At 50.3% G+C, this 230,686-nt stretch carries 208 protein-coding genes, 11 tRNA genes, 1 pseudogene and 1 riboswitch (2 of these 221 only partly in view); of the genes and pseudogenes, 87 read left to right on the top strand and 133 right to left on the bottom strand.

Annotated features, from left to right (window positions below; translation table 11 throughout):
* Positions 1–363, top strand: partial view of an alkyl/aryl-sulfatase gene (locus HER31_RS01350; protein ID WP_168658926.1) — the final stretch only. Its footprint begins 1,002 nt before the window's first position; only the last 363 of its 1,365 coding nucleotides appear in the window; its start codon lies beyond the left edge, outside the window; its stop codon occupies positions 361–363.
* A 358-nt stretch (positions 364–721) separates the two neighbouring features.
* Here the strand turns inward: HER31_RS01350 and HER31_RS01345 are convergent, their stop codons facing one another.
* Positions 722–1,366, bottom strand: coding sequence for a thiol:disulfide interchange protein DsbA/DsbL (locus HER31_RS01345; protein WP_168658925.1), 645 nt, complete (start codon positions 1,364–1,366; stop codon positions 722–724).
* Between the two features lie 176 nt (positions 1,367–1,542).
* On the opposite strand from HER31_RS01345, the gene HER31_RS01340 reads away from it, so the two are divergent.
* Complete coding sequence (locus HER31_RS01340; RefSeq protein WP_168658924.1) at positions 1,543–1,887, top strand: hypothetical protein; 345 nt, start codon at positions 1,543–1,545, stop codon at positions 1,885–1,887.
* On the opposite strand, the gene HER31_RS01335 is transcribed toward HER31_RS01340, so the two are convergent.
* Entirely contained in the window at positions 1,884–3,068 is a 1,185-nt protein-coding gene (locus HER31_RS01335; protein ID WP_168658923.1) for a multidrug effflux MFS transporter, read from the bottom strand. The genes HER31_RS01340 and HER31_RS01335 overlap by 4 nt on opposite strands.
* Before the next feature lie 105 nt (positions 3,069–3,173).
* Between HER31_RS01335 and HER31_RS01330 the strand changes: the two genes are divergently transcribed.
* Positions 3,174–4,139 (top strand): LysR family transcriptional regulator, encoded by a 966-nt coding sequence (locus HER31_RS01330; RefSeq protein WP_238786874.1) that lies wholly within the window; start codon positions 3,174–3,176, stop codon positions 4,137–4,139.
* Positions 4,140–4,147: 8 nt separating this feature from the next.
* On the opposite strand, the gene HER31_RS01325 is transcribed toward HER31_RS01330, so the two are convergent.
* The 3 genes from HER31_RS01325 to HER31_RS01315 all read right to left on the bottom strand — a co-directional run bounded on the left by HER31_RS01325 (position 4,148) and on the right by HER31_RS01315 (position 7,657).
* Entirely contained in the window at positions 4,148–5,659 is a 1,512-nt protein-coding gene (locus HER31_RS01325; RefSeq protein ID WP_168658922.1) for a diguanylate cyclase domain-containing protein, read from the bottom strand.
* 118 nt (positions 5,660–5,777) lie between these two features.
* Positions 5,778–6,908 (bottom strand): response regulator, encoded by a 1,131-nt coding sequence (locus HER31_RS01320; RefSeq protein ID WP_168658921.1) that lies wholly within the window; start codon positions 6,906–6,908, stop codon positions 5,778–5,780.
* Positions 6,908–7,657: an MlaA family lipoprotein gene (locus tag HER31_RS01315; protein ID WP_168658920.1), complete on the bottom strand. Its 750-nt coding sequence runs from the start codon at positions 7,655–7,657 to the stop codon at positions 6,908–6,910. Before HER31_RS01315 ends, HER31_RS01320 begins: the two co-directional genes overlap by 1 nt.
* Positions 7,658–7,820: 163 nt before the next feature.
* Here HER31_RS01315 and HER31_RS01310 point away from each other — a divergent pair, with 163 nt between their 5' ends.
* From HER31_RS01310 to HER31_RS01300, 3 genes are all read left to right on the top strand, one after another.
* On the top strand, positions 7,821–8,864 hold the full coding sequence (locus HER31_RS01310) for a hypothetical protein (RefSeq protein WP_168658919.1): 1,044 nt from the start codon (positions 7,821–7,823) through the stop codon (positions 8,862–8,864).
* Positions 8,854–9,165: an EscU/YscU/HrcU family type III secretion system export apparatus switch protein gene (locus tag HER31_RS01305; RefSeq protein ID WP_168658918.1), complete on the top strand. Its 312-nt coding sequence runs from the start codon at positions 8,854–8,856 to the stop codon at positions 9,163–9,165. The genes HER31_RS01310 and HER31_RS01305 overlap by 11 nt, the downstream gene beginning before the upstream one ends.
* A gap of 523 nt (positions 9,166–9,688) precedes the next feature.
* A complete protein-coding gene (locus HER31_RS01300; RefSeq protein WP_202983582.1) occupies positions 9,689–10,963 on the top strand; it encodes a response regulator in 1,275 nt (424 codons plus the stop codon).
* A gap of 142 nt (positions 10,964–11,105) precedes the next feature.
* Here HER31_RS01300 and HER31_RS01295 read toward each other — a convergent pair whose 3' ends face one another.
* Entirely contained in the window at positions 11,106–12,434 is a 1,329-nt protein-coding gene (locus tag HER31_RS01295) for an ammonia-forming cytochrome c nitrite reductase subunit c552 (protein WP_168658916.1), read from the bottom strand.
* A 248-nt stretch (positions 12,435–12,682) separates the two neighbouring features.
* On the opposite strand from HER31_RS01295, the gene HER31_RS01290 reads away from it, so the two are divergent.
* The 10 genes from HER31_RS01290 (at position 12,683) to serA (ending at position 22,921) form a co-directional block, all read left to right on the top strand.
* On the top strand, positions 12,683–13,957 hold the full coding sequence (locus HER31_RS01290; protein ID WP_168658915.1) for a DEAD/DEAH box helicase: 1,275 nt from the start codon (positions 12,683–12,685) through the stop codon (positions 13,955–13,957).
* Between the two features lie 426 nt (positions 13,958–14,383).
* Positions 14,384–14,596 carry a hypothetical protein gene (locus tag HER31_RS01285; RefSeq protein WP_168658914.1) on the top strand — a complete coding sequence of 71 codons (213 nt, stop codon included), beginning with the start codon at positions 14,384–14,386 and terminating at the stop codon, positions 14,594–14,596.
* Between the two features lie 187 nt (positions 14,597–14,783).
* Positions 14,784–14,996 carry a hypothetical protein gene (locus HER31_RS01280; RefSeq protein ID WP_168658913.1) on the top strand — a complete coding sequence of 71 codons (213 nt, stop codon included), beginning with the start codon at positions 14,784–14,786 and terminating at the stop codon, positions 14,994–14,996.
* Between the two features lie 277 nt (positions 14,997–15,273).
* Entirely contained in the window at positions 15,274–15,705 is a 432-nt protein-coding gene (locus HER31_RS01275) for an Hsp20 family protein (protein WP_168658912.1), read from the top strand.
* 150 nt (positions 15,706–15,855) lie between these two features.
* On the top strand, positions 15,856–17,967 hold the full coding sequence (locus HER31_RS01270) for a molybdopterin-dependent oxidoreductase (RefSeq protein ID WP_168658911.1): 2,112 nt from the start codon (positions 15,856–15,858) through the stop codon (positions 17,965–17,967).
* A 97-nt stretch (positions 17,968–18,064) separates the two neighbouring features.
* Positions 18,065–18,724, top strand: coding sequence for a ribose-5-phosphate isomerase RpiA (gene rpiA / locus HER31_RS01265; protein WP_168658910.1), 660 nt, complete (start codon positions 18,065–18,067; stop codon positions 18,722–18,724).
* A gap of 85 nt (positions 18,725–18,809) precedes the next feature.
* Positions 18,810–19,337: a glutathione peroxidase gene (locus HER31_RS01260; RefSeq protein WP_168658909.1), complete on the top strand. Its 528-nt coding sequence runs from the start codon at positions 18,810–18,812 to the stop codon at positions 19,335–19,337.
* Between the two features lie 177 nt (positions 19,338–19,514).
* Positions 19,515–20,948, top strand: coding sequence for a coniferyl aldehyde dehydrogenase (locus HER31_RS01255; protein WP_168658908.1), 1,434 nt, complete (start codon positions 19,515–19,517; stop codon positions 20,946–20,948).
* Positions 20,948–21,574: a TetR/AcrR family transcriptional regulator gene (locus HER31_RS01250; protein ID WP_168658907.1), complete on the top strand. Its 627-nt coding sequence runs from the start codon at positions 20,948–20,950 to the stop codon at positions 21,572–21,574. The genes HER31_RS01255 and HER31_RS01250 overlap by 1 nt, the downstream gene beginning before the upstream one ends.
* A 117-nt stretch (positions 21,575–21,691) precedes the next feature.
* A complete protein-coding gene (gene serA / locus HER31_RS01245) occupies positions 21,692–22,921 on the top strand; it encodes a phosphoglycerate dehydrogenase (protein WP_168658906.1) in 1,230 nt (409 codons plus the stop codon).
* A gap of 73 nt (positions 22,922–22,994) precedes the next feature.
* Here the strand turns inward: serA and ompW are convergent, their stop codons facing one another.
* The gene (gene ompW / locus HER31_RS01240) at positions 22,995–23,627 is read right to left on the bottom strand and encodes an outer membrane protein OmpW (protein ID WP_168658905.1); all 633 of its coding nucleotides are present in this window, start codon (positions 23,625–23,627) and stop codon (positions 22,995–22,997) included.
* Positions 23,628–23,860: 233 nt separating this feature from the next.
* On the opposite strand from ompW, the gene HER31_RS01235 reads away from it, so the two are divergent.
* Positions 23,861–24,754, top strand: a complete 894-nt coding sequence (locus HER31_RS01235) for an aldo/keto reductase (RefSeq protein ID WP_168658904.1) — start codon at positions 23,861–23,863, stop codon at positions 24,752–24,754.
* 71 nt (positions 24,755–24,825) lie between these two features.
* On the opposite strand, the gene HER31_RS01230 is transcribed toward HER31_RS01235, so the two are convergent.
* The 4 genes from HER31_RS01230 to HER31_RS01215 form a co-directional block, all read right to left on the bottom strand.
* A complete protein-coding gene (locus HER31_RS01230; RefSeq protein ID WP_168658903.1) occupies positions 24,826–25,224 on the bottom strand; it encodes a YbaY family lipoprotein in 399 nt (132 codons plus the stop codon).
* Positions 25,225–25,288: 64 nt separating this feature from the next.
* Positions 25,289–26,656: an alanine/glycine:cation symporter family protein gene (locus tag HER31_RS01225; protein WP_168658902.1), complete on the bottom strand. Its 1,368-nt coding sequence runs from the start codon at positions 26,654–26,656 to the stop codon at positions 25,289–25,291.
* A 142-nt stretch (positions 26,657–26,798) separates the two neighbouring features.
* Positions 26,799–26,902: riboswitch (glycine riboswitch) on the bottom strand.
* Positions 26,903–27,125: 223 nt separating this feature from the next.
* Positions 27,126–27,986 carry an acyl-CoA thioesterase II gene (gene tesB / locus HER31_RS01220; protein WP_168658901.1) on the bottom strand — a complete coding sequence of 287 codons (861 nt, stop codon included), beginning with the start codon at positions 27,984–27,986 and terminating at the stop codon, positions 27,126–27,128.
* 71 nt (positions 27,987–28,057) lie between these two features.
* Positions 28,058–28,963: an SDR family NAD(P)-dependent oxidoreductase gene (locus tag HER31_RS01215; RefSeq protein ID WP_168658900.1), complete on the bottom strand. Its 906-nt coding sequence runs from the start codon at positions 28,961–28,963 to the stop codon at positions 28,058–28,060.
* Between the two features lie 264 nt (positions 28,964–29,227).
* Here HER31_RS01215 and HER31_RS01210 point away from each other — a divergent pair, with 264 nt between their 5' ends.
* Positions 29,228–30,115, top strand: coding sequence for a 1,4-dihydroxy-2-naphthoate polyprenyltransferase (locus HER31_RS01210; protein ID WP_168658899.1), 888 nt, complete (start codon positions 29,228–29,230; stop codon positions 30,113–30,115).
* Positions 30,116–30,192: 77 nt separating this feature from the next.
* Here HER31_RS01210 and HER31_RS01205 read toward each other — a convergent pair whose 3' ends face one another.
* Positions 30,193–32,109 (bottom strand): propionyl-CoA synthetase, encoded by a 1,917-nt coding sequence (locus tag HER31_RS01205; RefSeq protein WP_168658898.1) that lies wholly within the window; start codon positions 32,107–32,109, stop codon positions 30,193–30,195.
* Between the two features lie 473 nt (positions 32,110–32,582).
* On the opposite strand from HER31_RS01205, the gene HER31_RS01200 reads away from it, so the two are divergent.
* The 7 genes from HER31_RS01200 (at position 32,583) to HER31_RS01170 (ending at position 40,280) form a co-directional block, all read left to right on the top strand.
* The gene (locus HER31_RS01200) at positions 32,583–33,071 is read left to right on the top strand and encodes a GrpB family protein (protein ID WP_168658897.1); all 489 of its coding nucleotides are present in this window, start codon (positions 32,583–32,585) and stop codon (positions 33,069–33,071) included.
* A gap of 229 nt (positions 33,072–33,300) precedes the next feature.
* The gene (locus tag HER31_RS01195) at positions 33,301–33,717 is read left to right on the top strand and encodes a MerR family transcriptional regulator (RefSeq protein ID WP_168658896.1); all 417 of its coding nucleotides are present in this window, start codon (positions 33,301–33,303) and stop codon (positions 33,715–33,717) included.
* Between the two features lie 120 nt (positions 33,718–33,837).
* Positions 33,838–35,007, top strand: coding sequence for an isovaleryl-CoA dehydrogenase (locus HER31_RS01190; protein ID WP_168658895.1), 1,170 nt, complete (start codon positions 33,838–33,840; stop codon positions 35,005–35,007).
* Between the two features lie 2 nt (positions 35,008–35,009).
* On the top strand, positions 35,010–36,617 hold the full coding sequence (locus tag HER31_RS01185; RefSeq protein ID WP_168658894.1) for a carboxyl transferase domain-containing protein: 1,608 nt from the start codon (positions 35,010–35,012) through the stop codon (positions 36,615–36,617).
* A gap of 17 nt (positions 36,618–36,634) precedes the next feature.
* A complete protein-coding gene (locus tag HER31_RS01180) occupies positions 36,635–37,423 on the top strand; it encodes an enoyl-CoA hydratase-related protein (protein ID WP_168658893.1) in 789 nt (262 codons plus the stop codon).
* Positions 37,420–39,384, top strand: coding sequence for an acetyl/propionyl/methylcrotonyl-CoA carboxylase subunit alpha (locus HER31_RS01175; protein WP_168658892.1), 1,965 nt, complete (start codon positions 37,420–37,422; stop codon positions 39,382–39,384). The genes HER31_RS01180 and HER31_RS01175 overlap by 4 nt, the downstream gene beginning before the upstream one ends.
* Positions 39,381–40,280 (top strand): hydroxymethylglutaryl-CoA lyase, encoded by a 900-nt coding sequence (locus HER31_RS01170; protein WP_168658891.1) that lies wholly within the window; start codon positions 39,381–39,383, stop codon positions 40,278–40,280. The genes HER31_RS01175 and HER31_RS01170 overlap by 4 nt, the downstream gene beginning before the upstream one ends.
* Positions 40,281–40,348: 68 nt before the next feature.
* On the opposite strand, the gene HER31_RS01165 is transcribed toward HER31_RS01170, so the two are convergent.
* Positions 40,349–40,600, bottom strand: coding sequence for a hypothetical protein (locus tag HER31_RS01165; protein WP_168658890.1), 252 nt, complete (start codon positions 40,598–40,600; stop codon positions 40,349–40,351).
* Positions 40,601–40,636: 36 nt separating this feature from the next.
* Positions 40,637–40,984, bottom strand: a complete 348-nt coding sequence (locus HER31_RS01160; protein ID WP_168658889.1) for a hypothetical protein — start codon at positions 40,982–40,984, stop codon at positions 40,637–40,639.
* A 212-nt stretch (positions 40,985–41,196) separates the two neighbouring features.
* Here HER31_RS01160 and HER31_RS01155 point away from each other — a divergent pair, with 212 nt between their 5' ends.
* A complete protein-coding gene (locus HER31_RS01155) occupies positions 41,197–41,898 on the top strand; it encodes a CoA transferase subunit A (RefSeq protein ID WP_168658888.1) in 702 nt (233 codons plus the stop codon).
* Positions 41,899–41,922: 24 nt separating this feature from the next.
* Positions 41,923–42,579: a CoA transferase subunit B gene (locus HER31_RS01150; protein ID WP_168658887.1), complete on the top strand. Its 657-nt coding sequence runs from the start codon at positions 41,923–41,925 to the stop codon at positions 42,577–42,579.
* Positions 42,580–42,962: 383 nt separating this feature from the next.
* Here HER31_RS01150 and HER31_RS01145 read toward each other — a convergent pair whose 3' ends face one another.
* Positions 42,963–43,178 (bottom strand): hypothetical protein, encoded by a 216-nt coding sequence (locus HER31_RS01145; protein ID WP_168658886.1) that lies wholly within the window; start codon positions 43,176–43,178, stop codon positions 42,963–42,965.
* Positions 43,179–43,421: 243 nt separating this feature from the next.
* On the opposite strand from HER31_RS01145, the gene HER31_RS01140 reads away from it, so the two are divergent.
* Positions 43,422–43,907 carry a VOC family protein gene (locus HER31_RS01140; RefSeq protein WP_168658885.1) on the top strand — a complete coding sequence of 162 codons (486 nt, stop codon included), beginning with the start codon at positions 43,422–43,424 and terminating at the stop codon, positions 43,905–43,907.
* 84 nt (positions 43,908–43,991) lie between these two features.
* Here the strand turns inward: HER31_RS01140 and HER31_RS01135 are convergent, their stop codons facing one another.
* Positions 43,992–44,813, bottom strand: coding sequence for an arylamine N-acetyltransferase family protein (locus tag HER31_RS01135; protein WP_202983580.1), 822 nt, complete (start codon positions 44,811–44,813; stop codon positions 43,992–43,994).
* A 247-nt stretch (positions 44,814–45,060) separates the two neighbouring features.
* Here HER31_RS01135 and HER31_RS01130 point away from each other — a divergent pair, with 247 nt between their 5' ends.
* From HER31_RS01130 to add, 3 genes are all read left to right on the top strand, one after another.
* Positions 45,061–46,227, top strand: a complete 1,167-nt coding sequence (locus HER31_RS01130; protein ID WP_168658884.1) for a MerR family transcriptional regulator — start codon at positions 45,061–45,063, stop codon at positions 46,225–46,227.
* A gap of 205 nt (positions 46,228–46,432) precedes the next feature.
* A complete protein-coding gene (locus HER31_RS01125; RefSeq protein ID WP_168658883.1) occupies positions 46,433–47,326 on the top strand; it encodes an alpha/beta hydrolase family protein in 894 nt (297 codons plus the stop codon).
* Positions 47,327–47,529: 203 nt separating this feature from the next.
* Positions 47,530–48,525, top strand: a complete 996-nt coding sequence (add, locus tag HER31_RS01120) for an adenosine deaminase (RefSeq protein ID WP_168658882.1) — start codon at positions 47,530–47,532, stop codon at positions 48,523–48,525.
* 71 nt (positions 48,526–48,596) lie between these two features.
* Here add and HER31_RS01115 read toward each other — a convergent pair whose 3' ends face one another.
* From HER31_RS01115 to HER31_RS01070, 10 genes are all read right to left on the bottom strand, one after another.
* The gene (locus tag HER31_RS01115; RefSeq protein WP_168658881.1) at positions 48,597–48,914 is read right to left on the bottom strand and encodes a hypothetical protein; all 318 of its coding nucleotides are present in this window, start codon (positions 48,912–48,914) and stop codon (positions 48,597–48,599) included.
* Positions 48,884–50,134, bottom strand: coding sequence for a sensor histidine kinase (locus HER31_RS01110; protein WP_168658880.1), 1,251 nt, complete (start codon positions 50,132–50,134; stop codon positions 48,884–48,886). Before HER31_RS01110 ends, HER31_RS01115 begins: the two co-directional genes overlap by 31 nt.
* Positions 50,124–50,801 (bottom strand): response regulator transcription factor, encoded by a 678-nt coding sequence (locus tag HER31_RS01105; RefSeq protein WP_168658879.1) that lies wholly within the window; start codon positions 50,799–50,801, stop codon positions 50,124–50,126. The genes HER31_RS01110 and HER31_RS01105 overlap by 11 nt, the downstream gene beginning before the upstream one ends.
* Complete coding sequence (locus HER31_RS01100) at positions 50,801–53,974, bottom strand: efflux RND transporter permease subunit (RefSeq protein WP_168658878.1); 3,174 nt, start codon at positions 53,972–53,974, stop codon at positions 50,801–50,803. The genes HER31_RS01105 and HER31_RS01100 overlap by 1 nt, the downstream gene beginning before the upstream one ends.
* Positions 53,974–55,134 carry an efflux RND transporter periplasmic adaptor subunit gene (locus HER31_RS01095; RefSeq protein ID WP_168658877.1) on the bottom strand — a complete coding sequence of 387 codons (1,161 nt, stop codon included), beginning with the start codon at positions 55,132–55,134 and terminating at the stop codon, positions 53,974–53,976. The genes HER31_RS01100 and HER31_RS01095 overlap by 1 nt, the downstream gene beginning before the upstream one ends.
* The gene (locus HER31_RS01090; protein ID WP_168658876.1) at positions 55,131–56,477 is read right to left on the bottom strand and encodes a TolC family protein; all 1,347 of its coding nucleotides are present in this window, start codon (positions 56,475–56,477) and stop codon (positions 55,131–55,133) included. Before HER31_RS01090 ends, HER31_RS01095 begins: the two co-directional genes overlap by 4 nt.
* A gap of 223 nt (positions 56,478–56,700) precedes the next feature.
* Positions 56,701–58,293 (bottom strand): alkyl hydroperoxide reductase subunit F, encoded by a 1,593-nt coding sequence (ahpF, locus tag HER31_RS01085; protein ID WP_168658875.1) that lies wholly within the window; start codon positions 58,291–58,293, stop codon positions 56,701–56,703.
* Between the two features lie 178 nt (positions 58,294–58,471).
* On the bottom strand, positions 58,472–59,029 hold the full coding sequence (gene ahpC / locus HER31_RS01080; RefSeq protein WP_168658874.1) for an alkyl hydroperoxide reductase subunit C: 558 nt from the start codon (positions 59,027–59,029) through the stop codon (positions 58,472–58,474).
* Positions 59,030–59,788: 759 nt separating this feature from the next.
* A complete protein-coding gene (locus HER31_RS01075) occupies positions 59,789–64,522 on the bottom strand; it encodes a DUF4011 domain-containing protein (protein ID WP_168658873.1) in 4,734 nt (1,577 codons plus the stop codon).
* 547 nt (positions 64,523–65,069) lie between these two features.
* Positions 65,070–65,546, bottom strand: a complete 477-nt coding sequence (locus tag HER31_RS01070) for a phosphatase domain-containing putative toxin (protein WP_168658872.1) — start codon at positions 65,544–65,546, stop codon at positions 65,070–65,072.
* A gap of 283 nt (positions 65,547–65,829) precedes the next feature.
* Between HER31_RS01070 and HER31_RS01065 the strand changes: the two genes are divergently transcribed.
* Positions 65,830–66,363: a DUF4136 domain-containing protein gene (locus tag HER31_RS01065; protein ID WP_168658871.1), complete on the top strand. Its 534-nt coding sequence runs from the start codon at positions 65,830–65,832 to the stop codon at positions 66,361–66,363.
* A gap of 103 nt (positions 66,364–66,466) precedes the next feature.
* Here the strand turns inward: HER31_RS01065 and dinB are convergent, their stop codons facing one another.
* The 15 genes from dinB to HER31_RS00990 form a co-directional block, all read right to left on the bottom strand.
* Complete coding sequence (gene dinB / locus HER31_RS01060; protein ID WP_420811012.1) at positions 66,467–67,480, bottom strand: DNA polymerase IV; 1,014 nt, start codon at positions 67,478–67,480, stop codon at positions 66,467–66,469.
* A gap of 105 nt (positions 67,481–67,585) precedes the next feature.
* Entirely contained in the window at positions 67,586–68,710 is a 1,125-nt protein-coding gene (locus tag HER31_RS01055; protein WP_168658869.1) for an HD-GYP domain-containing protein, read from the bottom strand.
* 168 nt (positions 68,711–68,878) lie between these two features.
* Complete coding sequence (locus HER31_RS01050; protein WP_168658868.1) at positions 68,879–69,910, bottom strand: FAD:protein FMN transferase; 1,032 nt, start codon at positions 69,908–69,910, stop codon at positions 68,879–68,881.
* Positions 69,911–69,932: 22 nt separating this feature from the next.
* A complete protein-coding gene (gene nqrF, locus HER31_RS01045) occupies positions 69,933–71,156 on the bottom strand; it encodes an NADH:ubiquinone reductase (Na(+)-transporting) subunit F (protein WP_168658867.1) in 1,224 nt (407 codons plus the stop codon).
* 35 nt (positions 71,157–71,191) lie between these two features.
* Positions 71,192–71,800 carry an NADH:ubiquinone reductase (Na(+)-transporting) subunit E gene (gene nqrE, locus HER31_RS01040; protein WP_168658866.1) on the bottom strand — a complete coding sequence of 203 codons (609 nt, stop codon included), beginning with the start codon at positions 71,798–71,800 and terminating at the stop codon, positions 71,192–71,194.
* Positions 71,801–71,809: 9 nt separating this feature from the next.
* Positions 71,810–72,445 (bottom strand): NADH:ubiquinone reductase (Na(+)-transporting) subunit D, encoded by a 636-nt coding sequence (locus HER31_RS01035; RefSeq protein WP_168658865.1) that lies wholly within the window; start codon positions 72,443–72,445, stop codon positions 71,810–71,812.
* Entirely contained in the window at positions 72,438–73,214 is a 777-nt protein-coding gene (locus tag HER31_RS01030; RefSeq protein ID WP_168658864.1) for a Na(+)-translocating NADH-quinone reductase subunit C, read from the bottom strand. Before HER31_RS01030 ends, HER31_RS01035 begins: the two co-directional genes overlap by 8 nt.
* A complete protein-coding gene (locus HER31_RS01025) occupies positions 73,207–74,433 on the bottom strand; it encodes an NADH:ubiquinone reductase (Na(+)-transporting) subunit B (RefSeq protein WP_168658863.1) in 1,227 nt (408 codons plus the stop codon). Before HER31_RS01025 ends, HER31_RS01030 begins: the two co-directional genes overlap by 8 nt.
* Positions 74,433–75,773: a Na(+)-translocating NADH-quinone reductase subunit A gene (locus tag HER31_RS01020; RefSeq protein ID WP_168658862.1), complete on the bottom strand. Its 1,341-nt coding sequence runs from the start codon at positions 75,771–75,773 to the stop codon at positions 74,433–74,435. The genes HER31_RS01025 and HER31_RS01020 overlap by 1 nt, the downstream gene beginning before the upstream one ends.
* Before the next feature lie 1,342 nt (positions 75,774–77,115).
* Positions 77,116–77,625: an S-ribosylhomocysteine lyase gene (gene luxS / locus HER31_RS01015; protein ID WP_168658861.1), complete on the bottom strand. Its 510-nt coding sequence runs from the start codon at positions 77,623–77,625 to the stop codon at positions 77,116–77,118.
* Positions 77,626–77,705: 80 nt separating this feature from the next.
* Positions 77,706–78,806, bottom strand: a complete 1,101-nt coding sequence (locus HER31_RS01010; protein WP_168658860.1) for a TRAP transporter substrate-binding protein — start codon at positions 78,804–78,806, stop codon at positions 77,706–77,708.
* A 21-nt stretch (positions 78,807–78,827) separates the two neighbouring features.
* Positions 78,828–80,192 carry a TRAP transporter large permease gene (locus HER31_RS01005; protein WP_202983579.1) on the bottom strand — a complete coding sequence of 455 codons (1,365 nt, stop codon included), beginning with the start codon at positions 80,190–80,192 and terminating at the stop codon, positions 78,828–78,830.
* Positions 80,189–80,701 (bottom strand): TRAP transporter small permease subunit, encoded by a 513-nt coding sequence (locus HER31_RS01000; RefSeq protein WP_168658859.1) that lies wholly within the window; start codon positions 80,699–80,701, stop codon positions 80,189–80,191. The genes HER31_RS01005 and HER31_RS01000 overlap by 4 nt, the downstream gene beginning before the upstream one ends.
* 168 nt (positions 80,702–80,869) lie before the next feature.
* On the bottom strand, positions 80,870–81,166 hold the full coding sequence (locus HER31_RS00995) for a BolA family protein (RefSeq protein ID WP_168658858.1): 297 nt from the start codon (positions 81,164–81,166) through the stop codon (positions 80,870–80,872).
* 66 nt (positions 81,167–81,232) lie between these two features.
* Complete coding sequence (locus tag HER31_RS00990; RefSeq protein WP_168663055.1) at positions 81,233–81,823, bottom strand: alpha-ketoglutarate-dependent dioxygenase AlkB; 591 nt, start codon at positions 81,821–81,823, stop codon at positions 81,233–81,235.
* 37 nt (positions 81,824–81,860) lie between these two features.
* Here HER31_RS00990 and HER31_RS00985 point away from each other — a divergent pair, with 37 nt between their 5' ends.
* From HER31_RS00985 to HER31_RS00960, 6 genes are all read left to right on the top strand, one after another.
* A complete protein-coding gene (locus HER31_RS00985; protein ID WP_168658857.1) occupies positions 81,861–82,991 on the top strand; it encodes a methyltransferase in 1,131 nt (376 codons plus the stop codon).
* Positions 82,992–83,053: 62 nt separating this feature from the next.
* On the top strand, positions 83,054–83,626 hold the full coding sequence (locus HER31_RS00980) for a YajG family lipoprotein (RefSeq protein ID WP_168658856.1): 573 nt from the start codon (positions 83,054–83,056) through the stop codon (positions 83,624–83,626).
* Positions 83,623–84,204, top strand: a complete 582-nt coding sequence (locus HER31_RS00975) for a peptidylprolyl isomerase (protein ID WP_168658855.1) — start codon at positions 83,623–83,625, stop codon at positions 84,202–84,204. Before HER31_RS00980 ends, HER31_RS00975 begins: the two co-directional genes overlap by 4 nt.
* A gap of 80 nt (positions 84,205–84,284) precedes the next feature.
* Positions 84,285–85,646 carry an AmpG family muropeptide MFS transporter gene (locus tag HER31_RS00970; RefSeq protein WP_168658854.1) on the top strand — a complete coding sequence of 454 codons (1,362 nt, stop codon included), beginning with the start codon at positions 84,285–84,287 and terminating at the stop codon, positions 85,644–85,646.
* Positions 85,647–85,883: 237 nt separating this feature from the next.
* Positions 85,884–87,674: an aryl-sulfate sulfotransferase gene (locus tag HER31_RS00965; RefSeq protein ID WP_238786872.1), complete on the top strand. Its 1,791-nt coding sequence runs from the start codon at positions 85,884–85,886 to the stop codon at positions 87,672–87,674.
* An 83-nt stretch (positions 87,675–87,757) separates the two neighbouring features.
* Positions 87,758–88,507: a TetR/AcrR family transcriptional regulator gene (locus HER31_RS00960; RefSeq protein ID WP_168658853.1), complete on the top strand. Its 750-nt coding sequence runs from the start codon at positions 87,758–87,760 to the stop codon at positions 88,505–88,507.
* Between the two features lie 117 nt (positions 88,508–88,624).
* Here HER31_RS00960 and HER31_RS00955 read toward each other — a convergent pair whose 3' ends face one another.
* Complete coding sequence (locus tag HER31_RS00955; protein WP_168658852.1) at positions 88,625–89,110, bottom strand: YajQ family cyclic di-GMP-binding protein; 486 nt, start codon at positions 89,108–89,110, stop codon at positions 88,625–88,627.
* Between the two features lie 138 nt (positions 89,111–89,248).
* Between HER31_RS00955 and HER31_RS00950 the strand changes: the two genes are divergently transcribed.
* A complete protein-coding gene (locus HER31_RS00950; protein ID WP_168658851.1) occupies positions 89,249–89,629 on the top strand; it encodes a VanZ family protein in 381 nt (126 codons plus the stop codon).
* A complete protein-coding gene (locus HER31_RS00945) occupies positions 89,605–90,495 on the top strand; it encodes a ketopantoate reductase family protein (RefSeq protein WP_168658850.1) in 891 nt (296 codons plus the stop codon). Before HER31_RS00950 ends, HER31_RS00945 begins: the two co-directional genes overlap by 25 nt.
* Before the next feature lie 9 nt (positions 90,496–90,504).
* Here HER31_RS00945 and aroG read toward each other — a convergent pair whose 3' ends face one another.
* On the bottom strand, positions 90,505–91,557 hold the full coding sequence (gene aroG / locus HER31_RS00940) for a 3-deoxy-7-phosphoheptulonate synthase AroG (protein WP_168658849.1): 1,053 nt from the start codon (positions 91,555–91,557) through the stop codon (positions 90,505–90,507).
* Between the two features lie 167 nt (positions 91,558–91,724).
* Here aroG and HER31_RS00935 point away from each other — a divergent pair, with 167 nt between their 5' ends.
* Positions 91,725–92,267 carry a GNAT family N-acetyltransferase gene (locus HER31_RS00935; protein ID WP_238786871.1) on the top strand — a complete coding sequence of 181 codons (543 nt, stop codon included), beginning with the start codon at positions 91,725–91,727 and terminating at the stop codon, positions 92,265–92,267.
* 62 nt (positions 92,268–92,329) lie between these two features.
* On the opposite strand, the gene thiI is transcribed toward HER31_RS00935, so the two are convergent.
* From thiI to pomA, 3 genes are all read right to left on the bottom strand, one after another.
* Entirely contained in the window at positions 92,330–93,784 is a 1,455-nt protein-coding gene (gene thiI, locus HER31_RS00930; protein ID WP_168658847.1) for a tRNA uracil 4-sulfurtransferase ThiI, read from the bottom strand.
* 563 nt (positions 93,785–94,347) lie between these two features.
* Positions 94,348–95,280 (bottom strand): flagellar motor protein MotB, encoded by a 933-nt coding sequence (locus HER31_RS00925; RefSeq protein ID WP_168658846.1) that lies wholly within the window; start codon positions 95,278–95,280, stop codon positions 94,348–94,350.
* 2 nt (positions 95,281–95,282) lie between these two features.
* Positions 95,283–96,050, bottom strand: a complete 768-nt coding sequence (gene pomA / locus HER31_RS00920; protein WP_168658845.1) for a flagellar motor protein PomA — start codon at positions 96,048–96,050, stop codon at positions 95,283–95,285.
* 202 nt (positions 96,051–96,252) lie between these two features.
* On the opposite strand from pomA, the gene xseB reads away from it, so the two are divergent.
* From xseB to dxs, 3 genes are read left to right on the top strand one after another with little or no spacing between them, the layout of a single operon-like run.
* Complete coding sequence (gene xseB / locus HER31_RS00915) at positions 96,253–96,489, top strand: exodeoxyribonuclease VII small subunit (RefSeq protein WP_168658844.1); 237 nt, start codon at positions 96,253–96,255, stop codon at positions 96,487–96,489.
* 2 nt (positions 96,490–96,491) lie between these two features.
* Entirely contained in the window at positions 96,492–97,379 is an 888-nt protein-coding gene (gene ispA, locus HER31_RS00910; protein ID WP_168658843.1) for a (2E,6E)-farnesyl diphosphate synthase, read from the top strand.
* A 27-nt stretch (positions 97,380–97,406) separates the two neighbouring features.
* A complete protein-coding gene (dxs, locus tag HER31_RS00905; RefSeq protein WP_168658842.1) occupies positions 97,407–99,278 on the top strand; it encodes a 1-deoxy-D-xylulose-5-phosphate synthase in 1,872 nt (623 codons plus the stop codon).
* 309 nt (positions 99,279–99,587) lie between these two features.
* Here the strand turns inward: dxs and HER31_RS00900 are convergent, their stop codons facing one another.
* Entirely contained in the window at positions 99,588–100,217 is a 630-nt protein-coding gene (locus HER31_RS00900) for a transglycosylase SLT domain-containing protein (RefSeq protein ID WP_238786870.1), read from the bottom strand.
* Positions 100,218–100,583: 366 nt separating this feature from the next.
* On the opposite strand from HER31_RS00900, the gene HER31_RS00895 reads away from it, so the two are divergent.
* A complete protein-coding gene (locus HER31_RS00895) occupies positions 100,584–101,201 on the top strand; it encodes a LysE family translocator (RefSeq protein WP_168658841.1) in 618 nt (205 codons plus the stop codon).
* A 389-nt stretch (positions 101,202–101,590) separates the two neighbouring features.
* Here the strand turns inward: HER31_RS00895 and gshA are convergent, their stop codons facing one another.
* The 14 genes from gshA to alaS all read right to left on the bottom strand — a co-directional run bounded on the left by gshA (position 101,591) and on the right by alaS (position 113,288).
* Positions 101,591–103,141 carry a glutamate--cysteine ligase gene (gene gshA / locus HER31_RS00890; protein WP_168658840.1) on the bottom strand — a complete coding sequence of 517 codons (1,551 nt, stop codon included), beginning with the start codon at positions 103,139–103,141 and terminating at the stop codon, positions 101,591–101,593.
* Positions 103,142–103,218: 77 nt separating this feature from the next.
* On the bottom strand, positions 103,219–106,059 hold the full coding sequence (locus HER31_RS00885) for a M16 family metallopeptidase (RefSeq protein ID WP_168658839.1): 2,841 nt from the start codon (positions 106,057–106,059) through the stop codon (positions 103,219–103,221).
* A gap of 21 nt (positions 106,060–106,080) precedes the next feature.
* On the bottom strand, positions 106,081–106,515 hold the full coding sequence (locus HER31_RS00880) for a YqaA family protein (protein ID WP_168658838.1): 435 nt from the start codon (positions 106,513–106,515) through the stop codon (positions 106,081–106,083).
* A 6-nt stretch (positions 106,516–106,521) separates the two neighbouring features.
* A complete protein-coding gene (nsrR, locus tag HER31_RS00875) occupies positions 106,522–106,950 on the bottom strand; it encodes a nitric oxide-sensing transcriptional repressor NsrR (RefSeq protein WP_168658837.1) in 429 nt (142 codons plus the stop codon).
* 620 nt (positions 106,951–107,570) lie between these two features.
* Positions 107,571–107,647: transfer RNA gene (locus HER31_RS00870), tRNA-Arg, on the bottom strand.
* A gap of 49 nt (positions 107,648–107,696) precedes the next feature.
* Positions 107,697–107,773, bottom strand: a tRNA-Arg gene (locus HER31_RS00865).
* 49 nt (positions 107,774–107,822) lie between these two features.
* Positions 107,823–107,899, bottom strand: a tRNA-Arg gene (locus HER31_RS00860).
* Positions 107,900–107,949: 50 nt separating this feature from the next.
* Positions 107,950–108,026 (bottom strand) — tRNA-Arg (locus HER31_RS00855).
* 50 nt (positions 108,027–108,076) lie between these two features.
* A tRNA-Arg gene (locus tag HER31_RS00850) sits at positions 108,077–108,153 on the bottom strand.
* Positions 108,154–108,202: 49 nt separating this feature from the next.
* Positions 108,203–108,279, bottom strand: a tRNA-Arg gene (locus HER31_RS00845).
* 152 nt (positions 108,280–108,431) lie between these two features.
* Positions 108,432–108,519: transfer RNA gene (locus HER31_RS00840), tRNA-Ser, on the bottom strand.
* Positions 108,520–109,142: 623 nt separating this feature from the next.
* Positions 109,143–109,340, bottom strand: a complete 198-nt coding sequence (csrA, locus tag HER31_RS00835; protein WP_168658836.1) for a carbon storage regulator CsrA — start codon at positions 109,338–109,340, stop codon at positions 109,143–109,145.
* Between the two features lie 102 nt (positions 109,341–109,442).
* Complete coding sequence (locus HER31_RS00830; RefSeq protein ID WP_168658835.1) at positions 109,443–110,663, bottom strand: aspartate kinase; 1,221 nt, start codon at positions 110,661–110,663, stop codon at positions 109,443–109,445.
* Between the two features lie 3 nt (positions 110,664–110,666).
* On the bottom strand, positions 110,667–113,288 hold the full coding sequence (gene alaS / locus HER31_RS00825) for an alanine--tRNA ligase (protein WP_168658834.1): 2,622 nt from the start codon (positions 113,286–113,288) through the stop codon (positions 110,667–110,669).
* Positions 113,289–113,900: 612 nt separating this feature from the next.
* On the opposite strand from alaS, the gene HER31_RS00820 reads away from it, so the two are divergent.
* From HER31_RS00820 to yedF, 5 genes are read left to right on the top strand one after another with little or no spacing between them, the layout of a single operon-like run.
* Positions 113,901–115,052, top strand: coding sequence for an aminotransferase class V-fold PLP-dependent enzyme (locus tag HER31_RS00820; protein ID WP_168658833.1), 1,152 nt, complete (start codon positions 113,901–113,903; stop codon positions 115,050–115,052).
* A 50-nt stretch (positions 115,053–115,102) separates the two neighbouring features.
* Positions 115,103–116,269, top strand: a complete 1,167-nt coding sequence (locus HER31_RS00815; RefSeq protein WP_168658832.1) for a double-cubane-cluster-containing anaerobic reductase — start codon at positions 115,103–115,105, stop codon at positions 116,267–116,269.
* Complete coding sequence (locus tag HER31_RS00810; protein ID WP_168658831.1) at positions 116,266–117,081, top strand: acyl-CoA dehydratase activase; 816 nt, start codon at positions 116,266–116,268, stop codon at positions 117,079–117,081. Before HER31_RS00815 ends, HER31_RS00810 begins: the two co-directional genes overlap by 4 nt.
* Entirely contained in the window at positions 117,078–117,359 is a 282-nt protein-coding gene (locus HER31_RS00805; RefSeq protein WP_168658830.1) for a putative Se/S carrier protein, read from the top strand. Before HER31_RS00810 ends, HER31_RS00805 begins: the two co-directional genes overlap by 4 nt.
* Positions 117,343–117,906 carry a sulfurtransferase-like selenium metabolism protein YedF gene (gene yedF / locus HER31_RS00800; RefSeq protein WP_168658829.1) on the top strand — a complete coding sequence of 188 codons (564 nt, stop codon included), beginning with the start codon at positions 117,343–117,345 and terminating at the stop codon, positions 117,904–117,906. Before HER31_RS00805 ends, yedF begins: the two co-directional genes overlap by 17 nt.
* A gap of 210 nt (positions 117,907–118,116) precedes the next feature.
* Here the strand turns inward: yedF and HER31_RS00795 are convergent, their stop codons facing one another.
* Positions 118,117–118,530 (bottom strand): regulatory protein RecX, encoded by a 414-nt coding sequence (locus HER31_RS00795; protein WP_168658828.1) that lies wholly within the window; start codon positions 118,528–118,530, stop codon positions 118,117–118,119.
* Positions 118,531–118,595: 65 nt separating this feature from the next.
* Positions 118,596–119,630, bottom strand: coding sequence for a recombinase RecA (recA, locus tag HER31_RS00790; protein WP_168658827.1), 1,035 nt, complete (start codon positions 119,628–119,630; stop codon positions 118,596–118,598).
* A 413-nt stretch (positions 119,631–120,043) separates the two neighbouring features.
* Between recA and mutS the strand changes: the two genes are divergently transcribed.
* On the top strand, positions 120,044–122,569 hold the full coding sequence (gene mutS / locus HER31_RS00785; protein ID WP_168663049.1) for a DNA mismatch repair protein MutS: 2,526 nt from the start codon (positions 120,044–120,046) through the stop codon (positions 122,567–122,569).
* Between the two features lie 103 nt (positions 122,570–122,672).
* Here mutS and rpoS read toward each other — a convergent pair whose 3' ends face one another.
* The 13 genes and pseudogenes from rpoS to rlmD form a co-directional block, all read right to left on the bottom strand.
* Complete coding sequence (gene rpoS, locus HER31_RS00780) at positions 122,673–123,638, bottom strand: RNA polymerase sigma factor RpoS (protein ID WP_168658826.1); 966 nt, start codon at positions 123,636–123,638, stop codon at positions 122,673–122,675.
* Positions 123,639–123,793: 155 nt separating this feature from the next.
* Positions 123,794–124,642 carry a peptidoglycan DD-metalloendopeptidase family protein gene (locus HER31_RS00775; protein ID WP_238786868.1) on the bottom strand — a complete coding sequence of 283 codons (849 nt, stop codon included), beginning with the start codon at positions 124,640–124,642 and terminating at the stop codon, positions 123,794–123,796.
* Between the two features lie 33 nt (positions 124,643–124,675).
* Complete coding sequence (locus HER31_RS00770) at positions 124,676–125,314, bottom strand: protein-L-isoaspartate(D-aspartate) O-methyltransferase (RefSeq protein ID WP_168658824.1); 639 nt, start codon at positions 125,312–125,314, stop codon at positions 124,676–124,678.
* Positions 125,311–126,057, bottom strand: coding sequence for a 5'/3'-nucleotidase SurE (surE, locus tag HER31_RS00765; protein WP_168663047.1), 747 nt, complete (start codon positions 126,055–126,057; stop codon positions 125,311–125,313). The genes HER31_RS00770 and surE overlap by 4 nt, the downstream gene beginning before the upstream one ends.
* Before the next feature lie 291 nt (positions 126,058–126,348).
* A pseudogene (truD, locus tag HER31_RS00760) lies at positions 126,349–127,338 on the bottom strand (tRNA pseudouridine(13) synthase TruD); the annotation flags it as partial.
* The gene (gene ispF / locus HER31_RS00755; protein ID WP_168658823.1) at positions 127,331–127,807 is read right to left on the bottom strand and encodes a 2-C-methyl-D-erythritol 2,4-cyclodiphosphate synthase; all 477 of its coding nucleotides are present in this window, start codon (positions 127,805–127,807) and stop codon (positions 127,331–127,333) included. The pseudogene truD and the gene ispF, both read right to left, overlap by 8 nt.
* Positions 127,804–128,496 (bottom strand): 2-C-methyl-D-erythritol 4-phosphate cytidylyltransferase, encoded by a 693-nt coding sequence (gene ispD, locus HER31_RS00750; RefSeq protein WP_168658822.1) that lies wholly within the window; start codon positions 128,494–128,496, stop codon positions 127,804–127,806. Before ispD ends, ispF begins: the two co-directional genes overlap by 4 nt.
* Before the next feature lie 17 nt (positions 128,497–128,513).
* Complete coding sequence (gene ftsB, locus HER31_RS00745) at positions 128,514–128,798, bottom strand: cell division protein FtsB (RefSeq protein ID WP_168658821.1); 285 nt, start codon at positions 128,796–128,798, stop codon at positions 128,514–128,516.
* A 159-nt stretch (positions 128,799–128,957) separates the two neighbouring features.
* Positions 128,958–130,253 (bottom strand): phosphopyruvate hydratase, encoded by a 1,296-nt coding sequence (gene eno, locus HER31_RS00740; RefSeq protein ID WP_168658820.1) that lies wholly within the window; start codon positions 130,251–130,253, stop codon positions 128,958–128,960.
* A 73-nt stretch (positions 130,254–130,326) separates the two neighbouring features.
* Positions 130,327–131,964 (bottom strand): CTP synthase, encoded by a 1,638-nt coding sequence (locus HER31_RS00735; RefSeq protein WP_168658819.1) that lies wholly within the window; start codon positions 131,962–131,964, stop codon positions 130,327–130,329.
* Between the two features lie 132 nt (positions 131,965–132,096).
* Complete coding sequence (gene mazG / locus HER31_RS00730; RefSeq protein ID WP_168663045.1) at positions 132,097–132,852, bottom strand: nucleoside triphosphate pyrophosphohydrolase; 756 nt, start codon at positions 132,850–132,852, stop codon at positions 132,097–132,099.
* Positions 132,853–132,878: 26 nt separating this feature from the next.
* Positions 132,879–135,074 carry a GTP diphosphokinase gene (gene relA, locus HER31_RS00725; RefSeq protein WP_168658818.1) on the bottom strand — a complete coding sequence of 732 codons (2,196 nt, stop codon included), beginning with the start codon at positions 135,072–135,074 and terminating at the stop codon, positions 132,879–132,881.
* Positions 135,075–135,108: 34 nt separating this feature from the next.
* A complete protein-coding gene (gene rlmD, locus HER31_RS00720) occupies positions 135,109–136,449 on the bottom strand; it encodes a 23S rRNA (uracil(1939)-C(5))-methyltransferase RlmD (protein ID WP_168658817.1) in 1,341 nt (446 codons plus the stop codon).
* A 77-nt stretch (positions 136,450–136,526) separates the two neighbouring features.
* Between rlmD and barA the strand changes: the two genes are divergently transcribed.
* Together barA and HER31_RS00710 are read left to right on the top strand one after the other, a co-directional pair.
* Entirely contained in the window at positions 136,527–139,259 is a 2,733-nt protein-coding gene (gene barA / locus HER31_RS00715) for a two-component sensor histidine kinase BarA (RefSeq protein ID WP_168658816.1), read from the top strand.
* Between the two features lie 11 nt (positions 139,260–139,270).
* Positions 139,271–139,876 (top strand): YjaG family protein, encoded by a 606-nt coding sequence (locus HER31_RS00710; RefSeq protein ID WP_168658815.1) that lies wholly within the window; start codon positions 139,271–139,273, stop codon positions 139,874–139,876.
* A 421-nt stretch (positions 139,877–140,297) separates the two neighbouring features.
* On the opposite strand, the gene HER31_RS00705 is transcribed toward HER31_RS00710, so the two are convergent.
* Positions 140,298–141,557, bottom strand: coding sequence for an amino acid permease (locus tag HER31_RS00705; RefSeq protein ID WP_168658814.1), 1,260 nt, complete (start codon positions 141,555–141,557; stop codon positions 140,298–140,300).
* A gap of 27 nt (positions 141,558–141,584) precedes the next feature.
* Positions 141,585–141,866: a trp operon repressor gene (trpR, locus tag HER31_RS00700; protein WP_168658813.1), complete on the bottom strand. Its 282-nt coding sequence runs from the start codon at positions 141,864–141,866 to the stop codon at positions 141,585–141,587.
* Between the two features lie 167 nt (positions 141,867–142,033).
* On the opposite strand from trpR, the gene HER31_RS00695 reads away from it, so the two are divergent.
* Entirely contained in the window at positions 142,034–142,486 is a 453-nt protein-coding gene (locus tag HER31_RS00695) for a c-type cytochrome (RefSeq protein ID WP_168658812.1), read from the top strand.
* A 101-nt stretch (positions 142,487–142,587) separates the two neighbouring features.
* Here the strand turns inward: HER31_RS00695 and HER31_RS00690 are convergent, their stop codons facing one another.
* Positions 142,588–143,229, bottom strand: a complete 642-nt coding sequence (locus tag HER31_RS00690; protein WP_168658811.1) for a cytochrome b/b6 domain-containing protein — start codon at positions 143,227–143,229, stop codon at positions 142,588–142,590.
* A gap of 226 nt (positions 143,230–143,455) precedes the next feature.
* Between HER31_RS00690 and hpf the strand changes: the two genes are divergently transcribed.
* The 5 genes from hpf to HER31_RS00665 all read left to right on the top strand — a co-directional run bounded on the left by hpf (position 143,456) and on the right by HER31_RS00665 (position 149,307).
* Complete coding sequence (gene hpf / locus HER31_RS00685; protein ID WP_168658810.1) at positions 143,456–143,785, top strand: ribosome hibernation-promoting factor, HPF/YfiA family; 330 nt, start codon at positions 143,456–143,458, stop codon at positions 143,783–143,785.
* A 231-nt stretch (positions 143,786–144,016) separates the two neighbouring features.
* Entirely contained in the window at positions 144,017–145,867 is a 1,851-nt protein-coding gene (locus tag HER31_RS00680; RefSeq protein WP_168658809.1) for a chorismate mutase, read from the top strand.
* A gap of 357 nt (positions 145,868–146,224) precedes the next feature.
* Positions 146,225–148,210 (top strand): SDR family oxidoreductase, encoded by a 1,986-nt coding sequence (locus HER31_RS00675; RefSeq protein ID WP_168658808.1) that lies wholly within the window; start codon positions 146,225–146,227, stop codon positions 148,208–148,210.
* Positions 148,211–148,222: 12 nt separating this feature from the next.
* Complete coding sequence (locus HER31_RS00670; RefSeq protein ID WP_168658807.1) at positions 148,223–148,714, top strand: DUF2505 domain-containing protein; 492 nt, start codon at positions 148,223–148,225, stop codon at positions 148,712–148,714.
* A 2-nt stretch (positions 148,715–148,716) separates the two neighbouring features.
* Positions 148,717–149,307 (top strand): TetR/AcrR family transcriptional regulator, encoded by a 591-nt coding sequence (locus tag HER31_RS00665; RefSeq protein WP_168658806.1) that lies wholly within the window; start codon positions 148,717–148,719, stop codon positions 149,305–149,307.
* A gap of 7 nt (positions 149,308–149,314) precedes the next feature.
* On the opposite strand, the gene HER31_RS00660 is transcribed toward HER31_RS00665, so the two are convergent.
* The 12 genes from HER31_RS00660 to ffh form a co-directional block, all read right to left on the bottom strand.
* Positions 149,315–150,232, bottom strand: coding sequence for an alpha/beta hydrolase (locus HER31_RS00660; RefSeq protein WP_168658805.1), 918 nt, complete (start codon positions 150,230–150,232; stop codon positions 149,315–149,317).
* Positions 150,233–150,260: 28 nt separating this feature from the next.
* Entirely contained in the window at positions 150,261–151,658 is a 1,398-nt protein-coding gene (locus HER31_RS00655; RefSeq protein ID WP_168658804.1) for a wax ester/triacylglycerol synthase family O-acyltransferase, read from the bottom strand.
* A 29-nt stretch (positions 151,659–151,687) separates the two neighbouring features.
* A complete protein-coding gene (locus HER31_RS00650) occupies positions 151,688–152,035 on the bottom strand; it encodes a phasin family protein (RefSeq protein WP_168658803.1) in 348 nt (115 codons plus the stop codon).
* Between the two features lie 12 nt (positions 152,036–152,047).
* On the bottom strand, positions 152,048–152,521 hold the full coding sequence (locus HER31_RS00645) for a phasin family protein (RefSeq protein WP_168658802.1): 474 nt from the start codon (positions 152,519–152,521) through the stop codon (positions 152,048–152,050).
* Between the two features lie 129 nt (positions 152,522–152,650).
* Positions 152,651–152,926, bottom strand: a complete 276-nt coding sequence (locus HER31_RS00640) for a polyhydroxyalkanoic acid system family protein (RefSeq protein WP_168658801.1) — start codon at positions 152,924–152,926, stop codon at positions 152,651–152,653.
* A gap of 102 nt (positions 152,927–153,028) precedes the next feature.
* On the bottom strand, positions 153,029–154,165 hold the full coding sequence (gene tyrA, locus HER31_RS00635) for a bifunctional chorismate mutase/prephenate dehydrogenase (protein ID WP_168658800.1): 1,137 nt from the start codon (positions 154,163–154,165) through the stop codon (positions 153,029–153,031).
* A complete protein-coding gene (locus HER31_RS00630; RefSeq protein WP_168658799.1) occupies positions 154,165–155,235 on the bottom strand; it encodes a 3-deoxy-7-phosphoheptulonate synthase in 1,071 nt (356 codons plus the stop codon). The genes tyrA and HER31_RS00630 overlap by 1 nt, the downstream gene beginning before the upstream one ends.
* 237 nt (positions 155,236–155,472) lie before the next feature.
* The gene (gene rplS, locus HER31_RS00625; RefSeq protein ID WP_168658798.1) at positions 155,473–155,820 is read right to left on the bottom strand and encodes a 50S ribosomal protein L19; all 348 of its coding nucleotides are present in this window, start codon (positions 155,818–155,820) and stop codon (positions 155,473–155,475) included.
* 37 nt (positions 155,821–155,857) lie between these two features.
* Positions 155,858–156,598 (bottom strand): tRNA (guanosine(37)-N1)-methyltransferase TrmD, encoded by a 741-nt coding sequence (gene trmD / locus HER31_RS00620; protein ID WP_168658797.1) that lies wholly within the window; start codon positions 156,596–156,598, stop codon positions 155,858–155,860.
* A gap of 13 nt (positions 156,599–156,611) precedes the next feature.
* Entirely contained in the window at positions 156,612–157,142 is a 531-nt protein-coding gene (rimM, locus tag HER31_RS00615; RefSeq protein ID WP_168658796.1) for a ribosome maturation factor RimM, read from the bottom strand.
* Between the two features lie 21 nt (positions 157,143–157,163).
* The gene (gene rpsP, locus HER31_RS00610) at positions 157,164–157,415 is read right to left on the bottom strand and encodes a 30S ribosomal protein S16 (RefSeq protein WP_168658795.1); all 252 of its coding nucleotides are present in this window, start codon (positions 157,413–157,415) and stop codon (positions 157,164–157,166) included.
* Between the two features lie 164 nt (positions 157,416–157,579).
* On the bottom strand, positions 157,580–158,947 hold the full coding sequence (gene ffh / locus HER31_RS00605) for a signal recognition particle protein (protein WP_168658794.1): 1,368 nt from the start codon (positions 158,945–158,947) through the stop codon (positions 157,580–157,582).
* 256 nt (positions 158,948–159,203) lie between these two features.
* Between ffh and HER31_RS00600 the strand changes: the two genes are divergently transcribed.
* On the top strand, positions 159,204–159,992 hold the full coding sequence (locus tag HER31_RS00600) for a cytochrome C assembly family protein (protein WP_168658793.1): 789 nt from the start codon (positions 159,204–159,206) through the stop codon (positions 159,990–159,992).
* Between the two features lie 83 nt (positions 159,993–160,075).
* Positions 160,076–161,341 carry an HlyC/CorC family transporter gene (locus tag HER31_RS00595; protein ID WP_168658792.1) on the top strand — a complete coding sequence of 422 codons (1,266 nt, stop codon included), beginning with the start codon at positions 160,076–160,078 and terminating at the stop codon, positions 161,339–161,341.
* Positions 161,342–161,410: 69 nt separating this feature from the next.
* Here the strand turns inward: HER31_RS00595 and HER31_RS00590 are convergent, their stop codons facing one another.
* Complete coding sequence (locus HER31_RS00590) at positions 161,411–161,650, bottom strand: DUF3389 domain-containing protein (protein ID WP_168658791.1); 240 nt, start codon at positions 161,648–161,650, stop codon at positions 161,411–161,413.
* Complete coding sequence (locus HER31_RS00585; RefSeq protein WP_168658790.1) at positions 161,647–162,078, bottom strand: hotdog fold thioesterase; 432 nt, start codon at positions 162,076–162,078, stop codon at positions 161,647–161,649. The genes HER31_RS00590 and HER31_RS00585 overlap by 4 nt, the downstream gene beginning before the upstream one ends.
* A gap of 107 nt (positions 162,079–162,185) precedes the next feature.
* On the opposite strand from HER31_RS00585, the gene HER31_RS00580 reads away from it, so the two are divergent.
* Complete coding sequence (locus HER31_RS00580; protein WP_168658789.1) at positions 162,186–162,659, top strand: DUF2947 family protein; 474 nt, start codon at positions 162,186–162,188, stop codon at positions 162,657–162,659.
* 6 nt (positions 162,660–162,665) lie between these two features.
* On the opposite strand, the gene HER31_RS00575 is transcribed toward HER31_RS00580, so the two are convergent.
* The 3 genes from HER31_RS00575 to HER31_RS00565 form a co-directional block, all read right to left on the bottom strand.
* Positions 162,666–163,895: a GGDEF domain-containing protein gene (locus HER31_RS00575; RefSeq protein WP_168658788.1), complete on the bottom strand. Its 1,230-nt coding sequence runs from the start codon at positions 163,893–163,895 to the stop codon at positions 162,666–162,668.
* 117 nt (positions 163,896–164,012) lie between these two features.
* Positions 164,013–166,010 (bottom strand): transketolase, encoded by a 1,998-nt coding sequence (gene tkt, locus HER31_RS00570; protein WP_168658787.1) that lies wholly within the window; start codon positions 166,008–166,010, stop codon positions 164,013–164,015.
* Between the two features lie 186 nt (positions 166,011–166,196).
* Entirely contained in the window at positions 166,197–167,039 is an 843-nt protein-coding gene (locus HER31_RS00565) for a DNA ligase (protein ID WP_168658786.1), read from the bottom strand.
* A 310-nt stretch (positions 167,040–167,349) separates the two neighbouring features.
* On the opposite strand from HER31_RS00565, the gene metK reads away from it, so the two are divergent.
* The 7 genes from metK to HER31_RS00530 all read left to right on the top strand — a co-directional run bounded on the left by metK (position 167,350) and on the right by HER31_RS00530 (position 173,116).
* Positions 167,350–168,504 (top strand): methionine adenosyltransferase, encoded by a 1,155-nt coding sequence (gene metK / locus HER31_RS00560; RefSeq protein ID WP_168658785.1) that lies wholly within the window; start codon positions 167,350–167,352, stop codon positions 168,502–168,504.
* Positions 168,505–168,639: 135 nt separating this feature from the next.
* Positions 168,640–169,782: a C15 family peptidase gene (locus tag HER31_RS00555; protein ID WP_168658784.1), complete on the top strand. Its 1,143-nt coding sequence runs from the start codon at positions 168,640–168,642 to the stop codon at positions 169,780–169,782.
* A gap of 125 nt (positions 169,783–169,907) precedes the next feature.
* Positions 169,908–170,390 carry a SprT family zinc-dependent metalloprotease gene (locus tag HER31_RS00550; RefSeq protein ID WP_168658783.1) on the top strand — a complete coding sequence of 161 codons (483 nt, stop codon included), beginning with the start codon at positions 169,908–169,910 and terminating at the stop codon, positions 170,388–170,390.
* 24 nt (positions 170,391–170,414) lie between these two features.
* Positions 170,415–171,101 (top strand): endonuclease, encoded by a 687-nt coding sequence (locus HER31_RS00545; RefSeq protein ID WP_168658782.1) that lies wholly within the window; start codon positions 170,415–170,417, stop codon positions 171,099–171,101.
* 25 nt (positions 171,102–171,126) lie between these two features.
* Positions 171,127–171,858: a 16S rRNA (uracil(1498)-N(3))-methyltransferase gene (rsmE, locus tag HER31_RS00540; RefSeq protein ID WP_168658781.1), complete on the top strand. Its 732-nt coding sequence runs from the start codon at positions 171,127–171,129 to the stop codon at positions 171,856–171,858.
* An 8-nt stretch (positions 171,859–171,866) separates the two neighbouring features.
* The gene (gshB, locus tag HER31_RS00535) at positions 171,867–172,811 is read left to right on the top strand and encodes a glutathione synthase (RefSeq protein ID WP_168658780.1); all 945 of its coding nucleotides are present in this window, start codon (positions 171,867–171,869) and stop codon (positions 172,809–172,811) included.
* Positions 172,808–173,116, top strand: coding sequence for a hypothetical protein (locus tag HER31_RS00530; RefSeq protein ID WP_168658779.1), 309 nt, complete (start codon positions 172,808–172,810; stop codon positions 173,114–173,116). The genes gshB and HER31_RS00530 overlap by 4 nt, the downstream gene beginning before the upstream one ends.
* Here the strand turns inward: HER31_RS00530 and HER31_RS00525 are convergent.
* A complete protein-coding gene (locus HER31_RS00525) occupies positions 173,103–175,571 on the bottom strand; it encodes a putative bifunctional diguanylate cyclase/phosphodiesterase (protein WP_168658778.1) in 2,469 nt (822 codons plus the stop codon). The two genes, HER31_RS00530 and HER31_RS00525, sit on opposite strands and share 14 nt — an antisense overlap.
* Before the next feature lie 256 nt (positions 175,572–175,827).
* Between HER31_RS00525 and HER31_RS00520 the strand changes: the two genes are divergently transcribed.
* The 7 genes from HER31_RS00520 (at position 175,828) to HER31_RS00490 (ending at position 179,828) form a co-directional block, all read left to right on the top strand.
* Entirely contained in the window at positions 175,828–176,859 is a 1,032-nt protein-coding gene (locus tag HER31_RS00520) for a methyltransferase (RefSeq protein ID WP_168658777.1), read from the top strand.
* A 66-nt stretch (positions 176,860–176,925) separates the two neighbouring features.
* Positions 176,926–177,012: transfer RNA gene (locus HER31_RS00515), tRNA-Leu, on the top strand.
* A gap of 32 nt (positions 177,013–177,044) precedes the next feature.
* A tRNA-Leu gene (locus tag HER31_RS00510) sits at positions 177,045–177,131 on the top strand.
* A gap of 23 nt (positions 177,132–177,154) precedes the next feature.
* Positions 177,155–177,241, top strand: a tRNA-Leu gene (locus HER31_RS00505).
* Positions 177,242–177,246: 5 nt separating this feature from the next.
* Positions 177,247–177,333: transfer RNA gene (locus HER31_RS00500), tRNA-Leu, on the top strand.
* A 120-nt stretch (positions 177,334–177,453) separates the two neighbouring features.
* The gene (locus HER31_RS00495) at positions 177,454–179,103 is read left to right on the top strand and encodes a DUF342 domain-containing protein (RefSeq protein WP_168658776.1); all 1,650 of its coding nucleotides are present in this window, start codon (positions 177,454–177,456) and stop codon (positions 179,101–179,103) included.
* Positions 179,104–179,216: 113 nt separating this feature from the next.
* Complete coding sequence (locus tag HER31_RS00490; RefSeq protein WP_168658775.1) at positions 179,217–179,828, top strand: superinfection exclusion B family protein; 612 nt, start codon at positions 179,217–179,219, stop codon at positions 179,826–179,828.
* Between the two features lie 383 nt (positions 179,829–180,211).
* Here the strand turns inward: HER31_RS00490 and HER31_RS00485 are convergent, their stop codons facing one another.
* Positions 180,212–180,970: a TetR/AcrR family transcriptional regulator gene (locus tag HER31_RS00485; protein WP_168658774.1), complete on the bottom strand. Its 759-nt coding sequence runs from the start codon at positions 180,968–180,970 to the stop codon at positions 180,212–180,214.
* Between the two features lie 474 nt (positions 180,971–181,444).
* Here HER31_RS00485 and HER31_RS00480 point away from each other — a divergent pair, with 474 nt between their 5' ends.
* A complete protein-coding gene (locus HER31_RS00480) occupies positions 181,445–181,582 on the top strand; it encodes a hypothetical protein (RefSeq protein WP_168658773.1) in 138 nt (45 codons plus the stop codon).
* Between the two features lie 262 nt (positions 181,583–181,844).
* Here HER31_RS00480 and trmB read toward each other — a convergent pair whose 3' ends face one another.
* The 10 genes from trmB to pilV form a co-directional block, all read right to left on the bottom strand.
* The gene (gene trmB, locus HER31_RS00475; protein WP_168658772.1) at positions 181,845–182,516 is read right to left on the bottom strand and encodes a tRNA (guanine(46)-N(7))-methyltransferase TrmB; all 672 of its coding nucleotides are present in this window, start codon (positions 182,514–182,516) and stop codon (positions 181,845–181,847) included.
* Positions 182,516–183,286, bottom strand: a complete 771-nt coding sequence (locus HER31_RS00470; RefSeq protein WP_168658771.1) for an ABC transporter permease — start codon at positions 183,284–183,286, stop codon at positions 182,516–182,518. Before HER31_RS00470 ends, trmB begins: the two co-directional genes overlap by 1 nt.
* Positions 183,283–184,218 (bottom strand): ABC transporter ATP-binding protein, encoded by a 936-nt coding sequence (locus tag HER31_RS00465; protein WP_168658770.1) that lies wholly within the window; start codon positions 184,216–184,218, stop codon positions 183,283–183,285. The genes HER31_RS00470 and HER31_RS00465 overlap by 4 nt, the downstream gene beginning before the upstream one ends.
* Before the next feature lie 114 nt (positions 184,219–184,332).
* On the bottom strand, positions 184,333–184,671 hold the full coding sequence (locus HER31_RS00460) for a P-II family nitrogen regulator (RefSeq protein WP_168658769.1): 339 nt from the start codon (positions 184,669–184,671) through the stop codon (positions 184,333–184,335).
* 9 nt (positions 184,672–184,680) lie between these two features.
* On the bottom strand, positions 184,681–186,300 hold the full coding sequence (locus HER31_RS00455) for an NAD+ synthase (protein WP_168658768.1): 1,620 nt from the start codon (positions 186,298–186,300) through the stop codon (positions 184,681–184,683).
* Positions 186,301–186,407: 107 nt separating this feature from the next.
* A complete protein-coding gene (locus HER31_RS00450; RefSeq protein ID WP_168658767.1) occupies positions 186,408–186,809 on the bottom strand; it encodes a type IV pilin protein in 402 nt (133 codons plus the stop codon).
* A 2-nt stretch (positions 186,810–186,811) separates the two neighbouring features.
* Positions 186,812–190,396, bottom strand: a complete 3,585-nt coding sequence (locus tag HER31_RS00445) for a pilus assembly protein (protein ID WP_168658766.1) — start codon at positions 190,394–190,396, stop codon at positions 186,812–186,814.
* A gap of 1 nt (position 190,397) precedes the next feature.
* Complete coding sequence (locus tag HER31_RS00440) at positions 190,398–190,820, bottom strand: pilus assembly protein PilX (protein WP_168658765.1); 423 nt, start codon at positions 190,818–190,820, stop codon at positions 190,398–190,400.
* A complete protein-coding gene (locus HER31_RS00435) occupies positions 190,817–191,824 on the bottom strand; it encodes a PilW family protein (RefSeq protein ID WP_168663043.1) in 1,008 nt (335 codons plus the stop codon). The genes HER31_RS00440 and HER31_RS00435 overlap by 4 nt, the downstream gene beginning before the upstream one ends.
* Positions 191,821–192,435: a type IV pilus modification protein PilV gene (pilV, locus tag HER31_RS00430; RefSeq protein ID WP_168658764.1), complete on the bottom strand. Its 615-nt coding sequence runs from the start codon at positions 192,433–192,435 to the stop codon at positions 191,821–191,823. The genes HER31_RS00435 and pilV overlap by 4 nt, the downstream gene beginning before the upstream one ends.
* 349 nt (positions 192,436–192,784) lie before the next feature.
* Here pilV and HER31_RS00425 point away from each other — a divergent pair, with 349 nt between their 5' ends.
* Complete coding sequence (locus HER31_RS00425; protein ID WP_168663041.1) at positions 192,785–193,291, top strand: GspH/FimT family pseudopilin; 507 nt, start codon at positions 192,785–192,787, stop codon at positions 193,289–193,291.
* Between the two features lie 66 nt (positions 193,292–193,357).
* On the top strand, positions 193,358–193,918 hold the full coding sequence (locus HER31_RS00420) for a GspH/FimT family pseudopilin (RefSeq protein WP_168658763.1): 561 nt from the start codon (positions 193,358–193,360) through the stop codon (positions 193,916–193,918).
* A 62-nt stretch (positions 193,919–193,980) separates the two neighbouring features.
* On the opposite strand, the gene ispH is transcribed toward HER31_RS00420, so the two are convergent.
* The 6 genes from ispH to murJ form a co-directional block, all read right to left on the bottom strand.
* The gene (gene ispH / locus HER31_RS00415) at positions 193,981–194,910 is read right to left on the bottom strand and encodes a 4-hydroxy-3-methylbut-2-enyl diphosphate reductase (RefSeq protein ID WP_168658762.1); all 930 of its coding nucleotides are present in this window, start codon (positions 194,908–194,910) and stop codon (positions 193,981–193,983) included.
* Positions 194,910–195,359, bottom strand: coding sequence for an FKBP-type peptidyl-prolyl cis-trans isomerase (fkpB, locus tag HER31_RS00410; RefSeq protein WP_168658761.1), 450 nt, complete (start codon positions 195,357–195,359; stop codon positions 194,910–194,912). Before fkpB ends, ispH begins: the two co-directional genes overlap by 1 nt.
* Positions 195,356–195,880, bottom strand: a complete 525-nt coding sequence (gene lspA, locus HER31_RS00405) for a signal peptidase II (RefSeq protein ID WP_168658760.1) — start codon at positions 195,878–195,880, stop codon at positions 195,356–195,358. Before lspA ends, fkpB begins: the two co-directional genes overlap by 4 nt.
* Positions 195,873–198,677 (bottom strand): isoleucine--tRNA ligase, encoded by a 2,805-nt coding sequence (gene ileS, locus HER31_RS00400; RefSeq protein WP_168658759.1) that lies wholly within the window; start codon positions 198,675–198,677, stop codon positions 195,873–195,875. The genes lspA and ileS overlap by 8 nt, the downstream gene beginning before the upstream one ends.
* Before the next feature lie 23 nt (positions 198,678–198,700).
* Positions 198,701–199,642: a bifunctional riboflavin kinase/FAD synthetase gene (ribF, locus tag HER31_RS00395; protein ID WP_168658758.1), complete on the bottom strand. Its 942-nt coding sequence runs from the start codon at positions 199,640–199,642 to the stop codon at positions 198,701–198,703.
* 137 nt (positions 199,643–199,779) lie between these two features.
* Positions 199,780–201,333, bottom strand: a complete 1,554-nt coding sequence (murJ, locus tag HER31_RS00390; protein WP_168658757.1) for a murein biosynthesis integral membrane protein MurJ — start codon at positions 201,331–201,333, stop codon at positions 199,780–199,782.
* Between the two features lie 270 nt (positions 201,334–201,603).
* Between murJ and rpsT the strand changes: the two genes are divergently transcribed.
* On the top strand, positions 201,604–201,864 hold the full coding sequence (gene rpsT / locus HER31_RS00385; protein ID WP_168658756.1) for a 30S ribosomal protein S20: 261 nt from the start codon (positions 201,604–201,606) through the stop codon (positions 201,862–201,864).
* Between the two features lie 160 nt (positions 201,865–202,024).
* Positions 202,025–203,416 (top strand): M20/M25/M40 family metallo-hydrolase, encoded by a 1,392-nt coding sequence (locus HER31_RS00380; protein WP_168658755.1) that lies wholly within the window; start codon positions 202,025–202,027, stop codon positions 203,414–203,416.
* Between the two features lie 72 nt (positions 203,417–203,488).
* On the opposite strand, the gene yaaA is transcribed toward HER31_RS00380, so the two are convergent.
* A complete protein-coding gene (yaaA, locus tag HER31_RS00375; RefSeq protein ID WP_168658754.1) occupies positions 203,489–204,265 on the bottom strand; it encodes a peroxide stress protein YaaA in 777 nt (258 codons plus the stop codon).
* 109 nt (positions 204,266–204,374) lie between these two features.
* Positions 204,375–205,808, bottom strand: a complete 1,434-nt coding sequence (locus tag HER31_RS00370) for an alanine/glycine:cation symporter family protein (protein WP_168658753.1) — start codon at positions 205,806–205,808, stop codon at positions 204,375–204,377.
* A gap of 596 nt (positions 205,809–206,404) precedes the next feature.
* On the opposite strand from HER31_RS00370, the gene tal reads away from it, so the two are divergent.
* From tal to HER31_RS00345, 5 genes are all read left to right on the top strand, one after another.
* The gene (tal, locus tag HER31_RS00365; protein ID WP_168658752.1) at positions 206,405–207,361 is read left to right on the top strand and encodes a transaldolase; all 957 of its coding nucleotides are present in this window, start codon (positions 206,405–206,407) and stop codon (positions 207,359–207,361) included.
* Positions 207,362–207,424: 63 nt separating this feature from the next.
* Complete coding sequence (gene pgi / locus HER31_RS00360) at positions 207,425–209,071, top strand: glucose-6-phosphate isomerase (RefSeq protein WP_168658751.1); 1,647 nt, start codon at positions 207,425–207,427, stop codon at positions 209,069–209,071.
* A gap of 103 nt (positions 209,072–209,174) precedes the next feature.
* Positions 209,175–209,357 carry a DUF3545 family protein gene (locus HER31_RS00355; RefSeq protein WP_168658750.1) on the top strand — a complete coding sequence of 61 codons (183 nt, stop codon included), beginning with the start codon at positions 209,175–209,177 and terminating at the stop codon, positions 209,355–209,357.
* A gap of 355 nt (positions 209,358–209,712) precedes the next feature.
* Positions 209,713–210,108 (top strand): (deoxy)nucleoside triphosphate pyrophosphohydrolase, encoded by a 396-nt coding sequence (locus tag HER31_RS00350; RefSeq protein WP_168658749.1) that lies wholly within the window; start codon positions 209,713–209,715, stop codon positions 210,106–210,108.
* Positions 210,109–210,196: 88 nt separating this feature from the next.
* A complete protein-coding gene (locus HER31_RS00345) occupies positions 210,197–211,096 on the top strand; it encodes a 1,4-dihydroxy-2-naphthoyl-CoA synthase (RefSeq protein ID WP_168658748.1) in 900 nt (299 codons plus the stop codon).
* Between the two features lie 76 nt (positions 211,097–211,172).
* On the opposite strand, the gene HER31_RS00340 is transcribed toward HER31_RS00345, so the two are convergent.
* The 17 genes from HER31_RS00340 to HER31_RS00260 all read right to left on the bottom strand — a co-directional run bounded on the left by HER31_RS00340 (position 211,173) and on the right by HER31_RS00260 (position 228,340).
* Positions 211,173–212,444 (bottom strand): winged helix-turn-helix domain-containing protein, encoded by a 1,272-nt coding sequence (locus HER31_RS00340; RefSeq protein WP_168658747.1) that lies wholly within the window; start codon positions 212,442–212,444, stop codon positions 211,173–211,175.
* Positions 212,445–212,630: 186 nt separating this feature from the next.
* Positions 212,631–213,440 (bottom strand): ABC transporter permease, encoded by an 810-nt coding sequence (locus HER31_RS00335; protein ID WP_168658746.1) that lies wholly within the window; start codon positions 213,438–213,440, stop codon positions 212,631–212,633.
* A complete protein-coding gene (locus HER31_RS00330; RefSeq protein ID WP_168658745.1) occupies positions 213,437–214,333 on the bottom strand; it encodes an ABC transporter ATP-binding protein in 897 nt (298 codons plus the stop codon). The genes HER31_RS00335 and HER31_RS00330 overlap by 4 nt, the downstream gene beginning before the upstream one ends.
* A 64-nt stretch (positions 214,334–214,397) precedes the next feature.
* On the bottom strand, positions 214,398–215,738 hold the full coding sequence (gene nosD, locus HER31_RS00325) for a nitrous oxide reductase family maturation protein NosD (protein ID WP_168658744.1): 1,341 nt from the start codon (positions 215,736–215,738) through the stop codon (positions 214,398–214,400).
* Positions 215,716–216,249 (bottom strand): nitrous oxide reductase accessory protein NosL, encoded by a 534-nt coding sequence (locus HER31_RS00320; RefSeq protein ID WP_238786919.1) that lies wholly within the window; start codon positions 216,247–216,249, stop codon positions 215,716–215,718. Before HER31_RS00320 ends, nosD begins: the two co-directional genes overlap by 23 nt.
* Before the next feature lie 97 nt (positions 216,250–216,346).
* Positions 216,347–217,294 (bottom strand): NrfD/PsrC family molybdoenzyme membrane anchor subunit, encoded by a 948-nt coding sequence (gene nrfD, locus HER31_RS00315; protein ID WP_168658738.1) that lies wholly within the window; start codon positions 217,292–217,294, stop codon positions 216,347–216,349.
* Positions 217,295–217,296: 2 nt separating this feature from the next.
* On the bottom strand, positions 217,297–218,004 hold the full coding sequence (locus HER31_RS00310) for a 4Fe-4S dicluster domain-containing protein (protein WP_168658742.1): 708 nt from the start codon (positions 218,002–218,004) through the stop codon (positions 217,297–217,299).
* A 55-nt stretch (positions 218,005–218,059) separates the two neighbouring features.
* On the bottom strand, positions 218,060–218,752 hold the full coding sequence (locus HER31_RS00305; protein WP_168658741.1) for a tetratricopeptide repeat protein: 693 nt from the start codon (positions 218,750–218,752) through the stop codon (positions 218,060–218,062).
* 10 nt (positions 218,753–218,762) lie between these two features.
* The gene (locus tag HER31_RS00300) at positions 218,763–219,557 is read right to left on the bottom strand and encodes an FKBP-type peptidyl-prolyl cis-trans isomerase (RefSeq protein ID WP_168658740.1); all 795 of its coding nucleotides are present in this window, start codon (positions 219,555–219,557) and stop codon (positions 218,763–218,765) included.
* A gap of 41 nt (positions 219,558–219,598) precedes the next feature.
* Positions 219,599–220,021, bottom strand: a complete 423-nt coding sequence (locus HER31_RS00295) for a rhodanese-like domain-containing protein (RefSeq protein ID WP_168658739.1) — start codon at positions 220,019–220,021, stop codon at positions 219,599–219,601.
* A 56-nt stretch (positions 220,022–220,077) separates the two neighbouring features.
* Complete coding sequence (locus HER31_RS00290) at positions 220,078–222,132, bottom strand: cytochrome c3 family protein (protein ID WP_168663039.1); 2,055 nt, start codon at positions 222,130–222,132, stop codon at positions 220,078–220,080.
* A 422-nt stretch (positions 222,133–222,554) separates the two neighbouring features.
* Positions 222,555–223,502, bottom strand: a complete 948-nt coding sequence (gene nrfD / locus HER31_RS00285; RefSeq protein ID WP_168658738.1) for an NrfD/PsrC family molybdoenzyme membrane anchor subunit — start codon at positions 223,500–223,502, stop codon at positions 222,555–222,557.
* 2 nt (positions 223,503–223,504) lie between these two features.
* Positions 223,505–224,212: a 4Fe-4S dicluster domain-containing protein gene (locus HER31_RS00280; protein ID WP_168658737.1), complete on the bottom strand. Its 708-nt coding sequence runs from the start codon at positions 224,210–224,212 to the stop codon at positions 223,505–223,507.
* Positions 224,213–224,267: 55 nt separating this feature from the next.
* Positions 224,268–224,960 (bottom strand): tetratricopeptide repeat protein, encoded by a 693-nt coding sequence (locus HER31_RS00275; protein WP_168658736.1) that lies wholly within the window; start codon positions 224,958–224,960, stop codon positions 224,268–224,270.
* A 10-nt stretch (positions 224,961–224,970) separates the two neighbouring features.
* Complete coding sequence (locus tag HER31_RS00270; protein WP_168658735.1) at positions 224,971–225,765, bottom strand: FKBP-type peptidyl-prolyl cis-trans isomerase; 795 nt, start codon at positions 225,763–225,765, stop codon at positions 224,971–224,973.
* A 41-nt stretch (positions 225,766–225,806) separates the two neighbouring features.
* Positions 225,807–226,229: a rhodanese-like domain-containing protein gene (locus tag HER31_RS00265; protein ID WP_168658734.1), complete on the bottom strand. Its 423-nt coding sequence runs from the start codon at positions 226,227–226,229 to the stop codon at positions 225,807–225,809.
* Between the two features lie 56 nt (positions 226,230–226,285).
* Entirely contained in the window at positions 226,286–228,340 is a 2,055-nt protein-coding gene (locus tag HER31_RS00260; RefSeq protein ID WP_168663037.1) for a cytochrome c3 family protein, read from the bottom strand.
* Positions 228,341–229,405: 1,065 nt separating this feature from the next.
* On the opposite strand from HER31_RS00260, the gene HER31_RS00255 reads away from it, so the two are divergent.
* Positions 229,406–230,686, top strand: the 5' portion of a protein-coding gene (locus tag HER31_RS00255) for a heme lyase CcmF/NrfE family subunit (protein WP_168658733.1). The gene runs 564 nt beyond the window's last position; 1,281 of the gene's 1,845 nt are visible here — the first part of the coding sequence; it begins with the start codon at positions 229,406–229,408; its stop codon lies beyond the right edge, outside the window.

Genomic DNA, 230,686 nt, shown 5'->3' with positions numbered 1-230,686 from the left:
ATCGCCCACGCAACCCGTGCGATTTACGCCGGTTTACTGGGGTGGTTCGATGGCAATCCCACTAATCTAAGTCCGTTAGCACCAAAACAAAAAGCAATGAAGATGGCGCAGTTAGCTGGTGGCGTAGAAGCCCTAACCATTAAAATGAATACTGCGTTACAAGCGGAGGATTTCCAGTGGGCGTTAGAGCTGGCTGACCACCTAAAGTGGCTCGACAATGGCGACAAGGTACTGGCTAAAAAGGTGAAAATTGCCGCTCTACGTGGCTTAGGTGCGCGAGAATACAACGCCCCTAATCGCAATTACTACCTCAGCTACGCCAACGAACTTGAGTCAGGCCAGTTGAGTAAAATCTGGTTCTAACCAAGCAGATTAGCAACAAAAAAGCCTCGCGATTGCGAGGCCTTTTTTAGGCTGTGTACCAACTAAGTGTTGCTCTTTCCAATGCTATTAAAGCACCGGCGAGCCGAACTCCGATACAAAGGTTAAGCACTGCAGTCGTTGATCTTCTGCCGCATTGGAGCAGTCCAGCGAAGCGTTTTAGACTGCGACCTAAGGCAAGGGGGATTCCAAAGGGGGAGAAGCCCCCCCTTAATGCATACAAGAATGTACCGTCGCCACCGCGACATCTCCCCCTAAAAGCACCGAAATCGGTGAAACCGAAGGCTTGATATAAACCTCAAGACCTAAATGTCACGCCGCCTTTCTTAATGGAGTTGAGTTACTTTTTGCTCAAGTAATCCATCAGTTCAACTAACTGAGATACAGTTTCAAGCTTGTTCATCTCAATCAGATAGCGGTTGTTCACAACAAAAGCTGGAATGCTGTAGATTTCAAACAGGCGCTGCTGTTGCTGCCACTGCTTCACTGCAAAGTTAACCTCTTTGCTTGCTGCAGCTTTATCAAACTCAGCGGCATCGTAGCCAAAGGCAACAAACTGGTCGCGGATGTCCGCAAGATTTTTCAGCTTTTTGTGAGTGTCAGCGGACTCCTCATCACTGTGGTTGTGATCTTTGGCGCCGTTTAAGTTGAACAGGTGCTCTTTCAGCTCCTTGTTCATACCTAGCTGCGTCATCACCGCAAAGCCACGAACCATATCTTCACCAATCTGATCGCCGGAGAAGTTAACGTGCTTTTGCTCGAACGTGATGCCCTTTTCTTTCAGCTTAGGGGTAATCATCGGCAAAAAGCGACTCTCCATGTTGTAGCAGTTGCCACAATAGAGCGAGAAGAATTCGGTAACTGTTGGCTCAGCGGCAGCGCCGACAGGGTTTACAGTGCGGTAATGTACACCTTCTTGAAAATTAGCAGCCCACGCAGTGCTACCAAACAACGCTACACACAAAACAACAATCAGTTTTTTCACGAGATATCCTGTAAAACACGTTAAGATTCAGTCCTAAGACACAGAGTAAAGGTTTGAGTTGCTCCAAGGTCAAAAATTAATAGAAGCCGTAACTATTTTTGAGATCTAGCCCTAGCTTTACCTTTTTTTATCGTATCAGTAACGATAGAACTAAACCGCCTAAATGGAATTTACCGATGCGATTGAAGTCATTCTCTGCCGTGATAATCGCTGCACTTAGCAGCGTACTGAGTGGGTGCAGCTCTCTGCCAACTGCAGTACCAGAGCTCGACTATACCTTTTGGGCCAACACCCAAAAAAGTGAGCAAGCGGAGTTTAGAATCACCTTCTTTACCCCTAGCGAAACCTGGTTTAAACAAGCGCGAACCGAAGACGACCCGCTGCTTAATGATCACTTTCTGTTTGTCCACCTAGAAAAAGAGCTGGACCAACGCCAGCTCTGTTTACAGGGATATGAGATAACGGAACGTCGCCGTTTAACTAAAGGTATAACCCTTTCCGGCGAATGCCATCACAATTAACCGTGCTGAAAGGTCGTCTGAACCTGGCCATAATCACTTCTGTTGCGGAACATTAACCACCATATCGCTGGCAGCACCATGCTCACCGCTAAGCACGCCATCGGGCTAACTGGCAACAAGCTGATTAACCCGAGCAACAGCGCCGAGCCGCTCATTTGCAGTACCCCCAGCAATGCCGATGCTGTTCCGGCACGTTCGCCAAATGGGGTCATGGCTGCGCCAGTACCGACGGCAAGTAACAAGCAGAAACCAAGGCTCGAGACGTAGACCGGGAGCATAAATGACATCGGGTTAGTTGAATCAACCACCAGCACCAGCGCTAGGCCCGCCACCACCGACATAACGGTACCAACCATTAGGCTCTTATGACGACCAAGGCGTTTAATCGCTGTTGGGGCAATAAAAGCGCCAGCAATATTGATGGCCGCGTTACTACCGAACCACAACGAAAAAGCCATTGGCGTTTGTTCCATCTGTACCATCAACACTTCCGTCGAATAACTTACGTAAGCCAAGATAATTGTGAATGACAGAGCGACTAAACCGGCGTAGAACTGAAATACTGAATTGGTGAGCACCGGTTGGTATTGAGCCCAACTGATAAGCTTACCGGCACTTTGGGTACCATTAGGGCGAGTTTCTGGCAGCAGTCGCCAAATCAGCAAGCCAGCAACAATGGCATAGCCAAACATAAACCAGAAGTTAGCCCTCCAACCGATGGTTTCAGTTAACACTCCACCTAACATCGGCGCTAATGCCGGGATCACGCAGATAACACCGTTAAGATAGCTATAAATAGCGGCAAGCTTGGTACCAGTGTACCGATCACGCACACCAGAGTATGCGGCAACGACAATGGCACAAGTGCCTAAGCCCTGGATCGCACGCATAAGCCACAACAGCTCAACAGTGGTTGCTAATGCACTACCAACGGCAGCCACTAAATAGATGACAATCCCCGCTAAGGCGATCGGGCGGCGGCCATAACGGTCTGACAGGGGGCCAGCAATCAGTTGACCAAAGCCCATACACAAAACAAATATCGCCACAATCGCCTGAACCGAGCCAATTGGCGCGTCCAAGCTTTGGGCCATTTGTGGTACTGCCGGTAAGAAAATATCAATCGCTAATGGGCTAAACACCACCATCAGCATAAACAGGCAAAACGTCGGGATCCGCATCGAGAGCTCCAATGCCACTAGAAAAAAGTAGCGCCATTGTAGATAAATCAAGTTATGATAAAAAATGATTTATTCGAATAAAAGATATTCCAAAAAGGAAAGAGTTTGGACCGTATCGATCTCAACCTATTGCAACTAATGCTCGTGCTTTTAGAGGAACGCAGTGTTAGCGCCGCAGCGGCTCGGCTTCATCTAAGTCAATCAGCGGTAAGCAAACAGCTGAGCAAACTACGGCAACAGCTGGCACCTCGATTGGATGATCCTTTATTCGTCCGTGCAGGTCAGGGGCTAGCTCCAACCGCTAAGGCACTGTCGCTTGAAGAACCACTTCGACAGTGGCTGCAGCTTTCCAACAGCATGCTGCAACCGCAACAGTTTGATCCCAAAACCGATGAACGCAGCTTTACCCTGACAATGGCGGAAACCGCGTTCCACACTTTGCTACCGCTAATGCCAAAGCTCAACCAGCTTGCCCCAAACATGAAGTTGCGAATTGCGCCACAAACCCTCGCACAGTTTGAGTTACTTCAGCAGGGCAAAGCCGATCTGCTTATCGTGCCGCGGGACACCGATCCACGAGCGCCCTACCCTTGGCAGGTAAAGCACTTGCCTAGCTACCTATCGAGCCAGCAGCTCTATCGTGATAACCATGTGGTATTAATGCGACAACAACATCCATTGCGCCACTGTTGGGATATGGACGCCTTCTTGCAGACCAGCCATATCACTATTTCGGTGGAAGGGAATGAACGTTGGTTTATGGACGACGTACTAAGTGCTATTGATACCGAACGCCATGTCGGTGCTCGGGTACCTGATTTTCACAGCGCCGCCTTAATGGCTCAGCACTCCGATATGATTTTCGTTTGTGCCTCGCAGTTTGCCCATAATTTAGCGCCCCGATTCAACTTAACCACCCTGCCGGTACCTCTGCATCTTGGCGAAATAAGCTTCAACATGCTGTGGGCACCGATGCTGGATAACGACCCAGCCCACTCTTGGTTACGCCAGTTCTTTATTGACGAAACCAAATCGCTGTTTCCTCCTAACGCCTATTGTCCAATCCCGTAGGTTTTCACTTATGGGGTACGACATTGACACCCAGGCCGCGAGATACACCAGACCCGCCACCCCCCAACGCCGGTTTGCTTACATTGGTATAGGGCATTGTTGGCGTTTTCGGCCCAATCAGACTGGGTTAGACCACTGGCCTTAACATCGTACCCCGCCGGGATCAGCGAGGCGCCAATGGCTATCTGCAATCTTGCTGGTTCACGGTCAAACGGGCTCAACTCCGCTGAACGTTCCCATACACGCTGCAACAGCAGCTTGAGCTGATGCTCATCAACCTCCGCCAGCACTAAGCTAAAGATGCCATTGCTGTCGCGGCCACCAAGTTCACCACCACGTCGACAAAACGAACGCAGCACACGGGAGAACACCACCGCTGCCTCCTCCGAGCTAGTGGCTTCAGTCGCCGACGCTAGTGGTTTAATTTCGATCAAAATTAGTGCCAGTCCCCGTCGATAGCGGAGACAACGGCGCCACTCTTGCGCCACAAACACCTGCAGCGCTTGAGCATTGGCCAGTCCTGTGAGTTGATCCCGCCGCGATAGGCTAGCTAGCTCCTCTTGCTGCTGCGATAGGCGCCGGAGTAGGCCATTAAAGATCTGCGCCAGTTGCCGGAACTCTTTCAGTATGCTTGGGCTCATAATGGCACGGTGTTGCTGTTGCCGCTCCATCGCCCGCAGTGCCTTTACCCCTCGTTCCATTGGTTTGGCAATCATGTGCATCAATAGCCAATAGATCAGTGCTGCCGGAACCAACGACACCAGTAACACCAACCACTCGATTCGACTATATCGATTCGGAGGGCTGGATTGGTGCTGTACCTGCAACACCCGCAGCGGCTTGTCGGAGTCATCGACCAACACCAATCGGCGCTGCTTCATCAGTGTGTCACTTTGGTGTGGGAAGCGCGGCAGGCCGTTATCACTTGCGGTAGCCACCGTAGTGCTCAGTACCAAGCCACTGCCGGCGCTGATGGTACGGAGGCTTTGTGCGGTGAATTTACGTAACAGCACCAAATATCCTAAATCGCACCGTTGCAGCTGGGGTTTGCACAGTGTGCCACTGCTATAGCCGTACAATACGCCGTCAATATCAACTAAGCCCCGTTTCCACTGCGGCTGATGGCTTGCTCCCCAAGGCATAAGTCGCGCCCGTGGCGCACCTTCATCTTGGCTAAACAAGCTATCGTCCAGATCTGCCGAGCTACGCTGATAACGCACCACCAAGCTGTTGTCGTAGATAAAGATGCTATCGACTACCGATGAGGTAAGTAACCGTTGCCGGCCCCCCCCATCCGGCAAGGCCGCGCCACTGATTATCCAGTCGTGATTTTGGTTTTCAAGTTCATCCATCCACGATCTCAGGTTGGTATGTAGGCGCTGCAACTCTTGATTTTGATTATGCAAAACCTGCCGCTCTGCGTAGGGTAAAAACACCCCAAAACGCAATAACAGGTAGGCCACAATAAGGGCCAAAGCGGTGCCGATGGCAGCAGCGAGCGAGAGCGAGCGCAGGGTCAAGGCGATACTCCATGTCGTTGTTAACGAAATAACGCCGATAAGCTATCCACTCACCGACGTTAAAAGCATGGCACCAAACCCATAAGGTGGGAGATATTTGGCAAAAATTAGTTGGAAATCAGACCCGCAGCTGCAGCCCAGAACCACCATCAAGTGCCTGGTTTACGCCAGAAAAATCGCCGTTGAGCAGATCTTGTCGAGCTTGATTACTGCCTTCCAACAACGCTAACGCCTGATCCTGCTCTAAGCTACGAAAATGGCTGCTCGGCTCAATATCCGAGCCTACGCCAAGCGCAGTGGTGTCGGCCATCAATAATGGCGACAAGGTATCGTCGGTGCGTAAGTACGCCTTGATGTTGCTGCCACAACGTGCCATTGAGATCCGTTTACTACGCTGATCAAGCACCACGTAGACAATCTCGATTGAACAATTTAAGCCAGACTTAACCAACTGCTCATTGAGATAACAAAGCATGCTATACGGTTCAAGAATCGCGGTACTGCCACCTTGACGATAGCGCTTCAATTTCTGGTTGAAGAAGCTGCGGATCAACACGCTCACAAAGGCATTAGCAGTGCTTTCTGGGCTAATATGAGCCAAGTAAGTACAGAAATGGTCGTTATCCGCTTCAAAGCCGTCACATAGACGATCACTGACCGGCTCACACTTATAGAGGCTATAACCGAAATGACAACGCATCCCATGCAGCTCTGGTGCTGGAAACAGCTGTGCCTGCACCAACTGAGCGGTATGAGGATCGTTTCGCAATGCGTCGTAATTGTCGTTTAAGGTAAAGGATTCAGTTGGTTTGAGGGTTGGTTCTGGCAAGCTGGTATTGGCTTCAATACCACCAGACTCCCGCAAACAGTCGGTCATCGCATTATGCAGAATGTGTAGATCCGTCAGCGGTTTCATTAGGTAATCCCAAGCGCCGTGCCGCAAAGCGTCAACCACATCAGACATCGCTTTATTACCGGTGATAACAATCGATGGTACTTCCGGCGCTAAACTTGCGAGCTCAGCAAGAAACTCTTGTCCGCCCATGCGCGGCATCGACAGATCCACCAGCATCAAGTCAGGACGGTTAGCGGCAAAGCGTTCTAAGCCAACTTGGCCATCTTCCGCTTCATCGATATTCATCCCTTGTTTGCGACAATAATCGCCAATCAATTGGCGAAATACCGGATCGTCTTCGACGATCAGCACATTAATTCCATCTAACCCCATAGCCACTCCGAACGAGTTCATTATTGGTCTATCTCGTCTAAATAGTCGTCAAGCCACTCATCAGATTCTTCGTCTTGTTGTGGTAGCTCTCCGTCGAGAACATCGTACTCCAATAATTGAAAATATGCCTCACGAGCAAAGGCATAAGGGTCAAGTGACTCGTCAATTAATGCTTCCTGTTCACGCAGCGCGGCGCGAGTATTTACACCATCTAAGGCCCAGCGACCCACGTCTTGCCATATGGATAGCGTCGACAGGGGCGGATACATACGATCTACATAGTCGCCAACCTCATCGCGGACGGTCGTCGGGCCGAAGAACGGCAGCATCAAATAGGGGCCATTACCAAGATTGGCTTGCTCCATCACCTCACCAAACTCTTCGCGTTGGTGAGCGGGTAACCCCATATCGCTGGCAACATCAAATAGGCCCAAAATACCAACCGTAGTGTTGATGGTGAAGCGCAGCGTTTCGATGCCCGCCTGCTTAGGTTTCCACTGCAACAGATTATTCACTGCGGTAAACGGCGTATCGAGGTTATCAAGGAAGCTACCGATAGAGTCTTTAACTAACTCTGGTACGTAATCGTCGTAGGCGTGTACGGTTGGACGAACTAAGACAGGATCTAAAAACTCATAGTTGAATGCCCACATGGCACGGTTAAATGACTCGTACGGATCGCGCGGATCCCCATCTACGATAGTCTCTTCTTCCGCGTACAGCGAGTTACTGGCGAGTAGTAACAGCAGACACCCTAATGCTCTTAGCATCTATGTTCCTCCTAAACTCTTTGCATCATTGTGCCGATACAAAGTCAACGTCTTTGTTGTAGAACTGAATTTGATTGCGATTTAACTACAACAAACATTGGTCATAGCGTAGTCATTAACCAGAACCTACTGCATAGGTTCTACTGGATAAGTATAGAATTCTATGGAAATCAAAGCAGTGGTATCTGCACCTAATTTTGCTAGCAATAGCGCAAAGGTGACACTAGCCGCGACCAACATTCACCACGGCCAACTGCAGCTTGGTACCAACAAGCAGCTATTTCAGGTACCAGCAACCGCCGGTCCCTACCTTGCTAACGGCGAACAGTCGTTACGGCCGTTAAAGCTCAAAACAACTTTTTCAATACCGCAATTGGCACCGCAACAACAGCAGTTGCTCACGCAACAATTGCCCAATCCTCAAACACTTATTCCAGTGCAAATAACCAGCGCAAGCACTGCCCAACTGGTATTAGCGGGCAGCACCATATCATTAGCAGTAGCGTTACCGCTAGGGCAATGGTTGGTACAACGGCATCAACAGCAATTACGGTTGTTTCAGGTTGGGCAACCAATCCAGTTAATACCAATTGCCGCCAGCAACCCTAACTTAACTCACACCCAACCGACGCTAAGCAGTCTATCGCTGCCGAGCTTGGCGCAATTGGCACAGCCATCGGCCTTGGCCGCGGCGATAGCACAGATTGGACGATTCCCATTCGACAGCAAGCTGGAGGGACCTTTGGGTAATTTGGCGCGACAATGGCTGAGCCAATTTGAGCCCCACAGCAGCTTATCTGAGCTAGTAAAAGCGCTACATCAATACCAGCAGCAGAGCCAAGCAGACCCAGAACAGGCCCAACTTTACCTTGCCTTGCCCTATCAACAGCAGCAGCAACAGAGGCAGCTGCAACTTAGTTTGAAACAATATCGCAGTCACAATGACGCCAAACAACCAAGCTGGTTATTGGCACTGCAATTTGAGTTAGAGCTGGGCGTATTACGCGGTAACGTCCGCTGGCAAGATGGCGAGTTCACATTGGAGCTGCTGTGCTCAAGCCATAGCTTAACCGAAGCGGCACAGCAGCACTTAGCGGCCCTGCAACAACGCTTAACCGTCAGCGGGTTACCCTTGGCACAGCTGCACTGCCGTCAAGCCAAAATAACCACCAATCTAAGCCAACCGGAACAGCATTATGGACGATAACAAAGCTGCTCCGACCAAGGCAGTAGCGCTCAAATATAACCAACCCAACGCCCCTACCGTTACCGCCAGCGGCGTCAACGAGATGGCGCAACAAATAAAGCATCTGGCCCAAGCGAGTGGCGTGTTAGTGCACCACAATCCCCAACTGGCAGAGATGTTGGCCAAGCTCGAATTAGGCCAACAGATCCCACCAGAGCTTTATCGCATCATCGCCGAGTTAATTGCCTATGCCTATTTGATAGATGGCCGCTTTCCTGAGCAGTGGCAGCAGCTGCACGACAGCATCGATACTGAAGTTTAGTCCCAATGTTGGCTAATGCCTTCAAGTGTTAACCAAGGCTGCCGCCGCGCTTCATATACCGACAATGTTGGCGCCACAGTGAGGTTATTAATAATCCCAGTCGGCATCATTAACGCCTCAATTAAGGGCTGTGTCGTAGTTAGCTGTTGAAGTTTATCTTAAGCTTTCGGCTTCACCGATTTCAGTGCTTTTAGGGGACTATGTCGTGGTGGCGACGGCACATTCTGGTATGCATTAGGGAGGAGCTTCGCCCCCTTTGGAGTCCCCCTTTGCCTTAGGCCGCCGTCCACAACGCTTCGCTGAACTGCTCCAATGTGGCAGAAGAGCAACTGCGGTAGTGCTTTGCCCTTGTATCAACACTCGCCAACTCGGTGCTTTATCAGTATTAAAAAGAACATTACTTAGTTGGTACACAGCCAATAGTTGCCCATCAGGCAGCCGCCAAGGTGAAACACCAACTTAACCAAGTGATTGAAATCTGTTAACCTAGTTAACGATTTGTTCCACCAGAATGGAGTCATCGGTGCGTAAAAAAATACTGATTGTCGAAGACAGCAAAACTGTTACTAAGGTGCTTCAACACCTGATAAAAAATCAGCCTCGTATTGAAGCCATTTTCTGTACTAACATGGCCGAAGCTGTCGTGGTGCTAGACCAATTTGACCACCAGCTGTTTGCCGCCATCGTCGATCTAAACTTACCGGATGCTGCGGACGGCGAGGTGGTTGATCTCACCTTAAGCCACAACCTCCCAACCATTGTGCTCACCGGCAGCTACGACAATGAACGGCGAGAAGCATTGCAGAGCAAGGGGGTAGTCGACTTCATCACTAAAGAGGGTCGACACTCCTATCAACTGGCGCTGTCACTGGTCCTAAGGATCGATAACAACACCCAACAAACGGTATTAGTGGTTGATGACTCAGCTACTATTCGTAGCATGATCTCATCGTTACTGCGGCGTCACCTCTTCAACGTAGAACAGGCAGAACATGGCAAACAGGCGCTTGCACTCATAGCCAATAACCCCAATATTCGTTTAGTGATCACCGGCTATCAGATGCCCGAGTTAGATGGCTTGACGCTGGTGCAACACCTTCGCCGCAAGTACGACTATGATGATCTGTGCATCATTGGCCTATCCAGCGCAGGAGAGACCAGTTTATCAGCCAAATTTATCAAGTTTGGTGCCAATGATTTTCTGCATAAACCGTTCTGCCATGAAGAGTTCTATTGCCGCGTTAACCACAATATGGAATCGATAGAGCGGATCCAATTGATGCGCGATAACGCCAATATCGATGCCATGACTGGGCTATTTAATCGACGCTACTTCTTCGATAAAGGCCGGCAACTGCTGGAGCAAAGCCACAAGCAACAGTTACCTGTATCAGTTGCTGTCATCGACGTTGATCATTTTAAGCAGGTTAACGACAACTACGGTCACCAAGCCGGTGACATGGTGTTGCAGGGGCTAGCTCGAGTCCTAAAGAAGGGCCTAAGCCGTTTTTTGTTAGCCAGAGCTGGAGGAGAAGAGTTCTTCGTACTAATGCCGGGGATCGACTCTGAGCGAGCTCATATCTTGCTGGATACACTACGTCAAGTATTGGCCGATAAACCGGTCAAAACCACCGACAACGACATTACCGTCCACTTTAGTGCTGGCGTTACCGATGAGTGGGACATCAGCCTTGAGCAACAGCTTAACCGCGCCGATCAGTTCCTTTATCAAGCCAAGCATCGTGGTCGTAACCAGATTGTTAGCGATCGCTGTGCTGCTGGGAGCACAATGGTATAACTTAGTTGTTCACAAACTCACACTGTGTGAGTTTGTTTTCACGACTAGGGCGATAACTACGACACTGCCAAAAAAAACGCCAACGGCAATTCCATTGGCGGTTTTCGTTGTCGCATCAACTGATGACATTAACTGCTTTAGCTTACTCAGCCTTTACCTGCTTCCAGCCCGGCCACTTGCCGCGCACTTGTTCATTCAAAAACTGTTGCTTCTGCTTTTCGAGCGCTTCGATATCCATACCTGTAGCTGCATGAGCTGCCGCTTTGGAAGAGATATCAGGGTATTCCACGTTGACCTCAGGATTCTGAGACAACATTACCTGCAGCTTGGCACGGGCTTCCTGCGCTTGGCGTTTGGCAACTCGCAACAGCTCCAATCCCTCTTTCGGGTTGTGCGCATGTACACCATGAGACGAAACCGCAAAGTCCCAACGCCACTGAGAGTGACGGATATCCATCAGCACTGGGCTTAACTGGGTTTGGCTTAAGCCAGAACGCCATAGGGCACCGGCTTCCGCATGAGCTTTTACCAGTAGTTTTTCAACTTCGCTACGGGCATCGTCGATCTGCTGCTTACGCTTAGCTAAGGTACCAACCAACTCATCTTTGCTAACGTGGCAGCTGGCACAAACGCTATCGAAATTATCCATCACGTTACCGGTGTTGTGGCTGTGGAATTCACGACCATTCTCATCAACTTTCTTTGGCATATGACAAGAGACACAGGTTACGTCCTGCTTGGCATGAATACTGCGGCTCCAGTGTTCGTACTCAGGGTGGCGAGCTTTCACCATTGGCGCACCAGAGAGCGGATGGATCCAATCGTAAAAACGACGGGTATCGTAGTACTTCTCGATGGCATCGGCGTCGCTGCCGAAGATCCACGGAATGTTAACGCGATTCTCTTGCTCCGGCTGGAAGTAGTAAGTGACGTGACACTGACCACAGGTCTGTGCGCCCTGCCAGGCCGGATTTTGCTTATCGAAATCCTGTTGTATCTTAGCCATCGCCTTTTGTGCGAAAGGGCGAGCAATCTGCAACCCTTGCTGATCTTCGGTGTGGCAATCATCACAACCAACCGACACATCCATGTTGTGACCAACCTCAGCAAAGGTCTTAGCACCGAAACCGTTTTCGCCAAACTGTTCCATCATCGCAGGTGCAGCCGGCCCTTTACAGCTCCAACAACTAGCGGAGTACTCACCGTCACCGGTGCGCAGCACGTTGGTCACGTCTTTCATTGCAAACTGGTGACCACGAGGAGTGTTAAACTGTTTGTCATAGCCAGAACCAGACCAAAGCACGATAAGCTGCGGACGTAGCGCCAACATATCTTGGCGTTCATCGTTGCCACTGGTTGACTCCCAGCTCGCTAAAGGTTCCAAAGTGGCGGGTTGGTCAACTTTTTGTGCTTCACTTTGATTGCAGCCGAGCAGCAAAAAACTCAACGCCAACGAAAATAGATATTTCATAACTACCGTAAGATTCATTTTATATGTCAGTTATGATCGCACGAACGCCTTAACCCCAGCGACACCTCAACGACCACAGTGTGAAGTAAGTATAAGTTTAATATCACAAAACTTCCTTGTTACCCCTTAAGTAATAACCGCGAACGCTGCTCATTTAACCGACAAAAATGAAATAACCACCAGTCTTATCAAGGCAAGGTTTATCCTGTATGATATGCAACCCCGTTTTTTAGGCTATCTGTCTGCTTATGAGTTTTGCATCACAAGGTTTTTGCCCCGAGATTGTCCGCGCCGTTGCTGAATGTGGCTACGAAAAAATGACCCCGGTTCAGCGTCGTGCGATCCCAGCAGCGCGCAAAGGCCGTGACATTCTGGCCAACGCCCAGACTGGTACAGGTAAAACCGCCGCCTTCGCTCTGCCGATCCTGCAGCAATTAGCGGACAGCCCGAAGACCACGCGCAAGTTTAACTGTCGTGCCTTAGTACTGGCGCCAACCCGCGAATTGGCCGCCCAAATTGGTGCCAACGCGGCGGCGTACGCCAAGTACCTAGACCTGTCCATCGCTACAATCTATGGCGGCGTCAAGATGGCGAGTCAAACTAAGGCATTGCAACAAGGTGTTGATCTGTTGATCGCGACCCCTGGTCGCCTGCTTGAGCACATCGCCGAAGGCAACATCGCCATGGGCAGTGTCGAACACGTGGTTTTAGATGAAGCCGACCGCATGCTCGATATGGGCTTTGCCGGTGAACTAAAGCGTTTATTCAGCTTAGTACCCGCTCAGCGTCAAACCATGTTGTTTTCCGCGACCTACCCACCAGCAATGAAGCAGCTGTGTAAACAAAGCCTGTCTAACCCTGTTGAAGTAGCCGTTGCCGAGCAAAATTCCACTGCCGATACGGTATCTCACGTGCTCTATCCCGCCGACGACGAGCGCAAACTGGAGCTGTTATCCGAGCTTATCGGTCGCAAGAACTGGCGTCAGGTAATGGTATTCTGTAACTACAAAGAGACCGCAGACAACGTTGTTAAGGAGCTAAACCTTAACGGCCTGCCTACCGTGGTTTGTCATGGTGACAAAAACCAAAGCAGCCGTCGCCGCGCCTTAGCTGAGTTCAAAGAGGGCAAAGCCCGTATTCTGGTGGCAACCGATGTTGCTGCCCGTGGCCTCGACATCATTGGTTTACCCTATGTAGTTAACTTCGACGTACCATTCTTAGCGGAAGATTACGTTCACCGCATCGGCCGTACCGGTCGTGCTGGTCAACGTGGTCATGCGGTCTCCTTGGTGGGTCGTGACGAGGAGCTTTCGATCGCTCAGATTGAACAATTGATTGGCCAGCACATTCATCGCATCACCCAAGCGGGTTACGAAGTAGCGGATCGCAACAACCTGTTGCACGACGTACGTAATAAAAAGCGCTACGTTAACAAGCAAGGGCGTCGCAACAACGCCAGCGAAGATCGCAGCAACTCTCAGTCTGCTGCAGAGAAAAGCTTGCGCGCACGCAAAAAGCGCTAAACCCAACCGCTTAAATTGGCTTCAATAAACCGACCTACATGGTCGGTTTTTTTATGGCTGTGTACCAATTAAGTGTTGTTCTTTCCAAGGCTGTTAAAGCACTGGCTAGGCGAGTCGCGATACAAGGGTAATGCACTACCGTTATTGATCTTCTGCCGCATTGGAGCCGTCCAGCGAAGCGTTGTGGACTGCGACCTAAGGCAAGGGGGATTCCAAAGGGGGCGAAGCTCCCCCTAATGCATACAAGAATGTGCCGTCGCCACCGCGACATAGTCCCCTAAATGCACCGAAATCGGTGAAGCCGAAGACTTAAGATAAGCTTCAACAGCTAACTACGACACAGCCTTTTTATTGCCCATTTCACTGGCAAATTATGAGCCGATGAACTAGATCCAAAGAGTCATCTAACGGAACTGGAATCTCATCATGTCTGATCAACCTCTGTGCCAACAATGTCAAAATCAGCTCAGCGAACAGCCCAGCAACCCCCACCTAAACCTGCGTGAATTTGCCAATCATGAAGCCAGTACCGTCGACGGTGGCTTCTCAGAACACGAGTATCACTGCAATACCTGTGGCAACGATCTACGCCATATCAGTGGCATTATTATGGATGGTGGCTGGAGTCAATTAAGCTAATTCCCCCTCGGCCTAAGCGACAATAATTGACCCTCCGACACCTCCGCATCGGCCTAAGTTTAGACGCGCTGTTCGGCGCGTTGTAGTCGACGGTTAATTTTTAAAATTCATTTATTTACTCCTATACTTTAGGTGACCGAAGCCGAGCTAATTTACATGTTCCGACTCGGTGGTTAGGGAGTACTTTATGACCAACAAACCTCTATGCTCTCGTTGTCAGCAACAGCTGCACAATCAGCCGCACCAACCTCATATTGACCTCGTTGAATTTGCCAATCATGAAGCCAGCACCGTCGACGGTGGTTTCTCTGAACATGAATACCATTGCAACAGCTGCGGTAATGACTTGCGCTACATCAGCGGCATTATCATGGAAGGCGGTTGGAGCGAGATGCGTTAATCTGCGCCTTATTGCGGCATGATTATCCCCAACAACAACCGCGCCTATGGGCGCGTTTGTTATGAGTTATTTTTTTAGCTAGCGAGTTACCACACAGTCAGTGTAATTGCCCCGATTCGCTGTGGCTTAGCCATTGATTTTTATTAATTAGAAAAAATAATCCAAAAATATTTGGTTCTGCTCTTTAAATCTTCTGCCGCTATCCTCATATCCTGTTTGTAGGCGCTCGATGGAGGCCTACATTTTTACTTTCTGTTGCTCAATTGAGGACTAAATAATGCGTACATTTGATCTAACCCCACTCTACAAATCCGCCATTGGCTTCGATCGTTTCGCCCAAGTTATGGATGAAGCAATGCGCACTGAACAAAGTGGTTTTCCACCATATAACATTGAGTTAGTGAAGGATGACCACTACCGCATCACCATGGCCGTGGCCGGTTTTTCCGAAGCAGATTTGGATATTGAGGTAGAGGGTGAAACCCTGCGAGTGGAAGGTCGTCGTGATAAAGGTGAAGTCGAGCGTAAGTTCCTCCACCAAGGTATTGCTGAGCGAAACTTCAAGCGCCGTTTTCGTTTGGCAGACCATGTAAAAGTAATGGATGCTCAACTAGAAAATGGTCTACTCAACATCGATTTAGTCCGAGAAGTGCCGGAAGCGATGAAACCTCGTAAAATCAATATCGGTGGCCGGGTACTGCAAGGCTAACCCAATCACCCTATTGACCAAACGCGCCTACGGGCGCGTTTTTTGTGTTACCACGCCCAGATTCACAGCCCTCGTACAATACAATTCAATTGCTGCAACCCGGCATCGCAGGCAGGTTAGGCTAATCTGCGACATGCAAAGGACAGCCACATGCCAACCACTCACTACCGCGCTTGCCACCTCTGTGAAGCAATTTGCGGACTTAAGATCGTTACCGAAAACGAACAGATAATCTCGATTACCGGAGATATGGACGATCCCCTTTCCAAGGGCCACATCTGCCCTAAGGGCGTAGCACTAAAAGATCTACACAATGATCCGGATCGACTTAAGCAACCACTGCATAAAGTGAATGGTCAATGGCACAGCATTGAATGGGATGAGGCTTACCAACTGGTCGCTGACAAGTTGCATGGAATAGCTAGCCAATACGGTAACGATGCGGTTTCGTTTTACGCTGGAAACCCCAACGTTCACAACTATGGCCACATGACCCACGGGGCTCATTTCAGCCGCTTACTCCGAACCAAAAACCGTTTTTCCGCCACTTCGGTAGATCAATTACCCCACCACGTTGTATCCCTATGGATGTACGGCCATCAGTCATTGTTACCCATTGCTGATATAGACCACACCGACTTCCTATTGGTACTCGGTGCAAACCCAATGGCATCCAATGGCAGCTTGCTGACCGCACCTGACATTCGCAATCGCCTCAAAGCGATCCGCAAACGTGGCGGTCAGTTAGTGGTCATCGATCCCCGTCGAACGGAAACCGCCAAACTGGCTGACACTCATCACTTTATCCGCCCCGGTACCGACGCCGCACTATTACTGGCATTGATTAATCTACTATTTGCCAATCAGCAGATAACCCTGAATCACCTCGGCGCGATCAGCGATGGTTTAGCTGATGTGGAGCAAGCGGTACAACCGTTCACTGCCCAGTGGGCCGCCCACTATTGCGGTATTGCTGCCACGGAGATTGAAGCCTTAGCGCTACAGTTAGCCAGCGCTCCAAGCGCGGCGGTGTATGGTCGCATGGGCGTATCGACCCAAGGTTTCGGCACCCTGTGCCAATGGGCGATCCAGGTGCTCAATCTCATCACCGGCAACCTCGATAGCGTTGGCGGAACCTTAGTGACCAGCCCAGCAGTCAACCCCGCAGGGCCGACTGATCGCGCCAAAGGTCAGTTTGGGCAGTGGCACAGCCGCGTTCGTGGTCTGCCGGAGTTTGCCAAGGAACTGCCTTGTTCAGCGATGATTGAAGAGATTGAAACCGCAGGCGAAGGACAGATCAAAGCGATGGTAACCATTGCCGGAAATCCCGTTTTATCTACCCCAACGGGACAGCGGCTGGACAAGGCTTTAGCTGGTTTAGAGTTTATGGTAAGCATTGATCCCTACCTCAACGAAACCACCCGTCACGCCGATATTATCTTGCCACCAGCAAGCCCGTTAGCGCATAGCCATTACGATATTGTATTTGCTCGCTTTGCGGTACATAACACCGCCAAGTTCAGCCCGGAGGTATTCGCTAAAGCCGGCGACGAACGCTATGACTACCAGATCCTCAACGGCTTGGCGCTGGCATTATCAACCAAACAAGGTAAGCCAGTAGCGCCGTTACCGAAACCGGAACTATTGTTGGCTCACATGCTCAGCGTCGGCCCATATAGCCAAGGCCGCGGCGACGTTCCTGCGATCAGTTTGGAGCTACTCAAGGCCAACCCAAGTGGCATCGATTTAGGCCCGCTACGGCCCTCCTTAAGTAAGCGTCTTTGTACTGACGATCAACGTATCCACACCTTTAACGATATTATTGCCGCCGACATTAATCGCCTAGCGCAAGCGATGGATAAACCGATCGATGGGCAGCTCAGCCTTATCGGCAAGCGCGACCTGCGCAGCAATAATTCTTGGATGCACAACCTTCCCTACTTAATTAAAGGTAAACCACGCTGTGTACTGTTGATGCATCCAGACGATATGGCCGCGAAGCAGTTGCAAGATGGACAAGCCGTTACCGTAAGTAATGCCATTGGCAGCATCACCCTGACCGTGAGTGAAAGTCACGAGATGATGCCATCGGTAGTGTGCATGCCTCATGGTTGGGGCCATACCTTCGCGGATACCCAACAGCAGGTCGCTAACGACAACCCAGGGGTCAATATGAATCAGCTCACCGATGTGAATGGCTTAGATCCGGTCTGTGGCAATGCTATTCTCAGCGGCATTTCGGTAACGGTTTCGGCCGCTTAAGCAACAATGATTGCGGCCAGAAATGACCGCAATCACTGCGCGACATAACGGCGTCTGCTCTTTATAATCGTGCCATCTATCTATGGAGAAGTTACTCATGTCGCAAGATGCACAGAAGAAGGCCGCTGGCTGGGAAGCACTGAAATACGTTGAGAAGGACACCATTGTCGGTGTTGGTACTGGCAGTACGGTAAACCACTTTATCGACGCCCTAGGCACCATGGCTGATCAGATAAAAGGCGCAGTATCCAGTTCAGAAGCGTCAACCGAACGCCTCAAGGCACTGGGCATCGAAGTGTTCGATATGAACAGTGTGAGCGAATTGAGCGTCTACGTTGATGGCGCCGATGAAGTGAACCATCAGATGGATATGATCAAAGGGGGCGGTGCAGCGCTAACCCGAGAAAAGATCGTTGCCTCCATCGCCAAACAATTTGTTTGCATTGCCGATGAAAGCAAACTAGTTAAAACCATGGGTACCTTCCCACTGCCGATTGAAGTGATCCCAATGTCTCGCGCAGCGGTTGCCCGTGAAATCGTTAAGATGGGCGGCGACCCAATTTACCGCGAAGGCTGCATTACCGACAACGGCTGTCACATTTTAGATGTGCATAGCTGGAAGATCGACGACGCCAAAGCGCTCGAACAGCAACTCAATAACCTAGTTGGTGTAGTAACTAACGGCCTATTCGCTCGCCGCGGTGCAGATGTGCTGTTACTGGGCAGCCCAGAAGGCGTTAAAACCATCACTAAGTAATCGGCCGAGGCACAAAGCGTTGATCTCGGTTAGCGCTTTAGCCGTAACAGCAAGATTACTGATTCAGATAGCAAAGGAATCGCTTATGAAACGCCTACTACCCCTAGTCGCCTTAGCAACCTCTGCCGTTAGTGCTCAATGCCCTGACTGGCTTGATGTTGATAAGCGCCTATTGCACAGCAAAGACACCGTTAACCTGTGCCAACTAACCGAAGATAAGCCAGTGCTGATCGTTAACACTGCCAGTCACTGTGGCTTTACCCCACAGTTTGAACAGCTGGAAGCGTTACACAAACAATACGCCCCAGAAGGATTGGTAATCATCGGCGTTCCATCGAACAACTTCTTCCAAGCCGCTGATGACGAAGAGGAAGCCGCTGAAGTCTGTTACAAAAACTATGGCGTTTCGTTCACCATGCTGACCGAAACCGAAGTCCGTGGTGGCGATGCCGATCCAATCTTTGTTGAACTGGCCGAGCAAGGTGCCTCACCAAAGTGGAACTTCTACAAATATTTAGTGGGTAAAGACGGTAATCTCGTCGACTACTGGGGGTCTAAAACCAAACCCGATGACGCCAAGATAACCGGTGCCATCGAGGCGGCGTTGCGTTAACAACCAAACCCAACCGACTTCACAAAAAATCGATCCTTGCGGGGTCGATTTTTTTTGGTTAAGTTTAGACCGACTAATCAGTCGGATTATTTTTAAACAACCTCAATGGTATGCTTAAGCTATCCGGCAGAGCACCTAACATTAAGCAACCGCCAACGGATCGTTGAGGAGCCAGTAATGAATCTTGCCCACGCTAATGCCCAACCCCAAGACGCCATCGAGTCGATGCAGCAACTATTGGAAAAACAGCGGGCTTACTATCGCGCCAACCCGGCTCCTACCGCAGCCAAGCGCAGCGAAGATCTGGCGACCCTGGCTGAATTAATCAAGACGTGGCAAGACCGAATCGTCAATGCCATCAACACCGACTTCGGCCAACGTGCTAAATACGACACTCTGTTTACCGACATCGTACCTAGCCTCAACCTTATTCACTACAGCCGTAAGAATCTCAAAAAGTGGATGAAGCCATCACGTCGAAGCCCGGGGTTAATGCTAGCCCCATCCAAGGTTGAGGTACGTTACCAACCGCTGGGTGTTATCGGCATCATGGTGCCGTGGAACTTCCCAATCTATCTAGCGATGGGGCCACTGATCACCGCGATTGCCGCCGGTAACTGTGCAATGATCAAGATGTCGGAATTCACCCCTGCCACCAATGCTGTACTACGACAGATGCTAGCGGAGAAGTTCACCGAGGAGCAGATTGCGGTTGTTGAAGGGGAAGCAGAAGCATCTGCAGCCTTCAGCTCATTGCCGTTTGACCATATCCTATTTACCGGTTCCACCGCGGTCGGCAAACACGTTATGCGTGCAGCAGCAGCTAACCTTACCCCAGTTACCCTAGAGCTTGGCGGCAAATCGCCAACCATTATTGCGCCAGATTTTGATATTAAAGAGGCAGTGGCACGACTCATTTACGGCAAGTGTCTTAACGCCGGTCAGATCTGTACTGCGCCAGATTATGTATTGCTTCCGCGGGATAAACTAAACGAGTTTATTGACGCTTATCGCGCCCATTTCAACAAGTGTTTTCCCGCTGGCCTAGCCAGTAAGGACTTCACCTCGGTGATTAATGCTCGCCAGTATCAGCGCCTCAGCGACACCCTGCAGGACGCGGTGGATCGCGGCGCAAAAGTACATGCTGTGGTCGAGCACCCTCGTGACGACGCTAACCACCGTATGGCCACTCATCTGCTTACCGATGTCGATGATCAAATGACGGTAATGCAGCAGGAGATCTTTGGTCCACTATTGCCACTGGTACCGTACGATAGCATCGACGACGCCATCAACTACGTAAACGACCGGCCACGACCTTTGGCACTTTACCTAATGAGCTTTAATGATGATCTGCAGCAGCGGATCCTCAATGAAACTCACGCCGGTGGGGTCAGCCTTAATGATTCGGTCGTCCACGTTGCCGCTGATGATGCGCCCTTTGGCGGGGTTGGACCATCCGGTATGGGGCATTACCATGGTCACGAAGGCTTTAAGACCTTTAGCCATGCTAAAACCGTACTGCACCGCGGCAAGATCAACTATACCAAGCTAATGCAGCCGCCTTATGGCAACGTGATTCAGCGCTTAATGGTGAAGATGTTCACCTAATGACCCCTAAAAAGAAGCTCATTCTCGATACCGCTCTGGCCTTGTTCGTCGAACAGGGCATTGAGGCAACCGCTACGGCACAGATAGCCAAACAGGCTGGCGTAGCCAATGGCACTCTGTTCCATCACTTCAGCAGTAAGTCGGTGTTGGTGAATGAGCTATTTAACTCAACCAAACGTGAGTTGGCGGCGGCGATGCAGCTGCAACCCGCATTCGACACCAACACCGATCTACGCCAACAGGCGTGGCAGCTATGGCACAACGGGATCTGTTGGGCGGTTGCACACCCTTTACAACTGCGTTTTCTGCAGCAGATCCACTATCACCCGAGCGAACCGGTGCGACAACAGATGGTAGAGCAGCTGTTTCATTTTGTTGAGCATCTGCTATTGCAGGGGCAGCAACAAGGGCTATTACTGCAGACGCCACTGCCACTGGCGACAGAACTGAGCCACTCACTGTTTATCTCCTCCGCCGCTTGGTTGTGCGAGCAGCATGAACAACACCAGCTGGAACAGCACATCAGCGCCAGTTTCGAAATGTTCTGGCGCTGCATGGGTGGCAAAGGGGCGGATCTGACACCGGTCAACCTCTCTGAGCACATTCCAGCAAGTGCAACGATGTAGATAAGTAATGGTTTGATTTGAATTCGCTATCAATAGCCAGAAATTGCGAGCTGCGCTACTTACATAGCGCCGCTTTTGGTTATGCTAGAGCGCTACGTTATCAGGGAATAGAAGTCGATGAACCAGTACTCGCTCGATAAAAATAAGATCAAAGTTCTTTTACTTGAAGGGGTTCACCCTCGCGCCTTATCGGTATTTAACGACGCGGGTTACCACAACGTCGAGCAGTTAAAAGGGTCGATGTCGCAGCAAGAGCTGCAAGAAAAAGTAAAGGATGTTCACTTTATTGGCATTCGTTCACGCACCCAGCTTACCGACGAAATTATTGGTGCAGCGAACAAGCTGGCTGCCATTGGCTGCTTCTGTATTGGTACCAACCAAGTTAACCTCAGCAGCGCTGAAATCGCCGGTGTGCCGGTATTCAACGCCCCATTCTCTAACACCCGCTCGGTAGCTGAATTAGTGTTAGGTCAGATCTTGCTGCTGTTACGCGGTATTCCAGAAAAGAACGCCCTTGCCCACCGAGGCATTTGGCAAAAAACCGCCACCGCCAGCTATGAAGCTCGCGGTAAGATCCTTGGTATCGTTGGCTATGGCCACATTGGTACTCAACTGGGTGTACTGGCTGAAGGGCTTGGCATGCAGGTGCGTTTCTACGACATCGAGAATAAGCTGCCGTTGGGTAACGCTCAACAGGTACCAACACTGCCGGCACTGTTGCAACAGGCGGACGTTGTTAGCCTGCACGTACCCGAAACCCCATCAACCCAAAACATGATAGGCGCGACCGAGCTCGAGCAGATGCGCCAAGGCAGCATTCTAATCAACGCCTCTCGCGGTACCGTGGTTGATATCGATGCCCTATGTGATGAGCTCAAACAGAAGAAGATCGCTGGTGCCGCCGTGGATGTCTTCCCCACCGAGCCAAAGTCTAACGACGACCCATTCACCAGCCCACTGTGTGAATTCGACAACGTTATCTTGACCCCACACGTTGGTGGATCGACTCAAGAAGCGCAGGAAAACATCGGTATGGAAGTGGCTGCGAAGCTGGTGAAATACTCTGATAACGGCTCAACCCTATCGGCAGTAAACTTTCCACAGGTATCTCTGCCTGGTCACGTTGGCAGCTCGCGCTTATTGCACGTTCACCATAACCGACCTGGTGTCATGAACCAGATTAACCAAGCGTTTGCTGCGAAAGGAATTAACATCTCCGGTCAGTACCTGCAAACCACCGCCAACATTGGTTACGTAGTGATGGATGTCGATACCGAGCACGCCTATGAAGCGTTAGAGGAGCTAAAGCAGATCGACGGCACCATCCGAGCCCGCGCACTGCACTAAGCTCGATTGAGTTATCATTTATAAAAACGGGGGGCTCAATTGAGCCCCCCGTTTTTATATCGATTAAATGCCTTTAGAAGCTATAACCTACCGAGACCATGTATACCCATGGGTCGATGTCTAAACTGATGCTATCGACGGATTCGCCGCCAGCTTTAAAATCAACATCGGTGCCGATATCGATATACCAAATAGAAGCGTTCACCAACCAATCGTTGTTGATCTCATAATCGATACCAATCTGCGCTGCCAAACCAACGCTGTTATCAAGCTCTAGATCACTCAGTTCTAAGCTTTTACCAGTCCCATTAAACTCTTCATCCCAGAATAGGGTGTAGTTCACGCCAGCACCTACATAAGGACGGAATTTACCTTGCCCAAAGTAGTACTGCGCCATCACGGTTGGCGGCAGATGAGTCACCTCAGCAACATCCATCCCGGCAACCGACACATCATGGCTGAAAGGCGTCGCAGCCAATACTTCAACAGCCCAGTTACTGGTCAGCATGTAGGTAAAATTCAAGCCAACTTGAGTATCTTCATCTACTGACAACTCTCCCAAGCCAAGCACATCTCCAGAACTTTCATCCGGCGCAACCTGGATGACGCCGGTACGAACAATGAAATCTCCCGCTTCGTGGCCTGCCAATGCTGGGGCTGCTAGCAAGGTGACAATAGCGGCTGAAAGAATAGTCTTTTTCATCATCAAAACTCCGTTTTATTTTGTTACGCCGAAAATTCTTACTGGCAGGCTACGCCCTACGTGACGGAATATTGTTGATCTGAAACAACTTGATCTGTCGTCACACTTTAAGAGTGCTAAAGTGGGATGCGTATCACACTTTGGTTGCGATCGGCCATCAACATAAGCCAGTTTCGGTGGCGCCGCATAAACTGACATATTTTTTTATAACAACGAGTTAAAGCTTAGAGGTGGACATGGAAAGGGTTCAGTTGCCGGGGCTAGAGCTGTCACGCTACATCGCCGGCTATTGGCGCACATTGGATTGGGGTAAGTCGCCTCAACAGCTGCTGGGTTATCTGGAAGCACACCTAGAGATGGGGATCAGCAGCTGTGATCACGCCGATGTCTACGGTGATTACCAGTGCGAGCGAGTCTTTGGCGAAGCGCTACAACTTAAACCGGAGCTGCGAAACCAAATAGAGCTGATCAGTAAGATAGGGATCTGTTTGCCCGGCTGTAAAGGCTATGATTTAGCCCACTACAACACTAGTGCTGGCCACATCGCTCGGCAGGTAGAGCGTTCGCTTGCCAATCTCCAGACCGACCGACTCGATCTGCTGTTGATCCATCGACCAGATCCGTTAATGAATGCTGATGAGGTTGCTGAAGCGTTCGAAAAACTGCATCAAGCAGGTAAGGTTTTGAATTTTGGCGTATCCAACTTTAGCCAAAGCCAATTCGAACTGCTGCAGTCAAGGTTGTCGATGCCGCTGGTAACCAATCAGATCCAGATTTCGCCACTGCAGATGGCACCATTGCACGATGGCACCTTAGATTTTATGCAGCAGCAACGAATCTCGCCGATGGCGTGGTCTTGCTTGGGAGGCGGCCGCCTATTTAGTCCACAGGATCCACAAGCTCGACGGATCCGTGCCGAGTTGCAAGCAATTGCCGCCGAAGTAAATGCACAGAGTATCGATCAGGTATTATATGCGTGGGTATTAGCATTACCGAGTACACCATTACCTATCCTTGGAACCGGTAAGATTGAACGAATAGAGAGTGCCTTAGCGGCATTTCAGATCGAGTTAACCCGCGAACAATGGTTTCGAATATGGGTGTCGGCCAGTGGCCATAACGTGCCCTAGTCAGATGCAACAAACACCAGTTACCAAAATGCCGAGCAAACGCTCGGCATTTCGGGTTAGCAACAACCTAACTATTTTAGCGGTTTAACCTCAATGATAGCGTTGAATACGTCATTATTGATAACCCGAGTAAACGGAGCCTGGGTTTGCAGTAGGGTTTTGCCATTAACCTCGATCGCCGCCCAAATGGCATAGTCGCCATCCTCATTAACGATTTCTGTCGGTGCCGACAGGAAAAACGGCACCGGCAACTTACCAACATTAAACTCGTTACGCATCAAAATAGCGCCACGCTCTTTGGCGTCCAATACCGCAATCTTTAAGCGACTGTTCGGCGGCAACAAGGTTGCTTCTTTGAAGGTAACTGCGCCGGTTACCTGAGTGTATTCCACCTCTTCAATATCAGGAGCATCGGAGATACAGCCAGACAGTAGCAACAATGAAAGCGCAACAACGAGCGGACGGAGCATAGTCATTCCTTTGGAAAACGTTAATTGCGCTTATAGTAACACCGGCGTTGGCAAAAACTTGCTTTTAGCTAGCCTGAGCTGGCTCAGTCATCACTTGTTGTTGCTTTGCAGCAAAATAAGCACGGGTATCGCCGATGATCTCTTTGCGCAGCAGCAACAGCGCAATCAGGTTTGGAACCGCCATCAAACCATTAACCACATCCGCTAGCAGCCAGATCATATTCAGCTGCAGTAAACCACCCACCGCGACAAGCCCAACAAAGACGATACGGTATGGCAAACGCCCCTTCTCTCCGGCAAGGAATAACACCGCACGCTCGCCGTAGTAGCACCAACCTAAGATGGTGGTGAAGGCAAAGAACAGCAATGCAATGGTGATGATTTTGCTGCCAACCAACTTTGATAGGCCGTCGCTCATCGCCTGAGAAGTCATCGCAGCCCCAGCAGCATCACCCTGCCACGCCCCGGTGATCACCAATGCCAATCCCGTTAATGTACAAATAATGAGGGTATCGAGTAGTGGTCCAGTCATAGAAACTAGACCCTGCTCTACCGGCGATTTGGTTTTCGCTGCAGCGGCGGCCATTGGCGCACTCCCCAAACCGGCTTCGTTAGAGAATACCCCGCGGGCAATACCGAATTGAATCGCCATCATTACCGTCGCACCAGCAAAACCGCCACCAGCAGCCACTGGGTTAAAGGCACTATCGATAACCAGTTTAATCGCCGCTGGGATAGCGTCAGCATTGGCGGCCAATAAAGCCACACAAGCGACGGTGTAACCAATAGCCATGGTTGGCACCAAAGCCGTTGCAACTTTAGCAATACGTTTGATACCACCAAGCACCACAGCTGCAACCAGTAGGGTCAGCACGACCATGGTGATGTTACGCGGTACGCTTAAGGCAATCTCAGCACCATCAACAATCGCGTTAACCTGCGGAAAGGTACCAATGCCGAAGAAGGCTACCAACAACGTGAATACCGCAAATATCTTCGCTAACCACATTTTGCCAATACCATCGGCAATGTAATACATCGGCCCACCGACTTGTTCGCCACGGCTATCGGTACGGCGGTACTTTACTGCCAGCATGCATTCGGCGTATTTGGTCGCCATACCAAACAGGCCCGCCATCCACATCCAAAATAGCGCACCGGGGCCGCCCAGTTTGACTGCAGTAGCCACACCAACGATGTTGCCGGTTCCGATGGTAGCCGCTAGAGCAGTGCATAACGCGCTAAAACGAGAAACGTCACCAGCGCTGTCATCACGGCGGAACAGCAGTTTGAATGCGAGGGGGAGCTTTAGTAGCTGCATACCACCGAGTTGAACGGTGAAATAGATACCGGTTCCCACCAGCAGCACAAGCAGTGGTGGACCCCATACCCAGCTAGCAAGGGTAGATAAAACAGATTCGATCGAAGACATAATGTGGTTTCCTCAAGTACAACGTAAACATGAGGAGAAACCATGACTAACCAGCGGGATCGTCGTAATGACGGATCTCACCGCAGATGCAAAGAAGGTGCGGATAAAACCTAATGCAACAATATTTATTGTACTAGGTATGAATCTACTCTCTGTCCTTTGTGCCTGAGCGTTTCACTACATACACAGGGTATGCAGCTTGCGCCTTCGGCGTCCAAGTCAATGGAACTCTCCAGAGGCTCGTCCAGTATCAGTCCTCATCGGCATTGTGCCGACACCTGAAAGATTTACTTCTTCGGTGGGTCCTAAAGCGGACCACTCTCCTGATACCTTCATCCGAGATGTCCCGCCGCTAAACGGGACTAAATACCAATTGCAGTAAACATTTGGTATCCAAACCTTAACAAAGCAAAAAAGCAGCTAAAACAGCTGCTTTTCGATCAAGTTCACAAATTTAATGTCGTTGCTGCTATTTTGTACGTGGCCGCATCAGCCCCTCTTGCACCGCACTCGCTACTAAATTGCCATCAGTATCAAATATTTGACCACGAACTAAGCCTCGAGCATTACCGGTACTTGGACAATCGATGCTAAACAGCAGCCAGTTATCAAATTTCACCGGCCGGTGGAACCACATTGAATGATCGATGGTAGCCAACTTCACTTGGCCAGATAGCATGCTTACGCCGTGAGGCTTAAGTGCGGTACTGAGGAAGTTAAAGTCAGACGCGTATGACAGCAAAAACTGATGCAATGCACTATCAGCGGCGAGAGTACCATTGGCGCGCATCCAAACGTTGCGAATCGGGTTGCGGTCATTAGCACGTTGGTCCGCATCCTCGGCCACACGCATCTCGATGGCATCATTTTCTAAAAACAGTTTACGCAGCATCGGCGGGAGTTGATCGCCGAGCTCGGTTGCTAGCTGGTGCTCGCTCTTAAACTGTTCCGGCGGTGCAACCTCGGGCATCACCACCTGATGATCCATCCCCGCTTCCTCGCCTTGGAACGACGCGGTCATAAAGAAGATCGGTCGCCCATGCTGAATCGCGCTAACACGGCGCGCACTAAAGCTACCGCCGTCGCGAAGGTTTTCAACGTCGTAGATCACCGGCAGACTAAGATCACCGGCGCGCAAAAAGTAGGAGTGGTAGGAATGGACCATACGTCCTTCTGGGACGGTAGCTTGAGCTGCAGCTAAGGCTTGGCCCAATACTTGACCGCCAAAAAGGTGGCCAAAACCCAGATCTTGGCTTTCACCACGATATAAGCCGTCGTCTAACTGCTCTAGGGTTAACAGATTAACCAGTTTATCTAGTACTGCAGGCATGGGGAGCTACTCTCACAATGACTTAAATTAGTAGCGATTACGCTACTGTGCCATTAATGAAAAATCCAGCCCTATGAACGTTTTAACATCAACTGTTTAAGGACAAATTGCATCCGTACTTTAAAACTAACAAAGGTCTTGTTGTTGGCACCGCTATTCACTTTAGTGAGCACTCTAGCCACCTCTTGTGGCCGTTGGTTACCCATATCTAAGGTCTCGCCATTTTTCTCGATCGATTCTGCAATGGAGTAGTAGCCACCGCCGGCGGTCGCCATCATGCCGTTCGGTGCATTGGTCGACATCAACCACAGAGCCGCTGGAGCCACCAGATCTGGGGTCATAATCTCGTAGTCGTAATCAAGGCTCAGCAACGAGCTAATGCGAGAGAAATTAGCAGGAATAATAACGTTCGCCTGGATATTGCTGCTTTCCAATTCACGCGCCATGCACTTAACAAAGCCCATATTGGCACTGCACGATGCTGCAAATGCAGTTAAGCGCTCATCGCCGTATAACGAACTTAGGCCACCGGTAAAGAGGATCCGTCCTTGTCCCGCATCTTGCATCTTCGGCAGCACAATCTGTGCCAATGCAACCGAGGCGAAATGATTCACCTCCATATGAAGTCGATAGAGGTCAAGGGAGTCGAGGCTTTTCTCTTGCGGGATCATTAAACCAGCATTGCAAATCAAGCCATCAATGCGCCCATATTTATCATAGGTTTCATCAATGATTTGTTGCATCGCCTGCCGATCGGTTACATCTGCACAGTAACCATCAGGAGTCACACCAATGTCTTCAATTAGATCGATTAAATCATCAATAAAACTTGGGTCTGTGCCAGAGCCATCCAGCTCACAACCATTATCAATCGCCACAACGTTAGCGCCGCGGGATGCAAAAGCTAACGCATAGGTTCGACCAAGACCGCGTCCTGCTCCTGTGATAACGATTACCTGCCCATCAAAGTTATACATGCTGTCCAAACGACTAAAATCCACTGGTTACCAATTGTTACACCACCGTTCACCTATTTTCTGTGACCCAGTTGTAATAAACAGGTAATCGGGTAGATAGAGAAAGAATATTACCGTTAACAAGGTGCTGCACCATCAATCATCTGCTCATTTAAACAGCAGTAGTGGTTAATTTTTAATCTTGCATTCGTGACTACGATCCGCGCTATCTAGTTCAAACTTGAGTAAAATGGAAAATGAGACAATTTTTATGAGCGGTTTGATATGACCTTACATTCTTGGCTGCTGGCGATCCGCCCCCGCACCTTACCTGCAGCTATAGGACCATTACTTTTAGGTAACATGCTTGCCTTCGTTGATGGTCAATTTTCTATTCTAGTCGCCGTTAGCTCAATGCTTTGCGGCATTTTGTTGCAGATCGGCGTCAACCTTGCGAATGACTACTTCGACTTTAAAAGTGGCGTTGATACCGAAGAGCGACTCGGACCTGTACGGGTAACTCAGTCTGGCCTCATCAGCCCAAACGCTGTCCGCAACGGAATGATACTGTCATTAGTAATGGCCGTTCTGGTTGGGCTATACCTCATCTACGTTGGTGGCCCAATTGTAGCTGGTTTAGCGGTTTTCGCTGTGCTCGGTGCACTGTGTTACTCCGGTGGCCCTTACCCACTGGCTTCTCATGGCTTGGGTGAAGTGGCTGCCTTTGTTTTCTTTGGTTTGGTCGCGGTCGTGGGCAGTTACTTTACCCAGACCCACACCAGCACCTTAGATGTGTGGTTATTAGCCAGCACCATGGGACTATTCAACGCCGCCATCATGTTGGTTAACAACACTCGCGATATCCAAACCGATCGCAAAGCCGGTAAACGTACTCTCGCGGTTCGTATTGGTCAGCAGCAATCACGCATACTGTACTGTACCCTGCTGGCGCTGCCGTACTTGGTACTTAGCTTGATGTTCCTATTAGGGCACCTACCTGGATTGGTGGTACTGCTTGGCTTTATCTCAGTACCGATGGCGAAGATGCTGGCTGGTGAATTCCGTAAAAGCGAAGGCGCTGCGCTGAACCCTCTGCTGGGGCGCACCGCTAAACTCACGATGGTGTATAGCGTATTATTGTCGCTGGGTTTGCCGCTGTCGCAGCTGACGTAGCCTAGCGCTAACCACTGCGACTAACTACTGCAACAGCCCGCTAATTAGCGGGCTGTTTGGTTTCCTAGCGAGAGATACTATGGTGCTGCCTGCACCGACTCGCTGCCATAACCCATCCGCACTAACGCTTGCTCAATAAGGTTAAGTGCAGAGGGGTCTTCGATTGTAGCGGGTACCTTATACGGCTGACTATCTGCCATTTTGCGCATGGTGGCACGGAGAATTTTTCCAGAGCGGGTTTTCGGCAGTTTTTCTACCACGGTAACCAGTTTAAAGGCAGCAACTGGCCCCACTTGTTCTCGTACCAGTCGCACCAATTCCGTTTCCAGATTAACCGCGCCCAGATGCCCAGCTTTCAACACCACTAGCCCTAACGGTAACTGTCCCTTGAGCTTGTCCGCCACCCCAATCACAGCAACCTCAGCCACCGCCGGATGTTGTGCTAGCACCTCTTCAAAGCGCCCGGTGGAGAGGCGATGCCCAGCCACGTTAATGATGTCGTCGATACGGCTCATCACATACAGATAGCCATCTTCATCGACATATCCAGCATCACCGCTGAGGTAATAGCCGGGATATTGGCTTAGGTAGCTATCAAGGTAGCGCTGTTCGTTGTCCCATAAGGTGGTCAATGTGCCCGGTGGCAGAGGCAACTTTATTGAGATAGCACCACTTTGGCCAACAGCAACAGCATTACCCATCTCATCCAGCACCTCAACCTGATAGCCCGGCACTGCCAAGGCCGGTGAGCCCACTTTGATCGGCAGTGGATCGATCCCCATCAGATTGGCACAAATAGCCCAGCCCGTTTCCGTTTGCCACCAATGATCAACCACCGGCACCTGCAACGCGTTTTGCGCCCACTCCAAGGTCGCAGGATCACATCGCTCCCCAGCTAAGTACAACGCGGTTAAGCTGCTAAGGTCATACTGTTGCAGCTGCGAAGCTTGGGGATCATCCCGTTTAATTGCCCGCATTGCCGTGGGAGCGGTAAAGAAGCTCTTCACTTGGTATTGGCTGATGACTCGACCAAAGGCCCCAGCATCCGGCGTACCTACCGGTTTACCTTCGTACAACACAGATGTCGCGCCGATCAGCAATGGTCCGTAAACGATATAGGAGTGACCGACAACCCAACCAACATCAGAGGCAGCCCAGAACACGTCACCGGGATCGATGTTGTAGATCGCCTTCATCGACCACGCTAGTGCAACCGCATGGCCAGCGTTATCGCGCACCACCCCTTTAGGCGTACCGGTGGTGCCGGAGGTATAGAGAATATAAAGCGGATCCGTTGCGGCAACGTTAACGCATTCCGCTGGATCTACCCCCTGTTGCGCTTCATCCCAATCAAGATCCCGCTGAGTTTGAAGCGTCGCTAACAGCTGCGGTCGTTGCAGAATAATACAACACTCAACCTGATGCTGAGCTTGCTCCAATGCCGCATCCAGCAGAGGTTTATAGGCTACCGGCCCTGATGGTTCAATGCCGCAAGAGGCGCTCAGCACGATTTTCGGTTTGGCGTCATCAATCCGGCTGGCTAACTCCGCCGCAGCAAAGCCACCAAAAACCACGGAATGGATGGCGCCAATCCGAGCGCAGGCCAGCATTGCTACCGCGGTTTGCGGCACCATCGGCATATAAATTACTACCCTGTCGCCCTTCATCACCCCTTGAGCCACTAGCGCACCAGCCAGCAGTGCCACCTGCTGCTGTAGCTCGGCATAGCTGATGCCATAGGCTTGGCCGGTAACAGGGCTATCATACTGAATGGCGATCTGATCGCCGCGACCGGCCTCCACATGACGATCACAAGCGTTGTAACAGGTGTTCATCTGGCCATCGACAAACCAACGATAAAGCGGGGCATTACTGTCATCAAGGATCTGCTCTGGGGGGCGATGCCAATCAAGTAACTGCAGATGTTGCTGCCAAAATGCTTGGGGGTTTTGTTGCGCCTGCTGCTGCAGCGCCTTGGTTAGTTCAGCCACCATCACACTCCTTCAATATTTAAGCTGACATTACTAACATCGACGCTATAGGCTGCCCATTAGACCATCGGCTAGCTAAAGCAAAGGCTGTGTACCAACTAAGTGTTATTCTTTCCAATGTAGTTAAAGCAGCGGCTAGGCGAGTGTTGATACAAGCGATAAAGCACTCGCGGTATTGAACTTCTGCCGCATCGGAGCAGTCCAGCGAAGCGTTTTGGACTGCGACCTAGTGCATAGAAGGTGCTGTCGCCACCGCGACATAACTCCTTAAGAGTGCTGCAACCGGCAGAGCCGAAGGCTTGAGATAAACTTCAACAGCTAACTACGACACAGCCAAGCAAAGCCCTAATAGATCAGTAATGGCAATAACAATGAAGGCCGTTGATGCCTCATCAGCACTATTGCTGTTAAGGAAGCAAAGCAGCTGGCACTGAGTTAAAGCGAAATATTCTGCGAATAACAGGAAGCCCTAGATCATGGACGTCATTACACTTTACGAGTGTCACCAATACCAACCTGAAGCTCAGCGCCTTTTCAACGCTTACCAAGCTAAGTTACGGCCACTATTCCCCAGCGCCACAATCGAACATGTCGGTTCATCAGCCATCGACGGAGCGATCTCTAAAGGTAACGTCGATATCTTCCTTGGTGTGCCTAAGCATCAACTTGAAACGGCAATTGAGTTGGTGGCAGCGAATGATTTCACCATCAAAACAGATACATTACGCAGTGACGAGTTATGTATGTTGCAATCAAATCAGGACCAACAAGTAGCGGTATTACTTGTTGCCAACGACTCGAAGTTTGAGTTCTTCCTGCATTTTCGCGACCAGCTAAATCGGTCGCCAGATTTAGTTGCTCAATATAATCAAGTAAAACGCAACAGCACCAGCCCTTCCGAGCGCTACTACTACACCCAAAAGTCGCTGTTTATCGTCAACGTTCTCGACTCCGAACCAAGCTAACCCTGCTCAGATTTAATTAACTGCGAGGCAAATTCGACAACATCGAATCCCTTTTCTGTTTGTAGTGGTCAGCTTGCGCATAACAACCGCTAAGCCCAGTTTGTGTTGTCTCTGGGAAGCCGTTTATACCTGCCCACAGAGCTTTACAGCATCCGAGTTACACCCACCAACGTCTAGTTTACCTTTACGTAAACTTACGCTAGGTTAACGTTTATGTAACAACACAAGGATGCGGCCGATGCAAACTACCGAAACAACTTATTCGATCAGTGATCTCGCTAAAGAGTTCGATATCACCACCCGCAGCATCCGCTTCTACGAAGACCAAGGGTTACTCAAACCCAAACGTCGCGGCCAAACCCGAATCTACAACCTACAAGAACGAGTGCGACTCAAGTTAATCCTGCGGGGCAAGCGCTTGGGTTTTTCACTGGCAGAAACCGGCCGTCTATTCGATCTGTACGATGCCGATCGCAGCAGCCGAACTCAGCTCCATACCATGCTGGAATTGGTTGAAGAGAAGAAAGCCGACTTGCAGCAACAGATGGATGATATTCGCATCATCATGATGGAGCTCAACTCCGCCGAAACCCAATGCCTCGATGCTCTTAATGAGTTAGCTAAGTCCGATCCACAGGACGACTAATTAACAGCTATCGTGCAGGTCTAGCTACCGTCAGAGTCGGCCTTCTTGCATCAACACCGCGGTGAGAACGATAACCTCACCAGCAAACTAAATAGGGCTCGGCCCTGGGGAGAAGCAACAATGGAACTGTATCTCAACACATTTAATTTTGGTCTCGACGACACCACCCAGATGCTGCGTGATGCCGTCCGTGATTTTGCCCAGGCCGAGATTGCGCCATTGGCTGCTAGCCTCGACCGGGACAACGCCTTTCCCAACGAATTGTGGCCGAAGATGGGCGCTATGGGTCTACTTGGAATTACCGTTGATGAGCAATACGGCGGCTCGGGTATGGGTTACATTGCCCACGTTATCGCCATGGAAGAGATCTCCCGCGCCAGCGCTTCGGTGGGGTTATCCTACGGTGCTCACTCCAACCTGTGCGTTAACCAGATCCACCGCAACGGTAGCCACGAACAGAAACTCAAATACCTGCCAAAGCTCCTCAGTGGTGAACACATCGGTGCCCTCGCGATGAGCGAACCCAACGCTGGCTCAGATGTGATGTCAATGAAGCTGACCGCCCGCCAAGATGGTGACGACTACGTTCTTAACGGCAACAAGATGTGGATCACCAATGGTCCCGATGCCAACGTCTATGTTATTTACGCCAAAACCGATCTCAATGGCGGTAGCCGGGGTGTTAGTGCCTTTATCGTCGAGCGTGGCACACCGGGTTTCAGCCAAGCACAGAAGCTCGACAAGCTCGGCATGCGCGGCTCTAACACCTGCGAATTGGTATTTGAAGAGGTTCGTGTGCCGGCAGCAAACCTGCTTGCCAACGAAGGCGACGGCGCTAAAGTGCTCATGAGCGGCCTTGATTACGAACGGGTTGTGTTGTCTGGCGGGCCGCTGGGGATCATGTCCGCCTGCGTCGACAACGTGATGCCCTACATCGCCCAACGGCAGCAGTTTGGTAAGGCCATTGGAGAGTTCCAACTGGTGCAAGGCAAGATGGCCGATATGTATACCCGTGCCAATGCTGCCCGCGCCTACGTATACGCCGTTGCTGCTGCCTGTGACCGTGGTGAAACCACCCGTAAAGAAGCGGCAGGCGCCATCCTCTACAGCGCCGAATTAGCCACCCAACTCGCCTTGGATGCTATCCAACTACTCGGTGGTAATGGCTACATCAACGAATACGATACCGGCCGCCTACTCCGCGACGCCAAACTGTACGAAATCGGTGCTGGCACCAGTGAAATCCGCCGCTGGCTGATCGGCCGCGAACTACTGGCAGAGATGAACTAACCATGACCCTATTACACTCCACCATCAACCCCAGCGACGCCGATTTTAATCAGCGCCAGCAGGGTATGTCCGAGCTGGTTACCGATCTCCACAATAAGTTGGCGAACATCCTCCCCGGCGGCAACCAACAATCAAGAGAGCGCCATACGGGCCGCGGTAAACTGCTACCACGGCAGCGAGTTGAACAGCTACTTGATCCCGCTACCCCCTTCTTAGAGATAGGCCAATTCGCGGCTTATGAGTGCTACCCCGATGCCGTGCCAGCCGCCGGTGTTATTGCTGGAATAGGCAAGGTTAACGGCATCGATTGTATGGTGATCGCCAACGACGCCACCGTAAAGGGGGGCACCTACTACCCACTCACCGTTAAGAAGCATTTGCGGGCTCAGGAGATCGCTCAGCGATGCCATCTACCCTGCATCTATTTGGTCGACTCCGGCGGTGCCTTTCTTCCTAAGCAGGATGAGGTGTTCCCCGACCGCGACCATTTTGGCCGCATCTTCTTTAACCAAGCGCAAATGTCATCCCTTGGAATTCCTCAAATAGCGGTGGTGATGGGCTTATGTACCGCTGGTGGTGCCTATGTTCCAGCGATGGCGGATGAATCGATCATCGTCAAAAGCCAAGCCACTATCTTCTTGGCTGGGCCACCGCTAGTGAAGGCCGCAACCGGCGAAGAGATCAGCGCCGAGGAGCTTGGTGGTGGCAACGTTCACACCGAGATCTCTGGGGTAGCCGATCACCTCGCCGACAACGACAGCCATGCGCTGCAACTGGCACGTAATGCCGTCAGTCGCTTGAATCATCACAGCGCAGCGGCGCTGCAGCGTATTGAGGTAAAACCGCCGAAATACAGCGCCGATGAGCTTTACGGCATCGTCGGTACCAATCTCAAACAGCCGTTTGAGGTACGCGAAGTCATAGCCCGTTTGGTCGACAATTCTGATTTTGACGAATTCAAAGCTCGCTTTGGTGCCACCTTGGTATGTGGTTTCGCCCACCTGCACGGCTACCCCGTCGGCATCATTGCCAACAACGGCATCCTCTTTAGCGAGTCAGCCCAAAAAGGAGCTCACTTTATCGAGCTGTGTTGCCAACGAGGCATTCCGCTGCTGTTTCTACAAAACATTACCGGCTTTATGGTTGGTCAGAAATATGAGCACGAAGGCATCGCTAAACACGGTGCCAAGCTGGTTACTGCGGTGTCCTGCGCCAAGGTTCCCAAGTTTACTGTGGTGATTGGCGGCAGCTACGGCGCCGGTAACTACGGCATGTGTGGTCGCGCCTTCGATCCAACCATGATGTGGAGCTGGCCTAATGCTCGAATCTCAGTAATGGGAGGAGAACAAGCGGCAGCGGTGTTGGCGCAAGTCAAAACCGATCAGCTGGCGAAAAAGGGCCAAAGCTGGAGCGACGATGAGCAAGCGCAATTCAAGGCCCCCATCGTCGAACAGTATGAAAGCCAAGGCAACCCCTACTACGCCTCCGCTCGGTTGTGGGACGACGGCATTATCGATCCGGCGCAAACCCGCGATGTACTTGGCGTCGCATTAGCAGCGTCAGTCAATGCCCCTATCGAACCAACCCGCTTCGGCGTTTTTCGCATGTAGCCTTGGGGAATAAGCAAATGGAATTCAACACAATCAAGGTAGCGAACGACGCGGGCATTGGCCGTATCACCCTCGCTCGTGCTGACAAACACAACGCCTTTAACGCTGAGATGATAGCTGAACTTATCGATGCGTTAACCACCTTAAATCAAGACACGGCGCTGCGCCTGTTGCTGCTCGATGCCGAAGGAAAAAACTTCTGTGCCGGCGCGGATCTCAACTGGATGAAGCAGCAGGCCCAAATGGATGCCGCCGCCAATGTCGCTGACGCCAACCAGTTAGCGCTGCTGTTCCATCATCTCGATAACCTGCCAGTACCGGTGGTAATGCTGGTGCAAGGAGCAGCTTTCGGTGGTGCCCTAGGTTTGGTGGCCTGTGCCGATATTGTTATTGCCAACCATCGGGCCAAGTTCTGTCTGTCAGAGGTAAAGCTGGGGCTGATCCCAGCCACCATCAGCCCTTATGTTGGTCGTGCTATTGGCCAACGGCAGCTGCGACGATATGCCCTGAGCGCCGAGCTCATCAACGCCGAACAAGCGCTGACTCTCGGCTTGGTACATCAGCTAGAAGACGACCTCCACCGTGCCGGCAACAGCATCTGTGCTCAGCTACTGGATAACAGCCCACAAGCTCTGCGGGCCTGTAAATCGCTGCTTAGCCTGATTGAAGCATCACCAATTGATGCGCAGCTGCGCGCCGATACCGCCGAACGGATCGCCGCCATTCGCGTCAGTGACGAGGGACAGCATGGCCTCAACGCCTTCTTTAGCAAACAACCGCCACGCTGGCAGGGAGCGAAGCGATGAGCCATAGCCTCACCAAAGTATTGATTGCCAATCGCGGCGAGATCGCCTGTCGCGTAATGACAACCTGTCGCCAACTTGGGATCGCCACCGTGGCAGTCTATTCCGATGTCGACCGCCACGCTCAGCACGTACTGCAAGCGGATCAAGCGTTTCATATTGGCGCCGCTGAAGCTAAGCACTCCTATCTCGATTACCACAAAATCTTAGCAGTGGCTAAACAAGCTGGCTGCGATGGCATTCATCCTGGTTATGGCTTCTTATCGGAGAACCCCGACTTTGCCCGCGCCTGTGCCGCCAGCGGGATCGCCTTTATCGGCCCCAGCGCCACTGCGATTGAGCAGATGGGCAGCAAGAGTGCCGCCAAGATTATTATGGCCGAAGCCGCGGTGCCGATGCTGCCTGGTTATCACGGTGACGACCAATCCGATGCCTGTCTTATTAGTGAGGCGCGGCTGATTGGCTACCCGCTGCTGGTCAAAGCCGCTTTTGGTGGCGGTGGCAAAGGCATGCGCATTGTTGAGCAGGACGAGGAGCTGCAAGGAGCGCTCGATAGCGCCCGGCGCGAAGCCCAATCTGCCTTTGGTAATCCGCAACTGCTGCTCGAACGCTATCTGACCAGTGCTCGCCACGTCGAGGTGCAGGTGTTCGCCGACAACCACGGCAATGCCGTCTACCTATCTGATCGCGACTGTTCGCTGCAGCGCCGTCACCAAAAAGTCGTGGAGGAAGCACCGGCGCCAGGGCTATCCGATGAACTGCGGCAACAGATGGGCGAAGCCTCAGTACGGGCCGCTCAAGCGATTAATTACAGTGGTGCGGGTACGGTTGAATATCTGCTGGATGAACAAGGTCGTTTCTACTTTATGGAGATGAATACCCGGCTGCAGGTAGAGCACCCAGTAACAGAGCTAGTGACTAATCAAGATCTCGTGCAGTGGCAACTGATGGTGGCGGCCAACAACCCGCTGCCTCTGCAACAAGCAGAGATAACAGTGCAAGGCCATGCCTTTGAGGTGCGCCTCTACGCCGAAGATCCTCAGCGTGACTTTATGCCCGCTACCGGCACCATCAAGAAACTCAGTTGGCCGGTGGGCGATGGCATGCGCATCGACAGCGGCATTGCCGCAGGGGACCACATCACCGCCTACTACGATCCAATGTTGGCTAAATTGATCAGCTGTGGCGATAACCGTAACCAGGCGTTAGCACGAATGGGGCAGATGCTCGACAACTGCCAGCTGCTGGGGTTAAGCCATAACCTACCGTATTTGGCCAAGGTGATTCGTCATCCACAGTTTGCCGCCGCCGACCTAGACACCGCCTTTTTAGCTCGCCATCAGCAGCAGTTGCTAAGCCGCAGCGATCATAGCTTGGCCGCCAGCATCGCCGCCTTAATTCAGCTGCAGCAACAAGGTGGTAATAGCAGCATCAATGCCGGTTGGCGTCTCAATGCCGCTGCAACGGTTCGGCTGCAGTTCAGTGACAATCACGACGTTCATCATCTGGTAGAGCTAACTCATCTTAGCGGCCAGTATTGGCGTGACAGCCACGACCGTAAACTGCAGCTGATGGTCGATGTCGACCAAGTAGAGCTAGAGCACAACGGTGAGATCTCGCGCTTTGGTTATCATCAAGACAACGATGGTATCAGTCTGCAGTTGAGTGATGGCGCCATTGTATTTCGCCCATATCAACATCAAGCTGAGGCCGCAGGCAACGGCGGTGAAAAGTCACTGCAAGCACCGATGAATGGCACCTTTATCGCAAACCTTGTGGCGTTAGGTCAGCAGGTTCACGCCGGTCAAGCCTTGGTAGTAATGGAGGCGATGAAGATGGAGTACACCATCAAAGCCCCAAGCGACTCGGTGGTTAGCAAGCTGCCCTTTGACAGCGGCGACTTGGTTAACGACGGCGTAGCCCTGATTGAATTAACTGCCACCGAGCAGGAGGCCAGCGCATGAGACCACAACGAATCCAAATTGTGGAGGTGGGGCCGCGCGACGGCTTGCAGAATGAACCCCTATCGACCCTAAGCGATCGCATTACCTTGGTGAACGCGCTCGCTGGCACTGGTTTGTCTCATATCGAAGCGGCTAGCTTTGTTTCACCCAAATGGGTACCGAAGATGGCCGATGCCGATAAACTTTTTGCCAGCATCGATCGCCAGGCTGGGGTTATCTATTCGGCGCTGACGCCGAACATCAAAGGGTTTGAAGCAGCGCTGGCTGCTGGGGTTGACCAAGTAGCGGTGTTTGCGTCCGCCTCAGAAAGCTTCAGCCAGAAGAACATCAACTGCTCCATCATTGAATCAATTGAACGTTTCGAACCAGTACTCGCTGCCGCACGGCAACATAACATCAGGGTACGCGGCTATGTCTCCTGCACTTTAGGTTGCCCATATGAAGGTGCCATCGCCCCTGCCCGTGTTGCAGAAGTGGCACAGGTGCTGTTTGAAGCTGGCTGCTATGAAGTATCTCTTGGCGACACTATTGGCACTGGCACGCCAGACCAAGCTGCCGCGATGGTGGAAGCAGTAGCAGCACAGGTGCCAATCAGCGCCTTGGCGCTGCATTTTCACGACACCTACGGCCAAGCATTAGCCAATGTAGCCGCTTGCTTAGAACTTGGAGTAAGCACCATCGACAGTTCTGTCGCTGGCCTTGGTGGCTGCCCTTACGCCACCGGTGCCAGCGGTAATCTCGCCACTGAAGATCTGGTTTATATGCTCAATGGACTCGGCTTAAGCCACGGTGTTGACCTCACCAAATTGGTCGCCGTCGGCAATGACATCAGCCAACGATTAGGTCGAAAGAATGGCTCCAAGGTTGGTCAAGCGTTGCGCAAAAAAACATCGTAGGGGCGATCACGAGCGACCAAACTGACTGACATATAACAAACTTTGGTAACGGTAAGACGCATCTTCCCCTACCAACAACATGCAGCACCATCGTAGGGGCGCTCACGAGCGACCAAACTGGCTGACATATAACAAACTTTGGTAACGGTAAGACGCATCGTCCCCTGCCAACAACATGCAGCATCATCGTAGGGGCGCTCACGAGCGACCAAACTGGCTGACATATAACAAACGTTGGTAACGGTAAGACGCATCGTCCCCTGCCAACAACATGCAGCATCATCGTAGGGGCGCTCACGAGCGACCAAACTGGCTGACATATAAAAAACTTTGGTAACGGTAAGAAGCATCTTCCCCTACCAACAACATGCAGCACCATCGTAGGGGCGCTCACGAGCGACCAAACTGGCTGACATATAACAAACGTTGGTAACGATAAGACGCATCTTCCCCTGCCAACAACATGCAGCATCATCGTAGGGGCGCTCACGAGCGACCAAACTGGCTGACATATAAAAAACTTTGGTAACGGTAAGACGCATCGTCCCCTGCCAACAACATGCAGCATCATCGTAGGGGCGCTCACGAGTGACCAAACTGGCTGACATATAACAAACTTTGGTAACGGTAAGACGCGTCGGCCCCTGCCAACAACATGCAGGATCATCGTAGGGGCTCTCACGAGCGACCAAATTGGCTGACATATAACAAACTTTGGTAACGGTAAGACGCATCTTCCCCTACCAACAACATGCAGCACCATCGTAGGGGCGCTCACGAGCGACCAAACTGGCTGACATATAAAAAACTTTGGTAACGGTAAGACGCATCGTCCCCTGCCAACAACATGCAGCATCATCGTAGGGGCGCTCACGAGCGACCGAACATACAAGTAACACTCGAAGGAAACCAACCAATGGCAGGATTCGACAAGGTAGTAACCAGCTACGCCGAGGCGTTAGCAGGGTTGCAAAATAACATGACGGTTATCGCCGGAGGCTTTGGCCTGTGCGGCATCCCTGAAGGGTTGATCGGGCATATTAAACAGCTGGGCACCACTGGCCTAACGGTAGTATCCAACAACGCTGGGGTTGATGGCTTTGGCCTTGGGCTACTGCTGGAAGACCGTCAGATCAGAAAGATGATCGCCTCTTACGTGGGTGAAAACGCCCTATTTGAACAGCAGTTGTTATCCGGTGAGCTTGAAGTTGAGCTAACCCCGCAGGGAACACTAGCAGAGAAGATGCGCGCCGGCGGAGCTGGTATTCCCGCCTTCTTCACCGCTACCGGCTATGGTACGCCAGTAGGTGAAGGCAAGGAGGTACGTCAGTTCCATGGCCGTAACTACATTTTGGAAGAATCGATTACCGGTGACTTTGCCATAGTGAAGGGCTGGAAAGCGGATCGTTTTGGCAATGTGGTTTACCGCCACACCGCCCAAAACTTCAATCCACTGGCCGCAACCGCAGGCAAAATCACCGTGGTTGAGGTGGAACAGATCGTCGAACCGGGCGAACTCAACCCAACTGAGATCCACACTCCGGGAATTTACGTCGACCGTCTGATTCAAGGTAGTTTCGAAAAACGGATCGAACAACGTACCGTTCGCGCCCAATAACCCCGCGCATAAGGAGCAAGACTGATGGCATTAACTCGTGAACAACTGGCTAAACGCGTGGCACAAGAGTTACAAGACGGCTATTACGTTAACCTTGGCATTGGCATTCCCACCTTGGTAGCTAACTATGTTCCAGCCGGCATGGAAGTGATGCTGCAATCGGAAAATGGCTTGTTGGGGATGGGGCCATTCCCAACCGATGCTGAAGTGGATGCGGATATGATCAACGCAGGTAAACAAACGGTTACTGCGATTACCGGCGCATCAATCTTCGACTCAGCTGAGTCTTTTGCGATGATCCGTGGTGGCCATGTTGATCTTACCGTGCTGGGGGCCTTTGAGGTTGATGTGCATGGCAATATCGCCTCGTGGATGATCCCCGGCAAGCTGATCAAAGGCATGGGTGGTGCCATGGATTTGGTTGCCGGTGCCGACAACATCATCGTTACCATGACTCACGCCGACAAACACGGTAACTCCAAATTATTGTCTGATTGTACTCTGCCCCTCACTGGCGCAGCTTGCATCAATAAGGTTGTCACCGACTTGGCTTATATCGAGATCAGAGATGGTAAATTCCACCTTATCGAGCGCGCTCCTGGGGTGTCAGTGGATGAGATCGTGAGCAAAACTGGTGGTCCATTAGTGGTGCCAGAATTGGTACCGGAGATGGACGTCTAATATTTACTCCACTAGATACTACAACGGCGCCGGCAGGTTAATTTAAGGCTGTGTACCAATTAAGTGTTGTTGTTTCTAATACAGTTAAAGCACCGGCTAGACGAGCGCCGATACAAGGGGTTAAGCACTACCGCCGTTGATCTGCTGCCGCATTGGAGCAGTCCAGCGAAGCGCTTTGGACTGCGACCTAAGGCAAGGGGGGATTCCAAAGGGGGCGAAGCTCCCCGCTAATGCATACAAGAATGTGCCGTTGCCATCGCGACATCCTCCCCCAAAGCACCGAAATCGGTGAAGCCGAAGGCTTAAGATAAACTTCAACAGCTAACTACGACACAGCCTAATTTAACTAACTTGCCGGCGCCGTTTTTATTACCAAGCAGAACTCACACCTCTAGGTGCAGTAATAGCTCCGGTATCAGTTTTTGTAAGCGCGCCAAGCCCCCCTTGGATTTGACGTTGAGCTCCTCCCAACCGTCAGTCGCCATAACTGCCGCAGCAGTAAAATCAAACTGCAGTGCCCGCCCAGAAAGATCGTAGCTACCGCTGATCCGATACACCCCAGAGGCGGTTTCAATTCTTGATATTTCAAACGGGGTCATGATTCACCTTAGAGCCTTGTTTAATTGGTCGCTACCATAAGGCAACTCAATCGCAATGCCAACTGCAATAACACCAACAGACTAACCACGATGCTAACGTTGGATTCATCACCCTCAAATCATCACTACACATTATTAAACTAATAATATTTGATAATTTCAGATTATTCCCCATTGCTCCCATAATGACCTCATCGAAACAAACAACACCGCAGTGAAGCACTCGGTTATGAGGAATCAATTATGAAAATGAGTCACGTAGGCATTATGGTTGGCGACATGGACCAAGCCGTTGAATTTTACACTAACGCACTAGGCTTAAAGGTGGTAATGGGTAAAAGCCGCGTACAAGAGGAGCAGGAAACCGCCATCGGTAGAATGTGTGTAGCGGTTTTTGGTGAAGGTTTTGAAGGCTTTAATATTGCCCATCTACTGACCACTGATGGTATTGGGGTTGAACTGTTTGAGATGAAGAATCGCGAACAGCGCCACATCGTCGATTTCAACAAGATTGGTATTTTCCACTTCTCTCTTGAAACCGATGACTTCGAAGGTGTGATTGAACGCACCACCAAGTTTGGCGGCAAGGTACGGATGGATATCATGCGCTACCACCCGGAAGATGACAGCAAACAAGCTAAGATGGTTTATCTAGAAGACCCGTTTGGTAACCTGTTTGAGCTGTACTCTCACTCTTACGCAGAAACCTACTCTTCTGAGTATGAGTAAACCACACTGATTCAGTCAGTGCTGACAGCAATACTTGGCTAGCGGATACGTTCCGCTAGCTAAAGCCTTAGCTAAATCGCGTTGTTATCGATTCAAGTATGGCTCAATGCTGCTGTAGCTTACGTTGGTAGACAACCCGAAGTAGTCGGCTAATGCCTGCAGATAGGCGTCTTCATCCGCCAGAATTATTACCGTAGTGTGGCCCTTTTCAGTAACCCTTAAGGTTCGATTAAATAGCGTAACGGTACCATTCTCAATGGGCAGTACCGCCATGCTATTGCGGGTGAACAGTGAGTATGGCGAGGTCGAGGTGTAATGATTGCCGTACTCAAGATCGCTTTGGCATACGTGGCTCATATCAAGGCTGTAGATGCTGCTCCAGTTGCCCGAGCTTTTAAGCTGTAGTAGATAGCCAAAGTGCTCATCTGCAACAAAGCGAAAGGTTTGTATGTCTGTTTTTAGCTCTTGCCCCATCACAATCGGTAATGGTGCGCGGGGGGTAAACGCACCATTGCCACAATCAACCAACCACTGCTGCTTATCGATGGTCACCATTGTAACGCGATGACCTCGGCCGGAAGGCTCCTTGCCTAAATGCACCCGTCCCAACAACACCCGTGCCTCAAACCCGAGTGCACTGGCGACGTTATACAGCAACCCGTTCAACTCTTGGCAATAACCACCACGCTTATCCTGAACCAACTTTTTATGTATTGCGCCTGCTTCTATCTTAATGGGCAACCCAGCAATCACATCCAAATTTTCAAATGGAATCGACCTATGTTGATAGCGGTGCAAACGGGTTAAGCCTGCAAGTGTTAGATCCACTTTGTTATCTAAACCGATGCGACTGAAGTACTCAGCCAACATAATTGAGTCGATATGCTGCTCTGGTTCGCTATTCATTTGAGAGATCTCTACAGCAAGCGTTAACGATAGCTTTCTGGCGTTACAGTTATGCTTTTACTGTAACTGAAGTTGCCGCAGCGCAGTTATTTATCATCAGTGGCCGTTACTGCCCTAATGCCATGATCTCTCCCTCAACAACGGTGAACACCATAGATAATCACTCCTTTTATCTGAAAATGGCATTGACCTGTCTATAGCTCTACGGTTTACAGTGGTCGTATCAATTCATCAGTCAACGTTGGCAATGTACCGAATAACAGAACTGGCAAACGCCGTTGGTTTAACCCGTACTACTTTGCTTTATTACGAGAAACAACAGTTGCTGCAAGGACGGCGCCTCGACAACGGCTATCGGGTTTACAGCGACCAAGATCTACAACGATTGAAGTTACTGCAACGCTTACAAGCGGCCGGGTTGACCCTAAAAGAGTGCAAAGCCTGCCTCGACGCCAAGATAGATCGGCAGTTACTGCGACAACGATTGGCACAGTTAGATGAAGAGATCGCCGCTAAACAGCAGTCACGAACACTGCTGGCAGCATTACTGGGGGAAGGCGAGCAAAGCAGTTGGCACCAACAGGTTAGCCAACAAGCGCCAGATGCCCACCTCAATTGGTTAATGCAGCAGGGTTTCGACGAAAAAGAAGCACTGCGGCTCAAATGGTTATCAAAAGATATGAACGATCACGAACGCTACATGGCTGATTTTATGGAAATTTTCGAAACTCTGACTCGCTGGGGGCCAGGTGATAGCAACGACACCCTCACCGCATTACAACTGCTACCACAGCCGCCAAAGCATATCCTCGAGATAGGTTGCGGTAACGGCTTAGCCACCGCTGTACTGGCGAAACACAGTGAGGCGACAATCACCGCAGTAGATAACGAAGAGCCGGCGCTTGAACGGCTTAAGCAAAGTCTGGCCGCACAACAGATCATTGGGCGTGTCCAAACTCAGTGTGCCAGCATGACCGAGCTGCCATTTGCCGCCTCTAGCTTCGATCTAATTTGGTCCGAAGGCAGTGCCTACATCATGGGATTCATCAAGGCGTTGCAACAGTGGCGGTCATTACTGAAAGATGATGGCATCATGGTTGTCAGTGACATGGTGTGGCTGACAGATAAGCCAAGCCCAGCAGCCAAACAACACCTAGGCAGCGATTACCCTGATATGTGCAATCTGCAACAACGGTTACAGCAGATAAACGCTGCAGGCTACCAACTTTTGGCGCATTTCAGCCTAAGTGAGCAAGCGTGGCGCAACTACTACCAGCCGTTAGAGCAGCGCCTTAACGAGGTGCCGGAGCCATTGGCGAACTCAAAGGCGGCAGCGGATATAAGAAAAGAGCTCGCGGTATACCACCAGTTCATCGGAGAGTACGGCTATCAGATGTTTATCTTAAAACGTTAACTTCGCCTATTACTCCGGTCAGTGTCGGCTTAGCGCCAAATAGCAGCCTCGGCCGACCATCCGCCCCATATCGATTGTGACCCTTAAGCTCATGCAGACTAGCAGTCGATAAAAGTAACCGGATTGCCAGTCGCGGGTTTGAACAATTGAGCTGAAACTGCGATGTTGTGATGCAGGTGACTTAATTGAAACGGAACAATTCGCTGTGCAGGAACCAAAATCTATCACTCTCACATGCGCTGATGGCGTTACTTTAGCCGCCAGCTACTTTGCTCCACAACAACCCACAATCGCCGGGGTCATCTTGGCACCAGCCACTGGAATAAAGCGCCAGTTCTACTTCCACTTTTGCTGCTATTTGGCCAGCAAAGGGATCGGCGTATTGAGCTTCGATAACCGTGGCATTGGTGAGTCACTCGTAGGGGATGTAAGCAAGAGCAGAGCAACCATTGTGCAGTGGGGGCAACTGGATATGACTGCCGCCCTGAAGGAACTGCAACGCCTATTACCTGAGGCGCCACATCACTTAATTGGCCACAGTGCTGGCGGCCAACTGGTTGGTTTAATGGACAATTGTCACCAACTAAAGTCGGTGTTTGCCTTTGCCAGTTCATCCGGCAGTCTGCGCAATATGCAGCTGCCATTCATTGTCACCGCCCACTACTTTATGAACCTGTTTATCCCGCTAAATAACCTATTGTTTGGCCATACTAAGTCGCAATGGGTTGGCATGGGCGAGCCTCTCCCTAAAGGTGTTGCCCAACAGTGGCGTAGATTCTGTAACGGCCGCGGCTATATCAAGATGGCCTTTGGTAATGAGGTCAAGCACCACCATTTTGATAGCCTCAAGTTACCAATACAGTATGTTCACGCCAGCGACGACGATATCGCCAACAGCGCCAATGTGGCCGAGATGCTTAGGGTCTTTCCCTTAAGCAACGCGTCTACCGTGACCCTAGTTCCCGCTGAGCACGGTCTAAAAACCATCGGTCATATGCAGTTCTTTAGTCGCCAAGCAGCAGCATTGTGGCCACTGGCAAGTGACTGGATAACCAAACACAGTAACGACGCCAGCAACCACCAAACCAGCGCGGCATAACCACTGCCAACCGCCAGCGTGCCCATTGGGTTGGGCACCGCCTTCATTATTATTAACTATACCACTGTTATCGTTACTCTTTTTTATTTACCCTAAGCGGCTCCAAGGATGGCTAATCGTTGCGCCTAGTCGCTCGGCGTACTACCTACAACAGGGGGTATCGCTAGTGGTAGCCCCCCTATCTAAAAATAAAAAGCCAACTAATGACTAATAACTCGTTAATCTTAACCGATCTTCACCGCCACCTTGATGGCTCCGTTCGCCCGCAAACCGTACTCGAGCTGGCCCAACAGTTTAATGTCGCCCTGCCCGCCTACGACATGCCGACTCTACGGCCCTACCTTCAGGTGATCGATCGCTGCCCTTCAGTGGAAGCGCTGCTGGCGAAACTGGATTACCAAGTGGCCGTATTGGGCGATTTGGATGCCGTTCGCCGAGTTGCCTACGAAAATGCCGTCGATGTTGCTGCCAATGGGGTTGATTATGGTGAGCTGCGTTTCTCGCCAGCCTATATGGCTGGGCCGCACAAACTGCCAATGCAGGGGGTTGTGGAAGCAGTAATTGATGGGGTACAAGCTGGTGCCCGCGATAACGATATTATGATCAATCTTATCGGGATTTTGTGCCGTGGCGATGGCCAGCAGGCCTGTCATAGTGAGCTCGACGCTATCCTTTCCCAGCGCGATCACTTTGTCGCCTGCGATCTAGCCGGTGACGAAGAGGGCTTCCCTGGAGATCTGTTTGTCGAACACTTCAAACGCGTTCGTAATGCCGATCTTGGCGTTACCATCCACGCCGGTGAACCGGGCCCAACCAGTTCCATTTGGCAGGCGCTTAATGAGCTTGGCGCAACTCGCCTTGGCCACGCTACCCGTGCACCTGAGGATCCAAAACTGCTCGATTTCATCCGCGACAACAACATCGGCATTGAATCTTGTCCTACCTCAAATGTGCACGCCAATACCGTTGCCGATTATAATGTCCACCCATTAAAGCAGTTCTTAGGGCACGGAATCATCGCTAGCCTTAACACCGACGATCCTGGTGTCTCAGCTAACTCAATCCCATTTGAATACCAGATGGCCAAAGAGGGTATCGGCTTGAGTGACGCCCAGCTAATCCAAGTCCAGAAAAATGGATTGCAGATGGCCTTTATCTCCAACTGCGATCGTAAGGCGCTACAAGCGAAAAAGCAGTAAAACCGATTGGGTTGTATGCTCAAGCGACAGCGCAACCAATGGCTGTCGCTTTGGCCGCTATCCTGAGCTCATCAATTATCGGTGACAAAACGCAGCACGGCTAAACTGCCATTGTCGGCAGTTCGATTATCGAGTTGCCACTGCCAGCAGCCTATGCGGTTACAAACTTGATTCACGGTCTTAAGGGCAAGGCCAAACCCTTTAATGTTCTGCCCCGCCTCGGTCAATGAACTGGAGTCACTGTCTTCAACGACTAATTGCTGCTGGAATAAATGGATGCAGTTGGTGCCGACTTCAGGGGATGAGAAGGCATGACCAAGAGCAGGATAAACAGACGCAGAACCAACAAACGTTGCCGTTAAGCGAAGGTTAGTTCGACTGTATGCCACTGGTCATCGACGAGCTCAGATAACTGCCATTGGTATTGCTCAACTAGTTTACGGCTTAGTTTCAACCCCAAACCAAAGCCAACGTCATTGGTTTCACCGACGCCAATCGGGTTGCTAATCGACAATTCATTGCCCCTTTGCGTCACCGTTACCGTGCCTTCCGCAGTGTGTTGAAAGGCGTTGCGGATCAGGTTGGAGATAACGATTCGGCATGGGGTTTGAGCAAGCAGGAGCTGGCTGTCATCAATATCGATCTGCAGTTCAACCTTTTGTTTCTGGCGTAGATAATCCAGCTCATCGATGAGCTCTTGGATAAGTAGACCAATGGCTACCGGCTGCGGTGCTTGCAGCTGCTGCTCCCGACTCATCCACAACAGCGTTTCCACCAGATCGCTCATGGTTTTACCGGCACGTTCTATCCGCTGTTGGGCCCGCCCCTGTTTGCTATTAGCATCGCTGGTAAGCTTACCAAGCATGGCACTATTAGCCCTCACTACGGTAATCGGAGTACGTAGTTCGTGGCTGGCGTGACGCAAAAACTCCCGCTCACGCTCGGTGCTATCTTGCACCGCAATCACCCCTGTTTTGATGATACTCGCCAGCCCATTGAGCTCACGATATTGAAAATCTGGAGTGATTTGATTACGTTCGTCTGTACCAAGGGATTTAGCCCAATTACCCAACCTTTGAACCGGCTGAGTGATCTGCCGCATCAGCCCCCACAGCACCAAACCAAACAACACTACTCCAGCTACACCAAAGCCAACAATCACCAAAAGCGGGTTGGTGCCAAAAGCAAACAGACTATTTTTGGTTAACGGCTCAAGCCGTTCAGGTTTGAGCAGCATGGAGACATAACGGCGCACGCCATCGTTGCCGTCCACCATCAATACGAAGGCACCACGACTCGGTGCGAGTGCCCAAGGACCATCAACAAACTTCTTAGTTAACAGAAAGGGTTCGCTAGGTATTGCCGGGATAAGTTGCTTTACCTCCGCCGGCACTTTGGCCCAGTCGCGGGTTACATGGTACTGCAAGAAATAGCGGTCATCGACACCACGGCGCTCCGCCTCACGAGCGCTGGTAAGCATGTTATGGCTTTGCAGTGAATCCATACCACCGGTAAAGTATTTCAGTGCCACCACCGACAAGGTGACCGACACCAAGGTTCCAAGTAGTAAAAGTACCCCAATCAGATAGATCTTCAAGCTACGGCGCATCAGTTACCTCTTGGCGCAGCGCAAAGCCAACGTTGGGAATGGTCAGCAATAGTTCACCCTCTAGGTCTACCTGCTTGCGCAGTTTATGTAGATGCACTTTTAAGCTGTTACTGTCCGGTTGATCGTCGCCCCACACTGCTTTCATCAACGCTTCACGGCTAAGGGGCTCTGGGGCAACCCGCATCAGGGCTTGCAGCAATTTATAACCGGTGGGAGTCAACTTCAGTGCTCGTTGTCCTCGGTGCACTTGCTTAAGGCTCAAATCCATCTGCAGATCGGCAATAATAAGCTTGGTCGTTTGACCGCTGCGACGCTTCGATAGCGCCAGCACCCGCACCACTAACTCCTCCATTGCGAAAGGCTTCACCAAGTAATCGTCAGTGCCAGATTGAAAGCCGTTAACCTTGTCGTCCAAACTGTCGCGAGCAGTGAGCATCAATACTGGGGAATCGTTACCCGCAGCTCGCATCTGTTGGCAGACCTGTAAACCATCCAGTTTGGGTAGATTGAGATCGAGCACAATCACATCGTAATTGTTGCTATTGATAAGCTCCAGGGCAGCCAAACCATTGGCTGCATGGTCACACTGCATCTCCTCGAGCTCGAGATAATCGATTAGCGATGCCGCCAAATCGAGGTCATCCTCAACCACCAACAGGTTCAACACTAAGCGTACTCCTCGGTATGTGCCGGCTTGTTCAGAAAACGCTTAGGCAGAGCCTTAATCTCTTCTTGAATCAATAATAAAGAAGGAATAAGCACCAGCGTAATGACCGTTGCAAACAGAATACCATAACCCAAAGACGCAGCCGCTGGGATAAGAAACTGAGCCTGCATTGAGGTTTCGCTCAGCAGTGGCGCCAAGCCTGCAAAGGTGGTTACCGAAGTCAATAGTACCGCTCGTAAGCGGCCTGTACAGGCCTCGGTTATCGCTTCCTTAATGTGCAAGTCTTTGCGCAATTCGTTGTAACGAGACACCAACAACAAACTGTCGTTTACCACCACGCCACTGAGCGCCAAGATCCCATTCAAAGAGAGCAAGCTGATGGTTAGATCATTAAACCAATGGCCCAAAATCGCACCAACGATACCAAACGGGATTGCGGTCATGATCAACATGGGTTGCACGTAAGAACGCAACGGAATAGCCAACAACGCGTAGATTCCCAGCAACGCCATTAAGAACATCTTTGCCATTGACTCACTGGACTCTTGTTGCGCTTCCGCCTCACCGGCAAAATGGATGCTCAGGCTTGGGTAGTTGGCTTGCAGCTGTGGCACCAGATCCCGCTGCAATTGCGCCACCAACGCGTTCGAGGCAAGCTGCTCCTTATCTAACGATGCTGTTAGATATACCGCACTTTGCGAGTCGATACGGGTACGCTCCGATAACTCCATCTCTTGGCGAATCACCACCACATCGGTCAATGCCACGATGGTGCCATCCGGTGCACGCAATTTAGCGGCGTTAACGTCGGCCAAGGTTTGTCGCTGTTGCTCTGGGTATCGAATACGCACCTTTACCTCATCGCGATCGAGCTGGTAACGCTGCACAATCTCACCACCGAAGGTTTGTAAGATCTGACGGGATAGATCCGAGGTGGTAAAGCCTAAAGCACGTCCTTGTTGGGTTAACTCAAAGCGGAACTGCGGCTCCTTAGAGCTGAGGTTATCATCAATGCCGCTAACGCCTTGGATCTCACCCAATGCTTGACGGAACTCCCCCCCTGCCGCGGTCAAGATGTCAAAATCACTCGCCTTCAGCTCAACTTTAAAGTTATCCAAGCCCTCAAACGCGGTAACAAATTTTAGTTTCTTAACCCCTTCTGGGTTACCCGCCAATTGCTGCCATTGTTTTACAAATTCACGGGAACTGTAGTTGGCGTCGTCGCTCAGTTCGATGGTGACCTGACCACTACTGTCGCTTTCCGCCAATAGCTGCAGCGCATCAATGCCGCTACTGTTGGCATCGCTCATCTCATTATCAACAATCAGTGCCTGCTGTTGCAGAGTCAACAGGTGATCCTCTAATAGGCCATAACCGGCATCGGTTTGCATGCTAACGCTGGCGACAATGGTGTCTCCGGGAATATCAGGGAAGAATCCCACCTTAACCTTACCGGTTAACGGCAAGCCAACCACCAGCACAAATAGGGTGATAAAGCCCAAGATAACTGCGTAGCGCAACTGCAGTACCCAGCTTATAACGCGACGATAGATGTTATCCGAGAACCATTGTAAGCCCATATCACAGCCATGTTGGATACGGTTCCACAACCCTAAGATTCCAGGGTTTACCTTTTTGTGGGTATCCAAGTGAGCCAAGTGGCTTGGCAAAATCAACTTCGACTCCACCACCGACAGCAACAAGCAGATGGTTACCACAGTAGCAAACTGGGCGTACAATTTGCCCATTTGACCTTCAACGTTACTGAGCGCGTAAAACGCCGCTACAGTGGTAAGTACGCCAAACAGGGTTGGTACGGCTACCCGCATGGTGCCGCCAATAGTGTTATGTAAGCTATCGCCATAACGACGCCGCTCACTATAGATACTCTCGCCGACAACCACCGCATCGTCGACCACGATTCCCAAGGCCATGATAAAGCCGAAGGTAGTCATTTCGTTGAGGCTCATGCCGGCGTAGTTATCGCCGAGGAAAAACAGGGTGCCGCAGAATACAAATGGCAGGCCCATCGCTACCCAAAACGCCACTCGCAGGTTCAAAAACAGCGCCAATACGATAAACACCATCGCAATACCGGTTATGGCATTTTGCGTTAGCAACGACAGACGATCGGTGATCAAATCACTTTTGTCGTACCAAGTAACCAACTCAACGCCGGCGGGTAACAAACCTCGATCGTGCCAATCGGTCACCACCTCGTTTGCTTGAGCGACGATGTCAGTAACGTCGCCAAGTTCATCCATTACAATCTCAATCGCGATCGCCGCTTGCCCAGCAAAGCGCGACATCACATAGGGTTCGTCTTCGAACTGCTGACTGATATCAGCGATATCGCCAAGGAAGATCACCCCACCCTCAGCGCTGCTGTGCACAACAATATTGGCAAAGTCAGTGACCCGATAGCTTTGTTCTGCGGCCTTCAAACGCACCACTTTGTCGCCATTACGCAAGCTGGTGCCGATAGCCGTACCCGACTCGGCATTCACTGCGGTGGCGATATCAGTCAAGGTTAGGTTGTAGGATTGCAGCCTGTTTTCATCGACTTCAATGGAGATCATCGGCTCAGCTTTGCCCTGAAACTCCACTTCACTGATGCCGTTTTTAGCTAACAGATCGATCTTTAACTCTTCCGCCAACGCCTGCAGAGTACGACGATCAGAGTCGCCATACAGTTGCACCGTAATCGCGTGGTCCTGACGGGTCGCTTTCTCGATTACCGCATTCTCGGCATCCGCAGGGAAGTTGTAGATGGCATCGACCTTGGTCTTGACGTCATCCATCAACAGATCAAGGTCGTAGCTCGAGGTTTTCTCAATCACGACCGTACTACCACTGGCATTAGAGGTTGAGGTGATCCGCTTGATCCCCGCAACCGATTCGATAGCATCCTCAATCTTGATGGCAATGCCTTCTTCTGCTTGCTGAGCGTCACCGCTGTCGTAAGTAACCGATACCGTTACCCGGCTTGGTTCAAGCGACGGAAACGCCTCTTTACGGATATCACCGACAGTCAACAGTCCAAGTACCAGCACACCGACCAACAATAGGTTGGCCGCGACGGAGTTAGCGGCAAACCAAGAGATCAAACCGTTTGGCTTCGGGCCCACCGGAGCTGGCCTACTTGGGGTTGAATCGTTATGGCCTTCAGTCATTACTGCTGCTCCTGTTCCGAGTCGCTGACGGCATTAATCCGCATGCCGCTGAGGTAATTATTCAGCGGACGCTGTACGATCTGCGCAGTGCCGTCCACGGTAGATGGTGTCAAATACACCCAGCTTTGATCAGCAAACACCACCTCGGCCGCTTGCGGCACAATGGTTTGCGCGTCAGTCACCATCCAAATGGCGTCATCTTGGGAGATTGCGGTTGTAGGCAGCTGCCACAGGTTGCTGCGCTCTTGCCCAGTAATAGTGGCGGTAACGAAGGTACCAGCGTGTAATGGCGATGCCAGTGCTAATGGCTCATCGACAGCAACCACTAAAGAGCGCTGACGATCACTGCTATTAAGATGTTGTTCAATCCGGGCGGCATAACCCTGCCACTGCTCATGACCATCGCTACTACTAAGCGCCACCTTATGCTCCGGCCCTAATTGCAACTGCCCTAATGCCTGCCACTGTACCTGTGACAACGGGACGCGGATTTCGGCAACGTCGGTGCTGTATAGCATCGCCACGCTGTTGCCTTGTTGCAGGTAGCTACCAAGTTGTATATCGCGGCTAACGATAACCGCATCGAATGGAGCGCGGATCTCGGTATTAGCCAGATCCACCTTAGCGCTAGCCAGCTGTCGTAGCGCTTGTTCTAGGGTTGCTTCCGCCGCGGCTAACTGTGGCTGACGCAACACCAATGGGGAGTCAGGTTCGCCCTCAAGCCCAGAGTGTTGCCAATCTTTTCTTGCTTGATCGCCTTGGCGCTGCTCCTCTAACAGTGCCAACTTGGCATCCGCTACCGCCTTGTTGGCATCGCTCACCGCTTGCTGGTAATTGCTGTCTTCCACCTTAGCCAGCAACTGCCCCGCTTTAACCTGATTACCGCTGGCAAAGGCATCCGCCAAGGTCAAAACTTGCCCGCTACTTTGGGCAGTTAGAGTTAATTGATATTGCGGCAGCGCTTCGCCGTAGCCTTGTACGACGGAGGTATAGCTGTCGGCGCTAACTACTGATACTGCAACACTGGGCGCAACCACTACTGGCTTAGGGGCTCGTTGCTGTTGATGATTTTCCATCTGAAAACCGTTGTATGCCACCGCACTAAACAGTGCTACACCACAGGCTATAGTAACGGCGATAGGCAAAAGTTTCAGTTTCATTGGTTTACTCCTAGACCTAGCGCGAGGCCCAGATCGATGCGGTTAACGAGGTGATTATAAGTGGCTTGGATCTGCTGACTTTCAACATCAAACTGCTGTTGTTGCACGCTCAATAAATCAACGATATCAACCAGACCCTGACGGTATTTTTTGAGATAACTATCGCTGCTGCGAGTCGCGCTTCGCACGGCAGTATCGAGATGAGCGATCTGCGCACTAAGGTTACGTTCGTTGTCGATGGCTTCATCAACTTCCAACACCGCTGCCAGCAATATTTCACGGTAGGCCCAGTAACTTTGGGCGGATTCCAATTCAGCGATTTCAGCCTGTGCTTTAAGTTGCCCCCCTTGATACAAGGGAGCCGTAAGCTGACCTAATAGGCTCCACGCTGGGCTGGTAAACAGTGCATCCTGCATGGAATTGGCGCTGTCGGTCAGTGCCGCTTGTAGGCTAATGCTTGGCAGCATCGATTTATATGCCACCTTGCTGCTGTAGTAGGCCGATTGAGTATTGAAGTACGCCGCTTGCAAGTCGGGACGACGGCTTAGATCCTGAATTGGTAAGGTGGCTAATGGTTGGCTCACGTGCGGGTAAGTGCTGGTACCTGCCACGCTCAGCTCGCTATCGCCGGTGAGCTGTTGCAAGGTGCGGATGCTGTTGGCCAACTGTTGTTGATACAGCGCAATAGTGGCTTGGGTGGTGGCGGTGCTGGTTTTAGCGTTATCTAACGCTTCCAAGTCACCTAAACCAACGCGGTAGCGCTCTAGGATAACCGCCTCATTGCTTTGTAACAGCTGCAACCGCTGCTGCTCCAGCACGACCAATTGCTGCTGCTGAGCGTAATTGAGATAACCGCGCATCACATTGGCTACCAACAGGTCTTGCGCTTGCTGCCAGCTCGCTTCGTTGCTTGCAAGATCCATCTTGGCAGCACTGTCCGCGTCCGCCAGCTTGCGCCACAGATCCAGTTCCCAACTGACACTTAGCTCAGCGCTGTTGCTGCTGCCATCTTCGCCGTCACTGGTAGCTAAGCCCAAATCGACGCTGGGCAACCTATCGCCGCGCGTAAGCTGCTGTTGCGCATAGGCTATCTGCAGTGACAACAGGGTTTGCTGCAAACTCGGGTTGGCAGCTTGGGACGCCGCAATCAGCTGATCTAATTGAGGATCGCTTAATAGCTGCGATAACTCGGTAGCCGTTTGCGCCGAGTCATTCTGGCTTTGCCACGCTGGCAATTGGGCTTGCGCTTGTTCGATCGCCTCGCGGTGATCATCGGCGCTGAAGCTTTGACAACCGCTAAGTAACAACAGGATTAGTGCCACAGCGGTGAGTTGGTAGGTCATGATGGACGACTCACTATCATTTCAAGTGCTGCCATCATAATTAGCGAGGGGGTTAACACTGGGTTAACGCGACCTCAATTCGAGCTCTGATTTACATGATTTTACATTTAGCTACGGCCGTTAGCCCGCTAACCAAGCCACGCTAAATCCAACCGATTATCAAAACCAGTAGACACAAAAACGCCGCCCTGTTGGGCGGCGACAAGTCGAATCGGTATAGTAGCTACGCTGCTGCAGATTGCTCTGTTGGCGCCGGAGTACGGATTAGGTAATCAAAGGCTCCTAAGCTGGCTTTGGCGCCTTCACCCATAGCGATAATAATCTGCTTGTACGGCACTGTGGTAACGTCCCCGGCGGCAAAAACTCCGCTTAAACTTGTAGCACCGTGGCCATCAATCTCAATCTCACCACGGCCAGACAGGGCGACCTTTGACTCCTTCAACCACTCACTGTTTGGCACCAAGCCAATTTGCACAAAAATCCCTGCCAACTCAATCTGCTTAACCTCGCCGCTGTTGCGATCCTTATACTCAAGAGCGGTAACGCGGTTGCCATCGCCCAGCACTTCTGTGGTTTGAGCCATGGTGATAATGTCGATGTTGGCTGTAGCCTGCGCTTTGTCGATAAGTACTTTGTCGGCACGCAAGGTATCTGCAAACTCCAAGACGGTGACGTGCTCAACGATACCAGCTAAGTCGAGAGCCGCTTCAATGCCAGAGTTACCGCCACCAATTACGGCAGTTCGCTTGCCTTTAAATAGTGGACCATCGCAGTGCGGGCAGTAAGCCACCCCCTTGTTACGATACTCCTGTTCACCCAGTACATTCATCTCGCGCCAGCGTGCCCCAGTACTGGTGATCACACTGCGGGATTTTAGGACTGCACCGCTTTCTAACTCGACGTGAATGTAACCATCGGCAGTCTCTTCTGCGCCGATAATGTTAGCGGCGCGTTGTTCGGTAATCACTTCAACACCGTACTCTTTAACGTGCTCTTCTAGGCTTGCCACCAGCTTCGGTCCGGTAGTGGCTTTTATTGAGATAAAGTTCTCAATGGCCATGGTATCTTGCACCTGACCACCAAAGCGCTCGGCCACCACCCCGGTACGAATGCCTTTACGCGCGGCGTAGATAGCAGCAGAAGAACCAGCAGGACCACCACCAACCACTAACACGTCAAATGGCGCTTGTTGATTCAACTGAGCGGCTTTCCTCTTAGCGGCGCCGGTGTCGACTTTATTGAGGATCTCCGCTAATGACATCCGTCCTTGGCCGAACAACTCCCCGTTAATGAATACGCTTGGTACTGCCATGATATCGCGCGCTTTGACTTCACCTTGGAAAGCGGCACCGTCAATCATAGTGGTTTTCACCAATGGATTAATTGCCGCCATCATATTGAATGCCTGTACGACCTCTGGACAGTTCTGACAGGAGAGTGAGATAAAGATCTCCACCTCTAATGGCACATTAAGCTCAGCAATCTGGGCAATAGTGTCCTCATCCAACTTAATGGGATGACCGCCACTGTGGAGCAGTGCCAGCACCAGCGAGGTAAATTCGTGTCCCATCGGCAGCCCAGCAAAGCCAATTGAGGTGCCCTTATCTGGGTTCTCAACCAACATCATCGGTTGGCGCTGACTGGCATCATTGTCGCGCACAACCTCAATATGGCTGCTCAACGAAGCGATATCGCTAGCTAACGACTCCAGCTTAGTTGCAGTGTCGCTGTCATCAAGACACAAACGCAAAACTACACTGTTTTTTACGTTGCCGAGGTAGGTTTTAAGTTGCTGCTTCATGGCTTGATCTAACATTGGAGCACCTATTGCAAATTGAGATACGGATTGCGGCAATGCGCAAAGCAAATAAGAAAAAAGAGTAAATTGGTCGATATAAAAAGGGGCGCATACCCCAGCCACATGAGCGTTAGGGCTAGAGTATGCTTACGGAATCGTTACGGTTCCTTGTGCGCTTTCAAGCGCGTTGGCTTAATTAGATTTTGCCAACTAGATCCAGTGATGGCGCCAGAGTTTCTTCACCCTCTTTCCATGCTGCTGGGCATACTTCACCTGGGTTATTAGCAACGTACTGGGCTGCTTTCACCTTGCGCATCAGATCTTCAGCGTTTCGGCCAATGCCTTCAGCGGTGATCTCCATCGCTTGGATAACGCCTTCTGGGTCTACGAGGAAGGTCGCGCGGTCTGCTAGACCTTGGCCTTCACGCATCACGTTAAAGTTGTTAGTGATGGTGCCAGTCTGATCGCCAACCATGAAGTAGTTGATCTTACCGATGGTGTCAGACGAATCGTGCCACGCTTTATGAGTGAAATGAGTATCAGTGGATACTGAGTAAACCTCTACGCCGCGGCTCTGCAGCTCTTGATAGTGGTCGGCCAAGTCGCCAAGCTCAGTAGGACATACAAAGGTGAAATCCGCAGGGTAGAAAAAGAACACTGACCACTTGCCTTTAACGTCTTGCTCAGTGATATCGACAAATTCGCCCTGCTTGAAAGCGGTAGCGGAGAATGGCTTAATTTGAGTGTTGATCATCGGTTTGTCCCTTCTAAAGTTTTGTTTTCGTTGCACACTATGTCGTGTTGATGGAGCTATAATGCCCCGCCGAAACAAAACAACAAAACGATTATGATCTATAGCAACAATAGGTAAATTCGATTACGATCTATTTGTTCGATTAATAGCCTTATTTTAAAACGCTATTTCGAATAGCCACGCTGCAGCACTAGGCACAACAATAGGCTGTGTACCAACTAAGTGTTGTTCATTCCAATGCTGTTAAAGCACTGGCTAGGCGAGTCGCGATACAAGGGTAAACACTACCGCCGTTGATTTTCTGCCGCATCGGAGCAGTTCAGCGAAGCGTTTTGGAGTGCGACCTAAGGCAAAGGGGGATTCCAAAGGGGGCAAAGCTCCCTCCTAATGCATACAAGAATGTGCTGTCGCCACCGCGACATCCTCCCCTAAAGCATCGAAATCGGGCCGAAGGCTTGATATAAACCTCAACACTTAACTATGACACAGCCCAACAATAGCTTCTGTTGCGAATAACTATTGGGATTAGCTGTTGAGGCTACGGCGATAGCAACCATATTGCTTTAACTGGGTTATGCCTTGGTGGTTACCGTACCTAAAGCACTGGGACTACCAAGGCAATGGTGCGCTATTGTTTTTGTCTGGCCTCCACCTAGCCGCTGTTTTAACCGAATTGAAAACAACAATTACCTGCTACATAGCGTCAAAATGCCAAGGATAACCTTGGCATTTTGACTAGGTAATGCTGGTAAAGCAGAATCAACCAATCAGCAAATCCATGCCATCACGTTTCAGTTGGTGTGACTGAAGCAGTGCATCGAGTTCAATCTGCACCTGTGCTTTCACCTTAGCGGTAGCACGGCCAAAGCCAAGCAGTTCAACCACGGTGGCTATGGCATCTTCATCATTAAGGCTATGGCTACTCTCAACTGCCATCAGTAGCGCTTGCTGAATCTCCGCTGGAGCTACCCATTCAAACTTGCGTTCATTGCTTTCAAGTTTGGCGCGATTGCGCACTGCAATCGGTTGTTCTGGCAGCTGTAAGAAGTGCCCTTCACAACGAATCTGATTGCCGACGGTCCGCAGTGCCGCTTCCACCGTGCGCTGGATCTTAGCGCCAGCACGCCCAAGACCGTAAGCATCACAGGTTACCTGCAGCAGACGTTTGATGTGCAACGGCCCTTCAGTTTGCACCACCGTTAGGAGCGCTTGCCCGAGCTGTTCGCTATCCGCGTCGTACAAGTCCGGCTGAGGGAAACGCGCTAAGTCATCGCCACCAACCGATTTATAATGAATGCTGCTATCGCTGTTTGGATCAACCGCTACCCGAGTCACGTCCGCTTTGATTGGCTCGGGCTGTTGCGGTTTGACCGTCGCCAATATTGGTTCTATCGCCGCGGCCTGAGTTTGGTCGTTATCAAGGGCGCCATAATAAGCAACAGCTTGCTCAATTGACTGCTGCAGTTTGACGGTTTGCTTATGGGCATTGCGGAACCAATCGGTACTCCAGATCCGGTGGAAGCGCCAGCCGAGCCCTGCCAGTACCGCTTGCCGGATCCGATCTCGATCTCGCGCTTCACGGGAGCCGTGATAGGTCGCACCATCACACTCTACCGCTAAGATATAACGGCCGGGTTTAGCTGGGTCGCGCACAGCAATATCGATATAGAAACCAGAGCATCCAACCTGAGGTTCAATCTCATAGCCTAAGCCACGGATAGCGCTGATAACTTGTTCTTCAAAGGGTGAGTCCGGTGCTTTGCCAGTCTCTTCCCGCTCAACTAACACCCCTGTATTGGCGTAATGCAGGAAATTTTTGAGCGCGCGGATACCAAAAGGGCTGCTGCTGTCGGTTTTAAGATCGTCGGCGGTAAAGTTAGAGAATACATTCATCGCTTGCCGTGCCCGCGAGATCAATACGTTTAAACGTCGCTCGCCACCATCACGGTTAAGTGGGCCAAAGTTCATACTCATATTACCGGCATTAGTGCGGCCGTAACCAAGGCTAATAAAGATCACGTCCCGTTCATCCCCCTGCACATTCTCGAGGTTTTTAACAAAGAACAGCTCATTTTCTGGATTGTCAGCAAAGAAGGTTTCGCACTCTGGGGCACTGCGCCGAGCTTGGTCGAGAAGGTTCAAAATGGCATCACGTTGAGCCACGCTAAACGCCACCACACCAAGGGTGAGCTGCGGCTTGGTGCGGGCATGGTGCAAGACCGCCTCAACCACCGCCTGTGCTTCCTGCGGGTTGGTACGTGAACCGCCGCGATCGTAGGGGCAATCAGGCAGATGGTTATGGCTTAAGCCAGAGGCGTTGGGGTTGACGCCGGGGCTTGGGAATACCATCAGTTTGTTGTCATAGAACTCTTGGTTCGACACCGCAATCAGTGACTCGTGACGGGAGCGATAGTGCCAACGCAGCATCGACTCTGGCGCTCCTTGAGCCAAAAATAGGCCAAGAATCGATTCGATATCGGCAGTAAGGTTATCGCCCTCGTCCTCGTCACCGCTATCAAATCCTTGACCAAAGAAGTCGGTAGGTGGCATCTGTTTAGTGTCCCCCACCACCACGACCTGTTTGCCACGACGAATGGCACCAAGGGCATCAGCAACCTTCACCTGTGAGGCTTCATCGAACACCACCAGATCAAACTCAACCGCACCGGGCTTGAGGTAGGTTGCTATCGACATTGGGCTCATCATAAACACCGGCTTAATCTGCTGAACTGCTCGCCCCGCCCTATCCAACAAACGGCGGATCGGCATCTGCCGCCGCTTTTTATTCATCTCACGTCGAATAGTTTCGACCTCTCCTTTGGCGTGTGACGCTGGCAGGCGCTGATAGAGCTCGTTGACTAGGTGTTCTTGGGCAAAGCTAAATAATGCGGAGTCCAATCGACGGAATTCAGCCAGTACTTGCTCATGGGCGTTGCGATCGAAGTGATTGATCGCTTGTCGCTGCTCATAAGCGGTGTTTACCAAGCCTGAGAAATAGCTTTTCTGCAACCCTAGAGCAATGGTCTCGGGCTCACCTTGCCAGCTAAAGGCTACGTCGGTGACGACCGCCAGCTCTGCCGCCGCGAACTCATCGCGCATACGGTTGAAGGTGGTCATCTGATAGAGGCTGTCGCTGTGATCACCGAACTGGTTGATGCGATCGGCGAGTTCACCAAAAGTAGCATCAAAATCCAACGCCTCAGCCGACAGTTGCAGCCGTTGCAGCAGTTGCTGAAATGGTGCAGCAAATTGCTGGCATTGCTGCTCCATGCTATCGAGCAACGGTTGATAGGCACTGAGATCATTACCGCCAGTAAGAAACGGCATCAACCCTGCGGGAATAGCTCCGGCGCCTATCTGCCGGAAGGTTTCAACAATCCACTCGCTCAGTTTCGTTAGCGTGCTCCAATCGCTTTGCTGCCCTTGCCATTGACTGCCAAACAAACGCTGCGCCAACGCTTGTAGTTGCTCAAATTGTTGCTGTGCTTGTTGGTAGGCCATTAGGTCATCAATCCAACCCAACCACTGACTGGGTTTCCCACTAAGCGGGCCGGTTAACATTCCCGCTAGCTGATTTTTGGCGGCGCGGTAATCACCAGAGAACCAACGAAACCAGCTGCTGCCTTTAGCAGCAAGGACAGTACGTAATGGCAGTAACTGTTGTTGCCAAGCGGCATCGATAAAACGTTGTTGATGTTTGACCCTAAGCTCAGCTAATTGTTTACCAGCACCAATGAGTTGCTCAATCTCTTCACGATGTAGCTGCCATTGCTCGGTGCTGAGATTAATGCCATCGAGATCCGGAGCCTTCAGTGCACGTTTGGCAGCAGCCATCAATGCATGACAATCAGACAGTTGGTGCGGTACCGGCAAACTCATGCCATTAGCTAACTGCTCGGCAACTGCCATGGTAGCATTGAGATTGCCCTGTGCGTGGCTAAGCAGCGCGGTAACTTTCTCCTGCTCTACTGGTGAGTAGTTCCGCAATTGCGTTGCGGCAAAGGGCCCGTCGGCTGGTACACCCAGTTGGGTGAGTAGCGTAACCAGCCGCTTTACCGCCGCCAGTTGCTCAAGGTATTGGCTTTTACTCCACCGCTTCATTAACCCAAAGTCGAACTCGGGCAGCACTCGACCGGAAGCCAACTCGCTAACCTTTAACGAACGTCCCAAAGCTTCGATATAGCTCACACCGCTATCGAGTACGGGCAGGTTCACCTGCTGACAGTACTCATCTAACTGGCTACGTACCTGCTGTAATCGTTTCAACTCATTGTGACGTTCTGGGATCTGTGGCTGACCTTGGGTTAAGGTTTGCGCCAACGAGCCAAGTACACTTTTCTTATTGCTTTTATGGGAATGCAACTCAAGCACCGCATCTCCTAAATGGGTGTCATCTAGGCGACGCTTTACCACCTCAAGTGCGGCCATCTTCTCCGAGACAAACAACACGGTTTTGTTGTCCGAAATCGCCTGAGCAATGATATTAGTAATGGTTTGCGACTTACCAGTACCGGGGGGGCCTTGGATCACCATGCTGCTGCCAGAGCGCACCATTTCCACCGCCGCGGTTTGGCTTGAGTCGGAGTCTTTCACCAAATGAAGTTGTTCGTGCCGTGCTAGAGGCAGGGGTTGCTCATTGTCCTGATGATCCGCTTGATACTGCTCTGCATGGGGGAAGCCTTCGCCAAACAGTTGCTGTAGTACCGTTGATTGCGCCGCCTGTTTTCCTTCGGGCCAATTGCTGTCGTCCAGATCTTGATACATCTGGAACTTACCAAACGAAAAGAAACCCAGCGCTACTTCATCTTGCACCAGTTGCCATCGTGGTTGGATGGCAATAGCTTGCGACACCTCAACAAAGTAATGAAACAGCTCAGTAGCTTCTTCCAGGCTATCGAAGCTTGGTAACTCTATCCCAAAATCCTGCCGCAGCTTGGCCCCAAGGGTTAGATTGGGTCCCAGTTCAGCGCCGGTATAGGTCAACTTAAATCGTTCAGCGGCACTGCCTCGACTGAGCTCAACCGGCACCAACAACAGCGGTGCTCGGCGGACTTTATCGCTGTTATCGTCTTCATACCAATGGACAAAACCCAAGCCAATGTAGAGGATATCGATGCCCTGCTCCTCAATAAAGGTCTTGGCTTCGGTTTCGATTTTGAGCAGCTTGCGATCGAGGATATCCGGTTGGAATCTGGTCTGCATTAAGCTGTCTTGATGACGTTGCTCGCCCTTCTGTTGCTGCAGATAGTCAGCCACCGCCGCCGCTGTTGGAGTAGGTTTATCCTCCTCTGGTGTCAGTGCGCTCGGCAGCGGTGCAAACCCCATGTTTTTCCCCTGCGTCACCAAGGTGTGGAACAGCTCTAACGACTTTTCATCGATAACCTCAAGCGTACGCGCCGAGCTATGGCGAAAGCTCAGCAGCGGGTTGCCGCGCAGCCCCATATCCAGCAGTTCTTTACGGGTTAGCTCGAGTTGGTTGGCAATTGGGCTCATGGGCAGCCTTTTGGCAGGAAAGAGATAAAAGTATGACAGTCACAGTAAACGTTTTAAGTATGAGCAAACAATTGAATTTGGCCAAAGTTTAGACGAATCACCACCTTTGGTAATAAAGTTACCATTTACTAATTAATGCGTCATCAGTAGAGCCAGTGAAGCGATGAGAGGGCTCCAGTCGGGTAAGACTAAACGACAGTGCCAAACAAAAGGGCTGTGTCGTAGTTAGCTGTTGAAGTTTATCTTAAGCCTTCGGCTTCACCGATTGCGCTGCTTTTAGGGGACGATGTCGCTGCGGCGACAGCACATTCTTGTATACATTAGGGGAAACTTCGCCCCCTTTGCTATCCCCCTTGCCTTAGGTCGTAGTCCAAAACGCTTCGCTGGACTGCTCCAATGTGGCAAAAGATCAACGGCGGTAGTGCTTTCCCCTTGTATCAAAACTCGCCTAGCCGGTACTTTAACTGCATTGGCAACAACAATAGTTAATTGGTACACAGCCGACAAAAGGGGCCATAGCCCCTTATTAACTGCTCTATAGTCAGCCTTAACCTTTAAGGTAAGTCAACTGAGCCTCAGCGCTTAATGCCCCCGGACGAGCCGCACGAATGGCGGCAACGGTGGCATCAAACTCAGCATCCAATGCTAACGCGATCTTGGCAGCTACGAGCCCCGTGCGGCCAGTACCACCACGACAATGTACCGAGATCCGTTCGCCCGCGGCAGCGCTTTGTTGCAACTGCTCTAATGCATCAGCCCAACCCGCTGCAAACCTTTCCGCCGGCAGAGACTTATCAACTACGGGTAAGTGCAGCCATACCATATCTGCATTTTGGACGGTGCTGCCTAAGGCGGTCAGTTGAAACCGATGCAGTTCTTCGCTGGTCAAGGTAGTTACCACCACACCGACACCAGCTTGCTTTAGCAGCGCTATATCAGCGGCGATAGCGCCATCGAGGCCTGGAGCTGAATGCAGTGCAAACGCCAATTCACCAATCTCGGTAAGAGCCAGTTGAAAAGCCATCGTTATATTCCTAAGTAATCAAACAGTGCAATGTATCGATATCCTATTACAAATCAGGACAGCAACAACATAAGTTGCCTATGTAATAGCGCCTTTTCACCTTAAATTGAACAAGAACAAACTCGTCGAATTAATAAGATTCGTGCGTTATCACCGAGGCATTGCTGTTGCCAAGCTGAACAAAACTTCGAAGTTTACAAAACAGTTAAATAATTGTTGCATAGCAACCTCCATATACCCTTAAATAAGCATGAAGTTAACAAGCACTTATATTGAGGAATGTATGAAAAATCTAATAAAAGCGGTATTACTCATCGGTGCAGTTGCATTGTCAGGTTGTGCTTCAACCAGCTTACATCAAGATATCAAAACCAAGTCTGCCACGGCGCAGGATGCGAACTTGGCATCCTACTCAAGCTATAAGTGGGTACTGGGTAAAACGGCTTTGCACGACTACAACAAACAATGGAAAAAACGTAACTATGATTTAGATTCCGAACTGCGTTTTCTGATCAACAAAGAGTTACGTGAACGTGGTTTGAAAGAGAATAAATTCGCAGCTGAGCTGGGTGTTGTATACAGCATCGGTGTCGACATGCTGCACACCGAAACCGTCCACGACGATACCAAAAATATTGATGAGCTAAAAAATGTACCTAAAGGCGGACTAGTTATCGCCCTTATCGATATGAAAACTCGCAAGGCTGTCTGGGTAGGAACCGCATCCGCTGCGATTCAAGAAGGCAATAACGCCGCTCAGGAAGATGAGCGCATCAGCTACGTCGTCGAAAAGATGTTCGAAAACTACGGTGAATAATAGCTAGCCGCATTACTTCGAACAGCAAAAATAACACCGCATTACTCGCTGAGATGATTGATGCGGTGTTGTTGTTTCAGCAATAGAGCTGTGCACGATCAAGCTACATCAATAAACTTAATTGCTGCGTCTTGGCATCGTCCAGTGTCACACTGATCCCCACCAACCGGACTCCTCTCCCCTCACCGCGCTGATAACCAGTATGCAATAAGGCACGTAAGGTGTTCTCTTCTAATTGGTGTGCTTGGCAAGAAACAGTGGTTTGTTGAAAATCACTGAATTTAAGCTTCAAATTAAGCCCCTTAAAGCGCTTGGTGCCTAACCGCTGACTGAGCTTTGGTAACAACTTGTGCAGCTCATGCAGGCACTCGGTTTCACTGCCAAGATCTTCAAACAGGGTAGTTTCTACTCCGACCGATTTACGCTCGCGATGACTGACTACTGCGCGGTTATCGATGCCTTGGGCTCGTTGGTGCAGTACCGGACCAAACTTACCAAGCCATTGCGCTAGTTGCTCCGGTTGGTGCTTAAGTACATCAGCACCGACATTAAGCCCTCGAGCGGTTAATCTTTCTGCCGTTTTAGGGCCAACGCCAGGGATCTTTCGAAGTGGCAATTGCGCTGCGAAGGCCTCCGTTTCGCTGGGCAGCACAACAAACTGGCCATTGGGTTTGTTTTCATCGGAGGCGATCTTGGCGATAAACTTACAGTTGGCTATGCCTGCCGAGGCGGTTAGCCCTGTAGCGGCAAGAATCTCGGCGCGGATCTGCTTGGCAATGAGGGTCGCGCTGCCACGGTGTAAAGTGCAGTCCGATACATCTAAAAATGCCTCATCAAGGGAAAGAGGTTCAATCAGATCAGTGTATTTGGCAAAAATAGCGCGGATCTGCTGCGAGATTTGTTGATAGACCTGCATTCGGCCGGGAACAATAATTAAGTTAGGGCAACGGCGGAGCGCTTCACCACTGGGCATAGCACTGCGCACCCCGAATTCACGAGCTTGATAATTACAGGTTGAGAGCACCCCTCGGCCACCAGCAGGGCCGCCGACGGCTACTGGTTTACCTGCCAATTCTGGATGGTCTCTTACCTCTACCGCAGCGTAGAAGCAGTCCATGTCTACATGAATTATCTTTCGAGCCACGTCACCATACCTGTATAAAAACACAGTTACTATAACAGTGGCTGCCAAAGCTGTCATCAATCAAAGTGGCTAACGCTGTTACTCCAGCTCATCGACATAACGTTCACGGATGGCATCAACCTCATCCAATTGCGCAAGCAAAGCGTCAACGCAATCCGGGTCAAACATGGTACCGCTGTTGTCTTTAAGGAACTGACAAGCACTATTAAAGGGCCATGCACCTTTGTATTTGCGATCACTCAATAGCGCGTCGAATACATCGGCAACGGTAACGATTCGGGCTTCAATCGGGATCTCTTTGCCCTTGAGACCATGGGGGTAACCTTTGCCGTCAAATCGTTCGTGGTGGTGCAGAATGATGTTCTTAAGTCGGCGCAGCATATTGAGATCATCGACCCCCATGCCCAGTTCGACATGATTAATAATATCCACGCCATACTGACAGTGTTGATTCATAATCGCCCGTTGCTCTGGAGTAAAGCGTTCGGTGCTAAATAAGATATCGTCTTGAATCTGATACTTGCCAATATCGTGGTAACGAGCATAACGGCGCACTGTAACCACATCGGTATTATTGAGCAACTGTTGCTGGGCCATGTGGCTGGCAATAAGTACGCTATAGGCGCTCATGCGCTCGAGGTGCGCTTCGGTTTCAGGGTCGCGAGCATGGCCCATCTTGAGGGTTAACCCCAAGCCGGAACGGAGCATGGTAATTCGGCGGTAAAGATAGATCTTTACCTGAGTCAGCAGCTGCGCGATCTGCAAATACTCATCAAGGTGATGGCTTTGCTCAAACGCAGCGAGCTGATCACTGTTCAGAAACAGATAGCCAATCAACTGTTGGTTGGCCTTAATCGCAAAGGTAAAGCTGCTGCGGTGGCCACGCTGATACAGCTTGTTCAGTTGACTATGATGTTGCGCTAACGGCTGGAGATCGTTAATGCACTCGAAGCCATCTCCTTGCGCAATTTCCGCCAATGCTCGCGACACCGATAAACGGCTCTGATAAAAGATATCGTCATCAGAGCCGGCAAGCCGGTCATGCACAAAGAAACTGTAAACCTCGTCCCCTTCGACCGAGGCCACGCATAGACGTGACAGTTTCGGGTATTGCGCAAACAACCAGCTGGTGGCCGCTCTAAAGGTATCTTCCGCTGACGACTCAGTCGCAATCAAATGGTACAGCGGCATTAGTTTCTTCATTCACACGTTCTCACTGCGTAGGATCGAGGCAATGATACGCTGTCGCTAACCTTAACAAGTACCGCTTAGAATAACATTCATTAGCGATCTGTGAAGCGAGTCACCTATCCTGACAACCACAACCGCTAACACCAATTAAAACGGTCAATTCATCAGCAGCAAATCGTTTTATTGAGCGGTTTCACTGTCATTAACATAGGTTTTAAAAGCGTCTGAATAAAAGGTATTGAATTGCCCACTAATGCTCTTTTCAATCAGCATTACTGGCATCTTATGCTCATTGGCGTAAGCCAAACTGGCTTCAGTACCCATAATGCTAAATGCAGTAGCAAAGCCATCAGCTCGCATGCAAGAGGGGCTAAGGACGGTAACCGAAGCCAAACGATTGGTGATCGGTGCACCGCTGCGTGGATCAATTAGGTGAGAAAAACGGGTCCCATTTTCTTCAAAAAAGTTGCGATAGTCACCCGATGTCGCCACTGCCATGTTACCCGGTTCAATCACTTGAAATAGCTCTCGACCAGCGGGATCTGGTCGTTCAATCGCAATCCGCCACGGCTTGCCTGCCGGCTTCGTACCGCGCAGACGTAACTCACCGCCAATCTCCACCATATAACTGCCGATCTGATGTTGCTCGAGCAGATCGGCCACAACATCAACCCCAAAACCTTTAGCGATAGCTGATAGATTAAGAGTTAATAACGGCTCACTCTTGCTCAAGGCGAGATCATTAAGGCTAACTTTATTGATGCCAGAGAGCGCCTGCGCCATGGCAATCTCGCGAGGACTTGGAGCTTGCTCTACCTGCCCTTGAGGGCCAAACCCCCACAAATCGATAATTGGTGCGATGGTGACATCCAGTGCTCGCTCGGTTTGCTCCGCTAACCAGATCGACTCAGCCATCACCGTCGCAAAGTCATGATCGATGGTCATCGGCTCGGTACTGTCGTAATGATTAAATCGGCTAATCAACGAATCCGGCTGCCAATGTGACATCGACTGATTCACCGCTACTAAACGGTCATCGATCTTTGTTTGCAGTTGCTGTGCCTGTGCCGCATCGCCAACCCAGCTAATGTGATAGCTGGTGCCCATGGTACTTCCTTCAATCTTCACCACTTGTGCTGATGGGGTGCAGCCTGAAACAAAAATGGCCAGCCCGATTAAGGCCAGCCATTTGGTAACGTTTTGATATGTCATCAATATCCGTATGAGTTAGGTCTTATCCACCGAAATCATCTAACATAATGTTTTCGTCTTCAACACCTAATTCTTTCAGCATGTTAATCACAGCCGCGTTCATCATCGGTGGACCACACATGTAGAATTCACAATCCTCTGGGGCTTCGTGATTCTTCAGATACTCTTCAAACAAGACGTTATGAATAAAGCCGGTGTAACCTTCCCAGTTATCCTCTGGCTGAGGGTCGGAAAGCGCCACGTGCCATTCAAAGTTGTCATTTCCAGCCGCAAGGCCATCAAAATCTTCAACATAGAACATCTCACGTTCAGAACGTGCACCGTACCAAAATGAGATCTTACGCTTAGAGTTAAGACGCTTAAGCTGGTCAAATATATGTGAACGCATTGGAGCCATACCAGCACCACCACCGACAAACACCATCTCCGCTTCAGTGTCTTTGGCAAAGAACTCACCGTATGGACCGGAGATCATCACCTTATCACCCGCTTTTAGGCTCCAGATGTACGACGACATCTTACCCGGTGGCAGCTCAAGGTTGCGCGGCGGCGGCGAGGCGATCCGCACGTTCAACATGATGATTCCTTCCTCTTCTGGGTAGTTTGCCATTGAGTAAGCACGCAAGGTTGGCTCATCAACTTTAGACTCCAGCTTGAAGAAGCCGAAATGTTCCCAATCGCCACGATACTCTTTCGGTACGTCAAAATCGGCGTACTTAACATGGTGTGCAGGGGCTTCGATTTGGATGTAACCACCAGCACGGAAAGGCACTGATTCGCCATCTGGGATGCCAAGCTTAAGCTCTTTAATAAAGGTGGCTTTGTTATCGTTAGAGATAACCTCGCACTCCCACTGCTTAACGCCGAACACCTCTTCTGGCAGTTCGATATCCATGTCTTGCTTAACCGCTACCTGACAGGCCAAACGACAGCCTTCACGGGCTTCACGCTTGTTCACGTGGCTGGTTTCTGTTGGCAAAATATCGCCACCACCTGAGTGCACTTTAACGCGACACTGACCACATGAACCACCACCACCACAGGCAGATGAGATGAAGATGCCATTGCCCGCCAGTGCGCCCAACAGCTTATCGCCAGGCGAAGTGGTAATCGCTTTGTCGCCATCACCATTGATACTGATGGTTACGTCGCCGTCTGGTACTAATTTGGATTTCGCAAATAAAATAACGAAAACCAGCGCGATCACAATCGCGGTAAACATGGCAACGCCGAGTATAATTTCCATCGACTATTCCTTTAACTTCTCTACGTTAGCGTCGCTTACAGCGACACCCCGGAAAAGGACATAAAGCCCAACGCCATCAGGCCGGCGGTAACAAAGGTAATACCTAAGCCACGTAACCCATCTGGCACATCGGAGTACTTCATCTTTTCACGGATCGAGGCGAGCAACACCAGTGCTAGTGCCCAACCAACACCTGCACCTAAACCAAACACTACCGACTCACCAAAGTTGTAATCTTTGTTGGCCATAAAGGATACGGCACCAAAGATTGCACAGTTAACGGTTATCAACGGCAGGAAGATCCCCAATGCGTTGTATAGCGGTGGGAAGTACTTATCGAGGGTCATTTCCAAAATCTGTACCAATGCCGCAATCACACCGATAAAGGTAATAAAGTTAAGGAAACTTAAATCCGCTTCTGGCATGCCTGCCCAAGCTAATGCGCCCGGAGCAAGAATGTTGGAATAGATAAGCTGGTTTACCGGTACTGCTAATGTCAGCACCACAATCACGGCGATGCCAAGGCCAATGGCGGTGGACACTTTCTTAGACACCGCCAAGAATGTACACATCCCCAAGAAGAAGCTCAGCGCCATGTTTTCGATGAATATCGCCCGTACGAATAGGCTAATGTAATGTTCCATAGCGCCTCCTTACTCCTTTGGCTCAACTTGATCTGGCTTCCAGGTGCGAATCGCCCAGATGATGAAGCCAATCAAGAAGAATGCGCTTGGTGGGAATGACATCAAACCGTTCGGGTAATACCAACCCCCTTCAGAGACCTTGGTGAAGATCTCGATACCAAACAGGGTTCCGTTACCTAACAGTTCACGGAAAAAGCCAACGGTAAGCAAAATTACCGAGTAGCCTAAACCGTTGCCAATACCATCAACGAAGGCTGGCAGTGGTGGCGACTTCATCGCGTACGCTTCCGCTCGTCCCATCACAATACAGTTGGTGATGATCAAGCCAACAAACACCGAGAGCTGCTTCGAAATCTCAAAGGCATAAGCCTTCAATACTTGGTCAACTACGATTACCAACGAGGCGATAATGGTCATCTGCACGATGATCCGTACGCTCGATGGAATGTGGTTACGCATCATCGAGATAAACAGGTTAGAGAAAGCGGTTACCACGGTTAATGCCAACGACATTACCAAAGCGGTTTCCATCCGTGTGGTTACTGCCAAGGCAGAACACACTCCCAACACCTGCAGTGCAATTGGGTTATTGGACCAAATAGGACCAACCAGAACCTCTTTTAATGACTGCTGCTGACTAGCCATTGTTCAGACCTCCATTGCGAGCCTTAGCAATAAAGTTGCCATACCCTTCAGCACCCAACCAGAATACGAGACTGTTGGTCACGCCGTTACTGGTTAGTGTTGCGCCTGCGAGACCATCCACACCGTGGATGTCACCCACTTTAGCGCCGCCTTTAACTACCTTGATGGCAACATTGCCAGCCTTATCGAAGGCTACCTTTTCAGGCCACTTAGCTTTCCACTTCGGATTCTCAACCTCGGCACCCAGACCAGGTGTTTCACCCTGTTCGTAGTACACCAACGCTTGGATGGTATTGAGATCGCTTTCTAATGCTAAGAAGCCGTACATGGTTGACCACAGACCATAACCGTGGATTGGCAAGATAACGGTTTCAACATCACCGTTTTCTCCTTTGACCAAATACAACACACCATCATTAGCACGGCGGCTAATCGAGGCGATGTCATTGGCTGGTTTAGTCGAAGTTTCTGGGGCACGGGCAGCTTTACGTTGGTCATACAACACCGGGTCAACGCCATCGACGTAATCCCCGCTGCCGAAATTAACCAAACGAGGTTCAATGTACTTGTTGTAGGTAGTCGCGATATCGCCACCCTCTACTTCAATACCAGCCGCTTCCAGAATGTACTTTTGCTTATCTTGCAGCTTGTTTTGCAGCTGCTGTGGCTTTAACGCTACTGCGGTACCGGATACCACCAGTGAACACACCAGACACAGTCCTAAAACTACGCCTACGGTTTTGCCAAAAGAGTCATTGGATTTAGACATTACGTGCCTCTCTCCGCTTGATGTTGGCCTGTGCCACAAAGTAATCGAACAGTGGCGCCCACAGGTTGGCGAACAGGATTGCGAGCATCATCCCTTCAGGATACGCCGGGTTAACCACACGGATTAACACCACCATGACGCCAATCAAGATGCCGTATGCCCATTTACCTTGGTTGGTAAATGACGCCGATACTGGGTCGGTCGCCATAAAGAACATACCGAAGGCGAAACCACCCATAACCATGTGCCACGTCCACGGCACATTGAACATGTAGTTGCTATCAGAGCCGATGGCATTAAACAAACTGGTAAGGGCAATCATGCCGACCATCACACCACCGACGATGCGCCATGAGGCGATGCGGGTGTACATAATAACCAAACCACCAATAGCCAGAGCTAAGGTGCTGGTTTCACCAACACTGCCACCGATGAAGCCGTAAAAGCTGTTCCACCATTGCGGATCGGAGAACGCTTGCATCCAACCGTAGTTAGCGAAATCAACCGCACCAGAAGCCGCTTGACTCAACATGGTAGCGCCGGAAAAGCCATCTGCAGCGACCCAAACTTCATCACCGGAGATCTGCGCTGGGTAGGCGAAGAACAGGAAGGCGCGACCCGCCAACGCTGGGTTTAGGAAGTTACGACCGGTGCCGCCGAACAGCTCTTTGGCAACCACAACACCAAAGGTGATACCAAGGGCAACCTGCCACAGTGGAATGGTTGCTGGCAGCGTTAGCGCAAACAGCACCGAGGTTACGAAGAAGCCTTCGTTAATCTCGTGTTTACGAACTGAGGCAAAAACCACTTCCCAGAAACCACCAACGGCGAAGGTCACCGCATAGATTGGCAGGAAGAAGCAGGCGCCATAGAACATCAAGCCACCGATGCCAAGACCTGCCCCCATCTGCCCACCTAAGGCTTCAAACAGGGACACCTGCCATACATTCGGGCTTGCAAAGCCGGCTGCCAAGGCTTCTTGCGCCTGCAGACCGACGTTGTACATACCGAAAAACATGGCAGGGAAGGTACACAACCACACGGTGATCATCATTCGCTTCAAATCGATGTTATCGCGAACGTGAGTACCACCACGGGTAGTACTACCTGGGGTGTACAAGATGGTTGCCGCCGCTTCATATAGGGCATACCACTTTTCGTATTTACCGCCCTTCTCGAAGTCCGGCTCAATACGCTCAATGAAGTTTTTTAAACCCATTAGCCTTCCCTCTCGATAATATCTAGGCACGCACGTAGCTGTACCCCGTAATCGTATTTGCCAGGGCAAACATAGGTACACAGAGCCAGATCTTCCTCAGCCAACTCGAGACAACCAAGCTTCTGAGCGCCGTCGGTATCACGGGCAATGAGGTCTCGTAATAACAAGGTTGGCAACATGTCTAACGGAATAACCCGCTCATAGTTACCGATTGGCACCATGGCACGCTTCGAACCACCGGTACTGGTAGTCATGTTAAACAGCTTGCTTGGGCTTAAATGAGACAGGAATGTACGGGTAAATGAGTGTTTATTTGAGCCTGGCATAACCCAACCAAACAGCTCTTTCTCATCGCCCTGCTCTAGTACCGTCAACTGTTGGTGATAGCGGCCCAAAAAGCACACTTTACCTTCGGCGGTACGGCCGTGCAGTGCAGAACCAGATACCAATCGAACGTGTGACTGGGTTAATTGGCCTTTGGCGATCTGACTCAGATCGGCACCAACATGAGAGCGAACCAAACATGGTTGTTTAACGACAGGTCCAGCAAACGAGATAACCCGTTGGCTATGCAGCTGACCGGTAGTGAACAGCTGACCAATGGCAATAACGTCTTGGTAGTTGATATGCCACACCATGCGAGTTGCACTTACTGGCAACACATGATGGATATGGGTGCCCACCAAACCGGCTGGGTGTTTACCACCGAACGAATGAGACTCAACTCCAGCAATCGCATTTGGCAACGGTGACGTCGCACCATGGCACAGATGCACTTTACCGTCGGTTAAACGTGTCAATACCTGCAAACCCTGAGTAAACGCTTCGGTTTTCTCAGCGAGAATAACATTGGGATCAGCGGCTAACGGGCTCGTATCGATTGCGGTAACAAAGATTCCGGCAGGAACGGAACCTACGGCAGGAATTTTATCAAATGGGCGGGTTCGCAGGGCGGTCCATAAACCACTATTAACTAAATTGTCCTGCACGACTTGGCGACCAAGTTGACCTAACTGGTTTGCATCAAAGGATTCAAATGCAACTGCATCGTCCCCTTGAATGTCGATAACTACCGACTGCAATACTCGTTGAGCACCACGGTTGACTTCGGAGACTGTGCCACTGGCTGGGGCGGTAAATAACACCCCTGGGTTTTTCTTGTCTTCAAAGATCGTCTGACCTTTTTTGACGGTATCGCCCACTTTCACCTTCATGGTGGGGCGCATGCCAATGTACTCTTCACCTAAAATCGCAACCCGAGTGACTGTTGGGCCATCCTGAATTACTTGTTCTGGTTTGCCGGCGAGGGGCAAATCCAATCCTTTATTTATTGTAATCATACTCACTTGCACTGCTTTGCTGTGAAGTCCATGTGCCGGTACGCTGAGGAGATTAAGGAAGGAAAGTGTTAAGGGAGAACGAGGTTCAAGCCCTTGATGACACCTGCACACCTCAAGCGCAAACTTTTTATCTTTTTGCGACCCGCGTCACGGCGACTCGGGCGCATCATAACCCAAGCCAGCAATCTGAGCCACGAAAAATACAAGGTTCACCTACAGAAATGCACATTTCAATTAACAAAAGTTTCAAGATGGTTCTTTTTTCATCGTTTGTGAGACTTTATCCCTTTAAAAGCAATCACTAGGGAATGAGTACAATTAAAGAAAACAGTGCTGGGAAAAGCTGCATTAACGAGAAATTTGTACTGTTCACTATCCCAGCTGGAGTTGTACAAACGTCAGCCAAGTAGGTTAATTGACTGAGCTTAGTCGCATTGCCACAAGCGACATCACAGCCTCAAGTTGTCGTACTATAAAATGGCTGTGTACCAACTAAGTGTTGTTCTTTCCAAGGCTGTTAAAGCACCGGCTAGACGAGCGCCGATACAAGGGGTTAAGCACTGCCGCCGTTGACCTTCTGCCGTATTGGAGCAGCCCAGCGAAGCGTTTGGGGACTGTGACCTAAAGCAAGGGGGATTAAAAAGGCTGTGTACCAATTAACTGTTGTTGTTTCTAATACAGTTAAAGCACCGGCTAGGCGAGCGCCGATATAAGGGGTTAAGCACTACCGCCGTTGACCTTCTGCCGCATTGGAGCAGCCCAGCGAAGCGCTTTGGAGTGCGACCTAAGGCAAGGGGGCATTCCAAAGGGGGCGAAGCTCCCCGCTAATGCATACAGGAATGTGCCGTTGCCACCGCGACATAACCCCTTAAGAGTACTGCAACCGCTAGAGCCGAAGGCTTGATATAAACCTCAACACTTAACTGTGACACCGCCATAGAAATGGACAATTACCGACGTTATGAATGATGAAAACGGGATCGCCGATAACCTTAACTCAGTTTAACACCGTTAGAACGCATGCTAGCCCACACAGAAAAAATGAAATACTAGCGCTGCTGTGTTTTCGTTGGATACGACCATTAAGTGAACTCGTTTGGACTGCAAGCCAGAGCATAGATGGGCACATGTATCGAATAGATACAACACTTGCTGGTGCTGGTGCTGGTGCTGGTGCTGGTGCTGGTGCTGGTGCTAGCATCATCGCAATATCGTCACGTTAAACCACATTAGTCGTTATCGTCGTAGACTTGAGGCAAGCCTTAACAGTCAGCTTCGACACAACCTAAAAAGGCCCGCGACATCATCGATATCACAGGCCTTAGAACAAGCGATTAACTGATTACAACTGTTGCAGTTGTTCCGCCGATAACGCTAACGCATCGTTACGATTGACGCCGATGCCACGAGCGAGGATGTCGGTCGCAATGGCTTTAGCTTCATCGAGGGAATGCATCTCGTAGGTGCCACACTGGTATTCATTCAGCTCAGGGATCTGCTCTTGTCGCTCCACCGCCAGTACATCCTTCATGCTCGCTTGCCACGCGGCGGCTACTTCGGCTTCGGTTGGAGTGCCAATCAAGCTCATATAAAAACCGGTGCGACAACCCATTGGCGATAGATCGATGATCTCCTGCTCACCCTGATTGAGGTGCACACGCATAAAACCAGCAAAGAGGTGCTCAAGGGTATGAATACCACGCTCCGTTAAGATCTCCGCGTTGGGCAAACAAAAGCGCAGATCGAACACGGTAATCACATCCCCTTTGGGGGTTTGCATCGATTTGGCAACACGAACCGCCGGTGCCTCCATCTTTGTGTGATCCACGGTAAAACTGTCTAACAGTGGCATTGGGTTCTCTCCATAATTCCGTATGCCCATAAAAACTAACCCCGCTGAGAGGCGGGGTCAATTTGCAGCGAACACTTTTGCTACTGATTAATCATTTGGTCGTAGGCATTTTCTGAGATTCGGTGATAATTGCGCACCCCATTGGCGTAGGTTTGATAGGCCTCCAGCACCTTCTTCATCGCCGGATCCTTCGCCGCTTGCTCCGCCATCACTTCAGTCGAAGCAGCGCGCAGCGCCGCCAGCACTTCCGGTGGCCACGGCTTTAATTCGATGCCGTGATCTTCAGTTAGGCTGCGCAGTGCTTCGATATTGCGGGTGGTGTACTCATCCAACATAGCTTGGTTCACCGCTTGCGCAGCGGTAACTACAATCTCTTGTAGATCGGCAGGTAGCGATTTGAAAGCCTGTTCGTTGATCATAAACTCCAGCGCCGTGCCAGGCTCATGCCAACCAGGGTAGTAATAAAACTTTGCCGCTTTGTGCAGCCCAAACGCGAGATCATTGTATGGACCAACCCATTCAGTGGCATCAATGGCACCGGTTTGCAGGGCGGTGAATAACTCGCCTCCAGGCAGGGTAACCGGTACTCCCCCAAGACGGGACAACACTTCGCCGCCTAAACCAGGCAAGCGCATCTTAAGTCCCTCCAGATCCGCCAGCGAATTGATCTCTTTATTAAACCAACCGCCCATCTGCACGCCGCTGTTGCCGCCAGGCATTGGGATCAACCCAAATGGTTGATAGAGCTCTTGCCACAGCTCTAAACCGCCACCTTGATTCAACCAGCCGTTCATCTGTTGCGCATTCATGCCAAATGGGATGGTGGTAAAGACCTGCGCCGCTGGCACCTTACCTTTCCAGTAGTACGCGGCACTGTGGCCCATCTCGGCGGTACCTTGACTCACTGTATCGAACACCTCAAACGCCGGTACTAAATCACCGGCACCGTAGACCTTTACCTTCAAACGCCCAGCAGACATCGCTTCCACTTTTTTCGCGAAGTTTTCTGGCGCGACCCCAAGCCCAGGGAAGTTCTTTGGCCAGGTCGTAACCAACTTCCACTCATAGGTTTTTACCTCAGCGGCTGGGGCCGCCGAGTTAGGTTGTGATTGCTGTTCCGGGGCACAGCCGAGCAAGCTCATTAACGCCAAGCCGAGACTCAATCGTTTCCATGTACGCATTAGTTAGTTCTCCTTAATAAATTAACCGTAGATTTGCTGTGGCAACCAGGTGGCCAATCCTGGCCAGAATGCGAGCAACAGCATCATTAACAGCTGAATGGCGATAAACGGGGCAACGCCTCGGTACAACATGCCGCTAGTAAGTTCTGGTGGAGCAACTCCGCGCAAATAAAACAACGCAAAGCCAAAGGGGGGGGTTAAAAACGAGGTCTGCAGATTTAGACCAATCATGATCCCTAGCCAGACGGGATCAAGCCCGAGCATCAACAGGGTTGGCGCCACCATCGGCACCACCACAAAGGTGATTTCAATAAAATCGAGAATAAAGCCAAGTAGGAAGATAACCAGCATGACAATAACGGTTGCGCCAATCACTCCACCAGGCAGGTCGGACAGCGCCTGATGGATAAGGTCTTCACCGCCAAGGCCGCGAAAAACTAACGAGAACAGTGCTGCACCGATAAGGATCATAAACACCATGCAGGTCACCTTCACCGTCTCCTGCAGCACATCTTTCATCCGTACCCAGCTCAGTTGGCGCCGTAACAACGCCAAGATGATCGCCCCTAAGGCCCCTACAGCAGCGGCTTCGGTTGGCGTCGCTACCCCCATGAGAATCGAACCTAATACCAGCAGGATCAAACCGATAGGAGGCACCAACGCCGACAAGACGTTGAGCAATAGTTTGCGGTCCAGGGGCACCGCTTGTATCGGCTCAAATTTATCGGGATGACGGTAAGCAAGCCACAGGGTGTAGATAATATATAACCCCACTAAACAAACCCCCGGCACAATGGCACCGGCAAACAGATCGCCAACCGAGACAGTCTTAGGAGAGAAGCTGCCCATATTTAGCTGTGCTTGTTGATAGGCACTGGAGAGCACATCACCGAGCAACACCAAAGCGATCGACGGTGGAATGATTTGCCCTAAGGTGCCGGTGGCACAGATGGCACCAGAGGCGAAAGCCGGATCGTAGCCGCGCTTTAACATCGCCGGCAGTGACAGCAACCCCATGGTCACCACGGTCGCACCGACAATACCGGTACTGGCCGCCAGCAACATCCCCACCAACAACACCGAGATAGCCAAACCGGCACGAACTCGGCCAAACAATTGCCCCATCGAGTCGAGCAGTTGCTCTGCTAATTTGGAGCGTTCCAATACCAGCCCCATCATCACAAACAACGGCACCGCCATTAGGGTTTGGTTATTGAGAATACCGAATAAACGATTAGGTAAGGCGCCGAGAAAAGCGGCATCGAAATGACCAGTAGCTGCACCGATAAGGGCAAACCACAGCGCGGTTCCCGCTAAAGCAAAAGCAACTGGAAAACCACTGAGTAGGATGACGCAGACACATACAAACAGAGCGATGGCCATCATGACTTAGCACCTCGCAACGTCATTATACAGCGACTTATCTCCGCCACGGCTTGTAGGATTAAACCAACCACCAACGCCAGCAGCAGCGACTTTTGTAGATATACCAACGGCAAACCACCGGCTTCGCCAGACCCCTCCCAGCGTGCCCAACTCACCATAACGTAATTCCAGCTAGTGAAACCGAAAAACAGCGCAATCGGCAGCAACAGCAGTAGATAACCAGCTAGATCGACCAACGCTTTACGCCGCGTCGACCAATGCCGATAGAAGATATCAACTCGCACATGGCCTTGATGCAATAGGGTATACCCTGCGCCAATGGTAAATACCGCCCCGTGCAGATAGAGCACCGCCTCCTGCAACGCAATGGAGCCAATGGCAAAGCCGTAGCGCAACACCACCACCAAGCCAGCCAGCAGCACCATCAACAAAAGAAGGTAGCCACACAGCTGCCCAAGCCAATGACTGATCCGATCCAGTGGGCTAAAAGCGGTATAAGGTTCTGACATTTAGGACTGTTAATTTGAGAGAGGTAACAAAGTATTAACAGTATGGTAGAAGAAAAGGAACCGTTTCCGACTGCGGAAGCGTGTCTGTTAGACAAAAGTACTAGGGCTTGAGGGGTATCGATTGGCTGATGGCATCGGCCTATACCGATACCACCTCAACTACGCCTATTAGCTAACACAACTTGGGGTACGTGGCGCTCCCTGCTGCTCTGCCCACTCAGTTGGGGTATAGGTATGCAGTGCTAAGGCGTGTAATTCACCGCTAAGTTCATTCGCTAAAATGGCGTTAATACGGCGATGGCGAGCAAGTAATCGCTCACCTTCAAAACGGTCGCTGACCACAATTAATTTATAGTGACTGTCTTGCGCTGGGCCACGGTGCATATGGCTTTCATTGATCACGTCCAAGTGAGTGGTCGCCAATGCCTCGGTTACTTTTTCGGTAATAGTTTGCTTCATTGACATTGGGGGCTCCTTAACGCCACATCGGCGCTCAAATTTTGTCATTGATGGGCTGGTTATACCGCAACCTCAACGCCGATGATAGTGCGGAATAACCTGACGAAAGGTTAAACTTATCCGTGCCTGTTGAGCGGTACTGCTACCGAGCGAATGGTAAACCCCAGCAGGCAACCACAATAAACTACCAGCGGTTAAGGTAATCCCTTTCGATGGCCCAATTTGCCACCGCAAACGTAGGCTGCGACTCTGCCCCAAAGAGACAATGGCGAGGTCCGGAGTGGAGCCTAATTCCGGTTCATTATCTCGGTGCCAGCCCATCTTATCGTTGCCATCTCGATAATGATTTGCTAACACCGCATTGAAGCGCCAGCCACCAAAGTCATTTAACCGATGGGTTAGTTGCGTCAACGTCTCATCAAAGGGTTCTGGCTCAAGCAACATACCGCTGTAGCGATAAGCACAACCCGGCTGCCCCAGATAGCATTGCTGTCGAGGGATGCGGTGACGTTTACCAAACATCTGCAACAGCGGCTGCTGCCACGGTAACTGTTGCAATTGTGGCCATAATTGCCGCTGTTGGGCTACTGGCAGCCAATTTTTCCAGTAACTTGCCAACAATCGTCCACTATCATCAAATAGGCGCTGTTCTTGCATCGTCATGTTTGCGAAAATTACTCTTTTGCCACGGCCATCTATCATGACCCCTTTTGTAGTCAACGACATTGAGCTCAGCCTTGAGCGTTTCCCACCGGTTGCCGAGCAACAATTACAAGCGTGGGATGCCGCCGACGAGCTGGTTATCGCTCAACACCAATTTGATGCTGGCGAGATCTGGATCTTTAACGACCATTTCGGTGCCATCGCCTGTGGCTTACGCGCCGACGACAGCGACAGACCATTGCGCTGGATCAATGAGTCCTTTGTTGCTCACCAAGCACTAGAACAAAATCTTGAGTTGAACGGCTTTGAGCCGCTCGACGAGCTCCACCAGCAAGTAGAACAACTAAAAGGCGTTGATGCCCCAGTGGGCGTGATCATTAAGTTGCCGCGCAACCTCCGCCTACTGACCAACCAACTGGATTGGCTCAACCAATACTTACCCGCCGGTATCCCAGTGGTTATCGCCGCTCGCCAAAAAGATATGCCAACCACGCTGCCAGATCTCACCCGTCAGCTATTGGATGAGGTCCGCCCATCCCGCGCGGTGAAAAAAGCGCGCCTAATTTACGGCGTGAGCTGCGAGCGTAACAGCGGTCAACCGCTGTTGAACAGCTGGCACTGTGATGAGATCAACCAAACCGTTCACAATCTACCCAACACCTACGGCAGCCAACGGTTAGATATTGGCGCTCGAGTGCTACTAGATAATCTGCCTAAATGTGGCGGCACCATGATCGACCTAGGTTGTGGCAACGGCGTGCTCACCGCAGCTATGGCGCAGAAAAACCCCAATTGCGACATCATTGCCACCGACGAATCTTGGCACGGTTTGGAGGCTTGTAAGCTCAATACCACCCAATACAACGATCGTATCGAGTACCTGTGGAACGATTGTCTCTCTGGTGTCGATGGTGGCAGCGTTGATCTGGTGCTGTGTAACCCTCCATTCCACCAGCAGCAAGCGGTCACCGACCATATCGCCTGGCAGATGTTCCGCGACGCAAAGCGGGTACTCAAGACTGGCGGCAAGCTGCGCATTGTTGGTAACCGCCACCTGGCCTACCACATCAAGCTAACACGCCTGTTTGGTGGTTACGACACCATCGCCTCAAACGCCAAATTTGTGATTTTGGAAGCGCAGAAGCGTCGTCAAGAGATCGATTACTGAACAATATCCTCATCACGCGGGCTCTGCTATCCTGCCCGCGTTCTTCTATTTTGAGTAACTCAATGAAAAAACTGCTTTTAGTCCTTAGTGTGATCCTCGGTGGTTGTGCCACACAGCCGACTAATTTGGTATTGCAGCCTATCGACACCAGTAACCTGCAACACAGCCAAGTGGCACCGCAAGCCATCGCCATCAGCAGCCAAGATTTACGAACTGAAACCTACTTGGCTCGAGTTCGTAAGGAGGGAGAACCGGCACAACTGGTTACCGCAGGCAACAACCCGCGCATGTTGATGCAGAACGCCATCGCTACCGGTTTCACCCAGTTGGGCTACCAAGTTAGCGGCGACGCTACCACCCAATTGCAGCTGCAGTTAGACAAGTTACAGGTCGACGTTGCCCAAGAGACTTTAGAGCACAAAGGCAGCAGTATTGCGGCGGTAACGGTTAAGCTGATCAAACCCAAACAGGAGCTGACCAAACGCTTCGTTGCCAAGGGCAGTTTTAAAGGGGTTATGGCAGCAGATGCCGCGCAGATGGAGTCGGAGCTTAACGCTCGAGTTCAGCAGCTATTACAGGCGGTGATTAATGACCAAGAGATCCATCAATTCATCAACCAAGGAGTGGTCCAATGAAACGATTTTTAATGGCATTTACACTGATGCTGCCATTATTGGCCAATGCGGCTAACGACATCCAACAAGACAACCTATTCCCAACGGTTGAATTTGAAACCAGTAAAGGCACCTTGGTGGTTGAACTAGATCGCAGCCGTGCCCCCCTCACCGTTGACAACTTCCTCCGCTATGCCGTTGACGGCGCCTACGACAACACCATCTTCCATCGGGTGATTGCCGACTTTGTGGTGCAAGGCGGAGGTTACGATCCTGACCTCAATGATGTGCCTGAGCGTGATCAACTGGTGAATGAGTCCGGCAGCGGCTTAACCAACAGCTTAGGAACCATTGCCATGGCCCGTAGCAATGAACCGCACAGCGCCACCAACCAGTTCTACTTCAACCTCAATGACAACTACAACCTTGATCCATCGTCTCGTCGTTGGGGTTATGCGGTATTTGGTGAGATCACCGAAGGCGAAGATATATTGCAGCAATTGGGAGCGGTTGCTACCAAGTTCAGTGCTGAGTTAGGTGCTCCCAATGTGCCAGTCGAGCCACTTATTCTAAAAAAAGTGACCCTACGTCCAGAGTGATGCCAGAGTTGCTCTTGTTAAGCTCAGACCCATCAAGGTAGTCTGAGCTTAACAAACTGTTTTATGTCGCAAAGGATCTCGTGACTTCCCTCTCCCACCGGTTTGCCGCTTGGTCGGTATACGCCCATAAACGGGTGTTGACGCTATTTACCCTTGGCTTTTCATCTGGGCTACCACTAGCACTGGTGTTTGGCACCCTCTCTTTTTGGCTACGTGAAGCAGGCATAGAACGCTCTACCATTGGCTTTCTTAGTTGGATAGCGCTTACTTACAGCATTAAATTTCTCTGGGCACCGCTGGTTGATCGGGTTCCCATTCCCGGCTTAACCCGCTGGTTAGGCCGACGCCGGGCGTGGCTGATATTGGCGCAAAGCATCCTGATTGCGGCGTTGGCGGCTATGTCGTTCTCTGATCCACAGCAAAATCTGCAGCAGTTAGCCTTGCTCGCATTGGTGGTGGCATTCGCATCGGCAACCCAAGACATCGCCGTTGACGCTTTCCGAATTGAAGCGGCACCAGAAAAGATGCAGGCCGCATTAGCAGCCGCTTATCAGATGGGGTATCGCTTAGCGATGATCTTCTCCGGCGCCGGTGCACTCGCCATTGCCGCTTGGGCCGACCCCGACCCCAACGTTTATCACGTGGCAGCCTGGCATGCGGCCTATCTAGCGATGGCGGTCACTATGCTAGTTGGCGTCGCGGCGACGCTATTGAGCGCTGAGCCCGATGTCGACCGCAGCCAAGCGGAACAACTGCAACAACAGCTCAACGCTCGTTTTGCTCACCTGCCTGCACCAGTGGCGTGGATATATGGAGTATTTGTTGCGCCATTTCAGGATTTCTTTAGTCGTTACGGCAAGCAAGCGCTGCTGATCTTGGCGCTCATTGCGACCTACCGTATCTCCGATATCGTCATGGGGGTGATGGCCAATGTGTTCTATGTTGATATGGGCTTTAGCAAGGCTGAAATTGCTGCTATCTCCAAGATCTACGGCGTACTTATGACCTTAGTGGGAGCCGCGGTTGGCGGTGCCTTGGTTTATCGCTACGGCACCATGAAGGTTCTATTCTTAGGCGGTTTATTGGTAGCAAGCACTAACCTACTGTTTGCTTGGCAGGCGGTGGTTGGACACAACATTCCGTTGCTAACCTTGGCTATCTCCGCTGATAACTTTAGTGCGGGGATCGCCACTAGCGCCTTTATCGCCTACCTTTCTAGCCTTACTAACATCGCCTATAGCGCCACCCAATATGCGCTGTTATCGTCAATGATGCTGCTGTTCCCCAAGTTCGTCGCCGGCTTCTCTGGTGTGATGGTTGACAGTCTTGGCTACGTTGGCTTCTTTATCGCCGTAAGCCTAATGGGCCTGCCGGTATTGTTATTGATTGCGTTGGCAATGCGGCGTGAGAGCACAGCAGCCAAGCTCAATCCCGCCAGCTAAGTTACTGCACCGTCGAACGATTCTCAGCATCAAGCGCCACGTTGAGGCTACTTTGTCTGTTGCAAAGTCACCATTGGTCAACGTTTTAAGCTGCTTAAATAGGGTTCGTTAACAAGATCTAAATTTCTGAAAACACCATGTACTCCGCCACCGAGAAGAGCGTCACTGCAGCCAATTCAGCAATTGCGAAAATAGCTACCGACTCTTAAATCATCTGTTTGAAAGTGAAGGTGGATCATGAAAACTAAATTAAGTTTACTCGCAACGTCACTGTTATTAGCAACCTTGAATGCTAACGCCGGCAGTGTTGATGGATTGAAAGTTCGGCCAACCAAGGGATCGCCATTGGGCGTTGTGATCAACAACCCTTACGAGAACGCGCCACTGACTGCTTTGGTAACTTTACGTGGCCATAAGATCTCTGATGTTAAGGTAACCATTCAACCTAAAGATGATGGTGTTAAAATTAGCTATCCGGTTGAAGATATGCGTCTGCTTGATGAAGGTGGCGTACCTATCTTTGGTTTATATCCCGACTACTTGAACACCGTCACCGTTAACTTCACCGAAGACGGTAAACGCAAAAGCTACGACTACAAAATTCTGACACCCGATATCGACATGGGCTTTGGTCAAGATATGTGGGCAAAAGCACCAATCACCGACGTTCACCACGTCGACGCTGACTTTAAAGACCGCATCTACTTCCTCTCTTGGACCGGTAAAGACGGCAAACAAGCGAAGATGGCGCACAACAACTTGCATGCACCGGGTGCGATGGCATGGGAAGGGACTCCAGGCTTCTTTATGATCGATACCGCCGGTGAGATCCGTTGGTACCTGAACCCATACACCACCCACAACTCTGACGATTACTACGGTACCGGTTATGCCATGGGCATGAACGTAACCAAAGACGGCAACATGGCATGGGTTCAAGGTCAAACCTGGAAACACATGACCGTGATGGGTCGGATGATCTCAGAGCACCACCTACCTGGTGAGTTTATCGATGCTACTCACGAGGCACTTGAAGGCGCTAACGGCAACTTCTTTATCCGTGTTGCCAGCAAAGACTATAAAGCACCAAACGGCAAACTGGTTAACACCATTCGCGACCAAATCATTGAGGTAGACCCTAACGGCAAACTGGTTGATCACTGGGATCTGGCTGATATTTTAGATCCGAATCGCGAAGCAGCCTTGCTGTCGTTGGATGCTGGTGCAGTATGTTTGAACATTGATGTGGAACAATCTGGCCACCAGGTAACCGCAGAAGACCTTAAAACCGCCCCTTACGGCGATATTCCTGGCACTGGCGTTGGCCGTAACTGGGCTCACGTAAACTCGGTAGATTACGATCCAAAGGATGATTCGATCATCATTAGTTCACGTCACCAATCTGCAGTGGTTAAAATTGGCCGCGACAAACAAGTTAAGTGGATTCTGGCTGCTCGCGAAGGCTGGAACGATGCTTTAGCGAAGAAACTGCTGCAACCAGTAGACTCTAAAGGCAAAGCAATCTCTTGTACCGACGCTGGTCAATGTGAAGGCGATTTTGACTTTACTTGGACTCAGCACACCGCCTACATGGTGCCAGAAAAAGGTACCCTAACCGTATTTGATAACGGTGATGGTCGCCACTTAGAACAACCAGCAATGCCAAGCATGAAGTACTCTCGCTCGGTAGAGTACAAGGTTGATCCACAGAAGATGACCGTAGAGCAGGTATGGGAATATGGTAAAGAACTGGGCTCTGAAGGTTACGCACCGGTGACTTCCATCGTGAAATACCAAGCCGATAAAGACAGCCTGATGAGCTACTTCGCATCACCTGGCATGTTCGGTAAAGGCGGTGGTATGGGCAACATGAAGTGGGATGAAGATACTGGTGTCACCAAGTCTATCTTGGTTGAACACCGCTACGGCGAGAAGGAACCTGCGGTTCGCATCGATATCGATGGTAACCAGATGTTTAAAACAGGTTACCGTGCTCAGGTAATTCGTATCGACGATATGATGAAGTAATTTTATCGAACTTTAGTTCGAACTGAGACTCAGGGCTGCCATTAATCGATGGTAGCCCTTGTTTGATTTGATAACCTATATGGATGGAGTTAACTGAGCTGCAACAGCGCATCATCACCCATGCGCACTCATTAATTGAGACCAATGGTATTACTAGCTTCCGTTTTTCAGAGCTAGCAACCATTGCTGGCTGCTCCAAAAGCACCCTCTACCAACTGTTTCCCACTAAAGAGGATCTGCTGTGTTGGATTGCGATAAGCAACGTTAACGACATCATCGCATACGCTGAATCCATTGCTGATAATCCCAACCTTAGCTGGCGTGAAAAGATCCTTTCAAAAGTGATGTTCGATATCGTGCGTTCTTGGTATGCCACAGTGCCGCACCTGTGTTTAAGCTTCGTCATTGCTAATCGCTACGTCTTAGAACACGCCTGTAACGACACCATCAGCCATCTACAGAAAAACTTTGCCCACATTCAACGCTGCAATCAACACCTTTGGCACGGCGCCGTTATCGCCGGTGATCTCGACTGCAGTGACGAGGAGATCATCTACGTCAACAAACTGCTGCACATCTTTCAGCGCGGTGCCGTTTCTGTCGGTATGAATGAGTTGATGCGCCGAGCAGGGTTTCATATCCACTGCCTTGAACTGCTGACTGAGTGTGACCTGCTGTTAGAACGACTTAATTGGCATGACACTCCGGCACGGACCGAACTTATTCTTGCCGGCCTGCTCCATGACCTAGCCATCTCCACCGAGCAACAAACCATGATCTGCCAAGACCCATTGCGAGACGAACAAATAGCGCCAAGCATGGGGGACGGTTAAGCTCGCTTCAGATTGAACGTTACGCTGCTACCGTTGAAGAATAACGTACCCCACCTCCAAAAATTTCAAATAAAAAAGGAGCCGTAGCTCCTCTTTTAGATTAGTTGCCGCAGTAAATTAATCGCGCATGTTGTCAAACTGCAACGGCTGATCTTGCTCACCACTACGAAGCAACGCCATGACCCCTTGCAGATCATCGCGCTTCTTGCCAGTTACACGAACTTTATCGCCTTGGATAGAAGCCTGCACCTTTAACTTGGCGTCTTTAATCTGCTTAACGATCTTCTTAGCGTAGTCTTTCTCAATGCCCTGCTTAAAGGTGCACTGACGGCTTGCAGTTTTGCCGCTAAACTCGCATTTTTTAGCTAGCTCCATCGCTTTGGCATCCACCTGTTGCTTAGCTAGGTTGCCGCGCAGCATGGTTTCCATTTGACTGATTTGAAACTCCGCTTCCGCCTTGATGGTTACCACCAGCTCTTTCTGTTCGTAGCTGGCTTCCACCCCGCGAAAGTCGAATCGTGTCGCCAGCTCGCGGTTAGCGTTCTCAACAGCGTTACGAACGTTAACGGTGTCAACTTCAGAGATAATATCAAATGATGGCATTGGGGCTCCCAAACGGTATTTTTGCAATTTTTGCTAGTCTAACTCAATTTTGCCGAAGAACAGGATTGGCACAACAATATCACTACCAATGGTAGGGAAAACAGTGACACAGATCGGTGCTTTGCGTACCATCAGCGCATGCTAGAATTTTTTTCCCAACCTACTCGAACCCAACGCTGGTTAGGCCGTGGCCTATTGTTGATTGCGCTCGTGCTGGTGTCGTACTTTGTGTTCTCCCAACCGGTAGGCACACGGATCTCGATCCCTAATCTTGATAAGATCAGTCACTTTGGTGCTTTTCTTGGCTTGGCTTCATTGTTGCAACTTGCCAGTGGCTTACGCCGACGGTGGCAGATGGTGTGGCTAACCGCTTACGCAGCTCTAATTGAGGTGGTGCAATACTTCCTGCCCTACCGCAGTGCTGAGTGGCTCGATCTTGGTGCTGATCTAGCCGGAGCCCTTACCTTCTACCTCATTCTTCTGTTGGTACAGCAATGGCCGCGTCGGTTGCCCTCTTAGGTTGTGGCGCGATGGCGCAGCTTTACGCTGGGCTATTACAGCAGCAGGGGATCACCCCGCTGCTACTTGCACGTCCGCTTACCTCCACTCAACAGCTATCACTAACACTTGAGCTGCTTGATGGTAATGCGTTGCAACATACAGTGACGATACAACCCAGTGATATGCCTGCTGCCGTCGATGCCATATTGGTATTTACCAAGGCCCAACAGTGCCTCGATGCGGTCGCTCCGCTGTTGAGCTGGTTACCAAACTCAACACCAATAGTGTTGCTACACAATGGCATGGGCCCGCAGCACCAACTGGCAGCGCAACAGCCGGCACACAATATTTGGGTCGGCAGCGTCAGCGATGGCGCTCAGCGACTCGGTCAATATCGCGTAGCTCAGCGGGGGCTTGGCACCCGAGTCGCTGGTCAACTTGAACAATCAACACCTGCGCTACCAAGCTGCTTGCAAGCGCTCGAGTTTAGCCAAAGTGATGACATCACCACCGTACTGTGGCGCAAGTTAAGCGTTAATGCGGTAATCAACCCGTTGTGTGGACGTGATCGCGTCGCCAATGGCGCCTTGTTAGCACCAAAGTATCAGCAAGAGATAGCGGCGCTGTGCAATGAAATTGTGCAGCTGGGCCAATATTTAGGAATGCACGAAAGTGCCGCAGCATGCCAACAACGGATCTTAGCCATCGCTACTGCAACCGCCGCCAACCGCTGCTCTACCTTACAGGATTTAGATGCTGAGCGGCCGACAGAGCTGCCGGCCATTAGTGGTTACCTACTGCAACAGGCGCAGTATTTCAAACTTGAACTACACCATCATCAGCGGCTTTATAAGCAGTTAACACTGCTGGAGTCCGTAAGCTAACGTCCGTTGTTAACCGCGACGCTGGGCAACTGCTTCAGCCAGCTGTGCCATTAACTCTTCGCTGTCTTCCCAGCCGATGCAACCATCAGTGACACTTTGGCCATAGGTAAGTGGCTCTCCAACAACAAGATCTTGCCGCCCTGCGACTAAGTGAGATTCAACCATTACCCCAAAGATCGCCTTCTCACCAGCAACTAACTGCTGACACACATCGGCACCTACTACCATTTGCCGTTGGTATTGTTTGGCGCTGTTAGCATGGCTTAGGTCAATCATGATGTTCGCCGGCAAACCAGCCTTGATTAGCTGCGAAGTGAGCTGTTGTACATCTTCACTACTGTAGTTTGGCGCTTTACCACCACGTAAAATGATATGGCAATCTTCATTGCCGCTGGTCGATACGATGGCGCTGTGGCCAAACTTGGTTACCGACAAGAAATGGTGCGGTGCACTGGCAGCGCGAATGGCATCTATCGCAATGCCGGTGGTGCCGTCGGTGCCATTTTTAAAACCAACCGGACAAGAAAGGCCAGAGGCGAGCTCGCGGTGCACCTGACTCTCGGTCGTGCGCGCCCCAATCGCGCCCCAACACATTAAATCAGCAACATACTGCGGGGTGATCATATCTAAGTATTCACCGGCGGTTGGCATACCTGAATCATTAAGCTCTAACAACAGCTTACGTGCAGTGCGCAGGCCATCGTTGATGCGAAAGCTATCGTCCATACCGGGATCGTTAATAAGTCCTTTCCAACCAACAGTTGTCCGCGGCTTTTCAAAATAGACCCGCATAACAATCTCCAAGGTATCGCGGTATTTATGACGTAGCGCCAGCAAACGTTGACCATACTCCAGCGCCGCAACCGGATCGTGAATGGAACAGGGACCAACCACCACGAGTAGCCGGTCATCTTGTCCCGCCAGAATATTGTGAATGGCAGTACGCCCAGCCAATACCGTTGCTGCGGCGGCTTCGGTTGCAGGAAAACGCTCCAAAATGGCTACCGGGGGCAACAGTTCCTTAATCTCATTAATTCGAACATCATCATTACGATATGGCATCTTCTACTCCCTAGACCACCGGTAAACTCGACCCTAAACAGTAACAACTACAGCCACAGGCGTATAGCCCAGATCTACGTGATTTCGTTATTATCGCGATTGCCGTATGGTTGATGTTAATTGGGTGCTGAATTTGCTGCACTGGCCCATCAATCATGGAGTGGATAATGGCCTATCTAATTGAAACAGAGCGACTTGGCATGCGTCGCTTTACCTCAGCCGATTTACAAGATGTACTGGCATTTTCAAGCGACGAAGATGTTACCCGTTATACCGGCGATGCCGGCACCATTGCTTCGTTGGAAGATGCCGAACGGGTACTCAATGATATCTGGCTAGCGGAGTACGAGCAGTACGGTTATGCCCGCTACGCGCTGATCCACAAAGGCGACAATAAGCTAATTGGCTTTTGTGGCTGGAAGTTTATCGCTGAAGAGGGCAAAGCCGATCTTGGTTATCGGATGCTACCGGCCTACTGGGGCCAAGGCTTAGGTTACGAAGCCGCTGTGGCAGCGATGCACTACGGCCAAAAGATCTTAGGGTTAAAGCAGGTGTTTGCTGAAGCGGTGGCAGAGAATACTGGCTCAACTCGCATTATTGAGAAATTGGGTTTCAACTTCACCAAGCAGTATCAATTGACTGAAGGGGTGTTTGATTTTCAAATTCGCCGCTACGATATGGATCTGAGCCAGTGGCATAAGCCGCAATAACTATTAAGATTACGATCAAAAAAGGGCAGCCTAGTGGCTGCCCTTTGTCGTTAATGGCGTCGTTATGGACGGTATACCTTAACGTTATTGTGGCCCTGCTCTTTCAGGTACAGCGCCTGCAGCTTACTCATCACACCACGGTCACAGTACAGCAAGTAGGTTTTATCCTGATCCAAGCCGGTAAACTTGCTCGCCAGTTTAAAGAATGGCAACACGGTAACTTCGGTACCTTCGATGTTCAGAGGCGCTTCCTCTTCCTCTTCAGGTGCCCGAATATCCAGAACGATATCGCCAGCATCTGGTGCCGCAACGGTATCGATCTCAACCGCAGCGGTTTTACCGATGTTGGCCAAATCACGAATATCAAAGTATTGCGTTTCTTGTGCCACGCGCTCTACCAACCCTTCTGAGAATTTAGCTTCTTCAGCTTCAATCTTAGCAAGTACTGCTTTAACTGTTGGTTTCTGCGAGATCACACCACAATATTCGGGCATAACTTCAGCGTATGGCAGGGTACCAATCTTGCGTGACAAGTCGATGATGTCTTGCTTATCCCAATTGATCAGAGGACGCAGAATAAGCTTTTCGGTAGCGCGGTCAATGACGTTGAGATTGGTTAGAGTTTGCGACGATACCTGCCCCATCGCCTCACCGGTCACCAAGGCTGGAATATCGTAACGATCCGCCAAAGTGGCTGCGACCTTCATCATCATCCGCTTCAGTACTACGCCCATCTGACCGTTGTCGACCTTTTCAAGGATCTCTTCTACAACCTGCTCAAATGGTACCGATAGGAAACGAACCTTATGGGAGTTACCAAATTTGGACCACAGGTAGTACGCCACTTCCTGTACGCCACGCTCGTGATCGGCACCACCGAGGTTGAAGAAACAGTAGTGAGTACGACAACCGCGTTTGATAGTTAAGAAGCTGGAGACACCAGAATCGAAACCACCGGAGATCAACGACAGCACATCTTCTTGAGTAGCCAGTGGCATACCGCCTAGACCGTTATGGCGACGCTCGATGATATAGGCCAGATCACCTTCAATTTGAATGCTAACGGTGATGTCAGGATCTTTTAACTTAACGCCTGCGGCATCGGTGTTTTGGTTAAGGCCGCCACCAACGTATTTTTCTACATCTAATGAGCTGAACTCTTGCTTACCAGAGCGCTTCACCCGCACGCAGAAGGTTTTACCGGCCAAACGCTCAGCAAACGCTTTCTGGGCGTGTTGATAGATGTCATCAATGGTTTCGTAATGGTACTGAGTCACTTCAAAGAAGTGCGCGATGCCTGGGATTGATTGTAGTCGTTCAACCAGCTCATCACGCATTGGCTCATCGGCATTGCGGCTGTTCACCACAATGTGATCCCAGTTAAAGCTTACCGCTGCTTCCGGATCTACCTTGCGCAACACATTGCGAATGTTGGACACCAATAGCTTGGAGAAACGGATTCGCACCGACTTTGACTTGATCATCACTTCCGGATGCAGCTTAACGATAAATTTCATGAGGGACCTGCCACTGCGTTATTTAAGGCGCGGGAGTATACACTAGCGCCAATACCAAGTGCATTAAATAGTTGCTCCCTTGTAAGCTCACACAACAACGAGTCAACCTTTGTAAGCGATGCCCTCTAAGTCGGCGAATACCACACTGATGGTGCCTTACCAATCTCGCTTTAGAGCCACTATGGCATCAATTGACGCCCTAGCCTGAAGGGGTATACCTTTAGCCAAGTGCACAGATACTCAGCGTATTTGGTATTACTTTGCAGCATAGCTGAAATGCAACAAAGGGGACAAAAGTCCCCTAAAAATAGGCTGTGTCGTAGTTAGCTGTTGAAGTTTATCTTAAGCCTTCGGCTTCACCGACTGCGGTGCTTTTAGGGGACTATGTCGCGGTGGCGACGGCCCCCCAAGGGGAGCTTCGCTGGACTGCTCCAATGCAGCAGAAGAACAATGGCGATAGTGCTTAACCGCTTGTCTCGGGACACGCCTAGCCGCTGCTTTAACAGTATTAGTTAGTACAGCACTTAAGTTGCTATAACAGTCTAAAAATACCAATAGCGTGGTTACGGTAGTACTGAAATTGGCTCCGATTCCTTGGCCTTTCCTTGCTCAATGGCAATCTCAACCCGGCGATTACGCTTGCGGCCAGCCCAAGTATCGTTGTCGGCGATAGGGTGGTATTCCGCCAATCCCTGTACCTTCATCCGTTGCTCTTCGAAGCCATCAACCTCGGTGATTTCATGCGCTACCGCCACCGCCCGTTGACTGGAAAGTTCCCAGTTAGAGCCATACAGCTCGTTACTTATCTTGCCGGTATCGGTATGGCCGGAGATAGTAATGATCCCTGGAACATCATTAAGCAACTCACCAATCTTACGGATCACCGGGCGGAATTTAGGCTGAAGGAACGCCGAAGCGGCGGGAAAGGCGCCCTGCTCTTGGATGCGAATAATGATCTGCTGGCCCAGAGACTCCACCTCAATGGCACCATCAATGATCTGCTGTTGCAGCTCATCGGCCACCTTTTTAGCCAATTCATCTTGGTGTTTACCCGCAAGATTGTCGGCGCTGGTGCTGGTTGTTTTAATTGCGGCGGTGTCTTCGCTCGCGGACTTAGATGCGCCCTGCTCACGTTGTTCGCCGGCGTCCATGCCGCCAACTCGTGACGACTCTCCGGGCTGGTAGTTGAGGCTGTCTTCAGTGAACTCGACGGTTTGCTGATTCAACACCTCGATAGGGGTTGGATCCGGCCGTCCCGGACGAAACTCCATCGCAATGACCGAGGTGCCGCGGGGGATATCGGTCACTTCAATCTTGTTCTGTACCCCAAAGGCGTACTTCATCGAGCCCGCAACCTGCTTAAACTTAAGCACGTCCATCTCCGAAAAGGCGAGCAATAGCACGAAGAAACACATCAACAACGACATCAAATCGGCGAAGGTCGCCATCCATGCTGGCGATCCTGCGGCCTGTTTCTTCTGCGGCATATCTTCCATAGCTATGACTCTTGCAATACATCAAGGGCGCGGGACTTTTCCTTTATGTAGTTCTTCAGGAAACCTTCAATTACCCGTGGGTTTTGGCCGTCTTGAATAGCCAAAACCGCGTCCATGATAAGGCGACGGTTAAGCATCTCTTCATTCATCCGCAGCTCCAGCTTATCGGCAATCGGCATCGCTACCATGTTGGCCAAAATCGCGCCATATAAGGTGGTTAACAATGCAATCGCCATCGCAGGTCCAATCGACTTTGGATCATCCATGTTGTTCAACATCGCAACCAACCCAATCAAGGTACCGATCATTCCCATTGCCGGCGCCACATCAGCCAGCTTACGGAACAAATCAATACCGAGGTTATGGCGTTCCATAGTTAAGCTAATGTCTTTGCTCAAAGCCCCACGGACGACATCAGCGTCGTGGCCATCAACCAAAAGATCGATCGCCTTTTTCATGAAAGAGTTAGAAACTTCAACCTCTTCGAGTGCCAAAAAGCCGCCTTTGCGAGCGGAGTCGGCCATCGCCACCGATTGCTCAATCAACTCATCGGGCTTGTCGATTTTGAACATGAAAGCCTTGGCGGCGACTTTAACTGAGCCGAAAAACTGGCCCATGTTGTATTTCATCATCACCACAAACAGTGAGCCACAGAACACAATAAAGAAACTTGAAACACTCAAGAAAATTCCAACATCGCCACCTTCAAACATGGCCATGACCACGAATGCAAAGGCACCAATCAAGCCAATTAACGTTGCCAGATCCACAGATGCTCCTAATTTTTCTTATTGTTGCTGGTGGTGTAGGTTCAGGTCACCACTCAGTCGAATTAATCGGGTATAGTTTCCTTATCGGAACGATCCCCCGCAAGCTTGAGGGTTAAATTCACAAGCTGGGACACAGTTAATTGCAGTTACTGGGTCAAAACAGTACCTTTGGCGCGGTCAAACGTGGATGAGAACAGCTATTGTGGCGAAAAAACCAGAAAATCTAAGCTTTGAGCAATCCTTACAAGAACTCGAGCAGATCGTGGCTAACCTAGAGCACGGCGACGTGCCCTTGGAAAAGGCGTTAGCTCAGTTTGAGCGCGGCATCAGCTTGGTGCGAGCGAGCCAAACTAAGTTAGACAGTGCCGAGCAACAAGTATCAGTTTTAACGGAGCAGCAGGGACAACCCGAGCTAACCCCGTTTCAAGCTGAGGAGTAACCATGTTGCAAACGGCCATTAGCCACTATCAACAGCGGGTTAATCACAGCTTAGAAAGCCAGTTAGCCGCGCTGCCAGTTACCGATCCCAAGCTACTGGAAGCGATGCGTTATGCTTCTTTATTAGGTGGTAAGCGGGTGCGCCCCTTTCTGGTTTACGCCACTGGTACTATGCTCGGTGCCACTGAGCAAAGCTTGGATCCCATTGCGGCGGCAGTAGAGTGCATTCACGCTTACTCACTGATCCATGATGATCTACCGGCAATGGATAACGACGACCTACGTCGGGGCCAACCAACGGTTCATATCGCCTTTGATGACGCTACCGCTATTCTCGCCGGTGATGCACTGCAAACCATGGCATTTGAAATTCTGGCCAACTGCCCATTGCCTGTTGAGGTTGAACACAACCGCATTGCGATGATCAGAGTGCTGGCAAAAGCCTCTGGCTATCTTGGTATGTGTGGAGGCCAAGCGATCGATCTAGCCAGCACCGGTAAGCGTATTGAACAGCAAGAACTGACTCGTTTGCACCAGCTAAAAACTGGCGCATTGATCCGTGCTAGTGTGGAGCTAGGCGCCTTAGCTACTGCGCAATGCGCTGTTGAGCACTATCAATCGCTGACCGAATACGCTGAAAAGATTGGCTTAGCGTTCCAAGTTCAAGATGATGTTCTAGATATTACGGGTAATACCGAACAGCTCGGCAAGCCCCAAGGTTCCGACCTTGCTGCAGATAAAAGCACCTATCCATCGCTACTCGGATTGGATGGTGCACGTGATGTAGCTCAGAATCTATATCAAGACGCACTGACAGCAATCGCAAAATTGCCATACAATAGCGAACAACTGGAAGGTTTTGCTCGATACATCATCGAGCGCGACCAATAATAAATTAAGTATGCGAACCCTATCGAAATGAGCAACGCCCTTTCCGATTTCCCGCTGTTGTCTGAGGCGCTTACGCCGGAGCAACTGCGCAAGTTGCCAGTTCAACAATTGACGCCGTTGGCCGACGAAGTCCGCCAATTTTTGCTGCGCTCAGTTGGACGCTCTTCTGGCCACTTGGCTTCTGGTTTAGGTACGGTAGAACTGACTATCGCCCTCCATTACGTCTACAACACCCCATTCGACCGATTGGTGTGGGACGTTGGCCATCAAGCCTACCCGCATAAAATTCTGACCGGCCGCGCCGATAAGATGCACACCATCCGTCAAAAAGATGGGGTCCATCCGTTCCCATGGCGGGAAGAAAGTGAATACGACACCTTCAGTGTTGGCCACTCTAGTACCTCTATCAGTGCAGCCTTAGGTATGGCAATTGCTGCCGACAAAGAGGCCCTCGGCCGTAAGGTTGTCGCGGTTATTGGCGATGGTGCCATAACTGGTGGTATGGCCTTCGAAGGCATGAATCATGCGGGCGATATCCATAAAGATATGCTGGTGATCATCAACGACAACGAGATGTCGATTTCGGAAAACGTTGGTGCGCTTAATAACCACATGGCACGGATCATGTCCGGTAGCCTTTACACCACCATTCGCGAAGGTGGGAAGAAGGTACTGAGTACCATGCCACCAATTAAGGAGCTGGCACGTCGTGCCGAGGAGCACTTAAAAGGCATGGTGGTTCCGGGCACCCTGTTTGAGGAGCTCGGCTTCAACTACATCGGCCCAATTGATGGTCACGATGTAGATGGTTTGGTGAGCACCTTAAGCAACATGCGTAACCTGAAAGGGCCGCAAATCCTGCACATTATGACCAAAAAGGGCAAAGGCTATAGCCCGGCAGAGCAGGATCCGATCAGCTATCACGGTGTACCTAAGTTCGATCCAGAACTGTCGAAGCTGCCTAAATCTAAGCCGGGCCATCCGACCTTCTCTAAAGTATTTGGTGACTGGCTCTGCGATATGGCAGAACAAGACAGCGATTTGGTAGCGATTACTCCGGCAATGCGTGAAGGTTCGGGCATGGTTGAGTTTTCTCAACGTTTCCCGGAGCAGTACTTCGATGCCGCTATTGCTGAGCAGCACGCGGTAACTCTGGCTGCCGGTTTTGCCTGTGAAAAGCTCAACCCGGTAGTTGCGATCTACTCGACCTTCCTTCAACGCGGCTACGACCAGCTGATCCATGATGTTTGTATTATGGATCTGCCGGTATTGTTTGCTATCGACCGTGGTGGATTGGTGGGTGCCGATGGTCAAACGCACCAAGGTGCTTTTGATATGTCGTTCCTACGCTGTATTCCTAATCTGACCTTAATGGCACCTGCCGACGAAAATGAGTGTCGTCAGATGCTGTACACTGGCCACAAGATGCAAAGCCCTGCTGCGGTTCGCTACCCTCGAGGTAACGGTATGGGTACACCACTGCAAGCACAGATGACGGCAATGGAGATTGGTAAAGCAGAGATCCGTCGCCAAGGACAAAGTGGCTTAGCCATCTTTAGCTTTGGCACTATGCTCGCGTACGCCCTAGAGGCAGCAGAGCAGCTGGACGCGACCGTGGTCAACATGCGCTTTATCAAGCCGCTTGATGAGGCGATGGTGAAGCAGATTGCTGAATCCCACAGCCAATTAATCACCTTGGAAGAGAACGCCATTATGGGTGGTGCTGGCACTGCGGTAATCGAATCGATGATGGCCCAAGGCGTAGCTAAACCAGTACTGCAGCTAGGTTTGCCGGACCGCTTTATTGAACAGGGCTCGCAAGAAGAGATGCACGCAGTGCTTGAGATTGATGCTGCTGGCATCGTCAAGCGTGCAACCGAGTTCTTTAAGCAAAGCTAACATCGCCGCTGAAACAGCAAAAGGCCGCCCTGAGCATACTTGGGGCGGCCTTTTTTGGGCTGTGTACCAATTAAGTGTTGTTCTTTGGAATACAGTTAAAGCAGCGGCTAGGCAAGTTTTGATACCAAGGGTAAAGCACTACCGCTATTGATCTTCTCCCGCATTGGAGCAGTCCAGCGAAGCTCCCCTTTTGGTGCCGTCGCCACCGCGACATAGTCACCTAAAAACACCGCAATCGGTGAAGCCGAAAGCTTAAGATAAACTTCAACAGCTAGCTACGACACAGCCCTTTTTTGTCGCTCTAATTGCTCAGCCGAAGAACAGGCGCCATAGCCAACCGTGTGATAGCTCCTCTTCACACTGACGGAACTGGCCAGCGTAACGTTTAGCCCGAGCATCAACCTTGCGGGATACCTTTACCAGCCACGGCTTAGCGTTGTAGCTGCCACGCTTATAACCGCCCCAACCTTCGTGATAATTAAGGTATTGACCATAAGCGTCCCACTTCGACACACCATTAATCTTATTGGTTTTATAGATAAACCAACCCATAAAGTCGTGAGCATCATCAAAGTCGCTGCGGCTAGACCAACTGTTGCCAGTCTCACGAACGTAATCATCCCAGGTCATGGTTTTTGCTTGAGCGTAACCATAGGCGCTTGAAGCGCGACCAATAGGAATAAAGCCAAGGAAGTACTCCATCGGCGGGCGGGCGTTATGCTTAAACGAGCTCTCTTGATACATCATCGCAATAGGAACGTGGACGGGAACCCCCCACTTTTCCTTGGTGTTAATCGAGGCTTCATACCAATCTCGATTTTCCTTAAAAATGCTACAGATGTTTTCTGGGTCTTGCGGTGGCGCTGTAGCACAACCAGTTAACAGGACTCCCAACACCAATGAGCTGCAAATAATTTTTATTTTTTGTATGTATTTCACGCAGTTCTATATCTTGAAGCAAAATAATTTAAAAATTGTGCCTGTTCATTGAACTAATTGAAAGGCTCCGAGTCCTACATAATGAACCGGAATTCCAGTTCATCATCATTATCCTCCAAGATTTTACGAGAAACGACCTGGCAGGGCATTTCTCGTTTTTTTTGTCTCGCAAAAAAAATTGCCCAACACATCACATTTCAACGCTTTTTAGTGAGATTTACCTCATCTTAAGTAGCCAAAATGTGAGTTCCTTCGTGGCAATAAAATATGACAGTTTTTTCGGCAAAAACTAGGAGTTCATCCACTTTACAGATGGTGAACACACTGTTCTAATGCGGCCTTCGTTTTTCAAAGCGCGAATAACTTATGTCGTTAGAGCTGTATCTTGTCTACCTAGCCACCATTGTGGTGTTGTTGGCGGCCCCTGGGCCGATGACCTTGATGACGCTATCCACCAGCGTTCGCTATGGTCACGGTAAGGCACTTTTCACCGTTATAGGCTCCAATCTAGCGGGTTTGATTGTAATGGCTCTATCAGCCACTGGGGTAGGCGCTTTGCTGAGTAGCCAACCAGTCCTGTTTGAGATGTTGAAGGTTGCCGGTGCTGCCTATCTGATCTGGTTAGGTGTTAGTGCTTGGCGCGCTAAAACCAACGATTGTTCGTGCAACAGTTTTGCCGAGCAAGAGTGTGAGCCGCTAAAGCTGTTTCTGAAAACGGTGATGATTGGTATCAGTAACCCCAAAGGGCTCATCTTCTTTGCTGCGTTATTCCCCCAGTTCCTACATGCGGATCAACCACTGCTGCCACAGTTAACAGTGTTGTGCCTAACCTTCACCGCTGTGGACTTTATTATCCTCAATCTGGTTGCAATGGGCGGTTGCCGCTTAGCCAACAGCTTGGCACACCCAACCTCACAGCGACGCTTTAATCGCGCCTGTGCGGTAGTATTTTTAGCCTTAGGCGGTTCGGTCGCCCTAGCCTAACAGCTAAAAACACGCCATAAAAAATGGCTGTGTCGTAGTTAACTGCTGAAGTTTATCTTTAGTCTTCGGCTGTACCGATTGCGCTGCTTTAGGGGAGGATGTTGCGGTGGCGACGGCACATTCTTGTATGCATTAGGGGAGAGCTTCGTCCCCCTTTGGCCCCTCCCTTTGCCTTAGAACGCGGTCCAAAATGTTTCGCGGGATCACTCCAATGCATCAGAAAATCAATGGTGTTAGCGCTTTCCCCCTGGTCTCTGGACGCGCCTAGCCGATGCTTAACGGTATTGGTTAGAACAACACTTAGTTGGTAAACAGCCAAAAAAATCCCCCGAGCTCAACACTCGGGGGATTTTTATATCCAGCCAATGGTTACTGCAGTCATCGGCTTCTTATTGGGCGAAGTAGTCCACTAAGAACTGGTCAAAACTGCCGCTATCAGCCGCCTCGATTGCCGCTTGCTGGGCATGTGAATCTACTACCGCTTGCTCCAACTGCTGAGCAGTGAGACGCTGAAAATCTCGATTGAGCAAGGTTTCACGATGCTTATCTGCCAATTTACCAGCCCAGTGACCATGGCCTTCTCGCAAGCTGATATCCAATACCTTAGCAGATAGTGTTTGGGTAGGATCAGTCGCACATCCCTGCCACTGCTGCAGCGCATCGCTGTAGCGGTTATCACCATTAGCAGCATCCAGAATCGGCGCCAGTTGAGCCCAACGCTCAAACAGCTCACTCATCCAATCACTCAGAGCCCGTGGCTCACCACGATACTGCAAGGTTTTATCTGGGCGGCGGCCATCGAGCACGACATCTTCGAAATTAGCGGCACTCTCCGCATCACTGGCTTCAGTCAAAGGCTCGGTTGGCAGCAGTAACCCATCAAGCAGGAACAGATCCAGCAGCAGCACTTGGCTGCGATCGATACCTACGGCAGCAAACGGATTGATATCGAGGGCACGTACTTCAACGTACTCAATACCACCGCGAGCTAGAGCATCTGACGGCGTTTCACCGCTGTCGGCGGTACGTTTTGGGCGCATCGAAGCGTACAGCTCGTTCTCAATCTGCAGCACATTACTATTGAGTTGGCGATACTCGCCATCAACCTTCACACCAATCTCAGCGTACTCGGCAGAGGGAACACTAATGGCATGCTTGAGATCGCGAACGTAATCCTCTAATCCATTCAAGCTCACCGACAACGCATCTTGAGCGGAGTTGGTGTAACCCAAATCGCTCATCCGTAGCGAGGTAGCATAAGGTAGGTAGACGGTGCCATGGCTCTCAACAAACGGCAGCGATGACTTAGTATCGCCTAAAAACGACTTACACAGTGACGGCGAGGCGCCAAACAGGTATGCCAGTACCCACGCTTTACGGCGGAAGTAACGCAACAGCGAAAAGTAGCGGTCGGTAATGGCAGCTTGGTCGTCGCTGGCGATTCCTAATGCTGGCCACAGCGCTGACGGCAAAGAGAAGTTAAAATGAAGGCCTGAAATCGCCTGCATCTGCGAACCATAACGGTTATGTAAACCAATACGATAGGTGGTCTTCATCCGTCCAATATGCGATGTACCATACTGCGCAATTGGGATCGCACCATCATCCTCACCGAGGAAACACGGCATAGATAGTGGCCACAAGCGCTGCTCACCAATGTTCTTTAAGACAAAGGTGTGGGCGTCTGATAAATGTTGCAGCAACTGGTCCGGTTCTTGGTAGACCGGGGTGATCATCTCTAACAGCGATTCACTAAAATCGGTGGTGATCCACGGGTGCGTTAAGGCTGAACCTAGCGCAGGATTGTGGGGATCTTGGGCCAGATGGCAGTTACTATCTATCCGCAGCGCTTCGCGCTCGATCCCGCGGGTGAGCTGAGTTAAAGCTCCCTGCCACTGAGGCTGCCGGAGGGTATCCACGGCCTGAGTAAAATTGCTCAATCCAATTCTCTTTATGTCAGAAAAAAACAGGTGGCAAAAGCCACCCGTTGTTAATGAGTTGCACTATAGCCGTTAGTTTACAGGGTTAACTCGATCACTTCATAGCCTAACTGTTGAAGGTTTTCTAGATTGCTGGCTTTATCGCCAACCACCAAAATCGCCATCTGTTCCAGCTTTAGCTCTTTGTTAGCAAGCCTATTGAGCTGTTCAACTGTTACGTTGTTAACAATATCAGCCTGTTGCTGTACGAAGTCGTCATCTAAGTCGTAACGTAGGATCTTACCTAAGAAGCGTGCCTTCTGGGCTGGCGTCTCAAATTTTAGTGCATCACGCTGACTAATTGATGCCTTCATAAAGGCCAATTCATCCGCGCTAATGCCGTTATCGTGATAACGCTGAATCTCAGTAATAAACTCCTGTACCGATTCGGCAGTCACATCCGCTCTTACACTCGCACTGGCAACAAACTGCCCCAGTTCTGGCCCTGCGCTAAAGCCGGTGCGTGCCCCATAGGTATAACCCTTATCTTCACGTAGATTAAGGTTGATACGGCTATTGAAGGCTCCGCCTAGCGGGTAGTTCATCAATCCCGCGAGGAAATGCTCACCGGTGGCATCAAACTTGTTGCTGCGCTTGCCAATGCGGATCACCGATTGAGCAGCTCCGGGCTTATCAAGCAGATAGATCTTGGGCTGAATTGTTGGCAACGGCTGCAACGGTGGCAGTGGCGTAGCCTCACCTTGCCACTGTCCTAAGAAAGCCAACTTGGTAATAATCTCCGCTTGCGGCAGATCAGAAACCGCCACCACCGAGGCATTACCAGCAGAAAATTGGCGCTGATAGAATGCTTTAACGTCAGCTAAGGTCAGTGCTTGCACCGTTGCAAGGGTGCCGGCTTGAGGCCAACCTTGAGGGTTATCTTCACCATTAGTGAGTTTGGCCCAGGCCGCTCCCGCTAACCATTCAGGGCGATTGGCATTCTGCTGAATATTCTGCAGATGATGCCCCTTTACCCGTTCGAAATCGGTGGCGTTAAAGGCGCTGTGCCATAAGCGTTGCTGCAACAATGCTAAGGTTGGGTCAACATTGCGACTGAGCGAACTAACCGACACATAGGTTCGATAACCGCTGCTACTGATGCTAATCGACGAGCCCAACTTCTCCAGCTCTTGCACAAACTCAGAACTGGTTAACGATTCCGTTGATTCTGCCATCATCGCGGCTGTTAACTGTGCTAACCCAGCTTGTGCTGGGTCTAACAAGCGGTTGCCACCGTTAAGTGCGATTAAGATTTCGGTAGTCGGGGTTTCTGTCGACTGAGAGCCAATAACCTCAATGCCATTAGCTAAATTTTGACGCCACAGGCTTGGCATTGTGATCACTGGGTTCGGTCCCGCCTCCGGCACCTGACTGCGATCAAAGCTATCAGTTATAACCACTTGTTGCTGCGGCATTCCCAGACTACTCATATCCGCCGTTATCGGCTGTGGCTGCCAATTGTCTTCAGCCGCAATCAGCTCACGCTGACCTTCAGGAACGATGCTCATGATCACTGCCGCTTTATCTTTAACGTAGGTGTTAAAGACACGCAGTACATCCGCTTCAGTAACGTTGTTATAGCGCTGCAGATCAACCTCGGTCAGATCCGGCTGGCCAAAAAAAGTTTGATTGTAGGCAAGGGTACTGACTTTGCCGCTAACGCTTTGCAGGCCATACAAGGTTCTGGCTTCATTCTGCACCTTAGCTTTGGCTAAGTCCTCAGCGGTAACGCCACGACGTTCAAACTCAGCAATCGACTCACGGACAATCCCTTCAAGCTTGCTCAACTCGGCCCCTTTCGAAGGGTTGGCAATAGCAAACAGCGTTAGCTCACAGGCTAACTCTCGACACGGGTGCCCTACTTGCGCTTGTACTGCAAAGCCGTTTTCGACCATGTTTTTGTAGAATATCGAGGTTTTTCCGCCGCCGAGGATCTTCGCCAATAGATCCAGCGCGGCTTCATCTTCGTGGCGCGCATAAACGGTAGGAATACCAATATAGAGCAGAGGCAGGTGGACCTTATCTTCCATTGAAATATAGCGATCCACATCCAGCGTCGCCGGTTGTTTCGCAGCATCCACAACCGCCGGTCCAGCCGGAATAGAACCAAAGTAACGATTTACCCACGCCAGCGTTTGGGCTGGGTCGATATCGCCGCCAATGGTTAGGGTGGCATTATTCGGGCCATACCAACGCTGAAAGAACTGGCGTAGATCCGCAACGGTGCCACGATCAAGATCATCCAGCCAGCCAATAACCGGCCACGAGTAAGGGTGGTCCTGCGGATACATCGCTTGATTAACCCGCTCCCACAGTCGCCCGTATGGGCGGTTATCGACTCGCTGGCCACGTTCGTTCTTTACCGTTTCCCGCTGAATTTCAAAAGCTTGTTCCGTCACTGCTGGCAGTAAAAAGCCCATTCGATCAGCTTCCAACCACAGCATTTTTTCAAGTTGGTTGGCCGGTACGGTTTCGTAATAATTGGTGCGATCGGTATTAGTGGTGCCATTCAAGGTACCGCCGGCTTCGGTAACCACCTTGAAGTGCTGTTCATCGGCAACGTTAGCTGAGCCTTGGAACATCATATGTTCAAAGAAATGAGCAAAACCGGACTTACCTAACTGCTCTCGCGCTGAACCTACGTGGTAGGTCACATCAACATGCACTAGGGGATCGGAGCTATCAGGGCTAAGTAATACCGTTAAGCCGTTATCGAGTTGATACTTTTGATATGGAATGTGGATGGCATTGCTGTCGGCACTGCTTTGTTCAATAAAGGTGACGCCATTGGGCAGAACGGGGGATTGTTGACTGGCACAGCCAGTTAAAAAAATTGCTGATGCCACCGCAGTAGCCAAAAACGTACGCAAAGGGCGCATAAAGCCTCCATGTAAAACACACTAAAGCTGTTGCAGTACTCCTAACGTCAAAGCGCTAAGCACAAGATATCGCAACAGTTTGCCGAGCAGAATTAACAGAGTACTGGATAGTAGATTAAAGCGAAACCAGCCTGCGAGTAATGGCAGTGCATCGCCGATCAACGGTAGCCAAGCCAACAACAGCGACCATTGCCCATAGCGTTGAACGATAGATAGCGCTTTGTTTTCTTTACCTTTTAATAATTTCTCTGGGGGCTTACTACGATGGACCCAGCGACCGAGGGCATAGCTGGTGAGCGAACCTAAAGTGTTACCAATGGTTGCAATAGCCACCAAGGTGGCGATTTGATGGGGGGATTGTTGGAGTAGATAGATTAATGCCGCTTCAGAGCCACCGGGAGCAAGGCTTGCCGAAACAAAAGCGGCCACAAAAAGACCAGTAAAGGTGTAACTCATAAGGTGTTATTGCGGCTGTAGCAACGCCACTAATTCATCTCGTTGTGATGACAGCATATCCGCAAGAGTGTAACTATCGAGCGTTTGCAAAAATGACTCACCCGCTTCTGCCAATACGTTTTTCAGCTTACACGCTGGAACGATATGACAAAATGGATTGGAGCAGTCGATCAGCTTCAGTGGTTCTAATGCACGTACAACATCGCCCAACCGAATATCTTCCGGCTGCTTAGCTAACTTGATGCCGCCGTTTTTACCACGGATAGTGGTAACGAAGCCCGCATGACCAAGTTTGTTGATGACCTTAACCATGTGGTTACGAGAAACGCCATACACTTCAGTTACCTTGCTGATGCTGGTTAGCTCCCCTTCTGGAAGCGTACCGAGATACAACAGAGCACGAAACGCAAAATCACTAAAGCTAGTTAGTTGCACATCAATCCCTCAAGGCGCTATTTCCATCGCTTATCGCAAGTGTTGAAAGCAGCAAATATATGTATTGGGGCAGCCGCTTCGTCGCGACCACCAAAAATTTACGGTGAAGCTCTAGGCCAACAACGCTCACTCCACTAGTGATAGTAAAGGCAATCAAACCAACTAACCTAGAAGGTCATCACATCAACACCAAAACTAAACCACAATTAAATCACGATTACGCACTAAACAGAAAAAGTTGGTCCGTTCGGGGTGAACCCTCACCGACTCCGCAGTGTATCAATTATAACCACCTACGTATGTGATCGATTACCAAGATCGTCGTTGTCTAGATTACCGTCGACTTTACCGCTAAAGTTAAAACAAAAGTGAGGCAAAATAGAATGATAGCGAGACTTTTCTTAATCCCCTTAGTTCTTTGCTTTTTGTGGCACTTGTATTTAAGAAGCAAGGGTTACAGTTTTAAGCAAGGTCAGCAGGGCTATGTCTATATTCTTAGCTTAAGCGGCGGGATCCTCGCCTTTATGGGGCTGATGCTGTGGTTGACTAACCGCTAGCCGCTTTTGCCTTTTCTCCAGATAGCAAAAAACCCAGCCAGAGGCTGGGTTTTTGCTTTTATATGGCGCGCTCAGGAGGATTCGAACCTCCGACCGCCTGGTTCGTAGCCAGGTACTCTATCCAGCTGAGCTATGAGCGCGCAGTGGTCTTTTTACTTCGACGACGAAGACTGATACACAGTTTGAAAATGGCGCGCTCAGGAGGATTCGAACCTCCGACCGCCTGGTTCGTAGCCAGGTACTCTATCCAGCTGAGCTATGAGCGCGCAGTGGTCTTTTTACTTCGACGATGAAGACTGATACACAGTTTGAAAATGGCGCGCTCAGGAGGATTCGAACCTCCGACCGCCTGGTTCGTAGCCAGGTACTCTATCCAGCTGAGCTATGAGCGCGCAGTGGTCTTTTTACTTCGACGATGAAGACTGATACACAGTTTGAAAAATGGCGCGCTCAGGAGGATTCGAACCTCCGACCGCCTGGTTCGTAGCCAGGTACTCTATCCAGCTGAGCTATGAGCGCGCAGTGGTCTTTTTACTTCGACGACGAAGACTGATACACAGTTTGAAAAATGGCGCGCTCAGGAGGATTCGAACCTCCGACCGCCTGGTTCGTAGCCAGGTACTCTATCCAGCTGAGCTATGAGCGCGCAGTGGTCTTTTTACTTCGACGACGAAGACTGATACACAGTTTGAAAATGGCGCGCTCAGGAGGATTCGAACCTCCGACCGCCTGGTTCGTAGCCAGGTACTCTATCCAGCTGAGCTATGAGCGCGGGGTGTGGTATTTTACCTCACCAACTTGAGGTAGCCAATTATAGGCTAAACAATTAAGTAAAAAACCGTTGGTTCCGACTTAATTACCCTAAAGGGTTGACCCTGTTAGGACAAAAGAAGAAGCCGCGCTATGCGCGGCTTCTCTTAAAAATGGCGGAGAGAGAGGGATTCGAACCCTCGATACCTTACGATATACGCCCTTAGCAGGGGCGCGCCTTCAGCCACTCGGCCATCTCTCCGTTGCGGGACGTATAGTACGTTTTGATGAAAATAAGTCAAACCCTTTTTTATCACAAAAACGTTCGTTCGCATGCTTTTTCAGCAACCTGTCTAAGCTATCGGCAACTTGAGTGAAAATGGGCCATTTCCGCTCTATCAAACCCTAGCCTATCGAAGCTTAAGCTTGAGATTTATCTAGCTCAAATTCCGCCACTGAGGCAGATCGGCTGCCATCTCACACGAGTAATGACGATTTAAAATGCCACTATCGTCATTCGCTGTCGCAGTTTGTTAATCTCTTGCAGCGATACCGCTGGCCATAACGCATCCAATCGCCGTCCTGCTTGACTCAAGTAAAGGATGAACCTCGATAGATTGAGCTGTCGTAACTCGAGAGTTTCCTAAGCTGCGTTGACAGGTTAGTAGTTCATATTCTGCAATTATGGCTAGGTAATCGGCTAGATGATAATGGTCACTGCGCAAGTGCAATTGTTTTAGGCGGTGTGGTGCAGAGACAACAAAGAGATTTCGCGCCCATAAGCACAGCGAGCTTACAACTAATGAGGGGGAGCCTCATACGTCGATGGGGTGACGGGTCTATAGATACAAAAAAGCCGATGCTATCGCATCGGCTTTTCTTAAATTAGAAATTGCCGCTAGTGCTATTTCCGCCTTCTTTCTCCGCTTGGATCCGCATGTAGATCTCTTCACGGTGAACGGAAACTTCCTTAGGGGCATTCACACCGATTCGGACTTGATTCCCTTTCACACCCAATACAGTGACAGTAACTTCGTCACCGATCATTAACGTTTCGCCCACACGGCGAGTCAAAATCAGCATTCTTTGCTCCTATTTCTCTAACTCATTCCGCAAAGGCGGTAGAATCTTTTAACGATATTATAAAGTTAGATGTGATTAAATCTATAGTCATCCGCAATAGATTTATGTTTTTTCAGCAAGATCAAAAGCACTATGTAGGCTACGAACTGCCAATTCTAGATACTTTTCTTCAATTGCCACTGAAATCTTAATCTCTGACGTTGAAATCAGCTGTACGCTGATGCCTTCCTGCCCCAGAGTTTGGAACATCCGGCTGGCAACGCCAGAGTGATTTTTCATACCAACACCGACAACTGACACCTTACATAGACCGTTATCAGATTTCACGTGCTGAGCTCCTAATTTCTTAGCAACTGGGGAAAGCAACGCCTTAGCCTGAGAAAAGTCATTTCGATGCACAGTAAAGGTAAAGTCGGCACAGCCGGCCACCGTAGTCGTGTGCACAATCATATCAACATCAATGCCGGAGTCACTGATCGGAGTCAATATTTGCGCCGCCACATTAGCTTCGTCTGGCACACCTACTAAGGTTAGACTAGCTTCATCTCGATTGAATGCGATACCCGATACCAAAGGCACTTTATCGCTGTTCTGATCGTACATGATCAATGTGCCCTCGCCGTCGCCGAAGCTAGATAGAACCCTTAAAGGTACATTATAGCGACCTGCATACTCTACCGAGCGGATTTGTAACACCTTAGCGCCTAAACTGGACAGCTCCATCATCTCTTCAAAGGTGATGAAATCCATTTTACGCGCTTTAGGCTCAACCCTTGGGTCGGTAGTGTAGACACCATCGACATCGGTATAGATTTGGCATTCATCGGCCTTGAGCGCGGCAGCAATCGCCACTGCGGTGGTGTCACTGCCACCGCGACCCAAGGTCGTCAGCTGACCAGACTCACTTCGCCCCTGAAACCCTGCAACAATTGGGATAATGCCTAATCCCAAGAGGTTGTTTAGGTTGTCGGTAGCAACATGCTGAATGCGTGCTTTGCCGTGGTGGTCATTGGTTAGGATCTGCGCTTGGTCGCCTAAGATTGCTTGGGCGCTAATGCCACGCTTATGCAGCGCCATTGCCATCAATGAAATCGAGATCTGCTCGCCGGTACTGACCAGCATATCCAATTCACGCGGATCTGGCTCTGCAGCAACACTGTGAGCCAAATTGAGCAGACGGTTAGTCTCCCCTGCCATAGCCGAAAGCACTACCACGATTTTATCGCCACTGCGTGATGCTCGAGCGATACGATCAGCAACAGCCTCAATGCGCTCTAACGAGCCCACCGAGGTGCCACCGAACTTTTGTACGTATAATGCCACTGATTACAACTTATCAGACAACCAGGCTTGGGCACTTTCCAGTGCAGCCGGTAGTGCCGCTATATCGCTACCACCAGCCATCGCCATATCTGGTCGACCACCGCCTTTACCGCCAACGGCAGTCGCAACCACGTTAACCAACTCACCAGCTTTTACTTTGCCGATTAGATCTTTGGTAACGCCGGCCGCGATGGTGACCTTACCATCAGCAATCACAGCCAATACCGCGATGCCGCTGCCAAGTTTAACTTTAAGCTGATCCATGGTGCTTCGTAGTGCTTTAGAGTCGATACCATCGGCCTTCGCAACAACCACTTTAACGCCACCAATCTCCTGTGCATCATCTGCTAGCAACGCGACTTCATGCCCCGCCAACTTGCCGGCCAGACGCTCGACCTCTTTTTCCAGCCACTTTGTGCGCTCAATCATGTTTCGAGCGGCATCAGCCAAATTTTTGCTGTCAGACTTCAAGACCCCAGAAAGGCTATCTAAACGCTCTCCCAGTTGATGCATGGCATCGATAGCGCCTTCACCAGAGATCGCTTCGATACGACGGATACCGGCAGCGATACCGCCTTCGGAGATAATCTTGAAGAAGCCAATATCACCGGTGCGGTTAACGTGAGTACCACCACACAGTTCAGTGGAGAACTCGCCCATGCCAACAACACGCACTTCGTCGTCGTACTTCTCACCAAACAGCGCCATGGCGCCAGCTTCTTTCGCCGCTTCAATATCCATCAAGCGGGTGCCTACTTCATGGTTAGCGCGGATCTGGTCATTTACCATCGCCTCGACGGTACGCATTTGAGATACGGTCACGCCTTCGAAATGGCTAAAGTCAAAACGCAAACCATCGAAGGAGCATTGGGAGCCCTTCTGGGTTACGTGCTCACCCAATACTTTGCGTAGCGCCGCGTGGAGCAAGTGGGTGGCGCTGTGATTCAGCTTAATCGCCTGACGACGCTCCTGATTAATGGAGGCAGTCAGCTCTTCACCAACGTGGATCTCACCACCGGAGACGTAACCGATGTGCATGATAGCGTCGCCGGACTTCTTGGTGTCAGTAACGGTGAATGCGCCGTCTTGCATAATCAGCTCACCGGTATCACCCACTTGGCCGCCGCTCTCAGCGTAGAAGCTGGTGTTGTCTAGGATCACCTGACCCTCTTCACCTTCTTGCAGCTGGCCTACGGACTCACCCTCTTTATAGATGGCAACCACTTTGGCCCACTGCTCGATATTGTCATAACCGGTGAACTCACTTTTAGCATCGATGCTGGTTACGTTAGCGTAATTAACGCTGAACTTACCGGCCTCGCGAGCACGCTGGCGCTGTGCTTCCATCTCGGCTTTAAAGCCATCTTCGTCAATCTCGAAGCCCTGCTCACGCGCCACATCGTTGGTAAGATCCGCTGGGAAACCATAGGTATCGTACAACTTAAATACAGTTGTACCGTCCAACACTTTGCCGTCTAGGTTTTCCAGTGCATCTGAAAGAATCTTTAGTCCGCGCTCTAGGGTACGACCAAAGTTTTCCTCTTCAATACGCAGTACTTTCTCAACCATCGCTTGTTGAGCCTTGAGCTCGCTACCGGCACTACCCATTACTGCGGCCAGTGGGCCTACCAATTTATGGAAGAAGGTATCGGTGGCCCCCAGCTTGTTACCGTGACGTACAGCGCGACGGATAATGCGGCGCAACACGTAACCACGACCTTCGTTAGAAGGCATTACGCCATCAACGATCAGGAAGGAACAAGAGCGGATGTGATCGGCAATTACCCGCAGCGACTTGTTATCCAGCGCGTCGGTACCAACCACAGCAGCAGCGTCTTTAATTAACGTCTGGAAGATATCAATATCGTAGTTGGAGTGACCGCCCTGCTTAATAGCAGCAACACGCTCGATGCCCATGCCGGTATCAACCGCAGGCTTAGGCAGCGGTTCCATGGTGCCATCCGCTTGACGGTTAAACTGCATAAATACGATGTTCCAAATCTCGATGAAACGATCGCCATCTTCCTCTGGCGTACCAGGGCGACCGCCCCAGTGTTGCTCGCCGTGATCGTAGAAGATTTCAGTACATGGACCACAAGGGCCAGTATCACCCATCTGCCAGAAGTTATCAGAAGCGTAAGCAGCGCCTTTGTTATCGCCTATGCGGATAATGTCTTTTGCTGGAACACCAATCTCTTTGTTCCAAATCTCAAACGCTTCATCATCGGTTTCATAAACCGTTACGCACAGCTTCTCTTTTGGCAGCTTCAACTCTTCAGTTAGGAAGCCCCACGCATACTTGATCGCTTCGCGCTTGAAGTAATCACCAAAACTGAAGTTCCCCAGCATTTCAAAGAAGGTGTGGTGACGCGCAGTAAAACCAACGTTTTCTAGATCGTTATGCTTACCACCGGCACGAACACAGCGCTGGGCTGAGGTCGCACGAGTGTAATTACGTTGTTCAGCACCAAGGAAACAATCCTTAAATTGGTTCATGCCTGCGTTGGTGAACAGCAGGGTAGGATCATTGTGTGGTACTAACGAGCTAGACGCCACGCGTTCGTGGCCTTGAGAACGAAAGTATTCAAGAAACGCTTCGCGGATCTCGGCGGTGGTCATGTGCATGCGGTCATCCTGAATTGTCAGACTTATGCCGGGCGCATCGTTGCGTCAACGCGGCAGTTTTTAGCGGCTTATTTAAACGGATAAGTATATCCGCAACCGTTAGTTGCAAACCAGCTTTTGCGAGGTATAGAAGGGAAAACAACATAAGATTGCACGGATTTTATGCGCTTCGGTAGTGAAACGACGCTGACTGGGCCATAACCGGTCCTGTATCAGTCGTAAAAACACTATGGCGACCGCAGCAGATTTTCAATTCGACTGACTTTTACCTCAAGTGCAGCTAGTTGCAGCTACAACCGTTATCATTTTTTAGCCTCAATTTGGTGTTGATAGAGAGCGCTAACTTCACAGTAACAACAGCCATTGCGACACACTCCGCAGCAACATCAACTTGAAGAAAAACTTAATACCCCAAGCCAGTTTAAGCTCACTTGACAGTCTCGACAACCAGAATAATACTTATATTAATCAACAAGATAAAATCAACTTCGAATCGGGTTTTGCAGACTGACTAATGACTGTATTAATGACAAATTAGAGCCGGTGGCCACAATTGTGCAGTTGAAATTTGATCGTGTTGGCCAGTGAACTGCCAAGGAAGAAGCGAACATTATGATTTACTTAGATCATGCTGCCACCAGTAACCCCAAACCGGCAACGGTCGTTGACGCAATGATGCACTTTATCAGCGATGGTTGCGCTAACCCTGGCCGCGCCAGTCACCCATTGGCCAACGCTGGGGCCCGACTTATCTTCGACACGCGCCAAAAATTGTTGCAGTTTTTTCACGCTGAGCCCACAGCCCATGCGGTGTTTACCGCCAATATCACCGAATCCCTGAATCTTGCCCTCAAAGGGCTGCTTCAAAGCGGGGATGAGGTGATAGTTAGCAGCATGGAACACAACGCCATGATGCGGCCGCTGCGCCAGTTGGAGCAAAACGGTGTAGTGGTAACGGTTATTGAATGTGATCCTCAAACTGGAATTATCGACGTTGATGCCATCAACGCGGCAATCTCTGCCACTACACGCCTAGTTGCCATCAATCACGGTTCCAACACCTTTGGTACTGTGCAGCCCATTGCGGAGATTGGCGCCTTGTGTCGCCAACAAAACTGCTTGTTTCTTATCGACAGTGCCCAAACCGCTGGCTGTACACCAATTAACATGAGCAGCAGCAACGTCGATTTGCTGGCCTTTACTGGCCATAAAGGATTACTGGGACCGATGGGGATCGGCGGCTTGGTGCTCAACGCTCGCGCCCAAGATGCCAATATCACCCCACTTATTTGTGGCGGCACCGGCAGTAATTCAGAGCTCGAAATACAGCCACAAACTCTACCGGATGCGCTAGAGAGCGGTACCCCTAACCTGCCGGGTATTGCTGGTCTAAATGCCGCATTGGATTGGCTCGAGCATACCGGGGTCGACACCATTAACCAACACGAACAATGCCTTACTGCACAGTTGATTGCAGGTCTAAAGCAGATCCCTGGAGTCTCGGTACTTGGTCCTGCTGCTGACCAACCGCGAGTTGGGGTGGTGTCGCTGCTTATCGACGGCAAAGACAACGGCGAGATAGACGAGCAACTAGCCTACGACCACCAGATATATTGCCGTACTGGCCTGCACTGTGCGCCGGCATCGCATCAAACCATGGGGACCTTCCCTAATGGCACTGTACGTTTAAGTGTCGGCGCCTTTACTCGTGCCGATGAGGTGCAATGCGCTATCGAAGCCATCGCTAAGATCGCCTCAAATTAACTGATTCTGGCCGCAGGAACGCGACTACCAATTCAAAAGGGAATGACATTATGACTGATATCGCCACTCAACCAGAGCAAAGCGAAAAAGCTCTGTTTGACTACTTTAAAGGGTCGATTTCCGATGAAATCGGCTATATGCGCGAGCAAAAAGCGGCTGGTCGCGGCATTGTCGGTTTCTACTGTGAATTCACTCCACGGGACCTGATTCTAGCCGCTGGCGCAATGCCAATCTGCCTGTGTGGCACCAATAAAAATACCATCAGTCACGCGGAAACCTTACTACCAGCAAATTTGTGCCCGATGATCAAAGCCTCATTCGGTTATGCGGTTACTGGTGGTTGTCCACTGCTGAACGACTCCGACCTGTTGGTGGCTGAAACCACCTGTGACGGCAAGAAGAAGATGTATGAGGTGCTCTCACGCGACCATAAGATGCACGTACTCGAACTGACGCAAAAGCCGCAACAAGAGGTCGCCTTCAAACACTGGTTAGCCGAAGTAGAGGAGCTGAAACAAACCCTCGAGCAGACCTTCGATACCACCATTACTGAGCAAAAGTTGCGGGACGCCATTAAAGCAATGAACGCTGAACGGCGTCAGATCCTTGCGATTCAACAACTAGGCAAACATAAACCGGCTATCGTATCTGGCCTAGAAATAGCCCAGACACGCTATCGAGTGGCGGGATTTGAGCGCCATCATAAACAGATGGAGTCTTTCCTTTCCATGGCTCAGCGCCGCCTCGATGAGGGCTACCAAGCCGCTCCAACAAACGCCCCACGAATACTATTAACCGGCTGTCCTACTGGCCAAGGCACCGAAAAGTTGATTGAGATCATCGAGGAGTGCGGTGGTTTAGTCGTGGTGCAAGAAGCATGCTCTGGCATCAAGGGCGTCTACGAGATGGTGTCTGAACAGGGTGATCCACTCGAAGCAATTGCCCGCAAGCACTTCAACATTCCCTGCTCGTGCATGACCCCGAACAGCAAACGAGAAACTCTACTGGCAACGTTAGCAAGCGAATATCAGGCTGATGCAGTTATCGATCTTGTCTGGCAGGCTTGCCATACCTACAACGTCGAATCGGTACTGATCCACGATTTTGTGCGCGACGAGTTAGGGTTGCAATACATGAAGGTGGAAACCGACTACTCCGATTCAGACCGAGAGCAGCTGAAGGTACGCGTTCAAACCCTGCTAGAGCTGCTCCAGTGATCAGTTGCGGCATTGATATCGGCTCACGCACCATCAAGATCGCGCTTTACGACGGCAGCGCTGTTGTTGATTCGATGGTTACCATGAGCGGCTCGGCGCCACAACAAATCGCCGAAGAGTGTTACCAACAGCTACTTAACCGTAACGATTTGTGTAGCAATGGCATCGCCTTCACTACTGCCACTGGCTATGGTCGTAATTACTTCTCACTGGCAGACAAAGCCTCGTCAGAGATAATTTGTCACAGCGCTGGAGTGGCTTTTCTGTGCCCCGATGCCAAAACTATTATTGATATCGGCGGCCAAGATTCCAAAGTGATGCAACTGTTAGACGGCGGTAAGGTTGGCGACTTCGCAATGAACGACCGCTGTGCCGCTGGTACCGGCAAATTCATCGAGATGGTAGCGCAAACCCTAAACATACCAGTGGCGAGTACCGGCGCCTTGGCGTTATCAAGCAACGCCAGCTGCGATATCTCCTCTATGTGTGCGGTATTTGCAGAGTCTGAGGTGATCGGTTTACTGCACAAAGGGATCCCGGCCGAGGTTATCTTACGTGGGATCTTTGATTCGGTCGCCAAACGAGTCGTGTCACTAGGTCGTAAGGTCGGCTTTCGTGGCCCAGTCGTCTTTACCGGTGGGGTGGCACAGAATCCCGGCGTAGTGGCAGCAATCCAGCAACAACTGATTGAGCACAACATTGTCACTCCCAATCAGCCCCAATTAACCGGGGCTATCGGTGCCGCCATCATTGGTTATCGTACCGCTGTAGCTAGGAATAGTGCCAGTGCCAGTATTGGAGCTTGCCAATGACCCTCAAAAACAACACCGCGCTAACAGACTGCATCATTACCTTTGCATCGGGCCATCTTGCTTTGCAGGCCGAACAAGCTCTTATCAACGCAGGGAAAACACCACGATTGATCACTGCGCCTCGAGCAATCAGTTCCGAATGTGGCTTTTGCTTGTTATTACCTCGATGCAACGGCAGCAAACTCGCTGCCGCCCTCACCCTGCTAACCATTCAACACAGCAACATTTACCAACGCTACACCCTTAATGGAGTAAGACACTATGCACAACAACATTGACGTTCGTGGGATTGAACTGGATAGAGCCGTTGACGCGGTTAAGCAGGTTATTAAGGCGAAAGAGTTAAGCTCACTAGAGATCCAAAGTTCGGCACAGTTAACCACCACGGCACTGCTGGATATCCTGCATCAACAAGGAGCCAACTGCGAAGTAATGGACGCAGCTGAGGGGCAAACCATTATTGCTAATCTGGGAAATGGCTCAGTGATGGAGCAAAAATCATATGTGGTTGGCTCCACCACTATTGGCAGCGGCGACGACGTTATTGGTTCAAAATTAATGAACGCTTTTTTCAACGTCAGCGCCGATTATGAGCAGATCCCTGCATCAATTTTCTTGCTAAATAGCGGTGTTAAGCTGTGCATAGAACAAGCAGATTCAGTACCCGCACTGACGTTGCTGCAACAAAAAGGCTGCGACATTATCGTCTGTGGCACCTGTCTGGATTTCTTTGGGATCAAGGATAAACTTGCAGTTGGCCGCATCGGCACCATGCACGACCTTATAGGTATCTACCACAATAAGGGGGATGTCATCTCGCTTTAGCTGGGTAACGCAGCTTGGCTGTGGATACCGCCTAAAACACTAAACTATCCTCGGTTAATACTGGGGATTTTTGTAGGTTTAGTGGTAAAGCTTGCAGTCATTTTATCCCTATCATGGTTGTACCCTCAGCGACGAATATCTCATCGCAATAGAAGCGGCTTGCTTGTTAAGGGGAAAATAGTCAAACAAGATGGCAAAGCACTATCGCGACTATTCGCTTGGAGAGAGCGCATAGCGGATCATATCCATTGAGAAACCACGATAGGCAAGATAACGTTGCTGTTTAGCACGCTCTTTAAAGTCAGCTGGTAATGCTTCACCAAACTTCCGTTGCCGCAGCGCTAAGCAGCTCTCAAAGAAATCGACCTCGGTTTGTGCCAACGCGGCCTTAATAAGCTCTGTATCAACTTGCCGTTCGCGCAGATCAGAACGAAGCCGTTGCGGCCCCAGTCCACGCTGAGAACGATAGCGCACAAAACTGTGGGCAAAACGCTCATCGTCTAAATAACCAAAATCGATAACTCGCCCAATGGCCGCCTCGATCTGCTCAGACGAAAAACCGCGGCTGTGCATCTTTCGTTGCAACTCGCCACGGCTATGATCACGGCGGGATAACAATCCCACCGCACAAGCCAAGGGATCTTGGCTTGACTTATCTTTAACAAACAACGGTTAACGCAGCTTTGTTATTAAGAAAGTTCTGACTCTTGCTCTTCAGCTTGATCAGCCGGTGCTGCCTTCACCAACAACTGCTCACGCAACAACGCTTCAATCTCGTCAGAGATGGCTGGGTTTTCTTTTAAGAAGCGGATGGAGTTCGCTTTACCTTGGCCAATCTTCTCGCCTTTGTAGCTGTACCAAGCACCTGACTTCTCAACCAACTTCTGCTTCACGCCCCAGTCGATCAATTCGCCGTGCTTAGAGGTACCTGCACCGTATAGGATCTGGAACTCTGCTTGCTTAAATGGTGGAGCAACCTTGTTCTTAACCACTTTAACGCGGGTTTCGTTACCAACCACTTCGTCGCCGTCTTTGATGGCGCCGATACGACGGATATCAAGACGAACAGAGGAGTAGAACTTCAGCGCGTTACCACCAGTGGTGGTTTCAGGTGAACCAAACATCACACCGATCTTCATGCGGATTTGGTTAATGAAAATACACATGGTATTGGAACGTTTCAGGTTACCGGTTAACTTACGTAACGCTTGAGACATCAAACGTGCCTGCAAACCTACGTGAGAATCACCCATCTCACCTTCGATTTCAGCTTTAGGGGTCAACGCCGCTACCGAATCGACAACCAGTACATCAACCGCACCTGAACGTACCAGCATGTCACAGATCTCAAGTGCTTGCTCACCGGTATCTGGCTGGGAAACCAGCAGTTCATTGACGTTTACGCCCAGCTTTTCAGCGTAGATTGGATCCAGCGCGTGCTCAGCATCAACGAAGGCACAGGTTTTACCCATCTTTTGTGCTTCAGCGATGACTTGCAAGGTCATGGTGGTTTTACCAGAAGATTCTGGACCGTAGATCTCAATCACGCGGCCAAACGGTAAACCACCTATACCCAGTGCGATATCCAAACCCAGAGAGCCAGTAGATACCGATTCAATATCCATCGCAGTGGCATCGCCCAATCGCATGATGGACCCTTTACCAAACTGCTTTTCAATCTGACCTAGCGCCGCACTGAGTGCGCGTTTTTTATTGTCGTCCATTTTCATGCTCCGGATTTGGCGATGCTGTAATTAAGTTGAGGCCAGTATACTGTATAGCCGTACAGTATCAACCCTGTATGTAAAATTCCTATCTCGATGGCAGCCATCGAAGATTTCGGGAGCATACTAGCGACATTTATCGTCGAGCTCATCAGACTGATTCACAACACTGGCTCAGAGTTGCCCGAGCTTACTGTAGGGCAGATTAAACCCCACTTATTACCGTGTTAGTCGACCGTGCCTTAGTGTCACTAGAACGGTTATTAACTGCCTAGCTTGAAGTTGCTTTTAGTGCAGTAGAGTGAGCAAACATTTGATGTACTTGGTATCATCTAGCGTTTGCATAACTCTCCCAAACTCGAGGTAAACCTGTGGCCAAAACGAAGTCTGCTGCCGCTGAAACTCATACCCCAATGATGCGTCAGTACTTGGCGTTAAAAGCGGAACATCCTGACGTCTTACTGTTTTATCGGATGGGTGACTTCTACGAGCTCTTCTTCGACGATGCTAAACGCGCTTCGCAGCTACTCGATATCTCGTTAACCGCCCGTGGCAGCAGTGCTGGTGAACCAATCCCCATGGCAGGTGTGCCTTACCATGCGGTAGAGGGCTACTTAGCTAAATTGGTGCAACGGGGTGAGTCCGCTGCCATCTGTGAACAGATTGGTGATCCGGCCACCAGTAAGGGTCCAGTCGAACGCAAAGTGGTCCGAATCATCACTCCCGGTACCATTACCGACGAAGCCCTATTGCAAGAACGCCAAGAAAATTTGCTGGCAGCCGTCTATGAGCTGCGTGGCCAGTTTGGTTACGCCACCTTGGATATTGCCTCCGGCCGTTTTATGGTGAATGAGCTCGCCAGTGAAGACGCGCTTGCGGCGGAGCTACAACGAACCAACCCTGTTGAGCTGCTTTATCCAGAGCAGTTTGCATTGATGCACCTGATTGAAGGACAAAAAGGCTTACGTCGTCGTCCAGAATGGGAGTTTGAACTAGGCACGGCGCGGCAGCTGCTTAATAACCAATTCGGCACTCGCGACCTAACCGGCTTTGGAGTTGAGCAAGCTGAACGCGCACTGTGTGCCGCAGGTTGTTTAATGCAGTACGTTAAAGACACCCAACGAACCGCTCTGCCCCACATTCGCGCCATCATCAAACAACAAGATGGCCACCATATCGTGCTAGATGCCGCTACGCGTCGTAACCTCGAGTTAACCCAAAACCTTGCCGGTGGTGCAGAAAACACTCTGGCGTCAGTGTTGGACGACTGCGCCACCCCAATGGGTTCACGTCAGCTTGGTCGTTGGTTGCATCAGCCTCTACGCCAACCAGAGGTGCTCAATGGTCGCCTCGAGATGGTCACCGCTATCAAGGAAGCGGGTCTATTTGTTGATCTTAGCGAACAGCTAAAGCCGATTGGAGATCTAGAGCGAGTGCTGGCTCGGCTGGCATTGCGCAGCGCCCGCCCACGCGATTTAAGCCGCTTACGTGGCGCCTTAGCACAACTGCCTAGTCTACATGAGCTGCTAGCGGAGCTCGCCAACCCTCATGCCCAGCAGTTGGCCACTCGCATCAGCCAATTCCCGCAACAGCTTGAGTTGTTGCAAGCGGCCATTATCGACAACCCACCGGTATTGATCCGCGATGGCGGTGTATTGGCTGCAGGTTATAACGCCGAGCTAGATGAGTTACGTGCCTTGTCTCAAGGAGCGACCGACTATTTAGCAGAGTTAGAACAGCGCGAAAAAGACCGTACCGGGATCGCCACACTTAAAGTCGGTTATAATCGCGTCCACGGCTATTTTATTGAGGTTAGCCGAGCCCAGTCAGCATTGGTGCCGACCGACTACATTCGTCGCCAAACCTTGAAGAATGCTGAACGCTTTATCATCGCTGAACTAAAAGAGCATGAAGATAAAGTCCTGAATAGCCAAAGCGCGGCGCTCACCCTCGAGAAACGCCTGTATGAAGAGCTGTTCGATCTGCTGTTACCGGTACTGCCACAGCTGCAAGAGTGTTCCGAGGCTTGTGCTAATCTGGACGTATTGCAAAACTTAGCCGAACGAGCGGAAACCTTAGGTTACTGCCGACCGCAACTGGTTGAGCAAAGCGGAATCCACATCGACGCGGGTCGTCATCCGGTGGTCGAACAGGTACTAAAAGAACCTTTTATTGCTAACCCTGTACAATTAACGCCACAGCGGCGCTTGCTGGTTGTTACCGGCCCTAATATGGGCGGTAAATCCACTTATATGCGTCAGACCGCGTTGATTGCCCTGATGGCGCACATTGGTTCGTTTGTCCCAGCAGAACAGGCCGTGATGGGGCCGATTGATCGGATCTTCACCCGTATTGGTGCCAGCGATGACTTGGCCTCTGGGCGCTCCACCTTTATGGTTGAGATGACAGAAACTGCCAATATCCTTAACAACGCTAGTGCCAATTCATTGGTATTGATGGATGAGATCGGCCGCGGCACCTCAACCTACGATGGCCTGTCACTGGCTTGGGCAGCAGCAGAGCAGTTAGCCAATAAGCTGCAAGCGTTAACGCTGTTTGCTACCCACTACTTCGAGTTAACTCAACTGCCAGAGCTGCTTGATGGCGTCTTTAATGTTCACTTAGATGCAGTAGAGCACGGCGACAGCATCGCCTTTATGCACGCGGTGCAAGAGGGACCAGCCAGCCGCAGTTACGGTTTGCAGGTCGCAGCATTGGCCGGTGTCCCAGCCGAAGTCGTTCGTAACGCCCGCCACCGCTTGGCACAGCTGGAAGCCCAAGAGCGAAATAAGGGAGCAGATACCGCGTTACCAGAGGGGCAACTGCCGCTACTGCCAGAGCCCCACCCGGCAGTTGAGCAATTGGCGAGTATTGATCCTGATAGCTTAACCCCGCGTCAGGCACTGGATCTGCTCTATCAATTGAAAGCGCAGTTGTAATAACTCAATCACTATTGCGGTTGATTAGCCAACCACACCAAGATAAAAACGCCGCTGACCAAACAAGCCAGCGGCGTTTTTCTAAAATGGAACTCAGTCGCAGTTAATCTCGAAACAACGCCTCAATATTGAGCCCCTGCCCAGCGATCAAATCACGTAAGCGCCGCAGTGCCTCAACTTGGATTTGCCGTACCCGCTCCCGAGTTAAACCAATCTCCTTACCAACGTCTTCGAGCGTCGATGGTTCATACCCTAATAGCCCAAAACGACGCGCCAATACCTCCCGCTGCTTTGAATTTAGGTCGTTTAACCAGCGCACTATCGACACCTTAATGTCATCATCCTGCGCTCTGACATCTGGACAGACCCGGCGTTCATCAGCGATAACATCCAGCAACGCTTTATCCGATTCGCCGCCAATAGGGATATCAACCGAGGTGATTTTTTCGTTCAACTTCAGCATCCGCGACACATCCTCTACTGGACGATCGAGTTTGGCGGCGATCTCATCGGCTGTGGGTTCGTGATCTAGGCTTTGCGCCAGCTCTCGTGAAGTACGCAGATAAACATTAAGTTCTTTGACCACATGAATTGGCAACCGAATGGTGCGAGTTTGATTCATGATAGCCCGTTCAACGGTTTGGCGAATCCACCAAGTCGCGTAGGTCGAGAACCGAAAACCACGCTCAGGATCAAACTTCTCCACTGCACGAATTAGGCCCAAGTTGCCCTCTTCAATTAGATCCAGCAGCGCCAAGCCGCGATTGTTGTATCGACGCGCAATCTTCACCACCAAACGCAGGTTAGATTCAATCATACGGTTGCGAGATTTGGCGCAGCCCTTTTGGGCACGGCGAGCGTAATAAACCTCCTCATCGGCGGTCAGCAACGGCGAGAAACCAATTTCGCTTAGATAGAGTTGGGTCGCATCAAGGTTTTTCTGCAGATCATCTTGAACCTGCTGATCTATTTCTGCTGTGATGTGGCGTTCGTTGATTAGGTCGCTGTTACTGGGGCCGCGCAGTTCAAGCGCGCTGTTAAGATCGAACGGTTTTGGAGTTGCTTGCATCAGTCTGTCTCCGGTTGATCCAACATCTTCTGATTGGGATACCAATCTAAGTAAACGGAGGGTCGTTACCACAACGCTGATGTAAACCGACGGTCAGCCAAACGAGCCACTACTTACCTAGAGCGGTATAACGGCGATCATCCTTGACTCATCCCCTAACGGCGGGGCAAATAACGTTTTGGGTCGACTGACTTGCCTTGGTAGCGGATTTCGAAGTGGAGCATATCGCGATCAGCATCGCTGTGGCCCACCTCTGCTATCTTCTGTCCGGCACTGACCTGTTGCTTCTCTTTTACCAATATTCGACTGTTGTGGGCATAAGCACTGAGGTAGTCATCACTGTGTTTAACGATAACTAGTTGCCCATAGCCACGTAGCGCACTGCCAGCATAGACCACCCGCCCAGCGGCAGTACTGGTTACCGGTGTTCCTTCGACGGCAGCGATATCAAGGCCTTTATTGCCTTGCTGCGACGAAGAGAAACCTCGAATCACCTTACCCTGTACCGGCCAACGCCACTGCGACACCTTGGCCGGTAACGCGGCGACACGGGTTGGTACCGTGGGGGGCACTGATTTACTAACCACTGCGCCAGCTCCAGCATAACTAGGCTGTTTTGGTGAATCAACCTTCGGCTTTATTTCAGTTTTTTGCGCCTGAGCAACCGTTTGTTGTTTTTTACTTGTACTGCTGGCTTTAGCCTGAGGTTTGGATGAAGCTTTAGCGGCCTTAGTTCCTTTAGACTTTTTTGGACTTTCCTTAAGCTTAATTCGTTGACCGGGATAGATGGTATTAGATTTATTCAGGCCATTAAGCTTGGCCAGTTTGCGATAATCGTTACCGGAAGCAAAGGCGATGGAATAGAGGGTATCGCCTTTTTTCACCACGTAGTTGCTGCCTTTAACGCTACCTTTGGGCATTTTATTGATTGGCGTGGTATTTAGCGTAGTTACCGGTGCCGGCCGAGATGCGGTGCAGCCAACTAAGGTACACAACGTCAACACTACAGTGGTTCTAATTAGCCATTGCCGCACAGTTTACTCAGTCTCCCCAGCAACTAACGGTACAAACCTAACCGCTTCGATATCATGGCTAAGAAATTGCCCGTCACGGCGTTCAATAATGCGCAAAACCTGTTGGCTTGAGCCCACTGGGATAATCAAACGGCCTCCCTCAGCAAGCTGCTGCAACAACGCTGAAGGTACCTCGGCTGCCGCAGCGGTAACCAAGATCCCAGCAAACGGGGCTTTTGACTGCCACCCTTCCCAACCATCGCCATATTTGAAGGCAATATTATGCAAATCCAGTTGCTTTAAACGGCGCCGAGCCACTATCTGCAAGCTCTTGATCCGCTCAATGGTACACAGCTGCGGAACCAAACGAGCTAACACCGCCGCTTGATAACCACTGCCGGTTCCCACTTCTAAAATCGGGCCCTGCGGCAAGTTGTGCAATAGCAGTTCGGTCATCCGTGCCACGATATAAGGCTGAGAAATGGTTTGCCCTGCCCCTATCGGCAAGGCGGTATTTTCCCACGCTCGGGGAGCCAACCCCCCATCAACAAATTGTTGACGAGGGATTGCAGCGATCGCATCTAGCACCGCTGCGTTGCTGATCCCCTGTTGCTGCAACTGTTGCAGCAAACGATTACTGTAGCCGTGAGTACTCACGGTCATAGCTGTGATACCCACTCAGTTAACGCTGGCAACTGATCATGGGCCGTAAGATCCACCTTCAGCGGCGTAATCGAGGCGTAGCCATTGTCGATAGCATGGAAGTCAGTACCTTCGCCGGCATCCTGAGTACCACCAGGAGGACCAATCCAATAGATACGACGTCCAGCAGGATCACAAGTTGGTACCATCCCCTCCGCTGCATGGCGAGCACCAAGACGAGTGACCTTAATCCCCTTAATTTGCTCCAACGGTAGATCCGGTACATTGATGTTAAGGATCTGATTGGTTGGCAGTGGGTGATTATGCAAACCGGCTACAACCTGCCGCACGATAGCCGCAGCACTGTCGTAGTGCTTCAGCTCCGAGCCACACAGAGACACGGCAATAGTAGGCAAACCTAGGTGTCGTCCTTCCATCGCAGCGGCGACAGTACCGGAATAGAGCGTATCATCGCCAAGATTGGCACCGGCGTTGATGCCAGACACCACGATCTCAGGCTCGCCATCGATCAATTCACGAATGCCAAGCAGAACACAGTCGGTCGGGGTACCGTTTACTTGGTAGTAGCCATTATCTAAACGTTGTACCCGCAGTGGGTTAGTCAGGGTTAACGAGTTAGAGGCGCCAGAACAGTTACGATCTGGGGCAACGGTGGTCACATCACCAATCTGGGCAAGGGCTTCACTAAGCGCCTTGATCCCCGGTGCGGTAACGCCATCGTCATTACTAACTAGGATCTTCATCCGTGGCTGGGTTTTGGTTGCCTCAGCCTGCTTCGCAATAGCCATTGGCTCGGCGATGGATTGGGCCGGTACTCGTGGCTCAGGTTGAGCGATAGGTGCCGGTTTAGCTAGAGGCTCCGGTTGAGCAACAACCGCGGCAGGTTTAGCTGCTGCAGTTAGTGGTTCTGGCCGCGCAACACTCTTAACTGCTGGGCTTTGTGAGTTGTTGTCGGTGGCACTAACCGTTACTGGGGCTGAATCGGTAGACACCACTCGAGTCTGCGCGTCGGTGTAATCAACCAGTTCACGTAATACACTGGTAGCAAAGGCGCCAGCTGGCAACAAAAATTGCACCCACAACAAGCCATCTTCAATCCGGTATTGCAGCTGTTCTGGCAACAGCAACGCACGACGACGGTCCGGTGCCATACGGGCATTGGTTAAGCCATCACACAGCTCTGGCCACGGGCCAACATGCTGCTGCTCAAATTGAGCCGCGTCACCTTGGGCACCGCCACCGCCATCGCCCCACATCGGTGCAGTTAAGCCAATATCATTATTGGCCAGACGCTGGGTTAGGTCACTGTCCCAGCTGTGGGCGATAAAGAAGCTATTTGAACCGGCCAACATCACGGCGTCACCGTCAAGGCAGCTGGTTCCAATAGCAGCTAACCGTGCGGAAAGAACATGGTTGAACAGGAAACTGCGGGCAGCAGAAAGGTAGATACTGCGCTTATTGCGATCTTTAACCCGCTTACCAGCAAACATCTGCGCTGACTGAAAGACATTACGGCCACCATGGCCAAAGCGTTGCTCACCGAAATAGTTAGGGACACCGGCTTTTAGTTTCTCCAACCGTGGCAGAAGCCCTTCAATATCAGTTAAACCGCTGATGGCAATCTTAAAACGGTTGCCCAACAGGGCGCCGGTGCGGAGTTTTTTAAGGTTTCGCTTAGCATCGAGGATGGTCAGCTGGTCGTTATTCAGCTCGGTCCAATTTGGCTCCGTTTTACCGGGAATGCGAACACTGAGCCACTGACGTGTTACGCCATGCTTATCCTTCAAGCCCGCCCAGGAGACGTCTTTCACCGGCACTGAGGCAAATTTGGCAAGCGTTTCGGCGACTTGGTGAGTAGTTAGGCCAGTTTTCTCCACATGGATCATATGGTTTTCACCTTCACCATCCGCGACAAACGGTAGGATCTCTTCCACTTGGAAGTGGCTTGGCTCAACGCGGATCTGACCCTGTTGAGTCGGTTTGCCGTACAGGTAGTGCCACTCGGGTAGGTTATACTCAGTCATTGGTTAGCAGTACCACCGCTTCAACGGCGATCCCCTCTTTACGTCCGGTAAAGCCCAACTTTTCCGTTGTTGTCGCTTTAACGTTGATTTGATCCAGCGAGGCATCCAAGTCTGCTGCAAGAGTTTGGCGCATCGCCTCAATGTGAGGGGCCATTTTCGGAGCCTGAGCGATAATGGTGACATCAACATTGCCAAGCTTATAACCCCTTGCCGTTACCTGTTCAAAGCAGCGGCGTAGCAACACGCGGCTATCGGCTCCCTTGAAAGCGGGATCGGTGTCGGGAAAGTGATGTCCAATATCTCCAAGCGCAACCGCCCCAAGCAGAGCATCACTGACCGCATGCAACGCTACATCCCCATCGGAATGCGCCAGCAAGCCTTGCTCGTAATCGATAGCGACGCCACCGATAATAACTGGCCCTTCGCCACCAAATTTATGTACATCGAAGCCGTGGCCAATGCGGATCATGAGGCACTCCTTTGTGCTAAAAACAGTTCTGCCAGACGCAGATCGTCTGGGTGGGTCACTTTGATATTATCAGGCCGACCACTGACCAAAGTCGGTTGCCAACCTTGCAGTTCCATCGCCGATGCTTCATCGGTAATGGCTGGATTCAGTTGATGTTGATTGAGCGCTCGCAATAGCTTGCTGGCAGGAAATAGTTGCGGCGTCAAGGCATGCCACAGCAACGCACGCTCGACGGTATGGTCGATGTTGCCATCAGAATTGGCGCGCTTCATGGTATCTCGTACCGGCATTGCCAGAATCGCCCCTTGGTCACCACACTGTTGTAGCAGCTGGTCAATATCACCGTGGGTTAAACAGGGACGAGCCGCATCGTGCACCAATGCCCACGCCTCGGCAGGCACTTGGCTCAAGGCTAAGCGCACCGAGTCTGCGCGCTCAGCACCACCAACGACTTTAATCAGATTAGGATGGGTCGCCTCAGGCAGATCGTCAAAGTAGCCATCAGCAGCACCGAGCGCGACCACGACCTTGGCCACCTGAGGATGATCCAATAGCACCCCGAGGGTATGGGATAGGATAGCTCTTCCTAATAGGGGCAGGTATTGCTTCGGCTGGGTGCCGCCCATTCGTTTACCTACACCAGCTGCAGGGACTACCGCATAGATCGGTGTATTAGCATCAATTGCCATGAATAGGCTCCAACAAACTACGACTTAGGTGAACGGCTAATAACTCGAAAGAACTGTTCATTTTCTTTAATCATACCCAGCTCATTACGGGCACGCTCTTCTACCGCCTCAAGGCCGCTGCCGAGATCTTCAATCTCACGCTGCAGCAACTCGTTGCGTTGCTCTAACTGAGCATTACCGGCCAGTTGCTGTTCGATTTTCTCTTGCAACTTCCAATTATCGGGCAAATTATTACTGCCATACCACAGTCGATACTGCAATGACCCGAACAAAACCAGTAATAGAGTCAATAAGATCCGCATGGAGTCCGCCTAAATCAATCGATAAGGTGATCTTGGCCTAAGCCCTAACAAAAGAAAAGCAAAAAGCCGCCCTAAGGCGGCTTTTTCATAAACAAACTGCAAGCTGCAGTCGTTTGCATTAATTGCTACTCGCAATCAACTGCATGTTACGCGCCTCGATTAACCTTGGCCGACAACTTCTTTCAAACCACGGTAAGGAGCAGAGTCACCCAAAGCTTCTTCGATACGCAGCAACTGGTTGTACTTAGCGACACGGTCAGAACGACACAGAGAGCCGGTTTTGATTTGGCCGGCAGCAGTACCTACCGCCAAATCGGCAATGGTGGCGTCTTCAGTTTCGCCAGAACGGTGCGAGATAACGGCGGTGAAACCGGCGTCTTTCGCCATCTTGATAGCGTCCAAAGTCTCAGACAAAGAGCCAATCTGGTTAAACTTAATCAAGATGGAGTTACCGATACCATTATCGATACCACGCTTGAGGATCTTGGTGTTGGTTACGAACAAATCATCACCAACCAACTGGATCTTGTCGCCAAGAATGGAGGTTTTGTAAGCCCAACCATCCCAATCAGACTCATCCAAGCCATCTTCAATCGATACGATTGGGAACTGCTCAACCAGCTCCGCTAAGTAATCGGAGAAGCCGTTGGAGTCAAAGCTCTTGTCTTCACCGGCCAATACATACTTACCGTCTTTATAGAACTCAGATGCAGCACAGTCGAGCGCAAGTGTTACGTCTTTACCCAATACGTAACCGGCTTTTTCTACTGCAATCTTAATTACTGCCAACGCTTCCGCGTTCGAGGCTAAGTTAGGCGCAAAACCACCTTCATCACCGACAGCGGTATTCAGACCTTTGCTCTTCAACACAGATTTCAGGTTGTGGAAGATCTCAGCCCCCATACGCAGGCCTTCACGGAAGCTGGCTGCACCAACTGGTTGCACCATGAACTCTTGGATATCAACGTTGTTATCCGCGTGCTCACCGCCATTCAAGATGTTCATCATTGGCAGTGGCATGGAGTAAACACCGGCGGTGCCGTTTAGTTCTGCAATATGTGCGTACAGAGGTAAGCCTTTGGCGGCAGCTGCAGCTTTAGCCACAGCCAAAGAAACAGCCAAGATCGCATTCGCACCCAGCTTGTCTTTGTTATCGGTACCGTCCAGCTCAATCATGATTTGGTCGATGTTACGCTGCTCCGTTGCGTCTTTGCCCAACAGCGCTGGAGTAATCAAATCGTTTACATTGCTTACAGCCTTCAATACCCCTTTACCTAAGTAACGAGACTTGTCGCCATCACGCAATTCCAACGCTTCACGGGTACCAGTAGAGGCACCAGATGGAGCGCAAGCCATACCAACGAAACCACCTTCTAGGTGCACTTCCGCTTCAACGGTAGGGTTGCCACGAGAGTCCATAACTTCGCGACCAAGGATTTTTACGATATTAGCCATTTGGCGTCCTTAATTTTCCGATATCAAAAACAAAAAAAACCGGACCTATTTGAGGCCCGGCTTTAAAATTCTGTTACTTCATCTGCGCTTTGGCGTGGTCACCAGAGGCTTTAACAAAGCCTTCAAACAGTGGGTGACCATCACGCGGCGTTGAAGTGAATTCCGGGTGGAACTGACCCGCTACAAAGAACGGGTGGGCTGGGATCTCAATCATCTCAACCAACTTCTTGTCTGCTGACAAACCTGAGAATAGCAGACCTGCCTTCTCCAGGGTGTCTAGGTAATTGTTGTTCACTTCATAACGGTGGCGGTGGCGTTCGATACAGGTATCGCTGCCATACAGTGCTCGCGCCTTAGAACCTTCGACCAAGTGGCATAACTGTGCGCCTAAACGCATGGTGCCGCCAAGATCTGAAGTTTCAGAACGTTCTTCGATGTTACCTTCGCTATCCAGCCATTCCGTGATCAGTCCCACAACCTGATGTTTCGATTGTGGATCAAACTCGGAAGAATGAGCACCTTCAAGACCTGCTACGTTGCGAGCGAAGTCGATAAGCGCAACCTGCATGCCTAAACAGATACCGAAGTAAGGTAGGTTATTTTCACGGGCGTAGGTTGCGGCCATGATTTTGCCTTCTACACCACGCTCACCGAAACCACCAGGAACCAAGATACCATCGATACCTTCCAAGGCTTCGCGGCCTTTGGTCTCAACGTCTTGGGAGTCGATGTATTTGATCTTCACCTGCAGGCGGTTCTTCAGACCGGCGTGCTTCAGCGCTTCGTTTACTGATTTGTAGGCATCTGGCAGTTCAACGTACTTACCAACCATGCCGATGGTCACTTCATCGGTAGGGTTAGCTTCTTGGTAGATTACGTTTTCCCACTCGCGCAGATCAGCTTCAGGCGCGGTCAAGCCAAAGCGTTTCACAAAGATCTCGTCAACGCCTTGAGACTTCAGCAATGCTGGAATTTTGTAGATGGAATCAACGTCCTTCATCGATACCACTGCGCGTTCCTGTACATTACAGAACAACGCGATCTTCTTACGCTCGTTAGCTGGGATAGTGCGATCACTACGGCAAACCAACACATCAGGCTGAATACCGATAGACAGCAGCTCTTTTACACTGTGTTGAGTCGGCTTAGTTTTCACTTCACCAGCTGCGGCAAGGTAAGGCACTAAAGTCAGGTGCATAAACATGGTGCGCTCACGCCCCAGCTCAACCGCCAACTGACGCAAAGCTTCCAAGAATGGCAATGATTCGATATCACCGACGGTTCCACCCACCTCAACCAACGCCACATCATGACCTTCTGCACCAGCAATAACGCGCTCTTTAATGGCGTTAGTGATATGCGGGATCACCTGAATGGTTGCGCCTAAGTAGTCACCACGGCGTTCTTTACGCAGAACGTCAGAGTAAATCTTACCGGTGGTGAAGTTGTTGCGCTTGCTCATCTTGGTGCGGATGAAGCGCTCATAGTGACCGAGATCCAGATCGGTTTCGGCGCCATCTTCAGTCACGAATACTTCGCCGTGCTGAGTTGGGCTCATAGTGCCTGGATCGACGTTAATGTACGGATCCAGCTTCATCATAGTCACATTAAGGCCACGCGCCTCTAGCAGTGCCGCAACTGAAGCGGCAGCAATGCCTTTACCCAACGAGGAGACAACCCCGCCCGTAACGAAGATATAGTTAGTTGTCATGCTGAACCTGAATATATTGGGGATTTCACTGAACAATGACGCCGAGAGAAGGCTCATTTTCAGTAACAAATAGGACGGGACGACATTTTACTAAAAAACACTGAGTTCAGCAATTAACCGACGCAGATTTTGTTACCGTTTTTCTGCAGCCTTAACCTGTTGCCAGTATAGTTCGAGTTTATCGATTCCGGCAGAGGGCATTGATAAGTTATCGTTTTGGCAGTGTTGTTCGACCCCGCGAAAGCGTCGTTCAAACTTAGCATTGGCTTGACGCAGTGCTTGCTCTGGCTCCACCTCAAGGTGGCGAGCCAAATTAACCACAGCAAACAACAGATCACCGATCTCCTCTTGCACCAACTCCTGTTTAGCGTCCGCTTGCAGCGCTTCAACCATCACTTCATCCAACTCTTCCGCGACCTTCTCGGCCACCGGTCCTAAACTGTCCCAATCAAAGCCAACTCTGGCGGCACGTTTTTGCAGCTTATGGCTGCGCACCAAGGCAGGGAAATTAAGCGGAACGTTATCCAAGGCACTGGGTTGGTTATTAGCTTGGCGTTCTTGTGCTTTAAGCTGTTCCCATTGCCCAGATACTAACTCGGTGCCAGCAAACACATGGGGGTGACGCTGTTCGAGCTTGGCATTCAAACGCTCGACCACCTCGATAAAATTGAAATGGCCCTGCTCTTGTCCAAGCTGGGCGTAGAACACCACTTGAAACAATAGGTCACCCAGTTCACCAGCCAACTCATTGTAATCGCCCCGCTCAATGGCATCCGCCACTTCGTAAGCTTCCTCAATGGTATGAGGCACAATCGAGGTAAAGTCTTGCTGCCGATCCCACGGGCAGCCGCTATCTGGATCACGCAAGCTGGCCATAATGGCCAGCATTCGTGCTATCGGTTCAACCGGCAGACTCACAAGCGACGCGCCTCTATTACGCCATTAAGCTGTCCTAAACGGGATAAAATCCGGCTTAGTGACTCCATATTAAACAGCTCTAAGCGCAACTCGACCGTTGAGGTTTGTTGCTTCGGATCCAGGCTGGAGCGCATCTCCGACACGTTACTCTTCTCGTTAGCCAATACGGTGGTGATGTCGCGTAATAAGCCAGAGCGATCGGTCGCGATAACCCGCAGGGTTACCGCATAGCCACCACTTTGGCTCTCGCCCCAAAGCACCTCAACGCCACGCTCTGGGTGCTGACTAAGCAGATTGTTTAACTGTTCACAAGCTTCACGGTGTACCGATACCCCTTTGCTTTGGGTGATGTAACCGCTAATCGCATCCCCAGGCAATGGCTGGCAACAATTGGCAATGTGGGTGAGCAAATTGCCGACCCCATTCACCTCAACATGCCCCTTGGCTTTCTTCGGCCGCGAGCTTTGCTTGGCCATCAAATCCGCCACCGCTCGCTGCTCGTCGAAATCATCCCGTGAGCTGCGACTTTGAATGTGATTGATCACCTGAATCAAGCGAACGTCACCACCGCCAATAGCTGCCAGCAGGTCGTCATAGCTGTGCATGTTGAACCGCTCGATAGCGCTATCAGCATTACTGGCATTCAAGCCGTGCTTGGTCAACTCAGACTCCAACATTTCTCGGCCGGCGATGATATTTTTGTCTTTGTCTTGCGCTTTAAACCACGTATGGATCTTCGCTCGGGCACGACTGGTATGGATATAGCCCAAGTTAGGGTTAAGCCAATCGCGTTTCGGATTGGGGTGTTTAGAGGTGATGATTTCAACCCGTTGCCCGGTTTCCACCTCGGTGGTGAATGGAGAGATCCGCCCATCGATCTTGGCACCGATGCAGCGATGCCCGACCTGACTATGAATGTAATAAGCAAAATCAAGCACAGTGCTGCCAGCGGGCAGATCAATAACGTCACCGTTTGGAGTAAATACGTAGACGCGATCCTCAAACACTTGGGAGCGGATCTCCTCGACCAAGTTGCCTGATTCAACCACATCCTCTTGCCACGCTAGGATCTTGCGCAACCAATTAATCTTGTTTTCAAACCCAGAAGTACGACCGGTGCTGCCCTCTTTGTATTTCCAATGGGCTGCCACCCCAAGCTCAGCGTCTTCATGCATCTGCTTGGTACGGATCTGGATTTCAACGGTCTTGCCTTCTGGCCCCATCACCACGGTATGAATGGATTGGTAACCATTCGGTTTTGGGGTTGCAACGTAATCGTCAAACTCTCCAGGAAGGTGATGCCAGAGGCTGTGTACTGCCCCTAAAGCGCCGTAACAGTCTTGTAAACGCTCGGCGATAATACGTACTGCACGAACGTCGAACAGTTCATCGAAGGCGAGGTTCTTCTTCTGCATCTTACGCCAGATGCTGTAGATGTGTTTCGGCCGGCCATAGACTTCAGCGCGGATCCCCTCTTTATCAAGGTTGCTTTGGAGCGTCTCGACAAATTGTTCCATGTAGCTTTCACGGTCGAGGCGCTTACCATCGAGCCATTTGGCAATCTGCTTGTAGGTGTCAGGGTGGAGATAGCGAAACGACAGGTCTTCCAGCTCCCACTTTAATTGACCAATCCCCAAACGGTTGGCCAGAGGTGCATAGATGTCATTCACTTCACGGGCGAGCACAACCCGTGTTTCTTCATCAAGATTTTTCACTTCCCGAAGCAATACAACCGCCTCAGCTAGCTTGATTACCACGGCGCGAACGTCTTCCACCATCGCCAACAGCATCCGCCGCAGATTATCAACCTGATTGCCATTGGGGTTGCCATTAATGCGCAGCATCCGAATCGCGTCCATCACCTGCACCGATTTCACTAACGCGGTAACGGATTCACCCTGCTCTTCAACCAACTTGTCTAAGTCGAGCAGTTTACAGTCCGCGAACACATAGAAAACTGCAGCTCGCAAGGTTTCAATATCCATATGCAATGGCAGTAGGATCTCTACCATTTCGCGGGCACGCAGCAACCGCGCTGACGCCAGCGCAGGATCATCGCCTTGGAGTGAATCACAGTAGTGATAGGTTTCCAGTAATATTTTCTGATGCTCAGCGCTTATCTCTAAACGCTGTAACCACTGCCCTAAATCACCTTCTGCATCATCAAAGTGAATGTGTCTAACCGAAACCATTAATGACCGTCCTTTTTCTTAACCCCGGGAACCGTTACTTCTTAACGTTGGCAACAAACAACGCCATCGACTCCAGATGGCCAGTATGCGGGAACATATCTATCAGACCAAGTTTGCTAAGCGAATATCCTTGAGCTTGTAACACTTTGGCATCTTGCGCCAAGGTCAGCGGTGAACACGACACATAAAGAATGCGCTTAGGGGCCAATGCGGTCATCCATTGCAAGGTTCCAGCAGCACCGGCGCGAGCAGGATCCAGCAAGACCCAATCAACGGGCTGACTGGCCCAGTCAGCCGTAGGAATTTCACCATTAAGATCGGTGCTAAAAAAGTTAACGTTGCCAACCCCAAGGGCTTTGGCTTGCTGTCGCGCGCGTAACGCCATCGACTCTATTCCCTCGACACCTGTAACTTGCAGGGACAAGCTTGCCAACGGAAAACTGAAGTTACCGCCACCGCAGAACAAATCTAAGCCTACCTCATCGACTTTAGGTTGGAGCCAATCGATAGCTTGCGCAATCATCTGTTGGTTGACACTGTCGTTAACCTGAAAGAAATCCCCTGGCATAAACGCTACCGATGGCAGTTCTGGGCCGGTTTGGTAATGCAGCAGCTGTGGTGCTTCGCCATCTAAGGTAGTGAGCTGGTCACCATCGTGCAGCAACACCATACACTGATGTTCAACCGCTACCGCGGTTAACCGCTCCAACTCCTTCGGCTTAGGGGCACGCATAACTCGCAAAACTGCCACTGCTCCCTCGTCCGCCAGCAGCAGATCGATATGACCCAATTGCTTCGCAAGCGGCGTTGGTCCAATCGCTTTGGCCAATGGTGCAATCAGGTTATCAAGTGGCTTGGCCAACACCGCACAGCTATCGATACTCACCAAGTTGTTGCTTTGCTCTTGACGGAAGCCCAAACACAGTTGACCTTGATGCACCTGTGCGCCCAAGCGTGCGCGGCGGCGATAACGCCAAGGATCAGCCTTGATGGTCGGCGCTAACGTAATCTCGGCAACACTCAGATGGTGCTGCACCAACTTAGTCAGGGTTTGCTGTTTAAATTGCTGTTGTCCTTCACTGCTGGCGTATTGCAGCTGGCAGCCGCCACAGCTATCAAAATGCGGACAAGCCGGGGCTACTCGAGCCGAGTTGGCACTCAACCGTTTGATCAGCTTGCCCTTAGCATAACGACCCTTGTCTTTTTCGATTCGAACCTTGGCACGCTCCTGTGGCAGCAAGCCATCGACAAACACTATTTTGCCCTGATGCTGCGCGACCGCTTGACCTTGATGGTCGAGGCTATCGATAGAAACCTCAATTGCAGCTGCTAACGATTTCTTTTTATTGGATTTGGGAGAGAAGAACTGTGCCATAGGTGCTCGAATTGATTACAATGTGCTGATGATAATGGCCCGCTTATTGGGCATCTAATGAGTATATTTTCCCACAGATGAAATCCGCGGCCCAATACAGTTTGCGCACCTGGGTAATGGTGCTAGCGCTCGCACCAACCGTTTTGGTGGGCACTATCTTAGCGGTCTACTTTACCAGTAATCGCTTTACCGAGCTGGAAAATACCTTGATGCGACGAGGAACCAATCTTATCGCCCCAATGGCAATCGCCTGTGAGTATGGCCTGCAGTATAACAACCGGGAACACACCAAGCGCTTAATCGATACCATTCACCAGAGCAATGCTGGCTTTATTCAAACCATCACCGTGTTTGATGTAAACCATCACGCCTTTGTTAGCAGCAATTACAACCACGATTTTGAGTTGCTACAGCTGACTGAGAGCCCAACCTTAAAACAGGGGATAAGCATTGAGCACTTTGGCGACACCGTGGTCATGCGTGCGCCAATTTTTAGCAACATCAGTCTTTACGGCAACGCCTTAGATACCGATACCCAGCTCGGCTATATCGCTATTCAACTCAATAAGCATGAAGCACTACTTAGCCAATACCGAGCCGCCATTGTGGCCTTTATCGTGGTATTGATTGGGGTGCAACTTAATCTGTTGTTTACCTTTCGTTTGTTGAAACACGTTACTCAGCCAATCTCATCAATGGTAAGTGCAGTAGCCAAAATCCGCGAAGGCAAGCTGGATACCCGTCTTAATGGCGACCTGATTGGTGAGCTAGATGATCTCAAACGCGGCATCAACGCCATGGCTGCGTCATTGTCGGAATACCACAATGAGATGCAGCAAAACATCGATCAAGCCACCTCTGATCTGCGTGAAACCTTAGAGCAGATTGAGATTCAGAACGTTGAGCTAGATATTGCCAAAAAACGGGCTCTTGAAGCGTCGCGGATTAAGTCTGAGTTTTTGGCCAATATGAGTCACGAACTGCGTACGCCACTGAATGGCGTTATCGGTTTTGCCCGCCAACTGCTAAAAACGCCGCTGCATGAAAATCAGCGTGATTACATGCAAACGATTGAACGCAGCGCCAACAACCTGTTGTCGATCATTAATGACATTCTCGACTTCTCTAAACTCGAAGCGGGCAAAATGGTGCTGGATAAAGTCCCGTTTGCACTGCGTGAAACCGTAGATGAAACCGTTAGCCTAGTGGCCGCTAGCGCCAACGATAAAGCCCTCGAGTTAGTGGTTGATATTGATCCAACCATCCCTGATAGCCTTAACGGCGATTCAATGCGAATCCAGCAGATCTTAACCAATCTGCTTGGCAACGCCATCAAGTTCACCGAACAGGGCACCATCAAGCTGTCGCTTGATCTGGTCAGCAGCCAATCAAAACAAGTCATCCTCCGGGGTGAGGTATCCGATACCGGCATCGGAATTCCTGACGAACAAAAACCCAAACTGTTCCAAGCCTTTGGCCAAGCCGACGGTTCCATTACCCGCCGCTTTGGCGGCACCGGTTTAGGCTTGGTAATCACCAAGCGCTTGGTCAATCAGATGGATGGCCAAATCGGCTTTAGTTCTCAGAATCAACAGGGCTCCACCTTCTGGTTTACCATGACTATCGAACGTAGCCTGTTCCAGTTAGGCAATGATCTCGGCCTCGATAAGCTGGCACAGCAACGAGTACTTGTTATTGAGCCACGCCGTAATACCCGCCAAAGTTTAGAGCGGCTCTTGCAAAGCTGGCAGATGCAGGTGGATATTAGTGCAGAACTGCCGCAACCGAGTGGTGCTAATCGCCGCTATGATCACGCCTTAATCAGCAGCAGCTTATTGACCGATCCAAGTCAAACTTTGAACGTTATCGATGGGATTGGCATCGATAACCCGATCATTATAGCCTTGGGTAAACCGACCCAGTGGCAGCAGGACCTGCACCACCATTCAACAATCAAACTGCTCAATTTACCATTGAGCCAACGTCGTCTTAGCCAAGCACTTAGCCTGCAGAGTTTGACCGAGGTAATGCCTGCACAATCGACCCCGCCGGTGGCTGCAGCCCCAATCATCAGCCCGTCCGAGAGAATGCCGCTGCGTGTCTTAGCGGTTGATGATAACCCCGCCAACCTCAAGCTAATCTCGACCCTACTAGGCGAAATGGTGGATAGTGTCGACTGCGCCTCCGGCGGCCGCAGCGCCATCGCGATGTGTCAGCAACATCAATACGACGCCATCTTTATGGATATCCAAATGCCTGACATCGATGGATTAAAGGCCACCGAGTCGATCCGGGCCAAATCGCAAAATCGCCACTGCCCAATTATCGCCGTTACCGCACACATCTTAGGTAAAGAACGGGAGCAAATCCTTGCCGTTGGTATGGATGACTACCTGACCAAGCCGATTGATGAACAAAGGTTGCGAGAGCGCTTAGTGCAGTGGGCTAAACCTGCTGCCAGCGCCAGCAATGGCATTATCGATTGGGAGCTTGCACTCACCCAAGCTGGTGGCAATAACTCACTGGCTAAGGAGATGCTGGCGCTATTGATCGAAAGTCTACCTGAGGCGCTAACCGGCATAGATAACGCTATTGCTGCCAACGACAGTTTGGCGTTGCAGCAACGAGTGCATAAGCTTCATGGAGCCACCTGTTATTCTGGCGTTCCAGCACTGCAAAAATTGTGTCACCAATTGGAGTCCAGTTTAAAGCAAGGTGCGACCATCACCGATCTGGAACCCGAACTGCTTGAACTGCAAGACCAACTTAATCAAGTCACAACCGCTGCCAAAGCATTTTTGGTAGCCTGATGGAAATAAACATGACAGCAAAAAACGGTTTTTTTAATCGAATCAAAGCCCTAGATACGTGGCAAAAGACCCTATTCGCCGCGGCACTTACTGAGCGCATGCTGCCTAATTACCAGTTGTTCGCGCAAATAACCGAACAAGAGAACGGTGACAAACCGGGCATCGCACTGGACTTGTTATGGCAATCACTCCATGACCGTAAATTCAAAATGAACTACGAGCGCCTGATCAATCAGATGGATGAATTGGTGCCAGCAGAAGACGAACATGATTTTTATGGCGTCTACCCCGCGACCGATCTACTGACCTCGCTGTCGACCATCTTCACCGCATTGCAGCAAAAAATTGAAACCGACCTAGTCAACATCTCCAAGCTTTCGAGCTCAACCGTGGCAGCTTTTATTGAGGCCAGTGAGCAACCGGAGGTAAAGACCGAGGAGGCGCTAGACGACTTTATCTTCCAGCACGAACTGATGGCGCAAGAGCGTGATATTCAGGAACAACTGCTTGAGTTTGTTGAACAGCAAAACGGCGTGTGGCCAGATGCGATTAAGGGCCTGCGCAAAGAGCTACGTGATCTCGGCGTATCCAATATCGGTATTAGCCTTGACGATTAAGTTCGAACGCTTGCAACAGATGTAGATTTGTTACAACAACGCCGTGGTTTAAACCACGGCGTTTTTTTAGGCTGTGTACCAACTAAGTGTTGTTATTTCCAATGCAGTTAAAGCACCGGCTAGGCGTGTTTTGATACAAGGGTAAAGCACTATCGCTATTGATCTTCTGCCGCATTGGAGCAGTCCAGCGAAGCGTTTTGGACTGCGACCTAAGGCAAGGGGATTCCAAAGGGGGCGGATCTCCCCCTAATGCATACAAGAATGTGCCGTCGCCACCGCGACATCCTCCCCTAAAGCACCGCAATCGGTACAGCCGAAGGCTTAAAATAAACTTCATCAGCTAACTACGACACAGCGTTTTTACGGCTACGATAAAACACAAAAGCCGCCCTATGGGCGGCTTTTTCTCAACCTTAACGGCTTAACCAAACTCTGGCAGCATACCCGCTAAATGAGCAATCTCGACTAACACCGCCAGCACACCGAAGCCTAAAACGAGGTTGATGCGCAACATGCCACCGCGAGCTTGAAACTCTTGGCTCTGACCACGTTGACGTAACACCTTAGCCATCAATGGTGGCAACACTAGGACGAATACCGATGCTGCCAACGCAGCAAAGCCAATCGCAGTGATGAAACCGTGTGGTGCAATCGCACCCAAGATTGCCGGTGGGAGGAAGGTAATAGCACCGGCTTTGATGGTTCCCTTCAAGCTATCATCAAGCTTTAAGGTATCTTTTACCAAATCCAACAAGCCAAGTGATACACCAACAAACGAGCTGGCCAGAGCTAGGTTACCAAATACCATCAGCGCCGACTCTACCCCGCTAACATCGGTAGATTGGCCAACAGCGGTGATCAAAGTCGCAACGTTACCACCCTGAGCGATGATGTCACTGAACTGTTCACGGGGCACGTTACCCATGATGATCAGCTGCCATACCACATACACTAACAGGGTAACCACAGAGCCTAATAGTAACGCCTGACGCACACGGCTGATGTTACGCTGGTAATGCTTTACCAAAGACAATACGGTGCCGTGGAAACCAAAGCTGGTCACCAACATTGGAATTGCAATCCAGATGTAAGAGCTGCTTTCCGCTAATGGGATCATCGGTAACAGGTTAGCGCTAGAGACTGAACCAGTCATCATCCCAGCAGAACCAAAGAAGGTAATCACCATGCCACCGAGCATAATGGTAGAAACACGATCAACCATACGCGAGCCTGCCAAAACGATGCTGGAGAAAACAACTGCGAAGATAATTGCTGCAGCGCTATGGGACAGTTCGACCCCTACGTTAGCCGCAGTTTGGGCTACCACCGAGCTGCCGCCAGAGATGTATGCGTAACAAAGGATAAAGCTAACAAAGGCAACGGTACCGGTAGCGATTAGTTTACCCATCGGCCCTAACGTATCTTCGGCTACCGTCGTGTAGTTAGCACCATCGCGGTAGTTCATACCCGATTCGGCAAGATATAAGCCAGAGCTATAGGCACAAAATGCACAGAACAGCAGCATCGCTATCGACACGCCAAACCACATACCAGCGCTTAATACTGGCAAAGCAAACATACCTGCACCAATAGAGGTGCCGGCGATAATCATCGCGCCGCCGAGAATACCCGGCATTTTAGTGGTTTGGGCGGTGCCCATGGTGGCTGTGGTGTCAGACATTACGTCACTCCGACTTAGTAGTAATTATTAACGTTGTAACAGTTGCGCTAGCGTATCGCGCTCAGCGTCAGTCATCGTTTTAAGGTTGTTAGAAGCTCGGGTGATGGTGGCAATACTTACCCCCAATTGAGCCGAGATCTGACGCTGGCTTAACTCACCGTGGAGCAGAGCTTTAATAACGGCCAATCGACCGCTGACGGACTGACGTTCATCGTGACTCAATAACAAAGACAAAATCTGGTCAATAAGCTCGATTGAGCTTTGCTCAGTCAATAAATTCAGGACATTTTGCCAACGTTGTTCAGTCATTTCTCTCGCTCCACTGTAATGCCGCGCCAGTACACCATTACAGTAATCACCTCCACAACCACAAAACCTTGAAATGAGAGCGAAATCACACTGTAAATTGTCTAGCCATTGAAATGGCTACAGCGCTACAATCGTTTCGTAACAACTTAACTACAGGGACGAACCACATGAAAGCTTTAGCAGTAGCAGGTGTATTGTTGATGTGCGCTAGCGGTGTACATGCCAAAGGCGCATTTGATGACGGGAAGGATGCCATTGAATACCGTCAAGCCGCCTTTAGTCTGATAAAAGAAAACTTTGCTGATATGGCCGCGATGTTGAAGAAGAAAAAGCCGATGGACAAACAAGCGTTTGCTCAGCGCGCAGAGCATCTTGCCCTGTTGGCACCGATCCCTTTCAACGGTTTCAAGGTTGCCGGCTCCGATAAAGGCGACACTGATGCCCTAGCGGCGATTTGGACTGACGGCGACGAATTCAATGCAATTGCTGAAAAGTTCCAGCAAGCAACTAAAGAGCTGGCTAAGGTTAGTCAACAGGACGACATGAAGGCAATCGGTAAGGCCTTTGGTGCAGTTGGCAAAAACTGTAAAGGTTGCCACGACCAGTTTAAAGCGGAATAACCTCTAAAGGATGAGTTAATCGCAGTAAACTTTAAGGGCCTCTCTTGAGGCCCTTTGTCATTTCGCAATTGTCGACTCACCTAGCTCCGCCCACCAAGCTATCACCACAGCGGCAAGACCAGTCCATAGCCAAACACACCCAGCCACAACATTAACAAACCCATACCTAACAGAGGGTGTTTCATCTGTGGCTGAGGGACATCTATCTTGGCCTTACCGTGCAACATCGGCGGCAGCAATGACATGCCACGCATGCGATAAACCACAATGGCAATAACGTGTAACACCACAATACCAACTAAGACGTAAAATGCCTGATGGTGGATAAAAGTTAAGGTTGATGAAATCGACTCACTAACAGCGGCATACAGCGGCCCTTCGGTAAGGATATCGTCAGTGGTAAACAAGCCCGAGCCCCACTGCAACAGCATCAATGTCCACATCACCAACACCATATAGCCGCCTGCAGGATTATGGCCAAGATGAGGAGTGCGAGCTTGTCGCCATGTTACGAGATAGCCAACAACGGCAGAAGGGGAACGAACAAAATGTGAGAAACGAGCGGTCTCACTGCCAATAATGGCCCAACAGAGGCGAGTGAACAGTAATGCAGCGAGGAGATAAGCAAAGGTTTGATGCCATTCCATCTCCCCCTCTTCTGCACTAAGCCAACAAAGTGGTAGCAGGACAACAATCCCCCAGTGACACAGGCGCACTACAATGTCCCAAACCCGAATAGACACGACTACTCTCCCTCTAAAGCCTTATTCCCATCCTTGTTATCCATTCCAATATCGACCTAAAAGCATCCGATTACAAGGGCGAAACAGTCACTTTTCACTCATATAACTCTGTTCGATGGTTAATCGTTCAACCGTACCAAAACATGACAAAGATCACTTTCAGTTCCGGTCATAGGGGGGTAGTCTGGTGTTGAAGAAAGCAAAAAGGTCGCTAAGGAGACACAGTATGCGCATAGAGATCACCAGTAAATCTGTAGCCGTAACCGAATCCATGGAAACTCATATTGATAGCTGTTTTGAAAAGCTAGCTCGTCACGACATCGACCTAATTGGGCCGCACATCATCATTACCCAAGAGGGCAAAGAGTTTCAGGTAGAAGCAACGACCAATAGCTCCGTCGGCCACCTATTCGCCAAGGCTAATGCTGAAGATCTGTACGCCGCTATTAATCAACTAGGGCAACGACTAGAGCGTCAAGTAAACAAACTGGTAGATAAAGCAACCAGCCGCCGTCACGACCGCACCGCGGCAGTTATCGATGCCGACATCGCCTGATTGCTAATCCGCAATTTTGAGATAACCATAAACACCCGTTAAGGCGGGTGTTTTTGATCTTGACAGTCACCGCCACCAATGAGTAATTTGCTTAGTATGCAAACCTTAATGATTCGCCCAAACACTCGATTTATGGAGTCCCGATAGTTCGGAGGCGATGGCGTGTCACTTGCACAAACCCAATCATCGAAAGCCTCCCACAGTGGGAGGCTTTTTTGTTACGGAGCGACAATGCAACAGGACAACCCCTTAGAACCGATCCGCCAGCAGATAACGGCATTAGATCAACAACTGCTGCAGCTGTTTGCCCGGCGCCGTGAACTCAGTATTGAGGTAGCTCAAACTAAAGCCGACGCCGTCAGCCCGGTGCGCGACGTCGATAGAGAGAGTGCCCTCCTCACTCGATTGGTACAACAAGGGCGTGAATTGGGGTTGGATGGCCAGTACGTATCGCGGTTGTTTCATACCATCATTGAAGATTCAGTGTTACGACAACAGGCATGGTTTCAAGAGCGCATCAACCCGACACACCCCGAGCAAGTCAAAGTCGCCTACCTAGGTGCTAAAGGCTCATACAGCCACATTGCCGCTTATCATTATTTTGAGCGCAGAGATCGCAAACTGGTGGAGATGGGGTTACCCAACTTCGACGCGATCTTTACCGCCGTCGATGAGGGCCAAGCAGACTATGGCATCCTGCCAGTAGAGAACACCTCATCTGGCGCCATAAACGAGGTGTTTGATCTGCTCCAAAACACCAACCTTTACATTGTCGGCGAAACCACTGAAACCATCGCTCATTGTTTATTATTGGCCGACGACGCTAAGCGCGAGCAGATCACTACGGTATTCGCTCACCCACAGGTGCACGCGCAGTGCAGCGGCTACCTCTCTAAACAGGGTTGGGATCAACAGTATTGTGCCAGCAGTGCCGAAGCGATGACCCGCGCCAGCAGCGAACCAAACACCGCAGCTATCGGCAGTGCCCGTGGCGGCAGCTTCTATGGTCTCAACGTCATCGAAGCGAACCTAGCTAACCAAGCACGCAATGAAAGCCGTTTTATCGTTGTTGCACGCAAGTCGATATCGGTGCCGCTGCAGGTGCCGGCGAAAACAACTCTACTGATGGCGACTTCACAACAAGCCGGTGCTTTGGTTGACGCCCTATTGATCCTCAAGCAGCTTGGACTGACCATGACTAAGCTCGAATCACGGCCGATCCACGGTAACCCTTGGGAGGAGATGTTCTATTTAGATATCGCTGCCAACCAAGAGAGTCAAACGATGCAGGATGCATTGTTACAGCTGCGTAAAATCACTCGCTTTATTAAGGTACTGGGCTGCTATCCAAGCGACACTATTTTACCCACTGAACTTGCGGCGCCAGCGTTAGCGGATGACCCCCGTTTAACCGGCACCGCTGCCGTACAAACCAGCGCTCCGTTGTACAGCCGCCAACTCAAACCCGAAAATAGCCAGATTAACCTCAATAACTGCCAATTCGGTGGTCAACAGTTGCAGGTCATTGCCGCCAGCAACGCGGCAGTGACTCAAGCTGAGGTCAAAATTAAGGAACAAGGGGGTCATGTCCTCCTAACCGACAGTGACGATGTGGCCACGACACTGCCCACAGCTAAGGTCATCAGCTCTGAAACTCAGCTAGCCAATATCAACAGCCATCTGCAACTGCTGCTAATTGAAGCTGCACAAATGGCCAACCAACAGCTGCTCACCCAAGTAGGTAAACAACCACGACCAGTATTATTGAGCCGAGGCTATGGCGCTTCATTGCAGCAATGGTTGGACGCCGCCGAGGTGATCCTGCAACAGGGTAATCAACAGGTGGCGCTGTTAGCTCAACGCCATCAAGACATAGTCGATTTCCACGATCTTGCTGAGTTACAGCAACTCACACACCTGCCAATTGTTATCGAACCCGGCCGAGCTGATGACAGTGCGACCACCCAGGCAAACCTTGCCAAGGCGGCTGCCTCGATTGGCGTTAGCGGTGTGCTCGTTAGCCTAAGTGAACAGCGCCAACCAGATGACTACGCCGTGTTTATGAAGGCACTCTACGCCTAACCTATCTCCGCCCTCAGGAGAGTACATTGGGTACTCTCCTGTCCCTAGCCCCCTTCCGCACCATTACACTAAAAGCATGAACACTATTTCTGCATATAAAAATTGATCTCAAACAAAGAGTGTTCAGATCGCTTTTGTGTTGCTTCAATGTTCAACCCAGAATGGTTCCTGAAACAATTTCAAAAAATATGTCCAAAAAGTGTGTAACATGTTAGGCGTTAGTTGTTGGGAAGGAATCTATCAATTACGTTATTACAGGAGCGACAGGCTTTATTGGTCGCTTCTTATTGCGCTCTGATTCCTGAAACAATTTCAAAAAGTGTCTCCCAAAGTGTGTTAGTTGTTAGGAAGGAATCTATGAATTACTTTATTACTGGAGCGACAGGCTTTATTGGTCGCTTCTTATTGGCTCGATTGGCCAAGCGACAAGGCAACCTTTATTGTTTAGTGCGTTCCGAGGAAGCAGCCAACAAACTCAAAAAGATTGGTGAACAACTCGGCCTAGAACCGGATCGTCTGTTGCCCATCACTGGTGACATCACTGAGCAACTGCTCGGTGTTGATGACACCAATCTCCAACGCCTTCAAGGTAATATTGACCACTTCATTCATCTCGCTGCACTCTATGACATGAGTGCCAGTGCCGATTCTCAGGTACGCGCTAACGTTGACGGCACCAAACACGCACTGCAACTGGCGGAAAATCTCGACGTAGGTTGCTTCCACCATATCAGTTCCATTGCGGCAGCCGGTTTATACCGCGGCACCTTCACCGAGCAAATGTTTGCTGAAGCCGAGCACCTTGAACACCCCTATTTCCTCACTAAACATTTAGCTGAAAAAGCAGTACGAGAGAACACGAAGGTTCCGCATCGTATCTACCGTCCGGGTATCGTTGTCGGTGACTCCGTTAACGGTGAAGCCGACCGCGTCGACGGCCCATATATGTTCTTCAAGCTGTTACAACAGCTGCGCGACAATCTCCCTAAATGGGTACCACTGCTAGGGGTTGAGGGTGGTCGACTCAACATCGTTCCAGTTGATTTTGTCGCTAATGCCGTTGACCACTTGATGCACGAAGCGGATCTAAACGGCCAATGCTTCCATCTAACCGATCAGCACCCGATGCGAGCAGGGGAAGTGCTTAACCTATTCGCGGACGCTGCCCATGCGCCGAAGATGGCGATGCGCCTTAACATTCGCTTGTTTAACATCATCCCTCGTAGCATCGTGCAGATGGTCATGGCATATCCAACGGTTAAGCTCACCATCGAAGCAATCTTAGCTGAATATGGCCTGCCTAATTCAGTGCTAAAGATGATGAACTATCCCACTCGATTTGAGTGCAGCGATACCCACCAGCGGCTAGCCAAAGCCGGCATTGTCTGCCCTCCATTAAGCCACTATGCGACTCGTGTATGGGATTACTGGGAGCGTAACCTCGACCCAGACCTATTCCCAGACCGAAACCTGTGCAACAAGCTGGCAGGCAAAACGGTACTGATAACCGGTGCCAGCTCCGGCATCGGCTTGGCAACTGCAAAGCGCCTTGCATGCTGTAATGGCAAGTTCCTATTGGTTGCCCGAGATCCAGAACAACTGGCCGAAGCGAAGCAGCAATTGCAGGCAGAGCACGATGTTGAGGTATATACCTACCCAGTCGATTTGGCTAATGCAGAAGACAGCGATGCCTTCTTAGAAACCATTCATCGTGAGCACGGCAACGTCGATCTGCTAATCAACAACGCTGGCCGCTCTATTCGACGTGCCATTACCGACTCGAAGGATCGTTTTCACGATTTCGAGCGGACGATGTCACTTAACTACTTTGGAGCCTTGCGCTTGATCCTAGGCGTACTTGAAGGAATGGAGCAGCGTAAATCTGGCCACATCATCAATATCAGCTCCATTGGTGTGCTAACCAATGCGCCACGCTTCTCCGCTTATGTAGCCTCAAAGGCAGCACTGGACTCATTCAGTCGTTGTGCCGCGGCTGAATACTCGGATATGGGGATCCGCTTTACTACCATCAATATGCCGTTGGTACGTACGCCGATGATCGCCCCGACCAAAATGTATGACGATGTGCCAACCTTAACACCGGAAGACGCCGCAGAACTGGTGGTAGATGGGGTGCTGCGTCAGCCGAAACGGATCGCAACTAAGTTGGGGATCATGGGAGCAGTACTCCATGCCATCGCGCCTAAATTCGCTGAGCTGATCATGAACTCTGCCTTCCGGATGTTCCCTGACTCAAAGAACGTACCGAGCTCCGGTGCCGCGCTGGCAGACAAGCAAGAGCAGATCCAGTTTGCAGCCATGCTGCGTGGCATCCACTTCTAGGAAACAGTAACCATGGTAAAGATTGAAGCGGTCCACCCATACCCATGCCATGCATCAGAACTGCTCGCGTATTTTATGCAAGAAGCATTAATCGTCGAAAAGTATCAACAGATCGGCTCTCACGAGGTTCATGTGACTGTGTCAGATCGCGTCGATTGCACCGAAGTGTGTAGCCAACGTTTAGTCGCCAGTGAGATCCCGGCCAAGCTTAAGTCGTTCTTAGGCGATACCAATAAGCTTACCCAAACTGAGCAGTGGCAAACCGTTGCTGATGAACACTTTGAGTGTCAATTCATAACCAAGCTTGATGGGGTTCCGATCACCATCGATGGGCAAATGGAGCTCATTAACGTTGCTGATGGTTGCGAGAATAGGGTCACGCTAACACTCAAGTGCGCGCTGCCCTTTGTCGGCAAAAAGCTCGAACAGTTCGTGGGAAGTAGCAGCGAACAGATGATGGAAGATGAGTTTCAATATCTACTTTCATCCTTTGTAGAGGCGTAACCATGAAAACTCGGGACCGGATCTTAGAGGCCAGCATAAATCTGTTCAATCGTGCTGGTACCGTTCAAGTAAACTGTGTTGATATTGCAGCAGAGCTTGGGATCAGTCCCGGTAACCTGTATTACCATTTTCGCGGCAAGGAGGAGATCCTTACCGCGTTAATGGCGGAGTTTGAACTGGCCCTACTTAAAATCTATCAACGGTTTTCAGACCAAATCAACTCCGACGACGACTTCCGCCTCTATGTTCACTCTTTGCTGAAGATCGGACATCACTTCCGTTTTCTATTCCGCGACCAATCGGCGTTCCGCTTTGCCGATAACGCAGTACGACGCAGTTGGGCCCGCATGATGCGACAACTGCAGCAGATATCACGACAGATGCTCGACAAGCGCGAGCAGTTTGAACCATTGGGATTATTGGTGAACCTGCGCCATGAGTTAGCCGATAACCTATTGCTTAATGGGTTGGCGACCCTGTCGCTCGATCAGAACCTTAACGATGATGCAGAGACGGTAGCAGCACGTGGCGTCGCTGCTATTACTATGCTTTTGGCACCATACCACGTACCACCGCTATCAACTTCTCAGTAAGAGCACGTCAACGTGAATTCTGGCCGCTGTGTTGGGTCATAAACTGACAGATCCTATCTATCGCCTCTTTTGACTCGGGCAGCTGGTAAAACAACGGAAAGACATGAGCCATGCCTGGCCATATGGTTAGATCCGCCAGTCCATGCTGACGCCGGATTTGCGCTGCTAGTCGCACTGAATCATCTTGCAGTATCTCCAACGAGCCCACATGAAGCATCACCGGCGCTAAGTCATGCAGCTCGGCGTAGAGTGGCGAGACTTTTGGATCGCAGGGGTTGTGGCCATTGAGATAACTGTTGCGCAGTAACAACAGAGTGCCGAGATCGAAAAAGGGGTCATCATTGCGCAGCATAAAGGCAGAGTCGCCATTAACCGCCATATCGATAGCCGGCGAGATCAACACCCCTGCCGCTGGCTGGGGGAGGTTGTGCTCTCTAGCTGCTACTAAGGTAGTCATTACCAGATTACCGCCGGCGGAATCGCCGGCGAGAATGATGTTGTTGGCGTTATAGCCCTGTTGCAACAAAGCCTCATATACAGCAAAGGCATCTTCAGCTGCAGCGGGAAACGGGAACTCCGGTGCCATCCGGTAGTTCGCCATTAATCCACGGGCGTGAGTCATCTCCGCCAGCCGAGCTAACAAGGCATTGTGCAGCAACGGCGACGCAAAACAGAAACCACCGCCATGAAAGTAGAGAATGATTCGACTTCCTGCGGCCTTGCCAGTGGTGACCCAATCACAGGGAACACCAGCCAGATCATCGATAATGGTCTCGACACCAACCGGCGGTGCGATGTAGCTTCCCAGCTTCTCCAGCTCGCCAACGACGCTGCGTACACCATGAATATCTTCACAGCGAGCCAAGCGAGAGCGCACGATCCGGTACAATACTTTATTTAATCCAGCTGCACGCCAACTTGGCATAGTAACTCCTTACACAGCGCCTTGGTGATCAGCCTGTCGGCTGGTACAGCACCTCCGCCACCGCTCGCAATGTTTCCTGTTCTAGCTCAGTTACTGACTCTTGTAGGTATCCAGTCATCGCATCAAAGCCCGGCAAGGAACGGCGGCAACAGACAAAGCTAAAGTTCAAATCTTCACCATAACTGAGTAGAGTAACATTGAGAGTCTGTCCTGGCATCAATAAAGATACTGGATAGAATTCAGACACTTCAGCTCCCATGAAATACTGCTTAGTCTTCGGCCCTGGTACATTCGATATCAGCATATTGGTGGTTGGCGGCACCCAGTGATCCAGATCCAAACGACCAGCTAACACGCCAATACCATTGATCAAAGTCGCGTATTGGTAATAGGCGTCCGGTGAGATATCCAGTGCTTCCTGCTTAGCACCCACGGTGGCATCACGAATCGAATGTAATCGCACCAACGGTAGATCATCACTGCGCCCCAGCTCAATCATGCCAAGGGTGAACTTATTGCAACCATGAAACTCCTCGCCCTCTCGACGCAGATTGATTGGCATCTGTGCCACCATCGGCTTATCGCTGGCCCAATTATGCTGAGCAAGATAACGGTGCAGCGCCATGTCGGTAACGGTAAGGATGATATCGTTTACCGTGGTGCCGGTGAGCTTGGCCAAGCGATGTAAGCGATGCATCGGTACTTTAGTCAGCGCAATAGTGCGAGCCTTATCGCGACTAATGTTAAATGGCGTTCTTGGCGCAGTAAACGGGATGTTTAAGCGGGTCGTGGCCAGATTGGCCCAGTTCATCGCTAACCGTGTCCCCAGCTTAGCCAAGCCGATATTGGCCTTAAATTGTCGTTTCAGCATGGCCGTTATCACCTGCTGTCGACTACGCTCGAGCTTGTCCGACTCGGACTGTGGCAGCTGCCACAGCATTTTGCCGGTGTCTTCTGGGGTTTCACTGCAGCAGTAGTTAAACATGCTGACCGATTTGACCCCGTCAGCCATGGCATGATGCATCTTAATAACCAAAGCGACCTGGTTGTTCTCTAAGCCATCAATCACCCAGAGCTCCCATAGCGGACGGGAACGATCGAGGCGATAGCTGTGGATCCGACCTACCAGCTCAAGTAGCTGATGGCGATCACCTGGTGCCGGCAAGCGTGACTGTCGAACATGGTACTCCATGTCGATATTTGTGGTGGTTTGCCAACGTGGTAGGTGGGTCAAACCGAATGAAAGAACTTGATTAAAAGGAGCCTGATCCGGCACCTCCGCTTGGAAGCGTGATACCACATGCTGGGCAAACCCCTCCTCCTTTCCCGCAGGAGGGGTCAGCACTACTAGGCCGCATATGTGAGTTGGATTGGTGTCTCGTTCCAATACAACAAAACCCAAATCCATTAATGACAAAGTGGCCATTGGTTCTCCTTAACTGGCACAGCCTGAATTTAGGCGTCAGCCATTTTCTCAACCATTTTGGTTAGCTTATCTACCTTGCTGTTCAAGGTTTCAATCCGCTCTGGATCAACGCCGCTCATCTTGGTAAACAGATCTTGAACTCGTTTTTCCACATTGCGATTGGTGCTAGCGACTTGGGTTTCAATGGTGTCGCGTGTGCGGCTTTCCACTTCACGGCCTTGCTCAACCAAGCTGTCGAACAGCTCGGTGGTTTTACCTTCAAGCCCACGACCCTCTTCCAACGTTTTGCCGTAAACCCCTAAGCCTGCCAACCAAATGTTACGTGCCATCTGTTCGCTGTCTTCCAACCACTCTTGTCCTTGGGTACGAATGTCCATGTGACCTCCTAATTAGCTTTCTTTTTTAGCTACTGGTTTTGCCGCACGGCGAGGTGCTGGCGTTTTCACTGCGGGTTTAGTCGCTGCAATTTTTGGAGTTACAGGCGGCTTCGGAGCTGCGGCTTTCGGTGCAGCAACTGGCTTTGCTGTTGCCAGCTTGTCCATGGTGGCTGCCAGTTGATCGAGCTTGGCGTCGAGTTCATCCAGTTGAGTAGGATCCAAACCAGTAATCTTTTGTACTCGAGAGTTAACCCGCTCAGCCACGGCTTGGGTAGTTTGCTCTGAGGCATCACGCCAACGATCCTTGGTGCCGTCTTCCATTGCTCGACCGTGGTCGATCAAATCATCTAACCAAGTGCGGCTACGATCGGTGATATTAGTGATTTCCTTTGAGCCCATAGCGTAGGCCCCAAGACCTGCTAACCAGATCTTTCGAGCTAGAGCGTCTTCTTTACGAACTGTCTTTTTTGCTTGGCGAGTAGACATAATTGCCTCCTTTCGACTAATAACAATGAACTTCTCTTTTCAATTATCAGTCTATGGGGAGACATTAGAATGGGCTTTCTAAAGGCAGGGGGGAATTTGATATAGATCAATAAACAAACGGTTAGTGACTTAATCCAATAATTGATCTAGACGCTGCTCAATGGCGCGATGAATGGAGCCAGCTAAAGGCCGAAACAACATACTTAACTCCATTGAGATGATCACCTTATCTGACAACGCTCGCAGCTCACCGCGGGCACCAGAGCGACGAAATTGAATGTCGTCGCCATCAAATTTGAAGCGCAGTTGATACTCTTGTTCGAGATTTTCAGCAACATCACGCACCATGGTTTGCAGTTGCTGCGGTTCCAGCTGGTGTAACCGTTCGATATAAATTGAAGCCATTAAGTCATCCTTACACAATACTGCTCAACCCTAGCAGCCAACTTAAAAAAACGCCAACTTGTAGCAACAAGCCTGTTGCCACAAGTTGGCACCGTTAGCCGCCTAGTTGCTGCGGCTGTCGTTGGCCATCATCAACATGTTGGCGCTTTCATGTTGGAACTGTTGGGCAAAATCACCAAACCAATCAGCAACATCGGCAAATGTTTTGTTAAAGCCCTGTTTATCACCACTTTCAAGCAGTTCGAGCGCTTGCTGATAGCGATCTAAATAATGGCGAGCGCGCACTAATGAATCTGGCTGACTAAAGATAATATCCGCATACAGACTGGCGTCTTGGGCAAACAAACGGCCAACCATCGCCAGTTCCAACCGATAGATTGGTGACGAGAATTGCAACAATTGTTCAATGTCGGCGTGCTCGCGCTTAAGATGCATGCCATAGACAAAGGCGGTGAAGTGACGCATTGCCTGTACCAGTTGCATCGCTTGATCGTGCTCTGTGGCCGCGGCTTCGTGTAAACGAGCACCCCAGATAGTAATCTGATCCAGCAACCACTGGTATTTCTCTTGGCCACGCCCATGACACACCACAACTACCTGCTTAGCCAAACTGGATACGTCTGGGCCAAACATAGGGTGGAGGCCAAGCACTGGACCGCTATGGGCTTTAAGCATCGCCGCCAAAGGTGCTTGTTTAATTGAAGTAAGATCCACCAACAAGCACTCTTTCGGCAGTGGCGGCAGCTGCGCGATCACCTGCTCAGTCACATCGATAGGTACGCTAACCACCACTATTCCTGCATCGGCCAACAATGCTGGTGCATTGTCCCAGTCGTGCTGTTCAATAATATGAACATCGTAGCCGGACAGCTGGAATAGGTGCACAAACAAGCCACCGAGCTTACCGCCGCCGCCAATCACGACCACCGAGCCCAACTCTGGGTTGATGCGCTTAAAGCCAACGTCTTTTTCCGAGACATAGGACTCACGCATCATGCGCCGAAGCAGATCTTCAATCAGTTGTGGCGAGATCCCCATCGACTCGGCTTCTGCACGGCGCTTTGCCAACATATTCGCTTCCCGTTTAGGAGCGTAGATTGGCAAGCCTTCAGCGTGTTTGATGGTGCCAACCTCTGCCACCAAATCAAGGCGACGACGCAACACCTCCAGCAGTTCTTTATCTGCTTGATCGATTTTGTCGCGCAATTGATTCAACGCGGCACTGCTAGGCTCAGCCATTAGGCCTCCTTAAAACGCTCAGGTAGGGTTGGCGCTAACGCCTCAGCGCCGACACGCAGTAGTGACTCAGTAGTATCCCAGTCGATACAGGCATCAGTAATGGAGACACCATATTGCAACTCTCCCGCACCGGAGCCTTGGTTGCCTTCAAACAAATGGCTTTCCAGCATCAAGCCGATGATCGAGGTGTTGCCATCTAGGATCTGGTGAAAAACATTTTGCGCCACCAGTGGCTGTCGGGCGTGATCTTTGCTGGAGTTACCGTGGCTACAATCAACCACCAAACGCGCATTAAGCCCTGCTTTATGCAGCGCCTGTTCACTCAAGGCCACGTTTACCGAGTCGTAGTTTGGTTGCTTACCGCCCCGCAGAATGACGTGGCCATCAGGGTTACCACCGGTGGTTAGCAACGCAACCTGACCATCGCCATTAATGCCCATAAAGCGGTGACTGTGGGAAGCGGATTGCAACGCGTTGATGGCTACGTCGAGCTTACCTTCAGTGCCGTTCTTAAAGCCAACCGGCATGGATAGGCCTGATGCCATCTCTCGGTGGGTTTGTGATTCGGTGGTGCGAGCACCAATGGCAGACCAACAAAACAGTTCACCAAGGTACTGTGGGCTAATTGGATCAAGCGCTTCGGTTGCTACTGGTAGGCCAAGTTCAGCCAGCCACAGCAGCAGTTCGCGAGCTTGACGAAGCCCCTTCTCGATATCGAAAGAACCGTTCATATCCGGATCGTTAATCAAGCCCTTCCAGCCAACGGTAGTCCGCGGCTTCTCAAAGTAGACTCGCATAACAATGTAGAAGGTGTCTTTGAGTTCATCGTGCAGCTTTTTCAGCTTCAATGCGTACTCTTTAGCGGCATCGATATCGTGAATAGAGCATGGCCCTGAGATGATCAATAACCGATGATCTCGCTTTTGTACAATATCGCTGACTTGCGCGCGGGCGCTTTGAATATAGTTGCGGGCAGAATCGGACAGTGGCAGCTGATGTTTCAGCTGATTTGGATTGGTCAGGACTCGCTCTGAGTCGATGTGAATGTTGTTAATACTGTCCTGTTGCATAACTGCCTCGAGATCTAAGGTCACGCCGTACTATCACGGTCTACCTTCCAGAGTGCCAAGTCAGTCAACTTATGTAAACAGGCAGTTGAGTACAGTTTCACCGTTAAATCAGCGAAATAAGCAATTTAGCTAGATTAGGCGACCTTTTATTAACCACAAACAAAAACAGGCCCGCCAAATGGCGGACCTGTTTAAGACTGAAACGTCAAATCACATAGCCGTAACGGCTTAGCGATCCTAGCCCAGACGCTCACGGATACGTGCAGACTTACCACTGCGCTCACGCAAGTAGTACAGTTTCGCACGACGTACGCGACCGCGACGTTTAACAGCGATGCTTTCTACCAGTGGAGAGTGAGTCTGGAACGCACGCTCTACACCTTCACCATTGGAAATTTTGCGAACAGTGAACGCAGAGTGCAGACCGCGGTTACGCTTAGCGATAACTACGCCTTCGAATGCCTGCAGACGAGTCTTCTCGCCTTCAGTTACTCGTACTTGAACAACAACGGTATCACCAGGGCCAAAGGCTGGTACGTCGCTCTTCATCTGCTCTTGTTCAATCTGCTTGATGATATTGCTCATAATATTCTCATCCTAGATATACTGAAAACTCTAACGTTTAACCGTTTTTCTCGGTTACAAACTCGGCAAGCAATTTAGCTTGCTCGTCAGTCAGAGCTAGGTTATTCAAGAGTTCTGGTCGTCGCTCCCAAGTGCGTCCTAAGGACTGCTTGAGTCGCCACTTCCGAACTAATTCATGATTGCCGCTTAGCAATACAGGCGGTACCTGCTGCCCTTCCAGAATTTCTGGTCGGGTATAGTGGGGACAGTCTAGCAAGCCGTCCGAAAACGAATCTTGCTCTGCCGAGGCCGCTTTACCTAATACACCGGGTACCAAACGGGACACCGCATCAATTAGGTTCATCGCCGGCAGTTCACCGCCACTTAAGACGTAGTCACCAATGGACCACTCCTCATCCACTTCAGCTTGGATAATGCGTTCATCGACACCTTCGTACCGACCACACACCAACACCATGCGCTCATTAGTGGCCAACTCTTCTACCCCTTGTTGCGTCATTCGACGCCCCTGCGGAGATAAGTAGATCACCTTAGTGCCTTCCCCACCAGCCGTTTTGGCGGCGTGGATAGCATCACGCAATGGCTGCACCATCATCAACATGCCTGGGCCGCCGCCATAAGGGCGATCGTCCACAGTACTGTGTTTATCATGGGTGAAATCACGAGGATTCCACGTTTGCACCGAAAGTATGCCGTTTTTTACGGCTCGACCGGTTACCCCAAAGTCCGTGATAGCACGAAACATTTCGGGAAAAAGGGTTACAACCCCTAACCACATAAAAAGCTCCTAATTAGAAACTTGGGTCCCAATCGACTTTAATTTGTTTTCCAGCCAAATCGACCTCAAGGACGAATTGACCAGTGACAAACGGAATTAAACGTTCACGCTTGCCAAAGGCATCGTTACTCTTAGCTTTTACTTCCAGCACATCATTAGAACCAGTCTCTAGCAAGCCAGATACTTCGCCCATGTTGTAACCTTTGGTGTTCACTACTTCACAGCCAACTAAATCGCGCCAGTAGAACTCGTCTTCTGGCAGGTCTTGTAACTGATCAGCCGCAATGGAGATCTCTGCATTGGTTAGGCGTTCTGCTTCGTTGCGGTCATCGACCCCATCTAAACGACATACCACACCACTGCCGTGTCGGCGCCATTCCAGCACCTTAATCTCACGCACCGCGCCTTGAACATTTAACGTCCAAGGAGAGTAAGCAAAAATACCTTCTTGCTCGTTGGTAAAGGCGGTTACCTTAACCCAACCGCGGATCCCGTAGGCGGAGCCAAGCTTGCCGACTACGATCATTTCCTGATTGTTGGTCATAAGTTGCCCTACCAAACCTGATTAAGCAGCCGCTTTACGCGCGTCTTTGATCAGGGTAGCAACACGGTCAGATACTGACGCGCCTAAACCAATCCAGTGCTCAACACGGTCTAGGTCCAGACGTAGCTTCTCAGATTGACCTTGAGCTACAGGGTTAAAGAAACCCACTTTTTCAATGAAACGGCCGTCACGAGCGTTACGAGAGTCCGCTACTACAACAGAGTAGAATGGACGCTTTTTAGCGCCGCCACGAGCCAAACGAATGGTTACCATACGGTGTACATCCTCTAATGGTGAATAAAAATTGGGGCCATAATGGCCCCAAGGTAGAAAGCCCGCCGATTTTACCTGAACTTAGGCTCAATGCAAGGTCACGGGCGATTTAATGGCCATTAAACTGATGCTTCTTTGCCAACAGCTTGAGCCAGAGGAAGTTTTTATCGAGGCATCTTCATGCCTGGGGGCATCATTCCACCCATGCCGCGCATCATTTTCTTCAATCCGCCGCCTTTCATCTTCTTCATCATCTTCTGCATCTGGGTGAATTGCTTCAGCAATTTGTTCACCTCTTGGATGGTGGTGCCAGAACCAGCAGCGATACGTTTCTTACGGCTGCCTTTAATCAACTCAGGGCGAGCACGCTCTTTGGGGGTCATCGAGTTAATGATCGCTTCCATCTGCTTGGTCATCTTATCACCCTGCACCTGTGCCAGTGCTTCCGGTGGCAAGTTACCCATGCCAGGCATCTTCTCCAGCATGCCCATCATGCCGCCCATGTTTTTCATCTGTTGCAGCTGATCACGGAAATCGGTTAAGTCAAAGCCTTGACCTTTTTGGATCTTCTTAGCCAGCTTCTGCGCTTGGTCTTTATCAACCTTGGCTTCTACTTCCTCAATCAGAGAAAGCACATCCCCCATGCCTAAGATACGCGAGGCGATACGATCCGGGTGAAACGGTTCCAATGCGTCGGTCTTCTCACCGACACCTAAGAACTTAATAGGCTTGCCGGTAATATGGCGGATAGATAATGCAGCACCACCTCGAGCATCACCGTCGACTTTGGTCAGGATAACGCCGGTTAATGGCAAGGCATCGTTAAACGCCTTGGCCGTATTGGCCGCATCCTGACCGGTCATGGAGTCAACCGTAAACAGGGTTTCAACAGGGTTGATGGCACCATGTAGGTCGATGATCTCATCCATCATTTCGCCATCAACGTGGAGACGACCAGCGGTATCGACAATAACGACATCAAAGAATTGCTTCTTGGCCGCCGCAATGGCGCCATTGGCAATCGCGATTGGTTTTTGCGAAATATCGGAAGGGTGGAACTCAACGCCTACTTCATTGGCCAAGGTTTCCAACTGCTTAATGGCTGCGGGACGATATACGTCAGCAGAGACCACCATTACTTTCTTTTTGTGTTTTTCTTTTAAATGTTTAGCAAGTTTAGCTACCGATGTGGTTTTACCGGCACCTTGCAAGCCAGCCATCATAACCACCGCTGGAGGCTGACAGGACAGATCCAACGCTTCGTTGGCTTCGCCCATGGCCGCTTCAAGTTCAGATTGAACGATCTTGATGAACACTTGACCAGGGGACAGGCTCTTGTTCACTTCAGCGCCAACAGCACGTTCGCGTACGTTCTTAATGAACTCACGTACTACTGGTAAGGCGACATCCGCTTCCAACAGCGCCATGCGCACTTCGCGCAGGGTTTCCTTAATATTGTCTTCGGTCAAACGACCGCGACCGCTGATGTTCTTTAGCGTCTGGTTTAAACGCTCGGATAGGTTGTTAAACATCGCCTAGCTTTACCACTTAAATTCGAAATAGTGGGTCATTATAGCGGGGCGCAGTCGGTAAACCAATTAAGCAGTGGTCGTTTTCTCATTCTGGTGATGTTGAAGGGGCAGATCGAGGCGGTCACAATCCGACTTGGATCACACCGGAACGTCGTCCGTCGCTGCCCGAGAACAAACGAGCATGTTATGCTTGCTGTATAGATGTCTTGCGCTCGGGCTCAAGCAACCGCGTGCCATTGTTCAATAAAGGGAAATCATGGAGTTTTTATCCATTGCGGCGATCCTTGGATACGTCATTGTGTTTGCGTTATTAGCTAGCCGGATGCTCCATCCCGATGGACCGGATCGTACCAAGGCGACCATAGCTGGTGCCGTAGCGGTTGCATTACATGGCATCGTCTTAGCTGATGCGATTTTTTTGCAACAGGGGCAAAACTTCAGCCTCACTAATACCTCATCGCTTATGGTCTGGGTAATCGCCCTTGCCATTACCACGGTGCTACCACGCATTAAGGTGATTGTGGTGGCTCCAGCGGTATACTGCTTAGCGGTTCTGTCAGTGGTGGCGTTGTGGTGGTTACCACCTGAGCACATAACCAACTTTGAGGCGAAACCAGCGGTATGGTCCCATGTGATTATCTCACTGATGGCGTACGCCACATTGATGCTTGCTGCCTTGTATGCGCTGCAACTCAATGGCATCAACAAACGTTTAAAAGACCGCCAACTGATGCTAAATAGCCCGATGCCGCCACTGCTGACAGTCGAAAAGCAGCTGTATCACTTCATCTGGGTTGGCTTCATGTTGCTGACCGTAGGCCTTCTTACCGGTTGGATCTTCTTGGATAACTTCCTCGGTGATGGCCAAGGCCACAAAGCAACGATTTCGATGATCGCTTGGGCCATGTACGCGGGTATGTTGCTGCAGCATCATACCCGCGGCGTTCGTGTGCGCACCGCTGTCGCCTACTCGTTATCTGGTGCAGCTTTGCTTACTTTGGCCTATTTCGGCAGCCGCATCGTCAAAGAGTTGATCTTAACTTAAGTCGTAAAGCCCCTGCTTTTGCTTGACAGCGGGGGCCATAGGCCGTTTCATTACCGTTCTATCAGTGTTAAGAGAGCCCTTAATTGGACGACATATCCACCAGCAGTTTGCTGCTGATCCTTACCGTACTTATTATTACTTCTGCGTTTTTCTCCGGTACCGAAACGGCGATGATGTCGCTGAACCGATACCGTTTGCGCCATTTAGCGCAAAATGGCCATCGTGGCGCCAAGCGAGCGGACCAACTACTACAACGACCAGACCGCCTAATTGGCCTCATCCTTATTGGCAATAACCTCGTCAATATTCTCGCCTCAGCCATCGCCACCGTTATTGGTACCCGCCTATATGGTGATTGGGGTATTGCTATTGCTACGGGCGCACTCACCATGGCGGTGTTGATCTTCGCTGAGGTGACTCCGAAGACCCTAGCTGCACTACACCCTGAAAAGTTGGCTTACCCCAACTCGATTGTGTTGAAGCCACTGATGACCCTGTTCTACCCATTCGTGTGGTTAGTGAACATGTTCAGTAACGCCATCTTGCGCCTGTTTGGGGTTAAAACCCAACATAGCGATGGTGACAGTCTATCAGCGGAAGAGCTACGCAGCGTGGTACACGAAGCTGGAGCGATGATCCCTCGGCGTCACCGTGAGATGCTTGTGTCCATTTTGGATCTGGAAAAGGTCACCGTTGAGGACATTATGATCCCTCGGGCGGAGCTATTCGCTATCGACGTTAATGGCGACTACAAAACCATTATGCGCAAGCTGACTCGCAGCCCGCATAGCCGTGTATTGTTGTACCGCGATAACATCGATGACGTGGTTGGCATGATGCACCTGTCCGATGTATTACGCTTAATCACTCGTGAACAGGGCGAACTGGATAAGTCTACCCTTCTCCGTGCCGTCGAGGAGCTGTACTTTATTCCTGAAGGCACGCCGCTGAACGTACAGTTGCTAAAGTTCCAAAGCGCGAAAGAGCGAATGGGCGTGGTAGTCGATGAATACGGCGACATTCAAGGTCTGGTTACCCTTGAAGATATTTTGGAAGAGATCGTTGGTGACTTCACCACCGGCTTACAAACGCCGCCAAGTGAAGATATCACTAAGGAAGATGGCGGTAGCCTGCTGGTTGATGCTTCTATTACTTTGCGAGACTTCAACCGCGAGACGGAGTGGCAGTTACCAACCGACGGACCAAAAACGCTTAACGGTTTGATCTTAGAGCAGTTGGAAGATATTCCAGCGCCAGGTACCACCTTAGAGGTGGCTGGGCATCAGCTTGAAGTAGTTGAAGTTGCTGAAAATATGGTCAAGATGGTGCGATTGAAGAAAGACAGTTAATACCGATTTCATCTAAATCGAGTAACGAAAAACGGCAGCCACAATGGTTGCCGTTTTTGTTGATATTGATCAGCGAGCGCCTTTAATCTCCAGCCCTAACTCTTGCGCTAACAGCTGCAATTGCCCCTCATCGTCTAACTGCAGCGACCAGCTCACCCCACCACCAAAACCGGTAATGACATTGGCGATCCCAACCAGCTGAATATTATCTGCTGCCGCTTGAAAGGTGATGCGTGCTGGCCCTTCGAGGCGCACCATCAACTCATTGGGGTTTGCTATCAGCACCCCCTGAGAAAAGGTCAGTTTCACTGATCTCCTTTGTGGCGGAGCACCGCCATGGTTAATCGGCTGGTACATACCAACCGTTGTCGTTCATCGGTTATCTCTATCTGCCATACCTGCGTGGTAGCCCCTAGATGAGCTGGTGTTGCCGTAGCAAACACAGTACCGGAGCGGGTAGCACGAATATGGTTAGCATTAATGTCTAAACCAACACAGTAGTAATCTTTACTAACGCACATGTTCGCCGCAATAGAACCAACGCTTTCCGCTAAGGCGACACTGGCACCACCATGGAGGAGTCCCATCGGCTGGTGAGTACGACTGTCTACCGGCATGCTCATGGTAATGGAGTTATCATCATAGCTGATAAGTTCCATACCAAGATGGCTTACCATCGAGTTCGCACTGGTATCATTCCATTGGGATAGGTCAATTGCACGCTTCCAGATTGCCATAATCACTCCTTTAGATAGTCGGCAACTAGCATACTGGCACTATTCAACACTGAGAAGCGCTTTTCATTCTGTTAAAATAGCGCCTTACCTTCTAAGAGTCGTTTCAGATGAACTACATCGAATTGCAAGATTACCCCCTGCACTGGGTCTACAAACGAGCAGATATGGGGATCACCGAAGCGGATCTCGCTACCATCAAACCAATGACCAGCAGCTTCGCTAATCAAGTATGGCAACGTGATATTAGTGCTGAAGCCATCGATCTCGACCGATTAGAAGACAGTGACTGGCTCAGCGACAACAGCCACTGGCCAAAAACCGAAAACTGGGAACGGGCGTTTGATAGCGAAGAGCAAGCGTTACCTGAAACACTGGCTGGCCACCTCAATTGGGACCCGCAGACTGTGGTCTTTGTTTGTTACGACGCCGAACATATTATTGAAACCCGCTACGGCACACTGCAACGTAACTGGAAGGCATTTTTGTTTGCTGCAGAGCAAGCGTTAGTTCTGGGTCGTCGTCGCAAAGAAGCACTGTGGTTTATTGACGAGAGCAAGGTCAAACTCGGCCAACGTGACTAGCCAATACTAACTGCTACTCGCCAACTTCAGGCAGTTGCGCCCTGCCTTTTTGGCACGATATAACGCATTGTCAGCGGCTTTGAACACCGAGTCGCTGTCATTGCGCTTAGCGGTGCGATTGGCCACGCCCAAACTAATGGTTACCTGCACCGTTTTACCGCCGCCGGCTCCCCGTTGTGTTTTCCCCTGCTTACCATCATTTGGGCGTTGTTTAGCGCTGCGCACAACAAACCGATAATCGGCAATATCGGTGCGAATCTGCTCCAGTGCGGCTTGGCACTGTTTAGGATCCTTGCCGGCAAAAACCACGCTGAACTCTTCACCACCATAACGATAAGCCTTCCCACCGGCGCCGACGTTATTGATCTGTTGTGCCACCATCTGCAGCACTTCATCACCGACATCATGGCCATGGGTATCATTAAATTTTTTAAAATGATCGATATCAACCATAGCGATGGTGTAACGCTTGCCCAATCGCGCTAACGCCATGTTCAATGCGCGGCGTCCGGGGATATTGGTTAACTCATCAATAAACGCCAATTGGTGCCCTAGCCCCAACACCAGAATAAAGTGCGCGACCGCGAGCGTCGTCGCTAACAGCGCCACAATCGCTGCCTGTTCAATCCACACCGTCGACAGCAACAGAACCGCCTGCGCCAATACAATGGCAATCAAATCATGACTTTTATTAAGCAGATAATTCACCCAACTCAACATCACGATTATCAATTGGATGGCCAAGATAATCAGCGGCGCTGGCGACCAATCAACCAACGCTAAGCTGCGATGCTGCATCCATGGGTTAATAACACCGAGCTGCTCAGGTTGATGCCATAACCACAATGCAACAGTCATGGCGATAACAATCAGCAACCAATGACCAATGGCCCGACGATGAAAAACCAGAGGCACCGCCAGTGCGGTAATTAATTGCAGCAACACCGGCGCACTCAAGGCCCACAGCCAATAGAGCGATTGCGTTGGTGGCTCGGTTACCAAGTGCTGCTGTAGCTGTATCGCAATACCGTAGTTAAGCAGTGACAGTAAGATAACAAAGCCCATCCGCCCCTGCTGGTAGATCTGGCTGAGCAACAGCGCAACGGCCATGGTTCCCAGCGGTAGCCACGGTAACAGAGCCAGCATGGCTGGAGGTAGCGCCACATACATTGGCACCACAACGGCACAGGCTAACAGCCCAAGCAACAGCAGCAAAAAACGATCTAGAGCTAACAAGAATCACAACCATACATCAGTAACACCTCCTCCCAATATACCGTGCATTCTGAAATTTAATGCAAAAAAAAACGCCTTAAGCCAGAGGCTTAAGGCGTTTACTAAAACCGGACTATCTTAGTCAACCAGTTCTAGTGCGGTCTCTACTACGTTATCAACGGTAAAGCCGAACAGCTTGAACAACTCACCGGCAGGGGCTGACTCACCGAAGGTGGTCATGCCGATAACGCGGCCATCAAGACCAACATACTTGTACCAGAAGTCAGCAATCAGTGCTTCTACCGCTACACGGGACGTCACATCTGACGGCAGTACCGACTCACGGTAAGCGGCGTCTTGCGCATCAAACACTTCGGTTGCAGGCATAGATACAACGCGGACCGCTTTGCCTTGAGCTTCTAGCTTTTCAGCAGCAGCCATAACCAGTTCGACTTCAGAGCCGGTAGCAATCAGGATTAGCTCTGGCTTACCTGCGCTATCTTTAAGGACGTAACCGCCTTTAGCTACATCGGCTAACGCTTGCTCGTTACGTGCCATTGGCGCTAGGCCTTGACGCGAGAAGATCAGCGAGGTTGGGCTATCAGTGCTTTCTACTGCATGGCGCCACGCTACTGCAGATTCCACCGCGTCACACGGACGCCATGTGGTTGAGTTAGGCGTCATACGTAGTGAAGCGACCTGCTCTACTGGTTGGTGAGTAGGGCCATCTTCACCCAAACCGATAGAGTCGTGAGTGTAAACAAAGATGGTTGGCTGTTTCATCAGTGCGGCCATACGCACAGCGTTACGGGCGTATTCCATAAACATCAGGAAAGTCGCGCCGTATGGCTTAAAGCCACCGTGCAAGGTGACGCCGTTCATGATGGCGCTCATACCGAACTCACGTACACCGTAATGCATGTAGTTACCGGAAGCGTCTTCAGCCGTTACTGACTTAGAGCCAGACCAGTTGGTCAGGTTCGAAGGAGTCAAATCCGCAGAGCCACCTAACAGTTCAGGCAATACTGGACCGAAGGCGTTCAAGCAATCTTGCGATGCTTTACGGGTTGCAACCTTATTAGCATTTTCTTGCAGATCTGCGATATAAGCTTGAACGTGAGCATCCCAATCCGCTGGCATTTCACCGGCCAAACGACGCTTCAGTTCAGCGGCTAATTCAGGGAATTCAGCAGCGTAAGCAGCAAACTTCTGGTCCCAAGCACTTTCGACAGCGGCACCTTGAGCTTTGCCACCCCATGCTTCGTAAACGTTAGCTGGGATCTCAAACGGCGCATGTGGCCAACCCAAGAATTCGCGAGTTGCTGCGATCTCTTCGTCGCCCAGAGGAGCGCCGTGACAATCGTGAGAACCAGACTTGTTCGGTGAACCGAAACCGATAATGGTCTTGGTACAGATAAGTGTTGGTTTGCCGGTTTCGGCTTTCGCAGCTTCGATAGCAGCTTTAATCGCCGCAGAGTCGTGGCCATCTACCGCAGGGATAACGTGCCAGCCGTAAGATTCAAAACGCTTAGGGGTATCGTCGGAGAACCAACCATCAACTTCGCCATCGATGGAGATGCCATTGTCATCCCAGAACGCCACCAGTTTTCCTAGACCAAGGGTACCAGCCAAAGAACAGGCTTCGTGAGAGATCCCTTCCATCAGACAGCCATCACCCATAAATACGTAGGTGTGGTGATCAACAACGTCATGACCCGGCTTGTTGAACTGCGCGCCCAACACTTTCTCAGCCAATGCCATACCAACGCCGTTGGTGATGCCCTGACCTAAAGGACCGGTGGTGGTCTCGATACCAGGAGCATAGCCGTACTCTGGGTGACCTGGGGTCTTGGAGTGCAGTTGGCGGAACTGTTTCAGATCTTCGATAGACAGATCGTAACCGCTGAGGTGTAACAGCGAGTAGATCAGCATCGAGCCGTGGCCATTGGATAGGATGAAGCGGTCACGATCCGCCCATTCTGGGTTAGCCGGGTTATGCTTGAGGAAATCGCGCCACAGCACTTCAGCAATATCTGCCATACCCATTGGGGCACCTGGGTGACCGGATTTGGCTTTTTGCACAGCATCCATGGACAACGCGCGAATCGCGTTTGCTAGCTCTTTACGGGACGACATTGTTGCTCCTGAAAACAGAGAATAAATTTGTAGGCGGCGGTATTCTCTAATTTTGGCTACTAAGACGCAATTGCAACGTGTTATTTCGTGCAAATCGCTGGCAAAAACAGTGAATAGCCGAAGCTAAGAGTGGCAAACAATGTCACTCTTATGGAGGAATTTTAGGCGCGGTTGCAATGGAATGGGCTACAAACCAACGAAAGTTCTGTCAAAGCGAGCGAAACGAGGCAGGCCGTTATCGGTCAAACCGTTGTAACGATATGTCACCACCTGGCCAATTTCAGGCGGATTGAGACGCTGGGCCTTGCTAAAGCCACTACCTAATTTAAAGCGAGTGCCATCACTGCGCTCAACCAACAACGAGCCCATCATTCCCTCAAATTGGCCTTTACCGGGAATATGCTCAACAACTACGGCTTCGGCATCTTGGTAGGCTTTCATCTTCAACATTAGGTGTGAGCGTCCCACCAAATAGGGCGAATCGTAACGTTTCAGGATCAACCCTTCCGCGCCTTGGTGCTGATACTCCAGCAGCAACTGTTCCAGCTCGATATGGCTATCAACACGATACTGTTTGATTGAACGGATCTGGGGTTGATGCATGGTGGCCACTAGGGTTTCAATCTCGCGCTGGCGGACAAAAAACGGATTAAGGCTCATTGGTTTGTCAAATACCATAAAGCTCACTTGGCGCCATTGGTCATCACTGCTATCACTAGTACGGACCAGACTCATCAGTTCCTGAAACTTACCTCGCCCCAACCACAGTTCACCGTCCAGCGGGTATGAAGGCAACTTAGCGATAAACCACGCAGGAGTCTTAATATCGTTGCCGCCACGGCTCACCAGTTTACTGCCGGTCCAATAGGCGCGCATACCGTCAAATTTTTCACTAATCAGAAAGTTACTGACGTCGATGCCTTGAAAGTAGCTTTTGGCCAGCATGAGATCCGGCCCTTTGGCGTATACCGCGCACGGAAGTAGAGCGGCCACACCGCTCAACAGTAATCCGGAGTAGATTGATGCCATCGGAGCCTCCTTGCCCGTATGCCTCAATGAATGCCAACACCATGTGCAGGCTATAACATGGTCAATTATCAGCTAGTTATAGAACAAATCAAGCCAAATGACCGAATCCGGCCCTCAGCCTCTAGCAACATGACCACGCTCTGCCCCACCAAAGCAGCGAAACAGCAACTAAACTTGCCTCGATTGTGCTAATTAATCGTCACAATTTGATCTTCAACGCTGACTTTCCTAATTAAAGTCCATAGAATAGCCGTCCAGACGTAGATGCTTCTACACCCTAATTTGTTTCCCCGACGAGAGAGTTCCTTATATGGCACGTCATCTATTCACATCCGAATCCGTATCCGAAGGCCATCCGGATAAAATTGCTGATCAGATCTCTGATGCAGTACTGGACGCCATTTTGGCGCAAGATCCTAAGGCACGCGTTGCCTGCGAAACTTACGTAAAAACCGGCATGGTGATGGTAGGTGGTGAGATCACCACTTCCGCTTGGGTAGATATCGAAGAGATCACTCGTCAAACCGTACGTGATATTGGTTACACCCACTCTGACATGGGCTTTGACGCTAACTCTTGTGCAGTGCTGTCTGCCATTGGTAAACAGTCTCCAGACATCAACCAGGGTGTTGATAAGACCGATCCTCGCGAGCAAGGCGCTGGTGACCAAGGTTTGATGTTCGGTTACGCCTCTAACGAAACCGACGTCCTGATGCCAGCACCTATTACTTACTCTCACCGTTTGGTTAAGCGCCAAGCTGAAGTACGTAAAAACGGCACCCTGAACTGGTTACGCCCAGACGCTAAGTCTCAGGTTACTTTCGCTTACAACAGCGATGGCAGCGTTGCTGGTATTGACGCGGTAGTACTGTCTACTCAGCACGCTGAGTCTGTATCCCTAGACGATTTGCGTGAAGGCGTGATGGAAGAGATCATCAAGCCGGTACTGCCACAAGAGTGGATCACCAAGGACACTAAGTTCCACATTAACCCTACCGGCCGTTTCGTTATCGGCGGCCCAATGGGTGACTGTGGTCTAACTGGTCGTAAGATCATCGTTGATACCTACGGCGGCATGGCTCGTCACGGTGGTGGTGCATTCTCAGGTAAAGATCCATCGAAGGTTGACCGTTCTGCGGCATACGCAACCCGTTACGTAGCGAAAAACATCGTTGCAGCTGGGCTGGCTGATCGTTGTGAAATCCAGGTTTCCTACGCCATTGGTGTGGCTGAACCGACCTCCATCAGCATTGAAACCTTCGGCACCGGTAAATTGCCTGAAGATAAACTAATCGCCTTAGTACGTAAGCACTTCGATCTGCGCCCATACGGCCTGATCCAGATGCTGCACCTAGAGCGTCCTATCTACCAGCCGACCGCATCTTACGGTCACTTTGGTCGCGTTGAGTTCCCTTGGGAGCAAACCGACAAAGCAGAGGTGCTGCGCGAAGAAGCTGGTCTGTAAGACCGCTTTGCAAAATAAACCCGCCTTGTGCGGGTTTTTTTATAATTTTTATTTATTCAACAACTACTTGGCTTTGCCCATTAACACTTAACAAGGTAAGTTAACTGCAATATTTCGCTAAAGGAGTAGCGTTTCATGACAGCTAAAGCCTTATTTGCCTTATCACTGTTAACCAGTACCGCATTCGCTGCACCGATGAATATCGAAGAGCAACGATACACCAACGCCGTCACCGAACTAGCCGATGTTACCGGCCGTTATCAACCACAGATCGAGCAGTTGCTCGGCCGTTATCGCGCCGACAGCAACGAATTGACCGTCACTCATAAAGTGGCTGAAGATGGTAAGAACCTATGGCAACGTGCGGTTAACGACGTCCGTAGTGGCCATTTTGATGATCGCTCGCTCTACTGGGATCGTTTAGCCGCACGTATTGCTTTGAAACAACAACAGCCGAGTTTCAATATGGTGCAATGGCAGCGAGATATTCTGCTAACCAGTTTTGAAAAAGCTTCCCGTGGTTTCAGTGATGTAAAGTTTGATCCCAACAGCCACGTTCGCATCCTATTGACTGGCTTTGACCCGTTCCAACTGGATAAAAATATCGGCCAGTCGAACCCTTCAGGTGTCGCGGCACTGGCGCTCGATGGCATGACCTTCCAGCTCGGCTCAAAGCAGGTACAGATTGAAACGGTGATGATCCCAGTGCGCTTTCAGGATTTCGATGATGGCCTGATTGAGTCGCTGCTTACCCCCTATTACCGCGATAGTAGCGTCGACATGATCCTAACCGTATCGATGGGTCGTGATAATTTCGATCTCGAGCACTTCCCAGGTCGTAACCGTTCGGCCGCCGCGACCGATAACCTGCAGATCTTAACCGGAGCCAGCCAAACACAGCCGTTACCACCACACCTTAACGGCAAGGTATTGCATGGCCCCGAATTTGTTGAGTTCAGCTTGCCATACCAGGTGATGCAACAAGCCCCAGGACCGTACGTCATTAACGATAATCGCAACGTCGTTACCACCAACGGTAAGGTCAATGCCACCTCGCTATCACGACTCGACGACAGTGTGTCGGTACAAGGCTCCGGTGGTGGCTATCTCTCCAATGAGATCAGCTACCGCGCAGTACTTTTGGGGCAACTGATGGGAAGCAACATTCCAGTCGGTCATATCCATACACCACGTATTGCCGGCTATGATGAAGCCGCAATCAAGGCCATCGTCAGTCAACTTGAAGGGATGATCGCCGCAGGGGCAGCAACGCTATAGCCAAATAAAATCAATAAACTAGGTCGACCTTCTGCGGTCGACCTAGTGCTTCTTAAGCGTTCAACTCAAGACCTCAAGGTAAACAGCGTAGTCGCACTTCATTAAGCGCGGTATAATTCGCGTCAATGACTGCCTCTATCCAACAACGACTTTGCGCTCAAGTAGAACACTGCTATCAACAAGCGGAAGCCCAGCTCAAACAACAATTTCCCCGTCCTGAGATTAGCTTTGCCATGCGCGGCCAAGCCGCTGGGGCAGCTTACCTGCAGATAAACAAGTTACGATTCAATCTGGTTCTGGCCAAGCAGAATCCAACTGAGTTTATTAATCAGGTGGTTGCCCACGAAGTGGCACACCTGTTGGTGTGGCAACTACACGGTAAAGTTAAACCCCACGGCCGCGAATGGCAGCGAGTAATGCTTGGGGTATTTGGACTCGAACCAGCGGTACGTCATCAGTTTGATGTATCAGCAGTTAAGCCGCAAACCTTTCGTTACCGTTGCAATTGCCAAGAGCATCAACTTACTATTCGCCGCCACAACAAAGTGGTGCGTGGTCAGGCACAATATCAGTGCCGTTTATGTCGCAGCCCTTTGCAATTGTCTTAATTTATTCAGTAAGTTGTTCCCTATATGCCTGTTGTCGTTGTTTTGTTGGCAAGCTTGCTCAGCGTTTCCGCTGTGGCAGCACCAAGCTCATTTCGCTCCGCGAAGAAAACCCTTTCCACGATGTACCAAGCAGAATTGCCGTTAAAATCGGTCTACTGCGGTTGCGATTTCGAAGCTCAAGGCAAGAAATTGGTACCGCAGTTAGCTGACTGTGGTTATCAAATTCGTAAGCAACAAACCCGTGCGACTCGGATCGAGTGGGAGCACGTAATGCCGGCATGGCAATTCGGCCATCAGCTTCAATGCTGGCAGCAGGGTGGCCGTAAGAACTGTCGTAAAGACAAACGCTTCAAAGCGATGGAGGCGGATATGCATAACCTTTACCCTGCCATTGGCGAGGTTAATGGTGACCGCTCTAACTACGCTTTCAGCGACTGGAATGGTCGACCAACCCAGTACGGTCGATGCGAAATGGTAGTCGACTTTAAAGCCAGAAAAGTACAGCCGCCACAGCGTGCGCGCGGCCAGATAGCCCGAAGCTACCTATACATGGCCGAACACTACCGTATCAACCTGTCAAAATCGCAGCAAAGGCTCTATTCAAGCTGGCATACTATGTATCCAGCAACTGAAAGTGAATGTAAGCGACACCGATTGGTTAGCTCAAAGCAGGGTTGGTCAAACCCTTACATTGCTCAACAATGCACATGATTTGGCGTTTATTTAGGTAATCAGCATGCGGATCCCAAGAATTTATCAAACTGGCTCTATTCAAGTAGGGCAAGCGTTATCACTGGATGAAGATGGCGCCAACCACGTTGGTCGAGTGCTGCGGATGCAACCGGAGCAGCAGTTGATGCTGTTTAATGGCAACGGTGATCAATACCTTGCAACCATCACCGCCAGCGGCAAAAAGTCAGTCGAGGTAATGATCGACGAACTGCAGCAGCAACACAGCGAGTCACCACTGGATCTCGAATTGGGCCAAGTGATCTCCCGTGGCGACAAAATGGAGTTCACTATCCAAAAATCAGTTGAACTCGGCGTGAACACCATCACCCCGCTGTGGTCTGAACGCTGTGGTGTCAAGCTAAGCGGCGATCGCCTCGAGAAAAAACTGCAACAGTGGCAAAAGATTGCCATTGCAGCTTGTGAACAAAGCGGTCGCAATGTAGTGCCGCGAGTTCGCCCAGTAATGAAGTTAGAAGAGTGGCTACAAGAGCCTTACGATGGGTTAAAGTTGAACTTGCATCCACGGGCACAATACAGCATCAATACGCTACCAACTCCGGTTGAGCAGGTGCGATTACTGATTGGTCCTGAAGGTGGCTTATCTGCCACAGAGATTGCCACCGCCAGTGAGCAGCGTTTTACCGATATATTATTAGGCCCGCGAGTGTTGCGTACTGAAACTGCAGCCTTAACCGCCATTACCGCGTTACAGGTTCGCTTCGGCGACTTAGGTTAGGAGAACCCATGATCAAACTCGGCATAGTAATGGACCCAATTTCGTCCATTAACATTAACAAAGACACTAGCTTTGCGTTTCTGCTTGAAGCACAAGCCCGTGGCTACGAGCTGTATTATATGGAGATGGCTGATCTCTACCTAGAGCAGGGAGAACCGCTTGCGCGCATGCGTTCACTCTCGGTACAGCGCAATGCCGATGACTTCTATCAGCTTGGGGAGGCCCGTGAAGCGAAACTGGCCGAGCTCGATGTGATCCTGATGCGCAAGGATCCACCATTTGATACCGAGTTTATCTACGCCACCTACATGCTAGAACGTGCTGAAGAGCAAGGCACCCTGATCGTCAACAAGCCGCAGAGCCTACGTGACTGTAACGAGAAGCTATTCACTGCCTGGTTTGCCGAACATACCCCCACCACCTTGGTGACTCGTCGCGCAGATAAGATCCGCGAGTTTCATGCCGAGCATGGCAATATCATTATCAAACCACTTGATGGCATGGGCGGGGCATCCATATTCAAGGTCGGGCCTGAGGGCGATAACCTCGGCGTTATCATCGAAACCTTAACGGCACTAGGTAGTACTTACACCATGGTGCAGAAGTTTATTCCTGAGATTAAACAGGGTGACAAGCGCATCTTAGTGGTGGATGGTGAGCCGGTTCCATACTGTCTGGCTCGTATCCCACAAGGGAAAGAGACTCGCGGCAACCTAGCTGCCGGTGGCCGTGGCGAAGCTCGTCCGCTGTCTGACAGCGACTGGGCCATCGCTCGCGCTGTGGCTCCAGAGCTTAAAAAACGTGGGCTGATCTTTGTTGGCTTGGATGTGATTGGCGACCGCCTTACCGAAATCAACGTCACTAGCCCAACTTGTGTACAGGAGATCGATAACGCCTTTGGTACCAATGTCAGTGCGATGCTGATGGATTCGATCGAGCGTCGGTTAAAGTGATTAAGCCAATCATCACATTGGGATTACTCCTGATTGGGCCGCTTGCAGCGGCCCAAGATTGTGTTGAAGCCTCTTGGCGTAAAGAGGCTTGCCCAAATCTGGTTTACCGCGCGACACCGCAAGAACCGCTCAAGAAGATGGTGTGTATCTGCACCTCAGATTTCGACTATCTCAACAACTATCGCAATGTTAATAGCTTCGCTGCACAAAACCTATTGAGCAAAGAGCTGCAACGACTTGGCTCTATCCACCAGCTTGAGCCAACAACGCTGCGAAAATTGCTTGGCTTGCCTATTTCTCACTAGGTGAACGTCTTCCCGATAAACTCTCTGAATCGCTCCAATTAAGCTCTGGGCCAAGCTTAACCATTGAGCTTACTAATTGATGTTCATCCATCGGCGCTGCAAACAGATAGCCTTGGGCATAGTCACAATTTATTCGCTTTAAAAACTGACGTTGATCATGGTTCTCGACTCCTTCCGCCACTACCGAGCGATTAAGGGTATGAGCGAGATCGATAACATTGGTAACAATATTGCGGTCAACATCGGAGTTGTCTAAATCGGAGACAAAGCCTTGGTCGACCTTAAGCAGATCAAAGGGCAATTGTTTCAGGTAGGTCAAGCTGGAATAGCCGGTCCCAAAATCGTCAATGGCGATCTGGATCCCCATATCTTTAAGTTGATGCATCACTTGCATCGCCACATCCAAACTTTTAATCAATACCTCCTCTGTCAACTCGAGCACTAACCGGTTAGGTCGCAGTTGATGCCGTTGTAACTGCGCTCTAATGTGTTCCACTAACCCAGACTGAAGGTACTGACACGGCGACAGATTAAGCGATAAGTAAAACTCATCGTTGGCTAACTTAGTCGACAATCGAGCCAGCAATTCACAAGCTTGTTCAATTACATAAAAACCAACCTTGCGACCAGAGACGGAGTCATCAATCTCCTTCATAAAGGTGCCTGGCATGATCAACCCTCGCACTGGGTGGTGCCAGCGGCACAAGCCCTCAAACCCAACCACACGGTCTTGCTGTAACGAGATTATCGGCTGCAGCGCCAAACTCAATTGCTGCTGATCTATCGCTAACTCAACATCTTTAGTGAGCTGCAGCCGTCGAGAAGCGCTTTGTTGCATCTGTTCATTAAACACTCGGTAGTTACTGCGTCCGGCCTGCTTGGCTTGATACATGGCCAGATCGGCCCGTTTGATCAACTCATCTGAGTGCATCATCGGGTTATCACAGAAAGCCACACCGATACTGGTGCTAATGAGCAGGGTTTGATTGCCCAGTTGCAGCGGCTGCTGCAAGCTGGCAAATATTTGATGAATAATACGGTGGATGTCGGGCTCAGACTCCAAACCACGAACAATAACGGTAAACTCATCGCCTCCTAGGCGACAAACAGTATCCATAGAGCGAACGCTCTTTTGTAGACGATTGGCTACCGCCTTAAGTAGTTCATCGCCAATATCGTGACCGAGGGTATCGTTTACTCGCTTAAAGTCGTCCAGATCCAAAAACAGCAGTGAGATCTGATCGTCGGTTCGACCAATACTACTGAGCGCCTTAGAGAGTTCGTGCTGAAACATGGCCCGATTGGGCAACCCGGTTAACGAGTCGATCATCGCCATTCGTTGCAACTCTTCGGTATAGCGCTCTAAATCGCCCTCTAAACGCTCCAATTGCCCAGCCACGTCAAGCGTCGCATTCTCCAAAGAAATCAGCTCATCGCCCCAACGCTGATCAGAGCGACCTAAGCGACGGCGAAGATCATCAAAGCGACTCTGCCCCAACAGCGGTAATACCTTGCTTAAGCGACGAATACGAGCCAAAGGCAACCAAAACAACGCCAATCCCAGCACACTCGCCAGAACCCCAGCTATCAGCAGAATAGAGACTAGATCGCGAATAAATGAGCGTTCGCCCTCGGCCAAGCTGCCGATATCTTTAAACAACAGTAGTTGTTCACCCTCATTCGTTAATTCCCAGCCAGTAAAAGACCAACTTTTGTTGTGAAAGCGCAATCGCTGCGGTTCTAACAGAATTTTTTGCAACGGCAAACGTTGGCTCACTTCTGCTAACACATGAATATTACTTGAGCGATTTGACAAGCTAAGCACATTACGGCCCCACGCCCCTTTCCTTGGCTCACTAGCACCACCAAGCACAGCCAACTGGACCTGATGAAACTCCACCAAGGGGGCTATCACGGCTTCAAAACTAGTGGTGTACAAAATGAAACTGGGTTTGCCGTCAATCACAATCGGCACCAATAAACCGACGTAACAAGCCTGTTCACAATGGATATAACTGCTTGGGGTGCCGATAGCTCGCTGAGCGCTGGTCCAAACCGGTTGGAAGTTCAGATTAATGCCTGCGATTAACAGCGGTTGTAACTCAGCGTCGAGCAGCTGTAATCCATATAAGCCGCCAAATAACTCAAAATCGCTCCAGTTTTCATCGAGCTCGGAGCGCAAATGTTGCAGCTGCAATAGGCCCTTTTTGTCACTCAGACGGAAAAGGATCTCTCGATTCAGCTCGATCAGACGGTTGTGCTCCGCTCGAAGTCGGTGCTGATAATCGCGGTAGAGGCTATCGTGTTTTTGGCTAATCACCTCTTCAAGCTGTTGGTTAAAGCGGTTCATCGCCATTACGCCTATTACTACGCCTATTAGCATCAACATCGCGACAAACGACAGAATGAACTTCCAGCGCAGGCTAATTATGAATTGCTTAGGGGCGTTCGTCATTGCGAGTGACTCACAACAACGTACCAGCAGCTACAACCGCAACGCTTAAATAGATATTGCTGCGGCTGCCTATTGGGCAATGCCATTACGTCGATTAACATATTGCTGTACAAGGAATTGCTCCCAACGCACACCATCCTTGTCCATCCCATTATTGCGTCATATCCCAGTGATAAATATTCGTAAAAACAGAGTGTAGGCTAGGAACCCTAATTGAGCGTATAATTGCCACCAAACCAGCCGTTACAACGATATTATGAAGCTCTCCAATCCCAGCCGTTTAGTTGAAAAGAACCTTGAAGAATTTGACGGCAAGCACCTGCTAATACTCAATGCAGATGGCGACAACTTGTTGCCCCTGCTGGTCGAACGCTGTGCCTCAGTGACGGTTTTGGCTCAAGATCTCACCCACTACCAACTGCTGCTAAACAACAACGTTGGCGCCACCGTGCTTTTTGGCTGTCATCCCAATCAGTTACCTCGTAACAACTTCGATGCCGCTCTGATCCGCTTGCCAAAAGCCAAGGAGCAACTCGCCTTACTAACCGCATTGGCCAGCAGTGTCGTCAGCGCCGGTGAGAATCTGTTTTGGGTTGGAGAGAATAAAGGTGGGATCCGTACCGCCGCTAAGGTAGTCAAACCTTGGAGCCAATTTGCACTGAAGCTGGCTTCCGGTGCCCACTGCCAATTACTGCGTGGGGTTAACTTTGAACAGCAACCGTGGCAACCAGAGCGCTGGTGGCGGCACCATAATGTCGCAACTCCTGATGGTGACCTGTCACTGGCCTCACTACCAGGGGTGTTTGGTCACGGTAGTTTGGACCAAGGCACCGCCTTACTGTTAAAGAATTTACCACTGTTACCGCAGGGTCGAGTACTCGATTTTGGTTGTGGGGACGGCATCATCGGTACCTTTTTGGCCAAACGTAATCCAAAGATCGATCTACATATGGTCGACATCAATGCTATGGCAATTGAAGCAGCTAAAGTGTCATTGCAAGATCATCAGCTTATGGGTGACGTATACCCATCAAACGGCTTGGACCAAGTGGAAGGCAAGTTTGACCTTATCGTCTCTAACCCACCATTTCACAGTGGTCTGGATCAATCGTTCAATGTGGCTAAGAAGTTTATCCGCGATGCGGCAGCGATGTTGAATCCCGGTGGCCAGTTGATCATCGTCGCCAACCACCACTTGCCCTATGGGGACGATCTAAATCACGTTTTTGGTCGCGTAAATATCGTAGATCAGGACAGCAAGTTCAAAATCTATGCAGATGCGAGATAAAACAGCTTTCGTGGTTGACCGAATCGGCAATCTCTCTATAATGCGCCCCCGTACCAACGATGATTCGCAGATGTGGCGGAATTGGTAGACGCGCTAGCTTCAGGTGCTAGTGTTCGAAAGGACGTGGGAGTTCAAGTCTCCCCATCTGCACCAAATCATCGTAAGGTTGTATTGTTGTTAGTGCCGCAGATGTGGCGGAATTGGTAGACGCGCTAGCTTCAGGTGCTAGTGTTCGAAAGGACGTGGGAGTTCAAGTCTCCCCATCTGCACCAACAACACTCAATCAGGTCAATATGCTCAGGTGGCGGAATTGGTAGACGCGCTAGCTTCAGGTGCTAGTGTCCGTTAGGACGTGAGAGTTCAAGTCTCTCTCTGAGCACCACATTTGCAGATGTGGCGGAATTGGTAGACGCGCTAGCTTCAGGTGCTAGTGTTCGAAAGGACGTGGGAGTTCAAGTCTCCCCATCTGCACCAGATTTAAACCCCTTGGTTCTTATGAGCCAAGGGGTTTTCTGTTTCTGTGATTAATTCGCTTGAACTTCCCTACTAGAATGAAACATCATTACTCAAAGTGGTAATGGAAGTTCTAACCGGATGTTGAATACACAAGCGTTACTATGGGAACCGGCATCCCGTCAGGTCAGCATCAGTCTCGATCCCCAATTGCACCAACAACTCAACGTCGATGATATTGAAAAGCTACTCAAAAAAAGTCGCTTCCGAGAGTTCGAACCACACCATGACCTATGGGAAAAAACCTTAACTGAACTCAAGCTTGAAAACTGCGATGCACCGATCCCTCTGCGGGTAGCAACCCAAGTCGATGGCAGCTGGCAGCTTCAAGTTGAACCAGATCTGATGGCCCTCGTCGCCACTATCACCCTCCCCCGCGGTGGCAAGCCCGCCACATTGGAGCAATTGCTTCCGTTAATTAAGGCGCAAAAGGTACAACACGGCCTCAGCCGCAGAGCCATCAAAGGCTTGTTAGAGTGTAATAGCAGCGCCCAACCAGGTAGCAAACATCAAGCAACCATTGCCCAAGGCAAGCCACCTTCAAAAGGCAAAGATGGTTACCTAGAACGTTTGGTTGCACTTCCTAGTGAGCGCAAGCTCACGCCACAAAAAAAGGATGAGCAACGGGTTGATATGCGTAATCTAGGCAGCCCGAAGATGGTTGGTCGTGGTGACTTACTGATGCGTCGTCACCCGCCGCAACCAGGCAAGAATGGTTACGATCTTTACGGTACCGTGTTACCGGCCGAACGTGGTCAAGTCGCGGCCTTTATCGCCGGTGACGGCGCCGAAATCAGCCCTAATGACCCGCACCTGATTATTGCCGCTCGCACTGGCCTACCGATGGAAATTAATAACGGTATCGCAGTAGAAGAGCTGCTTTCCGTCAACGAAGTAACCGTACGCACCGGCAACCTTAATTTCATCGGTGCGATAGAAATCAAAGGTAATGTCGAGGAAGGCATGCTGGTCGAAGCCACTGGTAGCATACACATTGGCGGCTCGGTAGAGGGAGCCATCATTAAAGCTGGTGGTGACATCTTAGTAAATCAAGGTGTCATTGGTCGTCAACGCGAGGACGGTACGCTAGCAGCGCAGCTACAGGCCGGCGGTAATATTCAGGCACAGTACGCTCAATACACCGACATCAATGCAATTGGTGACATAAGTGTTGAACTTCACTGTCAGCATTGCCTATTGCAGTCGGAGCAGAATATCTTTATCGGCGACCCACAGCGAGGTCAAGGCGGTTTGATTGGCGGCAAAGCCACCGCAAGACGACAACTCTACTGCGTTGAACTTGGTGCCAAAGCTGGCGCCGAAACTCGGGTGACCATTGGTCGTGACTACCACGATCTTAAACGCCAGATAGAACAACTACACCACGTCCCTTCAGAGATATCCAAAGAGATCATTACCCTGCAGCTGCACAAGAAAAAGCTACTCACCGAGGGTACTGGGCAAGCGGAAATTACTGCCATCGATTCGCTGGTCGCCGATCACCAATCTCAACTCAACGAAAACCAACAACAACTGGAACAGCTGGAAACCACGTTGGCGGATTTCTACCAGCACGTAAATGTACAGGTACTGAAAAAACTGCACCCACGGGTTGCCTTTGAGATAGGCAAAGAGCGCTTTACCTCAATCGAAGAAGCTGGGCCAAGCAAGGTGGCTGTTGACCAAGGTACCTTGATCATTGAATCATTCGCAGTACCGAAATGGCGCTAACCTATTGTACCAAGCTGGCAAAACTGTTGCTCTCATTGCCTGCCCCCATAAACTCCAAATATTGGCATTGAGATTGCTTATTTTTTGACAGTGCCAATATTGTGACGAATAAAATGAATAACTTTTGGGAATACCTCAGCCGTATTGATTGGGGCAGCATAAGTAGTCGGTTGGCGATGTGGTTGCTCACCGCTAGTTTGGCGTTACTGACCTTGCCAATTCCAACACTGCAATCGCTCTACCTCCAACAGTGGGTACAACAGCACGGTTTCGGCATTGGTCTAACCGTGGTGCTGTCTGCTTGCTTTCTCGGAGCCCAGTGGTTGCAGTGGGTACTATATAAAGCAACCTATAAGCGTCGTCAGCTAGAACAAACTCAGTTGATGGAACAAAAAATCTCACTGCTTGATGGACAGGAGCGGGCGATTCTGCGGGAATTTTTCTTGCAAGGGACCAGTGTAATTAAGATGCCATGCAAACATCCTGCGGTAAGTGAACTACTCAGAGTGGGGATCCTAGAGCAAGCTGAAGATATTCAGCACTATGCAATCGAAGGTCCGGTTGGATTACTGCGGTTAAACCCCGATGCGAAAAAGCGCTTAAACCGCCAAGCCTTGCGCCTTCCGGAAGCCAATATGAGCGACGAACAACGTAAACAGTTGCAGGCGGCCAGACCAGAATTTATCAGCACACTTAATAACAGCAACCGTCGTCACGCAGCTTAACTCAAACTGGGCAACGGCTCAGCGTTGCACCGACACTACTGTCATCGCAAATGATTAGGCTGTGTCGTAGTTAGCTGTTGAAGTTTATCTTAAGCCTTCGGCTTCACCGATTTCGGTGCTTTTGCGGGGAGGATGTTGCGGTGGCGACGGCACATTCTTGTATGCATTAGGGGGGGAAGCTTCGCCCCCTTTGGAATCCCCCTTGCCTTACGGCAGAAGGTCAACGGCGGTAGTGCTTAACCCCTTGTATCGGCGCTCGCCTAGCTGGTGCTTTAACTGTATTAGAAACAACAACGCTTAATTGGTACACAGCCAATGATTAGCCCCAGAGGCTAGAATCAAAAAAGGCTGCAATCGCAGCCTTTTTCATATCATCCAATCAATTACAGTGCGTTTACTAGCTCACGTTCCCGCTCGCACTCCGCCAATTGGTGTTCAACTTCAGCCATTACTCTCTCATAAGAGTCTGCTCGTAATGGCGCATTCCAATTCAGTGAGTTGATGTAGATAGCGCACGCATCAAAAATCTGACGGCTATCAAGCGGCTTAACCGCATTACTCATTAACTCGTTACCGAGGATCCCACAAGCTCCGCGCTCAACATAGGTCAACATGCTGTGCACCAAAGAAACCTGTTCATCCGTAGCAGAAAGTTCACCTTGAATACGAGCGCCCTCAACCACACGAAGAATCGCGTGATAGAACTGATCTAAGTACATTTTCAGTTCCTGAACTCGGTATTCAGTAGCTCGGTCAAGTACTTTGGGAGCACCACCTAAACCATTAATACCGATAGTCCAGCTGCTACGTTGGCTAGCGAGCACCGACAGAAGATGCATCGCTACCCAGCGCTCAGCGAAGCTGAGATCGCAGCTCATCAAATGTGGCTGACGTTCAACAAGATGCTCAATATGATGCGCAAAAATAGCGATCAAAAGGTCTTCTTTACTAGAGAAGTGTTTATACAAGGTACCGGCACTACACCCTGCTAATGGGGCCAATTCTGAGAAGCGAAATGACACCAACCCCTGCTCTTTCAACAGTTTTTCAGCCAAACGAACTAGTACCTGATCTCGTTGACGAAACCGCGCTTGATTAGGCGAGCCCCAGCTCATTGAAGAGTTGGTTTCCATGGTTGTCATTTTAAACTCCTAGAACGTTACTTCTTGATTAGCGCACACTGTAGTCAGCATTCTGGGTAACAACTGTGCTTTATGCCTAACTTTTAAAACGAAAGGGACAAAATGTCATATAAAGTGCCCTAACTTCATCCAAAAATCGCCCCAAACATGTTCTTTAGAGAACAAAGACGCCAATTCAAACCTATAATGATAACGTAATGTCACATTATATACCTAAAGAGCAAAAGTGAGACAATGTGACCAACCAGAAACACCGTATCCAAACCGCGCATTCAACAAGGAAGTTGGGATTTTGCACCGCACCTTGCACTGCACTTCCTGATTAACAATTTGATTAACAACAAATTTAATAATGCGCCGAGTTCTCTGCTGTGACGCCACAGTCGCAACTTTAAGCTATAAATACTCAAATTGGTCGATATTCACTCAATTCAATGCTATTTAAAGAAAAGGTTTAGCTGTTAGACAGGCAAGATGATGGAACAGAACAATCAGCAAGAACAATCGACGGAGTCGGTACAGGAAAGCAACAATTCATGGCGCGACGGCGCAGTGGGTCACCAATTGGTTGATCTACTCGAGCAAAGCCGCGAACTGCCTGAACAAGAGTAACAAGCACACAGAGCCCAGAATTGCAGTTCTGGGCTGGTTTTCAAACTGGTTGTGGCTTAACGGATGGCCCAGACCAACAACGCTTGGCTCGACAATACTATGGTTGCCCCCGCGCAAACCATTAACCATTTCAGCTGACTTCTCGACATAATCGCAATCTCTGATGATCTTAATAGCGAGATACAAGCCAATATCATGCCAACAACAAAGCTATTGATATATAAGAACTTTTTGTTAAATTGGATATATTGAACGGCCAAAGCTACTGCTTTATGGTTAAATCCGCCACAAGTCGATACAACGGTTGTCCAGATTGCCCATACTTACGCTCAAATGGCGTCAATGGCTGATCGTTCGGCATTGGGGTAAATTCACCATCATGCCCGGCCAGTTGTAGCGCCCGCTGAAATTCACTCAAGTAGATTTGCCAATTCGAGCGTAGCTCCAGTTGCCCGCCCAATGCCAATAATGACGGAAACAGCGGTCCGCCGTGCCAGCGTCGCTGCAGATGGGACGACTTTGGCCATGGGTTAGGGTACAACAGGTAATGATGACTTGGCTGCCAGTTGTCCTCGGCCATCATGCGCCATAGATCATTGAGATTGGCACGGACTACCCGATAGTTATCTACACCACTATGGTAATGCTCATGTTTATCCACCCGCGCAGCAGACTTGTCCATTCCTAACACAATCGCGTCAGGGTGACGCTTCGCCAAGTTAGCGGTGGATTCACCGACCCCACAACAAGAGTCCAACACCAAAGGGCGTCCATCTTGTTCTTTCCACTGCTTTAGTTGCTCAAACAGCTCGATGCTGTGAGCAGCATACGGGGCGCGAAATTGATGCTGTAGGTGCCGCTGTACCGTTGCATCGAGGTTTTCATGTAGCCCTTGTTGATTAGACTCAATCGCCCGAGAATTGCCGTTATTCATTAGCTACGTAGCCCTATGCCTTTGTCGATCAAGCGGTAAGCAACCGCAGTTAACACCACAATAAATGTCGCCATTAGACCCAATGACATGGCAACGCTGACATCGCTGACACCTAAAAAGCCATAGCGGAAGGCGTTGATGGTGTATACCACTGGATTCAGTTGCGATACCCCCTGCCAAAAGTCTGGTAGCAGCGAGATTGAATAGAACACACCACCAAGGTAAGTCAACGGCGTTAATACGAACGTTGGGATAATGCTAATGTCGTCAAAGCTTCGAGCAAAGATCGCATTGATCAGGCCGCCGAGAGCGAACATGGTTGAAGTCATCAGTACCGTTATCAGCAACATGGCAAAGCTGTGCACCTGAATATCAACAAACATCATCGCGACGCAGGTAACGATAACACCGACGCACAAACCTCGAGTCACGCCACCAGCAACATAGCCTAGGATGATCAATATATTAGGTACCGGCGCCACCATCAGCTCTTCAATATTGCGTTGGAATTTGGCGCTGTAGAAGGAGCTAGCAACGTTAGCGTAAGAGTTAGTTATCACCGCCATCATGATTAGGCCTGGCATAATAAATTCCATGTAGCTGAAGCCGCCCATCTGGCCGATTCGAGAACCGATCAGGTTACCGAAGATCAAAAAATACAGGGTCATGGTGATCGCTGGTGGCACCAAGGTTTGCACCCAAATCCGAGTAAAGCGATTGATCTCTTTACGTACTAAGCTGGTTAGGGCGATCCAATAAGGGTGGCTCATGCTTTATCCTCGCGACCGTTCTCAACCAAGTTAACAAACAACTCTTCCAAGCGATTAGCTTTATTTCTCATCGACAACACTTCAATCCCCTGCTCACTTAACTGAGCAAACACGGCGTTAAGGCTAGCGGTTTTAGGGACATCAACCTCTAAGGTATGATCATCCAGTTGACGACTATCAAACCCTTGTAGCTGCGCTTTAGGGGCATCAACAGGGGTGTCTAAAACAAAGGTTTCGACATCCAGTTTGGCCAGCAACGATTTCATGCTGGTGCATTCCACCAATAGACCTTTGTCGATAATGCCAATGTTACGGCACAGCATCTCAGCTTCTTCAAGGTAATGGGTGGTTAGAATAATGGTGACGCCATCTTCATTTATTTGTTTAAGAAACTCCCACATGGAGCGACGGATCTCAATATCCACTCCTGCGGTAGGCTCATCTAAAATCAGCAGTTTAGGACGGTGCATTAGCGCACGAGCAATCATCAGGCGACGTTTCATGCCACCGGACAATTCGCGCGCGCGCGCATCGCGCTTTTGCCACAAATCCAGTTGAGTTAGATAGGTCTTAGCGCGAACCGCCGCTTCAGCTCGTGGCACACCGTAGTAACCGGCTTGGTTAACCACAATCTGTAACACGGTTTCAAACTGGTTAAAGTTGAACTCTTGCGGAACGAGGCCAATACAGCGCTTAGCGTCATTAAGTTGCCGGTCGATATCATGGCCAAAAACCTGCACGCTGCCACTGCTTTTGTTGACCAACGCACTGATCACCCCAATGGTGGTCGACTTACCGGCGCCGTTAGGGCCAAGTAATGCAAAGAAATCTCCCTGCTCAACGGTTAAATCGATACCGCGGAGGGCTTCAACACCACCGTCGTAGGTTTTGCGCACAGCAGACAACGCCAATGCACTTGGGGAGTTACTCATGGTGTTTCCTCTTTCGTCTTAGCGCGACTAACACTAGCCAAGACCATAAAAATGAGTGGCTGGACAAACAACAAAGGCGCCAATCGGCGCCTTTGTATATGCAGCCGATCTGGATCAAATGGCGTCGTCGTTCTCTTCGCCGGTGCGGATCCGAATTACCCGTTCAATCTCAGTGACAAAGATTTTACCATCACCAATCTTGCCCGTCCGCGCGGTGTCAACGATGGCCTCAATTGCTTGATCCAGCATATCATCGCTGATCACGACTTCAATCTTCACCTTAGGAAGGAAGTCGACCATGTATTCAGCGCCGCGATAAAGCTCGGTATGGCCTTTCTGACGGCCAAAACCTTTCACCTCTTGCACCGTCATACCAGAGATACCGATCTCGCCAAGGGCTTCACGTACGTCATCTAACTTAAATGGTTTAATTACCGCTTCGAGCTTTTTCATCGTTGTCCTTTACCAGTTTGCTTTGCCAAAGCCTGAGGTGATCGGATAGCGACGATCTTTACCAAAGGCTCTAGGGGTCACCCGCGGTCCTACCGCGGCCTGACGCCGTTTGTATTCATTCAGATCGACCAAGCGGATCACCCGGCGCACATCCGCTTCGTTATGCCCTGCAGAAACAATATCGGCAACACTCTGATCTTGTTCAACATAACGTTCTAACATATCGTCCAGTACATCATAAGGAGGCAAGCTGTCTTGATCCACCTGATCTGGTGCTAATTCCGCCGATGGCGGTCTAGTAATTACTCGCTCTGGGATCACTGGAGACAGGCTGTTACGGTAACGAGACAGGCTATAAACCAACTGTTTAGGCAGATCCTTAATCACCGCAAAGCCGCCACACATATCGCCATAGAGGGTACAGTAGCCCACCGCCAACTCACTTTTGTTACCGGTAGTTAGCAGGATTTTCCCAGTCTTATTCGATAGCGCCATTAGCAAAACCCCACGGGTGCGTGCTTGGAGATTTTCTTCGGTGGTATCACGCTCAGCACCAGCAAACAGCGGCTTAAGCTGACCCATAAAGGCATCAAACATTGGTTCGATGGAAACGCTGTCGTAAGCCACTCCCATCGCTTCAGCCTGCGCCGCGGCATCGGTTTGGCTGATGTCTGAGGTGTATTTAAACGGCATCATTACCGCTTGAACCTTATCAGCACCAATGGCATCTGCCGCAATAGCCAAGGTTAAAGCGGAATCAATACCGCCAGACAGTCCAAGTACCGCGCCGTTAAAACGGTTTTTATTGATGTAATCACGAACCGCCAGCACTAACGCATTATAGATCTGCGCGGCCGCTGCCGGTGGTGTTACTCGCTCGCCCGGCTGTGGCTCACCATCAACAAACTGCACCAGCGCCAAAGTGGACTCAAATTGAGCCAACTCTTGGGTGATCCGGCCATGGCTATCAACCACCATTGAGTGACCATCAAAAATCAACTCATCTTGGCCACCGAGTAAATTAAGATAGACCACCGGCAACTCTGCTTCGGCACTGCAGGCTTCGAGTACGTTGAGTCGCTCATTCAGCTTGGTCATGTCAAACGGCGACGCGTTGATGGTTAGCAGGATCTCGGCGCCTTGCTCACGTAGTTGCGCCACCGGCTCTGGATGCCAAATATCTTCACAGATCAACAACCCTAACCGATGGCCCGCAAATTCGACCACACAGCTACTATCGCCACTGGCAAAGTATCGCTGTTCATCAAAAACGCGGTAGTTAGGCAGCTTTTGCTTGTGAGTAAGCGCAAGGCATTGGTTGTTATGAAACAGGCTGGCGCTGTTAAACAACTCGCCCTCTTCCATATGCGGATGACCAACCACTACACCGATGTTAGGGTTGTGCTGCTGTATCACCTCAAGCTGAACCCGACAGCGATCCATCAGATCTGGACGCAGTAATAGGTCTTCCGGCGGATAGCCGGTTAATGCCAACTCAGGAAACAGGATCAGATCTGCTCCACGTTGTGCAGCAGCATCAATGTCTAGACAGATGGCACTGGCGTTACCTTCGATGTCTCCGACTATATAATTTCTTTGCGCTAAGGCGATATTCAACGACTTACTCATACCCTACCAAGCTATCCATTAATCAGCTCGGCAAGTGTAAGGCAAAGTGTCTGGGGAATATAGAGGCGAAGCTTTTTGCCGCGGGTATTGGCTCGACATTCGAACCATTACCAACAGGCCGGCGGCGTTTTAGAACCGGTCATAGTAAGCACTAACGTCGGACAATCTGAATCAAGGGTAGATTGCGCTCCTTGTGCCGTCGCGGTAAGGGTATACCCCGCTGCTGAGGTTACCGCTATGGTGTAACGGCCACTGTCGGTTTCGATGGCGTCCCCGTTAGCGGAGCTGGTGACTAGACCTAAATTCTCCAAATTCATGCTAAATCGGCGTTGGTCGAGGTAATACTGCTCCTGTAGATTGGCAATCTGCTGCAACTGGCTATGTGCCTCGGCTCGATAACTCCGCCCAACATAGGACTGATATGACGGGTAAGCGATGCTGGAGAGGATCCCCAAGATCACCACGACAATCATCATCTCAATTAAGGTAATTCCGAGCTGCTTATGCATCGTTATTGCGCCCCATATTGATAGTAAACACGACTCGGCGTGAGCATCAGCCCTGTTTGCGTAGTGTCGGTATCGTTGACCAGATCAGGCGCGATAAGTCTTAATTCAGGGCTCCAGTCGGAACCAACACTTTCAGGAGCTGGCGCCACAACTAATTGCGGCGAGTCGGGCAAGCTGTCTCCTAATGAGGTGGTGACAACATGCAGCCCTTGCTGCAAGCCCAATCCATACAACTGCCCACCGCCACTGGATAAACAGGTAGCGCTGTCCACTTCTCCGGGGGTAAAGGTAGTGAAATAGGCTATCCCAGCGATGGCAACCGGTTGTGCCAGCGCCTTCTCTCGTTCAACCAGCGGCAGATACCAACCTTTAGCTTCGCTCAAATCCAAATACTCCTGCTCACTGGCTCCATCGGTAGTAAAGGGATCGCCGGCTACGCTGTATAGGTTGGCAACCTTAATGGGCTCAGGCAAACCATCAGATGGCCAATTTTGGCTGACAATATTGAGATCTTTTAACGCGAATAGGTAGTTATCGGTACCCGTTGCATTGGGATGAGCACGATTGCCGGAGCCAGCCAATACCGCGTCATAGGGGATCTCTTTGGATACCGTCACCGAAGTTGATCCACTACCACTCCCAGAGATTGATACGGTTTCGCGCATCTCCGCTGAGGTTTGGGCCACGCTTACCCCAGCAAAAAAGCGTCGGTCGCTAACCACTGTATCGCCCCCAAGTTCAGCAAACTTATAAGCACTCCATTGGCTGCTGTCAGTACCGACCAAATCGATACGCCAGATATTACCGCCAGTATCGGTAGCATAAAGCCGATCGGTAACACCATCGGCATCGCTGTCCATTACGGTCACGGTAGCCGGGATTGAATCGGTTATTGCCACATTGGTGGTATCGTCACCGGTACCGTCGGCAATGAATCGATGCACCAGTGCTCCGGTTTCCGCGTCGACAATAAAGATCCCACGGCCCATGGTATCGGTACTGCCAACACTGATGGCGTCTTTACGCTCATCGTAGCCAGCACCGAAGATCAATACCGGCTTACCGGCATCATCCCCAGCCCGTGGAATGGTAGTTATTACCGGTTCTGACCAAGACTGACCGAGTTCAGTAAAGTCATTATCGGTATGATCCAGACGCCACATCATCTTAGGTGCATCAGGATTGGTGATGTCCATGGCGTAATAACCACGCCCGCCGCGTCGAAGACCGAAGTACAACCAGACCTTATCGCCGCTGCCAATGGTGGCATTGTTATCACTTTGCAGCACGTAAGCGGTCGGCGAACCATCGATGCCGTAGACCGTATGCCCACCGGTTTGCTCGTTTTGTCGCAGTTCATCTAGGGTTGGCAACATATCTGGGAGATAAAAAGCCCAGCTCTCTTCAACTGAGGTGCCCTTATCTTTAAACATGTGTAGATAGCCATGATTGGAGCCCATGATAACGCGAGTACCATAGCCGCTGCCGTAATCAATAGCTAACGGCTTGGAGTGTAACGGGTCACCAATCAGGGCACTGCGAGCATCGCTGCTACTGCCGTCCTCATCTTCATCATCAACATCAAAACCTTCAAGCCAAGCGACATATTTACTCAGATCGGCCGCACTATCTACTTGGAGAGCCGAGCGCAGATTCTCGTCACTACCGACGCTGGCTTGAAGACTGGCAAGGGTAAGATTAACCAGCACACCAGTGCCTGTTGCTGGGATGGTTAAAATCTTACGACTGCTTGGCGTTATCGACTCCACCGCGCCACCAACCAAGACATCATTGCCATCGCCACCACCGCCGGCTGCCGCACAGGTTGCTTTACTGGTCCAGTAGGTACAGGTGTCATCAGCAATCTCACCATCAGCGTCAACCCCGGCTAAATCACCGCCAGTAGTTCCGGTACCGACAATGTTACCGTCGCTATCGAGTTTGAGCTTTTTTAAGTTACCGGACCAACGGGGACGATCACTGGGCAGGAACATGGAGTAGTAGACAGAATCCAGCGTCTGGGTTCGGTCAAAGTTACTGGCAGCAACCGAAGGAGAGGTAAATGCGGCATTTTTAGCCAAAATGGTACCGATAATCTCCTTGAAGGAACTCTGCAACGAGGTGGCGTCATTCGCTTCGTAGGCTTCAGTGTCAGCCCTTTCAGCGATCTCCTCACCGAAGCTGGACTCCACCGAGTCACTTGAAAAACCAAAGCCAACCGGATAAACCTTAACCGCTTGCCGCCCTTGAATCAGTGGCGCCATATCGACCTTCTTCGACATTCCTTCAGCTAACGCCGGAAAATAACTATTAATGGTAAAATTTTGCTCGTACCAATTCCCATTAGAATATTTAGTACGTTTTCCTGAATGGACGTATTTGGACGCAGTGGTGATGGAAAACGGTTCGCCATCTTCAGTATCGTAGTCTTCTCCGAGAATCTTATAATCGAAGTCATTATCTGATTCTGGGGCGCCATCAGACATAAATACCATGTAGGCTTCACTTTGACAGGTGTCGAAGGGGCTAATGTAGTCACCTGACGAGTTGATAACGCTACTATCATATTTCGGCGTTAAATCTTTGACTCTATTAGTTAATAAAGGCTTTCCGCCGCGAAAGTAACGATACATCTCAAAACCCGTTTCAGCATACGGCGTGCCCCCATTAGCAACCAAATCATCAATGGTTTGTTGCAGCACTAAACGTCGGTCTGAATCGGTTGGTTCAATGCCATGAATGACGCGCCCACCGTTATGGCTGCGGTTATAAATGGCTAAGCCAAAATCTACCCCTGGGGTAGAGTCAATGAGGCGGATAAGTACGTCTTTAGCTACCTCGATGCGCGTTGGGTTGCCTAGATTTTGGCTCTCATTGCGACTGTGGTACCACGCTAGGTAGTTCTCGGAGTAGATAGTAACAATTGGAGCCTCATCGATTCCGGTTGCTGCTATCGAATTGGCTGCCGCTTCTTGTCGCTCACTGGCACTGGCCGTCACTGCGATATTGTCATACGCCTGTGCGGTGTTTAACGGAAAGCCGGTGTTAGTAAAATTGGATGACGAGGCATTCACGGCATCGGCATCACTCAAGTCCTGATAACACTCAATAACGGTGTCTTTATTATCGGCGCTAAATTGTTCGGGAAAATCTTTCCACTGATTGTTGTTATCTGCGTAATCAAAGTATTGGAATTGGTCGGTGATGTAACCGGTGTATTCAAGCCGCGAATATCTCCAACTTAGTCCATGTTGCTGCTGAGCATAGTTACACCCGTTAGTGCTCGCCGCTAACACCCGCTTTTCGGTACTGGAAGAGGGGTCTGGCAAGTCGTCACCATCATTGCCAATAACGTAGAAAATTCGTTTGCCCGTTGAGTAGGTCTTGCTGGGGTCGAAAGGGAGCGAGGTATTTTCTAGCTTCCACGCCATTGATCCAGAGGTATCCATCACCAAGAGCACTTTCGGCCGAGAATTCGCTACCAAGGAACCGTTAGAGACATACAGTTCAGTGTCATCAGCACTACTGGCTTGCAAACCACAAAACAGGTACAGAGCAACACCGCTCCCTATGCTTAATCTTTTCATCCTAGTTCCCTAACGATTGCAAAACTGGCTGTTCAATCCCAGAGATGACAGACAGGCTACCTCGGTCATTTCGACCAAACACTGCTGTGCTGATTAACTCGCTTTGCCGACAGACAATCACCCCACTGGAAGTGGCATTGCGGCTCCTTCTGCATCCCGTCTCGGCCAAAAAGTTGACCTGATTCGGCCCAGTGTTAGTGCTCGGCGTTACCACAAAGGCGCTACTGCCACTGAGCTGCCGTTGCTGGTCAATAAACTCCTCTTGGATACCATTAACCTGCTGATTGGCCTCCTCTCTGGCCACCCCAGCAGCCGCCATCTGAACCGTTAAGCGACTACGGTCAGCCAATGAAACGGCAACTAGAGTTAACGTCAAAAGAAGCAAGATACTTGAAACTAAGGCGATGCCCGTTTGCTTGCTCATATACCGTTCCTTTGGTTAACAAAAATCGGATTACGCATCATCACGGTGATTGCTACCTTTTTCCTGCGGTGGCCGTCGTTGCTTATATTGTCCGGCCCACTTGGCATCGAATAGGTAACGGTGTCCGTTAGGTAATTACTGTCCTCTGACACGCTCATCACAATCATGTGAATACGGACCGCTACAATTCTAGCTATGCCCGCTTCATCCCAGATCTCGTCGCTAACATCAACAGTTGCCAAAAAGGTATCAGCCACGCTATCGCCGTCTTGATCGACACCAAACTCATATTCAATATCTTCAACCCCCTCAACCAGCGCCGTTGCCGATGCCATTCCGGCTGAGCTCAAGTCATGCATGTAGAGCGACGGGATCCCAGCGGTATTGTTCTTAACGTAATAGACCCGATGAATATAGCGATAGGCTTTGCTGGCACTAAAGGTCGGCATGGTGCCACTGCCAATATGAAATGCTCCTTCATTCGTATTCATTACAAAATAGGCTTCATCCATATCCCTAACCGCAGGATCCGCCAGTGCTGTGCCATCGAGTCGCTTTAGCTGTAAAACGTCGGTACCAACTAAAACACCGTTGGTTGCGCTCTCACAGCTGATCGCTTTTTGTGCGGATGTTTTATGGGATGCCCAAATAGTGCGGAAATGAAAATGCTGATTGGTCGAATGGGTTGAGGGGAAGCTAGCATTGTTGAGGCCGTCACCAACGCAATCAAGTGCGCTATTTAACGACGCTGATGTGGTCGAGACAGTCACCCCAGGCATCAAATCGGTGCCGGTTAAGTCGCCGAAAAAACCCACTTGGGCGATATCGTTTTGCAACATACGCAGTCCCATGCGGGCGCTCTCTTGTAACTGGCTATGCTGTCCGGTCGAGTGCACGCTGCTTGAAGACATGCTAAATACAACGTAGGTCGCACCTAAGATGAACAACCCCACAACCATAGAAACCATTAGCTCAGGTAAGGTTAAGCCTCTTTGCTTAATCATACGGTATCCATTATTACGCTGTTTAAGACAACCTGCCGCCGCTTAGTACCGCTGGCACCGCAGCTTTTGGCATTACTCGAGTTACCAACCCGATCTGCGGCATCGCTGCTGTCTACCAACCCCTGCCATGAGATAACAACCTCAACGTCGTTTCCGGATACGAAAATACAGCCGACTAACCCTGGCACCGCACCAATATTGACCCCTGCAATCGTGGCGTTCGTGCCTTTAAGGGTTTCATTCCATTGATATTGATCCCAAGCACGCAGCTGTTCTGGGGTGCATTCGTTGATACTACTGTCGAGCGGATTTTTAGTGCAGTGCTGACTGCTGTCAGGTTGAGCAACAAAGATACTGCCGTAGCCGCTGCCATTGTCGTAATTAGACAATACATAGTTGTCGCGCTGATTAGGGTTTAAGCGGATGCGGTCGAGCATGTCGGCTGCCATATAGGCGGCTTCTGCATAGTTGATAGAGGCATGGCTACTGCGTTTAGTATACAAATGCAGTTGGAATACGCCGAGCAAACCAATACTCAGTACGACACCTGCCACCATTACTTCGATCAGCGTAAAGCCTCGCTGATGAATATTACTATGTCTAACATCCATGTCAGAATCCCTATTTAAAATAGAAATAAAAAACCCAATATTACTTTGTACATCCTAAACAAGTTAGATTAAAAATGTAAGAAGATAGCTTTTCCCAATTTAATTCAATGTGTTAATTAGCAAATATAAAAATAGCACTAGCGACAGTAGAATTCATTAACAACACAATGGGTAAATTTGGTTGCCACAATGTTAAGTTAATGATAATTCAATCGCTCGGTAATAATAAGATTGGCAGAGACTAAAAATGTCAGCTTATAATCACTCAAGGTGAAACGTAAACCGAATCGATACTAGTTCAACAAATAGATTTCTATATGGTCGAAATTGTCAATTTCAGGAAGTACCAATGAAACACCAAGATGGCTTAACCTTATTAGAGCTACTGATTACACTAACAATAGCTGGGATTATGCTTAGTGTTGGAGTGCCATCGTTTACGCAATTGCTTCAATACCATCGAGTAGAAACCAGTATCGATAGTTTATATAAAGACTTAACCTACGCTCGTCAGCTTGCCGCTGCATACCAAAACTCGGTAACCGTCTGCCCTCTTGATAACAACAATAACTGCCATAATGACTGGAGCAACGGTTACACTATATTTGTTGATGCTGGTACAGCAAATCAGTTTAATTCTGCCAGTGACGAGCTACTACAAACACGAGCGGAATTTAATGAGGACGATTACCTTGATGCTGCCACACAGTATCGATTTAGTTCCGACGGTTTTGTTAGTAATAACACCACCATTCGTTATTGCGCCACCGCTAAAGACGGCAATCATAAAAAAGAGCTGACCATCTCTGTTACTGGCGTCATAGCCAAAGCGACCGCAACTAGTGACTGTACCTGAGCCAATAAAGGTCATAACAACGTTTACCAACAACACAGGAGTACACCACTAACTTAACGACAGCAAATGGATCGAATCAAACTCATCCAAGCATTATTGCTGACAACACTGATGATCTCACCAATGTATGTAAGCAAAGGATTCAACCTAATTGAAGTTGTTATAACTATGGCGGTAGTCACTATTTTACTGCTGGTGATGAGGCCTTCGTGGGTTTACTCAATGGCGTATTCTCGCGCCTCAGCAGAAATAAGTACTATCTATCAAGATCTTAAGTTCGGGCGTCATTTAGCAGTTAACAATCACAATACGGTAACCACCTGCCCATTGGATCAAGCCAACCAATGTCATAACGATTGGACGCAAGGCTACGCCGTCTTCATTGATGGGGCAACCAAGGGACAGTTCGATGATGATGACCAGTTACTGCTTGAACGCGGGCCCATTGACTCTAAAGATCTGATCCGCTCAAGCCGTAATCAGGTTCGTTTCACTCCTGACGGATTTACCGGCAATACTGGCTCAATTCGTTACTGTCCACTCAGTGCCGACCATCCGCTTCGCCGTCAGATCACCATTAGCGCTACTGGTGGCATTCGCTATAACAACAAACCCGGCAACTGTTAGCCATTAGAAAAGCAAAAAGCCAGTCATATGACTGGCTTGTTCGTTATGTCGGCAGCGATAAGTTAGCGCAGTTCAGCAGGAACATGGAATACCACGTTCTCTTCGGCGCCACTGGCTTCCTCGACTGTAGCGGCCCCTAACTGTTTCAAGGCCGCCACAACCCCTTGAACCAATACCTCTGGGGCGGAGGCACCTGCAGTAACGCCGATGGTATCAATACCATCGAACCATTCTGGCTGAAGATCTTCGGCGCCATCAACTAGGTGTGCACGGCTACCAGATTTCTCTGCCAGCTCGCGCAAACGGTTCGAGTTGGAGGAGTTCTTAGAGCCCACAACCAAAACCAACTGGCTTTTCAATGCCAGCTCACGTACCGCATCTTGGCGGTTTTGAGTGGCGTAGCAGATATCATCTTTACGGGGTCCCTCAATCACGGGGAAGCGTTGTCGTAACGCATCAATCACCGCCGCGGTATCGTCCATTGAGAGCGTAGTCTGAGTAACGAAGGTAAGGTTGGTTTCATCTTTTACCTGCATGGCCGCCACGTCTTCTGGCGACTCAATCAGGTAGATGCCACCATCCGCGTTATCATACTGACCCATAGTGCCTTCGACTTCAGGGTGACCAGCATGGCCGATGAGCACACACTCAATCCCTTTACGGCTGGCACGGGTAACCTGCATATGAACCTTGGTTACCAACGGGCAAGTGGCATCAAACACCTTGAGGCCACGTTGCTTCGCTTCATCACGAACCGCCTGTGAAACACCATGGGCAGAAAAGATAACGATGCTGTTGTCTGGCACATCCACCAAGTGATCGATAAATACCGCACCGCGATTGCGCAGTCCTTCCACCACATAGCGGTTATGCACCACTTCGTGACGAACATAGATCGGCTTTTCAAACAACTCTAACGCACGCTCTACAATGGTGATCGCACGATCAACCCCAGCGCAGAACCCACGTGGATTAGCCATTACGACCTTCATTACGCCTCCTTGGCAACGACGTCCAGAATCTCTACATCAAATACAACCGTTTGGCCCGCCAGTGGGTGGTTGAAATCTACGGTCACTGAGTCACCAGCAACCTCACGGATAACACCTGGGTATTGGTTACCGTCCGGCGCATCAAACGCCATAATGGTGCCAACGGTCATATCGGCGTCTGCGGCAAACTGAGTGCGAGTCATATGTTGTAGGTTGTCTGGGTTGGATTGGCCAAAGGCCTGATCCGCTTCAAGGGTAAACTTCTTAGTGTCCCCTTTAGCTAACCCCAGTAACTCTTTTTCCATACCTGGGCTCAAACTGCCGTCACCTAAGGTTAGCCGAGCAGGTTGACCGTGAGCACGGGTGCTGTCAGCAACGCTGCCATCGGTTAGGCCAACATTGAAGTGCATAAATACATGGGAACCAGGCCCTACTACTAAGTTGCTCATTGAGCCTCCTTCGGCTGCTTAGGTTGCAGCAACGAATCCAAAATCATAAGTACCGCACCAATACAGATGGCGCTGTCGGCAATGTTAAACGCTGGCCAGTGCCAGTTACCGACGAAAAAATCGATAAAGTCGATCACATAACCGTAGGCGACCCGGTCAATCAGGTTACCGATGGCACCACTGATGATCAGTGCATAGCTGATGTTGATCATCTTGTTCTCTTTGCGCTCGGCGCGCAGCATGGCGATAAGCGCCACACTGACAATGGTGGCAAAGATAGCAAAGCCCCAACGCTGCCAGCCACCAGCATCCGCTAGGAAACTAAAGGCGGCACCTGGGTTATGAACATAGGTAAGGTTTACGTATGGAATAAATTCCAAGCGCACGCCGTAATCGAAATTAGCTGCTACCCATAACTTGGTGGCTTGGTCAGCCAGCAGTGAAATCACTGCCAGCCACAGCCAAGCGCAACCACTGCGCGTCCATTGCGCTGGGCGGTTAGCCCAAGCTTCCTTAAGCATAAGTGCGTGCTTCCCCTTCGCCATCAACGTTAGTTACACAGCGACCACATAGGGTTGGGTGTGCTTCAATGCTGCCTACGTCTTCACGATGGTGCCAGCAACGCTCACACTTCTGAGCTTCGCTCTTGGTCAGTTTCACCTTAAAGCCTTCTAGCTCGGTTGCTACTGCATCGGTAGCATCAGTCAAATCAGCGATAGTGACATTGGAGGTGATCAACGCAAAGCGCAGTTCGTCACCCAGCTTCTCCAGCAACGCTTTCAGTTCGCCATCGGCGTACAGGGTGACGTCTGCGCCCAGACGGTTTTTAATGCCATCTTTCTTAGCCGCTTCCAACGATTTGTTTAGTGCAGCTAACACGTCAACCAACTGCTGCCACTGGCTGTCGTCTAGCGCCGCGTTATCATCCATTGGCGCTAAGCCATCGAACCAGTCTTGGGTAAACACAAACTGGTCACGCTCACCAGGCAGCTGCGCCCAGATCTCGTCAGCGGTAAAGCTTAAAATAGGTGCCATCCAGCGCACCATCGCTTCTGAAATAAGGAACAAGGCACTCTGACAAGAGCGACGAGCAACACTGTCACCTTTGGTGGTGTACTGACGATCTTTAATGATGTCTAAGTAGAAGCTGCCTAACTCTACTGAACAGAAGTGCATCAGTTTTTGTGTAACCTGATGGAAGTTGTACTGATCGTAAGCAGTGATAATCTCTTGCTGCAGGCTATGAGCGCGACCCACAACCCAGCGATCCAAGGCCACCATATCTTCCAGAGCAACCATATCTGTGGCTGGATTAAAGCCATTCATGTTGGCCAGCAGGAAGCGCGAAGTATTACGGATTCGACGGTATGCATCAGCAGAACGTTTTAGGATCTCATCAGAAACGGTCATCTCACCGGCGTAGTCGGTTGAAGCAACCCATAGACGCAGGATATCGGCACCCAGCTTGTTAACTACATGCTGTGGGCTCATTACGTTACCGATAGACTTAGACATCTTACGACCCTTGCCATCTACGGTGAAACCGTGAGTTAGCACTTGGCGGTAAGGGGCTTTGTTCTTCATCGCAGTGGATGAAATCAGTGACGACATAAACCAGCCACGGTGCTGATCAGAACCTTCAAGGTACAAATCGGCTGGCTGACCTTTAAACTCTTCACGAGCATCAACCACACTGTGATGCGACACGCCAGAGTCGAACCATACGTCTAAGGTGTCTTGCACTTTGTCGTAGTTAGCCGCGTCGTCACCCAGTAGCTCAGCAGAATCAAGATCCCACCAAGCTTGAATGCCTTTCTCTTCCACCAGCTTCGCTACCTGCTCCATCAATTCGATGGTATTCGGGTGAAGTTCTTGGGTCTCTTTATGAGTAAACAGTGCGATTGGCACCCCCCAAGTACGTTGACGGGAGATACACCAGTCTGGACGGTTGGCAACCATGGTATCGATACGGGCTTGGCCCCAATCTGGTAACCATTGCACCTTCTCGATCTCTTCACGGGAACGCTGACGCAGGCCCGCTTGATCCATAGATATGAACCACTGCGGCGTAGCACGGAAGATGATTGGCGTCTTGTGGCGCCAGCAATGTGGGTAACTGTGACGGAATGCTTCAATGTGAAGCAATGCGTCGTTTTGTTTCAACACTTCGATCACTGAATCATTGGCTTTGAATACATGCTGACCAGCAAACAACTCGGTGTCTGGCAGGTAAACGCCATTGTTGCCAACGGGGTTAGCAACTTCCAAGCCGTACTTGTTACCAACGATGAAATCGTCTTGACCATGGCCTGGTGCGGTGTGTACACATCCGGTACCGGATTCGGTGGTTACGTGATCGCCCAGGATTGCAGGCACGGTGAAATCGTAGAATGGGTGTTGGAACAGCATCAGCTCCAATGCAGCACCTTGGCAGTAACCCAACTCTTTGAAGCTGTCGATACCGGCACGTTCCATCACGGACTTAACCAGATCAGCGGCGAGGATCAACCGTTCGCCATCCAGCTGCACCAAGGCATACTGAACTTCAGCGTGCAGTGAAATCGCACGGTTGGCTGGCAAGGTCCACGGAGTGGTAGTCCAGATAACAGCGCTGATTGGGCCAGTGCCCGCTGCGCCGTCAAATTTAGCCGCAACAGCCGCTTCGTCGGCAGCAACGAATTTCACATCGATGGCCGGAGAGGTCTTGTCTTCATACTCTACTTCAGCTTCAGCCAAAGCAGAGCCACAGTCCGTACACCAGTGCACAGGCTTAGCGCCTTTATGCAAGTGGCCATTATCGATGATTTTCGACAAAGAGCGGATGATGTTGGCTTCGGTACCGAAGTCCATGGTCAGGTATGGCTTATCCCACTCACCCAATACGCCCAAACGGATAAAATCAGCCTTCTGGCCATCAACCTGTTTAGCTGCGTATTCACGGCACTTCTCACGGAACTCTGCCGCAGTAACCTTATGGCCAGGCTTACCTACTTTACCTTCAACCTTCAGCTCAATCGGCAAGCCGTGACAATCCCAACCCGGAACGTATGGGGCGTCGAAACCAGCTAAGGTCTTAGACTTAATAATGATGTCTTTGAGGATCTTGTTGACTGAATGGCCGATATGAATATCGCCGTTCGCGTACGGAGGACCATCATGCAAAATAAATGGCTTGGCGCCCTGACGACTGGCACGAATCGCTTTGTACAGCGCCTTTTCGTCCCAGTTTTTCAACATTTCCGGTTCCCGATTGGCAAGGTTGCCACGCATTGGGAATTCAGTTTCCGGTAGGTTCAGAGTCGTTTTGTAATCAACCATTTAGGGCTTCACCATCAAGGAGTTCAAACTAAGTATTCAGGTGCAGACAAGCAGGCTTTGGCCTTGGCTACGTCTGCGCTAATTTGAGCTTTAAGTGCATCAAGTGACTCAAAGCGTTGTTCATCCCGCAGCCAGCTAACCAGCTGAACCTGCAGTTGCTGACCATAAATATCGCCAGCAAAATCGAATATATGTACTTCTAATCGACAAATATTGCCGCGCACCGTTGGTCGCGAACCAACATTGGCTACACCGAGTTTTCGCTCGCCGCTGGCTAATTGAACCGTTACCGCGTATACGCCACGAACCGGTACCACCTTGCGTTTCAGCGGAATGTTTGCCGTTGGGAAGTTTAAGGTGCGACCCAACTTGTCACCATGAGCTACTCGCCCGCTGATCCGATAAGGGTAACCCAACATCTGTTGTGCTGCGGCTAGATCGCCTTGCGCCAGTGCCTGTCGAATTAAGGTGCTGGAAATCCGCGCCTTAGCTAACAAACAGCTGGCCGTGTCTTGCACGGTAAAGCCATGTTGCTCGCCGGCTTGCTGCAGCATGGCATAGTTGCCTTGGCGCGCTTTACCAAAGCAAAAATCATCTCCCACTACTAAGTGGCGAACCCCAAGCTGATTAACCAACAACTGCTCGACAAACTGTTGGGGGTGATAATCAGCAAACTTCTGATTAAAACGAACACACAACACTCGCTCGACACCCAGCTGACTCAATCGGGTTAGCTTGTCTCGAAGCAAACTCAACCGAGCAGGTGCATTGTCGCCCGCGAAAAACTCTTGCGGCTGAGGATCGAATAACATCACCGTTGCCGGCACTTGGTGCAATTTGGCTACTTCGACTAAGCGAGCAATAACCGCAGCATGGCCTTGGTGGACACCATCGAAATTGCCAATGGTTAACACACAACCATGATGTTTTGGGGTGAGATTATAAATCCCGCGCACTAACTCCATAGGGGATAGTTTATCTTTTGCTATGAAAATCGCCGGATTATACCCCAGCTTAGGGGTAATACCAATGGAGTGCACAGCGGACAGTGGCGAAGTTTCGCCACTGTCACGTCATTCCTTTAACTGCACAGGTAAAACCGTTACGCCGTACGCAGGTGGCGCGGGCGGATCCCCATAACCAGTAACGATAAAACGTAGGTTGCCCCACCCAAGGCGATGTAGGTAAACAGCCACATAGCACGCTCGGCAAAGTCCCAAGCCAGCCATTGCGCTTCTGCTGGTGACGCATAGGCTACCGTCGCCGCCATAATGACCCCAGCAACCATCATTTTGGCTATCAAGCTAAGGCTATGGTGACTAACTTGATACACCTGTTGCTTAACCAAACCACGATAGAGTAAACCGGCATTTAAAGTAGCGGATGCCGCCGTAGCTAACGCTAAGCCAACATACCCAAATGGGATAGCCAGAATGATGTTAAAGCCCATATTGGCGACCATGGCGATAATACCGTAGCGCACCGGAGTTTTCGTATCTTGCCGAGCGTAGTAGCCCGGCGCTAACACCTTAACTAACATAAAGCTGAGCAAGCCGGAGGCATAGGCAAGCAAACTCATCGACGCCATTTGGCTGTGCTCAACGGTAAACTCACCACGCATAAACAACACCATTAACATCGGTTGAGCCAACACCATCAAGCCCAGCATCGCCGGAATGCCGACCAGTAAAACCGAACGCACACCCCAGTCCATCGTGCTGGCGAACTGACTCGGATCACCTTCAGCTTTATTTTGCGAGAGTGCCGGCAAGATAACCGTCGCGATAGCAATGCCAAACAGACCCAGCGGGAACTCCAGCAAACGATCAGAATAGTAGAGCCAACTGATGGAGCCGGTCATCAAGAAGCTAGCAATAATGGTATCGAACAGCAGGTTGATCTGACTTACTGAAACCCCAAACATCGCTGGGATCATCAAGGTGCGGATCTTAACTACCCCAGGATCGTTCCAACCCCAACGCGGGCGCACCAACATATTGCTACGGTAAAGAAATGGAATTTGAAACAGGAATTGGATTAAGCCACCGAGAAACACCCCCCACGCTAAGGCCAGTTCAGGTCGCGCCAATTGCGGAGCTAATAGCAGCGCACAACCGATAATGGCGACATTGAGAAACACCGGCGTAAAGGCTGCAACGGCAAACCGGCCTAAGGTATTAAGAATGGCGCCAGAGAGTGCCGTTAAGGTGATAAACCATAAATAGGGAAAAGTAATTTTGAGCATCAGCGACGCTAGCTCAAATTTTTCACCGCCTGGGGCATCATTAAGCCAATCGATAAACCAACCTGTACCAAACAGTGCTGCTAACACCGGTGAGCCAATCACCCCCAACAGCGTGACCACCGTAATAATGGTACCTAAGGTGCCACTAACCCGAGCCAACAACTGCTTCACTTCATCAGGACGATTATGGTAATAATCGGCTAATACCGGCACAAATGCCTGCGCAAATGCGCCTTCAGCAAACAACCGGCGCAGAAAGTTAGGGATTTTATTGGCGAGGAAAAACACGTCGGCGGCAGCCCCAGCGCCCATAAGGTTAGCTACCACGACATCGCGCACCAACCCCAACACTCGGGATACCAGCGTCATGCTGCTGACGATCAATCCTGACCGCATTAATTTTTTACTCAACGAAAGTACCCATTTGAACCGAAAAAGTGCTGAATTTATCTTCAATGACGTAATAGTCTGCAAAAAAAGTGTACGACTACTGTCACCGTGGCAGGAATGCTGCTAGAATTTCGCACCATCTTAAACCGTAGGGTTGTAGAAGGCCAAAATTGGTTTCTGGGCCAATATATTGGTGTCATTTTGCTCGTCGTCATTGACATTGGCGAATGAAATGCGTAAATTCGCGACCCTTGTAAGAATCCAGACCGCACCGTTTTTAGGAGTTCGCACTTGGCTAACATCAAGTCTGCTAAGAAGCGTGCCATCCAAGCAGAGAAGCGTCGTCAACACAACGCTTCTCGTCGCTCCATGATGCGCACCCTGACCAAAAAAGTAATTGCTGCTATCGCTTCTGGCGATAAAGCTGCTGCTACTGAAGCTTTTACTGCTGCCCAGCCTATCCTGGACCGCATGGCCACTAAAGGCCTGATCCACAAAAACAAAGCTGCTCGTGCTAAGAGCCGCTTGGCTGCTAAGATCAAAGCTCTGTAATAGAGTTTCGATTGCACAGAATTAAAAACCGACCCTTGGGTCGGTTTTTTTATGCCTGATTTCCACTATGTCATTCTCCGTTACATAAAGCCTTGAGCTGCAACAGCTTGCATTTGCTATGGTGTCCCTCTAAAGGAATTAACATCATTGCAGGGACATTATGCAACGCGCCATCCTCGCTTTTTCGCTTTTCAGCGCCAGTGCTTTGGCTAGCCCATTTTCGCCACAAACCATAGAAATAGCAGAACAACTACAACTACAAGCCATGGCCTCTGATGCGGCTTATCAAATCGTTGCGGATCTCACTACCGAGATCGGTCCGCGCTTACCAGGTACCGTTAACGACGCTCGGGCCGTCGCCTGGGCAAAGGCCCGATTCGAACAAATGGGGTTCGATAAGGTGTACCTCGAGCCGGTTGAAGTCCCTCATTGGGAACGTGGTGGCATTGCCGCTAAGGTAACTAGCCCCTTCCCGCAGCCGTTGCTGATTACCGCGTTAGGTAATTCGGTTAGTACCCCACCAGATGGTATTACCGCTGAAATCGTCCGGTTTGCTAATTTGGCGGAGCTGGAAGCGGCGGCAGCTAAAAGCCTCGATGGTAAATTAGCGTTTATCGACCATAAAATGGAACGCTCCCGCGATGGGCGCGGTTATGGCCCCGTCGTCACAGCCCGCAGTAAAGGTGCCTCTATCGCAGCCAGCAAAGGGGCGGTTGGACTGATGCTGCGCTCGGTAGGCACCGACAGTCACCGCTTTGCCCACACCGGGGTAATGCGTTACGCCGCTGGTATTGCCCAAGTTCCGGCGGTAACGCTATCGGCGCCAGATGCCGACCAACTTACGCGGATGCTACAACGGGATCCGCACGTGGAAGTAACCCTTAACGTAAAAAACCAAGCGTTTCCCCCTAAAACCTCATACAACGTCATCGGTGAGATTAGCGGCAGCAGCAAGGCCGATGAGATTGTATTGATTGGCGCCCACCTTGATTCATGGGATGAAGGTACCGGAGCACTCGATGATGGCGCAGGTGTGGGGATCGTTGTTGCTGCAGCTAAACAGATCATTGATGCCAATCTCACGCCTGAACGAACCATCCGGGTGGTGCTATTTGCCGCTGAAGAGATCGGTTTAGTGGGCGCCAAAGCCTATCGAGATGCCCACCAAGCGGAACTGAGTAACCACTACATCGCCGCAGAGGCCGACTTTGGCGCGGGTCCAATCTATAAGATTCACAGCCGCGTGGGAGAGCACGCCTTGGCTGACTTTGATGCCATGGCTAAGCAGCTAGAATCCCTAGGGGTAAAGCGCGGTAATAACAACAGCTGGGGGGGGCCAGATATGTCAGTACTGCCTCCACTTGGGGTACCTGTTGCTGGGCTCGCGCTAGACGGAACCGATTATTTTGATTATCACCATACCCCTGACGATACCCTCGATAAGGTGCCACCGGCGGCGATTCAACAATCGTCGGCCGTATACACCGTATTCACCTGGTTGATGGCTAACTCCGAAAGTAACTTCCGTCCAATTCCAATACCGACAAAGTAACCACTAACTAACCAATAAACCAAAACGCCACAGCAAATGCTGTGGCGTTTAGTGTTCGTTAAATAGAGGATACTAGTTCTGCTCTTCGCGCAGAAACACCATGCTCTCAGCGGTTGATTGCTCGGCACTGAAATAGTAGCCAGCGTAATCGAACGCCTCTAATTCCTTTGGTGTTTGCGGCTGTTTCTCAATCATAAAGCGGGTCATCAGGCCACGAGCCTTCTTGGCATAAAAACTAATGATCTTGTACTGGCCGTTCTTACAATCCTTAAATACTGGGGTTATCACTTTGGCTTCAAGTAGCTTCGGTTTAACCGATTTGAAGTATTCATTCGAAGCCAAGTTAATCAGCACTGCATCGCCCTGCTCTAGTATCGCCTCAGACAGCGCTTCAGTGATCTGGTTACCCCAGAACTGATAAAGATCCTTGCCACGAGTGTTCGCGACCTTCTTGCCCATCTCGAGTCGATAGGCCTGTATTAGATCCAAAGGCCTCAATAGCCCATATAAGCCCGATAGGATCCGTAGGTGCTGTTGGCCATATTGCAGTTGCTCTTCAGTTAATGAAGCGGCATCCAAGCCGGTATAAACATCACCATTAAAGGCCAATACCGCCGGTTTGGCGTTCGTTGGAGTAAACGGAGTGTGCCAATCAGCAAAGCGAGCGGCGTTTAACCCAGCTAACTTGTCAGAGAGCTTCATCAACGAGGCCAGATCAGTTGGGGTTAACTGCTTGCAGGTTGTCATTAACTCCTCAGCATCAGCCAACAACTGTGGTTGCGAAAAGCTGGCGACATGAGCCGGTGTATCAAAATCCAAGTTCTTCGCTGGGGAGATAACTGCCAACATAATCTGATTTCCTATCCATGCTTTATTATGGTGGCCAATATAACATTGGCCGAAACGAAAAAAACCACGTCAAGTGACGTGGTTTTTCGATTGGTATTATCGGCGAGGCTTAGTGCTTCTCGTCGTCAAACCAAGTATTACATACCAGCTGCTCTTTCAATCGAGCGATACGGTTAGGATCAAACTCAGGGGTCTTATCCGCCTTCAATTGATCTTCGTAATCTTTGATTACCGCATAAGCGACTTTAGACAGCAACACGATAGCAGCAATGTTAACCAGAGCCATCAAGCCCATGGATACATCTGCGAAGTTCCACACCATGCTTAGCGAAGCCATGGAGCCAACCATTACAATGGCCAGCACCAACAAACGGAAGATCAACAGCATTGGCTTGCTCTTAGTCAAGAACATGATGTTGCTTTCAGCGTAGCTGTAGTTAGCAATAATGGAGCTAAAGCAAAACAGAACAATAGCAAACGACAGGAAGTACTTAGCCCAATCGCCCAGCTCGTTGGTCAGAGCCAACTGCAACAAACCGATGCCCTTTTGACCTTCAGATGCATCAAGTACACCGGAAAGTAGGATAATGGCAGCAGAAGCGGTACAGATAACGATGGTATCAACAAAGACACCGATCATCTGGACAAAACCCTGAGAAGCAGGGTGATTTGGGTTTGGCGTTGCAGAAGCAGCAATGTTTGCTGCAGAACCCATGCCCGCCTCGTTAGAGAACAGACCACGAGCAACACCAGCCATGATTGCGCCTAATGCGCCACCAGCGGCTTGTTCAAAACCAAAGGCACTTTTGACAATCAGGGTCAAGGCAGCAGGAACTTCGGTAATGTTCATCACCAGTACAATTACCGCTAGCGCTAAGTAAGCGACTGCCATTACTGGAACGATCAGCTCAGATACCTTAGCTACCTTCTTCAGGCCACCCATGATTACATAAGCCGTAACCAGAGTAATTACCACACCAATGATGGCTTTATCGATGTCAAAAGCGTTATGCAGTGCATCAGTAATGGTGTTTGCTTGTACTGAGTTAAAAGCAAAACCAAAGGCGATGATAAGCAGCACGGAGAACAGTACGCCCATCCAACGTTTACCTAAGCCTTGCTCCATGTAGTAAGCCGGACCACCACGGTATTGGCCATCTTCACCGCGGACCTTGTATACCTGCGCCAAAGTGGACTCGACAAATGCAGTTGCCATACCAAGCATAGCAATCAACCACATCCAGAAGATTGCGCCAGGGCCACCGGCGGTGATAGCTACAGCAACACCAGCCATGTTGCCAGTACCTACCCGTGCCGCCATTGAGGTACAGAATACTTGGAATGATGAGATGCCATCAGTCTTGGTGCGACCTTGACGGACCAAGCGGACACCGTGACCAAACAGTCGAAACTGAATAAAACCGAGACGAATAGTAAATAGTAGACCTGCCGCAACCAGTACGTAGATCAGCAGCGAGCCCCAGAGCAGCCCATTGGCAAAACCGATGGCTGCGTTCAGAGCAGCAGAGATAGATTCAATCATATTTAGTTCTTCTTAAGGGCACCAATAGATCCACGACCAACAATAATAGTTGACGTGATATATGGTGACTAACAGTAAACTTCCCATCTTGAACGCAAACGGTTCAAGCTAGTTATCAGCTTTTTTATCGCTAATTTATTATGGTTTAAGGCGCTTATCGTACGCCCCTGCGCTAATAACGAGCGGCACATTAACACAGCCACTTCCGATTCGCAGGTGACGCGAGTCACAGCGAACCATCTTCGCTACAGCACGAAAACAAAAAACACACAAGAGCCTCACCTTTAGCTTGCACGGATAACCCTTTGGTATCATCAGCTAGCAAATTGAGAGTTACCTTTACATCCGTAAGTGATACTAGCTTGCGACAAGCGATCAGAACAACTTAACTATGAATAGAGTGAGCTAATCTTTGTGGTTTAATTTCACAAAAAATAATCGATATGGTCCCGTGAATGGCGCTTAGGTCGACAAATTTAAGACCATTGGTAATTAGTTTACGCAAGTGGTTGGCAAAGTAGTGTAAATCACCTTTAATGATCATTAAAACCCGATGTGGGCGCATGCCCCCTTATTGCAGTATGGAAATAAAGCCAATGGCAAACGCACTAGAGCAGTTAAAAGCATTCACTACCATTGTTGCTGATACCGGCGACATTGAAGCGATCCGTCGCTACATGCCAGAGGACGCGACGACCAACCCATCGCTTATCCTTAAGGCATCACAGATCCCTGAATACGATGCCCTGATTGAAGATGCCGTTAGCTACGCCAAGTCTCAAAGCAGCGATGCCGAAACCCAACTGGAAGACGCTGCTGACAAACTTGCAGTAAACATTGGCCTAGAGATCTTGAAACTGGTTCCGGGGCGCATCTCTACTGAAGTAGACGCACGCCTATCGTTCGATACTGAAGCCTCCGTTGCTAAAGCGCGTAAGCTGATGGCGATGTACAACGAAGCTGGTATCGGTCCAGAGCGCATCTTGATCAAATTGGCGTCAACCTGGGAAGGTATCCGTGCCGCTGAGCAGCTGGAGCAGGAAGGAATCAACTGTAACCTGACTCTGCTATTTAGCTTCGCCCAAGCTCGTGCCTGTGCGGAAGCGGACGTTTACCTGATCTCGCCATTCGTTGGCCGTATCCTTGATTGGTACAAAAAGAGCACTGGTAAAGAGTACAGCGCTGAAACCGATCCTGGCGTGGTATCAGTAGCCAGCATCTACCAGTACTACAAGCAACACGGTTACAACACCGTAGTAATGGGCGCCTCTTTCCGTAATACCGGTGAGATCTTAGCCCTAGCTGGTTGTGACCGCCTTACTATTGGTCCAAATCTATTAGCTGATCTTGAAGCCAGCGACGTTGCCGTTACCCGCGTACTAGAATACACCGGTGAGATCAGTGCTCGCCCGGCAGCAATGTCTGAAAATCAGTTCCGCTGGGAGATGAACCAAGACCCTATGGCAACCGAAAAATTGGCCGAGGGGATCCGTAACTTTGCCATCGATCAAAATAAGCTAGAAACTATGCTTATTAACCGTTTAGGTTTATAAAACTGAAATAACTATTATTTAGCCCGAGCCTTTGCTCGGGTTAATTGTCTGGGGAAGGGAATAATGACTACACTGACTCAACTTTCCACGTGGCAACAGCTGCAGCAGCAGCGCACCAGCTACGATAAATTCTCACTTCGTGCTAGCTTTACCGCCGATCCCGGCCGTGCTGCGCGAATGTCCATCAAAGCTGCCCAGCTTAAGCTCGATTTTTCAAAGAACCTATTAACCGATGACACGCTCACCACCTTGTGTCAGCTCGCTCGTGAAGCGGGTTTAGAACCGTTGCGTGATGCGATGTTTAATGGTGAAGCGATCAACAATACTGAAGGCCGTGCAGTGCTCCATACTGCCCTTCGTAACAGTCAACGCAGCCACATCGAAACCGAAACTGGCAGCAACGTGGTTCCAGAAATCAGCGCAACATTAGCGAAGATGAAACAGTTCGTTGCTGACGTTCACCAAGGTGTGCTCACGGGCTACAGCAACAAAGCCTTCACCGATATTATCGCCATCGGCATCGGCGGCTCCTTCCTTGGCCCTAAAGTCGCCACTGAAGCGTTGCGCCCATATGCTCAAGCTGGGATTAAACTGCACTTTGTCGCTAACGTTGATGGCACCTCATTGGCAGAGAAGCTCAAACGCATTGATCCCGAGACGACTTTAGTGGTGATGTCATCTAAATCGTTCTCAACCCAAGAGACCATCACCAATACCCAAAGTGCCCGCGATCACTTCATTGCTAACGGTGTTCCGATAGAGGCTATCGGCGATCATTTCGTGGCGATCAGCTCCAACGTTGCTGCTGCTGTTGAGTTTGGTATGAAGGCCGAAAATGTCTTCCCAATGTGGGACTGGGTAGGCGGACGCTACTCGCTATGGTCTGCCATTGGCCTACCAATCGCCTTAGCGGTTGGCTTTGACCACTTCGAACAGCTACTGCGTGGCGCCGAAGCGATGGATAAACACTTTTGTGAAGCACCACTAGAGCAAAATATGCCTGCAATTATGGGCTTATTATCGCTGTGGTACAGCAACTTCTTTGGTACCCAAAGCCAAGTGCTTTTGAGCTACGACCACTATTTGCGTGGCCTCCCCGCTTACGTACAACAGTTGGATATGGAAAGTAACGGCAAGAGCGTCGACAAAGAAGGTAACCCGATCGAGTATCACACCGGCCCCGTGATCTGGGGTGGTGAAGGCACCAATGGTCAGCATGCGTACCACCAGTTGTTGCACCAAGGCACTGGAATTATCCCAGCTGACTTCATTTTGCCGCTGCAAAGTCACAACCCGATTGCTGGTCACCATAATATGCTTGCGGCTAATTGCTTTGGTCAAACCCAAGCGTTGATGCAGGGCAAAACCTTAGCTGAGGCTAGAGCAGAGTTGGCGGGCCAAGGCTTGGCTGAGGAAGAGCTAGAACGGTTAGCACGCCATAAAGTCATGCCGGGTAATCGCCCCAGCAACACCCTATTGATGGATAAACTCACGCCGTTCACCTTGGGCTCGTTGATTGCACTTTATGAGCACCGCACCTTCGTTCAAGGGGCGCTTTGGGGCATCAACTCGTTCGATCAGTGGGGCGTTGAGCTAGGAAAGGCGTTAGGCAACGGCGTTTTGGCTGAGATAGAAGCTAAAACACAGCCAAATCAACTGGATGAGTCTACTAATTTGCTGGTTGCAGCCCTACGTCAAGGCCATATTTAAAACAAGTGAAAACACTGCCTTTTGTAGCGAATATGTTGCAACTGGTTTCCAGTCCATGATATATCCATATACGACTACAGGGCATAGTATGTAAGGGGAAGTTATGGAACGACTGGATTACGGATCGCCGGTAGGCAGTGTGGTAGAAAAACCAACCCGTTCACGCGGTGGAAAAAAGCGTAAATGGCGCGAGATTGAAGCAATTAAGGAACGTGCTCGTCTTCGCAAAGAGTTGGAAGATATCGATTTTTGCTTCGATCTAGAAGCAGAGCTACTGGAGGAGTAAATCCCCCCAAACATAAAAACACCTCGCTCGCCGAGGTGTTTTTTTATGCAAAAATAAAAATCAAAAAAAGACCCAGCAGCATAATAGAATTAGCTAACTGGGTTAAAAGCCAGCGAGATGACTGGTGTGCGGCATGTCCGAGCCGCGTATCTCTCCGGTGCTAAATTCACCTTCGCACGAGAGTTTAGCTCTCGCAAATTAAGTAATTACTCTAAACTGGTGTATTTCACCGACAAAACGATCATTGTCATTCTCTAGAGGTGATACCAAACACTTTTTAAGAAGATAATCTCGATAGGCCGAGCTTTATAAGAGAAACACTTTGTATGGCATCAATATTCAGAAAATATAACTAATGATTCTCAATGTGGTTGCGGCGGTTATGATCGCCGATGGTAAAATTTTTGTAGCCCAACGCCATCGTTCACACAGTCAAGGAGGTTTATGGGAATTTCCCGGAGGCAAAGTTGAGCCTGGTGAAACGGCAGAAATCGCTTTGGAACGTGAGTTACAGGAGGAGTTAAGCATCAACGTCACCGTGACTGAGTATCTTGCGACCTCAGTGCATCAATACCCCGATAAAACCGTTAAGCTACACGGATACCTATGCCAGTGGCACGGTGATCAAATTGAGTTAACCGGCAGCCATGAACAATACCGTTGGTTAGCACCGCAGCAGGTCGATAGAACTACCTTGGCACCAGCGGATCTGCCACTACTTGATGCCTTAATCAACATGCTAAATAGCTGATCTAAACCGCGAAAGTTAGTTGATGATTTGACCCTAGCGCAAACTCTCCCTAGCCTTTACTTCATCCCTTAGTGAAACGAATAAGATTATGACTAAACCAGTATCTGACATTTTTGACCCAACCCTATGGGATAAAGTCCCAGGGTTTGACTTTGAAGACATCACCTACCACCGTGCTAAAGATCAAGGCACCGTGCGTATCGCCTTTGACCGTGCGGACTGCCTTAACGCCTTTCGTCCTAAAACCGTGGATGAGCTGTATACTGCTTTGGATCACGCTCGCCAGTGGTCTGACGTAGGCTGTGTACTTATCACCGGTAATGGCCCGTCCCACAAAGGCCAGTGGTCATTCTCCTCCGGCGGCGATCAACGCATCCGTGGTAAAGATGGCTACAAGTACGAAGGAGAAGAAGGCACTGCCGACATTGCTCGTATGGGTCGCCTGCACATCCTAGAGGTACAGCGCCTCATTCGCTTTATGCCTAAGGTGGTTATTGCCGTAGTGCCCGGTTGGTCCGTTGGTGGCGGCCACAGCCTTCACGTAGTCTGCGATCTTACCCTCGCCTCTAAAGAGCACGCGGTATTCAAGCAGACAGATCCTGACGTCGCTTCATTTGATTCTGGCTACGGCAGCGCTTACCTCGCCAAGATGATTGGCCAGAAACGTGCTCGCGAGATCTTCTTCTGCGGCTTTAATTACTCCGCACAAGAAGCGTTTGAAATGGGTATGGTGAATAAGGTAGTTGAGCACGCCGAGCTAGAGAACGAAGCATTGCATTGGGCTAAAGAGATCAACTCAAAGTCACCAACCGCCATGCGTATGCTCAAGTACGGTTTCAACCTGCCGGACGATGGTTTGGTTGGGCAGCAGTTATTTGCCGGTGAAGCAACTCGTCTAGCCTATGGTACCGACGAAGCTCAAGAGGGTCGCGATGCCTTCCTAGAAAAACGCGCTAAGGACTTCTCTAAGTTCCCATGGCACTACTAGGCCTCCGGCTTTAGTAACAACAAAAAACGTCAGCCCTAGGGCTGACGTTTTTATTTGGCGCAGTATTAGTGCTAATTCACATCGCTAGCTTGGAGCGAGTCATCCATACCGACAGATCCCCCATCAGTGGCACCAACCATACCGCGGTATCGTCATCCTGATAGACTCGGTAGAAATACAACTCCTCATCAAAGATGCTTTGTTTGCGCAGCTTGCGATAGAAGTTTAGTGCCGCAGGGCTCACTGTTTCTGGTTCAGTTAGCTCTTTGGAGGTAAGCGTTACATGAAATACCTCAACGACCTCATCACCAATATGTTGCTCATATTGTTCGAAGCGCCCAGTCATCTTGTACTTAACCGGAGTGGTTTCACAGGTTTCGTCAGTCAAACAGGTAGATGAGAAGAATACCCCTCGGTTCTCCGCCTCATAGACGAACGACATACTAAAATCAGCCCGAACCAACAGTTGGTCGGCAACCGGGAAGTAAATATTAGTGTGGTAGTAATGCTCCAACACCTCACCGTGATAACCGTCGTTCGGCAACATCGGCATCCGGTTGTACTTAATCCGGTCTTCCATAACCTTTCGAGTGGTCAAAAACTTATCAAAGTTAAGCCCTGCTGGCTTATGTTCAGTGGCGGCAATGTTCAACAATTTCTTGCCTGAGCAATAACCCTCAACGTAATCGGGACAGATCCCAATCGAGTAGTTGTTGCCATCGGAACTAGCGAAAGCACCAAAACGTCGGAATAGATCCGCATGATTGTGCTCTGGGGCCAAATGCTTCTGCCACATGTTGGCTTCAACATTGATATTATCGCCACGATAAAACAGCTTGGCATCACCCCGAATGCCACCGACATTTAGGGTAACTTTGCTGTCACTTTGCCACTGCAAACGCTCCTGTAGCATGTGGTGATAATCACTCATGTACCAGACAAAAATGATCACCGACAGCAACACCACCATAAAGGAGCCCAACATAGTATTGGTGCGTGGAGATTTGGCCTCCTCCGGCGCTTTCTCTGGCTCTACTGGTGCAACCACGGGACGCTCAATATGTAATTGATAGCCGCGACGAGGCAGAGTTTTTAATTGCAATTGGGGATAAGGCTCAAGCTTCTTTCGCAGGGTACTAATGCATTGCGTCAACGAAGTAGCTGCAACCACTCGTTCTGGCCAGCCAACCTGAAGCAGATCCTCTTTCGAGATGATCTCTCCTTCCGATTCGGCAAGGCATGCTAATACCTTAGTTTCGGCAAATGTTAAGCTGATCTCTTCACCACTGTTGCTGTCGCGCAGCAATTTAGCTTGTTGATCTAACACAGCATCAGGGGTCAGCTTCACCTAAGTTCTCCCAAAACTCACGTGCACAAAACACGTTTTAAAGCAGTATGTATCCAAAAATTATCCCTAATTGGGCCAGATCTTTCCGTGATCATCGGCGCACTTAACTACCGAGCTATACCGCCGAGTAAGCAAAAATGATCAAAGATCCCATTATCATCGATCATTCTGTTGTTTTTTCCATTGTTACTTAGTTGCCAATTGCTTAGCAGCCGCAAAGCCCAATAAAAACAGCCATGAGAACAACGCGGTAGTGGCGATTCCCCAATGAAGGTCCACATCAGCAAACAACGACAATGCCCCTGTTACCGACTCCGACTGCTGGGCGAGTAGGGTTGTTAATCGGAACAGGTCAACGGGATTAAACCATACCATATAACCGACGACGCCAGCGAAGCCCGCATCCGCAACTAACAGAGCTAACAGAGCCAGATCCCACAGCAAAACTAAGGTCACCCAAATTCCAAATAACTGAGCCAGTGCCCGCCCTTTGCTTATCGCACGGCAGCTCAACCACAGCGCTAATGCCATAAATACCAAACCGAGTAACAAGCTGTTAAAACCGAGTTGGACAAAACCTAGCGCAACGGCTTCGACATCAACGTTATAGGGCAGTAGCGACAGCGCACTAATGCAAAACGTCAGGGACAACGTTAATCCTAAAATCGCCCCATGGCCGACGAACTTTCCCAACAGCAGTTGGTTTCGCGATAACGGGTAGCTTAACAACAACAGTAGCGTGCCTTGTTCCTGCTCACCAACAATGGCGTCGTAACTGATCAAAATAGCGATCAGCGGCACCATTACCGCCATCAAAGTACTCAACGACAGCAGCATCTGCTCCAGTGGCACCAATTCGCTGCTGCCCTGCCCAGCTCCGCCAAAATGGCAGATCAACAACGATAGTGCCGTCAGCAGTATGGTTAACAACAGCAGCCAGCGGCTACGCACCCCATCGCGGAACTCTTTCCCAGCAACAGTTGTAGTCATACTCATTGGCTCAGCTCCTGTTGTTGGCAGTGGTGATAAATCTCACCAAGGCCAACGGTAGCAATAGAAAAGTCACTGCAACCACAATGATTACAGAGGTGCTGTACCAGTTCAGCCTGTTCGCTTGGGGCGAAATGAATCGCATGTTCGTTCCGATCGTACTGCCTGATGTACGGATCACTACCCAGCAACGGCGGCAAGCTGTCAGGCAACTGTAGTTTGCTCCGCAACCCGCTGCGTTGTTGCAGTTCAACTAGAGTACCTAAGCCTCGGTTTTGGCCTTTGGCTAAGATCAATGCTCGATCTAGGTGTGGCTCAATCAGCGTTAATTCGTGGGTACAGATGATCACCGCCGTGCCCTGCTGCCGCAGATCTGCGATCTGCTGATAGAAGGCCATCGAAGCACTGGGATCAAGCCCTACCGTTGGTTCATCCAACAGCAGCAGCTTCGGTTTAGTTAGCAACGCTTGGGCTAACCCTAACCGTTGTTTCATCCCCTTGGAATAGGTCGCGACACGTTGATGAGCCGCCGCCGCTAAACCCTGTTGCTGTAGAAGCGCGTCAACTCGTTCATCATTGCAACCACGTAGTTTGGCAAAGTACTGCAGTACTTCGAACCCACTGAGGTTATCGTACAAATTGACCTGTTCGGGCAGATAGCCCATCGACAACTCTCCACGATGAGCCTTATCGGCGGGATCCTTGCCCAACACCCGTACTTGTCCCTCATCTGGAACAACCAACCCTAAAATCTGTTTTATCAGTGTGGTTTTACCCGCACCGTTGTGGCCCAGCAACGCCAACAACTCGCCTTCCGCTAGGGAAAAGCTAAGCCCTCGTAGCGCCCACTGTTCACTGAAGTGTTTCCCCAGTTGGGTCACTTCAACTACGTTTGTCATCTATACCCGTTCCAATAAGTCAGCGCATTATCACAGCGCTGGAGACTCTGCCCCAAGTTAGGCATTAGATGTCGTTACCGCCGGTTCTCCCAGCAGATGTAAGTAATGGGTTGATGGGGTTGCTATCGCGCTGCACCATCAACGGAAATGGATCGTAAACCCCTGTCGGCGCGGGCTTGCTTAATTGACTATCAAGCCAACGCAGCAGCGCTACTACCGGGCTGTCCATTAAGAAGCGTGCTTCTGGATAGATCCAAAAGAGACGATCGAGTGCGTCATTAGGAACAAAGGCCTGATCGCTGATGCCATCGCGGTTTAGATCCCAACCTTGGTGATTATCCCAATAGTTGCCTTCGCCTTGGTAACTCCAGTTCACTGCACCGCTGCCTACGTATTTCACCTGTTGTTGGTTACCCAAAAACTGATTACCGTAGATCAGGTTACCTTCACCGCCCAGTGCCATCGAAATACCGATCTCAGAGCCGATAAAACGATTGTGGTGCACCGAATTATCACGAGCTCCGTAGATAAACACCCCTTTGCCTTCGCCATCAAACATCTCTTTTGCGCGGGGGTTAATCACCGCTTCTACGGTATTATTTAGTACCTCACAGGCGGTCGACATGTTCAACAATATGCCAAACTCGCGGGCGCCACTGACTTGATTGTCATCAAGCTCAATGTTTTCCGAGCTCATTAAGGCGTAGCCACCATCACTGTCATCGGAGCGATTACCATTAAGCGTGGCGTTGTCAAAGTACATAAAATGGACTGGGTACTGACTAAAACGCACCACATTGTCATCAATGCGGGCACCTTTGCCTGTTTCGAGGTAGATTGCGTCTCGCACCGAATCGATTTGATTAGCCTCAACCACGATATCATTCACTTGCTTAAGATGAATGCCATCGCCACGCATGATGACCGGCACGGCCACATCGCCGTGGATAGTATTGCCACTGATATTGATGCCGTTGCTATCGTCGACACGAATACCAAAACCGGGACCGCTGAGTAGATTGTTGCGCAGAGTAATATTGCTCTGCCCTGCCTCGATTAAAATGCCAGCGTCTTTGTTATAGAGATCGCCGCCGTAATTGCGTACAGATATCCCACTCACTGCAACGTCACTGGCATTAATAATGAGCCCAGAACCTATCCCTTGAGCATCAAAAACCGCATCACCAGTACCAACTAGGCGAACCGCAGTAGCTATCTCCACTCCACCTTGATACAGCCCAGGCGCCAACGTCAGTACATCTTTGGCTTTTGCTTTAGCTAACGCCGCTGCAAGGCTAGCGTCATCGTTAACCAGCCAGGTCGCGGCGATCACGCCATTGCTGCCCAGCAATAACGCCAGTAACAACGCCAGCCGATACACCTTAGTGTTTATGATGATGACCACCACCCATAGCGCCCTTTTCCAGCAGGTCTAAGGTGATTTCTTTAAAGCTGTAAAGCTTGCCACCAAACATAGCAATATGTTCTTCAGCCGCTTCTTTGGATGAGAAAGGTACAACAGCAGGACCCATTACCGCTTTGGCGGTAGTGCCGTATACATACACTGCACTGGAGGCATCAATAAACGCCTTATCATCCGGCTTGCTCCACTCGGTCTTACCCATATCGTGAACATGCATGGTTTCGATTTGGCGTTGGTTCTGTGGCTGCAGCGCGAACTGGAACATGTCGCGGCTAGAGCAGAACGCTAAGGTTTCATCTTGGCCATTAATGGTGATCACGCCCTTCGGTCCAGGGTACTTAGTAATCATCATGCCGCACTGGTGGCAACGGCGCGAATCGTCGATGCTAAGGTCAACAGTTTTTACTGGTTTATCAGACGATTCAGCTGAGTTACACGCGCTTAAACCAAACAGCGCAATAACCGTCAAAATCGGCAGAAAAATCTTTTTAATCATAGGGAGCGGCTCTTTTCTTAATCGTTGTATAACAATAAAGCCTGCAGAGCAGGCTTTAATTTAAATCAATCACACTTTACGGTTTTAGCGTATATCAAATTGAGTAAATTTGACCTGCGTACAGTAGGAACATCCGCAAACACATCATGCCGCAAACCACACTGGCGCTGGTCATGTAGAACGCTTGGCTAGAGTGGGCAAATTTCTTGCCTAAGCCAAAGCTAAACAACAGTGGTAACGCAAAACCTAAGCCAACTACACCAAACCAAAATAGATTGGTCCAAACGCCACCTGAGAATGCCATCAAAGCGTTACTGCCGGCGCTGCCACCAAAGATCAAGCTGCTAAACAGCATAAAGATGAACAGAGCTTCAACCGCCATTACTGGCCACTCAACCTTGTGCAATACATTCATTTCAGCACTGTGCAGATCTTCTTTGAAGAACTTCACTGCCAATACCTTGGCTACCGCTGCACCGGCAGACAAGCCAGAGGCAACAAACAACGCTGGCAACACTGAAGTATTGATCAACGGGAAGCGGATCAACGCTGAGATAAGGAAACCGGTGTAAGCACAGACGGCGATAGCCAGTACCAGAGTCAACATCTCCAATGGGCGGCGGAAGCGTACTAATGCATCGACCACTGGCAATATGAAGTGCAGTGATTTAGGCAGTTGATTCAGCTCTTCGCGTAAAGCGTAAGCGGCCAACAGTGCGCTCAGCGGAATGAACGCCATTAATACAACCACACCCAAGCTCATTACTGACTGGAAGTTATAGAAAACCAAGATCTTCCAGAAGAACAGCGGGTTGGTTAAGTCGAGAACCAGACACAACATACCCAGAGCAATACCAACGAAACCAGCAACGGTGGCGCCTTTCAGCAGTGGCGTGTTGTCAGTTTGGTTCTTGTAAAAACGCATCATCAAGGCGATGGTTAACGCACCACCGGAGATCCCAGCGAAAAACAGGTAAACGGCAATCGGCCAAGGCCACGCAACGGTGCCGCCTAAACCGGTAGAGAAATCGATGCCAGTCATGATCAAATCTCCTCTTTAGTGATGGCGATGTAGTACAGGCTTGGATCAGTACCAAAGTGCTCTTTCACACGCTCAGTGTTCTTCGCTGCCAGCAGCTTAGAGACGTAAGAGGACTTGTCGTTGGCGTTGCCAAACTTCAGCGCACCAAACTTACACTCTTGCACACAGCCCGGCAGTTCACCTTTGGCAAGGTTGGTGTGTAAACAGAAATCGCAGTTGTCGGCGACCTTGGTGTCTGGGTTGATCTGACGAACGTTGTAAGGGCACGCTGTGATGCAGTACTTACAGCCAGCACAGGTGTCTGGGTTCATGGTAACAATGCCAGTCTCTTCATCACGATGAGCAGCACCGGTAGGACACACCATCACACAAGGGGCGTTCTGACACTGCTGACACGATACGCGCACGTATTTGCGTTCACAGTTACATTCGGTCTTGCCACATTTAGGACAAACCTCACCTTCAACTCGGTCAGTTTGGCGCTCTAAGTCTAAGCGAGCCATGCCTTCTGGTAGGAAGTTAACCTTGTTACAAGCGTCCTTACAGCGGCCACAACCAACACACTTGGTTTGGTCGAACACCATTACGTAGTGGGGCTTATCTGTATCAGCGGTGTCGTTGTTAGAGCTGCAACCAACCACGGTCAGTGCAGCGCCACCAACGCCTACGCTTTTAATAAAGCTACGGCGATTAAGCGTTGAGTTATTCACGTTATCCTCCAATGCTGCACCACAAAAAGCGGAAAGCAGCAGTCCATCATCATCGTTATAAATTGGCCGCCGCAAGCTTGGCTTGGGCGTTTGCCACCGCGCGTCGTATCGGCGTTTGGTCTAGTCCTACTGGCGCAGCGGTCAGCAACGCTTGCCAGTGAGAAATAGCGAGGGCGTAATCCTGTTGCAGGTAAGCGTGGTTCGCTAACAGCAACAGAGTTTCAGGCTCAACAGGGTTGAGCGCTAAACTTTGGTCGATCAGTTGTTGAGTTTCGACACTGATAACGCGGCCATCGCGGTAGTAGCTGAACTTCGCTTGCAGCCCCAAGTAGAGGCTTGTCGGTTCGAAGTACTCCAACAACCGCGACATGGTCGCAACGGCTTGGTCGTATTGGCCAACCTTGGCATACCCTTGCGCCAACTGTTGCAGCTCAACGCTGGTATTAGCGTCTTGCGCGAGTTGCTGTAGCTCCGCACGCAAGACGTAATCCAACTGACGATCCGGGCTCTGCGTAAAGTGGTCGTGGTAGCGACCCATTTGCAGATACAACGTACTACTGAGTCCAACCACCACAATGGCCAATGCCGACACAGCAAGAGCGGAACGCGGTATAGCCGGTACCACAGTCACAGCCGTTTCTGGCAGGATGGCTAACGCACTGTCATCAGCAGCCACAATGCGTCGGTGTTGCCAGCCAAGAACAGCAGCGGCAACAAATAGAATGGCGGTTAAAATAATCAGTAGCATGATGTTGGTCTTACTCGGCTGCTTGGTGGCCTAGAGCCTGATCCATGCTCATGCCATGCATCATCTGTTTGATTGGGTTGTTCACCCCAGGTTCATCCACCGTCACCAACTCAATATCGAAAATCAGCGTGGATTGCGGGTTGATGTCACCCATACCTTGGTTGCCGTAAGCCAGTTCCGCTGGCACTACGAAGCGGTATTTACCGCCCTCTTTCATCAGCTGTAGACCTTCGTTCCAACCATCAATTACGTTGATCAACGCCACTTGAGCTGGGGCACCCTTGGCGAAGGTGTTTTCAAATTCAAAACCTTCGATGGTCTTACCAACGAAGTTTACGGTTACCACGTCTTCTGGCGCAGGCTTCGGACCCGTGCCCTTGCGCAGTACCTGGTATTGCAGACCGGATTCAGTCTCAATTACGCCATCCAACTTCTTGTTGTTGGCCAAGTATTCTTTACCGGCTTTTTCATTTTCTTTAATGAACGCGGCTTTTTGCAGTTGCTGGGCTTCATTCAAGCGGATGGCGCGAGCGTTCAACATGTCTAACATGGTATCGGTGTCCAGCTGGGGCTGCTGGCGTAACGCTTCGGCGAAACCTTCGATAATCAGATCGATGTTGGCGTTTAGGCCCATCTCTTCTTGAGTAGCTAATTGGCCAGCGGTGTACTTCGCAAGAGAAGCACCGATGGCATAAGATTCTTTGTCGGCATCGCTGTTTAAGTCAGCTTTTGCCAGTGCTAGAGGGCTAGCCATCGCTACCACAACAGATAGGGCAGCTAAAGTTGGTTTAATCAAAGTTTTCATTGTGCTCTCTCGCTTAATTCAATTTGTGGTCAATACGACTGTTAAGGTTGTTCGGTCGGACGACCAGACATGCGCCAACCAAATATACCGTCCGGCATTTGACGAACGTGGGTGTAACCAAGTTTCATCACAGAATACGCTGCGATTTCACTGGCGTTACACAGACGGTTTGCGCAGTAAAAAATAAGGTGAGCATCCTTGTCTTCGGGTAATAGAGACTTCCAATCCTCTACAAAAAAGTGCACCGCACCAGGGATAAAGCCTTCGGCCCATAACTCCAGTGTGTTGACGTCATAGAAGTAAACGTCCTCTTGACCCACCAAGCTTTCCGCTTCCTGCATGGTGATGAAATCGAGGGTTAAGCGGTACGCTTGCGCTGGCGCCATATCATCACCACTGCCGGCCAAGGCCGAAACAGGCAAAATGCTTAAACAGGTGAATAAAATTGCAATCAATGTACGCATGGTATCTTCTCGAAAAGCCCCAGCGCCGAAGCGCCGGGGTTATCTGGATTAACTAATTACGACTTGTCGTAACCAGCGTTGTCCATGGTCTGCTGAGCATCTTGTACAAAGATCCACGCTTCGTTCATCAGGCGTTTCGCCATGGCAGGACCGTGAACACCCCAAGAACCGTCTTTCTCAATCAGAGCAACGTTCTGGCGAGCTTTGTCTACCATCATCATTACGCTGGCTTTCTCAGAGATAGACAGGCGAGTGATGTTCATCAGTTCGTCAATGCGAGCGATCTGGTTAATAACTTTGGCGTGCAGCTCCTGTACCGGACCCTGCCATTCCATTACTTCACCGTAGATCTCTTTCTGGTCTTCGAAGTGCAAGCCTTCATCCAACTCAGACTGGAACTGAGAGTGACAGCCTTTACCGTTCAGAACCGTGATGTCCTGTGAAGAAGTACGAGCACAGGTCCACATCAAATCAAGGTAAGCGTGGTTGTCTTCGTCTTTCGCTACAGTCCAACCCTTCACGTCAGAAGTACGTGGCTTGCCTTCTGGCGGGTTCAGAGTCTTCGCGATTGGATCCACTTTGATGTTCCAGATGTGCGAAGCACGAACGTTGTCGAAGCCTGCTTGGTCTGGGAACTGGATCGCAGTGAACTTCTCACAAGAGCCCATGTTCGGCATGTGACAAGAAGAACAGCTGTTTTCGCCGTGAGGTGCGTTGGTCTTAAAGAACTCAAGCTGAGTAGCGTGACAGTCTTCACACTCTTTCTTCAGGTTGGTCTTGGTAACGCTGGTCAGGTAGCTGCCTTCAGTCACTTCGTGTGGATCGTGACAAGTAGTACAGCGCATGCCTTTTTCGTAGTGAGCGGAGTTGAACATCTGGGAACCTTCGGTACCACAAGATGGGCAAGAACCCTTCATCTTCACGTTAAAGCCATCTTCAGGCTTGGCGTTAGGGCCTTCAGCCATATCAGACACGTAGTTGAAACGCTGGTGACAACGTTCACAGTTAGAAGGCATACCGCCGCCTACACCGCCATCCAAGTGAGCGCCAGCGCCGTGACACTCTTCACAAGAGATACCTTTAGAGATGGTGTGCTCGCGCAACGCTTCTGGGTTACCCAGATCAGCGAAGAAGTCTTCTTTGGTTTGGTAATCGAACTTGAAGGTGTGACACACTTCACAGTAAGAAGAAGCTGGCTGGAACAAGAACTCTTTGTCTTGCTTAGCACCGTAGGAGTTAACACCCCAGGTGTTGGAGCCAGAGTTACCAAACTCTTCCATCTTGGTTGGGAAGGTTGGGATCACTTCAGCAATCTCACGCGCCTTCTCAGGAGTCAGGAAGGTGGTCCAGTTCATGGAGAACTGGTTAGAACCCGCGTGAACAGTACCAGTACCGTCTTTCAGCAAGCCGCCACGTACGGTGTAAGAACCACGTACTAGGTAAGAATCCAAGAAACCGTATTTGGTACGTGGAGTACCAATAACCGCGTAGATGGCATCAGCAGTGATACCTTCTGGCAGCAGGCCGTTTTTGCCACCGTGAGCAGGCTTCTTCAGATCGCCGCCAACTTCTTCCATTTCATCTGGGAAACGAACCACTTTAGCGTGACGGGAGCGAGACCATTTTTCGTACTGAACCGCGTGACACTCGCCACAAGCTTCAGGACCGATGAACTTGTTAGGGAAGTCCAAGATAGACTTAGCGCCCAAACGGTACTGAACCGCTTTGGTGCGGTGAGAACCATCATCAGAATCTGCAGTGTATTGCTCGGAGTTACCAGTGTGCAGGTACTCTTCACCACGGTCAGAGATGTGTGGCTTACCGACGATACGACCTTCTGGGATGTAGGTTTTGAAAATCGGGTGATTTTCAAACAAGAAATCCCACATCTCTTTTTCAGTGATGATGTAGTCGTGCAGTGTTCGTACACCGCGAGTTTCTAACGTTGGTTTAGGGTTAGCAAATACACCGCGAGATTGCGGGGACATTTGATGGCCGTCAGCACTGCGAGGGCCGATATCTGGCGCATCGCTGTGACCGCTTGCTTGAGCGCCCAGTGCAGCAGCGCACAGAACAGCAACAAGGCTTGCTTTGGTTTTCCAGGTTTTCATCATTCTCTCCTAGTTATCGTTATCGCTAAATGGCCAGCAGAAGTCAGTTTTTCTCTGGCCACCGCAAGTAACCGAAACGCATTTTGCCGAATAACAACCAAGAAAAAGTGAGCTGGGAACACAATTCATTTAGCGTTCACTAATCAAACTTAAGGGAAAATTAATTCACTTTAAAAACAGTAATTTATTTCAAATTAATTGAAACTTTTTCATTCTTTTTTAGGTTTTTTTAGATCTTTTAGCGAATCGAGATTCACACTAAGATCACAAAAATACAGTAACAACCTACGCTAATCACGCAGACCATATTCTCAGGAGGCAATGAGCTTCAATGGGGCGAGCTACGGCGCAATTAACCTAGCGCATTAAAAAAGCCTGCATAAGCAGGCTTTGGGATTTCGATCTAGTTATCGGGCTGTCAATTAGATTGAGTAGATCTGACCTGCGTACAGTAGGAACATCCGCAAACACATCATGCCGCAAACCACACTGGCGCTGGTCATATAGAACGCTTGGCTAGAGTGGGCAAATTTCTTGCCTAAGCCAAAGCTAAACAACAGTGGTAACGCAAAACCTAAGCCAACTACACCAAACCAAAATAGATTGGTCCAAACGCCACCTGAGAATGCCATCAAAGCGTTACTGCCGGCGCTGCCACCAAAGATCAAGCTGCTAAACAGCATAAAGATGAACAGAGCTTCAACCGCCATTACTGGCCACTCAACCTTGTGCAATACATTCATTTCAGCACTGTGCAGATCTTCTTTGAAGAACTTCACTGCCAATACCTTGGCTACCGCTGCACCAGCAGACAAGCCAGAGGCAACAAACAACGCTGGCAACACTGAAGTATTGATCAACGGGAAGCGGATCAACGCTGAGATAAGGAAACCGGTGTAAGCACAGACGGCGATAGCCAGTACCAGAGTCAACATCTCCAATGGGCGGCGGAAGCGTACTAATGCATCGACCACTGGCAATATGAAGTGCAGTGATTTAGGCAGTTGATTCAGCTCTTCGCGTAAAGCGTAAGCGGCCAACAGTGCGCTCAGCGGAATGAACGCCATTAATACAACCACACCCAAGCTCATTACTGACTGGAAGTTATAGAAAACCAAGATCTTCCAGAAGAACAGCGGGTTGGTTAAGTCGAGAACCAGACACAACATACCCAGAGCAATACCAACGAAACCAGCAACGGTGGCGCCTTTCAGCAGTGGCGTGTTGTCAGTTTGGTTCTTGTAAAAACGCATCATCAAGGCGATGGTTAACGCACCACCGGAGATCCCAGCGAAAAACAGGTAAACGGCAATCGGCCAAGGCCACGCAACGGTGCCGCCTAAACCGGTAGAGAAATCGATGCCAGTCATGATCAAATCTCCTCTTTAGTGATGGCGATGTAGTACAGGCTTGGATCAGTACCAAAGTGCTCTTTCACACGCTCAGTGTTCTTCGCTGCCAGCAGCTTAGAGACGTAAGAGGACTTGTCGTTGGCGTTGCCAAACTTCAGCGCACCAAACTTACACTCTTGCACACAGCCCGGCAGTTCACCTTTGGCAAGGTTGGTGTGTAAACAGAAATCGCAGTTGTCGGCGACCTTGGTGTCTGGGTTGATCTGACGAACGTTGTAAGGGCACGCTGTGATGCAGTACTTACAGCCAGCACAGGTGTCTGGGTTCATGGTAACAATGCCAGTCTCTTCATCACGATGAGCAGCACCGGTAGGACACACCATCACACAAGGGGCGTTCTGACACTGCTGACACGATACGCGCACGTATTTGCGTTCACAGTTACATTCGGTCTTGCCACATTTAGGACAAACCTCACCTTCAACTCGGTCAGTTTGGCGCTCTAAGTCTAAGCGAGCCATGCCTTCTGGTAGGAAGTTAACCTTGTTACAAGCGTCCTTACAGCGGCCACAACCAACACACTTGGTTTGGTCGAACACCATTACGTAGTGGGGCTTATCTGTATCAGCGGTGTCGTTGTTAGAGCTGCAACCAACCACGGTCAGTGCAGCGCCACCAACGCCCACGCTTTTAATAAAGCCGCGGCGATTAAGCGTTGAGTTATTCACGTTATCCTCCAATGCTGCACCACAAAAAGCGGAAAGCAGCTGTCCATCATCATCGTTATAAATTTGCCGCCGCAAGCTTGGCTTGGGCGTTTGCCACCGCGCGTCGTATCGGCGTTTGGTCTAGTCCTACTGGCGCAGCGGTCAGCAACGCTTGCCAGTGAGAAATAGCGAGGGCGTAATCCTGTTGCAGGTAAGCGTGGTTCGCTAACAGCAACAGAGTTTCAGGCTCAGCAGGGTTGAGCGCTAAACTTTGGTCGATTAATTGTTGAGTTTCGACGCTGATAACGCGGCCATCGCGGTAGTAGCTGAACTTCGCTTGCAGCCCCAAGTAGAGGCTTGTCGGTTCGAAGTACTCCAGCAACCGCGACATGGTCGCAACGGCTTGGTCGTATTGGCCAACCTTGGCATACCCTTGCGCCAACTGTTGCAGCTCAACGCTGGTATTAGCGTCTTGCGCGAGTTGCTGTAGCTCCGCACGCAAGACGTAATCCAACTGACGATCCGGGGTCTGCGTAAAGTGGTCGTGGTAGCGACCCATTTGCAGATACAACGCACTACTGAGTCCAACCACCACAATGGCCAATGCCGACACAGCAAGAGCGGAACGCGGTATAGCAGGTACCGCAGTCACAGCCGTTTCTGGCAGGATGGCTAACGCACTGTCATCAGCAGCCACAATGCGTCGGTGTTGCCAGCCAAGAACAGCAGCGGTCGCAACCAAAATACTTACTAGGATCGTCATTAACATGGTGATTGCCTTACTCGGCCGCGTTGTGACCCAACGCCTGATCCATGCTCATGCCATGCATCATCTGCTTGATTGGGTTGTTCACCCCAGGTTCATCCACCGTCACCAACTCAATATCGAAAATCAGCGTGGATTGCGGGTTGATGTCACCCATACCTTGGTTGCCGTAAGCCAGTTCCGCTGGCACTACGAAGCGGTATTTACCGCCCTCTTTCATCAGCTGTAGACCTTCGTTCCAACCATCAATTACGTTGATCAACGCCACTTGAGCTGGGGCACCCTTGGCGAAGGTGTTTTCAAATTCAAAACCTTCGATGGTCTTACCAACGAAGTTTACGGTTACCACGTCTTCTGGCGCAGGCTTCGGACCCGTGCCCTTGCGCAGTACCTGGTATTGCAGACCGGATTCAGTCTCAATTACGCCATCCAACTTCTTGTTGTTGGCCAAGTATTCTTTACCGGCTTTTTCATTTTCTTTAATGAACGCGGCTTTTTGCAGTTGCTGGGCTTCATTCAAGCGGATGGCGCGAGCGTTCAACATGTCTAACATGGTATCGGTGTCCAGCTGGGGCTGCTGGCGTAACGCTTCGGCGAAACCTTCGATAATCAGATCGATGTTGGCGTTTAGGCCCATCTCTTCTTGAGTAGCTAATTGGCCAGCGGTGTACTTCGCAAGAGAAGCACCGATGGCATAAGATTCTTTGTCGGCATCGCTGTTTAAGTCAGCTTTTGCCAGTGCTAGAGGGCTAGCCATCGCTACCACAACAGATAGGGCAGCTAAAGTTGGTTTAATCAAAGTTTTCATTGTGCTCTCTCGCTTAATTCAATTTGTGGTCAATACGACTGTTAAGGTTGTTCGGTCGGACGACCAGACATGCGCCAACCAAATATACCGTCCGGCATTTGACGAACGTGGGTGTAACCAAGTTTCATCACAGAATACGCTGCGATTTCACTGGCGTTACACAGACGGTTTGCGCAGTAAAAAATAAGGTGAGCATCCTTGTCTTCGGGTAATAGAGACTTCCAATCCTCTACAAAAAAGTGCACCGCACCAGGGATAAAGCCTTCGGCCCATAACTCCAGTGTGTTGACGTCATAGAAGTAAACGCCTTCTTGACCCACCAAGCTTTCCGCTTCCTGCATGGTGATGAAATCGAGGGTTAAGCGGTACGCTTGCGCTGGCGCCATATCATCACCACTGCCGGCCAAGGCCGAAACAGGCAAAATGCTTAAACAGGTGAATAAAATTGCAATCAATGTACGCATGGTATCTTCTCGAAAAGCCCCAGCGCCGAAGCGCCGGGGTTATCTGGATTAACTAATTACGACTTGTCGTAACCAGCGTTGTCCATGGTCTGCTGAGCATCTTGTACAAAGATCCACGCTTCGTTCATCAGGCGTTTCGCCATGGCAGGACCGTGAACACCCCAAGAACCGTCTTTCTCAATCAGAGCAACGTTCTGGCGAGCTTTGTCTACCATCATCATTACGCTGGCTTTCTCAGAGATAGACAGGCGAGTGATGTTCATCAGTTCGTCAATGCGAGCGATCTGGTTAATAACTTTGGCGTGCAGCTCCTGTACCGGACCCTGCCATTCCATTACTTCACCGTAGATCTCTTTCTGGTCTTCGAAGTGCAAGCCTTCATCCAACTCAGACTGGAACTGAGAGTGACAGCCTTTACCGTTCAGAACCGTGATGTCCTGTGAAGAAGTACGAGCACAGGTCCACATCAAATCAAGGTAAGCGTGGTTGTCTTCGTCTTTCGCTACAGTCCAACCCTTCACGTCAGAAGTACGTGGCTTGCCTTCTGGCGGGTTCAGAGTCTTCGCGATTGGATCCACTTTGATGTTCCAGATGTGCGAAGCACGAACGTTGTCGAAGCCTGCTTGGTCTGGGAACTGGATCGCAGTGAACTTCTCACAAGAGCCCATGTTCGGCATGTGACAAGAAGAACAGCTGTTTTCGCCGTGAGGTGCGTTGGTCTTAAAGAACTCAAGCTGAGTAGCGTGACAGTCTTCACACTCTTTCTTCAGGTTGGTCTTGGTAACGCTGGTCAGGTAGCTGCCTTCAGTCACTTCGTGTGGATCGTGACAAGTAGTACAGCGCATGCCTTTTTCGTAGTGAGCGGAGTTGAACATCTGGGAACCTTCGGTACCACAAGATGGGCAAGAACCCTTCATCTTCACGTTAAAGCCATCTTCAGGCTTGGCGTTAGGGCCTTCAGCCATATCAGACACGTAGTTGAAACGCTGGTGACAACGTTCACAGTTAGAAGGCATACCGCCGCCTACACCGCCATCCAAGTGAGCGCCAGCGCCGTGACACTCTTCACAAGAGATACCTTTAGAGATGGTGTGCTCGCGCAACGCTTCTGGGTTACCCAGATCAGCGAAGAAGTCTTCTTTGGTTTGGTAATCGAACTTGAAGGTGTGACACACTTCACAGTAAGAAGAAGCTGGCTGGAACAAGAACTCTTTGTCTTGCTTAGCACCGTAGGAGTTAACACCCCAGGTGTTGGAGCCAGAGTTACCAAACTCTTCCATCTTGGTTGGGAAGGTTGGGATCACTTCAGCAATCTCACGCGCCTTCTCAGGAGTCAGGAAGGTGGTCCAGTTCATGGAGAACTGGTTAGAACCCGCGTGAACAGTACCAGTACCGTCTTTCAGCAAGCCGCCACGTACGGTGTAAGAACCACGTACTAGGTAAGAATCCAAGAAACCGTATTTGGTACGTGGAGTACCAATAACCGCGTAGATGGCATCAGCAGTGATACCTTCTGGCAGCAGGCCGTTTTTGCCACCGTGAGCAGGCTTCTTCAGATCGCCGCCAACTTCTTCCATTTCATCTGGGAAACGAACCACTTTAGCGTGACGGGAGCGAGACCATTTTTCGTACTGAACCGCGTGACACTCGCCACAAGCTTCAGGACCGATGAACTTGTTAGGGAAGTCCAAGATAGACTTAGCGCCCAAACGGTACTGAACCGCTTTGGTGCGGTGAGAACCATCATCAGAATCTGCAGTGTATTGCTCGGAGTTACCAGTGTGCAGGTACTCTTCACCACGGTCAGAGATGTGTGGCTTACCGACGATACGACCTTCTGGGATGTAGGTTTTGAAAATCGGGTGATTTTCAAACAAGAAATCCCACATCTCTTTTTCAGTGATGATGTAGTCGTGCAGTGTTTGTACACCGCGAGTTTCTAACGTTGGTTTAGGGTTAGCAAATACACCGCGAGATTGCGGGGACATTTGATGGCCGTCAGCACTGCGAGGGCCGATATTTGGCGCATCGCTGTGACCGCTTGCTTGAGCGCCCAGTGCAGCAGCGCACAGAACAGCAACAAGGCTTGCTTTGGTTTTCCAGGTTTTCATCATTCTCTCCTAGTTATCGTTATCGCTAAATGGCCAGCAGAAGTCAGTTTTTCTCTGGCCACCGCAAGTAACCGAGGCAAAGTTTGCCTAATAACAACCCATAAAAAGTGACCAGAGCACACAATTCGTCACGCATTCAGCACTAAAAGCGAAGCCAATCAAAAAGTTATTTAAAAACAGTTACTTGATGTGTTTTTGTTGACATTTTTTTATCGTTTTTTAGAGGCTTTTTAGAACTAAAAAACCGAAACTTATTCACCAAGCTAACGTTTGGGTCACGTACTGCTGAGGAGTTCCACCGTATCTCGCAAACAATCTCAATCAAGACGAACAACTTTCACTTTAAGGGAGGGACGAAACTGTAAAGTTGAGGTATCGGTGGTGTGGAATTCAGGCTAAGAAGAAAGCGTATCGCGGTGTAATCGATGATATGAATCAGCACAACAGTTTGTAGACGTACAACTGAATTAATTCTCACTATCACTAACGGTCTAGTCCAATTGCCAGCTTATTATTTAGGCTGTGTCGTAGTTAAGTGTTGAGGTTTATATCAAGCCTTCGACCCTACCGATTGTGGTGTTTTAGAGGATGATGTCGCGGTGGCGACGGCACATACTTGGTATGCATTACGGGGGGAGCTCCGCCCCCTTTGGAATCCCCACTTGCCTTAGGTCGCCGTCCAAAACGCTTCGCTGAACAGCTCCTATGCGGTAGAAGATCAACGGCGATAGTGCTTTCCCCTTGTATCAAAACTCGCCTAGCCGGTGCTTTAGCGGCATTGGAAAGAACAACACTTAATTGGTACACAGCCAATATTTACCGCCACTTATATAAGGCGACAAACAATCCTGCGCGGGTAACTCCACTTCAACATTTAGCAGCTGCGTTCGAGCACAATTCGTCGTTGAATGCTGGCGAGTTATCAACATCCGTAAATTCCTTCAATCCATATCACAAAGTGGGTAGTTAATACTGATTGTTCCGATCCCCCCTTGATAAAATTAAGCACATGTTTGGTTGCCTCACACCCACTTGTTGGCAGCCGTTACCTATTGGAGCACCGTTGTGTTTGCTGAAGTCGGCCTATTGCTACTATTACTAGGCACCGTTGCTGCCGCAATACGGGGAGCAATCCCGCTGCTGTTTTCGCAGCTATCGCCTTTGCGCCATTACTGCCGCTCACTATCACAGCTGTGCAGCACCGCGCTGGTGTTGTCAGTAATTAGCCTGGCCATCTGTTTCGTAAGCGACGATTTCTCGGTGCGTTATGTTGCGGATCACTCCAATAGCCAGCTGGCCTTCTACTATAAAGCCGCCGCCGTTTGGGGCAGTCACGAAGGGTCACTGCTGTTTTGGTTGATGGCAATGACTGTCTGTATGACCCGAATCCATAAGCAAAATCAGTTTGGATTTGATAGCGCTACGGTAATGGCGTGGATCAGCACTGCCTTTGGCGCCTTCCTTATTTTCACCTCAAATCCCTTTGCACGGATCCTGCCCGATGTACCGATTGAAGGACGCGATCTCAACCCGATGCTGCAAAACATCGGCTTGATTGTGCACCCACCAATGGTCTTCTTAGGCTATGTTGCCGTTTCAGTATTGTTTGCCGGTGCCATGGCCATTCTTTATCGGGGCGAGTTGAACCAGTTACGTCAACAATGGTTACGGCGCTGGACCCTCATCAGTTGGGTACTGCTTACCGGGGGGAATGTTCTCGGTGCTTGGTGGGCCTACAGTCAATTAGGCTGGGGGGGATGGTGGTTCTGGGACCCAGTGGAAAACTCCTCATTTATTCCTTGGCTGGTTACCACGGCGTTATTACACAGCTTATACCTTAACCAAGAGAAGCAGCTGCGCTTAACCACCTTGCTGCTGTGTATTAGTGCCTTTAGCTTAAGTCTGCTCGGCACCTTCTTAGTTCGCTCTGGCGTTATTCAATCGGTCCACGCCTTTGCGTCAGATCCGAGCCGGGGTTATAGCATTTTAGTGATCTTAGCGCTGGTAGCGGTTGGTGGCTTTACCCTATTCGCTCGCAATGCAAGTCGATTTGAGTTCAAGCAGCTGCCACCACTTAATGGCCGCCAAGGTTTACTTGCCCTTGGGGTAGTGCTGATACTTGTTGCTACCGTTGCGGTCGTTCTCGGTACTATCTACCCGGTGATCTTCCAAGCATTGGATCTTGGTGCTATCTCTGTAGGCCCTCCATATTTCAACAGCATTTTTGTGCCGCTCACCATCGCCTCTGCCTCACTCCTAACGCTGTTGCTGTCCAATAATACACCGCTGCGAGTGTTGTTATGGGCCTTAGCCATTGTTTTCGCCAGCTTGTGTAACTGGGCTTGG

Origin of the sequence: Ferrimonas lipolytica (assembly GCF_012295575.1) — a bacterium.
Classification (GTDB): Bacteria; Pseudomonadota; Gammaproteobacteria; order Enterobacterales; family Shewanellaceae; genus Ferrimonas; species Ferrimonas lipolytica.
This window is presented reverse-complemented; position numbering and strand designations above follow the sequence as displayed.

Coding starts and splice junctions, on each gene's coding strand:
- HER31_RS01340 (WP_168658924.1), top strand. CDS start 1,543: ATGCGATTGAAGTCATTCTCTGCCGTGATAATCGCTGCACTTAGCAGC.
- HER31_RS01335 (WP_168658923.1), bottom strand. CDS start 3,068: ATGCGGATCCCGACGTTTTGCCTGTTTATGCTGATGGTGGTGTTTAGC.
- HER31_RS01320 (WP_168658921.1), bottom strand. CDS start 6,908: ATGAACTCGTTCGGAGTGGCTATGGGGTTAGATGGAATTAATGTGCTG.
- HER31_RS01315 (WP_168658920.1), bottom strand. CDS start 7,657: ATGCTAAGAGCATTAGGGTGTCTGCTGTTACTACTCGCCAGTAACTCG.
- HER31_RS01310 (WP_168658919.1), top strand. CDS start 7,821: ATGGAAATCAAAGCAGTGGTATCTGCACCTAATTTTGCTAGCAATAGC.
- HER31_RS01305 (WP_168658918.1), top strand. CDS start 8,854: ATGGACGATAACAAAGCTGCTCCGACCAAGGCAGTAGCGCTCAAATAT.
- HER31_RS01295 (WP_168658916.1), bottom strand. CDS start 12,434: ATGAAATATCTATTTTCGTTGGCGTTGAGTTTTTTGCTGCTCGGCTGC.
- HER31_RS01290 (WP_168658915.1), top strand. CDS start 12,683: ATGAGTTTTGCATCACAAGGTTTTTGCCCCGAGATTGTCCGCGCCGTT.
- HER31_RS01285 (WP_168658914.1), top strand. CDS start 14,384: ATGTCTGATCAACCTCTGTGCCAACAATGTCAAAATCAGCTCAGCGAA.
- HER31_RS01280 (WP_168658913.1), top strand. CDS start 14,784: ATGACCAACAAACCTCTATGCTCTCGTTGTCAGCAACAGCTGCACAAT.
- HER31_RS01275 (WP_168658912.1), top strand. CDS start 15,274: ATGCGTACATTTGATCTAACCCCACTCTACAAATCCGCCATTGGCTTC.
- HER31_RS01270 (WP_168658911.1), top strand. CDS start 15,856: ATGCCAACCACTCACTACCGCGCTTGCCACCTCTGTGAAGCAATTTGC.
- rpiA (WP_168658910.1), top strand. CDS start 18,065: ATGTCGCAAGATGCACAGAAGAAGGCCGCTGGCTGGGAAGCACTGAAA.
- HER31_RS01260 (WP_168658909.1), top strand. CDS start 18,810: ATGAAACGCCTACTACCCCTAGTCGCCTTAGCAACCTCTGCCGTTAGT.
- HER31_RS01255 (WP_168658908.1), top strand. CDS start 19,515: ATGAATCTTGCCCACGCTAATGCCCAACCCCAAGACGCCATCGAGTCG.
- HER31_RS01250 (WP_168658907.1), top strand. CDS start 20,948: ATGACCCCTAAAAAGAAGCTCATTCTCGATACCGCTCTGGCCTTGTTC.
- serA (WP_168658906.1), top strand. CDS start 21,692: ATGAACCAGTACTCGCTCGATAAAAATAAGATCAAAGTTCTTTTACTT.
- ompW (WP_168658905.1), bottom strand. CDS start 23,627: ATGATGAAAAAGACTATTCTTTCAGCCGCTATTGTCACCTTGCTAGCA.
- HER31_RS01235 (WP_168658904.1), top strand. CDS start 23,861: ATGGAAAGGGTTCAGTTGCCGGGGCTAGAGCTGTCACGCTACATCGCC.
- HER31_RS01230 (WP_168658903.1), bottom strand. CDS start 25,224: ATGCTCCGTCCGCTCGTTGTTGCGCTTTCATTGTTGCTACTGTCTGGC.
- HER31_RS01225 (WP_168658902.1), bottom strand. CDS start 26,656: ATGTCTTCGATCGAATCTGTTTTATCTACCCTTGCTAGCTGGGTATGG.
- tesB (WP_168658901.1), bottom strand. CDS start 27,986: ATGCCTGCAGTACTAGATAAACTGGTTAATCTGTTAACCCTAGAGCAG.
- HER31_RS01215 (WP_168658900.1), bottom strand. CDS start 28,963: ATGTATAACTTTGATGGGCAGGTAATCGTTATCACAGGAGCAGGACGC.
- HER31_RS01210 (WP_168658899.1), top strand. CDS start 29,228: ATGACCTTACATTCTTGGCTGCTGGCGATCCGCCCCCGCACCTTACCT.
- HER31_RS01205 (WP_168658898.1), bottom strand. CDS start 32,109: ATGGTGGCTGAACTAACCAAGGCGCTGCAGCAGCAGGCGCAACAAAAC.
- HER31_RS01200 (WP_168658897.1), top strand. CDS start 32,583: ATGGACGTCATTACACTTTACGAGTGTCACCAATACCAACCTGAAGCT.
- HER31_RS01195 (WP_168658896.1), top strand. CDS start 33,301: ATGCGGCCGATGCAAACTACCGAAACAACTTATTCGATCAGTGATCTC.
- HER31_RS01190 (WP_168658895.1), top strand. CDS start 33,838: ATGGAACTGTATCTCAACACATTTAATTTTGGTCTCGACGACACCACC.
- HER31_RS01185 (WP_168658894.1), top strand. CDS start 35,010: ATGACCCTATTACACTCCACCATCAACCCCAGCGACGCCGATTTTAAT.
- HER31_RS01180 (WP_168658893.1), top strand. CDS start 36,635: ATGGAATTCAACACAATCAAGGTAGCGAACGACGCGGGCATTGGCCGT.
- HER31_RS01175 (WP_168658892.1), top strand. CDS start 37,420: ATGAGCCATAGCCTCACCAAAGTATTGATTGCCAATCGCGGCGAGATC.
- HER31_RS01170 (WP_168658891.1), top strand. CDS start 39,381: ATGAGACCACAACGAATCCAAATTGTGGAGGTGGGGCCGCGCGACGGC.
- HER31_RS01165 (WP_168658890.1), bottom strand. CDS start 40,600: ATGTCAGCCAGTTTGGTCGCTCGTGAGCGCCCCTACGATGATGCTGCA.
- HER31_RS01160 (WP_168658889.1), bottom strand. CDS start 40,984: ATGTCAGCCAATTTGGTCGCTCGTGAGAGCCCCTACGATGATCCTGCA.
- HER31_RS01155 (WP_168658888.1), top strand. CDS start 41,197: ATGGCAGGATTCGACAAGGTAGTAACCAGCTACGCCGAGGCGTTAGCA.
- HER31_RS01150 (WP_168658887.1), top strand. CDS start 41,923: ATGGCATTAACTCGTGAACAACTGGCTAAACGCGTGGCACAAGAGTTA.
- HER31_RS01145 (WP_168658886.1), bottom strand. CDS start 43,178: ATGACCCCGTTTGAAATATCAAGAATTGAAACCGCCTCTGGGGTGTAT.
- HER31_RS01140 (WP_168658885.1), top strand. CDS start 43,422: ATGAAAATGAGTCACGTAGGCATTATGGTTGGCGACATGGACCAAGCC.
- HER31_RS01135 (WP_202983580.1), bottom strand. CDS start 44,813: ATGAATAGCGAACCAGAGCAGCATATCGACTCAATTATGTTGGCTGAG.
- HER31_RS01130 (WP_168658884.1), top strand. CDS start 45,061: ATGTACCGAATAACAGAACTGGCAAACGCCGTTGGTTTAACCCGTACT.
- add (WP_168658882.1), top strand. CDS start 47,530: ATGACTAATAACTCGTTAATCTTAACCGATCTTCACCGCCACCTTGAT.
- HER31_RS01110 (WP_168658880.1), bottom strand. CDS start 50,134: ATGCGCCGTAGCTTGAAGATCTATCTGATTGGGGTACTTTTACTACTT.
- HER31_RS01100 (WP_168658878.1), bottom strand. CDS start 53,974: ATGACTGAAGGCCATAACGATTCAACCCCAAGTAGGCCAGCTCCGGTG.
- HER31_RS01095 (WP_168658877.1), bottom strand. CDS start 55,134: ATGAAACTGAAACTTTTGCCTATCGCCGTTACTATAGCCTGTGGTGTA.
- HER31_RS01090 (WP_168658876.1), bottom strand. CDS start 56,477: ATGACCTACCAACTCACCGCTGTGGCACTAATCCTGTTGTTACTTAGC.
- ahpF (WP_168658875.1), bottom strand. CDS start 58,293: ATGTTAGATCAAGCCATGAAGCAGCAACTTAAAACCTACCTCGGCAAC.
- ahpC (WP_168658874.1), bottom strand. CDS start 59,029: ATGATCAACACTCAAATTAAGCCATTCTCCGCTACCGCTTTCAAGCAG.
- HER31_RS01075 (WP_168658873.1), bottom strand. CDS start 64,522: ATGAGCCCAATTGCCAACCAACTCGAGCTAACCCGTAAAGAACTGCTG.
- HER31_RS01070 (WP_168658872.1), bottom strand. CDS start 65,546: ATGGCTTTTCAACTGGCTCTTACCGAGATTGGTGAATTGGCGTTTGCA.
- HER31_RS01065 (WP_168658871.1), top strand. CDS start 65,830: ATGAAAAATCTAATAAAAGCGGTATTACTCATCGGTGCAGTTGCATTG.
- dinB (WP_420811012.1), bottom strand. CDS start 67,480: ATGGACTGCTTCTACGCTGCGGTAGAGGTAAGAGACCATCCAGAATTG.
- HER31_RS01055 (WP_168658869.1), bottom strand. CDS start 68,710: ATGAAGAAACTAATGCCGCTGTACCATTTGATTGCGACTGAGTCGTCA.
- HER31_RS01050 (WP_168658868.1), bottom strand. CDS start 69,910: ATGACATATCAAAACGTTACCAAATGGCTGGCCTTAATCGGGCTGGCC.
- nqrF (WP_168658867.1), bottom strand. CDS start 71,156: ATGGAAATTATACTCGGCGTTGCCATGTTTACCGCGATTGTGATCGCG.
- nqrE (WP_168658866.1), bottom strand. CDS start 71,800: ATGGAACATTACATTAGCCTATTCGTACGGGCGATATTCATCGAAAAC.
- HER31_RS01035 (WP_168658865.1), bottom strand. CDS start 72,445: ATGGCTAGTCAGCAGCAGTCATTAAAAGAGGTTCTGGTTGGTCCTATT.
- HER31_RS01030 (WP_168658864.1), bottom strand. CDS start 73,214: ATGTCTAAATCCAATGACTCTTTTGGCAAAACCGTAGGCGTAGTTTTA.
- HER31_RS01025 (WP_168658863.1), bottom strand. CDS start 74,433: ATGGGTTTAAAAAACTTCATTGAGCGTATTGAGCCGGACTTCGAGAAG.
- HER31_RS01020 (WP_168658862.1), bottom strand. CDS start 75,773: ATGATTACAATAAATAAAGGATTGGATTTGCCCCTCGCCGGCAAACCA.
- luxS (WP_168658861.1), bottom strand. CDS start 77,625: ATGCCACTGTTAGACAGTTTTACCGTGGATCACACAAAGATGGAGGCA.
- HER31_RS01010 (WP_168658860.1), bottom strand. CDS start 78,806: ATGCGTACATGGAAACGATTGAGTCTCGGCTTGGCGTTAATGAGCTTG.
- HER31_RS01005 (WP_202983579.1), bottom strand. CDS start 80,192: ATGATGGCCATCGCTCTGTTTGTATGTGTCTGCGTCATCCTACTCAGT.
- HER31_RS01000 (WP_168658859.1), bottom strand. CDS start 80,701: ATGTCAGAACCTTATACCGCTTTTAGCCCACTGGATCGGATCAGTCAT.
- HER31_RS00995 (WP_168658858.1), bottom strand. CDS start 81,166: ATGTCAATGAAGCAAACTATTACCGAAAAAGTAACCGAGGCATTGGCG.
- HER31_RS00990 (WP_168663055.1), bottom strand. CDS start 81,823: ATGACGATGCAAGAACAGCGCCTATTTGATGATAGTGGACGATTGTTG.
- HER31_RS00985 (WP_168658857.1), top strand. CDS start 81,861: ATGACCCCTTTTGTAGTCAACGACATTGAGCTCAGCCTTGAGCGTTTC.
- HER31_RS00980 (WP_168658856.1), top strand. CDS start 83,054: ATGAAAAAACTGCTTTTAGTCCTTAGTGTGATCCTCGGTGGTTGTGCC.
- HER31_RS00975 (WP_168658855.1), top strand. CDS start 83,623: ATGAAACGATTTTTAATGGCATTTACACTGATGCTGCCATTATTGGCC.
- HER31_RS00965 (WP_238786872.1), top strand. CDS start 85,884: ATGAAAACTAAATTAAGTTTACTCGCAACGTCACTGTTATTAGCAACC.
- HER31_RS00960 (WP_168658853.1), top strand. CDS start 87,758: ATGGAGTTAACTGAGCTGCAACAGCGCATCATCACCCATGCGCACTCA.
- HER31_RS00955 (WP_168658852.1), bottom strand. CDS start 89,110: ATGCCATCATTTGATATTATCTCTGAAGTTGACACCGTTAACGTTCGT.
- HER31_RS00950 (WP_168658851.1), top strand. CDS start 89,249: ATGCTAGAATTTTTTTCCCAACCTACTCGAACCCAACGCTGGTTAGGC.
- HER31_RS00945 (WP_168658850.1), top strand. CDS start 89,605: ATGGCCGCGTCGGTTGCCCTCTTAGGTTGTGGCGCGATGGCGCAGCTT.
- aroG (WP_168658849.1), bottom strand. CDS start 91,557: ATGCCATATCGTAATGATGATGTTCGAATTAATGAGATTAAGGAACTG.
- HER31_RS00935 (WP_238786871.1), top strand. CDS start 91,725: ATGGCCTATCTAATTGAAACAGAGCGACTTGGCATGCGTCGCTTTACC.
- thiI (WP_168658847.1), bottom strand. CDS start 93,784: ATGAAATTTATCGTTAAGCTGCATCCGGAAGTGATGATCAAGTCAAAG.
- HER31_RS00925 (WP_168658846.1), bottom strand. CDS start 95,280: ATGGAAGATATGCCGCAGAAGAAACAGGCCGCAGGATCGCCAGCATGG.
- ispA (WP_168658843.1), top strand. CDS start 96,492: ATGTTGCAAACGGCCATTAGCCACTATCAACAGCGGGTTAATCACAGC.
- dxs (WP_168658842.1), top strand. CDS start 97,407: ATGAGCAACGCCCTTTCCGATTTCCCGCTGTTGTCTGAGGCGCTTACG.
- HER31_RS00895 (WP_168658841.1), top strand. CDS start 100,584: ATGTCGTTAGAGCTGTATCTTGTCTACCTAGCCACCATTGTGGTGTTG.
- HER31_RS00885 (WP_168658839.1), bottom strand. CDS start 106,059: ATGCGCCCTTTGCGTACGTTTTTGGCTACTGCGGTGGCATCAGCAATT.
- HER31_RS00880 (WP_168658838.1), bottom strand. CDS start 106,515: ATGAGTTACACCTTTACTGGTCTTTTTGTGGCCGCTTTTGTTTCGGCA.
- csrA (WP_168658836.1), bottom strand. CDS start 109,340: ATGCTGATTTTGACTCGCCGTGTGGGCGAAACGTTAATGATCGGTGAC.
- alaS (WP_168658834.1), bottom strand. CDS start 113,288: ATGCACATGACCACCGCCGAGATCCGCGAAGCGTTTCTTGAATACTTT.
- HER31_RS00820 (WP_168658833.1), top strand. CDS start 113,901: ATGATTTACTTAGATCATGCTGCCACCAGTAACCCCAAACCGGCAACG.
- HER31_RS00815 (WP_168658832.1), top strand. CDS start 115,103: ATGACTGATATCGCCACTCAACCAGAGCAAAGCGAAAAAGCTCTGTTT.
- HER31_RS00805 (WP_168658830.1), top strand. CDS start 117,078: ATGACCCTCAAAAACAACACCGCGCTAACAGACTGCATCATTACCTTT.
- yedF (WP_168658829.1), top strand. CDS start 117,343: ATGCACAACAACATTGACGTTCGTGGGATTGAACTGGATAGAGCCGTT.
- recA (WP_168658827.1), bottom strand. CDS start 119,630: ATGGACGACAATAAAAAACGCGCACTCAGTGCGGCGCTAGGTCAGATT.
- mutS (WP_168663049.1), top strand. CDS start 120,044: ATGATGCGTCAGTACTTGGCGTTAAAAGCGGAACATCCTGACGTCTTA.
- rpoS (WP_168658826.1), bottom strand. CDS start 123,638: ATGCAAGCAACTCCAAAACCGTTCGATCTTAACAGCGCGCTTGAACTG.
- HER31_RS00770 (WP_168658824.1), bottom strand. CDS start 125,314: ATGACCGTGAGTACTCACGGCTACAGTAATCGTTTGCTGCAACAGTTG.
- surE (WP_168663047.1), bottom strand. CDS start 126,057: ATGAAGATCCTAGTTAGTAATGACGATGGCGTTACCGCACCGGGGATC.
- ispF (WP_168658823.1), bottom strand. CDS start 127,807: ATGATCCGCATTGGCCACGGCTTCGATGTACATAAATTTGGTGGCGAA.
- ispD (WP_168658822.1), bottom strand. CDS start 128,496: ATGGCAATTGATGCTAATACACCGATCTATGCGGTAGTCCCTGCAGCT.
- ftsB (WP_168658821.1), bottom strand. CDS start 128,798: ATGCGGATCTTATTGACTCTATTACTGGTTTTGTTCGGGTCATTGCAG.
- eno (WP_168658820.1), bottom strand. CDS start 130,253: ATGGCTAATATCGTAAAAATCCTTGGTCGCGAAGTTATGGACTCTCGT.
- HER31_RS00735 (WP_168658819.1), bottom strand. CDS start 131,964: ATGACAACTAACTATATCTTCGTTACGGGCGGGGTTGTCTCCTCGTTG.
- mazG (WP_168663045.1), bottom strand. CDS start 132,852: ATGCTGGCCATTATGGCCAGCTTGCGTGATCCAGATAGCGGCTGCCCG.
- relA (WP_168658818.1), bottom strand. CDS start 135,074: ATGGTTTCGGTTAGACACATTCACTTTGATGATGCAGAAGGTGATTTA.
- rlmD (WP_168658817.1), bottom strand. CDS start 136,449: ATGGCACAGTTCTTCTCTCCCAAATCCAATAAAAAGAAATCGTTAGCA.
- barA (WP_168658816.1), top strand. CDS start 136,527: ATGAAATCCGCGGCCCAATACAGTTTGCGCACCTGGGTAATGGTGCTA.
- HER31_RS00710 (WP_168658815.1), top strand. CDS start 139,271: ATGACAGCAAAAAACGGTTTTTTTAATCGAATCAAAGCCCTAGATACG.
- HER31_RS00705 (WP_168658814.1), bottom strand. CDS start 141,557: ATGTCTGACACCACAGCCACCATGGGCACCGCCCAAACCACTAAAATG.
- trpR (WP_168658813.1), bottom strand. CDS start 141,866: ATGACTGAACAACGTTGGCAAAATGTCCTGAATTTATTGACTGAGCAA.
- HER31_RS00695 (WP_168658812.1), top strand. CDS start 142,034: ATGAAAGCTTTAGCAGTAGCAGGTGTATTGTTGATGTGCGCTAGCGGT.
- hpf (WP_168658810.1), top strand. CDS start 143,456: ATGCGCATAGAGATCACCAGTAAATCTGTAGCCGTAACCGAATCCATG.
- HER31_RS00680 (WP_168658809.1), top strand. CDS start 144,017: ATGCAACAGGACAACCCCTTAGAACCGATCCGCCAGCAGATAACGGCA.
- HER31_RS00675 (WP_168658808.1), top strand. CDS start 146,225: ATGAATTACTTTATTACTGGAGCGACAGGCTTTATTGGTCGCTTCTTA.
- HER31_RS00670 (WP_168658807.1), top strand. CDS start 148,223: ATGGTAAAGATTGAAGCGGTCCACCCATACCCATGCCATGCATCAGAA.
- HER31_RS00665 (WP_168658806.1), top strand. CDS start 148,717: ATGAAAACTCGGGACCGGATCTTAGAGGCCAGCATAAATCTGTTCAAT.
- HER31_RS00660 (WP_168658805.1), bottom strand. CDS start 150,232: ATGCCAAGTTGGCGTGCAGCTGGATTAAATAAAGTATTGTACCGGATC.
- HER31_RS00655 (WP_168658804.1), bottom strand. CDS start 151,658: ATGGCCACTTTGTCATTAATGGATTTGGGTTTTGTTGTATTGGAACGA.
- HER31_RS00650 (WP_168658803.1), bottom strand. CDS start 152,035: ATGGACATTCGTACCCAAGGACAAGAGTGGTTGGAAGACAGCGAACAG.
- HER31_RS00645 (WP_168658802.1), bottom strand. CDS start 152,521: ATGTCTACTCGCCAAGCAAAAAAGACAGTTCGTAAAGAAGACGCTCTA.
- HER31_RS00640 (WP_168658801.1), bottom strand. CDS start 152,926: ATGGCTTCAATTTATATCGAACGGTTACACCAGCTGGAACCGCAGCAA.
- tyrA (WP_168658800.1), bottom strand. CDS start 154,165: ATGGCTGAGCCTAGCAGTGCCGCGTTGAATCAATTGCGCGACAAAATC.
- HER31_RS00630 (WP_168658799.1), bottom strand. CDS start 155,235: ATGCAACAGGACAGTATTAACAACATTCACATCGACTCAGAGCGAGTC.
- rplS (WP_168658798.1), bottom strand. CDS start 155,820: ATGAGCAATATCATCAAGCAGATTGAACAAGAGCAGATGAAGAGCGAC.
- trmD (WP_168658797.1), bottom strand. CDS start 156,598: ATGTGGTTAGGGGTTGTAACCCTTTTTCCCGAAATGTTTCGTGCTATC.
- rimM (WP_168658796.1), bottom strand. CDS start 157,142: ATGACCAACAATCAGGAAATGATCGTAGTCGGCAAGCTTGGCTCCGCC.
- rpsP (WP_168658795.1), bottom strand. CDS start 157,415: ATGGTAACCATTCGTTTGGCTCGTGGCGGCGCTAAAAAGCGTCCATTC.
- ffh (WP_168658794.1), bottom strand. CDS start 158,947: ATGTTTAACAACCTATCCGAGCGTTTAAACCAGACGCTAAAGAACATC.
- HER31_RS00600 (WP_168658793.1), top strand. CDS start 159,204: ATGGAGTTTTTATCCATTGCGGCGATCCTTGGATACGTCATTGTGTTT.
- HER31_RS00585 (WP_168658790.1), bottom strand. CDS start 162,078: ATGGCAATCTGGAAGCGTGCAATTGACCTATCCCAATGGAATGATACC.
- HER31_RS00580 (WP_168658789.1), top strand. CDS start 162,186: ATGAACTACATCGAATTGCAAGATTACCCCCTGCACTGGGTCTACAAA.
- tkt (WP_168658787.1), bottom strand. CDS start 166,010: ATGTCGTCCCGTAAAGAGCTAGCAAACGCGATTCGCGCGTTGTCCATG.
- HER31_RS00565 (WP_168658786.1), bottom strand. CDS start 167,039: ATGGCATCAATCTACTCCGGATTACTGTTGAGCGGTGTGGCCGCTCTA.
- metK (WP_168658785.1), top strand. CDS start 167,350: ATGGCACGTCATCTATTCACATCCGAATCCGTATCCGAAGGCCATCCG.
- HER31_RS00555 (WP_168658784.1), top strand. CDS start 168,640: ATGACAGCTAAAGCCTTATTTGCCTTATCACTGTTAACCAGTACCGCA.
- HER31_RS00550 (WP_168658783.1), top strand. CDS start 169,908: ATGACTGCCTCTATCCAACAACGACTTTGCGCTCAAGTAGAACACTGC.
- HER31_RS00545 (WP_168658782.1), top strand. CDS start 170,415: ATGCCTGTTGTCGTTGTTTTGTTGGCAAGCTTGCTCAGCGTTTCCGCT.
- rsmE (WP_168658781.1), top strand. CDS start 171,127: ATGCGGATCCCAAGAATTTATCAAACTGGCTCTATTCAAGTAGGGCAA.
- gshB (WP_168658780.1), top strand. CDS start 171,867: ATGATCAAACTCGGCATAGTAATGGACCCAATTTCGTCCATTAACATT.
- HER31_RS00525 (WP_168658778.1), bottom strand. CDS start 175,571: ATGACGAACGCCCCTAAGCAATTCATAATTAGCCTGCGCTGGAAGTTC.
- HER31_RS00520 (WP_168658777.1), top strand. CDS start 175,828: ATGAAGCTCTCCAATCCCAGCCGTTTAGTTGAAAAGAACCTTGAAGAA.
- HER31_RS00495 (WP_168658776.1), top strand. CDS start 177,454: ATGTTGAATACACAAGCGTTACTATGGGAACCGGCATCCCGTCAGGTC.
- HER31_RS00490 (WP_168658775.1), top strand. CDS start 179,217: ATGAATAACTTTTGGGAATACCTCAGCCGTATTGATTGGGGCAGCATA.
- HER31_RS00485 (WP_168658774.1), bottom strand. CDS start 180,970: ATGACAACCATGGAAACCAACTCTTCAATGAGCTGGGGCTCGCCTAAT.
- HER31_RS00480 (WP_168658773.1), top strand. CDS start 181,445: ATGATGGAACAGAACAATCAGCAAGAACAATCGACGGAGTCGGTACAG.
- trmB (WP_168658772.1), bottom strand. CDS start 182,516: ATGAATAACGGCAATTCTCGGGCGATTGAGTCTAATCAACAAGGGCTA.
- HER31_RS00470 (WP_168658771.1), bottom strand. CDS start 183,286: ATGAGCCACCCTTATTGGATCGCCCTAACCAGCTTAGTACGTAAAGAG.
- HER31_RS00465 (WP_168658770.1), bottom strand. CDS start 184,218: ATGAGTAACTCCCCAAGTGCATTGGCGTTGTCTGCTGTGCGCAAAACC.
- HER31_RS00460 (WP_168658769.1), bottom strand. CDS start 184,671: ATGAAAAAGCTCGAAGCGGTAATTAAACCATTTAAGTTAGATGACGTA.
- HER31_RS00455 (WP_168658768.1), bottom strand. CDS start 186,300: ATGAGTAAGTCGTTGAATATCGCCTTAGCGCAAAGAAATTATATAGTC.
- HER31_RS00450 (WP_168658767.1), bottom strand. CDS start 186,809: ATGCATAAGCAGCTCGGAATTACCTTAATTGAGATGATGATTGTCGTG.
- HER31_RS00445 (WP_168658766.1), bottom strand. CDS start 190,396: ATGAAAAGATTAAGCATAGGGAGCGGTGTTGCTCTGTACCTGTTTTGT.
- HER31_RS00440 (WP_168658765.1), bottom strand. CDS start 190,820: ATGAGCAAGCAAACGGGCATCGCCTTAGTTTCAAGTATCTTGCTTCTT.
- HER31_RS00435 (WP_168663043.1), bottom strand. CDS start 191,824: ATGATTAAGCAAAGAGGCTTAACCTTACCTGAGCTAATGGTTTCTATG.
- pilV (WP_168658764.1), bottom strand. CDS start 192,435: ATGGATGTTAGACATAGTAATATTCATCAGCGAGGCTTTACGCTGATC.
- HER31_RS00425 (WP_168663041.1), top strand. CDS start 192,785: ATGAAACACCAAGATGGCTTAACCTTATTAGAGCTACTGATTACACTA.
- HER31_RS00420 (WP_168658763.1), top strand. CDS start 193,358: ATGGATCGAATCAAACTCATCCAAGCATTATTGCTGACAACACTGATG.
- ispH (WP_168658762.1), bottom strand. CDS start 194,910: ATGAAGGTCGTAATGGCTAATCCACGTGGGTTCTGCGCTGGGGTTGAT.
- fkpB (WP_168658761.1), bottom strand. CDS start 195,359: ATGAGCAACTTAGTAGTAGGGCCTGGTTCCCATGTATTTATGCACTTC.
- lspA (WP_168658760.1), bottom strand. CDS start 195,880: ATGCTTAAGGAAGCTTGGGCTAACCGCCCAGCGCAATGGACGCGCAGT.
- ileS (WP_168658759.1), bottom strand. CDS start 198,677: ATGGTTGATTACAAAACGACTCTGAACCTACCGGAAACTGAATTCCCA.
- ribF (WP_168658758.1), bottom strand. CDS start 199,642: ATGGAGTTAGTGCGCGGGATTTATAATCTCACCCCAAAACATCATGGT.
- HER31_RS00380 (WP_168658755.1), top strand. CDS start 202,025: ATGCAACGCGCCATCCTCGCTTTTTCGCTTTTCAGCGCCAGTGCTTTG.
- yaaA (WP_168658754.1), bottom strand. CDS start 204,265: ATGTTGGCAGTTATCTCCCCAGCGAAGAACTTGGATTTTGATACACCG.
- HER31_RS00370 (WP_168658753.1), bottom strand. CDS start 205,808: ATGATTGAATCTATCTCTGCTGCTCTGAACGCAGCCATCGGTTTTGCC.
- tal (WP_168658752.1), top strand. CDS start 206,405: ATGGCAAACGCACTAGAGCAGTTAAAAGCATTCACTACCATTGTTGCT.
- pgi (WP_168658751.1), top strand. CDS start 207,425: ATGACTACACTGACTCAACTTTCCACGTGGCAACAGCTGCAGCAGCAG.
- HER31_RS00355 (WP_168658750.1), top strand. CDS start 209,175: ATGGAACGACTGGATTACGGATCGCCGGTAGGCAGTGTGGTAGAAAAA.
- HER31_RS00350 (WP_168658749.1), top strand. CDS start 209,713: ATGATTCTCAATGTGGTTGCGGCGGTTATGATCGCCGATGGTAAAATT.
- HER31_RS00345 (WP_168658748.1), top strand. CDS start 210,197: ATGACTAAACCAGTATCTGACATTTTTGACCCAACCCTATGGGATAAA.
- HER31_RS00335 (WP_168658746.1), bottom strand. CDS start 213,440: ATGAGTATGACTACAACTGTTGCTGGGAAAGAGTTCCGCGATGGGGTG.
- HER31_RS00330 (WP_168658745.1), bottom strand. CDS start 214,333: ATGACAAACGTAGTTGAAGTGACCCAACTGGGGAAACACTTCAGTGAA.
- nrfD (WP_168658738.1), bottom strand. CDS start 217,294: ATGACTGGCATCGATTTCTCTACCGGTTTAGGCGGCACCGTTGCGTGG.
- HER31_RS00305 (WP_168658741.1), bottom strand. CDS start 218,752: ATGCTACTGATTATTTTAACCGCCATTCTATTTGTTGCCGCTGCTGTT.
- HER31_RS00300 (WP_168658740.1), bottom strand. CDS start 219,557: ATGAAAACTTTGATTAAACCAACTTTAGCTGCCCTATCTGTTGTGGTA.
- HER31_RS00295 (WP_168658739.1), bottom strand. CDS start 220,021: ATGCGTACATTGATTGCAATTTTATTCACCTGTTTAAGCATTTTGCCT.
- HER31_RS00290 (WP_168663039.1), bottom strand. CDS start 222,132: ATGAAAACCTGGAAAACCAAAGCAAGCCTTGTTGCTGTTCTGTGCGCT.
- nrfD (WP_168658738.1), bottom strand. CDS start 223,502: ATGACTGGCATCGATTTCTCTACCGGTTTAGGCGGCACCGTTGCGTGG.
- HER31_RS00275 (WP_168658736.1), bottom strand. CDS start 224,960: ATGTTAATGACGATCCTAGTAAGTATTTTGGTTGCGACCGCTGCTGTT.
- HER31_RS00270 (WP_168658735.1), bottom strand. CDS start 225,765: ATGAAAACTTTGATTAAACCAACTTTAGCTGCCCTATCTGTTGTGGTA.
- HER31_RS00265 (WP_168658734.1), bottom strand. CDS start 226,229: ATGCGTACATTGATTGCAATTTTATTCACCTGTTTAAGCATTTTGCCT.
- HER31_RS00260 (WP_168663037.1), bottom strand. CDS start 228,340: ATGAAAACCTGGAAAACCAAAGCAAGCCTTGTTGCTGTTCTGTGCGCT.